This is a genomic window from Streptomyces sp. 7N604 (assembly GCF_052245475.1).
Taxonomy (GTDB): Bacteria; Actinomycetota; Actinomycetes; order Streptomycetales; family Streptomycetaceae; genus Streptomyces.
Genome location: NZ_JBQQBX010000005.1, coordinates 1 through 230,686, shown reverse-complemented (window position 1 = coordinate 230,686; position 230,686 = coordinate 1). Strand labels below are relative to the sequence as shown.

Genomic DNA, 230,686 nt, shown 5'->3' with positions numbered 1-230,686 from the left:
AACGGCGGCGAGGCCTGGTGCAGCCCCACCTCCTCGCAGATGGTCATCGAGTACTGGGGCCGCAAGCCCACGAAGGAGGATCTGGCCTGGGTCAACCCGGACTTCGCCGACCCACAGGTCTGCCACGCGGCCCGCTTCACGTACGACTACCAGTACGAGGGCTGCGGCAACTGGCCCTTCAACTCCGCGTACGCCGCGACGTACAAGGACCTCCAGGGCATCATCACGCGGCTGGGGTCGCTGGACGACGCCGAGAAGCTGATCGCCGCCGGAATCCCGGTGATAACGTCCCAGTCCTTCCTGGAGTCCGAACTCGACGGCGCGGGCTACGGCACGGCGGGTCACCTGATGTGCGTCATCGGCTTTACGGCGGACGGCGACGTCATCGCCAACGACCCGGCGAGCGCCAACAACGACGCGGTCCGCCGTGTCTACAAGCGACGGCAGTTCGAGAACATCTGGCTGCGGACCAAGCGCTACGACGCGAACGGGAAGGTGAGGAGCGGCACGGGCGGTGTCGCGTACCTGTACTGGCCGGCGAAGCCGACGCCGGGGCAGGCAAGGGTGCTGCGGGAGCTGGGGATTCGCTGAGCATCTGCGCCCCGAAGGTCGCGTCGACGAACGGGCGGCAACGCTCACTGCCGTCGAGGGTGAGGTGACCGCAGCGGTCCACCGTGATCTTGATGGAGCTGTGCCCCATCCAGCGGGACACCTCGTGGATGGGAACGCCGTTACTCAAGGTCACGGTGGCCCATGTGTGGCGCAGATCGTGCGGGGTGCGTCAAAGCCTGGAAGGCTCCGTTCATCCACCCGCATCACTGGGTTGTCGGGCCGACAGCGCAGGCTGCTTTCGCTGCCCGTCGCGCCGCACGTGTTGCTGACGCCGGCCGTACCGAGTCATGCCCCGCGGCTTGAACACCGACAGGGTCGCGGCAACGACCAGCACCAGGAGGGCGGCGCCGGCGTCAGCCACGAGTTGGATCCTCATCCCAGTCAGATCGGCGCTGGACAGGGCATTCCCGGCGGCGGCGCCTGCTACGTGGCTGACCACCTGCATGTGCACCAGCAGGAGGACGGTCGCGACGACGTTGATCAGCAGTTTGAACAGGATCCAGTAGTGCCGGAACAAGCCCCACGTGGTGCCCAGCGCCTGGATGAGCCCGGTGAGCAGGGAGGCGAAGCTCAGCGGGACGAGAACGAACCAGCCGGTCACCTCCATCGCGACATATGCGCCACGGACCTTCTGAGGATCCTGGCCGGCCAGGCCGGCGATGGCGAGGGCGAGGAAAGCGGCGACCGCGCCGAGCCAGCCGACCGAGGAGGTGACATGCGCCGTGAGCGCGACCTTGCGGAGAGGGGGTGTCATGGTCATCGCGGTCAGTGGCCGCCCATGTCGCCGCCGATGGTGTGCATGAGAACGAACGCCACGATCAGGGCTGCGATGAAGGCGGCCCCGAACGCCTTCACCCAGCGCGGTGCGCCGGTGGTCGATACGCGGTTCGGCCCCACGCCGGTGCCGTCGTCGGTCGCGCCCTTGGGCTCCGGGTGGGGAGGTGGGACATCCATGTGAGTGATCTCCTCTGCCGCGCGCGGTTGCCGAGCTCTCTTGAAGGCCAGTGTTTGCGAGACACTCTGTCTCTGTCAAGTCACACTGTCGTGCCCCCGTCGCCACGTATAGTGGTGTGGTGCCGAAACTGTGGAACGAGACGATCGAGGCGCACCGTAACGCCGTGCGCGACGCGATCATGGAGACGACTTGGGCCCTGGTGACCGAGCACGGGCTCACATCGGTGACGATGTCGCAGATCGCCGAGAAGGCCGGTATCGGACGAGCGACGTTGTACAAGTACTTCCCGGACGTCGAATCGATCCTGGACGCCTGGCACCAACGCCACGTCACCGGCCACCTCGAGCAACTCGCCCAGATCCGGGACCAACCCGGCGCCGCCGCCGAGCGGCTCCAAGGCGTGCTCGAGGCCTACGCGCTGATCTCCTACCACCGTGAGCACCACGGCGCAGAACTCTCGGCGCTCCTGCATCGAGGCGAGAACGTCGTCCGAGCCCAGCAGCAACTCCTCGAATTGATCAGGGACTTGCTGGCCGAGGTCGCAGAGACCGGTGAACTCCGGGACGACGTCGCGCCTGAAGAACTCGCGAGCTACTGCCTCCACGCCCTTACGGCAGCCGGCAGTCTGCGGTCCAAGGCCGCGGTCCAGCGGCTCGTCGCGGTCACTCTGGCCGGGTTGCGACCCGAGCGCTGACTCGTTCCGATGGCGTCGGCGCCCGAGGCTCGTCAACACTTCGTTGATCTGCGGGTCGGGCTCGTGGCCGGTGCTCGGCAGTGCCGCGCTCATGAGGGCGGGCATCGCATTCGCGGCCAATCGCGGGCTGCCGATGCCATCGTGGCCGCACTGCCTCCCGCCAAGCAGGGCGTGGGGACAGCGTGTTCCACGGAGATCGGCGCGCTGGACAGCGTGCTCTCCGTCGAGGTCGACGTGGACGCGGCCCGCGTCACCGTGACCACCACCGACGAGCCCGACGACGCGCTGTTCGCCAAGGTCGCGCACCTGTCGTCACCTACGTGGGTTGGCCCTTCCACAAAGCCGCCCACGCCGGCGCCCGGCACGGCGCCGGCACCATGGACACCCTGATCCCGGTCGGCACCTGGGCCGTCGTGATCGCCCTCGCGCTCGGTACGCTCGGCTTCCAGCTGGGCATCACCAGGAGCGCGGCCGCCGCAGTGGCATCGGGCCCGCGGGCACGATGCCACTGCGGGGGCGGCGCTGATCAGAGCCGGTCGAGGATCTTGTTGAACTGCTTAACCTCGGCCGACTGACCCTTGATCACGGCGGCGGCGAGCTTTTCGGCGTCGGCGTTACGGCCGTTCCTCTGCTCTGCCTTGGCCATCTCGATGGCGCCGTTGTGGTGGGCGACCATCATGCGGGCGAACTCGCGGTCGAAGTCCCCGCCCTTCGCGGCCTCGAGCTTCTTCATGTCATCGTCGGACATCATGTCGGCCGTGTCGCCGCCGTGGTCCATGTCACCGTGGTCCATGCCGGTCGAGCCGGGCGACTCCGGCTTGCCCCACGACTTGAGCCAGCCTTGCATGGTCTTGATGGTCACGGCTTGACCGCGCTGGCAGCGAAGATCGGGACGGCCAGGAACAACCGTCCCGCCCGGGACCGCTGTTGCTGCTCGGCGACCCAGGCGTCGGCCTCTTCCCGGTTGATGGCGCCCGCGGAGCAGGCAGCCTCGGCGAGGCCGGACAGCATGGGGAGCCACATCGCGTCGGTGAACACTCCGGTGTGCATCTCAACGGCGACGTGATGGAATCCGGCCTCGGCGAGCAGAATGCGATAGCGGCGGGCTGCGCGAGGGCCGGGAAGCATGCCGGCGCGGGCGTGCACCATCGTGCGGGTGAGTGCAGGGTCATCGGCGTCGATGACGAACGTTCCTCAACCGTGTGGGCGTGCCGGTACCGCTGCTCGTAGCGGCGCGGCTTTCAGAGCATGGCTCTGGGTGCCGCCGTCCTCGCCGATCGGTCCCACGAGCCGACCCGCACCGAAGGCCGCCAGGAACGCTGCGGCGAGTGCAGCCGCGCAAAGTCCCAGCCTGAGCGCAGTGTTCATCGCTCGTCCCGGCTGACGAGCTCGTAACCCGCCTCGTCCACGGCGGCCGCCATCGTGTCGTAGTCAAGGCGCTCCTCGCTGGTCACAGTCACCCGGCCCGAGGCGAGATCCACCTCGACTTCCCTCACGCCATCGAGGCCACTGACCTCGGACTGCATGCGCTCACGCAGTGGTCGCAGGTCATGCCCTTCACGGTGTAGATCTCCTGTGTCGGCACGGCTTCTCCCATGATCGTTGTGTTGCATCGGGCAAGCATCGGTGGAGGGCGCTCGGAGCCCTTCGCAGTACGCCCACCCCGTAGATCGACGACTGCCTCACTTCGATACCTGGGTCATACGTGTGCCCCGTGCAGGCGAGCTCAGCGGCCCCTGAACCCCTCTCGGCAGCCACAGCTGGTTCATACGGCCAGGGGGTATGTTCAAAGTGGGCCAAGAGCAGCGTGAACGGTCACGCAAGGGGAAGGGCGTACAGAGTCATGTCGGGTCACAAGAAGCACAAGGACGATGTCGTCGTGCGATTGCGCCGTATCGAGGGCCAGGTTCGGGGCTTGCAGCGGATGGTGGAGGAGGACACGTACTGCATCGATGTCCTCACTCAGGTGTCGGCGGTTACCCGGGCGCTGCAGTCGTTTGCCCTGCAGATGCTGGACGAGCACATGGCCACCTGCGTGAGCGACGCGGTTGCCGAGGGCGGGGAGGAGAAGGAGCAGAAGCTGAAAGAAGCGTCTGATGCGATCGCACGGCTCGTGCGCTCCTGAAAGTAGCCCCGCCCGGGTTGGGAAGGCCGCCGTGATCCGCCCTGGTTCCCGCGGACCCTGCCAGCGCGGGATCGAGATTTCACGGCGGTGGCGTCAGCGGCCGGCTTCCGCGGTCCCCGGAATGGTCGTGAAGTGGCCGCTCCAGGTCAGGACCGGCGCCCCGGGGACTTCGGAGAAGGTGCCCGTACGCTTCCAGGTGGCGCCCTTGTTCTGGCTGACGTGCAGTTGTCCCGTCTGGGAATCGAACGCGTACAGCTTCCGCCCCGCCGGGGCGGATGCGTGGAAGTCGGCCTCGCCGCCGAGCGAGCACAGCACCGACGGCGGACGCACCTTCCGCGCGTCGCACTCATGCCGACGGCCGCGTGGCCAAGCAGCCGGGACGCTCGACATGGACCGAGCACGGCCCCGCCTGCCTGAGGCGGTGATCCCACCGTGCTCACCGCCGGGACCACGCAGCTGCTGCTGGCCGCCGACAGCCGACACCGTCTACCAATCCACCGACGCCGGCGCACCTGGACCGTCCTCCATCGCCCGTCCGCAGGCGCCGACCCTCTCTGGCGGAATACCCCACCAGGGTATAGTGTTCTCCGTGTGAGTTCGGAGACAGGCCCACCCTTGACAGGGGGATGAAGGTCATGGACCACAGTGCTCACCACACCGGCACCGCGCACGACCACGCCACCCACGACGGTCATGAAGGTCATGAAGGTCATGCCGACCACGGCGGGCACGCGCACGGGGGAGCCTCCTGGGGCACGGCTGCGAAGGCGACGTTGCACTGCCTGACCGGGTGCGCCATCGGCGAGATCCTTGGCATGGTGATCGGTACCGCCCTGCTGTGGGGCAACGTGCCGACCATGGTCCTGGCCATCGCGCTCGCGTTCCTGTTCGGCTACTCGTTCACGCTGTTCGCGGTCCGCCGGGCCGGCCTGGACGTCAAGACCGCGATCAAGGTCGCGCTGGCCGCCGACACCGTTTCGATCGCCGTGATGGAGCTGGTCGACAACGCCATCATCGCCCTCACCCCGGGCGCGATGGACGCCCACCTCTCCGACGGGCTGTTCTGGTCGGCACTCCTGGGCGGGTTCGCGGTTGCCTTCCTGATCACCACGCCCCTGAACAAGTGGATGATCGAGCGCGGCAAGGGCCACGCCGTCGTCCACGCCTACCACTGACGCCGAACGGGCGCACGTCCGGGCGCCCCCTTGCGTACCGCCTGCGCCGACGCCTGTCTGCGGCGGGCGCGAGAAGCGCTCTACCGCCGCCCGAGGCGCGCGCCTCCGCGACGCCTCGACGGTCAGGCCCGGGAGGGGTGAGCAGCCTGGGTCGCGGCGGCAGAGGCGTGGGCGATCCTGCCCCGGTTGCCCAACGCCCGACTCGGCGAAGGCGCGGGGAACGCCGGCGACGCCAGTTCATCCGCGCGTCGGCGGAGCCAACCCGGTCTCGGAAGTCGGTCGGTGCTGTCATGCCGCCATCATGATCAGCATGGTGGCCATGCACCCGCCCATGCCCACCTGGCCGGCGAGGGCCGCATTCGGCGCGGAGAGTCCGCGGCTCCGGCGGGGGCGGCGGTGACGAGCGGCTGGACTGGTCACCGCGGACATCGGCTGCCGGGCGCCTAGCAGCCGGGCCCGCACGGACAAGGCCACGGCTATCAGGAAGTACAGGGCCAGCGCGCCGAAAGCGAGGCGCCATACGGTGGGGGAACCCGAGGATGCCGCGGCTCCCGCCATGGAGTGGGCGTGCATGCCTTCCATCCCCGCTGTGCCGTGCATCGAATCCGTGCCGTGCATCGACTCCATGCCGTGCATGCCATGAACTCCTCCGTGGGAGGCGCCCAAGGCGAGGACGGGCCCCGAGGAGGCCCCAGGCATGGCGAGTGTCATCAGCACCATTGCGACGCCGCCCACCACATGGTGAGCCCAGTGATGGGAGTGCCGCCAGCCGCGCCGGATCGCATCGCGCACGGACATCGTCAGAGCGCCCAGGCCGACGGCGGCGAACACTGCGGCCCACCACACCGCCTGATCCCCGAACGCGCCGGCTGTGGGTGGTGCGGACATGACTGCCATGCCGCCGGCCATCACCGTCTCGGCCGCGGCCGCATGCCGCGCCGAACCGTCGACCAGGGCCATCCGGACCAGGCTCCCGACAGCGACCGCGGTGGCTGTCACAGCCAGCGACCAGCCCAGCACCAGACCCGACATCCTGCCACCCTTCGCTCCGACTGGGCGGGGATGCGTACCGCGCCGACCACGGTCGGCTCGTCGACCACGGGTCGGCTCGCACCGCGGGCACACCCAGTCCATCTGCCTCGTCGATCCCCGAAGCCGCTGGATGTCGCATCTCAGCCTGAGACGCAATGCAGCCAGTAGCGCCGGGCTTTGGCGTCGGCAGGATGCGAGTCGTGCCGACACCTACTGAGCCCTAGTACGCGGCGCGCGGTGAAACTGCTCAGGGTGGGAACGACGAGCAGCGTGCCCGAACTCCAGCGCAGGCCAGTTCGCTGACGGTGTCCTCGGTGAGTGCGGACAGGAGTCCGCGGTGCCGTCGCCTGGTGCGGCCACGGCGTGCGAAGCCTGGTCGGCGTCGTGCACATGTCGTATGGCACCAGACGGATCCGCACCGATCAGACGCGTGCCAGGAGCAGGTGGTCGGCGTGACCGCGGCAGTCGGTCCCATTGCGGCGCTGCCCGCTTTCGGCCAGAGCCGCCTGACCCGGGTCGGTGACCGCCAGGCCCTGTGTCATATTCCCGCCTGCCCCGCGAGCCAGCTCGCGCGGGAGCACACCCACGATGCCGCGGGCCGCCCTTCGGGCGGACGACGGGAATATGACAACAGGACCTGGCCCCGGACCGGACGAGGCGGGCGCCTACGGCGCCGTGACCCTCACCGGTTCGGTGTCGGCCGCGCTGTGCCGCTCGGCCCAGTTCTCCAGCGCCGTGCGGCAGGCGTGGTCCAAGTGGTGCAGCCCGGACAGGTCCAGCTCTACCGGCCGGTCCTGGGGCAGCGCCTCCAGGCTGTCGAGGATCTTCGGCAGCCGCAGGAAGGTCGCGTTGCCCGACAGGTACGCCTGGACGGGACCGGCGCCCTTGTCGATGATCTCCAACTTGACGTGCGAGGCTTCCCAGGCGGTCTTGGCGACCGACAGCGCCAGACCGATCAGCACGCCCTCGAACATGTTGACTGCGACGATCGCCACGGCCGTGACCACCAGGATCAGCGCCTCACCGCGGTGCTCCCGCCACAGCGACACGATCGGCCGGAACGGAATCAGTTTCCAGCCCGCGTGCACGAGGATGCCGGCGAGGGCGGGCAGCGGGATCAGCGCCAGGGCGGACGGCAGCAGTGCCGCGAACAGCAGCAGCCACACGCCGTGCAGCACGCGGGAGGCCTTGGTCTTCGCGCCCGCCTGGACGTTGGCCGAGCTGCGCACGATCACGGCGGTCATCGGCAGTGCGCCGAGCAGCCCGCACACGGCATTGCCCGCGCCCTGAGCCATGAGCTCCTTGTCGTAAGCGGTGCGCGGGCCGTCGTGCAGCCGGTCCACGGCCGCCGCGCTGAACAGGCTCTCGGCGGAGGCGATCAGTGCGAACGCGAGGATCGTCCCGAAGATGGCCGGGTCGGTCAGCTCGCCGAAGGCGTCGGCACCGGGCGGCTGGATCGCGCCGAGCAGTCCCTGCACCTCGACGGTGGCGACCGGCAGACTGAACGCCAGCGAGGCGAGCGTGGCCAGCGCCACCGCCGCGAGCGCGCCCGGCACGGCCCGGGCCCGTTTCGGCATCCGCTTCCACAGCACCATCACGGCGATGGTGCCCGCGCCGACCCCGAGCGAGGCCAGGGCCTCGGTGCTGCCGAGGGCGCGGGCGAGCGCCTCCGGCAGCCCCGCGATCTTGTCGATGCCGGACGCCGGGGCTTTCAGGCCCGCCGCCGCGTACAGCTGGCCCGCGATGATCACGAGCCCGATGCCGGCCAGCATGCCCTCGACCACCGAGACCGAGATGGCCCTGAACCAGCGGCCCAGCTTCAGTGCGCCCGTGACGAGTTGGAGCAGCCCGGCGGCCAGCACGATCACGCCGAGCGCGGGCAGCCCGAACTCGCGGACAGCCTCGAAGACGAGCACGGTCAGACCCGCGGCCGGCCCGGACACCTGGAGGCTGCTGCCGGGCATCAGCCCCGTGAGGATGCCGCCCACGATGCCGGTGACCAGGCCGAGCTCTGCCGGGACGCCGGAGGCGACGGCCACGCCGACGCACAGCGGCAGCGCGACCAGGAAGACGACGAGGGAGGCGGCGAAGTCCTGCTTGAGGTAAGGGAACTTGGTCATAGCAGTCATGGCGCCGCTCACAGGGCCGCGAAGGTGTCGGTGTCCGCGCGGTGTTCGCGTACGGTCCCGGTGTGTACCTCGTAGTACCAGCCGCGCACCCGCAGCCGCCCCTCGGCCAACCCCTTTTCCACACAGGGGTAGGAGCGCAGGCGGTGCAGCTGAGCGAGCACATGGTGCTGCACGGCCGCGGCGACGGCCGGGTCGCCCGGGTCGGCCGGCCCCGGTTTGTCCGCGGCGTGCGCGAGCCAGTCGCGTACGGCGGGGACGGCGTCGAGGTCGTCGCCGCGCACCAGCGCGCCGACGGCACCGCAGTGCGAGTGGCCGCAGACGACGATGTCCTTAACCCCGAGCACCTCCACCGCGTACTCGATGGTGGCGGCCTCGGAGGTGGGGTGCGCGGAGGCGTACGGGGGGACGATGTTGCCCGCGGTGCGCAGCTCGAAGAGCTCGCCGGGGCGGGCTCCCGTGATCAGGGCCGGTACGACCCGGGAGTCGGAGCAGGTGATGAAGAGGACCTGCGGGGACTGGTCCTCGGCGAGCTTGGCGAACTCCTCAGGGCGTTGTCCGAACGTGCGGGCGTTGTCGATGAGGGGCTGCATGCGTGCTGATTCCTCCTGGCGCGCCGTGGGGGCGCGTCGGACGGGCAGGACAAACGTGGGGGGTGGGACTACTCCGCTGTCAGCAGCGGAAGACCTGGAGTGCGGCCGGGAAGTGGGCTGTTGAGGATCCCGACGGACGATGGGGCCCGGCGCTGGGCGCGACCGGTTCGTCAGCGGCCGCCGGATCCAGCGCCGGCAGGGTGCGCTCGGGCGGCTGGGGCGCGGAGTCGGCGGCGCAGTGCCGGTCGAGGGTGCGCAGGGGGCCTGCCGGGCCGCCGAGGTAGCCGGCGTCGTGACAGGTGACGGTCTCGTCGGGCAGCGCAATCCCAGAGGACTTGATTCCGGACGGGGCTTTGGCCTCAGCATGATGGGCCGTGTGCGCGGGTGCGAACGGCGCTGCGGGTGCCAGGAACGGGAGGGCGAGCAGCACGGCGGCGAGGACCGCAAGCACGGTCCGGGCCGTCGTACCTCGAAACATGCCGCCCCTCCAGTAAGTTCGCACCTTTTGTGTGTGCCAAGTGTTAGTCAACGACTGGTCAAGAAACACGTTAACCCGGCGAAGTTGTTTGCGCGGTTAACTCAACGTTTCGAGCTGGAGAGAGCCCGAAAAGTGGAGGGTTGGTTGGCGTGAACTGCCCCTTGACGTCGTGGAGTTGATGAGCTAGGAGGCTCGACGAGCCGCCTCGCGTACCCGGAAGTGCTCTTCCGGTATCCGCCCTCCGGCGTCTCAGCTCTGATCAGCTCGTCGAAGGGCAAGTACGAGGTCAGGACGGACACTCCACGGTCGCAGAGCCGGTCCGCGAGCACGACGAGCCGCAGAACCTCGGCTGGGCCGGCACCGGGCGACGCTGGTGCTCCCCGGCATGGTTGCGGCCCGGCCGATCCTCAGCGTGTTGCGGTCCCGTTCTCGCACTCCGGCCAGCGGCACGCCGATCGTCACGATGTCCCGGTGCCCGACAGCAGACTGCTGCGTTGCACGCCCCGTGCGACGCTCCGGCGGTTCGGCCTCCGCACCAGCGAGGAGCCCGGGTCACGAAGACGGTCACCGCCATTGAGCCGAGGGGCCCCGCTCGGTGAACACCCTCGGCGCCGCGGATGGTGCGTGCCGCTCTCTGCCTCCAGCAGTGAGGTGAGGGTTGCCCCGCCGTCATCGGGTCCGTGGATACCGCTGGCCGCACGACGGCCTTGGTGTCGCCGGTCCAGCCTCGGAGGCCACGCGGTGGGCGCGGGCGAGAGAGGCGTACAGCGGGTCTCGGCGGGCCACGGTGGTGGCGTGTTGCGGCTGCGGCGGCGGCCAGGGCGTCGGAGGGCACGGGGACGATCGACGTAGCCGTGCACCGTGCGCATTCGGGCGTGGACGTGGACTGAATCACGCTGACGCGCCATGGCAAGTATTAACATGCCGGACGTCTCGCGTTCCCCGTGTTCTGTATCAATGACCTGCGTGCGAGGGAGAAGCGCATGACCGAGACACAGTCCGCAAGGAATGGGAAAACCACGACCGGGTCGGCGAGCGCCCCGCACCGATTGCCTCGTCATCATTCCGGGGCCACGGCTGACCTTCGGCGTACCGGGATCAATCCGAATTTCTGGTACCCGGTCGCTGTATCGGGGAGCGTACCGAAGACCAAGACGTTCGCTGCCACGTTCGCGGGTGAGCGGATCGCGTTGTATCGCGGTGAGAGCGGCACGGTCTACGCATTGGAGGACCGGTGTGCCCACCGCCAGGTACCGCTGAGTATGGGCGTCGTGGAAGGTGAGGCGCTCCGCTGTTGCTATCACGCCTGGGCCTACCGCGGGAACGGCCGCATCTCGCAGATCCCATATCTCCCCAAGGGCGCCGACCGGCCGCCGCGCGGTGTGCGCGCCTATCCGATCCGCGAAGCCTACGGACTGGTGTTCGTCTTCCCGGGCGACCCGGAGAAGGCGGCCACGACACCGCTGCCCGAGTTGCCGGAGTTCGATTCCGTCAGGCACAAAACCATGACGTTTTCGCGCACCGTGCACTGCCACTACTCATTCATGCACGAGAATTTGCTCGATATGAACCACCAGTTCCTGCACCGGGGCATCCTCGGCAGGATCCAGCCCAAGCTCCTCGGGTACGACACCGGTCCGCAATCCGTAGAGGCCCGGTATCTGTTCACCCACGTCGGCGGGAAAAAGAACCGCGGCGCTGGTCTGCTCGCCGCCGGTGGTACCGGGGGCGGCAAAACGCCCGACCTCGTCACCATCCGTACCGAGTACCCCTACCAGACCCTCCAACTGGTCCCCGAAGACGCCGAACTCCCGGCGTTCTCCCTCTGGGCGGCCTACGTACCGGAGGACGTCGAGCAGCGCACCAATCACGCCTACGGTCTGCTCATGATTGAGAAGCCGCCGATCCCCGGCGCCCTGCACCTCGCCTGGCCGTTCATCCGGCGCTTCACCGAGCGGGTGTTCGCCGAGGACCGGATGGCGGTTGAAGCCGAGCAGCTGGCCTGGGACGAGCAGGGCGAGGACTGGAACCAAGAGGTCTTCCCACTGATCGTCGATGTCCGCGATGTGTTGCGCACCAACGGCGTCCCCATCCGCCCGGAATCCGCCCTGTGCGGCGCCGCCGCGTTCTGCAGCAACTCACCGCCGGCCGGCGCGGCACCACAGGTCGAACCGAACCAGCCGGGCTGACCCGGCTGCACCACCGCCACCCTGCGATCCAGCCGGCTCACCGTACGATCCGTGGTCCGCTTCGGGGACCGCGACTCCGATCGAGCATGACGCGCGCCCAGCCGCTCGGCGGCCACCCGGCAGCCCTGGGAGCGTTGAACTGCATGCGCTGCACAGTGGGCCGTCGAGGCAGACACGGCCACCCTTCCCCTGCGTCAGACGTGCTTAGCGCAGCTTCATTGATGCTTCCTGGCAGCCAGTTACGTGACCTTGGAGATTCCCCGTACACTTAGGCTCACCTAAGTTCGCGATCACCACGATCTCCGTCACGTCGGAATGGATGCGATGTCAGCTGCCACAATCAGCAGCCCAAGAGGTGCTCTGATCAGCCGCCGCATCGGCTGGACGGTCGCGGCCGTCGTCGCGCTGCTGCTGGCGGTGCTGCTCAGCCTTGCTGTCGGTGCGCGCCAGATCGCCCCGAGCGAAGTCTTCGAGGCCTTGCTGTACGGCGGTACGAGCGAGGCTGCCGAGGTCGTGCGGTCCCTGCGGGTGCCCCGGACCCTTATCGGCCTGATAGTCGGTGCGGCGCTCGCCCTGGCGGGCACGGTGATGCAGGGCATCACCCGCAACCCCATCGCCGACCCCGGTGTCCTCGGCATCAGCCAGGGCGCGGCGGCGGGCGTGGTGCTGGCGATCGCGTTCGCCGGGGTGCACACCCTCACCGGCTACGTGTGGTTCGCCTTCGTTGGAGCCGGAGTTGCGTCGGTGGCCGTCTATGCCGTCGCCTCCAGCGGGCGCGGCGGGGCGACCCCGGTGAAACTGGCCCTGGCCGGTGCCGCCATCAACGCACTGCTCATCTCGGTCATCCAGGGAATGTTGACGACGGACGCCGCCACGCTTGACGAGTTCCGCTTCTGGCAGGTCGGCTCGATCGCCGGGCGGGACGCGGTGGTTGCCGGTCAGATCTGGCCGTTCCTCGTCGTGGGTGCGGTACTGGTGCTGTCGGTGGCGCGAGGGCTGGACGCCCTGGCGCTGGGCGAGGACGTCGCCAAGGGGCTCGGGCAGAAGGTGGCGAACGTACGGATCGTGGGCGGCATCGGCGCGACGGTACTCACCGGCGTCGGGGTCTCGGCCGCCGGGCCGATCGCGTTCGTGGGCCTCGCGGTACCGCACATCGCGCGCGCAGTCGTGGGCACCGATCACCGCTGGGTGCTGCCGATGGCGGCACTGCTCGGCCCCGTCATGCTGCTCGTGTCGGATGTCATCGGCCGGGTCGTCTTCCCGCCGAGCGAGGTTCCGGCGGGCGTGATGACGGCCCTGATCGGGGTGCCGTTCCTTATCGCCATGGTCCGCCGCAAGGCGGTGAGCGCATGACGGCCTCTCTTGTCGGGCGCCCAGCGGCAGTACGCCCCGCCGGATACGGGCTCGTCAGGCGCGGACGTGGATCCTTCCTCGTCCATCGGCGCGCGGCAGTCGCCGCGGGTGCCCTCGCCGTGCTGACGGCGGCCGTGTCCTTCGCGTACCTGTGCCTCGGCGAGACCTCCGTCGCGCCGGGCGAGGTCGTGAACGTGCTGGCCGGCCGGCCCTCGTGGGGCGAATTCCTCGTGAGCGAGCTCCGGCTGCCGCGGCTCGTCCTCGGGTTGATGGTCGGTGCCGCCTTCGGCGTCGGCGGCGCGCTGATCCAGACCGTCGCCCGCAACCCGCTCGCCAGCCCCGACATCATCGGCGTCTCCCAGGGCGCGAGCGCCCTGACCATCGGTGCGCTGACTTTCGGCATCGGCTCGTTCAGCATCCTGCCGTACTTCTCGGTCGCGGGCGGGGTGGCCGCCGCCACGCTCGTCTACCTCTTCGCCTGGCGCAGCGGGCTGCATGCGGCGCGGTTCGTACTCATCGGCATCGGCATCGCCATCGCACTGCGGTCCGTCACCCACCTTTTCATCACCAAGGGCGAGTATCTGGTCGCCCATCAGGCGCAGGTGTGGCTGACCGGCTCACTCAACGGGCGTGGCTGGGACGAGGCCGCACCGCTCGGCTGGACGCTGCTCGCCCTGGTGCCCTGCGTGGTGTGGGCCGCGCGGGCGCAGCGCAGCGTCTCCTTCGACGACGACACCGCCACCGCGCTGGGCGTACCGCTGCAGCGAACCCGGTTCGGGCTGGCGCTGCTGGGCGTCTTCCTCGCGTCGGTGGCGACGGGCGCGGCCGGTCCGGTGGACTTCGTGGCGCTGCTCGCCCCGCAGATCGCCCGTCGGTTGACAGGCACGGCGCAGATCCCGCTGCTGTGCTCGGCGCTGCTCGGTGCGCTGATCGTGGTGGCCGCCGACTTGCCGGCGCGCCTGCTGTTCGCGCCGGTCGAGCTGCCCGTGGGAGTGCTGACCGCCGTTATCGGTGCCCCGTATCTGATCTGGCTGATTGTCCGCGGCCGTACTGGAGGAAGAGCGTGACCGAGAGCAGGCTCACAGCCCGCGACCTGACCCTGGCCTATGAGGAGCGCACGGTCGTGGAGGACCTCGACCTGGAGGTCCCGCACGGCCGGGTCAGCGTCATCGTCGGCCCGAACGCCTGCGGTAAATCAACGCTGTTGCGGGCGCTCGGACGGCTGCTCAGGCCCCGGCGCGGCTCGGTGCTGCTCGACGGTACGGAGTTGGGCCGCATACCCACCCGCACGATCGCGCAGTCCATCGGACTGCTTCCGCAAACCCCGGTCGCGCCGGAGGCGATCACGGTCGCCGATCTCGTCTCGCGCGGCCGCCAGCCGCACCAGCGCTGGTGGCAGCAGTGGTCGGAGGAGGACGAGCGGGCGGTCACCGACGCCATGGACCGCACCGATGTGACGGCGCTCGCCGAGCGGCCGGTTGACGAGCTGTCCGGCGGTCAGCGGCAGCGCGTGTGGATCGCCATGGCGCTCGCCCAGGAGACCGACCTGCTGCTCCTCGACGAGCCCACCACCTATCTGGACATCTCCCATCAAGTGGAGGTGCTGGACCTGGTGCGGCAGCTCAATCGCGAGCGCGGCCGGACGGTCGTCGCGGTGCTGCACGACCTCAACCAGGCGGCGCGTTACGCCGACCATCTGGTGGCGATGAAGGCGGGACGGATCGTTGCGCAGGGACGCCCCTCGCAGATCGTCACGGTGGATCTGGTACGCGACGTCTTCGGTCTCGAATCGGTCGTGGTGCCGGACCCGGTGACCGGCAGCCCGCTTGTCGTCCCCGGTAGCCCGTGGCAGGCGGACGCCCCTGCCCCTGCCGTCGCGGCCTCGGCAGAGGTCGGCTGAACTCTTCGGACGCCGGCCGTCGGTCCGGCACCGGTCTCCGCCAGGTCACCGCCGCCGGTGCCGCTCGGTGAGGACGACGGGGCGGGCTGGGCCGGCCGCGCCGTCCGACGGTCGGCCGGTTCCTTGCAGGGCGTCCTGGTGACGTACGAGGAGGCTTTCTCGCCTGCCTCGTCGGACGGCTCTGTTCCGCCGTCGCCCAGTCCGAGTTGTGATCCGCACAGGACTTGCCCCCACCCCCACATAAGGTTAGCTTTACCTAAGTTCACCCCCCGCGCTGAACTGTGCTCCCGTCAGGAAAGGCCTTCCACTCATGTCCCCATCCCTCAATCGCCGCGCCGGAGTCGTTGCCGTCGTTGCCGCCCTCGCCATCACGGCCACCGCATGCGGGTCCGGCAAGGACGACGCGAAGTCGTCCGCTGAGGGGGGCAAGCACACCGTCCAGACGGCCATGGGCAAGGTCAATGTCTTCGACAGCCCCAAGCGCGTGGTCGTCCTGGACACCGACGCCCTCGACTCGGCCATCACCCTCGGCGTCAAGCCGGTCGGTGCTGTCACGGCCGAGGCGGGCGCGCCGATGTCCACCTACCTCCCCAAGGACCAGATCAAGGGCATCAAGAACGTCGGCCTCATCATGGAGCCCAACCTCGAAGCGATCAGTGGGCTGAAGCCGGACCTGATTCTCAGCAGCAAGGAGCGCGACGAGAAGAGCTACAAGGAGCTGTCGAAGATCGCGCCGACCGTCTTCACCGAGACGACCGGTCCCGCATGGCGGGAGAACTTCGAGCTGCACGCCGACGCGCTCGGAAAGAAGGACGAGGCCAAGAAGGTCGTCGCCGACTACGAGAAGCACGTGGCCGAGGTGACCGACGCGCTCGGTGGCGCGGAGAAGGCAGAGAAGACCAAGGTCGGTTTCGTGCGCTTCGTCGAGGGCGCGGACACCCGCCTGTACATGAACGACACCTTCGTCGGCAGCATTCTCAAGGACCTGAAGGTCGGCCGCCCCGCCAACGTCGACAAGACCGGCTTCTCCCTCGACGTCAGCCCGGAGCGGATCGACGAGGGCGACTCCGATGTCATCTTCTACTCCACCTACGGTGACCCGAAGAAGGCCAAGGAGACCAGCATCACCGGCGGCAGCCTGTGGAAGAAGCTGGACGCCGTGAAGAACGGCAAGGCGTTCAAGGTCGACGACAACCTGTGGATGCTCGGCATCGGCTACACCGGAGCCGACCAGATCCTCGACGAGATGGACAAGCACCTCAAGTAACAGCGGTGCGAGACCGTACAACTGCGGCCCCGGTCACGGAACATCCGTGGCCGGGGCCGCAGTTGTATCGGTTGGTCCTGCGCATCGCAGGAGGACCTCAGGATGTCACAGGCGTTCGAAGCCGCGGACCCGCTCCCAGTCCGTGACCGCCGTCTCGAAAGCGGCCAGTTCGGTACGGGCGGCCTGCGCGTAGTGCCCGACGACCGCCTCGCCGAACACCTTGGCCGCGATCTCACTGTTCTCCCAGCGGTGCAGGGCCTCGGTGAGTGTGGTGGGCAGCCGCGGCACTGACGGATCGGCCAGGGCGTTGGCAGCGTGCGGCTCCGGCAGCGGCAGTCGGTTCTCGATGCCGTGCAGTCCGGCGGCCACCGCGGCCGCGACGGCGAGGTACGGATTGGCGTCGCCGCCGGGCACCCGGTGCTCGATGCGCAGCGAATGCCCCGAACCCACGACGCGCACCGGGCAGGTGCGATTGTCCCGGCCCCAGGTAATACCGGTGGGCGCGAACGAACCCGGCTGGAGGCGCTTGTACGAGTTGATGTTCGGCGCCATCAGCAGCGCGAAGTCGGCGAGGCAGGCGAGCTGGCCTGCCACGAAGTGCCGCATGAGTTCCGACATGCCGTCGCCGGCCGCCGGATCGGCCAGCACCGCCGAGCCGTCGGTGCCGCGCAGCGACAGGTGGATGTGGCAGGAGTTGCCTTCGCCCTCGTCGTACTTGGGCATGAAGGTGAGTGCGACGCCCTCCTGCGCGGCGATCTGCTTGGCGCCGTTCTTGAAGACGACGTGATTGTCGCAGGTGGCCATCGCCTCGTCGTAGCGGAAGACGATCTCGTACTGCCCGGCGTGGCACTCGCCTCGGGCGGTCTCCATGGTGAGCCCGGCGCGCACCATCTCGCGGCGGATGCGGCGTACCACCGGCTCGATCTCGGCAAGCCCCTGGAGGGAGTAGTCGACGTTGTAGGCGGTGCCCGTTTCCAGGCCGTGGTAGCGGCGGTCCCATGCCTGACGGTACGACCCGCGGAAGATCAGGAACTCCAGCTCGGTGCCGGCGAACGCGGTCAGTCCGCGCTCGGCCAGCCGGTCGAGCTGGCCGCGCAGCACCTGGCGCGGGGCCACCTCGACGGGATCGCCGCCGGGCCATACGGCGTCGGCGAGGACCAGCGCGGTTCCCGGGTCCCAGGGGAGCGTGCGCAGCGTGGTCGCGTCGGGGCGCAGCTCGAAGTCGCCGAAGCCAATGTTCCAGGCGTCGATGGCATAGCCGGGTCCTGTGCCCATCTCGACGTCGGAGGCAAGGAGGTAGACGCAGGCGCCGAAACCGCCCCCTGACTCCGTCGGGGGGATCCCCAGCCCCACCACCTCGTCCAGGAAGTACGGCACGGACAGCCGACTGCCCTGGAGCCGCCCCTGGAGGTCCGGGACGCTGACGATCACTTCCTCGACGCGTCCGGCGCCGGCCTCGGCGCGCAGCCGTTCATACGGCGAGGTGTCCGGTGACGTGGTCACATCTGCTCCTGCGGAATGGCGGCGGTGGCGAGAGGATTGGAGAGGGTGCCGTGGACGACGTCGAAGCCCTCGTCCTTCTCGGCGCGGTCGTGGAAGCCCCCGCCGAGCAGCTGTTCACGGTTGAGCGCCACCCGGTCGAACTCCGGGGCGAGCAGGCCGAAGTCCTCGAAGCGCTGTGCCAGTTCTGGGAAGCGGGCGTGGTAGCGCTCGATCTCGGCCCGGACCATAGCCCAGAACTCCTCCTCCGGTACATCGAGGTGCTCGGCGACCAGAGGGGCGAAGAACCGGAAGTGGCCCGCAAAGATGGCGCTGAGCAGCGAGTGGGCCAGCTCGCCGGCGGGCCAGCGCAGCAGCAGTGCGTCGGCACGCTCGGAGAGGGCGACGTACTCGGGGTGGCTGCCGGGCAGCAGGTTCACGTCCTCGGCGAAGTCCTTGACGGCAATGCCGATGGGGATGTCGGCGGCGTCGTAGAGGACGACAGTGTTCTCGCCGTGCGGGCAGTAGGCCACGCCGTACCGGTAGAGGTAGTGCAGCAGGCCGGGCAGCAGTGCGCGGAAGAAACGATCCAGCCAGGCGCGGGGTTCGAGCCCGGACCTGTCGGCCAGCTCCCTGACCAGAGCGCGGCCGTCCGAGCCGACCTTGAGAAGCGCGGCCATGGTGCGGGCCTGCTCACCGTCCCGCAGCAGTGCTGCGACCGGCTCGCGCCAGACTGCGCCGAGGAGTTCGTGGTAGCGGTACGGGGCGTCCTTCACGGACTCGTACAGCGGGTGGTGCACAGCCACGCCCGCCACCTCGCCGAGCGGGTGGAAGCGCAACGCGTCGCGGAGGTACGGATCCGCGTCGCGGACGGCGTGCAGCCAGGCACTCACATCCGGGGCGGCCTCGGTCGGCTCGGTGGACAGGCCGCGCCAGACGAGGGTGTTGCGGATGAACAGCGGCACCTTCACATTGCGGCGGTGCGGATGGTCCAGGTTGGCCAGGGTGCGGATGGACTGCAGCGGCCGGTAGCGGTCCGGGCCCTCGCCGAGCAGCACGATCCGGCCGTCGGCGAGATAGGGGGCGAAGAGCGTCGCGACGGCCTCGTCCCAGTGAAAGGGGTGCACCGGCAGCCAGCGGAAGTCGGCCGTGTCGTAGCCGGTTTCGGCGCACGTCTCCTGGAGGGCGGCCGCGAACTGCTTGCGGGTGTCCTCGTCCAGCTCCTCGGCCAGGAGCGTGTCGGCGTCCAGGCCGGGAACGCCGGAGTAGGAGGCGAGGGTGGAGTGGACAGCGGCCCAGAGCAGGTGCACCGAACCGGCCGCCTCGGGGGCGTAGGCGGCGGCGTCGGAGGCGGAGAAGCCCAGCCGTCCCTTGTTGAGCAGCATGCAGGGGTGGCCGTCCTGATGGGCCTCGAGGTCGAGGTGGTCCAGGTCGGCGAGGTCGGCGGCGGGCAGGCTGCGGGCGATGACCTCCGCCTCGGCCCTTCGGGTGGCGGTGAGTTCGCGCAGGACCTCGGCCGTGGTGGGTCCGTCCCAGCCGAGAGCCGGGCGGGCGTCGAGCAGCAGTTGCTCGGGCCCGGCCTCGTCGCCGTCTCCGGAGGCGGGGTGCCGCCGCAGGGTGCCGGGTACGAGCCGCCAGGTGCCGAACGTGCCGCGCGTGGCCCGGAAGGTCCAGTGGACCCCGTCGGCGAGGTCCAGCCGGTACGCGTCCGGGGCACCGGCCGACAGGTCGGGCCCGGGGACGAGCAGCTCCTCGTAGGCGAACTCCTCGACAGCCTTGACCAGCAGGCGTCGGCCCGCCTGCGCCCAGGCGTCACGTGTGGTGCGGTTCATCGGTGGTTCTCCTCGGAGTACGCGGGGGAGCCATGGGAGGCGTGGGCTGCCAGGGCGGGCGCGGAAGACCGCGTTTCCGATGGCGTCGGAGCGGGTGCCGCGGGCGTCGCCGCTCCGGCCCCCGGCTCCGGCACGTCGGCACTCCGGTCAACCGACGCTCCCGGGGCGGCCGCACCCGGCCCGGCCTGCCTCGGGATGGCCGACGCGCTCACCCCGGGTTCCGGGGCGGCGGAACCGGGCGCGCCGGATGCCGGGACTGTGCTCCGTGTCCACTTCAGGGACAGGACGGCGGCGCAGACCTGTACGGCCGCGGCGACGGCCAGCGGCAGCGCCAGGTCGACGGAGACCGCGGCCGTGGCGGCCAGCGGCGCGGCGAGCAGACCGGCGGAGCGGGCGGTCTCCACAGCGGTGAACGCCGGGCCCTTCGTGCCGGTCGCGCGGAACATCCGCAGCTCGACGGCGACCTGGCCGAGTCCGAGGCCGACGCCGTAGAGCAGTCGGCTGCCCACCAGTCCGGGCAGGGTATCGGCCAGCCAGGTCCAGGCCAGCCCGGCCGTGCCCACGGTCAGGGCCAGTGGCAGCAGCCGGTCTCCGAGCAGGTCGTAGAAGCGGCGCACCGCGGGCAGTACGGCCAGCGCGGAGACGCTCGGCAGAAAGAAGAGCACCGCGGACCCGACTGAGCCGCTGCCGAGGCTGTCGGAGAACTCGGTGAAGAAGGGCCGCGCCACGTTGACCGAGAAGTCGAACGCGACCCCGATCAGGGCGGCGTAGGCGAGCATCATGAACCATGAGGCGCGGCTCGAAGAACCCGCACCCGGGGCGGTGGCCGCGCCGGGCTCGGGAGGCGAGGGGGCCGATGCGCCATCGGCGACCAGGGTGTCGTCGTCAGCGGAGCCTTCGGGCTTCATGTCCGCGCGTCGGCCCAGGATGCGGTACGTGAGCACGGCCAGGGCCGTGTCAAGCACCGCGAACGCCGAAATACCGATGCGCGGCTCCGGCAGGGCAAGCACCCCGGCTCCCACCATCGTCGAGACCACGACCGACAGGTGGAAGACGATCACGAGGGAGCAGATTCCGGCCAGTCGCCCCTGCACACCCTCCGATTCATCGCCGTGCTCGGCGATGAACGCCGGATAGGCCAGCAGCAGTGCGCTGTTGGTCGCCACGATGAGGGTCGACAGCACCGTGTATGCGGCATAGCTGGGTGCCAGCCCGAGGAGCAGGTCGAGGACGGCGGACCCGCACAGCCCGGCCAGCACCAGCTTGTGGAGTGACCAGCGCCGGGCCGCCAGCCCCCACAGCGGGAGGGCGGCGAGCCCGACGATGCGGCAGATCCATATGTACAGCCCTGTCGCCTCCGGATCCTCGATCCCGTACAGCCGCTCGAACAGCTGGGGGAGGAACGGCGTCAGAGCGGTTTCGGCGACGAGGTGGAGGCCGATGACGGATATCAGCACCGACTTGGCGTGCCGCGCCGACCCGCCCGCGGCCGATGCGCCGGCCTTCTCCGTGACCGTCATCGCGGCGTCCCCGCCCGGGCGGTGACAGCTGCGGACGGGACGGCCGACGCGGGCTCGGTGGACTCCGGCGCCTGCGGTGCTCCGAAGGTCGTAAAGGCCTGCCGCGGAGCGACGGGCAGTACGGTGCGTCCGGCGACGGCGTTGAGGATGGTCGCTGCGCGCCAGGCGCCGAGGGTGAGGTCGGGGGCGCCGACGCCGTGCGTGTGCATCTCGGCGTTCTGGACGTAGAGCGTGCCGGAGACCCGGGGGTCCAGCGCGACGCGGTAGTCCCCGTCGATCTGATAGCGGCCCCTGTCGTCCCAGTCGACCAGGTCGTCCATCGTGTCCAGGAAGGCGGGGCGGGAGGCCGCGTAGCCGGTGGCGGCGACGACGGCGGAGGTACGGATCTCGAAGACTGACTCCTGCTGCTGATGCCGGCAGGTGAGCAGGTAGCCGTCGCCGTCGGCCGCCGCCGCGACGATCTCCACACCCGGCTGCAGGGCGGCGCGCGGCTCGCCACCGCCGATGGTGCGCTCGTACAGCTCGTCGTGGATCTCGCCCAGCGTCTCTTCGCTCACGCCCTTGTAGAGCTGCCACTGCTCGCGCACCAGCCGCTCGCGCGTGGCCTCCGGGAGGTGGCGGAAGTAGCGGATGTAGTCCGGGGTGAAGTGCTCCAGGCCGATCTTCGAGTACTCCATCGGCGCGAAGGCCGTGGTACGGGCCAGCCAGCGGACGTACGGACCGCCCTCGCCGTCGCCGTCCTGGTGGCGGAGCAGGTCGAGCACGACCTCGGCGCCGGACTGCCCCGAGCCGATGACCGTGACGTCACCGGCGGCGGCGAGCCGCGCGCGGTGGCTGCGGTAGTCGGCGCTGTGCAGCACGCGGCCTGCGTGGGTGTCGGTCAGCAACGGGCGCAGCGGCTCGGGAATGACCGGGTTGGTGCCCACACCGAGCACGATCTGGCGGGCCAGCACGCGTGTCCGGGCGCCCGCCGAGGAGCGGTACACGACGGCGAAGGCGCCCGCGCCCTCGTCCCACTCCAGCGCGGTGACCTCGGCGTCGAAGCGGCAGGACGCCAGCCGCTCGGCGACCCAGCGGCAGTAGTGGTCGTACTCACGGCGCGGGATGTGGAAGCGCTCGGAGAAGAAGAACTTGAACATCCGCTCGTGGGAGCGGAGGTAGTTCAGGTACGACCACGGGCTGGTCGGGTCGGCCATCGTGACCAGGTCGGCGAGGAACGGCACCTGAAGCGTCGTTCCCTCCATCAGCAGGCCGGGGTGCCAGGAGAAGGCCGGCTTGGCGTCGAGGAAGAGGGAACGGAAGCCGGGGACGCCGTCGGCCAGCGCGGCCAGGGACAGGTTGAACGGGCCGATTCCGACGCCGACCAGATCGTAGGGGAGGTTCTGGTCAGGGGAAGTCGAGGGGGCGGTCACCGCTGTGCCTCCGTGAGTGGGTTGGACAGATTGACGTAGACGGACTGGGTGTGGACGTCACCGACAAGTTCGTCGAGACCGTCCACGCAGGTCAGGTAGTTCCCCTTGCAGCGCAGCACGGGCGCGTCGAGCAGCAGGTCCAGCAGGCCTTTGCCCGCGGGCTCGGCCGTGCGCAGCCGCTCCAGCGCGCTGCGCAGCACGCGCAGCAGACCGCCCTCGTCGGCGAGTCCGAGTGCGCCGAAGGCGCCGACCAGGCCGAGCAGGTTGTTGATACCGAGGTAGTAGGCGACCCGCTCGTCGACGAAGGTGTCGTCGAAGACCAGCTCGACGCCTTCGGTCGCGCCGGGTAGCAGCCGCTCGATGTCGGCGGTGCGGGAAGCGGCCAGGTAGTAGCCCTGGCTGTCGCGGTACCAGCCCGCGCAGGGCAGTCCGTCACCATCCAGCGCGACCAGGGTGTTCTGGTGGTGCGGCTCCAGGGCGATGCCGTACCGGGCCTGAAGCCGGATCAGGGGAACGGCCAGCACGTCCAGATAGCGGGTCAGCCAGCGCTCCGACGCGTCGGCGGTGGACACACCGAGAGCGCGGGCGGCGCGCTCGACGGCCGCGCACAGCAGGGCGCGGTGCCGGGGCGGGGTGTCGTCGCCGGGGCCGGTGCGCTCGGCCAGCAGACCGGCCACGCACAGGCCCTGGAGCCCCTCACGGCGGAACGGATTGTCGCGGATCGCTGTCTCCAGGCCGGTCTCCGGCCCATCGGTGCCGACCGACACCCAGGCGAAGTCGCGCAGGATGCCGAACTCGGGGTGCTCGGCCCGGAGCCAGTCCCCGGGGCCCGCGGCCAGCAGTTGTGCGGCCCGTACGCCGAGGCGCATCTCGCTGCGCAGGTTGTTCCGTCGGGAGTTGGTGATCCGCATGCCCAGGGACAACTTCAGCATCACCTCGGCGTCCGGCCGTTGCACGGTCCGTACGGAGGAGGTGGGATACCAGGCCGGTCCGGCCGCGCCGAGCGGACGCAAGCGCCCGGCGTCGACGAGCGCGGCGACCTGGGGCCGGGACAGGACGTCGCGGGCCTGCCAGGGGTGGGCAGGCACCGGAACCATGCCGTCCGGCAGGTCGAGCCCGGCGGCGAGCGGGCGCAGCAGTTCGGCCGGGGTGCGGCCGTCCGCGCTCTCGCCGACGACGACGTCGGGGTGCGCGGCGAACCAGTGCAGCGGGAAGGAGCCGCGCAGCTCGGGTGAGTACGCGTCCAGTTCGGCGTCGGACGCCTCCTCGCGGCTCTTGGGCGCGGGATGGAAAGGGTGCCCCAGCAGCAGCGCCTGCTCGCTGTCCAGGAACGGCGTCGGGCCCTGGGCATCCTCGCCTTCGGCGCGCCGCCGGGCGATGTGCGTGGTGGTACGCCGGGCGGAGTTCAGCACCCGGGCGGCGGCGTCACCGCCGTGGTGCGGGAGCACCCCGCGGCCGAGTGTCGTCTCCCGGATCAGCGCCGCCGCCACCAGTGCCGCGTCGGCCGGGAGGCTGCCACCGTCCCCGGCGGTGACCAGGCGGGGGCCGTCGAAGCGGTGCCAGCCGGTGGCCGACCGGTACCGCACAGGCACCAGCAAGGTCAGTTGACTGGCCGACAGATTCAACAGGAGCGCCTGGCCGGTCGCCGGGACCTCCGTGCCGGTCTCGCGTACGTACGCGCGCAGCAGCGTCTCCATCGCCGCGGCGTCGCCCGCGCGGAGCGCGTCCGGGTCGTCGAGCGGATCCGGACCGCTGATGGGTGCCTGCGGCGCGGCCACGTCGGCGCCCTCGCGGGCGGCGAGGTCCGTGGCGGGGCGTTCGGCCGGCGGCAGTGCCACCTCCGTCAGCCGGTGATCGGAGGGCAGGTTCACCATGCGTCCTCCTCGGCCTGGCCCGCTGCGGCCACCGCGTGCAGCAGCCGCTCGACCTCGGCGAGGGTGGTATGCGGGTTGAGCAGCGTGAGCTTGAGGCGGACCCGGCCCGGGCCCTCGCCCGGGAGTTCGGTGCGGCCGACGACCGCCCGACCCTCGCGCAGCAGTCGGCGCCGCAGCGCCGCGTTCACCCGGTCGGTGTGCGCAGGGTCGGCGTCCTTTGGCAGGTACCGGAAGAGGAAGGCCGTCAGGACAGGGTCGGCGTGCAGCTCCAGGCGGGGATGCGCTCGTACCGCCTCGGCGCCGTCGCGCGCCAGGACGTGGCAGGCGTTGACGAGCCGGCCGAGGCCCTCGCGGCCCAGCGTGCGCAGCGTTACGGCGATCTTGAATGCGTCTGCGCGGCGCGTGGTGCGCAACGAGAGGCCCAGCAGGCTGGGGTAGCCCGCCTCCTCGTCGTCCTGGGGGTTGAGGTACACCGCCCGCCGGGCGAGGGAGGCGTACGTCTCCGCCCGCCGGACGAGGAAGATGCCCGCGGCGACCGGCTGCCAGCCCAGTTTGTGCCAGTCCAGGGATATGGAGTCGGCCAGCGCGATGCCGTCCACCAGGTGGGCGAGTTCGTCGGAGAGCAGCGCGCCGCCGCCGTAGGCGGCGTCCACGTGCAGCCAGGCGCCGTATTCGGCGGCCAGCGCCGCGCAGGTGCGCAGCGGGTCGACCGCACCGGTGTCGGTGGTGCCGGCGGTGGCCACGACGGCCACCGGCCGCTCACCGCGCTCGACGCAGTCCCGCAGAGCGGTGGCCAGGGCATCCGGCTTCATCCGCAGCTCGTGGTCGACCGGGACGGGGATGACCGCGTCCTCACCGAGACCGAGGAGGGCCGCCGACCGCTGCACCGAGAAGTGGGCGGTGGCGGAGGCGAAGATCCGCGGGCGTGGCCCGGCGCCTGGTACACCGCTCAGCTCGACCTGACGCCCCGCCGTCCGGCCGAGCACGCGGTCGCGGGCGAGCATCAGCCCCATGAGGTTGGACTCGGTGCCGCCGGAGGTGAGCACTCCGGCTGCCTCGGCCGGGTCGTATCCCACCAGCTGCGCCAACTCCTGCAGCAGCAGGGTCTCCAGGGCAGTCGCGGCCGGCGCCTGGTCCCAGGAGTCCTGGGAAGGGTTGAGTGCGGAAACGGCCAGGTCGGCGGCGACGGCGACGGCCAGCGGCGGGCAGTGCAGATGGGCGGCGCAGGACGGGTCGGCGGGGTCGGCGCTGCCATGGGCCAGCAGTTCGGTCAGATGGTGCAGGGCGTCGTCACCGTCCGCCTCGGCGAACACCCGCGTGACCTCCGTGGCCAGCTCCTCGGGCGTCCCGGCGGGAAGCGGACCGCCCCGCCGCACAGCGCCCTTGGCAAGCGCCTCCAGCACGGCGTGCAGCAGCGGCTCGAGTGCGCCGGGTCCTCCGGGCCCGCCGGACAGCGCGGTCTTCCGGTTGCCGACCTCTGATGATGCGGCCCTGCACAGTAGTCCGGCCATCTCCTCATCGAGGGGATCCGGACCCGCGGAAGCGTGCTCCGGAGCGAGGCGCGTTCCGTGCCCGGCACGAGTGCCGTCGGCATCCGTGTCGTACATATCGAGCGCAGCGCCGGAGCCGTCCGACGCAGGAGCGCTCGCGCCGCCGGTCACCGCGGACACACCGGTGGCCGGCCGCAGTTCGTGGATCTTGCCCCTCATACCTGCACTCCCGTGAACTGCGATGCCGTCACCGCGGCGATGGCGTCGGTCAGCCGGTCCAGCACCGCTTCGACCTGCTCGTCGGTGATGACCAGCGGCGGCAGCAGCCGGACGGTCGAGTCGAAACGGCCGCCCAACTCCACGATGAGGCCGCGGTCGAGGCAGGCAGCCCGCACCTGCGCGGCCAGCTGCGGGGCGGCCGGCCGGGCGCCGCACGCGTCCGGCGCGGCTCCGGGGTCGACCAGTTCGACCCCGATCATCAGGCCGCGGCCGCGGACGTCGCCGATCGCGGGCAGTTCGGCACGCAGGCTCTCCAGCCGCGCCGTCATCCGGGCGCCGACGGAGGCTGCCCGCTCGGCCAGGCCCTCGCGTGCGACGTACCGCAGGGTGGCGGTGCCGGTCGCCATGGCCAGGGTGTTGCCGCGGAACGTCCCCGTGTGGGCGCCGGGCAGCCAGCCGTCGTAGTCCTCGTGGTAGACAAGCACCGCCAGCGGCAGGCTGCCGCCGATCGCCTTCGACATCACCATCGCGTCCGGCACGACCCCGCTGTGCTCCACGGCCCAGAAGGCGCCGGTGCGCCCAACGCCGGTCTGCACCTCGTCGACGATCAGCGGTATCTCCCGCTCCGCCGTGATCCGCCGCATCTCGCGCATCCAGGCGTCCGGGGCCGGTACGGCGCCGCCCTCGCCCTGCACCGCCTCGAGGATCATCGCGGCGGGCGGCACGACACCGCCGTTGGGGTCGTCGAGCAGCCGCTCGGCGTACGACGCGGACAGCTCCGCGCCGCGCTCCCCACCGATCCCGAACGGGCAGCGGTACGCGTACGGGTACGGCAGCCGGGTCACGTCCGCGGCGATGCCGGGCACCGGCTCCTTGGCGGCTACCCCACCCGATGCCGCCAGGGCGCCCGCGGTCATGCCGTGGTAGGCGCCGGTGAAGGCCAGCAGGCCCCTTCTCCCGGTGGCGGTCTGCATCAGCTTGAAGGCGGCTTCCACCGCGTCCGTCCCAGCGGGCCCGCAGAAGTGGATGCGGGCCCTGTCGGCGAAGCCGCTGGGCAGCGTGGCGAACAGGGCGTCGGTGAACTCGTCCTTCTCCGGGGTCGCGAGATCCAGGACGTGCAGCGGCGCCCCGCTGCTGACAGTCCGCTGGATGGCCTCCAGCACCACGGGGTGGTTGTGGCCGAGGGCCAGGGTGCCCGCGCCGGAAAGGCAGTCGAGGTAGTGGCGGCCGTCCGTGCCCTCGACCGTCATGCCTTGGGCACGGGCCGGGACGATCGGGAACGAGCGGGCGTACGTACGGGCCGAGGACTCCCGGGCGCGCTGACGCTCCAGTATGGCGTCCGCCTTCCCCGCGATGTGATCGAGGCCAGGGAGGGCAGTGGGGTGCACAGTCATGACTTACGGCTCCAGGGAGGGGAGGGGCACGAGGGCCGACGACGGGCAGGGAGGAGTCGGTGCGGCCCGGGCGCGGTGCGGCTCATGGGCCTTGCGCTTCAGAGCAGGACGCGGTCGGCGACGGGGTGGCCGAGGAAGTGGTGCATGGCGAACTCCCAGCCGTAGGAGCCCGCGTACGGGAAGACGACGAGGTCCCCGGCGCGAACCTGGTCCACCAGGACATCGCGCAGCAGGGTGTCCTCGGGCGTGCACAGCTCGCCGACGACCGTCACGCGCACCCGCCGGGCGGCGGGGCGAGGACAGCCCTCGGGCCAGTCCTCGACGGGCAGTACCGCGACGTTGTGCACGATGTCCCAGGACGTGGGGAGTTGGAAGTGGTTGATGCCGCCGCGCAGCACCACGAACCACTCGCCGTATGACGCCTTCACGTCCGTCACCTCGGCGGCGTACCAGCCGCAGTCGGCGACCAGGAAACGGCCCGGCTCCAGCACGACCTTGACGCCTTCCGGGGGCTCGACCTGTGCGGCCAGTTCTCCGAAGCGGGCGATGTCGAAGGGCTTCTCGCCCTCGAAGGCGACGCCGATGCCGCCTCCGATGTCGACGTGCCGCAGGTTGATCCCGTTCTCCCGGGCGGTTCGCACGCTCCACTCCACGCACCAGCGCAGATATGCGGCATGTGCCTCGGCGTCGAGGTTGTTGGAAGCGGCGTGGATGTGGAAGCCGACCAGGTCCAGGCCGGGTAGCCGCAGAGCGTCACGCAGCACGCCGGGGACATCGGGCTCAGCGACCCCGAACTGGGAGGGGACACCGCCCATGTGCAGCGATCCGGTGACCGGGATGGACGCGGGGTTGACGCGGAGGGCGACCCGGGCCCTCACGCCCTCGGCGACCGCGATCCGGCTGATGCGGTGGAGCTCGAGCAGGCTCTCCGCGTTGATCGCCTCGACTCCGGCCCGGACCAGGGCGGTCAGGACGGGGACGGACTTCGCGGGGCCGGCGGCGACCACCGGGGCCGGAGTGTCTCCGGCCGGCGGTTTGGCCGAAACGGCGAGTTCGAGCTCCGAGCGGGAGGCGACCTCGAACCCGTCGACGTGCGGGGCCAGAGCCTCGACGATTCTCCGGAAGGAGTTCGCCTTCACGGCGTAGTACACGGCCGCCCACTCCGGGAGCGCACTGCGCAGTTCGCGTGCGCGCTCGGCGGCGACCGCACCGTCGTACACGTAGGCCGACACCGGCGCCTCGGCCGGCGCCAGCTCCAGAAGGCGGCGGCGGACCGCCTCGGGGAGCACGTCCACGGGGTAGGCGGATCGCGGGGCTGCGGACGGCGGCAACTGAATGGACACGGCTCTGCCTCGGGTCGGGGTGGTAGGGGGAAAAGGATGCTCAGCTGTGACCGAGGTTGCGCACGATCATCACGTGGGGCCGCCACCCGGGGCCCGGCTCCATCCGGCCGATGGGGCTGAACCCGAGCGCCGCCACTGCGGGCGCACCAGCAAGTCGCACACGGCGACAGTGCGTTCCGGGTATTCGCGGGTGAACTCGGCCTCGGGCGCGGGCGTGGGATCCTCCCACCACGGCGAGTCGGCAGGCAGCGTGTAGCCGTGGACCAATCCGTAGACGTCCTCGTGGGCCCGCGCCCACCGCTTCGGATGCGCAGAGACAGCGGCTCCGTCGTTATGCTCGATCAGGAGTCCGGTCGGCGACGCAGTTGACGTCGGCGCGACTGCAGTGTTCGAACGAGACACGGCTTCCCCAGAGTACAGACGGACTGGCGGCTCACCCGGCCCGACCAGCAGCTTAGGTGAGGCTAACCTAAGACTCTGCTGTTTCCAAGTGCGCCTGACTGTCTGTTCGGTCCTTTCAGGCCACAGTGTGGTCATGCCAATTGACGCGCTCTGAGCAGCAGCAGGTGGAGTCGGACCCTCGCCGCAGGGCCGGGCATCCAGTCACCGCCGGGCGCCCCCGACCTCATCGCTCCAGGCCGCACCGACCGGATCACACTGCCGGTCCCGCGCGAGTTCCTCCTGCAAGCGCCGACTACGGCGGCCAAAGAGCGGTGTCTCGCTACTGGCCGCAGTTGACGGCGAGACCGATGCGCACTGGTCCACGCGCTCATCGCCGCCGGGCTGGTCGATGAGTACCGGTTGTTCGTGTATCCGGTCGTTCTCGGCCACGGCACGTGCTTGTTCACAGAAACGGTCGACGGCATGGGAATGCTGCGCATGGTCGAGACCAGGCTCTTCAACTCGGGCGTCGTGCTGCTCCGTTACCGGGTCGTGTAGCTCCGACCAACGGGCCGACCGTCAGAGACCGTGGCGTAGGGGGCTGTATGCGATGTGTATGGACCCTGCTCGGTCTCCTGGCCGGCGGCGCTCGACCTGGTACGCGGTCCACGCCAGGTTGCCCAGGGTTGCCCTGGCGCGTTATCCGGCCGGGCATTCCGGTGCAGTGCAGAACTCGGCGTACGTCAGGTATGGCTCCGCCAGGCGTCGGCGTCGCTCGGCGCGGGGCCAACGACGTCGTCCAGGACAAATTGCCAAGGACTTCCTTCGGAATGTCTTGGAGTCGGTGGTGGCGCGACCGTGGCTGTCGAGGCACACCGTGCCGGCCTTCCTCAGCTCCATCCCGCGCGTCGCAGCATCCGGTGGCGTCGTGCGACCCGTTCGAGTGAGTGGCGAGTGGCGCGGCGGTAATGGGATCGCTGGCGATATCCGGCGCAGTACGGTGGCCGCTTCCGACGAGGTGGGAACCGGCTGCAGGATTTGCAGGCCGGCATGAGCTGCATCTGGAGATCCTCGTACGTCGACTGATGAATTCGAGAGGACTGGGTCTACTCATGAGTCCAGACATCGACTCCCGAGAGTCGGAGACGGCCGGCTCGGGAGGCAGTCAGTTGAGGATCGCAGGCGGGCTCATGGTCGTGGGCCTCCTTCTGAATGTCGTTTTGACGGTGATTCATCCGTCGGGAGAGGAAGACGACCACCAGGCGATCTTTACCGAGTACGCCGACAGTGGCGCCTGGGTTGCAATTCATCTTGGCCAGTTCGTTGGCGTCCTCCTCGCGCTGGGTGGTCTACTTGTTCTTTACCGCGCCATGGGCGGTGCCGGCAGGGCTCCTCTGCCGGCGCATCTCGCGGCCGCGGCGACCGTTGCGACCGCTGCAATCTGGGCTGTTCTGCAGGGCCTCGACGGCGTAGGGCTGAAAGAGGCCGTCGAGGCCTGGGACAGCGCGTCCGGGGCGGAGAAACCGATCCGCTTTGCCAATGCCGAGACTGTGCGCTGGATCGAATGGGGGTTCCAGAGCTATTTCCGCGTCCTGCTCGGGTTGACCTTCGCGCTTTTTGGGGCTGCGATTCTCGTTGGTCATCTGGTCGCTGGCTGGCTGGGCTGGGCGGCCGTTCTCGCGGGCCTCTTCTATGTGGCGACTGGGGTGGACGTGGGCTACAACGGTCTGGCGAGCGGGCTTCAGGATGCCCTGGGAATCGCCTCCTTGGTCGTCGTCTTGACCTTCGCCTTCGGGGTGCTCGCCACAGGAATGCGCGAGCGCGGCCGGCACCCAGCTTGAATCTGTCCAAGCGCCGGTGGTCGCTCGTGCACCTCATGGCGACCGTGCGCTCGACACTGGAGGAACGAGCGGCTCGACTCCAGGTCCGTGGCGAGGTCCGGTAACCCGATGTGTTGCCCGATGAACTCCCGTCCTCGGTCCATGTGGGTCAGGAACTCCTCGGCCCGCCACGGCTCGAGCGGGCGCAGCTCCGCCCCGTCGTCGACCAGGGATATCGCGTACATCGTTGCCCTCCACCGTCGAAACCGGCACACACTGCGACGGGATTTTCCCACCGCGGGTCACGGGCGTCTGCGGCGGGATGGCAGACGCCTCATGGCGGTAGGGCCTCTGAGCGCTCCTGAGGAGACGCGCTTGCGGATCGTGCGGTGTCTCGGCAGTAAGCGGGGATTCGACGATGTCGCCAGGCCCGTGATTGATCAGCTCCCACGCTTCACCCGCCCTCGGATCGCGAGTACTGCAAGGCCCAAGAGCACCGGCTCCGAGAGCCGTGACGCCATCTCGATGTATGTGCCCGCTGTCGTCAGGTCCTGGCCACTGGAGCGGAACACCACCGAATTGAGCGTGACATTGAGGGCCTTCTCGAAACGCTTGCTGGTGAAGCGGTCGCCAGTCGGGTTTTCCGGGTCGGGTTTATCAATAACGGTCCTCCACTCGCTGTCGATCTTCTCCCGGGTGATCTCCTGCTTCGGGGGCTCGTCGGGCAGGCCGTAGCCCGCCATCAGCAGGATCGTGCTCATCATGGCGAGGGCCAGCCAGATGAGTGCCCGTGACGCCCGCAGACCGTAGCCTGACAAAAGCCAGTAGGCCTGTAATAGCCAGCGTTCGGCTCGGCACCAACCGTTGCTATGGCGGCGCATCTCCATCTCGCCGTAGTAGAAGTCCGCTGCTCCTGGCTCGTCCTTAGCGTCTTCGCGTGCCTTGCGTAGTTGTCGGTAGGTCGTTGTGAGGGTGGCGAGCCCCGGAACCTGATGATGGTCCTGGGGAGGTTCTCCCCATCCAGCGCGGAGTGTTCGAGGACGGCTGGGAAGGGCTCGCCACTGACGTTCCTCTGCGATGACTTGGCGTTGAGTCCACCGGAATGCGATTCCGCTGCCCCAGGTACTCCTGGGTGGTGTGGCAAATTCCCATTTTCCCTCGAAACGCAGCTGGTCCAAGTGGAATGCTTGGGAAAATTTGCACTCCGTCAGATTCATGTCGGTCAATGTCACCATTGCGCAGTCAACGCCACGTATTGAGGACAGCCTTGCCCCCGGAGTCCCTGTCGAGAGGGTGGATTCATCGACGGGCCAATTCAGGGAACTGAAGGGGGAAGGATAGGACGTGATCGCCAGAGGCTGGACGATGACTGCATCCGTGAGATCCATTGTGGCGTAGCGCAGGCGCAGTGCGGCAGTCGCTTCCCAACGGGTTCTGTTGCAGAGGATTCGAGTGGCAGCTATCTCGGCAACTGTGGGCGCGGCAAATGTGCTCGTCGACAGATTTACAGTTCCGGCGCAGACTAGTGGGCCTATGGTGGCCGTGGGGCCGAAGTGGGTTCCCTCGAAAGTGACATCGTCGTCGAATGTCACAGACTCCAATTCAATGCCGGTCGCGAATTGGCAATCTCGGAAACTCGCGTCCCGGGCGAAGGTGGCGCCGTTGAACGCCGCCCGTTCGGCGAAAGTGCCTTCTTCGAAAGCTGTGTTCTGGTAAAACTCCGCCAGGGCGAACTCGGCTTCCGCTTGGAACTCCGCAAACGAGAAATCGACGAACTGTCTGAATTTTGTACCGATGAAATTGGCCTCACCCTCGAAGGTCGCTCCGATGAAGTCGGCCGAGCCGTCGATGATCGCTTCGCAGAGATTCGCGTACCCGAATCGAGAGCTTTCTCCTTCGGATAGGGCGCCGAGGATTCTGTTGAGTAATTCCTTGGTGAGTGTGGTGCCGGGCAGTATGATGTGTGAGCCCGGTCGGAGTGCTGACAGATAGGCTGTTCTGACGACTTCATCAGCGTGGGTCAGGCACCTGCCGCTTTCACCGATTCTTATTCCTCGACAGCCGACACGGTCGGAGCCGGGATCGACCCCTAGCCCACAGTACGGCCAGTCCGGAGCGCTGGGCATGGTCATCCAGGGATGCCATCAGAGTCTGGCTGCGTTGTCAGCCGCACGTCAGTTTGCGGGACCCTGCATCCAGGGATCGGGGCCGGGGTCGCCGCCTTCGGCTCGTACGGTGAGCCGGTCCATGTAGTGGTTCCAGCCCTCCGCGTGGGGGGCGCGCGCCTGCGGAGGAAGGTCGCGGTGGACCAGGCGCAGCAGGGTGCCGTCGCCGTCGGGCTCCAGGTTGATCTCGACGATGGTCGAGCCGGGCGGAACGGCCATGCCGCCGCCCTCCCAACCCCAGGTGAAGACCACGCGCTTGGGCGGGTCGATCTCGAGGAAGCGGCCGGAGGCGTGGTTGTCACCGGTCACGTGCGTCCGGTAGGGGCCGCCCGGCTCGAAGGTGAACTCGCCGTCCGCGCCCATCCAGGACAGCCAGCGGTCGCGATCGGTGAAGAAGGAGAACACCGTCTCGGGGCGGGCGGCGATCCGCCGCTCGACCGTCACCACGTCTGCACTCACGAGGCCGTTCCCTTCCGCTGCTCGGCTTGCCCGGCCTGTTCGGACTTCTCACCGTGCCCGCCCTGTTCTTGCTCGGCGGTCTCGGCGGTCTCGGCGGTCTCGGCATGTTCGGCCAGGTCGGCGAGGACGTCGAGCTTGCTGGTCCACATCGCCTGGAGGTAGTCCGCGAGCGGGCCCATTCCGTCGCGGTCCGCCCGGTAGAACCGCTTCCTGCCCTCCTGGCGGAGCGTAACCAGCCCGGCATCCCTGAGCACCTTCAAGTGCTGCGAGACCGCACCGAAGGTGACGTCGAACCGTTCGGCGATCTCGCCCGCGGACAGCTCGGCCTCCCAGACCAGCCGCAGGATCTCGCGCCGTCTGGGCTCGGCGACCACTTGCACCGCTTCCATGCTCTCATTTTAGTCACCACTTGAGCTTGCCTTCTGGGGGCTCGATATTTTAGTCTTGACTTAAGCAACTGAGAGCCAGGGCGAGGGGGCACCGACATGGCGGACATCGCGATGCAGCTGCACATCGAGGCCGACGCGGACACCGTGTACGCAGCGATCTCGACCACCGAGGGCATCGAGGGCTGGTTGACCACGACGGCTACCGCGGGAGAGGGCGTGGACGGGCTCCGTCGGCTGCAGTTCCCGGACGCGCCGGAGCCGTGGCGGCTGCGCACCACCGAGGCCGGACCCGGCAAGCGGCTCGACCTGGAGGGCGAGAACAGCCTCTGGACGGGCGCCCAACAGGCGTACGAGGTGCTGTCCCGGCCGATGGGACGTCATCGTGCGGTTCACCCACAGCGGCTTCCCTTCCGAAGACGACGCCTACCGCGACTTCACCTACGGCTGGGCGACGAAGTTCCTGCAGCTCAAGGCCTACGCCGAGACCGGCAGGCCCGCTCCGTTCTTCACCGGCTGTTGCCATTGGGAGAAGCGAACTCATGAACACCCCGCACAGCACTCTGCACACCGCCATCCGGGAATGCGCCGACGCGGTCGCCGCGACCGCCTCGGGTATCCGTGCCGATCAACTCGGCGACCGCACCCCGTGCGAGAAGTTCACCGTCGCCGAGCTCCTCGACCACTTCGGCGAGACGCTGGTTTCCTCCGCTCGTGCCGCGCGGAAGGAGCCGCAGCCCGCCGGGCCCGCTGCCTCGGGCACGTCCCCGGCGGCCGTCGCCGAGTCCGCGAACAGAGCCGCGGAGGCCTGGAGCAACCCGGCCGCGTTCGAGGGCAGCACTGAGTTCGGCCCGGGAGAGATGCCCGCCGGTTTGGCCGCCGCGATCACCCTTGAGGAACTCGCCATGCACGGCTGGGATCTGGCCCGCGCCACCGGCCGGACCTTCGCCATCAGCGAGGATGCCGCACGGGTCGCGCTCGGCGCGGTCGGAGAGATCGCGGAGGGCGCCCGGGTCTCCGGGCTCTACGGCCCGCCCATACCCGTATCCACCGATGCGCCCGCGTTCCACAGGGCGCTCGCAGCCAGCGGCAGGAATCCTGAATGGAGCGCCTGACCGCCTCAACGGGAAGCTCGGGAGGCGCCGTCGGGGAAGACGAGGCACCGGATGACGATCGACGAGACGGCAGAACGCCTCATCCCGCTTCCACCCGAGCTGGTGGCGGGCTACGCGATGGACTGGCGCAACGACGCCGAGTGGACCCAGGGCATCCGCACGGCGGAACTGACCCGGGAAGCGGACGGGGGCGGGTTCGGAGTCGGCGCCGAGGTCACCCGCACCGCGTACTTCCTCGGCAAACGCATCGACTACGTGCTGCGCGTGGCCGACTACGAACGCTCACGGCTGCTGGACATGGTCTCCGTGGCGGGCCCCATGCCCATGCACGTCACGTACACCTTCACCCCGCACCCGCGGGGTACGCTCGCGCGCATCCGCGTCCGGGGCGGCACAGGCGGCTACTACCGACTGGCCGCGCCGATCATGGCCCGCAAGGTCCGCTCATCCATCGCCAAGGACCTGCGCGACCTCGAGCACAGGCTGAGGGCACCGCGGTGAGACATGAGGAATGAGGTCTGTCATGGCATTCGACGAAGGACTGGCCGAGCGGATTCGCGATCGCCTGGGTGCCGATCCTGCCATCACCGAGAAGCGCATGTTCGGCGGTCTCGCCTTCCTCTGCCGCGGCAACATGGCCGTGGGCGTGCACGGCGGTGAACTCATCGTTCGCGTGGGGCCCGACGGCGCCGACGCGGCCCTGGCCCGGCCCGGTGCGCGCGTCTTCGACATGACGAGTCGGCCGATGCGCGACTGGATCATGGTGGACTCGTCGGCCCTCGCCGAGGACGCCGTGCTCAGCGACTGGATCGAGGAAGGTCATGCCTTCGCCGCGAGCCTGCCACCCAAGTGAGGCCGTGCCCCACCGCCATCCCGGATGCCGGGCGACTGACCTCGTCTCACGCGCCACGCGCCGCCGTCGGCTGCCGAGTTCTGGCCGAGGGCGCGGGCGGGCGCCGTTCGACTGGCGCTCCTGCCGGACGACGGCCCCACCGGCGAATTCTCATCGGCCCGCCACGGCCGGGCTAAGGTCAGCAGATGTCCGGACCACCATCAACGGCGCGTCAGGTGCTGCGATGGTCGCGCCGGATGGTCGCCGTTGTGGTCAGCATCTGCGCGCTGGTGGGTGCGGTGCGGCTGGTCTGCCCTGCCACCACGCGTACGACCGGTGAGCCGGCCGGGGTCCAGCGCCAGCTGGCCTTCATACGCCCGGCGTTGGACGGTGGAGCCGGCGAGGAAGCGCAACAGCAGCCAATGCGCGCAGGCTTAGAGCTGCCCCACGTCCGTGACGCGGACGACCGCGCGGCCCTCCTCGTCGGAGGCCGCGAGGTCGATCTCCGCGCTGATGCCCCAGTCGTGGTCGCCGCCCGGGTCGGCGAAGGTCTGCCGGACCCGCCACAGGCCGTGTTCCGGCTGCTCCTCGATCCGCAGCAGTTTCGGCCCGCGGGCGTCCGGTCCGGTGCCCAGGTCGTCGTACTCGTCCCAGTACGCGTCCATGGCATCCGCCCATGCGTCCTCGTCCCACCCGGATTCGGCGTCCATCTCGCCCAGTTCGCGGACCTTGTCGAGAGCCGCCAGCTCCACCCGCCGGAACATCGCGTTCCGTACCAGCACCCGGAAGGCACGGGCATTCGCGGTGACCGGCCTGACCTGGTCCGCCCGGTCCTGGGCCTCTTCCGCGGACTCCTCCTCCGGGTTGGCGAGCTGCTCCCACTCGTCGAGCAGGCTGGAGTCGACCTGGCGGACCATCTCGCCTAGCCAGGCGATCAGATCCTGGAAGTCGTCGGACTTCAGATCGTCGGGAACGGTGTGCTCCAGGGCCTTGTAGGCGCTCGCCAGATAGCGCAGCACGATGCCCTCGACCCGGGCGAGCTCGTAGAAGGAGACGAACTCGCTGAAGCTCATGGCGCGTTCGTACATGTCGCGGATGACCGACTTGGGCGAGAGCGGGTGGTCGCCGACCCACGGGTGGCTCTTGCGGTAGACGCCGTACGCGTGGAAGAGCAGCTCCTCCAGCGGCTGAGGATACGTCACGTCCTGCAGCCGCTCCATCCGCTCCTCGTACTCGACGCCCTCCGCCTTCATCGCGGCGACCGCCTCGCCCCGCGCCTTGTTCTGCTGTGCCGCGAGGATCTGCCGCGGGTCGTCGAGCGTGGACTCCACGACCGACACCATGTCCAGGGCGTACGACGGCGACTCGGGGTCCAGCAGCTCGAAGGCGGCGAGCGCGAAGGTCGACAGCGGCTGGTTGAGCGCGAAGTCCTGCTGCAGATCCACCGTCAGCCGTACGATCCGGCCTTCCGCGTCGGCCTCGTCCAGCCTCTCCACTACCCCGCCGTCCAGCAGCGAGCGGTAGATCGCGATGGCCCGCCGGATGTGCCGGAGCTGCGAGCGCCGGTCCTCATGGTTGTCCTCCAGCAGCCGCCGCATCGCGTCGAAGGCGTTGCCCGGCCGGGCGATCACCGACAGCAGCATCGCGTGCGTGACGCGGAAGCGGGAGGTCAGCGGCTCGGGGTCGGAGGCGATCAGCTTCTCGAAGGTGTTCTGGCCCCAGTTCACGAAGCCCTCGGGCGCCTTCTTCCTGACCACCTTCCGGCGCTTCTTCGGGTCGTCGCCGGCCTTGGCGAGCGCCTTCTCGTTCTCGATGACGTGCTCGGGCGCCTGGGCCACGACGAAGCCCGCCGTGTCGAATCCCGCGCGCCCGGCACGGCCCGCGATCTGGTGGAACTCCCGGGCCCGCAGCGTCCGCACCCGGTTCCCGTCGTACTTCGTCAGCGCCGTGAACAGCACTGTGCGGATGGGCACGTTGACACCGACGCCGAGGGTGTCCGTGCCGCAGATGACCTTCAGCAGACCGGCCTGGGCGAGCCGCTCGACCAGCCGCCGGTACTTCGGCAGCATCCCGGCGTGGTGCACCCCGATGCCGTGCCGGACGTAACGCGAGAGATTCCGGCCGAACTTGGTGGTGAAGCGGAAGTTCCCGATCAGCGCGGCGATCTCGTCCTTCTCCTCACGCGAGCACATGTTGATGCTCATCAGCGCCTGCGCCCGCTCCACCGCCGCGGCCTGGGTGAAGTGCACGATGTAGACCGGCGCTTGGTGTGTCTGCAGCAGCTCGGTCAGGGTCTCGGTGAGCGGCGTCGTCCGGTACTCGTACGACAGGGGTACGGGCCGGGTGGCGGACCGTACGACCGCGGTGGGGCGGCCGGTCCGGCGCGTGAGGTCCTTCTCGAACCGCGTCACGTCGCCGAGCGTCGCGGACATCAGGATGAACTGCGCCTGGGGCAGCTCCAGCAGCGGAATCTGCCAGGCCCAGCCGCGGTCCGGTTCGGCGTAGAAGTGGAACTCGTCCATCACGACCTGGCCGATGTCGGCGTCCCTGCCGTCCCGCAGCGCGATGGACGCCAGCACCTCGGCCGTGCAGCAGATCACGGGAGCGTCCGCGTTGACCGACGCGTCGCCGGTCAGCATGCCGACGTTCTCGGTGCCGAAGAGCTTGCACAGGTCGAAGAACTTCTCCGAAACCAGCGCCTTGATCGGTGCGGTGTAGAAGGTCACCTGGTCGTTCGCGAGGGCGGTGAAGTGGGCGCCGGCCGCGACCAGGCTCTTGCCGGAGCCCGTCGGAGTCGACAGGACGACGTTCGCCCCGGAGACCACCTCGATCAGCGCCTCCTCCTGGGCAGGGTAGAGGGCGATGCCCCGCTCCTCGGCCCACGTCGAGAACGCTTCGAAGAGGGCATCGGGATCGGCGTCGTTCGGCAGATGATCGATGAGGGTCACGCCCTCCATACTGCCTGCCTCCTGCCCCGATCCGGGAACCGGCCGCTCAAGCGAAGATCGCGGGGCGGTACGCTGTGCCGCCAACTCGGCGTCACCGCACGACAATCGCACAACAACAAGGGGTGGGGAACGACCATGATGGGACCGGCGCACTCGCTGTCCGGGGCGGCGGCCTGGCTGGGGGTGGGCGCGGCGGCTGCCGCGGCCGGCCGTCCGATGCCCTGGCCCGTTCTCGTCGTCGGCGCCCTGATCTGCGCGGGCGCGGCGCTCGCCCCCGACCTCGATCACAAGTCGGCGACGATATCCCGTGCCTTCGGCCCCTTCTCGCGCGGCCTGTGCGAGGTGATCGACAAGATCTCGTACGCCGTCTACAAGGCAACCAAGATGCAGGGCGACCCGCGGCGTTCGGGGGGGCACCGCACGCTCACCCACACCTGGTTGTGGGCCGTGCTCATCGGCGCGGGGACGGCGGTGCTGGCGATGACGGGCGGCCGCTGGGCGGTGCTCGCCATCCTCTTCGTGCATATGGTGCTGGCGGTCGAGGGCCTGCTGTGGCGGGCGGCCCGGGTCTCCAGCGACGTCCTCGTCTGGCTGCTCGGCGCGACCAGCGCCTGGATCCTCGCGGACATTCTGCACAAAGCGGGCAATGGCTCGGACTGGCTCTTCACCGCGCCGGGCCAGGAGTACCTGTGGCTCGGCCTGCCGATCGTGCTGGGCGCGATCGTGCACGACATCGGGGACGCCCTGACCGTCTCCGGCTGCCCGGTCCTGTGGCCGATCCCGATCGGCCGCAAGCGCTGGTACCCGGTCGGCCCGCCCAAGGCGATGCGCTTCAGGGCGGGGAGCTGGGTGGAGCTGAAGGTCCTGATGCCGGTCTTCATGCTGCTCGGCGGGGCCGGCTGCCTGGGGGCGCTCGGCATCATCTGAAGCGCCGGATCCACACCTGCGGAGAGGGCCGGGAACGACAGCCGTTCCCGGCCCTCCGCGGTGTCTGTGGGGTTTGTCCTGCGCAAACCGTTGACGCCATACCGCCCGGTCGGTACGTTCACTCGCACCTTACCCCGGGTTCCCCGCTCACCTTGTCGGCCGACAGCTTCATCCGTCCCCACGTCCCTTCCGAAGGGCGGCACCATGGACACATCCCCGACCACCGTTACCGCAGCCCCAACCTCCGCCGAGATCTCTCGCCGCCGGCGCACCGCCGGCGCGGCCGCCCTGGCCGCGGCCGTCGAGTGGTACGACTACTTCATCTTCGGCATCGCGGCCGCCCTGGTCCTCGGTGACCAGTTCTTCCCCTCCGCGAGCCCCGTCGCGGGCGTGCTGGCGGCCTTCGCGACGTTCGCCGTCGGCTTCATCGCCCGCCCCTTCGGCGGTGTCATCGCCGGCCACTTCGGTGACAAGCACGGCCGCAAGCCCATGCTCGTCCTCGCCCTCACGGTCATGGGCCTGGCCACCACCGCGATCGGCCTGCTGCCCTCGTACCAGACGATCGGCATCCTCGCGCCGGTCCTGCTGGTCCTCCTCCGCATCCTGCAGGGCATCGCCGTCGGCGCGCAGTGGGGCGGCGCGATGCTGATGGCCACCGAGTACGCTCCGCCGGGCAAGCGCGGTCTCTATGGCAGTCTCGTCCAGCTCGGCGTCCCCATCGGAGTCGTGACCGCCAACTTGGCCTTCCTCGTCTCCGGGTCCGCCGCGGGCGGGGCCTTCGCCTCGTGGGGCTGGCGGCTGCCGTTCCTCGTCGGTGTCCTCGTCATGCTCCTCGCCTGGTACATCCACGCCCGCGTCGAGGAGACCCCGGAGTTCCGGGAGGCGGAAGAGCGGCTGGCCGCGCAGGAGAAGGCACAGCAGACCGGGCGTTCCCCGCTGCGTGAGATCCTCCGCAACCACCGGCGGACCGTGCTGCTCGCGGGCGGATCCTTCACCGTCAACACCGCGGCCTTCTACATCATGATCACCGGGGTGCTCGACTACACGACCCGCGAACTCGGCATGAACCGCAGCTCTGTGCTGGGTGTTTCCCTGCTGGTCAGCTGTTTCCAGCTGCTGATGATCCCTGCCGCCGCCGCGCTGTCGGACAAGATCGGGCGCATCAGGGTCTACGAGATCGGCGCAGTGGGCCTGCTGGTGTGGGCAGTCCCGATGTTCCTGCTCATCGACACCGGCTCGCTCCTCGGGCTGGCCGTCGCAACCTTCGTCTGCAGCGTCTTCCTCAGCATCATGTACGGGCCGCAAGCGGCGCTGTTCGCCGAGCTGTTCTCGGCGGAGATGCGCTACACCGGCGCCTCGCTGGGCTACCAGCTCGCCGCTGTCCTCGGTGGCGGCCTCGCGCCGTTCGTGATGGTGCTCCTGCTGGAGGGCACCGGCACCTCGATGTCGGTCTCCGGCTACATCATCGCCCTCGCGCTGATCGCCCTCGCATCGATCGCCGTCCTCAAGCGCCGCGCGAAGGAGGAAGCGGACGCGTCAGGATGAGAAGCCCGGCGTACGGGTTCGGGCCCCATGGGGGGAGCCTGGACCCGTACGCCGTCCCCCCGCATCACCCGTGCCAGGAGCGCCAGAGCGCGGCGTACGCCCCGTCCGCTGCGACCAGCGCGTCATGGCTGCCGGACTCGCTGATCCGCCCGTCCTCCACGACCGCGATCACATCCGCGTCATGCGCGGTGTGCAGCCGGTGCGCGATCGCCACGACCGTACGGCCGTCCAGGACCCGGGCGAGCGACCGCTCCAGGTGCCGGGCCGCGCGCGGGTCGAGCAGCGAGGTCGCCTCGTCCAGCACCAGCGTGTGCGGGTCGGCCAGCACCAGGCGGGCCAGCGCGATCTGCTGCGCCTGCGCCGGCGTGAGCGCGAGGCCGCCCGAGCCGACCTCCGTGTCCAGGCCGTCGTCCAGCGATCGCGCCCAGCCGTCCGCGTCGACCGCGGTCAGCGCCGCCCACAGCTCGGTGTCCTGCGCGCCCGTGCGAGCCAGCAGAAGGTTGTCCCGCAGCGAGCCCACGAAGACATGGTGCTCCTGGTTGACCAGCGCCACATGCTCGCGCACTCGCTCCGCGGGCATCCGGGCCAGCTCCGCGCCGCCGAGGGTGACCTCGCCCGCCCGCGCCGCGTAGATACCCGCCAGCAGCCGGCCCAGGGTGGACTTGCCCGCGCCCGAGGGGCCCACCAGCGCCAGCCGCGTGCCCGGCCGGACATCGAGCGACACGCCGTGCAGGACGTCGGCGCCCGTGCGGTAGCCGAACCGCACCTCGTCGGCCCGGACGTGCCGGCCGTCGGGCGAGACCCGGCCGTCGGTGTCCCCGGCCTCGATCTCGCGCACCCCTACCAGGCGGGCCAGCGACACCTGTGCCACCTGGAGTTCGTCGTACCAGCGCAGGATCATCCCGACCGGCTCGACCAGCATCTGCGCGAGCAGGGCGCCCGTCGTCAGATCTCCGACCGTCATCCAGCCCTGCAGCACGAACGCTCCGCCGATCATCAGCACCGAGCCGAGGATCAGCACGTGGGCGGCGTTGATCACCGGGAAGAGGACCGTGCGCAGCCACAGCGTGTAACGCTCCCAGGCCGTCCACTCGCGGATCCTGCGCTCCGACAAGGCGGTCCGGCGCCTGCCGAGCCGGTGCGCCTCGATGGTGCGCCCGGCGTCCACGGTCTCGGTGAGCGCCGCGGCCACCGCCGCGTAGCCCGCCGCCTCGGAGCGGTACGCGGCGGGGGCCCTGCGGAAGTACCAGCGGCAGCCGACGAGCAGCACCGGCACCGCGACCAGCACGGCCGGCGCGAGCGGCGGCGCCGCCACCCCGAGCGCGCCGAGCAGCAGCCCGGCCCACACCACGCCGATGGCCAGCTGCGGTACGGCCTCCCGCATCGCGTTCGCCAGCCGGTCGATGTCGGTGGTGATCCGCGACAGCAGGTCGCCGGTCCCGGCCCGCTCCAGCACGCCGGGCGGCAGCCCCACGGACCGTACGAGGAAGTCCTCGCGCAGATCCGCGAGCATCTCCTCGCCGAGCATCGCGCCGCGCAGCCGCACCAGCCGCACGAAGGCGGTCTGGACCGCGAGCGCCACCGCGAACAGCGCGACGGTGCGCTCCAGACGGAGGTCCCGGGCTCCGTCCGCCAGGCGCTCCACGAGGCCGCCGAGCAGGTACGGGCCGACCATGGACGCGATGACCGCGACCGCGTTCACCGTCACCAGCAGCGTGAAGGCACGCCGGTGCCGCCGCAGCAGCTCGCCCACGTAACGGCGCACCGTCGCGGGCGAGCCGACCGGCAGCGTCGCCGCCGTCTCCGGTGCCGCGGGGTCGTACGCCGGTGGCGCTACGCCGATCATGCCGACTCCTCGATTCCTGCCATGGGTGTCACGCCGGTCAATCCGGCCCGGCCGGTCTCCCGTTCGCGCTGTTCCTCGTCCGTCTCCCGGGTGACGACAGCCCGGTAGGCGGCGTTGCCGCGCAGCAGCTCGCGGTGCAGGCCGACCGCGGCCACCTCGCTCTCGGGCACGAACGCCACCCGCTCGGCCCGGCCGAGCAGCAGCGGACTCGACGCGAACACGACGGTCGTACGGCCCGCGCGGATGCGGTGCAGCCCGTCCGCGATCCGCGCCTCGGTGTGTGCGTCGACGGCGCTCGTCGGCTCGTCGAGCACCAGCACCTCCGGGTCGGCGACCAGCGAGCGCGCCAGCGCGAGACGCTGCCGCTGACCGCCGGACAGCGACCTCCCGCGCTCGGTGATCCGCGTCCGCATCGGGTCGCCCCCCTCTTCACGATCGTCTGCGGCACCGGCGGAGGACTGCACGAGCGCGTCCAGCACGTCGCCGCACTGGGCCGCGGCCAGCGCCTCGTCGCGCGACACCGCGCCGGACGACGGGATGTCGAGCAGCTCGGCCAAGGTCCCCGAGAGCAGCACCGGGTCCTTGTCCTGGACGAGCACCGCGGCCCGCGCCGCCTCCAGCGGCACCTCGTCGAGCGCCACGCCGCCGAGCAGAGCCGAGGGCGCGCTCTCGCCGTCCGCCGGCAGCGGGGCGTGGCCGCCGAGCCGGTCGGCCAGCCGCCCGGCCGCGTCCGGATCGCCGCACACCACGACCGTCAGCCGTCCCGCGGGGGCCAGCAGCCCGCTCTCGGGGTCGTACAGGTCGCCGGTCAGCGGCTCCTGCGCACAGCCGGCCTTCTCGGTCGTGGTGCGCCGCAGGCCCAGCACCCGCGCGGCCCGCTTCGCCGAGGGCCGGGAGAAGGAGTACGCCATCGCGATCTCCTCGAAGTGCCGCAACGGGAACAGCAGAAAGGTGACTGCCCCGTAGACGGTGACCAGTTCGCCGACCGCGATCCGGCCGTCCAGGGCGAGCCCGGCGCCGTACCGGACCACGGCGATCAGCAGCAGACCGGGCAGCACCACCTGGACGGCGCTGATCAGCGACCACATCCTGGCGCTGCGCACCGCCGCCCTCCGCACCTCCTGCGAGGCCCGGCGGTAGCGGCTCAGAAACAGCTCCTCGCCGCCGATGCCGCGCAGCACGCGCAGCCCCGCGACCGTGTCCGAGGCGAGCTCGGTGGCCCGGCCGGCCTTCGCCCGCTGCTCGTCGGCGCGGCGCGTGGCGCGCGGCAGCAACGGCAGTACGGCCAGGGCGAGCACCGGCACGCCGATGGCCACGACACCGCCCAGCGCGGGCTCGTACACCACCAGGGCCACGCAGACGGCCATGGTCGTGACGGCGGCCGCGGCGAAGCGCGAGAGGGCCTCGACGAACCAGCCGATCCTCTCCACGTCGCCCGTCGACACCGCGGTGATCTCGCCTGCCGCGACCCGCCGGGTCAACGCGGCGCCCATCTCGGCCGTTTTGCGGGCGAGCAGCTGCTGTACGCGGGCCGCGGCGGTGATCCAGTTGGTGACGGCGCTGCGGTGCAGCATGGTGTCGCCGAGGGCGATCAGCGTGCCCAGCACGGCGATCAGCCCGCCGGCCAGTGCGAGTCGCGCGCCGGAGCCGTCGACGACGGCCTGCACCGCGATGCCCACCGCGGCGGGGAGCAGGGCGACACCGGACATGTGCAGCGTTCCCCACAGCAGAGCTTTGAGCTGGCCGCCCAGCTGCTGCCTGCCCAGCCACACCAGAAAACGCGGGCCGGACCGGGCGTCCGGAACGCCTGGATCGGGATACGGAAGATCACGAATCTGCATGACGTCCCAGGGACCGTTCTTGTCGATTTCGTCGTATTCCTTGCTGAGCCGTGCAAGGTTCGCGCCGGTCGACCGTCCGAATCAACCGATTTTTCTGGCCCACCGTCACCGCGGCGTAACGGGATGGGACCATGGGGTCCATGCACATTTCGGGGACTTTGCGGGCAGTGGCCGTTGCCGCGGCGGGCATCGCGCTCCTCGCGGGCTGCGGCGGATCGGGCGGCGGCAGCGGCGGCGGGGAAGCGCGGCACGACGACGCGGGCACGCGGCACGGCGCCCGGGGCGCACGACCCACTCCAGGCGCCGCGCCCGCCTCCGGCCTGAAGCGCATCCCGGACGTGGGGGAGCGGCTCCGCTCGCGGATCCCGGCGGCGTCGCGGCAGGTCCTCGCCGTGTACGGCCGGGGCGCCGACTCCGCGGAGTCCACCGTCGTGCTGTGGACCCGGCGTGGCAACACCTGGGACGGTACGCACAGTTGGGCCGCGCACAACGGCAAGCGCGGCTGGACCACGGACCACCGCGAGGGCGACAAGCGCAGCCCCGTCGGCGTCTTCACGCTCTCGGACGCGGGCGGCGTCCTGCCGGACCCGGAGCCCGGCGCCGGGCTGCCGTACGACCAGTCGCCCGGATACGCGGCGCCGCACTACTGGCCCAGGACCCACTGGCACGACTTCGACTACGTCATCGCCATCGACTACAACCGCGTGAAGGGCACGTCGCCGAACGACCCGACCCGCCCGCAGGGCCAGTCCAAGGGCGGCAGCATCTGGCTGCACATGGACCACGGCAGCGGCACCTCGGGCTGCGTGAGCCTCCCCAAGTCCGCGATGGAGTACCTGCTCCGGACGCTGGAACCGGCCCAGCACCCGGTCGTGGTCATGGGCGACACGGCCCACCTCGGGGCCTGAACCGCGCCAGCCCGCGGGCCCGAAGCGCCTGGCTGCCGGCGCCTGAAACGCTCGGCCGCGGGCCCTGCGGCCCGCCGCGCCTGTCTCCCCGGGCGACGGCGCTCAGCGGGTGTCCGGCGCGCCCACCAGGTCCGCGAGGAGCTCGCCGAGCACCTTGCGCTGATCCGCTGTCAGGGGGGCCAGAATGTCCTCCGCGGCGGCCCGGCGCGCCGCGCGCAGCGCCTTGAGCGCTCCCCGTCCCTCGTCGGTCAGCTCGATGCGCACCACCCGGCGGTTGACCGGATCGGGCACGCGGCGCACGGATCCGTTCGCCTCCAGCGCGTCCACCAGCGTCGTGACGGCCCGCGGCACGACCTCGAGCCGCTGGGCCAGATCGGCCATCCGCGGCGGCTCCGGGAAGTGGGTCACGGTGCGCAGCAGCCGGGACTGGGCGGGGGTCAGCCCGAGCGGCTCCAGATGCCGCTTCTGCGCGCGGTGCATCCGCCGGGTGAGCCGCAGCAGCTGCTCGGCGAGCGGACCGTCGGTGTCGGGCCCGGACCTGTCGGGCCCGGACCTGTCTGGGCCGGACAGGTCGTGGCCGGAGCCGTCGTGGCCGGAACTGTCGTGGGAGGAGCGCATGTCCGCGAGAATAGCAGGACAGAGTTCATTGTGAATATAGGTAACAATGAGCTAGGCTCTCTTCGTCACTGCCGAACCAAGACGAATCCGCCCGTAGGAGCCCATGCATCCCGACGGACCCGACTGGACCCCACCGCCCCCCGACCCCGAACAGCCCGCCCAGGTGCGGCGGATCCTCCGGCTCTTCCGCCCCTACCGCGGCCGCCTCGCCGTCGTGGGGCTGCTGGTCGCCGCCTCCTCGCTGGTCACCGTGGCCTCGCCGTTCATGCTGCGCGAGGTGCTCGACACCGCCATCCCCCAGGGCCGTACGGGGCTGCTGAGCCTGCTCGCCCTCGGCATGATCGCCGCCGCGGTCGTGAGCAGCATCTTCGGCGTCCTGCAGACCCTGATCTCGACCACCGTCGGCCAGCGCGTGATGCACGATCTGCGCACCGCGGTCTACGCCCGCCTGCAGCGCATGCCGCTGGCCTTCTTCACCCGCACCCGCACCGGCGAGGTGCAGTCCCGCATCGCCAACGACATCGGCGGCATGCAGGCCACCGTGACCTCCACCGCCACCTCGCTGGTCTCGAACCTCACCAGCGTGGTCGCCACCGTCGTCGCGATGCTCGCCCTGGACTGGCGGCTGACCGCCGTCTCGCTGGCCCTGCTGCCGCTGTTCGTCTGGATCAGCCGCAGGGTCGGCCGCGAGCGCAAGAAGATCACCTCGCAGCGGCAGAAGCAGATGGCCGCGATGGCCGCCATCGTCACCGAGTCGCTGTCCGTGAGCGGCATCCTGCTGGGCCGGACCATGGGCCGGGCCGAATCCCTGACCAAGGCATTCGCCGACGAGTCCGAGCGCCTCGTCGACCTCGAGGTGCGCTCCAACATGGCGGGGCGCTGGCGGATGTCCGTCATCGGCATCGTGATGGCCGCCATGCCCGCCGTCATCTACTGGGCCGCGGGGGTGGCGCTGCAACTGGGCGGCCCCGCCGTCTCGCTGGGCACCCTGGTCGCCTTCGTCTCCCTCCAGCAGGGCCTGTTCCGGCCCACGGTCAGTCTGCTGTCCACGGGCGTGCAGGTGCAGACCTCGCTCGCGCTCTTCCAGCGCATCTTCGAATACCTCGACCTCCGGGTGGACATCACCGAGCCCACCGAGCCGGTGCGGCTGGAGAAGGTGCGCGGCGACGTCCGCTTCGAGGATGTGCACTTCTCCTACGACGCCGGTGCCGAGGCCCACGCGGGCGGTGCCGCGACGCTCGGCGGCATCGACCTCGCCCTGCCCGCCGGCGGAAGTCTCGCCGTCGTCGGGACCACCGGTTCCGGGAAGACCACGCTCAGCTATCTGGTGCCCCGGCTCTACGATGTGACGAGCGGTCATGTCCGGCTGGATGGAGTGGACGTGCGGGACCTGGACTTCGACACCCTCGCCCGCGCGGTCGGCGTCGTCTCCCAGGAGACGTATCTCTTCCACGCCTCCGTCGCCGACAACCTCCGCTTCGCCAAGCCCGATGCGACCGACGGCGAGATCGAGGCGGCGGCGAAGGCCGCGCAGATCCATGACCACATCGCGGGCCTGCCCGACGGGTACGACACGCTGGTCGGCGAGCGCGGCTACCGCTTCTCCGGCGGCGAGAAGCAGCGCCTGGCGATCGCCCGCACCATCCTGCGCGACCCGCCGGTCCTCATTCTCGACGAGGCCACCAGCGCCCTCGATACCCGTACCGAGCAGGCGGTGCAGCAGGCCATCGACGCCCTGTCCGAGGGCCGGACGACGATCACCATCGCCCACCGGCTCTCCACGGTCCGCGGGGCGGACCAGATCGTCGTGCTCGACGGCGGGCGCATCGCCGAGCGCGGGACGCACGAGGAACTGCTCGCCCTGGACGGCCATTACGCGGCGCTCGTCCGCCGCGACGCGGAACTAGCCGACCAGGCGGGGGAACGGGAGCCCCTTCCGGAGCGCGACCCGGTGGGTGTCCTCGGCCAATGAGGTCCAGCGCGATGGCCTGGAATGCCGAGTGTCACGCGGACACGGCAAGCGAGCCAGGCAAGGGAGGCACGTCAGGCACCGCAGTCCGCTCGTCGTGCTCGAGCAATGCCTGGATCTCGCGGACCGCGGCGCGCCCGAAGCGGTTGGCGCCGATGGTGCTTGCCGACGGACCGTAGCCCACCAGGTGGACGCGCGGATCACGGACCGCCCGCGTGCCCTCGACGCGGATGCCGCCGCCCGGCTCGCGCAGCCGCAGCGGCGCCAGATGGCCGACCGCCGCCCGGAACCCGGTGGCCCACAGGATCGCGTCCGCCGCGACCGTACGGCCGTCCGCCCAGACCGCCCCCTCCGGAGTGATCCGCTCGAACATCGGCAGCCGGTCCAGCACACCGCGCTCCCGGGCCTGCCGCATCGCCTCGGTCATGGGCAGCCCGGTCACCGACACCACGCTCTGCGGCGGCAGTCCGCTCCGCACCCGCTCGTCGACCAGCGCGACGGCAGCCCGCCCGCGGTCCTCGTCGAACGGGCCCTCGCGGAAGGCCGGCGGGCGCCGAGTCACCCACGTGGTCTCCGCCGCCACCTCCGCGATCTCCATGAGGTGCTGTACGGCCGAGGTGCCGCCGCCGACGACGATCACACGCAGGCCCGCGAAGTCCTGCGGCCCCCGGTACTGGGCGGTGTGCAACTGCCGCCCGCGGAAGGTCTCCTGGCCGGAGTAGCGGGGCCAGAAGGGCCGGTCCCAGGTGCCCGTGGCATTGATCAGCGCGCGCGTGGCCCAGGATCCGGCCGAGGTCTCGACCAGCAGCCTGCCGCCCCCGCGCTCCCGTACCGCCCTCACGTCCACCGGTCTGCGCACCCGCAGACCGAAGGTGCGCTCGTACGAGTCGAAGTACGTGCCGATGACCTCCGCCGAGGGCCGGGTGTCGTCGGCCCCGGTCAGCTCCATGCCCGGTAGGGCGTGCATGCCGTGCACCCTGCCGTAGGTGAGCGTCGGCCAGCGGAATTGCCAGGCGCCGCCGGGCCGCGGCGAGTGGTCCAGAACCACGAAGTCCCGGTCCGGCTCGTAGCCGGTCCGCCGCAGGTGATACGCGCTGGACAGCCCCGCCTGCCCAGCCCCTATGACCACGACCTCGACGTTTCGCACCCCGCTGTCCTTCACGCCTCTGCCAACTCGCCGGGAAGCGGGAATCTTCCCGTCCGCCCCTGGGAGCCTTCAGCGCCCCCCGCCACCAGCAGCGGCCCCCCCCACGCACGGTCAACGGCGTCCCGACACGCGGACGCGTATCCCGTGCCTGGGCCAGGATGGAGGTATGTCCGATGCCTTCACCACCCGCATGATCGACGTCGCCACCGGATCCTCCGAGACAGTGCACGACCTGACCGCGGTCTGCGCGGACTTCCTGCGCGAGGCGGCGGGCGGCCGCGACGGGCTGCTCAACGTTTTCGTACCGCACGCAACCGCCGGCGTCGCCCTGATCGAGACCGGCGCGGGCAGCGACGACGACCTGCTGACTGCGCTGCACCAACTGCTGCCCGCCGACGACCGCTGGCAGCACCGGCACGGCAGTCCGGGGCACGGGCGGGACCACGTCCTGCCCGCGATCGTGCCGCCGCACGCGACGCTGCCGGTCGTCGGCGGACGGTTGCAGCTCGGCACCTGGCAGTCCGTATGCCTCGTGGACACCAACATCTCTAATGTCAACCGTCAGGTTCGACTGAGCTTCCTGGGTTGATCAAGATCGTCCTGGGTGCGGCCGCCAATTCTCCTTACGCTGCGTGCGAAACAGGAGAAGGCGTTGCGCGGTACGGACCCGAACATAATCGAACGACCCTACGACGGATGCGGGAGGTGCCTGCTCGGCGTGCGGCGGCTGTCCCGCATGAAGGCAGCCACTACCTCTCCGGAGCGCCAGCGCGGGGACGTTCTGACGGCCGCCGCAGCGGTTGACGGGCATATCATCGGCTGGGCTGACGACTGGGAGGTCTCAGGGGCGACGGACCCGATGACCCGGCCGAAGCTGGGCCCGTGGCTCCGCGATGAGAAGGGCCCGTACGACGGTCTCGTTGCCGCGGCTGTCGACCGACTCGGCCGCAACGTCGTTGACTGCCTGAACACGGGCTACAAGATGCGCGACGAGGGCAAGCTGCTCGTCACGTACGGTCACGACGGCCCGTGGAATCTGGACGACCAGACCGACGAGAACCGCTTCACGATGGAGGCGTGGGGCGCGCAAATGGAGCTGCGTGCCATCCAGCGTCGGAACCGCCATGCCACTGTCAAGACACGGGCGGCTGGTCGGCCGAAGGGGAAGCCCTCCTACGGGTTCCGGTACGTGCGTGTCGCGATGGGTGGCAAGATTGATCACGTAGAGCTACACCCGCACGCCTCGACCGTGATCAGGCTGGTCGCTCGCCGGATCCTGGCTGACCCCGAACGCGTCACCCCCAGCAGCGAGGCTGCCCGCCTGACCCGCGCTGGGGAACTGTCGCCAGCTGATCACTTGGCTGTCATGTACGGCAAGCCGACACGTGGTCGACCGTGGCAGCCGACGAGTCTGAAGGACATCCTTTTGTCTGAAGCGGCTCTGGGCTACCTGATGCATCAGGGCAAGCCCGTCATCGATCAAGAGGGAAACCCCGTACGTCTCTGCGAGGGCTTGTGGGACCGGGCAACCCATGAGGCCCTGAAGCGGGCCCTCGCTCCCCGCAAAACGCCATGGGTCGGCCGCCGAACGAACCGCGACTACATGCTCACAGAGGTGGCGCTGTGCGGGCAGTGCCACAACCGGCTATACACACAGACCTCCTCCAACGCGCCGCCGCGGTATGTCTGCACCGTCCGGAACAAGGGATGGGTGAGCGCCAAGGACTGCCGTCCCGCGCCGCTCATCCGGGCCCATATTTTGGATGCACGAGTAGAGGAATGGTTTCTGCAAACGTTCGGTGACGGCATGATTTTCGAGACGGTCTACGACCCGGGAAATGGAGTGCCAGAGCGCATGGCTGAAATCCGAGCGAACCGGGAGAGGCTTAGGGCTGACCGAGAGGCTGGGTTGTACGACGCGCCCGACGATGCCGCTTGGTTTCGGGAGCGCTACGCCGCGATGGGGCAGGAGCTGGCGGCGCTTGAAGTCGAGCCGCAGCGCTCACCGGGCATGGTCCGTCGGCCGACCGGCGAGACCGTTGCGGACCGCTGGGAGAAAGCGCCGGACGTCCAGGCTCGCAAGGAGATCCTTCTGGACTTCGGTGTGAGGGTGACTCTCTTTCCCACTAACGCAGCCGTGCGCTGGGTGGCCGGCGTAATTCATGGTCCCGAACGAGACCCGGCGGGGATCTCATAAGGATACGCACCGCCATGGCCGCCGCTTGTCCTGCGATCATGCTGTATTGATCACCGGCGTCGGTCTGCAGCAGTAGGTGCGAGGCTGACCGCGGTGCACTGCGCGAGAATCGATGGTTGAGGTGCCGGCCATGCAGATTCGCTCGCACCAGCACCCTGTTCGCTGGTCAAACGGTTTCGAGACGCAGTATCTGACCTTTGATGCGCCCTCTACACGAGAATCCCGGCACGGCCAAACGCGAGATTCCGACGATCCTGAGAAGATCTGTCTCTTGAGCGTGGGAGCGCTGGTATGGCTGAAGATCACGGATGGGGTGAACCCGTCGGTCAATTGAGGGCGGAAGAAGTAAGCAACGGGCGATCGGTGGCGCTACCTGCGTGGTTGCTGACCACCAGGAGCAGGGAAGTCGCCGAAATTCTTGCTCAGTTGTATGCGGGAAAGGCTCGGGACTGCCGGCGGCAGGGGGTGATCTTTGAGATCTTGCTCCATAAGGACAGCATCGTGGTGAATGTTGATAGCAACGCATTCATGACGAATCGTATGGTTTTGAGGGATGGGCAAGACTGCATACATGTCTGCGATGGATCAAAGTATCTTGAGCCGATGCCAGAGGTGGGTGCTCCCTGCGGATGCTCCGCTGATATCTTCGAACGGAAGGCGGCAGCAAGGTCGGGAAGCGGGCCAAAGCCGGATGCTCGCCTCACCTTTCGCCTAGCAGCCGTCCCGGAGGTCGGTGCTTTGTCATTTGCTTCATCATCCTGGGAGTTCTCCGAATCGTTGGGGCTGGTGTCTCGAGAGATGGAACGAGTCGGCGGACCGGTGCAGTTGATGCTGAGCCTTCAGGAGAAACGACTTGCAACGAGGTCTGGATTGGATGTCACCTTTACTCGTCCAGCGGTGACGGTCGTACGAAAATTCCCAGCAGTGAAAGGTGGCGTGTGCCTCGCTGCCTGATGCAGGATGGAGGCTTTCCCTCTGGATCGACGTTCCCGAAACCATGCTGTTGCATATCCGATCATGCGTCGGCCACATTGCAAAGATCCCTCGAGGGATTTTCGCGGCGGAGGGCGATAGACCCCGGCGTACAGCTCGACTCGTCTGCTGCCACCTGCGCATTTGCCTAGGAAAGGGCCTCTGACTTGCGTCGGAGGCCCTTCCTGACCTTTCAGAGGCTTGCCGCGTCAGGCCGCGAAAGTCCCTCGGAAGTCCCTCAGACAGCGCTGAAAGTCCCTGAAAAGTCCCAGGAGCAGAGGGGCGGGCGAGGCCTCCGAGCTGGTTCGGATCATTGGGCACATGGCGCTGTTGCCCTATGCGTGGCACTGCAACTGCCGCGAGGCTGGACGTGGTCTGTGGTGGAGTAGAACTGCAGGCCAAGGCAGACGAGTAGCCGTAACCGCGGGGGGAGAGTGTGCAGGATCAGGCGCCCGAATCGAGGCAGGGCCGCTCGTGGAGCGAAAGGGAGGACGCCCTGCTTGTTGACGGTGTACGGGAGGGGCTCGCTCTGCAGGAGCTCGCCGAGAGGCATGGTCGCTCGACGGGTGCCATCCGCGCTCGCGTGACACGTCTCGTTCCCCAGCCGGGCCCGGCCGATGATGAGGCGCTGGAGTGGCTGAGGGCTCAGCTAGCCGTGGATCCCGCGTACCCGTGGCAGAGCGTGTTGGACGAACGCCGCCGTGAGCGGCGCGAGCGCGGGGAGCGTGACCACCGCATTCCCACCTCCGGTACGCCAGCGAGTCCCGGCGCGGTCGCCGAAGTGCTGGCCGACTGGCAGGAGGTGACCGGTCACGTGCTGCGTCCTGAGCGCCGCGAGGTCTTCGTCGCCCGGCAGGTGGTGAATGACCTGGCGACCGTGACCGCTCCTGTGCGGCAGGCTGCCGCTCGGCGTCTGTGGCAGGACAGCGCGCGGCTGCTGCTGGACGACTGGCTGCTGGAGTGCCTGTGCCCGGGCGCTGTGGGCCTGACAGGTGACTGGACTCTCATTGCTGAGCGCGACGCCGACACGGTACTCGTATTGCGCGAGCTCGCTGCCGTGGCGGTGGGAGAGATTCCCGTCGAGCGGGACCGGGAGATCATGTCCCGTCGGCTCGGCCTGCACGATCAGCCGGCCCAGCCGCAGGAGAAGGTGGCAGAGGCTCTCGGCGTCTCCCGCGAACGGATTCGGCAACTGCAGACGAGGGCGCTCCGCGGCATGGTGAACACAACCGCTCCGGCCTCGCGGAAACTCCTCAAGCTGCTGACCGATCTGAGCTGCGTGGACAACGTGCCGCCAGATTCAGGACCTTCGCCTGATGAACGTCTGCTCGACCTGGCAGAGGTCTTACTGCCCTCGGTAGCGCCGAGGCAGGCGGTGCCGCTGCTCGCCCGCCTGGCTGGCGCCCACAAGGTGCGGGCGGACAACCTGGCGGCCGAGGCCATGACGCTACGCACCCTGCGCTACGACGCCTTCCGCCGCGAGGCCGCGCGACAGGGCCGTATCGAGCGCGCTACCCAACGCTGGGCGGCACTGGCGGCCGAAGTCACATGGTTCGGGGCGCCCGAACCGGCCCCACCGCGCGAGGAACTGGAAGCGCTCCGCGAGATGGACGCCGACGATGGGCGCTCCGGGGTGTGGCACTGTCCGAAGCTGGGCCGGGACGTGGCATACGAGTCGGACACCGAGCTGCGGGTGATCCAGCTGCTCAGTTTCGCCGAGCAGATCGCGTACTACCAGGAGCAGCCCTTCGCCGTCAGCTACCAGTTCGCCGGGCAACAGCGCACCTACTACCCGGATCTGCTTGTGGCCACCACCGACGGACGCTGCATCCTCATCGAAGTCAAACCCGTCTACGAAATGGCCATCGCCATCAACGTCGCCAAGTACTGTGCCATGGAGAAGTTCTGCCGCGACCGGGGCTGGGGCCTCGTCGCCACGGACGGCAACCGCACTCGCAGCCTCCTTGAGAACCAATCGGTCGATCCGCGTCTGGACGCCGCGCTCAGTGCCGCCCTCGACGAGCATGGAGAACTGACGTGGCCCCAGGTAGGCGCCGCTGCCGGATCCATGCCACTGGACTCCATGGACCTCGCAGCCCTGATCCTCAGGCGCGGTTGGGTGTGGCACACTCGCCCCTACCGGCTCCGCGCCGGCACGCAGACCAACACCTCCAGCAGTCTGTCGGAGTCTGCCGCGCCCATGCTCCCCGTCCCTGCACTGAACCCTGGTCCAGGTCCTGTCTCGTCGTGCACTACGGGCAGCGTGATCCCCTCTCCGGATGACATCGAGGTTGCCCGCACTCCCGCAGGCGGCTGGCCCCGGGACCAACTTGCTGTCTGGGGCGTTCCCTGGCCCCCGCCCAAGGGCTGGAAAAAGAAACTCATCGACCAGTGGAAGGCCGAGCAGCGACATAAGCGGCCAGGCTGATCACTCCTACCGCCCCGACGGGAACTTCGTAGCAGTCGGCAGCGAGTCCCCGAGCCGGCAGAGAGGATCGCTCTACGGCGCGCTGTGGGCGCTGTACCGCTGAGCAGCGTGTTCTAGGAGTTTGAGGCAGACCGTAGCCAGGAATTCAAGTTGTTCGTCGTCGACCACAAAGCCGATCAAGTAGCCGTCGGCCGTGGGGGTAGCGCTGCGGGGCTCGGAAGCGCGGAGGTTGGGCCACATGCGGCCGTGGGCGAAGCCAGAGGCTACGCGCCACGCTGCCCGCGTCCGCTCAGGATCGAGTCCGGCAGTCGAAGCTGCGGCAAAGATGATGTCGCCAGTGCTCGGCCTGGGCAGCTTGGGGAGCCCTAGGTTGCTGGCGAGTTGCTTGATCTCTTCATACCGCTGACGACCGGTCTTCTCCCTGGGACCTGTAACGACGTGCTTGACATCGGCCTCATGCTGGGCGCGGTTACGAAAGTCTTCGGCCCACAAGGTGAGCGCACGATGCTGGCGCTCGGCTCGGTCCTTGCCGTCCAGCAGCCACACAGCCGTGGCGAAGTTCTCCTGGACAGCGCGCAGTAGGGTCCACGGACTATACGGATCGATCTGCCGCGCAACGACCACAAGCTTGGTCAGGGCTTCCACATGCATCAGCCCTGCTGAGAATGAGGAACGGATGAACTTGGTGGCGCCCCACGACGTCAGCTGTCGGTCGTCTGCCGCCAGGCTGCTGCGTGCCGCCGGCTCAGGCAACAGCATGAAGTGCTCCTCGGCCCTATACGCCGCCACGGCGTTGAAGAGTGGGGCCAGGTAGGAGACATCCTCGTGCCCCGTCTCGGAAGTGCCCAAGCCTGTGGGTCATCGCCGCCTGAGCTTGGGGATCAGGTCGTCTACTGGAAGGTAGTGCAGGGCGACGGACGGGGTCGTTGAGTGCACGGCGCGATCATGATCGGTCATCATGAACCTGGCATGTATGTTTGAACGCTGACAAAGTTCGGAGCGGTACGTGATTCCGATGCGCACCCGCCCCCGACCGCTCTTCAGCGGCCTTCGACGCTTCGCCGGACGAGGCCACCGGCAGCCGCGAAGTCTTCTGGGAGCGAATCCACAGCTCCAGATGGCCGGTACCCAGATAGCCGATCTTGCGTACGTCACGGGCGAAGCCTCGGCCAGCTCTACCGTGTCGGGGTCGTCGACCGCAAGCCGGACCACGAGGGTGTGGCTGCGCGGCTGGAAACGGGCGGTGGCGACGTTCTTGATCCGCTGGTAGGCGACGTAATGCAGCTGGAACTCCTTCGGGTGCGGCTCTTGTGACGGAAAGGGTTGAGCTGGGAGAGCGCTGATCCGGGTGTGTGCGGGTCCCGTTCGTCTCTACCGTGACGGTGGAGGAGGTGGCGGATGGGCTCATTATTCGAGGAGTTGGAGGCTCGCGAGGTAGCCGCCCGGGTACGGGTGGAGAAGCTGGAAGCCGAGCTCGCCGAGTTGGTGCTTGCCGAGATGACGCCAGAGGACGTCCCTGCGCTGTAGGCGGCGGAGGTTGTGAAGCCTTCCGGTTGCTTGTAGGGCGCGTCCGAGGAGTCACCAGTGCCGCGCGTGGCGGAATCACATACTTCGCTGGGCTCCGGTCGGGAGGATGGGAGAACCGTTTGACTACGCGATCGGGACCTCTATGAGTCTGTCGGGACAGATACTTCCGCTGGTGGGCGTTGCGCTGGGAGCTGTCACGTCGTTCCTGGTGAGCAACTTGAACGACCGGGCACGGTGGCGGCGTGAGCAGTCCGTGCGCTGGGACGAGCGGCGCCTGGACGCCTATGCTGAGTACATCCACGCGGTCAAAGAGCTCGCTGGCCGCTATCAGAGCATCGCTGCGGGCCGCGGGCTGGTGACCGGTCCCGCGCCGCTGGAGCTCACCGCGGAGGTGCACGCCGAGCTCGGTGCGGCTGAGGCCCGCCGTTCCGCGCTGTCGGAGACCTGCGCGCTGTTGGGAGACACTGACACGAACACTGCGTCCAAGACGCTGAACCATTGCCTGTGGCGGTTGGAGCACCTGGCGCGGGGCGTGCCCACGGAAGCCGAACAGAGCTGGGAAAATGCGTACTTGGAGTTCAGAGACGCACAGCGCCAGTATATCGAGTACGCACGGGCCAGTCTGGGTGTGACCGGTCCTGCCAACCGGGACGTCACCTGGCCCTCGGCCTGGCGCCCACGAGTCGATCGTCCCAGGCCGAGTGATGAGTCCGGACCCGATTCGCGGCGGGAGCCATAGGCCGAATGCGCCCTGCGCGAGCACCCCAGCCTGGGGCGCTGGCTCAAGCAGCTCCCCGCGAGCGGCCGACTCTCGATCGACCGGGCGAAAGTCAGGGCCGAGGCCAACCTGGATGGCAAGTACCTGCTGGCCACCTCGGACCCGGATCTGACCCCTGGAGACGTCGCGCTCGGCTACAAGTACCTGCTGGAGAACTCGCCTTCCGCACCATGAAGAAACACCCTCAACCTGCGTCCCGTCTATCACCGTGTCGATGAGCGCATCCGCGCACGTGCTGTGTGCTGGCTGGCCATGCTGCTGGTCCGCCTCACCGAACGCAGCACCGGTCAGACCTGGCGCATCGTCAGGAACGAGCTCGCCCGCCTACACTGGGTCAACCTCACCGGCCCCGCCGGTCAGGGAGCGTGGCACACGCCCCTTCACCTGCGCACTGCCCGAAACCCAGCTCAACCCGTGATCACGGACACTTACATACCACCAGCTGCCGAATTCGGGTGCCTGCCCGACGGCCACCCGCCCAGCCCTAACTTCGCAGCAAATTGATGTGTCGGTGAGCTCGAAGAGCGCATCCGCGGTGTTGAGACACTCGTAGAACTCGATCCGAAAGCGGGACAACACGCCCAACGACTCGACGACGGCGGCATCCACCGGAAGACTCAGCACAGCGGCCGTTCTGTGAGTGTCGACGGTCCCTGGTCATCGACGTACTGCCTGTACTCCAGCGCACCGCAATCGCTCGTCGGCGGCGCTTCCCCGCCGTTCCTCCGATCCTCCGACCTCACACCGTCACGACATCAACTCCGAAGTGCCTTTCTAGGACTCCAGGTCCGGTGACGTCTCGTCCACCGGTTCCAAGTCCCAGATCCGGATCTCGATCTTGTGCGTGAGCTTCTCGATGTCGTCGGCAGCCTGCATGATCTGCGCGATGTCGTCCGTAGCGGTCCACAGCACGACATCCGTTCCGAGTTCGTCGTCGCGCCAGGCGTACCTCAGTCCCGCCAGGACGTCAGCGGCGTCGTCCTCACGTACGTACCGGAAGACCCGCACCCCCTCACCGAGTTCCTCCGTCCGGTGCGTCTCGACGACCGGAGGCTCAACCGCGTCCGGATCATCCGCCCGGACCAGAGCACGCAGCGTCTCATCGCGCTCGCCCTGCGACGGTTCGACGGAGGCGAAGAGCGGCAGCGGCATGCTCAGCGGGTCTCGCACGTACAGTAGCCCTCGCGTGGCGAAGTCCTCCGGTGCGAAGGAATCGGCACAGCGCCGCAATGTACCGGCGAGGAACGGGACTCCGGACCGGCCCGGATCCTTACCGTGCGAGCTCCACAGCAGCGTGGCGGACTCGTGCGCCCAGGCGTCGATGTCCTGCCAGGTCTCCGTCTCCCACCGTGGAGGGATCTCCAGCCACAGGGTCGGGTCGTAGTCGATGTCGAGGTCGAACTCGTGGTCCAGTTCTACCCGGTTGTCGGTCATGCCCAGCTCCAACGGAAAGTCGTCATCAGCGCGTCGAACCACTCGACCAGGGCGTCGGCAAGATCGTCGCGCGGGTCCCCGGCCCCGATGGTGGAGAAGGCTGCCACGAACCAGCGTCCGGGGTCGCCGGGCACGGACACGAAGTAGTCGACTCTGCGGCTGGCCAGCTCGGCCCCGCGGTCCGCCGCCGGAGGCGCGACGCGTTCCCGGCGGACCGCCAAGGCGCCGTCGACCTCACCGCTGCTCACATCCATGTCGGCGGCTCTGTCGCCGGAGACCAACTGCAGGGCGGTCTCCGCCGGATCGGACACGTGGGTGGTGGTGCCGTTCGAATCTGTGCGCGTGGGGAGCAACGCCTCGGAAACGATGATCGACGCACCGAGATTCGTCTCTCCCGACAGCCGTATCGGCAGGTACATCTCCAGCGCCTTAGCCTTCCGTGCGTCGGCTACGGCTGCCCGCAGTCTGCGCTCAAGCTCGAGTCGGAGCGGAGTCAGCTTGTCGCGCGGTACATCCGCCGGTATGCGGGTGAAGGCCGAGGTGACGATGGAGCGTACGGCCTCCTCTGGTTCTCCCTGCCGCAGCGGGACCTGCACCCAGTCCGACGGCAGGAGCAGACGATAGCCGGTGGGGGAAGAAGTCGGCTCAACCACGGGTGCGGGCCCGCCTGTTTGTGTACCAGATGCCCGCGAAGACAGCGACGCTGAAGACCAGGGCAGGCAAGAGCAACCAGATGCCCTCGATCGCGGCGCCAACGACAGCCATGAAGAGGTAGAGGCCGCTGAGGATCTTCAGGTCGGACTCCAGCGTCGCGCCCCTGCCTCTGATCTCCGGATCCCAGAATCGGAACAGCACTAGCAGGGGTGTGGATGCCGCGATGTCGGTCCACCAGGTGGGCACGGGAACCTCCCACCCCCACAACGTCGCGTCTCTCAGCGCGGGCAGGAACCACAGAAGGGTGAGCGCAACCACGGTGACGAGCGCGTAGCGCATCCTCGCCGCAAGTTTGAAGATCTTCTCGTCCACCTGACCGACCGCTGTTCGATCGGCACCGACGGCACCTGGAACACCGCTCGTCTCTGCCGCACCAGGAGACCGTCTGGACAGACGAGGGTGATGGGATCCTGATGCGCGGACACGCCCCCGCGCCTGGCGTGCCTTCTGGGCCCGAGCGCTGTCGGTGTCTCCCGACCCGTGCTTGACCGCCTTGAACCTCACCATTGTGACCCCACTACACCCGCTCCGGGCGCTGTCATGTGCCCCTTGGCATTCACGTACGTGTTCGAGAACTCGTCGCCGACCCTGCCGCCGAGGTCAAGCACGGTACTCCCTCCCCAGGATGCCCGGGCAACTCCCAGGTGACGACCCGCTTCGGTGGCCGCAGTGCCCAGCCGCGGGTTGTCGGGGTACTGGTTTCGCCAGCGGCGAATGTCCTTCACGTGCTTGGATGTACCCCTGTCGCCAAGGGCGAGGAGCTTTTCCTTCCTCGTCAGCTGCGGCAGGGGCTCATCGCGTACTTGCCTGCCGGCGGCACGTCCCGTCGCGTTCTCCCGCGCCCGGTGCGCGCGAGCAAGCCGACCGCCGCCCCTTCTGCTGGCCGCATTGGCACGCATGGCCTGTCGCGTCGCCTTCGTTTTGGCGAGCCCTTGCGAGACCGTGCGGGCCTCCTTCTGCAAGCCCTTGACGGCCTTGGCCGCCTTGATGCCGTTGCGTGCCATTTTGAACGCCGCGACATCGGTGAGGACGTCGAACCAGGAACCGTTGCCTGTCAGTGCCTGAATCGCGTGGATCCCCATGACGATTGCGGTGAGGAACCCGGCCAGAACGCCGACCGCCGGGAAGAAGATCGCGATGATGCCGAGCACGGTGGTGATGTCACTCAAATACTCGGCCAGGTTCCCCAGCCAGTCAGCACCTGCCAACGCCTTGAGGTCGTTCCACCAGCTGTCCTCCAGGTCGTCGTCGACCGACGACCGGATCTTGCCGGCCCAGTGATCCGCCCGATCGCCGTAGAACGTCACGGCCGAGTTCAGCTTCCGGCGCGCCTCTTCCAGATCGTCCTCGGCCCGTTTGACCGCCGGGTCGTCACTCGGATCGCTCGAATCCCCCTTGCCGGAGTCCTTCCCCGCACCCTCGCCTTTGTGGCGGTTGAGAACACGCTGGGCGTCCTTCGCGTCATCCAGCGCCCGGTCCGCCTTCTTCTGGGCGGTCTCCATGTCGTCCGCCCAGCCACCCAGGTGCCCCTTCACCTCGCGGTAGCGGTCCTCGGCAAGGTCCAGCCTGCGCGACAGTCCACGTGCCTTCTCAGCAAGCTCGTCCGCGTACTTGCCCTTCAGACCATCGCTGTCGGCGATCGCCTCCATCGCGGCGGCTTGCGTACGCAGCTTCTCGGCCACCCGCTTCATGTGGTCGACTTCGTCCCGGATTCCCTCCGGGTCGCCCGGCACGGGATCGGTCTCGGCGAGCGGTGCCCAGTCAGCGGGCCGCGCCATGGATGTTCCCCCCTGAAGAGTCGTCAGTCTGCCAGCGCCCTTCGACGCTATTTCTTGCCCTTGGTGGCCTTCGCCAGGTCGACGTCGAGGTCCTTGAAGGCGTCACGGGTCGCCCTGACCATCTTCCCGACCTCTTCGATCTCCTTCACCAGCCGCTTGCGGTTGTCGTCCCAGTTGTCCACAAAGTCACCCATGGCTTTCTGGACACGGCTGTCACCGAGCAGGGACTTGATGTCCTGCTTCCAATCCTCCAGCCCGTTGAACTCGGTGCGGATCTGACGAAGCTGCTTGGCGCTCGTCTCCAGCAGCTCATAGTCGACCTGGAGGTCCGATCCCTTCGACATGCTCGCCCCCTCGTACGTCGAGTGTTACTGGTCAGCGGTTGATCGCCTGGACCTCTTGAACAGTGACGTCCTCGGTGGTCTCGAAGGTGCCGTCGGGCAGGTCTCCGCCGGTGCCGCCCGATCCCTTCCAGGAGATCTTCCAGGTGACCGAGGCCTTCAGCTCGTACGGACCGGAATTCGACGTGGCGCGGAGATAGGTGACGCCGCAGGGCGGGGTCTTCTCGGCGTTTCCCTTGGTGTACCGGGTGCCGATCTTGCCGTTCTGGATGGGGCATTCGCCGGAGGCCGGGTGGACTTGGGCGTCCTCGGTGCCCGGGTCGAGGTGGAGGGAGACCGGCTCGGCTTCAGTGGTGGCAGAGAGCTCCTGGCCGTCGCCCATGTCGATGGAGGCGGTGACCTCGACTGGCTTGAACTTCGCCCCGTCGAGCCACATCCAGGTGGGGAGGTTGACCGTGCTCTCCCCCTCCGGGCTCATCTCGATCTCGGTATCGGGAACCTTGATGGAGTCGTAAGCGTATTCGGCGAGAACTTTGGGCGAAATGGCTTCGGGTGCTGAAGCTTCACCATTTTCGACCCAGAAGATGTTCTTGCCGCAAGGCCTTTTGACGCTGTCATACTCGTTCTGCCGGTTAGGGTTTACGACCCCTTGCCACCACATACCCTCGCCTTGCTTGTCGAGGTTGTAGTTCTTGGAGCTCTCGGTGCCGTCTCCGAAAGCGTTCTCATCATTCCCGTACTGCCGCTTCACAGTCCGCATGTCCCAATAACTGTGGATGGCCGTCAGGGCCATCCCCCTGCCTCGTTTCTCCAGATCCTCGAGGTTCTCCTTGAACTCCTTCGGCGTCATGGCCGGCTCGTACCAGCAGATCGGAGGAGTCCAGTTAGTGTTGATCGGGGTGAGATTCCCGTCGCCTACCTTGCCATTGGGCGTGCTGACTTTGACCCGCGTGGCGGCAGCGGCCTCAAGTGATCCGGAACCATTCGAGGTACCTTGGGTTTTGTCGGCCCGGTTGTTCGAGTCACTTCCGTTGCCGATAGGGCCCGCGTGGGCCGTGGGGGCGACGATGGTGAGGAGGGCCGAGACTGCCGCGGTCAGGGCCACTGACCAGGCGACCTCTTTGTTCATGAACATGCGCCCCGGTTCCCTTCCAGCGCTGCTGCCTTCCAGACGCCTTCTGAGTCCTTTTGGAGGAGGGTCACGTATTGAACAAAATTACTACCGGTGGCCGAGTCGTCGACCTTTCCAGTTTTTCGGTTCTTGGAGGCCCCGCCACTTTCGTCGGAGCAATAGATGAGCTCTGCGGCTCGGTCTCCCTTTCGGACCTTTACCACGGGGTCGAAGTATCGGATGGTTCCGGTGATCGTCAGATCGTTTTCCTTGAATCCTGAAATCCAGTCCTTCGTGTCCTTGAGGGCGTCGGAGGAGTGGTAGAAGGCCACGTTCGGGGAGTTCGGGTTCGGTGGGTTCTGGAGGATAGCTTCGTTGACGGCGCGAACGCCTTCCCTGCCGTCGTTGAGGATCGTCTGGATCCGGGGGTCTTCGTCGGTCCATTCCTCGAAGTCCATCTTGAGGGTCTTGGGGACTTCGATTTTGGGGCGGTTGGCGTTACTCGCTGGGGGCTGGGAGGAACTGTGTGAGTTGTCAGCCTCGTCCGCGCCCTTGATCTTGTCGTCCGGGCCGGAGTCGCTGCTGCACCCGGTAAGGAGCAGTGCGGTGGTTGCGGCAAGCGCCGCAACCGCGGGCAAAGAACGGCGGTTCACTCGTAACTCCCGGTGGTGGGGCGAGGGTTGTCTCAGGTAGACCGACGCTATCGGTGGTGCGCGCGGTTTCGCCAACGCCAACTCCCCCATGGAGAGGAGAAAGAGAGCATTCCGGGCGAGTTCACTGGGCCCAGATGTCCCGAATGGTACCCATGCTGCACAGCGGTCCTGGATGGTGCCTGCGGTTATCCCCTCACCGCTGGTGGCTCCGCAACCTCCGCAACCCAATGCTCGCGACTGCGCGTCCCTTCCGCCAGAGGGTGTGGTGACTTCCCTGGCTACCGCGCGTCGCTGCGCTGGCGACACCGTGATCGACACCATCTGGCTCGCCGGTTGTTCGGCGACAAGGCCACCGCAGGTATTCAGTCATCCTTGGTGACGTGACGGCGCCGCGGGTTCGAGTTCCCCGTCGCGGCGGGCCACGCGGGCGGACCTCAACGGCGGCGATTCACGTCCATGCCATCCACGGCGACTGCGCACGAGCGGCCGTTGAAGGGCAAGGCATCGGATCCATATCGGCGAGGGCGCGGGCAGCCGCGTGCGGGTCTACCTGGCGGCGTACTGACCCCGGCAAGAGGGCCACTTGCCGCGTCGAGGGTACGGTGCATGCATGGGGCTGACGGATGGATCGCAGCGGCTGGCGAGGTTCGAGTGGCAGGGGCAGGTCCTGTACGGGTGGCTCACCACCACGGCCGACGGCAAGGACGTCCTAGATGTGCTGACCGCTGATCCGGTCCGCGGCACTGCGGCATCCACCGGCCGCAGCGTCGCGCTCGCCGAGGTGCGGCTGCTCGCTCCGGTCCTTCCCGGAAAGATCGTCGCGGTGGGGCGGAACTACGCCGATCACATCGCCGAGATGCAGCTGGACACACCGGCCGCGCCCCGGCTGTTCTTCAAGCCGCCGTCTGCGGTGATCGGTCCCGGGGAGGCAATCCGTTATCCGGCGCAGTCACGCGAGGTGGAACATGAGGCCGAGCTCGCCGTGGTCATGGGCCGTACGGCCCGAAACGTTCCGGCCGCCGAGGCACTGGAGTACGTCCTCGGCTACACCTGTGCCAACGACGTGACCGCCCGGGACATCCAGCGGGCGGATGGGCAGCCTTCCTGGGCGAAGGGGTTCGACACGTTCTGCCCGATCGGTCCGTGGATCACCACGGGTCTGGACCCAAGCGGGCTCGAGGTGCGCTGCGAGGTCGGCGGTACCGAGCGGCAGCGTGCCACGACGGCCACGATGCTGCATCCGGTCGCCTCCCTGCTGGCGTACATCACAGCGGCGGTCACGCTCCACCCCGGGGACGTCCTGCTGACCGGCACGCCGTCGGGGGTCGGTCCGATCATGCCCGGCGACGAGGTGGCAGTGCACATCTCCGGGATCGGTTCCCTGATCAACCCGGTGTCCGGTGGGTAAGTCGCCTCAGGACCGCAGCAATTCTGCGAATTCCTTGCCCGCGGGGAGCTGGGCGTGCCCTGCGATACGGCTGAAGTCGGTGGCGTACTTCACGATCATGCCGGTGCGGTGTTCGTCCGGCAGCGACGTGATGGCCTGTGCTGCGGTGCAATACGCCTCCTCCGCTTCGCCGCTGCGCGCGAGGCAGATTGCCCGGTCCAGGCGGATCAGGGTCGGGTCGAGGTACTCGGTGGGCGGGTACTTCTCCAGCGCTCGCTGCTGGACCTGCCAGGCGTCGTCGGCACGCCCCAGGTGGGTCCATGCGTTGCCGAGGTGAAAGAGGAACTGCCGTTCGGTGTGGCCGAGAGCAGGGTCGCTGCGGTCTTCGTCCGTGAGGCGTCCGAAGACGTCGTCGGCTTGCCGAAGCAGCGCCAGAGCTTCTTCCCCTCGCCGCAGACGGGCGAGCGCGCGGGCTTCGACAACCAGTGCGCGTGTGGTGGCAGGGCCGACGGTGTTCCCAAGGGCGTGGCGGGCTCGGGCAGCCTGCTCGTGGGCGGAAGCCGGGGTCCCGTAGTAGAGCGAGACGATGGCCGACCGGACCGCGAGCGACCCCTCAAGCTGGGTATCACCGGCTTCAGCGGCGGCAAGGTGCCCGGTGTGGAACCATCCGCGCGCCTCACGGTGGGCGCCAAGTGCAGAGGCGAAGATCCCGGCGAGCGCGGCGAGTTGGCCAGTTACCCGGCACAGTCGGCGCCGGTATCGGATGGGCTGTCGTTGTTCCAGCAGGCGCTGCACTTCGGTGAAGTCGGCGAGGACGTCGCCGAGGAGTTGCTGCGGCGGCACTGTTTGGTAGGCGTGTGCGTATTCGAAGGCGGTGATCTCCCAGCGTTCCAATGTTGCTGGCCCGATGGCCGACGCCTCCAGGGCCACGTCCATGCGTTGTCGTGCAGCGGCCATGACCTCCAGGGCGGTTTCGGAAACGCCGAGACCGGTCCCAATGACAAGGCCGCGGATCAGGGTTCGCCGCTTCATCTCGTCCTCCTCAAGCAGCACGTCCGCCGCCTGGGGCGCGTGCTCGGGTTCTTGCTCAGCGCGCGCCGGTGTGGCGTCAGCGTTCACAGGAAGCGGTGAAGCGTCCGCCGGGGCGAGCAGCTTCTTTGCCGTCCATCCCGGGAACATCCGCTCCAGGACCTCGCACGCCTCCGTACGCGGTACCCCCTTGATCTGGCCGAAACGCCACCGATCGAACTGCTTGCGCTGCGGGGTCACGTCGTCCAAGCGCAACTCAGCGCAGACCCGCTTGCACTCGCGGCTGAAACGCGCGTACCCCCAGCCGCGCTGCCGCACCAACATGCCGAACGCCGTCAGCTGCTTGTCGCCCACCGTGACCCCTCTGGAATGGACGCCGTCGGGCCCTGCGCCCGCACGCCGCGATTGTCGATCCCCTTACCCACCTCGCGGCCCCGCAGGACGCAGTGGTGTCCCAAAAGACCACGACAGGGGCAGCCAAAGTCTCAGGAGACGAGGCCAGGTGCGTAGGAAAGCCATCAACTCACCGTCATCGTTCGATAACTGCGATCACGCAACGTCGACAGAGACGGAGGACTGGGCCGTGGACTGTCCAGCAGCGAGCTTTCCAGGAGCTGGAGGCATCACCCCGCCCGGACCACCCTGGCCCCCGGAATTACTCGCTCCACGGCCGTGCTTCGTGCTCCCCGGTCACGACCACCGGAAGGACTGGGCGATGGTGTCCTCGGTTCCAACCACGACCGTTCCCACGAGATCCTGTACCACCTCCACGGCTGGAGCGTGCAAGGCGCTTCCGTCGCCCGTCGAGGTCGCCTTCGTACGCGATGAGTCACGGGTCGCGCAGGCGCGGCGAATCGGAGCCTCGTGGCTGCGGAACGCGTGCCACGTGTCCAAGGACCGAGTCGACTTCGTCGAAGTGGTGATCTCGGAACTATTCACCAACGCAGTTCTCCACGGGCGCGGCGACACGATCAGCTTCCGTATGATGCACACCGATGGACAGGTGCGGCTAGAGATCAACGATCACTCGCCGTCCGCGGTGCCCAGCCCGGCGAGGGCCAACCCGGACGACGAGGGTGGGCGGGGTCTGTGGCTCGTGGACACCCTCATCGACGCACTCGGCGGAAGATGGGGATTCACCGCCGACGGAACGATCGCCTGGTGTGTCCTTCCGGTCGCTCCACAGCCCTCGTACGAGACCCGCGATAACGACTCCGAGGACCGGAGGCGGAAGCAGTGAGCGCGGTGGTCGAGGCCCCAGCGCAGCAGGCACCGCATGGCACTCCGGTCGTGGTCTACGCGTGCCTGACCCCAGGGACCAGCCAGTTGAGGGTGCAGGACCAGGGCGCTGCGCGGGGTGCTCCGTTACGTGGACGAGCGCAGATGGGTCCCGGTGGCGACGTTCGTGGACCGCGCGATCGTTCTTTCCAGCCGTGCCGACCGACCCGAGTGGCCGAAGGCCCTGGCTGCGGTCGAGGAGGGCCTGGCGCGGGGGATCGTGGTGCCGTCGCAATGACGATGACCGGCCTGCTGTTCACCATCGTGCTGAACGTGGCCTTCGGAGCCCTTGTGCTCTTCGGATCGAAACGCAGGTGCCGATGAACCCGGCACCCAGAGACACGATCCAACGACGACCTCGGCCCTGGCGGACGGGACTGCCGCCGCTGTGCTGGGGGCTCTGCCACCCACTCCGACTCCTGCGGCGCTACGGCTTCAGCTGGTTCCAGCTCGCGGTGCTGGTCGTCCCCGTCCTGCTGATCCTTTGGCTCGTCGGTGATATCGGCCACTTGCTCCGCCCGTAGCCGCGTGTCGGCCGTACGCCAACGGCCCTCTCGTCACCCTCGCACGCCCGTGGCTCCGTGCACCCCATCAGCCACACCCACATGAGGAGTGCCATATGCCCACCACGACCCTGCCCGAGTATCGCGTGGCACTGCCTAAGGAGCTCGTCGCCGACTTGGCCCGGCACGCCGCGATCCTTCCCGACTGGAAGCTCACTGACGGCCTGCTGTCCCCAGAGACCGCCGTTGCCTATCGCCAAACGCTGCGTAGCTTCCCGTACATCGCCGAGTTCCTCGCCATCTGTGACCGGCTGCTGAACGCCCCCGCCGGCGAAGGCTTCGCCGTTCTGGAGCTGGCTGACCTGCTCGACGCTCTCGGCACCGGGAACAACGGCCTGCACGCCGTCACCGCCCTCGTCTCCCTCATCGCCACTCCGCTGCGCGCCTTCGGCCGCTGGCCGCTGTGGAAGGCGCTGGGCACCAACCTGGCCATCGACCCCATGCGCGCCACCGGCACGGGGTACAACCCGATGCACCTGGACATCGTGAACTCCACCTGGCCACCCGACTACAGCGCTCTCTTGTGCGTACGTCCCGACCCCAAGGGCCAGGGCCACAGCCTCGTCTCGCAGATCCGCCGTGCCGTGGACCGGCTCAGCTACGCCGACACCGAGCTGCTGACCCACCCGCGGTACGAGGACGGGGACTTCTACGACCTGACGGGCGTCGGCGAGGAGTGGCGGCCCTTCCCCATCATCGACGGCCTGTCGCCGCTGGGAGGCTTCGTCCGGTTCACAGCGAAGATGTTCGCCGACGCCAACTCCGCCGACCCATACATCAAGGCGGCCCGGGCCCTGGAGCGCGAACTGATTGTCGGACAGCGGAGGTTCCTGCTGGGCCGTGGTGACATGCTCATCGTCAACCAGCACTTGTGCTGCCACGGTCGCGAGGCGCTCGGCCGGGGGCAGGAGGACGTGCCCGAGAGCGAGCGCCGTCTGCTTCTGCAGATCTTCCTCCGCCGCCCGTCGCCTCTGGAGGTCATGGCATGACGGCGCCCGTGTTGCTGCCGGTGCCGGCCGTGGCCCCGGTTGCGCAGCCAAAGGTCACGCTCACCGTGTGGCTGGCCGACCTCACCTACACCCAGCAGGCGATCTCAGCCGAGACGATGCCGCAGGCGGTGGCGGGGCTGGCCACCTACGCGGCCACGAAGGTGGACCTCGTCCACCCCGTTCGGGTGTTCAAGTATCCCGAAGCGCTTGCGGACGCGCTGGAGCAGGACGGGCCCCCTGACGTGATCGGGTTCTCGCACTACATCTGGAACAGCCAGCTCTCACTCGTCTTCGCCGAGCTGATAAAGCGGCGCTTTCCGTGCATGACGGTTGTCTTCGGCGGTCCCCACTATCCGCTCCGCCTTCAGGAGCAGACCGAATTCTGGCGCGAGCGCCTGGCCGGGAAGGTGGACTTCTACGTCGACGGGGAGGGCGAGGTCGCGTTCTGCGATCTTCTGCTCACCCTCAACGGTGGCGGTCGAGCCGAGATGCGCGGCAGCATCCCCGGCGTGCATCGCATGGACAGGGACGGGACCTTCTACGCTTCGCCGCCACGGCCCCGGATCCACGACCTGTCCGACGTGCCATCCCCGTACACGCTCGGCCTCATGGACGAGTTCTTCGACGGCAAGCTCGTTCCCACCGTTCAAACCAACCGGGGCTGCCCGTTCAAGTGCACCTTCTGCCAGGAGGGCACCGCGTACTTCCAGAAGGTCGCCAAGAAGAACCCTGAGCACATCCGCGCCGAGCTGCACTACATCGGCCGCCGCATGAAACCGCTCGTCGAGGCCGGGACTGCCCGCAACGAACTCCTCATCACCGACAGCAACTTCGGCATGTACCCCGAGGACCACGAGACCTGCCAGGTGATCGCCGAATGACAGCAGCTCTACGGCTGGCCGCGCGTCGTCAACGTCACCACCGGCAAGAACCAGCGCGACCGCGTCGTGTCAGCCGTCGCCCAGGTCCCCGGCGCCATCAGTCTGTCCGGCGCCGTGCAGTCCCTCGACCCCGATGTCCTGCGCAGGATCGCCCGTACGAACATCGACGCCGGCAAGCTCATGGAGATCGCCCTCGCCGCCGCGGACGCCGGGGCGGGCACCTACAGCGAGGTGATCCTCGCCCTGCCAGGTGACTCGAAGGCCAAGCACCTCGGCACCCTGCGCCAGCTCGTGGACGCCGGGTTCGACCGGCTCAACATGTTCCAGCTCACCCTGCTGCCCGGCAGCGAGATGTGCACCGACGCCTACCGCCGCGAACACGGGCTGGTCACCAAGTGGCGGGTCGTACCGCGCTGCTATGGCGCCTACACCGTGTTCGGTGAGGAGTTGCGCGCGGCCGAGCTGGACGAGGTGTGCGTCACCGTGCCCGACATGCCGTACGAGGACTACCGGGAGTCCCGGGTGATGAACCTGCTCCTGGCCTCCCTCTACAACGGCGGCGTCTTCGCCGTCCTTCTGGCCATCCTGCGCGGACACTGCATCTCGCCGATGCGTTGGCTGGAGCTCGCACGGACCATGCCCCACGGGCCCGCCCTGGCGGCCGTGCTGAAGGAGTTCGCGGCTGAGACCGACGAGCAGCTGTGGGACGACCGCGCCGAGCTCCTGGCATACGCCACGGAGAACATCGACCGCTACGTCGAGGGCCACCTGGGGAACAACCTGCTCTACACCTACCGGACGCGGATCATCTCCGAGGCCCTGGACGACACCGCGGATCTCGCCACCCGCGCCTGCCTGGCCGCGCTCCGTGACATCGGTGTCGGCGTGGGCGGCGGTGGCCTGATCGAGGCGCTGGTACGCGAGGGCGCCGAATACCACCGCCTCATCCTGTCCGACATCTTCCGCCCTGACCCGTCCGAGGTGCTGCGCCAGACCGCGCGCTTCGACCTCGACGCTCTCTTGGCGGCCGCACGCCGCCGGGAGAGCGTCCGTGATCCGCACCGCTTCCGTCGTACGGAGGCAGGGGTGCGCGAGTTCGTCCTCACCGCCGAGCAGCAGCGCACGCTGAGCACCTACCTGCATCAGTTCGGGACCACGCCGTGGGGCGTCGGACGGCTCCTCACGAAGGTGCGGCTGCCTGATATCGCCCGGCAGGTCCGAATGTCTCCAGGCCCAGGCACAACCCCGGAGCCCGCCGGAACGGGAAGCCCAACGACGTGACCAGCGCTGACCTCGACCGCCGTATCGCCGCCCCGGGCCGGCCCTTCCGGCTGATCGTCACAGGCGGCGGGACCGGCGGCCACACCTACCCCGCACTCACCACGATCCGCACGACCAGCACCCGGCTCGCCCGCCTCGGCATCGGGCTGGACGTCCTGTGGGTCGGAACCGCCACCGGTCTTGAGGCCCGCGTCACCGAGCGTGAGGGCATCTCCTTCAAGACCGTGGCCACCGGCAAGATCCGCCGCTCCAGCAACCCGCTCAAGTTGGCCTCCCCGGCGAACATCAAGGACATGGGGCGCGTCCCGCTGGGCGCGGCCCAGGCCCGCGCCATCGTCTCCGAATTCAAGCCCGACGTGGTGCTGTCCACTGGTGGCTACGTCGCCGTCCCCGTCGGCCTCGCGGCCAAGTTCTGTCGCCGCCCGCTCGTCATCCACGAACAGACTGTCCGCCTCGGTCTGGCCAACCGGGCCCTGGCCCGGGCCGCCACCCGCGTCGCCGTCTCCTCCGAGTCGACCCTGCCGCTCCTGCCCGACTCGGTCCGCAGTTCGGCGGTCGTCACCGGCAACCCCGTACGCCCCGAAGTCCTTACCGGCCAGCCGGACAAAGCGATCGGTGGCCTCGGCCTCACCGGTTTCAACCGCACCCTGCCCACTGTCTACGTCACCGGCGGCGCCCAGGGCTCTGTCCAGATCAACACCGTGGTCGGCGCGGTCCTCCCGTGGCTGCTCACCCAGGCCAACGTCATCCACCAGTGCGGCGCCACATCCATCGAGGAGGCCCGCCAGTACGCCGCCCAGCTCCCGGACGATATCCGGCCCCGCTACCTGGTCACCGACTTCGTCGGCTCGGAGCTCCCCGACGTCCTCGCCCTCGCCGATGTCGTCATCTCCCGCAGCGGCGCTGGCACGATCGCCGAGCTCACTGCCCTCGGTAAGCCCTCTGTCCTCATCCCGCTCGCAACGTCGGCCGCCAACGAGCAGGAGCACAACGCCCTCCACCTCCAGCAGGCGGGAGCCGCCGTCGCGCTGCTCAAGGAGGCGGTCACGCCCGAGGGTCTGCGCAGGGCCGTCTCCTCGATCCTCTCCTCACCCGAGAAGCGACAGCACATGGTGGAACAGGCCCGCGCCTTGGGCCGCCCCGACGCGGCGGACCGCCTAACCGACGTCCTGCTGAGCGTGGCGACCTGACACGCTTGAGTTGGCCCGATTGCCGCCGCGGCCACCGAGCTCACGTCACGACAAGGCCGACTGGCACTCCTCGCACCGCCGTATCGCCTGCCGCTCGGTGTTGCCTTCCGTTGCGGTCGCCGGGTAACTGCTGCTCAACCGGTCCCAGAGCCCGGGCGGCGGGTCAGGGATCCAGCCCCAGCGCGGCGCCTTCACCAACTCTTCGATCAGGTGAGTGCACGCCCCTGGTAGGTGCGCGTACCGCGTGGGCGAGATCAGGATCGTGTCCGCGGGGAAACGCCGCCATTCCCGCCTCGGCTGGAATGCAGGACGCACCCTCGGCACGGCCCCGTCACGCAGGCAGTCGCATCCCAGCCCGATGATGCAGTCACATCGATCGCAGCGCTCTTCCTTCAACTCGCTCCTCCTCATGCCGTGCCGGTGTCGACTCGATAGACGATCTTCCCGTCGAACTCGGCGAACCCCAGCGACTTGTAGAAGGCCCGCGCGCCTGGGTTGTCGCGGTCCGTCATCCACTCGACTCGGCTGCACCCAGGGCGTCCGGCGGCCAGGGCACGGAGTTCATCCATGAGGCGGGCGCCGACGCCCTGACGACGGAGGGTGTCGCGGACGTAGAGCTCCTTGAGGAAGAGGGAGTGGGAGGAGCCGGCGGCTGGCCAGAGGAAGGAGTATGCCGCGAGGCCGACGAGGCCACCGGTCTCGTCCTCAACCAGGAGGGCGGATGCCAGCGGCGGAGAGCCGAACAGGGCGTCCTCCACTTGGAACCGGCGCTCCTCGAGCGGCTGGATCTCGGTTGACCCGTAGAATCGCTCGATCTCCTCGATCAGCTCGGCCACGGCCAGGACGTCCCGCTTCTCTGCGGGGCGGATCGTCACGGTCATTGGCGTCTCCCGTCGTTCGTCGGTCGCTTCACTCGCTCGCTCCAACGCTTGATCCCCTTGTGGCGGTACGGCATGCGCGCCTACGGGGACGGAGCGGCCGACGCATACGGGCTCCAGCCGTGTCGCCGCAAGGAGCCTTGGACATGCCGGATGAGGTACTCCAGGTCCGCGCAGTAGACGGAGGGATTCCCGTAGCCGCGAGCGGCGCTGAAGCGGTGCGGGAGGTAGCCCCCGCCGCACACCTCCACCAGCGGACAGCTCTGGCACTTCTCGACGAGCGCGGCCTTTCCGTGCCGCCGGTGCAGGAGCTTCGGATGGTGCAAGACCTCGTCGAAGGAGTGGTTGAACACGTCGAGCCCCAGCCAGGACGCACCCTCCTCGACGGACCGCAGAGTGTCGACGCCCTCGACCGTTCCGTCGGACTCGATCACGACGCTCGTCGGTGGGGCCAGACCGAGCGTTTCCACCGAGCCGCGCACGCCGGAGCTGAGGGCCACGATGTCTTCCAGCATCCGTACGCTGTGCCGGTACTCAGGCCGAGCGAGCCAGGCGTCGTACACCCGGCTCATCCATAGCCCGTACTCGGGGACGCTCGGGTCGTCGCGGTGCGGCGGGTCGTCGTGGGTCCCGTGCGGCAGGCCGAAGTCGATCATCGGTGGCTCGAACGACGCCAGATAGTCGTGAACCTCCACGGGGTCGTTGGCCAGGTCCACGACGGCGAGCAGTCCCGCGAACAGATGCGGCCGGGACCGGAGTAGCTCGATGCCGCGCACGGCTGAGGCGGCGCTCGACCGCCCGGCGTGCGTCAGCCTGTGCCGGTCGTTTGCGGTCGGCGGCCCGTCGAGGCTGACGCCCACCACCACTGCGTGCCGCTCGAAGAGATCCAGCCACGCGTTGGACAGCAGTGTCCCGTTGGTCTGGAGCTCGAAGCGGACCTCCGTGCCCGCCGGAATCCCTTCCCGGATGGTGCCCAGCAGGTCGGCCATGTGCCGGGCACCGGCGAGCAACGGCTCCCCACCATGAAGGACGACATGCACCGTCTGCAGGCCGTGTGCCGCGACGTGTTCACCGATCCGCCGGGCGGCAGCCCGTGCTACGTCAACGTCCATCCGGGCGGGCAGGTGCCGCGCCGCCTGGTCCTTGGAGTTGAACACGAAGCAGTAGTCGCAGTCGATGTTGCAGCGGTTGGCGATCTTGAGAATGAATGTCCGGAAAGGGGTGGTGCCTTCGAGCCGCGTCATCAAGCGGAGGTGCTCACACGGGCCAGGGCCAGATGATCGAGGCCGCGTGGGAGCCGTCGCCAACGCGGCTTGTCGCGGACTGCTCGGTTTCCAGCCGCTGCCGCACGCGGGCGGCCACGCGGTCGAGGACCGCGGTACCCGGCGCCGCATCCGTGGACGCCGGGCCGACGGGCGTCGCGGTGCGCGGTTCGGTTGCGGTCGTGGGTGACGGCATTCAACGCTCCTCGTGATGGACGTGCTGGGCCTGGCACGGTGCGACGGCGGTCGAAGCAACAGATCGGCTGGCAACGTAGCAGCCTCACCGCCTGCGCCGGCATACGGAATCCGGCCACAGACTCAGCCCGAGTGCGAGACCAGCAGCCGTTCGACGTCGTCGGCCGCCGCGCTCACGCCCAGCTGCCGGTACACATTGACCGCGTCACGCAGCGGGCCCTCGGCCCGAGCGGGCCCGTCGACTACCCAGTGGCAGCGACCGATGCCTTCCAGCGCCCGCGCCTCTTCCAGCGGACAGCGGATGTCCCGTGCCAAGCCCAGTGCCCGCTCGAAGCGCCCGCGTGCCGCTTCCGGGTCGTCGGAGGTGCGCAGCAGGGTCCCCCAGTGGTTCAGCACTTCCGCCTCGCCACACCGGTCACCCAGCTCCTGCAGGATCTCCAGGCTGCTCTGGAACGCATCGACCGCGTCATCCCGCTCTCCGGCGATCCCGCGAACCGCACCCAGCTCGCTCAGCGAGGCGGCCTCGCCTCCGCGGCTGCCGAGATCGCGGTACGCGCTCAGGGCCTCCTCCAGCAGCCGGATCGCCTCCGTGATGTTCCCGGAGACTCGCTCAAGCACCCCGAGGTGGCGGATGCTGTTCGCGCGCCCAAATCTGTCGCCGAGTTCGGTGTAGTGCTCCAGTGCCTGGGAGTGAGCCTCTCGTGCCCCGACGAGATCGCCGGTGAGCCGTCGTACGACTCCCAACTCATTGAGGGCGTACGCCTGGTGAACCCGGTCGTCGAGCTCCAGGTAGATGTCGAACGCCTCGCGGTGGCGCCGCGTCGCCAGGTCGTACTCGCCCATGAGGCAGTGCACGACACCCAGGTCCCGCAGGGAGTTGGCCTCTCCGTACCGGTCGTTCAGCTCGCGGTAGAGCGACAGGGCCTCCGTCTGCGCCTCCACCGAGGCGTCGAACTGGCTGGTCTGGCGACGCACCATGCCGAGGTCCGCGAGCGCGTTGGCCTGTCCGAGCCGGTCCCCCAGCTCACGGTAGAGGGCGAGGGCTTCGGTCTGGGCGCGGGCTGCGGCGTCGTTGTCCGCTGTCAGGTACCAGACGATGCCCGCCTGGTTCAGCGCGTCGGCCTTACCACGCCGGTCACCGACCTCGTCGTATAGGGCCACTGCCTCGTTCAGAGGCTCGATCGCCTCGGGGTAGGCGGCCATGAAGCGTCGTACGACGCCGAGCTCGGCGAGCGCATCGGCCAGCGCCCGTCGGTCGCCGGTGTGCCGAGCGGCCTCGGCGGCGGTCCGGTGGAGCCCGACGGCCTGATCCCAGGGTCCGGCCTGCCGCAGGAAGGGAGCCATGGCCGCGGCCAGACGGATCACGAGGTCGTGCAGGGCGAGGCTGTTCGCCCGCCGGATGCATGCCAGGACGTTGGGCCGCTCGTTCTCCAGCCAGCCCAGGGCCGCCGTACGCGACTCCATGGGGGGAGCCTCTGCCTGCACCGCGTCGTTCGGCGGTGCCGGCACGATTGCGCCGCCGCGGACGATGTATCTGTTTGCGACGGCGAGAGCGGCCAGATAGTAGGTGCACACGCGCTGAATGGCCTGAGTGTTCTCCATGCTGTCTCCCTCGGCGGCAAGACCGCGGGCGTAGTCGCGCAAGAGATCGTGAAGCTGGTAGCGGCTCCCTGGTTGTTCGTCGATGAGGTGGGCGTCGTAGAGGGCGTCGAGTTGCTGGCGGGCCTTGGCCACTGGGACCGAGCAGAGTGCGGCCCCGGCATACGCATCGAGGTCTGTTCCAGGATAGAAGCCAAGGGAACGGAAGAAACTTTGCAACTCCGGCTCGAGGTCCCGGTAAGACAGATCGAATGTCGCGTCGACCGCGCGCTCCCCAGCACGCAGCTCTCCCAGCCGGTCCCGGGCCGCAACCAGCCGCTCCCGCAGGTCCTCGGCGCTCCAGGACGGATGGTGCCGCAGCCGTGCCGCGAGTAGCGATACCCCCAGCGGTAGATGCCCGCAGAGTTCCACCAATTCCTCGAGTATGTCCCGGTCGAGCGAGTCCGCTGGCCGGCCGCTGAGCCGTACGAGCAGGTCGACCGCGTGATCCGGGGGCAGTGCCGCCACTGGCAGGACCACCTCCTCGTGCGCCGCGAGCCGCTTCCGGCTGGTCACTAGCACGAGACAGCCGCCCCCGCCCGGGAGCAGGGGCTCCAGCTGCCGGTAGCTGGCCGCGTTGTCGAGGATGAGCAGCGCATTCTTCCCCGCAAGCCGACTCCGCCACATGGCGGCCCGCGCCTGGGTGACTGCGCCCACGTCGTCGCCGACGGGTATCTGCTGCGTCGGCACCCCGGTGGCCGCCAGCAGCGAGGCTAGCGCTTCCGTGGCCTGCACCGGTGTCCGTCCTGACGTGTGCCCGTTGAGATTCACGAAGAGCTGCCCGTCGGGAAACCGCTCCGAGAGCATGTGCCCGGCGTGCACCGCGAAGGTCGTCTTTCCGACCCCCGGCATTCCATCGATCACGTGGACCGGCAGGGCCTCACCGCTCTCCTGTGATGTCCGGACCGACCGCACCAGTGCCTCCAGCTCAGCGGACCGGTCGGTGAACGCCGCGGTGTCGCGCGGCAGCGACCGCAACACCAGGGCGGCTCCCGGAGGCCCCGACTCGTCGTCCGGCCGAGGCGGCGACTGAGCAGGTGGTACGGGTGTCCGGGTCTCCGACAGCGCAGCGAGCAACACCGTCAGCCCGACCATCGCCGCGCCCAGCATGGCGAACGAAAACCAGGCGTGCCGCTGTAACCACCCCAGCCAGCCGGGCCATTGTGACTGATCGGACACAGCATTCGTGACAAGCCCAACGAGCATTGTCGTCACGGCACCACCGGCAGCTACGACGGCGATCGCCATCCCGCGCCGAAGCCTCATGCGCGGGCCGCCCGGCCGACGACAGGATTGGCCAAATCCGCTCCATTGCCGCTGAAGCGACACAACACACCAAGAACCGACCTGGCCACGAAGGCAACCCCCGAGTTCGACACCCCAACTACCCAAGCGGACCAGCCCTCATGGACCTTGGTCAAGGTCGTCTCTGCGCCATCGAGCAGTTCGGTTTCAGCCGCCGAGGCCGCCGCACCGGGATCCCCGAGTGAGTGCGGTGCGGAAGCCTGCGCCCTTGCACCTACCGCTCAAATCGCGAGCCAAACAGGACGAAGTGAGCGAGGGCGAAGTGCGGGTTGATGGCCAGTCGCAGGACTGCGGCAGTCGATGAACTCGCCGACGAGACAGTCAAGATAAACGGGTTTGGCAACACGCTCCTTCGCCGGATGGCCGGTCATGAGGGGCGGACGGGGCGGGGGGTGGCCAGCACCGCGGCCACCGTTGCGGCAACGACTTCGGCCGGGGTCTCGGTATCGAACGACACGTGGTAGCCAAGGACCTTCTCCGTGCCGGTGACCGCCAGCTTCCAACCCTCGCCATCCGTGCCGGGACGGCCGTCCGGAAACCAGCCGAGATAGAAGCGGCCGTCGCGGGAGTTGATGTGGACATCAGCCCGGTCATCGATCACGATCTTGAAGTCCTCGTCACGGAACTGGTCCAGAACCTTGGTCGGCTGGCCAGCACCGAGCCGCCAGTCCCTGAGCCGCAGCGCCTCCACCGTGGTGGACAAACCAGGCTGGGCGAGGTCCACAGTCATAGGCAATCCCTTCTGTGACCTGCGGTTTTCCGAGTAGGCGTTTAACTTTGGCATGCCCCTGCGGGATATCACCAGTCCGTTGGACGTCTTCGGCGTCTGCCGCAGGCGAACTTGGTAGCCACTGAGGGGCTTTGGCGCCCGCACTCTCGACAACCGGCGCAACTACTCCGGCAAGCACAAGGCCCACGGGCTGCTCTTCCTCGCCCTCACCGACGAGAGGAGGAACCTGATCTAGATCTCGCAGGCCCGTCCGGGGTCTCCTCGGAGATCACCGCCGCCCGGCACGACAGGCTGTGCGCCAAGCTGCGCGAGGGCGGGCTCGGGGCCCTGGCCGACCTTGGGTTCGTCGGGCTGGACGACGACTCCGACGATCAGCCGGTGATCCTCACGGGGCGCAAAGCAGCGCGAGGCAAGTGCCTGACCGACGCCCCAGAGGGAGGCCGACCGGCTGCTGAGCAGCGAGCGGGCGCCGGTCGAGAACGACTTCGCGAACCGGAAGATCTGGAGGATCTGACGAAGGTCCGCATGAACGCCCGTCACGCCACCCTGCTGCTACGGGCCTTGCTGGTGCTGACGAACACCGAGATCTCCCAGGTGACCGACGATCATCGGCACGACCGGCGGGAGCATCCCACCCGACGCTCACACCAGACCCGTTACCTGCGACTTCAGGATGCAAAATCTTCATTGAGGTTGCGGTTCTACGCCGACAGTGAGGGCTGCGACCGGGGTGTCACTGGCGGACCAGGCAGAAGGGGTGCCCCGCCGGGTCTGCATAGACCCTCCAGGGCCGTCCCTCAGCGCCATCGTCGAGTAGTGTCGCCCCCGCAGCCAGCGCGTCCTTCTGCGCTTGGTCCAGATCCGCGACGCCGAAGTCCAGATGGAACTGCTGGGGCCGGGCAGGATCCGGCCAATGCGGTGGCTGGTGCTCCGTAGCCCGCTGGAAGGCGAGCACGAGACCGGAGGGCGTGTGCAGCGTTGCCCAGCCGTCATGGAGCGCCCACCGCTGATCGGGATGGTTGACATCGCCGCCGAGTAGCGATTGGTAAAACTCAGCCAGTGTCTGTGGATCTGGACAATCCAGTACCACACACTGTGGGTCAGCGATCATGTTCAGATCCCTCTTCGGTCGGAGCACGGGGTTAGAGGAAGGCTGTGATCATGTCCGAGCAATCCCTGTTCGGGGCATCGTTCAAGGTCAGGACTTAAGGAACAAGCTCAGGACTTGAGTCCGGTTCGGCGATCTCAGTCGGGTCGACCGGGCGTGCCTCGCGTCGGAAGACGACGCAGGCCTTGACGATCCGGAAGGCGTGGACGGTGTCGGTCAGTGTGGCCTCGGGTGGTCGCTGTCCCTGACCACTTCGACGAACGAGGCCATCTCTTCGGCATAGGCAGCCGCGAAGCTGTCCAGGAAGCTTCAGGCCGAGGGCCCCAGGCCCAGGTCGACGCCACGCTAGGTCGACCCGATGCCTCCGAAAGCGGCGACGTATGCGCGCGAGGCGGCTGCGCGTCGTTGGTGTTCGCCCGGGATCGTGTGGTCGAAGCCGAGCTCGCCGAAACCGGCGGCTTCTCGTGCACGCCTGAGCTCGAGTTTGTGAGCGACCTGCGCGGCACGATCCGGGGCGGCGTCGTACAAGCAGAACCTCGTCCACGCCGCCGAGCGCCCTTAGCGTGCTCGCGTGCAGGGAGCCCATCCGGCCGAGGCCGGCCACGCTTATTCGCATATCCGCCTCCAGCCCGGTGCCGGTGTCACATTCGTCGGCCGGACTCCACCATGGCCTGATACGTCCGCCATACAGGTTGCTGCCGTTATTGCCGTTGACATAGTGGCTGGAGTGTCGAGAGGATTCCATTCTTGAGATTCACGGGGGCGATTCTCTTGGGGGCGAGGTCACAAGTCCGCGTCCTCGTCGCCGACCACCGTTCGATGGTGTGCGAGGGCCTTGCGGCGGTCGTAGCTCGCGAGCCTGACATGAGAGTTGTGCACCAGAGCACCACGGACAACGAGTTGACGAGGGCCCTGGACGACGGGGACGTTGCGGTGGCGGTGATCGGGCACGAGCCACTGGAGCTGGACGGAGTGCGCGCCGCCCAGCGTCTTCGAGGTCGGGCGGCTGTGATCCTTTTAGTGGACGAGTCCGCGTCGCCGGAGAGCTATCTTCGGGCGATCCAGGGCGGGGTGCGCGGAGTCCTGCCCATGGAGGACGCGCGGGAGCAGCTCGCGGCCGCTATTCGCAGCGTTGTCAGCGGCGCGAGCGTGATTGGCATGTCGCTTCTGCGCCGGGTGGCCGAGCTGGTGGACCTCCCGGACAAGGAGCTCAGTGCGCACATCATCTCGACGCTGTCGGCGCGTGAGCTGCAGGTCTTTGAGCTGGTGGGGTTGGGGCTGTCCAACAGCGAGGTGGCGCATGCGCTCTCGATCAGTGTGATGACCGTCAAGTCGCACATGAGCAGCGTGAGCCGCAAGCTGACGCTGCGCGACCGGGCCCAAGCCATCGTCATGGCGCACCGCTCCGGGATCGTCGGGGAGTGACCGCGGGGCGGCACGTATCTGGGTTGTATCGCGGCGCCGGACGCTGGGGCCATGGGTGAAGTCGTCCCGGGGGAATGGCGAATTTGTACGGCGCCGACGTTGCCAGCGGATTTCGCGGCGCAGTGGCGCGGGCGCGGTCCATCGACGAACATCGTCGTCGACGATCTCCCCGACCGCGACACGGCCCGGGTCCTTGCCGGGCGCGGGGTCGAGCCCTTGCTGCTCCCGATCACCGACAGCTGCACCAACGACGCTGACGACTCCGCGGGCCGCGGCGAAGGCTGCCCCGGAGCAGTCAGTGTCATTCAACGACTGGCCACGGAGGCCTTGGGGGCGCCGTCCGGCAGCCGGGAGCAGTTGTCCTGGTTCCGGTGGATCACCGGGCACCAGGTGGGCTTCATCCTGTGGCAGCTGATCGCCGAGCTGTTGGCAGACCCTGAGCACACGGAGCCGAACACTCAAGAGACGATGGCCGACTACGTCAATGCCTACAGCGGGATGCTGCTCTACGCGGGGTCGTGCCCGCGGGACGTCTACCACCGGCTGATCCGGCCTGGCATGCGGGCCTGGCACGAGGCGTTCAGCGGCTCGTGGGCACCCGACTACAAGCTCGTGCGGAAGCTGATGCGCAACCGGCACGGCTCGCGGCTCGACGCGCCCCTCCGGGACGCCGTCGAACTGCAGCAGGAGGTGCACGACCACGTTGCGCGCCGGCTGGTTCCGGATGGTACGTCGTTGCTCCAGGCGGCTCATTACCAGACGACCGAGCAGCGACCACTGCTCTACATGCTGTACGACAGCTTCTTCAGCACCCTGCGTGCCCCGGTTCAGCGCTCCCAGGTGTTGGCCCAGCTGATGCGGCGGCTGGCCAAGATCATTCTAGACGTCCGGGCCAACCCGCTACCCCGTCCCGATATGGCCGGGCTGTCCCCCGAGGTGGGTGCGCCGATCAGCGCGCTGGGAGCGGGACTGGTGGGCGTGTGCGTCCGCGCAGCAGTGGCAGCTGGGTCTCCGGCCAGCGGCCTGGCCGTGGTCGCCGAGGAGTCGCGGGTGAAGGCTGTGGGACCGGCCGGCCGGGGCTGACGGCGCGCCATGGAGTCGGTCACGCACGAGATGTGGACGCCCTTTCTCGCTGGCCTGCGCGCGACGTCCCTTGATTGCCTGCAGACCTCCATTGCCCTGCTCGCAGACCAGGCCTACGAGCCGGACATCCACGCCCGCATGGGCTGGCGTCTGTCCTTTCCCACCCGCGCCGCCGACGGGGGCACCCGCATCGACACCTCGGCGGCGACCCGCCTCGAGCACGCGGCGCACGTGCTCGGTCTGCGGGTGGGGGAGTTCCAGGCCGGACCAGCCCTATGGGTGCGGGACGCAATGCGCCGCGACCGGCCGAGCCTGGTCATCGCCGACGGCAACGGCCTGCCCTGGCTGCCGTACTACGGACGGCGCCATGTAGAGCACAGCTTCGTCGTTCAGGCCGAGCAGGACGGCGCAGTTCTGGTCGTCGACGGTTACCACATCGACACCCCGTGGGGGTCGGTGCGGCCGGGGATCTGGCGCCTCAGTGCCAAGGAGTGGGATTCGCTGGCCGGGACGTACCAGGTCGTCGATGTCGAGCCTGGCCGGCTACCCGCCGTCGACCTCGCCGCCTGGGGCGCTGAGGCGGTCCGAGCCGCCGTGGACGCGTCGGCCTGCATCGAGGAGTACGTCGCCGAGCGCGCCCGGGAGCGGTCCTCGGCGTCGGTGTTGGAGTCGGTGGGGCTCGACATCTGGATCCTCGGTCGTGAGCGCGAGCTGCATGCCGCATGGTGGTCCCGCCATGGCCTGGGTCCCGAGGCGGCGTCCCGAGCCGACGCTTGGCAGCGTCTGGTTACGCAGAGCTTTCTCGCGACCCGGCGACGGGAGCGGGGAACCGTGCCCGACGTCGGCCTGTTCGACCAGATGCATGCAGAGCTCCTCGCCGACGTCGACGTCCTTGTGGGGTCGGCGAGGACAAACGTGTCGCAGGCCGACCGACCGGGTTCGCAGGTGGCCCTTCGAGAGCTGGTCGCTGAGGTGGTGCAGCAGGTGCTCGGCCTTACCGAAGCACCCGACCCACGATGTCCGTTGCGCTCCCTGCCGCGGTATGACTCGTTCCGTCTTGTCGAGGTGGTCGGCTGTGTCGAGGAGAGGCTGAACCGGCCGATCGCGTCGGACGTGACCGGTGAGGAGCTCCAGAATGTCGACGGACTCGTTGCCGCCTTCTCCCGGACGGCCGCAGGCCCCGCGTCCTGATCCGACCCGTCACCTCGTGGGTGTGCCCGCCTGTCGGCGCAGGGTGGCTCGGTCCAACTTCCCGTGGGGTCCCGTGGGGAGGGTGTGCACCGCGTGGAACCGGGTGGGGACCATGAAGGGGGGCAGCCGGTTGCGCGCACCCTGCTCCACGGTGTGCTCGTCGATGTCCGCCGCGCAGTAGAACGCATGCAGTCGCGGGCCGGCCGGCGTCGGCACTGCCACCACCGCCACCTCCCGGACGCCCGCCAGCTCTGAGATGACGGCCTCTACCTCGCTCGGCTCCACCCGGTAGCCGTTGATCTTCACCTGGTTGTCGAGCCTGCCGACGTGCACGAGCTCCTCACCGAGGCGCCGAACTCGGTCCCCGGTGCGGTACCACTCGTCGGGTAGTGCGGCCGATGCCCGCTGCAAGTCCGCCGCTCCGGCGCCGGGATCCTCTGAGTCGGGCAGGTAGCCCTCGAATCGCTGCGCCCCGCGAACGCATAGCTCACCCTCGTCGGCCTCGTGGCCGTCGTCGTCGACGACGATCGCCTCCAGATGTGGGTACGGCCTGCCGATGGGGACCGTCAGGTTGCTCGTAGTCGGCCAGGCGCGTGGGTCCGCGGGAAGGCGGTAGCGCGTGCAGGTGATGGTGAGCTCGGTTGGTCCGTAGAGGTTCTCAACGACCGACTGCGGCGCCGCGGCGGCCCAGGCTCGCGCCTGGGCCAGGGCGAGTTGCTCGCCGGCAAATAGGCTCCACCTCAGGTCGGGCATGCTGCCGGGGACCAGGGCACGGAGCCGGGTGGCCAGGGTCAGCACGGACGGCGTCGAGAACCAGTGCGTGAGCCGGTTGCGGTTCACGAAGCGGACCGGGGTCAGCATGTCCTGAGGTTGCGCGACCACCATGGTCCCACCGGCAGCCCAGGTCACGAACATATCGTGCACCGACGGGTCGAAGGTCAGCTCGAAGGTGTGGGAGACCCGGCTTCCGGGCTCCACACCGAGCTGTGCGCGGCAGTGGGCGATGTAGGGGACCAGATTCCGGTTGCGGATCGGTACGCCTTTGGGGCGGCCGGTGCTGCCGGAGGTGAACAGCACGTAGGCGACTCGCTCGGCGAGGGCGTCGCCCACGTCAGGCATAGTCTCCGTCGGTGGTTCCCCGGCCTGGTGCGGCTGGAAGAGGGGCGTGCCCCGCTCGTCGGCGACGAGTACCCCGGTGACCCCTGCCGTGCGGCACATGAGATCGGTCCGTGCCTTCGGCATAGCGGGGCTCAGGGGGACGACCGTCGCGCCGGCGCGCAGGATGGCGAGATAGCCCACGTAGCTGGCGGCGGTCCGCTCGCACAGCAGCCCGATCCGGGCCCCTGGCATGACAGTGGTGGGCAAGGCATGCGCGCAGGCGTCCACCTGGTCCGAGAGTTCCCCGTACGTCAACTGCTCCCCGGCCACCTCGAGGGCGGTCAGGTCGGCGTGCCGCCGAACGGTGCGGTCGAAGAAGTCGACGAGCGACTCGGGTCGGCTGCTCAGCGACATTGCCTCAGCGCCTCCTCGCTTTCACGGATGGACCGGAGGACGGTCAGCACCGTGGACACCCGGGCTCCGCCGCGACGCCGCGAGGTCTCGATGGCGACGTAGGTGGCCCGGGGCAGCGCGGCCCAGCTAGCGATCACCTGGGACACGGCGTCATGGCAACAGGCCCCGGCGGCGTCCGCGTTCCGGAGTGCATATACCCGGTGTCGCGCTGCGGCCCAGAGGTCATCGTGGATGTTTTGGATGCACGACGGGTCATGGGCGACCTGGTCGGCGAGGAACGTCAGGACGTCGTCGAGCTCCACAAGCCAGCCGTCGGGGTCCGACGCCGCGGCGACCTGGTGGCCTGCCGACCGCTCCAGCCACACGGCGGGCTTGTCGGGTATTGCGGCACGGTGGCCGAAGGCCATGGCTGCCCGCCGCCGTTGGGCCGGCGGCCACGCGTGAGTGAAGAGAGCGGCGCACAGCTCGGCCTCCGTCATGGAACCCCGGTAGGGCGGGTGCGCGCCGTCGATCAGGGCTGCGTCGAACGGGTCGTGGACTTGCCAGTGGGCACTGCTGCGGCCGTCGACCACGAGCCAGTGCGGCGTCGCGCCTCCAGACCACCGGGGTGACCATGCGAGGCGGGCCAGGTCGACCTGGACGACGACACGACCATGGCGGTCCAGGGCGGACAGCAGGCCGTCCAGGGCGTCATCCCGGGTTGCGGCGCCGGCGTACCGGAGTACGGTCCCGTCCGGAAGGCGATCCACCGAGGGCTGGTGGTGGGAGAAGGCAAGCCGGTCCGGGCCCTTGGTACCGACGGCGAGCCGGATGCCGGGGACCAGTATTGGGTCGGCATCCCACTCGTCGGAGAGGTAGCGGTGGAGGGCCGTGGTGTAGCAGCTCAGCTCGCACATGGCCTAGCTGTCTCCCGGTCCGTTCGCATACATGAGGCTGGCTGCTGCCGTCGGGTCGGCACCGCGCAGCAGCTCCGGGACGTGCTGGGCCAGTCCGTGGCGCAGGACTCCCGTCGCGCCGCCGGCGATGCCGAACATGCTCGCCTGGCTTCGCAGCCGGGCCAACCCTTGGTCCGCCAGCGCGTCGCCTCCTCGGAGCATGAGGCACTCGGCCAAGGTCGCATCGAGCGTCTCGGCGGCCACCGACTTCAGCAGCATCCCGGCTGTGGTGCTGCTCAGGTCCGCCAGCGGGGCCTGACACAACGCATCGAGCTGGCGCCACGCGACCACACGGGCTGTGAATCGGTCCTGGATGACGGCGTTGTCCCACAGTGTTCCCGTGCCGGTGGAACGCGTTCGCAGGTGTTCCAGCGATTCCCGGAGTACGCGCTGGCACAGTGACCTGACCCAGAACGCGCCGGCCAGCCGTTCCCAGGACACGGCCGAGACGAAGTCTGACAATGCCCGGCCCCGACGTGACACCTCGCGCTCCTCCACTAGCACGTCGTCGAACTCCAGGTAACCCAGGCCTGCGGCCGGGTAGAGGTCGCGGCCCACACCGCGGGCGTTGGTGCCGGATTTTGGCAGCGACAGCAGCGCCCAGCACAGACTGGTGAAGTGTCGCGCATCGCGGTGGCGGGCCAGCACGATGACATGGTCGGCGTGCGTGGCATTCGTGATCCACGCCTTGCGGCCTCGCAGTACGGTCTTGTGCTCCGAGGATTTCAAAGTGGTAGCCGTGTCGAGCAGGGCCGAGCCGGAGATGTCTTCTTCGGTGACGGCCACAGCCACGATGCTCTGTCCGCGCCGCGCGTCCTGGAGCACCTCGCTTGCCATGGTGTTGTCGGCGGCGGACATCATCCTTAGCAGGGGCAGGGCGAGCGCCACCTGGACGACCGCGGTCAGCGCCAAGTCGAGCGGCAGCGCACGGTCGAGGCCGGCGACCAGGCCGGCTAGGGTCGACACCTGCGGTGATGACGGGGAACGGCCGGGTGGCCACACCTGGTCCAGCACGCCGCACTTCCCGAGTCGCTGCCACACCTCACGGGCGTCACAGGCTCCGGCCACGGTCGCCGCTGTCGTGTCAGGCACGTCGCGATTACGCAAGCCGCACCTCCGCATCCATCAGGCTCAGCGCGCCGCAGGACTGTCGGAGCCGTTCGTTGGCGTAGTTGAGGGAGGCGGACCGCAGGTCGCGGAAGGCACGTTCGAGCTGGAGCGGCGAATCGCTCAGGTATCCGTGGCGTAGGCCCATGAGCTCGACGAGGTCGTGGACCACGGCGAAGCATCGCTCGGCCGCCTCCGCCTTGAGCGCGTTGAGGAGCAGCTGAACCGGGGTGCTCGTGGGGTCGGGCGAGGAGGCCAGCACCAAGACCGCGTGATGGAGCAGGGCATGGACGCCCTCGAGGGTGCACCGCATGCTGCCCAGCCGGCTCTTGAGGAGGTCGGACCCAGGGTCTACGTGTGCACGGGACTTGGGCCGGCGGATGTGGGTGATGACCCGGGACAGGGCGCCAACAGCGGTACCTAGCCAGGCGGCCGCCCAGACCACGTGCCCGACCGGTGCCAGTTGCTTCACGGCGATGTCGCGAAACCGGCCTGGCTCGCCCAGTCGGTTGCTTGCCGGTACGCGGCCGGCAAGGCGCATCGGCACGCTCTCGGTGGCCCGCATCCCCATCGGGTCCCAGGTACCGACGACCACGACGTCGAGCAGGTCGCGCGGGGCGTAGTAGAGGTCGACGTCGGTGGTGCGCTCCGATCCGCTGGAGCGAACGGTGATCAGATAGGCGTCGGCATGGCAGCCCCCGGTGACGATGGGTGCCTCACGGTCGATCACGATCCCGTTCTGCGTCTCGTGCGTCAGCGAGTTGGAGGACAGCAGGTGACCGCCGGACCCGGGCTCGGTGGTCACCGAGCCGAGATAGACCTCGCCCGAGGCGAGCCGGGGGAGAATCTCGGAGCGGAGCGTCGGCGTGGCGTGCCGCTCCAGCACCAGAGCCTGCTGGCAGTGCATCCCGAAGACCAGGGCGCAGGACATGTCTACGCGGCCGATCTCCATCGTTACGTCCACCACATGCTGTAGCGAGCCGCCGAGACCGCCGGATTGCCGTGGCACCACCAGCCCCAGCAGGCCCGAATCGCGCATCGCGGCGAGCGCCTCGACCGGGAAGCTGGCGGCGCGGTCGTGCCGGGCTGCGTGCTCGGCGGCAATTCGGCAGGTGTGGGTTACCCGCTCAGTGTGGTTGGAGACCTCACCGTTCCATGTACCGACCCCGTTCATACTCACGAGAGGGCCTCCGGCAGCAGAGAGCTGACGGCGTCCCAGAGCGAACCGGCAGTGTAGAACGTCTGGTTGACCAGCAGTCTGTCGGGGACGGTCACGCCATAGGTGTCCTCAATGGCGAAGAGGAGTTCCACGGAGCGCATTGAGTCCAGGCCGAGGTCTCGCAGCACGGAGGTCTCACTGATGGCGGCTGGGCCGGCATAGGGGAGGTACTGAGCGAGCAAGTCCCGGAAGTTGTCGTTCATTACGTCACCTCCATGTTGGCGAGGGTCACCGCCGGGTCGAGCGTTTCCCGCGTCATCGCCAGCCGGGTCGTGCTGACAACGCGACCGCCATCGGTGACGATCTCCAACGGCTGTGGATGGCTGAGGAACCCCACCAGGCTGGCGGTTAGTCCGTAGGCTCCGGTGTTGGGAATCCGGAGGATGTCGCCGGGACGGAGTCGGCCCACGTCCGCCTCCCGCGCCAGGCAGTCCAGCGGAGAGCACAGCGGTCCGGTCACCAGCGAGCCGGGGCCTGGCTCCCGCTCTGCTGGCCCGTCGAAGTGCGGGACAATCCATGGAATTCGCCGCAGCCCAGACATCCCGCCCAGGTGGTTGATCCCGGATTCGAGCACGACTACCGGCGTGCCCTGGGACTCCTTGACGTCGAGCACCTGGCTGAGCAGAGTGCCGCAGGTGCTGACGAGATAGCGCCCCGACTCGAAGACCACTTCCGGCCGGCCATCGCGCCAGGTGGGGATAGCGTCGTCCAGCAGATCGGCGACCGCTTTGGCCAGGTTGGGCATGGACGGCAGGGTGCCTTCCTGGGCGAACGGGGCACCGAATCCCCCGCCGAGGTCGAGCCGTTCGAGGGGCAGCCCGAGGACGTCGTAGAGGTGCCGCGCGCTGGCGATGGCGACCTCGAACTGTCGGATGAGGTCCGCTTCGGCAGTGAAGTTTGAGCCGAGGAAGAGATGCAAGCCGTGTATGCCGTCTCGGAAGCAGTCGGGGTTACCCTCGATCCATTCCGCGTCGGCCCCCAGCGACGTGGGGCCTCCCGCCATGGCCAGGCCCCGGCCAGCCAGGGGAGTGGCGGCGTGGACGCGGAGCAGGCTATGAAGCGGGATCGAGGTGGCCTCGGCGGCCCGCCGCACCTGATCCAGGCCGCGGGGCGAGTCGACGGAGAACCAGCGAACACCGGCGCGGGCCGCGGCCACGACGTCGTCGTCGCGCTTACCCGGACCGGAGTACAGGATCCGGTGGGGGGCGACGTCGGCCTGGAGCGCCGCGTGGAGCTCGCCGCGCGAGCTGATCTCCGCCGAGCAGCCCAGCCGGGCCAGCTCACGCACCAGCGCCGGGTGCGGATTTGCCTTCAGTGAGTAGAACAGCGTGCTCGGGTGGGGGAGGGCGGCGACGAGTTGTTCGTGGGCCGCGCGGACCGCTTCAAGTTCGTAGACGTAGGCCGGCGTCGGTAGTGCGGTCAGTCCAGACTGGCCGGTCAGGTCGAGCTGCTGTCCTGGGTGCAGGGCGTGCTCCGAGGCGGTCATGCGTTGACCGTTTCGGCCAGCTCGGCATCGGCAACCTTGCCGTTGGGCGAGAGGGGGAGCTGGGGCACGACCACGCACTCCCCGGGAATCTTGATGGCGTCCATGTGTGTCGCCATGGTGCGCAGAACCTCGGCCGGTTCGACGTGTCCGGTCACGACCAGGACCGCGCGCGGGCGTCCGAGGCGTGGAACCAGCACGTGTGCCGCCTCCACGCCCGCGACCGCGGTTGCGGCGTTCACGACCTCGACGGCGCTGACCCGGACGTCGCGCTCCTTGTAGAGGTCGTCCCGGCGGCCCGCGAAGATCAGGTAACCGTCGTCGTCCACACTGCCGTAGTCACCGGAGCGGAGCGCGGGTGAGATGCCATCCAGGCACACGAAGGTACGTGCGGTCAGGCTGGGTTGGCGCCAGTAGCCGACCATGACGTGCGGCCCACGGATGACGATCTCCCCGATGTGGCCGTGCGGCACTTCCTCACCCTCATCGTCCAGGATCCGGATCTCAGTGCCTGGAAGCGCGCGTCCGCACCTGCCCGGGCGGCGAAGGTCCTCGTCCGGGGGCATGATCGCGGCCCGCTTACACTCGGTCAGTCCGTACATCAGCTGCACCCGAAGATGCGGGAGCTGCTGACGCAACGTGGTGAGGGTCTGGTCGGGGATCGTCCCTCCGGTGTTGGTCAGGAGCCGGAGCCGCTCGAGTCGCCGGCGGCGGTGGGCTAGGAGCCGAGCGAGGTTCTGGGCGATTGAGGGCACCGCGGGCAGAACGGTTGCGCCGGACTCTGCGAGGTCGCCGACCAGGGGAGGGCCCGCGGACGCCTTCGCGGCCAGCACCACCTGGGCACCGGCAGCGGCCGCCAGGAACAGCTGGTATAGCCCGTAGTCGAACGACAGTGGCAAGGCGCAGAACACTACGTCGTCAGCGCGGTATTGCAGTTGTGACGCGATGGCCTGGACGGCGAAGCACATCTGCTGGTGGGTGCTGACGACGGCCCGAGGCAGCGAGGTCGTTCCCGAGGTGTAGATGAAGCAGGCAGGGTCGACTGAGGTGGGCAGGCGGGGTACCGCAGCCGGGGCTTGGCCGGGGGTGGCGGACGGGACGAGAGCCTCGATCCCGTGAGCTGGGGCCACGCCGAGGTCCTCCGCGATCACCCGCACGTCGTCCCGGTCCGTCACGACCAAGGAGGGCTCGCAATCCCCCATCACATGCCGCACGGTGGCCGCCGAGGACTGCGGGTGGAGCACAACGAACACCGCCCCGGCCCGTGAACAGCCGTACAGGAGAGCGGGCAACCCGACGTCGACCTTGGCCACGATGAGGACGCGGCTCCCGACTGAGAGCCCCGCCTCGCCCAACCGGTGCGCCACGTGACGGCTCAGCTCGTCGAGCTCCGCATACGTCGCCGAGCTGCGATCGTCCCTCACGGCGACGGCCCTGGGGTGCAACTCGGCGGCGCGGTCCAAGAGCTGGTGAAGCAACTGGGACGGCGAGGTCATGCGCCTATTGACGCCGCCAGCGCTACAAGCCCGATACACGGTGCCGTCCTGGGCGGATGCGGGTGCCGAGGGTCCGATCGTGCGCACTCAGGGCACGGTGATGCGTCCGGCAGCCTTGAGGACGCGCAACGCTTCGACAGTGACCCACTCATTCGGCTGCCCCGGGTGGGCAGGTCCCCAGCCCACCCAGTCGTGCAAGGACACGCCGGGTGTCGTCCCCCGATAGCGACGACCGTGCGCGGGCCAGTAGTCCGATTCCAGCCGATGCCGTTCCAGCACGTCGAGTGCGCGTTGGGCCCGATTGTCGCGGGCCAGGTCCAAGTCGGCCAGGACGCGCAGCCCCGCTAGCAGGTCGTAGTGCCAGTAGGCGGGGAAGCGCAGCTTCATCCAGGCAGGCCGAACCACCATGCCGGTCTTTCGCCGGTAGATCAGGCCGCGGTCGAGCAGTGTCCCGGCCGCCCGGCGCGCCGCGGTGTGTGCAGCGCTACTCCCACGGCCCGTAGCGGCGGCCAGGCCGCGCGCCGGCAACCACGTCTCGTGCACCGAAGAAGTGGAAGCCTCGAGCCGCATGTCGCAGTTCCAGCCGGCGTCGGGCCACTGCCACCGCCGCAGCAAGTCTGCGATCTGCGCGCACCGCTCGTCCGCGAGACCGAGACGGGTGACCGCGTAGAGGGTGCCGCCGTGGACCGAGGCATGCACCCGGTGACGGCCACCGAGCACCGGGAGCGCGGCTCCCGCGTCGGAGCGCTTCGCCCCGGGGCGATCCCCGAGGTCACACTCCTGCCAGTACCGGTCGTGCAGGCGTGCTTTGAGAAGCTGGTCGACCATCGGCTGCAGCCTCGTGTCACCGGGTGGATACCCCAGGTCGGCCAGCGCCAGGGTGGCCCAGTGCGCTCCCTGCCAGTTGGCGTACGAGCCGCCCTTGACGGTGCCCGGTCCCTCGCGCAGCGCGGTCGCCCGGGGTGAGGCCCGCACGAGGTCGGCCAGACGTCGCATGGTCCGCGAATCGAGATCCTCCTCCAGCAGGTCGCGGCGCACCTTCCACTGCACGCACACGTCGTCGGCGCTGAGGAGCTGGTCGATCACCCTGGGCATCTTGCGAGCATGGCGGCCGATCCGTCCGCAGGCAACCTCAGCCACCCGTGGCGTGGGCCTGCTGGCCATTCGGACTGGCGGCGGCCAACACCTCGCCCCGCGCGGGGATCACGCTGGCGCACACCTTGCCCAGGCTCTGTGCGGGTACGGTCCGGATCCGATGCCCAGCGGCCACGAGGATCGCGCGGGTCTTTTCGGGGAGGCTGTCCTCCACCACGACGAGCCCCGGGTCCACCCGCCGTGGCGCGAACGACGTCGGGACATGCTCGGTATGCAACTTCGGTACCTCGACGGCCTGCTGGAGCGGACGGCCGAAGTCGAGGTGGGCGAGGAACACCTGCAACGTCCACTGATCCTGCTGGTCACCGCCCGGCGTCCCGAGAGCCAGGTACCCGTGACCGTCGCGCTCCACGATGGTCGGGCTGAGCGTCGTCCGGGGTCGCTTGCCGGGGGACAACGCGTTGGGATGGGCCTCGTCGAGCCACGCCATCTGGCCACGCGTCCCCAGGGAGAAGCCGAGGCCTGGAATGACCGGCGAGCTCTTGAGCCACCCGCCACTGGGCGTTGCGGCGACCAGCATCCCGTCGGCGTCTGCGGTTGTGATGCAGCAGGTGTCGCCCCCGGTGGCGGTGGCTTGGACTGCGACTGGTACTCCCTCGGCCAACTGGACCAGCCATGGTGGCTCGGTGGGCTCCAGCGTGCGGATGGGGATCTGCGGCAGCCGCGGGTTCAGGCCGGCCGGGCGGCCGGGTCGTTGCTCGACGGACGCAGGGCCGTCCAGGAGGCGGCTGCGCGATCGGTTGTAGTCGGCGGCCAGGAGATCGGGCAGAGGGACGTTCACGAACGCAGGGTCGGCGTACCACGCTTCCCGGTCCGCGAACGCCAACTTCGCTGCCTCCACGAGGTAGTGGAGGTAGTCCGGCCCCAAGAACTCCAACTCGGAGAGCCGTCGGTGTCCGAGCAGGGCCAGCTGCTGCAGGAACACCGGTCCTTGCGACCAGGTCGATGCCTTGTGCACCAAGTGGTCGCGATACACCAGCGACTCGGTGGCTTCGATCGTCGGGCTCCAACGAGCAAGGTCGTCGGCGGTGAGGAAGCCGACGTGGTGCTCCCCGGTGCAGTCAAGTGTGGGGCGTTGGCATGCCGCGTCGATCGCGCTGGCGACGAACCCGGAGTAGAACGCGGCAGCCGCTCGCTGCAGTTGGGCGCTGCGGGTAGACGCGCCCTCGGCTTCGGCCAGGAGTCGGCGGAAGGTGTCGCCTAGGTCGGGGTTCATGACCCGTTGCCCGGCCCGTGGGGCCTGCCCTCCGCGGGTCAGGTGGGTCCGACCCGACTCCGTCCAGTGGTCGCGGAAGACCGGTGCCACCGCCTCGATCATCCGCGCTGCCCCGGGCAGCAGTGGATGGCCTGACTCGGCGTAGTAGATGGCGGGTTCGAGCACGGTACGCAGTGGGAGCGAGCCGAACTCTCTGAGCAGCGTGATCCAGGCCCCGAAGGCGCCGGGAACCGTGGCCGCCAGAAGGCCGGACGCCGGGACGTGGTCCAGACCTAGCGCACGCATTCGGGCTATGGAGGCGCGCTGCGGCATGGGTCCTTGGCCGCACACGCTCCAGGTCTTCTGCTCGGACGGGTCGTGGACAAGGATGGTCACGTCGCCGCCGAGCCCGTTGAGGTGCGGCTCGACGACGTTCAGGACGAAGGCTCCGGCGACCGCCGCGTCCGCGGCGTTCCCGCCCTGCTGGTACATCGCGGTCCCGGCGTTCGCCGCGAGCCAGTGCGTGGCCGAGGCGACGCCGACGCTGCCCCAGATCTCCTGGCGTGCGGTCATCGACTCTGACTTTCCGAAGCCTGCTCGTCCATGATCCAGACTCGTCCCTTCACCGTAGTGGTCATGCCCTGGTCGTTGGCCGTCGTGGTGACCACGAAGCACGCGTCCTGGCCGGCGTCGGCGACCTGCCGGACGCAGATTTCGGTGTCCACCACGTCGGGATGGGTCCGGGCGAGGTGCTCACCAATCGCGGCTGCCACGGGGGCGCACGCGGCATCCACGTCGATCGCGTACCCGGGGGCGAAGACGCGGGCCGTAGCGGTGCGACGCTGCGCGTCCCAGTGGAACAGCGTCAGGTCGTCAAGCTCGTGCGCTCGCATCGCGGCGAGATCGGGTGCGTCCACCTCGAGCGGCGGCGCGCTGACATCGAGGAGAGAGAAGCCGGCCCCCGGGCCGCCGTGGATCGCCTGCGCGGACCGGTACGGGTGCCCGTGTGGGAGGACCGCCGCTAACTGTCTTCGGTCCACGTCCCGTGCCCGTGTCGTAACCCGGAAGTCGATAGCGACGTCCTGGCCGTCGGTCCACACGGTCGTCGCGCTGCCCGAGGGCAGGCGTTGCTGCTGCCGCCCGGGGTCCAGCTGGCCGCGCGCGACCAGGAGCGCCGCCGTCCCCGCGGCCGAATGGCCTCCATACGGTGACTCACGCCAGGGGTTGAACACCCGTACCACGTACTCGTGGGGCCGCACGTCGATGACGAAGCTGGACTCGTCGGTACCGTGCCGACGCGCCTCGTGCCGCATCCATGCGGCGGAGCGGGCGCCGGCATGGGGGATGACGGTCAGGAGGCTGCCGCGGCCAGGAAGGACACCGAACATATCGACCACCGCGGTGGCGCTTTCACGTCCCCATGCCGGTGAGGTGGTTCCGGGCAAAGTCGACGAGCACCTCCTCATCGCCTTCGTACGGTGCATCCAATCTTGGCCAGTGCACAACCAGGTCGGTGATGCCGAGCTCGGCGAAGGCGTGGCTGGCCTCGACGTAGCTTGGCGTTGAAGCGGTGATTCCGCCCACGGACACGTCGGCGACCAGTAGCTTGCGCAAGGAGGCCGGATCGCGTCCGCCTCGCTCACACGCCTCGTCGACCTGCTTGATCTGAGCCGCGATCTCGGGAAGCCGCTCTGGCCAGGGCCTGAGGGTGAAGTCGTTGGGGGGACCGGTGGTGACCCAGATGTCGGCGAAGGCAGCCGCGAGCGCCATGCCACGTCGCCCGCTGGCCGCAAGCGCGATCGGCAGGCGGCCCCGGCTGTGGAGGCTGGGCCGAATGACGACATCCTTGGCCACATACCAGGTTCCGTCGAAGTCGACGCGGTCCTGGGTCAGCAGCGCGTCCAGCAGTTCCACAAACTCCGCGAACCGGTCAGCGCGTTGGCCCAAAGTCAGCTCGGGCTGTCCAAGGATGGAGGCGTCGAAGCCGGGTGCCCCGGCCCCCACACCGCACACGATGCGTCCTTCGGAGATGGAGTCCAGCGTCGCCAGGTCACGGGCGAGGGCTACGGGATGCCGGAAGTTGGGCGAGCCGACCAGGGCGCCGATCGTGATGCGGGAGGTGACACTTGCCGCGGCCGCCATCGTGGGTGTTGAGGTGTGCCAGGCGCGGTCGGCAAACCACCGCCACTTCAGGTGGTCGTAGGTCCAGGCATGGTCGTAGCCGAGCTCTTCGACCAGCGTCCACTGCGAGCGCGCCCGGGGCCACGCGTGCTCCGGGACCAGCATCACCCCGTGACGCAGTCGCATTCGACGTCTCACCCGACCTCAGTGGGAGGCGCTGCTCAAGAAGGTCGACTCCGACGGGGAGATCGCCATGTTGTGGCGAGGCGCCAGCCACTCCGGTCGGGGCTCGGGAACCGGTCGCAGCGCGTTGTCCACGGCGTTGTAGCGCACGAAGAGCACGGTCCGGTCGCGGGGAGAGAGGTTCGGGGGCGAGCAGTGCAGCAACCCGCTGTGGAATATCACCGCGGTCCCGCGAGGCGCCTTCACCGAGACCAGCTTGCTCTCATCGATCAGCTGCGACAGCGACTCATCGGAGATCTTGTACTTGTCGCCGCTGCGCGCGCTCCCCTCCCAGCCGTCGCCCTGCTGCGCGGTGACCTGCTCGAGGTCCCACGTGTGGGAGCCGGCGACGATATACAGCGGGCCGTTGAACTCCGTGACGTCGTCCAGGTGGATGGCGATGCTCACTGCATTGGGCGTCGGCATCCCGTCCTCGCGGCACCAATACATGAAGTCCTGATGCCACTCCCAGGCGGCGCTGCGGAAGGCCATCTTTGGGCTCACCTGCGTCTGGTACAGGTACACCTTCGACCGCAGCACCTGCTGCGCGGGCGTCGCCACTCGCGGGTCGCGGGTCAGCCGCTCGAGGACTTCGCTCGACGTTTCGAGCCCGTAGATCGCACGGACCAGGTTGGACTCCACCTCGAGCAAACGCTGCGGGTGGTCGAGCTGCTTCAGCCGCAGGATCTCCGCATCCATAGCGGCGAGCTCCTCCGGAGAGAACAGATCCGGGAGCATCACGTAGCCGTGCTTGTCGAACGCGTCGATCTGATCCTGAGTCAGCATCCACTCTCCCTCCGCAGGCTGTCGGCAGATCACACAGCTGTCGTCGTTCGGTAGCTCGACTCCTGCACGACCTCTCGCACCCTCCCGGCGTTGCCTATATCCGCCATACATCTCGCCTCGGCGTCCCGACGAGCACGTTGACGGCGGCGTGGAGCTGGACGAGCATCGTGCGGTGGCGACGCTCTTCAATGGCCTCTCGAACCCTCGGATCACGGTGACGCAGACAGCAGAGGACGTCGCCGAGACGGCTCACCCGGAGGAGGAGACACACCTGGCCGGCGCCCCTCGAGCCCGACTGGTCGAGTTCCGTACGGCGCGGTGGTGTGCTCGGCACTCCTTGCGGTTGCTCGGGGCACAGGCAGGCGCGATACTCCCCGGCAAGCACGGTGAGCCACAGTGGCCACCGGGGTTCGTGGGGAGCCTCACGCACTGCACGGGGCTGCGCGCGGCCGCCGTGGCCTCGAGCAAGGACGTCGTCGCGTTGGGGATCGACGCCGAGGAGGCGCGTGCGCTGCCGCCGGGAGTCGAGGGCTTCATCGCCGATGAGTCCGAGCGCAAGCACCTGCGCCACCTCGAGCAGGAGAGCCTCACGGTGTCGTGGGGCATGGTGCTGTTCTGCTGCAAAGAGGCGATCTTCAAGCTTTGGCACCCCGCCACCGGCGCCTGGCTCAGCTTCCGGGACGTTCGCGTCACGTTACGCCATGACCAGCGGTTCGACGTGCGCCTGCTCAGCACCGTGCCCCTGGTACTGAATGGCGACCGGACCCTGCATCTGGAAGGGCAGTGGTTCCAGACCCCCACCCACGTGGGCGCCCTGCTCGCTGTCGCCGCCGCTGCACGCTCCATGGCGAGCTGATCCAGAGGCCGTGCCATGCCAAGTCCAGCGTGGCCTTGCGGCTTGCGCGGGACGTCGACATCACGAACAGCATCGTCACCGTGCCCGCGCGATCGACGCGTACTTGCCGAAGACCGAGGAGCTGGTGGTCTGCTCTCAGGGCGGGATCCGGCGGACGCGGTGCACCAGAGGATCGTGGCGATCGGTTTCACCAGCGCCGAACGCACCATCCGCCGCACGGCGGCTGAGGCGAATGCCCAGTTCAAGGCGGGTAAGCGCCGGGTGTATCGGCCGTGACCGAGCCAGGGGCGTGGCTGCAGTACGACTTCGGCCAAGGTCCGTTGATCCATGGCTGCAGGACCATCCTGTAGTGCGAGGGGGTGGCCTGGTCCGCTTCCGCATTCACGCCGATTTGGGACAAGGCGCTCCCGACGATCACTACGTGTCTGGACGCGACGTTCCGACGGATCGACAGGGTGCCCGCCTACGTCCTGACGGACAACGAGAACACCGTCACCACCGACCACGCTGACGAGAACGCCGCTTCGCCCATATCGGTTCCGTCGATGACCAAGAGCCGCTCCGAGACGGCCCCACGATCGGGACGCCACCTACATGCGTCATACGGGCCGCATGAGTCACCCGAGGAGGGGGTGCGGACTCCACCTCTCGAGGGAGACGACAGCGCCAACTGTTAACCCCAGGGGATGAGGCAACTTGCACCTAGCAGTGTGGCGGCAGGACCTCATTTACCACCCGCGTGCAATTTCGCGCCTCACGCCCCGGCGCTAGGTTCGTGATGCATCGCTACGCGTCCTCTCAAACACAACCTCAAGGCGAGAAGGGGTGCATCGATGCGCTACTCAGTACTGGGTTACTTGGAGGTCAACAACCAGAACGGAACACCGGTGGCAATCCAGGGCAAGCGGTCCCGGGCATTGATGGCCATCCTTGTGCTACACGCCAACCGCGTGGTCCCGTTGGAGCAGATCCTGGACGGAATCTGGCCCGATAACCCGCCCAAGTCGGCGGTCGCGAACGTGCGGACTTACGTGTGCCAGCTGAGGTCGCTCCTCGACGATGGTGCCGGAAAGTACCAGCTGGAGAGCCTGATGGGCGGGTATCGCCTCAGCACTGCGCCAGAGTCCGTGGACTTCCACCGCTTCGGATCCTTGGTCGAGCAGGGTGAGCGGCAGTGGTCGTGCGGCTCGGCGGTGGCGGCGGCGGACCTGTTAGGGCAGGCCCTCAGCTTGTGGCGCGGCGATCCTCTGCCCGACATCGAGCTCGGACCGCGCGAGCGGGCGAAGACGATCGCACTGGAAGAGCAGCGGTGGCAGACATACGCCGCGTGGGTCAACGCCCGCTTCGTGGCCGGTCAACGGCAGGGTCTCTCAAACAATTTGCTAGAGGCATTGGGGGAGCGGCCGCTCGACGAGAGCCTGTGGGCTGCGCTGATAGGCGTACTGCACGCCTCCGGGCGCACCGTCGACGCCCTGAAGGCCTACTCCCGCGTGCGGAAGCTCCTCAACCGGGAGCTCGGCACAGAGCCTGGGCCATTGCTACGAGCCGTCCACACCACGGCGCTGCGGGGCGAGCCGGTGACATCGTTGGCCCCTTACCCGGAACTGCGCGGGGCAAGCTGATGGATGTCCTCGGCTCTTGGTAAGACATGCTGGCAAACCTGAACTTCACCTTGCCGACCGATCTTCCGGCACCGCAGGCGGATGCCTGCCGGTGCCGCATCACTGTTGGCAGGAGCTCAGCTGACGGCCATGCCCGGGACGTGTCAGACCCGGGGCGGGATGTGGGTGAACTCGAACTCTAGGCCGTTGACGTCATAGGTGTAGAAGCTGCTGACCCCATCGTCGTCGACGACGACGTCGGTCGGATACGTCGGGAGGGTGAAAATGTACTGGCCGGAGTCGTACAGAGCGATCCAGCGGTCCCGGAGTCGCTCGAGCTCCTCGGGTGTCTCGACCGCGAGGCACACGTGCTGAAACTGGACAATGCTCGTCTGCGGGTCGAGGGCCGGTAGCCCCGGTCGCTCAATCAGGTGGAGGTGCGCGTTGCCGAGCACAAGCTCGGTGAGCCGGGTGATCCCCGGCAGCCGGCGGTGGGTCAGATCCGAGAACGTGGTGAGTGTCCAGGTCGGCTCGCACCCTAGATAGTCGCGGTACCAAGCCAAGGAGTTGTCCAAGTCGAGGGTCTGGACGCCGATGTGGTGGACCGTCGTGTCCAGGGTGACGGGATGGGTATGGGTGCTGGTCACAGTCGGTTCTCCTCGTCCTCGACGTTCACACCGAGCGTCCTCCGGCGCGGATCACACCATCCCGAGCTCCGTGAGTTGCTTCGCTCGCTGCAGACCTCTGCCGCCCTGCATGCCGGCGGTGTATTCGGTACGCTGGTCGGAGATCCACCGCTCATGCGGGTACCCCGAGTCCGGCTCGCGGTAGTTCAGCGTCCCTCGGAGGTCCCCGCGCTCGGCCCCTAGCGCACGGTAGTGGCGTAGCCGTTCCACCGGTGCACGGCCGCTTGCGAGAACCGGTCGGTGCCAACGACGGTCGTCCTGCCGCCTACACCTGAGATACAGTCGGCAAATTCCTCATGGTCAGGTGCCGGTGAGGCTGCGCTGACAGTCTGCTCGGGTGTATGCGCGGCATATCCAGGGTGAGCACGCTGCCAGCCATGGCCACTCCCTCACTTGTGTCGCTGGCGATCGACGGCGGCATCCCGGTGCGGTCGCCCGGCAAGCCGTGGCCCCAGTGGCCACAGTCACCACCGGCGGCTGAGCGCTATCTGCTCGACGTGTTGCACGGCCGTCGTTGGACGCTCACCGGCCCAATCCGCGACTCCGAACTGTTCGAGCGCCGTTTCGCCCGCGAGTTCGCCGCCTGGGTGGGCACCCGCCATTGCGTACCTGTGGACCATGGTTCCAGCGCGCTCGTCATCGGTTTGGAGTCGTTGGGCCTCGACTACGGGGACCGGGTTCTCGTCCCTGCGCTGACTTGGACGGCATCCGCCACCGCGGCTTTGCGCGCAGGCCTGGTGCCGGTGCTGACCGATGTAGACGCGGTCACCGGATGCATGAGTCCCGACGACGTGGACCTGGGCGTGGATGCCAAGGCGGCCGTGGTGGTCCACTGGTCCTGCTGTATGGCGGACATGGAGGCGCTCACGGCCCTGGGCGACCGATCGGGGATTCTTATGGTCGAGGACTGTGCCCAGGCTCATGGTGCCGGACTGTACGGCCGGACCGCTGGGACATGGGGGCGCCTCGGCTGCTTCAGTACCCAGCAAGGAAAGGTACTCAGCAGCGGCGAGGGCGGTGCCGTCGTCACCGACGACGACGCGCTGGCCCTCCGTCTGGAGGAGCTGCGCGCGGACTCGCGCAGCTACCGCACGGACCGTGGACGCTGCGGCGAGCTCGAGACCGTAGAAACGGCCTCCATCATGGGCTCTAACTTCTGCCTCAGCGAGTTCGGCGCCGCGCTCCTGTGCGCCCAGCTTGAGGTCATCGACGAGCAGCATGCTACCCGCCGCCGCAACTACGACCTGCTGGCCGCTATCGTCGAAGGTATCCCTGGCGTCCGACTGCACCGGCCACACCCGGGGCAGACCCAGATGTCCATCTACGAGCTGCCCTTCATCTTCGATGAATTGCCCACGGGTACGAGCGCGCCGTATCTGGCCCGGGTGCTTTCGGCCGAGCTGGGCACCGAGTTCTATCTCACGGATGAGCCTCTCAACACCAGTCGCCTGCTCCGGCCGTGGACGAAACCGACCCTTCGCCCGCTGGCCGACGAATTCGTGCGGCTGCACGACGGTCGGGAATTCCCGCATGCCGACTTCTTCGGCCGGAACACCGTGGTTACCCACCACAGCACGTTACTGGGAACTGAAAGCGACATGGAGGACATCGGCGCGGCGCTCCGGAAGGTCGTACGCACCCTGTCATGACCGCGATCGCACGACGAACCAAGGCTTCGGCGTAGTTGAGTGTTGCCCGGTTCGTGGTGTTCCGTCAGGTCAGCGCCGGTGCCGGCACGGCTTCCAAGATCATGGAGTTCTCGACGCCCCGTGATCCGAGTGGAAGACCGTGCTTTTCGACGCATCATCGCCGATCCCACCTGCTTTTGACCAACTCCGCGAGCATCCCGAGGCCGTGGCCGAGGAGATCCCCGGCCTGCTGGAGCGGCTGGCCGAGGTGCCCGATCCGCGAGATCCGCGCGGCGTGCGGCACGCTCTGATCGTCGTGCTCGCGCTGACCGCGTGTGCGGTACTGACCGGAGCGACCTCCCTGCTCGCGGTCGGCGAGTGGATCGCCGATACTCCCCCGCAGTCCTGGAACGCCTTGGCGTACGGCCCGATCCGCTGTGCCCGAAACGGTGTCTGCCTGCGGAAGCAACGGTGAGGCGTCTACTGAGCCGCATCGATGGCGACGCGCTGGACCAGGCGGTGGGCCGCTGGCTGGCCGACCGGCGCACCAGCGCCGACGGCCGGATGCGCGGACTGGCGGTCGATGGCAAGAGCCTGCGCGGCGCCGCCAAGGCGACCGGGCGCAAGATCCACTTGCTTGCCGCCTGCGAGCACACCACCGGCCTGGTCCTGGCGCAGCTCGACGTGGGCGAGAAAACCAACGAAATCACCTGCTTCCAGCCGCTCCTGAAGACCGTCGCCGACCTGACGTGCACCGTCGTGACCAGCGACGCGATGCACACCCAGCGCAAGCACGCCGCCTACCTGCTCGGCCGGGGCGCGCACTACATCGTGATCGTCAAGGGGAACCAGAAGAAGCTCCGCAAGCAGCTCAAATCCCTTCCCTGGAAACGGATCCCCCTGCAGGGCCACACCCGCGACACCGGCCACGGCCGCGATGAGATCCGTCGGATCAAGGTGTGCACCGTGAACAACCTGCTCTTCCCCGGGGCGCGTCAGGCCGTGCAGCTCAAGCGTCGCCGGGTCGACCGGAAGACCGGCAGGGTCAGCATCAAGACCGTCTACGCCGTCACCGACTTGACAGCGGAGGAGGCCACCCCGGACCAGCTCGCGACGCTGATCCGCGATCACTGGAAGATCGAGTCACTCCACCACATCCGCGACGTGACCTTCGCCGAGGATGCCTCCCAACTGCGCACAGGCACCTCACCCCGCGCCATGGCGACCTGGCGCAACCTCGCCATCGGAGCCCTCCGCCTGGCCTGCAAGACCAACATCGCTTCCACCCTGCGACACAACGCCCGCGACGCCCTCCGACCGCTCGCCCTCCTCGGACTCACATGATCACGAAACAGACATCGAGCGGCTTTACCGAAGTCCTCGCCCTGAAGGTGGGCTATGGTGCGAACATGTTCAGACGTCAGCGTGTCGTCCAGAACCAGGTAATAGCTCAGCGCATGCACGCCTTCTTCAAGGCCCTGAAGAAGGACAGGGTTGATCCGGAGACGGTGGCAAGAGTCTACGGTCGCCTGATGTGGGACAATGCGGCCAAGAGTCTGGCAGACGAGAAGAGGCTGTCCAAGTCCCGATTCTACGTGGGACTGGCAGCAGGGGCGGATACTCGCGAGTTTGAACAGATAACCAAGCGCACCGCACTGATAACGGACACTCTGCTGCTATCGCACGGCTGGTCGGGAGAATATCGCGAACTCGGCATAGTGAACCGTATCCGCACGACTCCTGCACTGAGGTCAAACCGCGGCAATTTTACTGACGGAAAAACGGTGATGGCGTCGCGCCTCAGCGACAGTTTCGCGAACACGCAATCACTCTTGTCGGACAACAGAACCGACGTGTTCGGGATGCGGTGCCCGAGCTTGGTCGCACTTGGCCAGTGGCTTCTGGCAGCCGAGCCATTGCTGAAAGCGGGACTAGCCTGGTACCTGCCCAGCTACGCACTATCCACGTACGACACGGTCGCGGGGACTCGTCGCGAGCCCTTCCGCGCCCCCGAGCAGGTCACGGCCATCGATTATCTGATCAGGGATGGACGGGCAATCGACGCCTCCGGTGCCGAGCCGATCAAGGGCAGCCTCGTCCGGCCCATACTTCAGTTGGACCTACCCTTCGTGGAGTGCGTGAGCTTGCGCGACTTCAGCAAGATCACCATCGAGGAGTTTGATTCGTACTCCGCCTTCCGCGACTTCCTTCGGCAGAGCTTCCTCGAATTGGATGAGTCATTAGACGATGTCCAGTCAGATCGCGAATTGGTCAAACTTGGCCTCCAGATCAAGGATGAAGTCCGGTCTATTCGTGCGGCGATGGAGAAAACGCGCCGCACGCGAGCCATGGCCGCCAGCGGTGCCACGATCGGTTCGGTAGGTGCAATCCTCGTCGCCGTATACGGCCCAGCACTAGCGTCAGCAGTCGCTGCCGTCGGCGCCAGCGGCGGTGTCTGGGGCATCATCCATGCCACAATGGAAAACAGCATACGACCACTTCGAGAGAACAAGTGGTATTACGTGTGGGCGCTGGCCAGGAAAACCAATAGCCGCATTATGTGAATCTCGCCGCGACAGCATTACAGCGACGACGACCAGGCCGGCCCAGCTCGCCCGACTCGTCCGCGACCACTGGAAAATCGAGGTCGCTGCACCGCGTCCGCGACACCACCTTCGCCGAAGACGCCTCACATATGCGGACCGGCAACGCACGCACCTCGCGCAATGGCCACCTGGCGCCACCTCGCAATCGGAGCCCTACGGGCAGCCGGAGCCAAGAACATCGCGGCCGGCCTCCGCTGCAAACGCACGTGACCCCCGCCGGCCCCTCGCACTGCTCAGCCTCGGGTGATCACAAAACGGGCGTCACGCGACTACGCCGAAGCCCTGCCCTTCAGTTGATCAGAAGTTCCTGTCCTGCTGAGTGGCCGGGGGTCCGCGGGGCCGGGGACATGATGCTCGCCAGCAATTGGCCGGATGATGGCCGAGGCAGAGCCGTCCGGCTGGTCGGCCCGGCCATCCCCGAGGAGCTGCTGCCAGCGCGCTTCGGCCCGGGCTTGGGACAGCGACTTCGAGAGCCATGTGAAGTTGTATCGGGTGTGTACGCGGCCGTGCCAGCGTCGACACCATGCGCGCTGGCACATCTACCCTGGGTTCGGCTCCGCGGCTGCTGGTGCTGGGGGCCACGTCGATGCGGATGCAGTCCTTCGTCACCTGGAAAGCGATGGGGTTGCACGTCACCCTGGTCGACGGGCACTCGACGTCGCGGTATGAGCCGCTGGCTGACGAGTTCTGGCCCTACGACGTCCGGGACACCTGCGCCGATATCGACGCTCTGACGAGGCTGGCGCGGCAGGCCGACGGGATCACCACATTGGCCGATGACTCCCAGTACGTAGTCTCCGTCCTTGCGGAAACGGCGAGCCTACCCTCGATCGGTACCGGACCGGCGGCCGCCGCGCGTTCTAAGTCGTTGCAGCGCAAGCTGTACGACTCGGCTGGCCTAGCCACTGTCGCCTGGCGAGAGGTGACCTCGGCTGGTGATCTGGACGCCTTCTACGCTCAACGGTCCGGACCGGCCGTTCTCAAGCCGGTTGATGCTTCCGGGGGGCTCGGCGCCTTGGCGATCGACTCGCCGGAAGATGCTCGGCTCAAGCTCGGCGTCGTGCTCGCGATGTCGCCGACCCGTACCGCGATCATCGAGGACCGCCTCAGTGGGCTCGAGGTCTGCGTCGAGGCAGTCGTCAGCGACGGCAAGATAGTCTTCGTCTCCGTCACCGAGGCCGACCACCTCGACGGGCCGGGCTTTGTGTGCTCGTCCGGGAAGTTTGGGGCGCATAATCTCGACAAGAGCGCGGCGGCCGAGGCCACACGGCTGGCTGGGGCGCTCGGCTTGCGCGATGGCCTGATCCACGCAGAGTACAAAGTGGATGGCGACCGTTGGACCATCCTGGAGTCCTCACTGCGCCCGGGCGGGGCGTTCGTCCCTGAGATGACCGCAAGAACCACTGGGGTCAACCTCTATGAGATACAAGCTAGATTGGCGCTCGGCGACTGTGTGACCGCAGCGGACGTCCAGACCCAGGAGCCCACCGCCCCCCACGCCCAGGCCCAGTACCTCATCGCCGAGGGCACAGTTGGGCGATTCGTGCCACCGGCCGAAGTAATGGCAGGTCTGCCCGATGTGCACGAGATCGGACAGCAGGCGCTGCCCGGCCAGAAGCTACGCGTACCGATGAGCGACGGCGGCCGGGCCGGCTATGCCCTCGGGTGGGGCGAGGATCGCGACCGCCTCGACGAGCAGCTCCAGACCGCGGCGGACCGGCTATGCAATGGCATGGGCCTCAACCGCGTCCTGGACGCCAACCAGTCGGCGCCCAAGGGGATCTGATCGTGCGCGGCACCGGAACCGGAGCCATTCAGTCGGTGTGATGCTACTAACCGATTGCAGGTCGGCTGAGTCGGCCGCGATCTGACGGGCAGTCGAGGGCAATGGTTACGACTCTGGCTGGACCATCGACCATCTCTCACGACGCAGCCTTAGCGACGGCCCGTGGTACTCGACCTTCCCGTAGGTATCCGGACCCAAGGACCGCGAGAGCCACGAGATCAGCGGCTCGCTGTCGCCGAGGCAAGGAGTTCCGTGACCACGCGGTGAGCGTCCACCACGCAGTCCGAGCGGTTCCCCGGTTCCGGCAGGACGTGCGTATAAAACGACACGCCCTCGCAGATCGGGCCCAGCAGCCAGATCCGGGGGTGCGAGCGTCCAAGGCGGTCACGGGGATGCAAGTGCTCGTCCACGTCCACCGTGCTAGCGCCGGAGCCGGTAGCTCCGTACGGGCGGAGCATCCCTCGTGCGTGGAGGTTGGTGATCAGATCTGGTCCGGATCCGTCCAGCCGGGGCGTCGTGACGTGTCCGGGCAGCAGCGCCGCGACCCGAATCTCGGTCGGCTCGGCTAGCCGGCGAGCCCGCAACGTCACGCCATCGGGTCCGGTTTCAACGATCGGATCCGGCCCCAATGGCGTACTGACGATACCCGCGCGCATCAGCGCAAGAAGCTCGGCCTGGCGGTCCGCGATGGGTCCCACCGTGATCCGCCGCAGCCGGGGGCCGTGGACATCCATGAACGCCGCCTGCGAGCGGGCCGCGAGGACGCCGCGGGCCACGATGGCGCGGACTGTGTCGAAGGCGTCTGCGATGGCCTCCAAGGCCGCCTTCACCGGGCTGTCGTGCGGGTACCGGGAGGCATCATCGAGATCGGCGGCGATGTACTCCTGCACCCACTGCTCGTACGACCCTGCATCGTTCCGGCACATGCCCACCTCACCCGTGAAGAGGGCATGCGTATCGACGGGGCCGTGCTTGCTCCCCAACGCATTGAGTACCTGCGCGAGCCCGTGCTGATCGCTGGCGGCGACTGCTTCGTCTATCTTGTGCCGATACGCCCCGCGCGCGTACGTCCGCCAGTAGGCGACCCGCATTTCGGTTTCGATGAACGGAAGTAGATCGGATTCGAAGTCCAGCGTCCCAGGGCCTCGTGAGCGCAAGCGGCGAACCAGATCGTCCGTCAGCACCGCCGGCTCGTGCTCCTGACGCACGCCAACCCGGTGTGGCCGGGCACGAGCAGGCACACCGGATCGGGAGAACATCACGATCTGCGGTTCCAGCCCCCCGGGAACGTAGGCCAGATCAACGCCACGGGTCCGGAAGGTGCCGCCGCGTCCCACGGTCAGGCAGCTCACGATGTCCAGTGCGGTGAGGCCGAAACCCGACACCGCGATCCGTGCACCGGCCGGGATGTCGAGGACCTCGCTTGGCAACGGGAAGGGCGGAAGCGGCCCGGCGCGCCCGGAGCACGCCTCGGAACCCTGTCCATAGCCGATGGTGAGGAGGAGGAAGTCGGAGGAAACCTCTGCACCACTGCGGCACGTGACGGTGATGCGCCCATCGGATTCCTCGCGGGCATCCACGGCCACGTCGCGATGGAACGAGATCACCACTCGCTTCCCCGCCCGGGCGACGAGGTGATCGAGAAACCAGCTCAGATACTTCCCGAACACCCGCCGTGGCAGGAAGTCGGTCGGCCGGACGGGGCGGTCCTCCCGGCTGCCCGGCCGCTCCGGCACGAGCACGCCCTGGTGCTGAGCCCACTCGAAGAGGTTGGGGCCAGCGTACTCCGGCTCGCTGTCCAGACTAGCGCTGTCCGGGAACATGGTGAGGTCGGTTCCCGGGCCGTGCATCTGCAGATAGTCGGGCTGATCGATGGAATGCACGCCGGAGCCGGTGCAGTTGGGGTCGATGACCTGCACCTCGATGCGGGTCTGAGGGGCGTCGGCACGCTCGGCGAGGGTGACCAGCCGCTCGAGCACACCCAGCCCACGAGGGCCGAGTCCGATGATCGTTACGGTGCAGGACATGGGCATACTCACCGGGTCAAGGTGACCGGCCGGAAGCCATCACTGCTGTTCCGGTCGCCAAGCATGATCTGCATAAGATTCTGCACAAGATCACCTATGCGGGGCGGATCGCCGCCACCTCACGTTGGAGAACGAATCCTTCAGCACGACAAAACCTCGTTCGTTGGACTCGTGGATGATCTCCTCAGCGTTCACTGCGTCTGCTCCATAACTGGATCGATTACACCGAATCTCGTCTCGAAGTCATCCGCGACCTGCCTGACCTTCAAGTCCGGAGCCGACGCGAAACGTTCGGCCAGCCAGGTGAAGGCGGCAACGAACCGGTCCATGGCCGCCTCTGAGTACAGTTGGTCGTTGAAGAACACGACACAGCTGTCGCGTTCAACACTCACCGTCAGCCCGGGACGGCACCCGGCTAGCTCGGGCGGAAGATCGCCGCTCGGGGGCACACCGCGCCGTGGACCGACGATCGTCTCGGACGGCGGCGGCACTGGGTTGTCCACCGGGGTGACCACCAGGCCGGGGGCGACGATCTCATCGCCGCTGTGCGGCCATGAGTGGAAGATTCCATCCACCAGGTTCACATCCGGCCACGGCCGCGACGCCCCGAACGCCGGGTTCACGGCCGCCGCCAACTCGGTGTACGGCATGACGTTTGCGATCGCGGCGTCGAGGTTCGCGTGCGCGCGCCGCGCGAGGCCCAGCAGGGTGTCGTCGTCGGCCACATCCAGCACCACGTACGGGTAACTGGCCATCTGGAAGACCGCGGCCCGATCTAGCGCGTCGCGGCGTCCGGTGGTCGAGGTCACGATCAGGGTCGCGCGCTTGCCGGTCATCAGGCTCAACGTCAAGTGGTACGCCGAAAGCAGCGTGACAAACGGCGTCGTGCGAGCCCGCCACGCGGTCCGGCGTACGCCGACGACGCAGTCCTCGGCCAAATCGAAGAACACAAACTTCCGGCGCAGCGCGTCAACAAGGGGCGGCCGCCGATCGGGCAGGAGACGGGAGATCTCGAAGATGGACGCGACCTGCTTACGCCAGAAGTCGAGGCGTTCGGGCGTCGTGGCGTACCGCTGCTGCTGGCGCGCAATGATTTCCTGCATGGAGGGCGCCGGGGGCAGGCTCGCCGAAGTACCCACATAGTGGGCCACGAGGTCCCGGAAGAAGACGGCGCACGAGAATCCGTCAGCGACCACGTGTGAGAACAGCACGGACACCACGTGCTTCTCGTCGTTCAGACGAATGATCGACATTCGCCACCACGGCTGCGCGCCGGCGTCAAACGGCGCGGTGTACATCCGCCACAGCAGCGCGTTGGCATCCTCATCCGCCCGCGGTCCGCGTACGTCGTGCCGCGACAGGGGAATCGCCACGTCGTCGCGTGCGCGCATCGTTGGGTCTAAGCCGACGTGTTCGAACACCAAACGCAGCGCGTCATGACGCCGTATGACACCAGCGACCGCCGCGTCGAAACGACCGTCGTCCAGTCGGCCCTGGAACACCCGGCAGCCCATGACGAGATTGCGCGAGGCTCCCGGATTCGCTGGCGACTCTGCGCACATCTCCTCCCACTGGACCTCCTGGGTAGGGGCGAGCCGTAGCAAGTCCCCGGCGTTACCGGCCGACGGTGGTTGACCTACCTGGTATGAGACGTCCACGTGACGATCCTCGGCGGTGCCGATACAACGTCGATATACGAGACCGGACCGGCCTCACGCTGCCTCGGGTGTGTTGACGGATGGTGGCAACGTCTTGAGTTCTCGCAGCGGCGTCAGAAGACCCAGAAGCGGAACGAGGGCGCCCCCGATGGCGTAGATGACTAGGGACGGCCGTAGCCCGATCAGGCCGGCGACGTACCCGCCACTCGCCGCGCCGATCACGCCCATTCCCTGGACCATGAACCGGTAGCCGGCGGTTACCCGGCCGCCGAGGCTCTGGGGGGCCAGCAGCTGTCGCAGTGTCCACTGCTGGATGTTGGCGGCGGTGAACGCCATCGCGCCCCCCGCGGTTGTAAGGCCGAGGATGACGATGACGAAGGCTTTCGGCCCGGCCATGAGCGGGATCGCTACGCCAGATGCACCCCACACCGCCCAGCCGCCGATGATGGTGAGGCCAACTCCGAACCGTTCGCCCGACCACCGGGCGAGAGCCGCACCGGGGATCGCGCCGATACCGCCAATCGCGAGAAGCACACCGATCGTGAGCGGGTTGAGTCCGAGACCGCGGACGAAATAGAGCACGGTGACGGCTGTCAGCGCCGAGTTGAAGATCATGCACAGCCCGGCCAGCAGCATGATGGGTTGCATCATTCGCTCGTAGAGGAGGAAGCGCAAGCCGTCGACCAGGGCCTGCCTCAGAGTCGGGCGTTCCTCCTCAGGGACGGGCAGCGCGCCCTCCTTCAGCGAGCCGAGTAACAGGGCGGATGCCACGAAGGACAGCGCGTCCACGACAACCGCGAGTGGGGCGGTCATGACTTGGATCATCGCGCCGGCCACGCCGGGGCCAGCGTAGTCCGAGGCCGAATAGCTCACCTGGAGGCGACCGTTGGCGTCGACCAGTCGGTCGCCCGGGACGATCGCGGGCACGAAGGCGTAGTGAGCGACCTGGAAGAATACCGCGCAGGTACCTACACCGAACGCCACCACGCTCACTTGGACGATGGATACGGCGTCGAACAACCAGGCCAAGGGGATCGAGACGAGGATGACGGCGGACACCAGATCCGTCGCAACCATGACCTTCTTGCGGGGCAAGCGGTCGACGAAAACCCCCGTCGGCAGGCTGAACAGCAGGAAAGGCAGGCTGCTCGCGGCGCTGACGACGCCCATCTCGAACGGCGTGGCCTTGAGCGTGACGGCGGCGATGAGGGGGATGGCAAGCACGGTGATCTCGCTGCCGATCAGTGAGATCGTCAGCGCTGCCCAGATCCGATTGAACGTCGAGCCGAGGGCGGGCCCGCTGGGCGCCCGTTCCTCCCGCCGTCGGCGCAGCCGGCCGGATGCCCGCTTCAGAAGGTCTAGTTGGGTCACGACGGGGAGTGCCCGATGGACGTGCTGGTGCACGACGTCACAAGCTGGAACAGGTCGCCCACATCGTCGAGGAAGATGTTCATGACTGCGTCGTCGGGGATCGTGATGCCGAGCCGCTCCTCCAGTTGGACCAGCAGCTGGATGAGCTCCAGCGAGGTCAACTCGAGCCCGCCGCCGGACAGGGGCGTTTTCAGCGACAGGTCTATGTCGGTGTTCGGATTGTCGGACAGAAGGTCGGCCACAACTTCCAGGAACTCCTTGGCGTCAGACACGTCATGCCCCTTCAACGACGAATAGTCCGGCCCTGCGGCGTGGACCCAGCTTTGGTTCGCCGCGTACACGTGACCTACACCCACACCCTGACGGATCGTCGCGGTCGTAACGCGTCCCGGTGCTGCCGTAGGCTCGGATAGCCCGTTGCCGCATTCGGGAGGATGCAATGTCGTCAATGCCGTCGATGGTCGTCCGTACGGTGAACCTCGACTGCGCCGACCCTCAGAAGATGGCCCATTTCTATGGTGGCCTGCTCGGCTGGGAGCCGACCGCGGTCGAACCGGACTGGGTGTTGATGCGCCATCCGCATGATGGCACCGGGCTGTCATTCCAGCAGACCGAAGGATACGAGCGCCCCACCTGGCCCGAGGAGCCCGGGCGCCAGCAGAAGATGATCCACCTCGAACTACGGGTCACCCCACCCAGCGCGGGCGACGACGGCAGATACTCCGAGGAGGAGGGCCAGGCAGCTCTGAACGAGGCAGTGAAGCTCGCCCTGTCGCTGGGAGGCACGCTGGCCGAGCCGCAGTTCCGGACCGACCTAAGGGTGGTGCTGGATCCCGCAGGCCATCCGCTCTGCCTGTTCCTGCACTGAGCCCAGCTCTGCACAAGATCCAGCAGGTCGTCGACGGCCTCCCCGACGCCAGTCGGATCGCTCAGTTGACCACCTCCGCGACATCGGCGTGGGTCATCGGCTGCTCCGCCAGCTCACTGGGTCTTCCTCGGTCGCCACGCGGCCGATTCGCACGGCCGCGAGATGGTCGTGGGCCCGGCGAAGCATCGTGACGTCGATGTCGGGGAGGTCCACGAAAGTGTGGATGCCGATACCTGTCGGCAGACACAGATTCAGGTGCCCGGCCCGGTGCTCGCAGATCGACTGCAGCGACTCCCATAGTTTGTGGACGTCGATCCCGCACCAGGCCAGGTCGAGACCGAGCGAGAGCAGGAGGCGCAGAGCGCGGTCGCGGGATGCGTCGTCCATGAGCCCCAGTGCGCTCGACAGGCAGAGCGACAGCGCCATGTCCATCGCGACGGCCTCGCCGTGCAGCACCTCGTGCTCGGAGGCGACCTCGATGTACGGGCTGAAGGTGTGACCGAAATCCATCGCCCGCCGATAATCGCCCCACTCGTAGACGTTGCCGGCCAGCTGGGCAAGCATCCCGTGCACCGCACGATGGACCAGTGCGTCCGCCTCCAGCGCGGGCTCGCGCAGGCGACTGTCCACGAGCTGCGAGCCCGACGACTCCAGCAGATCGAAGAGCCGTTCATCGATAACGAGGGCCACCTTCGCGATCTCCGCCATCCCATTCACGACGTGGCGCCGCGGGAGCGTCGCAACGAAGTTCAGATCGAGAATCGAAGCCTCAGGCGGGTGAAAGGTGCCCAGGATGCTCTTGCGGCCGGCGTGGTTCACCGCGTTCTTCGTCCCGATCCCGGCATCGACGAGCCCGATGAGTGTGGTCGGGACCTTCAGGTGCGGTACCCCCCGGCGGAAGACCGCGGCCGCGATCCCTACCAGATCCGTGCAGACACCGCCGCCGACCGCGACCATTGGGCTCGTCCGCCGGAGCCCTGCCTCAGCCGCGAACTCGCAAATGTCGGTCACTGCGCCGAGCGTCTTGCTCTCCTCGGTGCGCCGGAGGAGAAAACATTCAAAGCCGCTGGGGCAGTGCACCGAGAAGTAGCTACGCAGTTCGTCGCCGTAGAGGCGCTCCACACTGGGTGTCCAGACGACCAGCGGCCGGCGGTCGGCAACGGCGTCGCCCAGGGCGGGGTTGTCGAGGGCGAAAATCCCCGTGGTTCGGATAACCAGCTGACGGCGTACGGCGGTCGACACAAGCTCGGTCGTATGGTCGTCGACGGCCGACAGCAGGCCCTCCGAAGTGGACGTCATCGGGGCTCCGCTTCACGGTCAGTGACCTCGACCTCGACCTCGAAGACGAACAGCCGCAGCGTGTCGTCACCGACGTTAGTCAGCCCGTGCTCACCGCCCGGGCGGTTGCGCACAAGATCCCCGGCGCGGACCGCTGTTTCTATCCCGTCGAGATACATCCAGCCGTGGCCGTCGAGGACTAGGTAAAACTCCTCCTCGTCCGGGCCGTGGAGGTGGCGTCCTATGGACCCGCCTGGCTCAACCTCCACGTAGTCCATGAAATGCACCCTAGACGCCAAGTCGCCGTGCTCAGCGAACCGGCAGGCACGGACCCCAAGGCCGCCATGGGCTTCGGCCTCTTCCAACCGCAGTTCAGCGAATTGCCAGGTCTGGGCTGAAGTCCCCGTCACTTCCCACGTCCCTCAGTGGAGATCTTCTTCATCTGGGCTACGGCGCCCGCTCGCGACGCCAGGCCAGCGTGAGCCAGCGCCGGCTCCTCGAGGGCGGACAGCCCAGGCTCGCAGTGGGACACGTTGGTGCACTTCATGCACATCGCGGTGACGGTCCGGTCGCCCACGACGAGGCGCTCACGCGCAGCCAGCACGTCGGGTCTGTACCAGATGTCTTCGAGCGGACCGTCCATGATGTTGCCGAGGATGTGCTCGCGATAAGCGTCCTCGTAACAGAGCAGCACATCGCCGGCGGCCGACACGATGAGCATCTCGGCCGGGGCGTGGCATGGCGTCTTCTGCATCCGGGCGTTCGCGTTGGGCAGGTGCGTGAGGGTGCCCCCCCGGTTAGTAAGGATCAGATTGTCGCTGAACTGTAGGACCTGCCAATCTCGGACGGGATACTCACCGGGCGAGTGGCGGGTCACGTAGAAGTAGTCGATCCCGGCTTCCCGCAACTCCCAGTAGCGGCGATCGTTCAGGAGGTCGCCGTTGGTGTTGAGCACCTGGAGCGCATCGGGAAGCCGGGCCTGCACCCGAGCCACGAGCTTGTCGAGGTCCACCCGCAGCAGCGGCTCGTTATACAGGTGGTAGGAAATGCGGCCCCGGAACCGTATGCGAGCGAGTTCTTCGAGCGTCCGGGCGAAGACCTCCTCGGCCATACGCGCGGGTACCGGAGGTCTAGGCATGATCGACACTGGGCAGTAAGAACAGGCGCGGTTGCACCTGCTGCCCACTTCCAGCTCGACCACGGACAGGCCGCCGAGCTCGGACAGCACCTCCGGACCTGGCTCGTTTCGTGCCTCGGCTTCGTTCATGGAGCCACACTCCCACGAGCGGACATGGTTGTACGTGGTGCCAGCCACCGGTCGGATCCGTCGCGACACGGCCCCGTCAAAGTGGCGGCACTCCGAGCCTCTCGATGAGTGGTACTCGCTTCATACATAGCGGTGCGTCGGGGCGGCCCGGGCCGAGGACCGGTGGCGGTCAGAACGCCCGTGCCGTGGTGCCTTGGTCGAGGCTGACCAGCTTGTGCGCCTGCGCGCGGACCTTCGTGAACGCCAGGGCAATCTGCTCCATCCCGGTCTGAGTGTCCAGTAGTACCCGATGCGGGAGCGTCACGTAGGTGCGCCGCGCTTCTTCGGCCGCCGGCAGCTCGAACCTGCCCATCCGCAGCTGTTCGACCTCGGCGTCGGTCCGGTCACCGCGGTTCATCTTCTCCGGACACAGCAGCCGATGGCGGTTCAGGGGCACATAGACCGGATGTACACCGGCGTCTGCGAGTTCGGCGCTGAGTGCCCTCGCCAGCAGGTCCACGCTGTTGCCGGCGTACTCCAAGGGGTCAAGCCGGACGAGGGTGTTGTAGTAAGTCGGCGCCGTGATGCGGGAATCCGGAACGAGGAGATCAACCCCGGGGATCTTGTCGAGAAGGGCGGTCAACTCCGCGGCGCGCCGGCGCCGATGTTCGTTCTCCGCGTCCAAATGCTTCAGACGGTCCCAGAGGACTGCGGCCTGGAGTTCGGACAGGCAGAGGTTGCGGCCGAATGCCTCCCCTGCCTCTACCAGCTCGAGCTGTCCGGCCTGCTCGGCTGGGTACAAACGTCGTCCGTCACTGCGCAGCTGCTCAAGCCGGTCGTACAGGGTTTCGTCGTCGGTGATGGCGGCACCCCCCTCACCGGCGGTGAGCAGTTTGGACTGTTGCATGCTGAAGCATCCGACTCGGCCGTAACTGCCGACGCGGCGTCCCCGCCAGATGGCCCCATGGGCCTGAGCGCAGTCTTCGACCAACGGGATTCCCATTTCCTCGCTGAGCCGAACGAATGCGTCCAGGTCGGCAACGCTGTTGGCGAAGTGGACCACCATGATCGCCCGGGTACGGTCCGTGACCGCCTGCCGGGCGAGCTGCGGATCGACCGTCAGCGTGGCCGGATCGATATCCACCAGGACTGGGTGAGCACCGAGATTGACTACGGCCGACGCGCAGGCGACCCAAGTAAGGCCGGGAACTACAACCTCGTCGCCCCAGCCAACGCCCAGCGCCTGCAACGCGATCGTCAAGGCGGCTGTCCCGGACGACACCGGCGTGCAGTACGCCATCTCGTTGAACATTGCGAACGCCTCGGCGAACCGCTGCTCGTATGCGACGCGCCCGTCGCTAGGACCGCTGAGCGCCCACCGAGTCGATCGCAGCACATCGGCGACAACGTCCAAGGTCCGCTCGTCGGAGCGAGGCCAGGTCGGCCACAGAGCGCTGCGGACCGGCGTACCTCCCAAGATCGCCAGATCGTCGGTCATCTCATCCTCCCATCCTGACTGTTTGCCACGGACCGCGCGAGCGGCCGGGGCCTCATCAACCAGCGCCCTCCAGGACTGCGTCGATCAGATACGGGACGACGGCATGCCCACATCCAACGCGCTGAGTGCCGCGGTGTTCCTCGACGAGGTGACGGGAGCTGAACGGGCCAATGTTCGCCGTCGATGGCTCGCATCGGCTGGACCGGCAGACGGAGACCTCCGGATGGCAGAAGACCACCAGGGCTGGCGACAGGTACCAGATCTGATCCCGATTTCCTCCGGGATCATGGGCAAGCACACGACTACGTCAGTCAAGGGCACCACCGGCACCCTGGTCATGTTCCACAGTGGGCTCCTGCACTGTTCGCCGCCAACCGGTCCGGCCGCTCACCGGTCGATCCTCTTTGTCCGCTGCAACGCAAGAACAACGCGCGGCTGGCCGTGGAGGGCCCGCGCCCGCTATGGCTCGCCAGCCGGAATCCCGTGGTGGTTCATTCAATCGACGCTTGTTTCCTGGCCTCACCGGTCGGCGGACCTCCATGTACCGGGCCACCCCGGGGTCAGCTCTGGAGGGCGGTTGCGTCCGGCAGCTGCGACAGCGATCGCGCGATCTCCTCGTCCACGCGGACGTCCGCGAGAGTCCCGCTCAGACACCCTTCGTACGCCGTGAGGTCGAGCAAACCGTGCCCGCTCACACAGGTCAGCACGGCTCCACCGCCGGTCGTGTCGAGGTTGAGCGCTTCCTGCCTCGCACTGTGTATCGCGTGGGCGCTCTCCGGCGCGGGAAGTATCCCCTCGGAGCGTAGGAACACGACCGCACTCTGGAAGACGTCCGGTTGGCTGTAGGCGCGGGCCTCGATCACCCCACGGTCGAGCAACGCGCTCACCAGTTTTGAGCTTCCGTGGTAGCGGAGCCCGCCGGCGTGGATGCCTGGCGGGGTGTAGGTGTGGCCCAGCGTGTACATCTTCTGCAGCGCCGTGCTGCGCGACGCGTCGGTGAAGTCGTAGGCGTACCGGCCGCGCGTCAGCGTTGGACAGGCGGCGGGTTCGGCCGCGACGAAGTTGGTCGTCGCGCTGAGCTCGCTTCGGCGTACTGCCCCGATGAAGGGAAATGTCAGGCCCCCGAAGTTGCTGCCGCCGCCCAAGCACGTCGTTATCACGTCTGGTATGACGCCCATCTCGTCGAGCTGTGACCGGCATTCCAGACCGACCACGGTTTGGTGGAGCAGGGAGTAGCCCTCGCCGCTGCCGGTGCAGAAGTTGCCGCCTGAGTCCTGCGCGAACTCCTGTGCCTCGCCCAAGGCGATGGACAGAGTGCCCGGGTGCTCCCTGTCCTTCCCCATCGCCGTGCGGCCCACGGATGTGCGGTCGCTGGGACTGTCGATGACCTGCGCGCCGAGCAGCCGCATCAAGGTTTCCCGGTACGGCTTCGACCGGCTGGAAGACCGCACCATGAACACTGTGCATCCCAGGCCCATTTGGGCACAGGCGGCGGCGACCGCTGTGCCCCATTGGCCAGCCCCCGTCCCTACGACCAGTTCCCGCGCCCCCGCCTTCGCGTAGTAGTACGCCTGAGCGATGGCGGTGTTGAACTTGTGGCTTCCGCTGAGGTTGCCACCCTCGTACTTGTAGAAGATCTGTGATTGGGTCTGAATCGCCTGTTCGAAGGCGTACGCCCGCCGCAGCGGTGTGGGCCGCCACCGCGCGTAGACCTCCGCGACCTCGTCAGGGATGGGGAACCAGCGGGCACTGCCGCGCTCCTGCCGGATCAGCGACGGCGGGATCGACACTCTGAGGCGGCGCGACCCGGAAGGGGTGGGCGCGACATCGCCGGGCAGGTCGAAGTCGAGGTCAGCCTGCAGGTTGTACCACGCTGGGACAACATCGATACGATCGGTCATGTCACCTGGTCTCGTACGATATCCAGTCGGTGTTTTCGATCTCGCCGATCGTCGTGGCCAGCTCGGACAGGCTGTCCGCTCGTCCCCAGACCGCACCCACGCTGCTAGCCGATCCCTTTCGCCAATCGACCGGCCATCCTTCGCGTACGCGGATGAACACGCGGTCGGCCCGGGGGATCTGGCGCAGCCGCCGCACGCCGTGGATCGAGGTCACCCGTGTTGCTGCCAAGGGAGCGTGCAGGAGGTATTGGAAGGCGATCGCGTCGGAGTCCGGCGTGGACAGCGCCGGTTCTTCTCCCATCGCGCACCCAAGGGCGATCCGCACGGGATCGGCGAGACCGGTGCGGTTAGCCAGGTCATCGACCCATCCGCCGAGTCGGCCGTTGACCTCAATCACGCGCGGACCCTGCTCGGTAATCTTGATCTCGGCCTCGGCGATACCACGGCGCATCCCGAGCGCCGCGACGGCCCGGCACCCCTTGTCGCACACCGCCTTGATGACATCAGGGTGTTCGACGGACCGCGGGCCATAGCCGCCGCGCTCACGAAATGGCGGAGCAAAAGCGAACTTGCTCATCGCGAACATGGGTACGACGGAGCCGTCGAAGGCCACTACCTCCACTGCCATGTAGTCCGCCCAGGGCTGTGCAGTTGGCCGCCCGATGAAGTACTCCTCGAGAATCACCGCGGATTCACCTACGCCGCCAACTGGCGGTGCCTCGGAGAGGAGTCCGGCGACGAGGCGGTGAGCCTCCTCCCGAGTGGGTACCACGGACGTATTGCGGCTGGAGGCGCCGACCAGGGGTTTGACGATGGCGGGAAGGCCGACGACACTCAGCGCTGCATCGACATCCGCGTCGTCCCGAACGACCGCGTGCCTGACGTCCTCGACTCCGGCAGCACGCAAGCGTTCCCGCTGCGCAGCCTTGTCCGTTAGCGCATGCACGTCCTCCGGAGACTGGTATTCTAGGCCGAGGGCGTCGGCGATGCGTGCGGTGAATGCCAGTTGATACTCGCTGAACGTGACGATGCCGGTGGGTCCGAGCTCGCGCACCTCAGCGACCACGTCGTCGAACGCCCGGCCGACCGAGTCCACCACGACGCCGAGTAAACCGAGAGTGCGCTTCATGGACCGGGCGTGGTCGCTATCAGCCAGCACGAAGACCAGTTCCCACCCGCTGTCGCGCGCCGCGCCGCTCATCCGCTTCGGAGTAGCACTGCCGTAGTCGTAGACGACGAGGATCCGCCTAGGTCTCATGCCCGACCGAGCGTTCATGCGCTCTGCCCTTCGTGCGGCTGGCGACGGATGGGGGATGTCACCCACCATCTCCGCACCGCATACGTGAGCCCTACACCAGTGGCCTGCCGCTGAGGTCGACACTAGGATCTCCTTGTAAGACTGGAGCCGTGCCCGTTGCTCCCTGGTCTCGCTCGGCCGGTGCTCCTGCTGCCTGGCGCCAGGCCAGGCATACAGGTCCGCTTGCGCCGCTGCATGGTTGTCGATGGCCCGCTTCAGCTGAGGCATTGTCAAGGCTTGTGGAGTGATCGGCCGTCGGCAGGTGGATGGGCTTGAGTCTCCCGTAGGAGAGACGCCAAGGTGGGGGCATGGACGGCGACACGCTCTACTCGATCGGCGATCTGGCCGGCGGACCGGCCTGACGGTCAAGACCATTCGGTTCTACTCCGATCGCGGAATCGTGGCGCCGAGGGACCGCAGCTCGGCTGGCTACCGCCTCTACAACATCGACGCCGTCGCGCGCCTGGACCTTGTGCCGACCCTGCGGGATTTGGGTTTGGGCCTGCCTACGATCCGCAGGGTCGTGGACCGGGAGCTCTCGCTTCCCGAGGTCGCCGCAGCACACGCCGAAGCCTGGCTGTGCAGATCCGCGTCCTGCGCCTGCGGCATGCGGTGCTGACGGCGGTGGCCGAGCGGGCTCTCTGCTGAGGAGACGGATCTCATGGACAAGCTGGCCCAGTTCTCCGAGGACGAACGCCGACGTCTGATCGGGGATTTCCTCGATGCTGCCTTCGGCGGTCTCGGCGTCGGCTCCGCGTTCGCGGGGGTCAGGCGCTCGATGACACCCGAGATACCCGACAACCCCGAGGCGGAGCAGGTCCGGGCGTGGGTGGAGTGGGCCGAATTGCAGAACCTGTCTGCGGCAGTGGAGAAGACCTGCCACCAGCACCGCAACTGCCTGCGCAAACACGCCGAGCAGGAGACCACGCCGTCGGTGCCGGAGCCGCCCCCGATGAAGCTGCCGGTGCCGGAACTGCCCCGCACCCAGATCATCGAGCGGACCCGTCACGGCTACGAGGACGTCCACCGCCTGGTGGAAAAGGGCTGGACGATCAGTGCGATCGCCCGACGGCTGAACCTCGACCGCAAGACCGTACGCCGCTCCCGCGACACCGACCTCGACCAGCTGCTCGTATCCGCTCGCGACCGCCGCCCCAACGGCGTCCTGGAACCGTTCAAGGCATACCTCAACGCGCGCTTCACCGAGACGCAGGGCAGGTCAGCGGCACCCACGTGTTCCACGAGATCCAAGAACGCGGCTATTGGGGCAGCCGCCAGGTTGTCGGACCGGGCGACTGTTCCTTTGAAAGTCGCTAGGCGGCGACGTTTACGGCTTTGGACTTGGGTGCATCCACGTGCCCCATGGCTCGTTCGATCGTGATCTCGATGACCACCCGCTCGGGCTCCGGAGCCGGTGTCCGCCCATATCGGTCGCCGTAGCGAGCGACGGCGTCGTTGACTACAGCCGGGTGCGTGCGGACTTCCGCCGTGCCCTCCAGCGTGGCCCAGCGCCCTCCGTCGACTTGGCAGACGGCTACGCGGGCTTGACCGGGTTGTGCCGCCTGGATGTTGGCGACTTTCTTACTGGATTTCCGAGTGATAACCCGCGCGATACCAGCGTCGGCGTCAACGGTGACGCCGACGGGCACGACATGCGGGCGGCCATCGGGGCGCACCGTCGTCAACGTGCACAGGTGGTACTCGTTCCAGAACTCCAAGTACCCATTGGCTTGGTTGCGTATCTCGGTGGACATGGCTGAAAGCGTAATAGCGCACGATGCCTGGACTGTCGCGAAGTGACCACAGCCACACTCTTCCGCTCGCCTCCATAACCGGATTGATTTGCCTGATTGACGCTTGCCTGTCGCAATCGTTCGCGACGAGAAGATCTCAGCTCGATAACGGCCCCATCTGGCGGTGGAGGTGTTTGATGTGGGCCACGTCCGTTATTGGAAATGCCAGTTCAAATGCATGATCCAAACTTGAAGGAGTCGATTTGCCATGATTTAGCGCACCGGTGTCGTCGCCTCTGGGGGCAGTCAGAGCGTCGCTTTTCGGCCTTGCCTCGTTCGGGGCTTCACGTAATGTCCGACGAGGTTCCCGAAAGCCCCGTCGAGGCTCCTTGGCGTGGCTCAGTTGTGCGTTCGCGCGAGCGATCTTTCGGCCTTGGGGAGGTTTGGGCCGTGTACTCACGGCCCACCCTCCAGGCGGCTCTGCGGTACATGCCGAGGTGCCGCCCTCGACGTCCGTGATCACTTTCGTGCTCGCTGTGCAGCGCGGGGACTGAACGCTATCGACGGGCGTGGCTGACGCCCGGCTCCGAGGGGGAGCCGTCATCGGCCGGTACGAAGGGGATTACTCATGTGGCCGGGAAAGAGTGGTCGCGACGCGGCTGAACCCAAGGTGCCCGTGCAGGGCGAAGTGAATCGTGGGCGCCTGGGCCGATGGCGCACCGCTGCGAATCGGACGGTAGAGAAAGATCTACACCGTCGGATACGGCGAGAACTCCAAGACCTCGGCATCCATCCCCCGCTGGATGTGGAAGCGCTGTGCCGCGCTCTGGGTGAGAGGCGCGGGCGCCCGATTGTCCTTCGGCCCTTCCCCCTTGAGAAGCCAGGGCCGTCTGGGTTGTGGGTCGATACCCCTGGGATGGATGTGATCCTCTACCAGCAGGAAACCACGCGCCTACATCAAGAGCACATCATCCTTCACGAAGTGGGTCACATTCTCGTGGCCGAGGACGAAGAGATCGATGAGGACCAGGAGACTCCGGACGACTTCGTCGAAGGCTGGGCCACCCTGATCCCGGTGCTCGATCCCGAGATGATCCGCCGAGTGGCCCGGCGCTGCTCGTACAACGACGGGGAGGAGTGCGCTGTCGAACTCGTGGCCACGATCATCCTGGAGTGGTCTTCGGTGCTCGACCGCGTCACCCCGCTATCAGAGGATCCATCGCTCCGCCGAGTTCAGTCAGCCATCGGTGACCGGCGAGGGTGGCTGTAACCCATGACCGAGCTGCTCCTCCTGGGCATCGCAGCTGCCGTCGCATGGAAGCTGTACCAGCTGGCGCGAGACCCCCACGACGCACCTCTCCGTTCCGTCACGCTGTGCCTGCTTACTGCCGCGCTGTCGTACCCCTTGGCCATGCCCGGCGGCGCCTCTGGCGTCGACACCGTGGCCGGACATGGCACTGCGAAGCTGGTTCAGAACGTACTGCTCCTGCTGACGGTGTACTTCTTGATGTGCTTCTACCTGTACTCCGCAGACGAGCAGGCCGGGCGGCGGCGGGCCCGGCGGGAAGCCGTCGTCGTGGCACTGGTGGCGCTGTCGATCACCGTGGCCGCAGTGTCGGTTCCTCATCAGGTATTCGCTGGTTCATTCAGCACGGCAGACATGACGATTTCGCAGATCGCCTTCTTCTACGCTGGCGCCGGCGTATACCTCATGTACGCCCTGAGCGTCGCCGGTCAGTGGACTCGCCGTTACGCCCGCATGTCGAGCCGTCCGCATTCCACGGGCCTCTGGATGGCCGCTATCGGCCTCGGAGCGATGGCGGTGGCCTGCGCGGTTCGCGCGGTCATCGTCGCCATCCGGTGGGGTGGCGGGACCGTACCGCGGCCACTCATGGCCGGTGTGGCGTTCCTGCTGGTGGTGTCCATTCTGCTCTTCGTTGCGGGTGTCACGTACCCGGGGGCCAGCGCGAGGATCGCGTCTGTGCGGCTCTGGCTCCGGCATCGCCGTGATTACCGTCGACTCACCCCGCTTTGGCAGCTGCTGTCTGAGGCATACCCCGAGAACGTGCTGAGGCCCGCATCTCCGGCACTTCGGGACCAGTGGCGCGCTCGCGGTGTGCACCGGCGGTATCACCGACGGATAGTGGAGTGTCGTGACGGGCTGGTCGATATCAGTCCCTACCTGGTTGACGAGGAAGACGACAGCTCAGTGCTCGACCTTGACGCCGCCGAGCTGGCCGACCGACTCCGCCAGGCCGTGACCAGGATCGGTCAGGGCGATCCTGCGCCACGTCAGGCGGTGCCACTGGCGATGTCCCTGGGTGACGATCGGGAATCAGATGTCCGACAGCTGATCGCGGTGTCGGACGCGCTTCACCCATCCGGAAACCATCGATGACCAAGGAGACGAGATGCTGATCACTGCTGGTCGAGTCCTTGTCGGCTCCGGGACATACCTGGGCGATGGCGCGGTCCTCATCGAGGGCGACTCGATCATCGCGGTAGGGCCGCGACCGCAGATCGCGGAGCAAGCCGGCTCAGAGCTGACGCACTTGGCGTTCCCGGGAACGGTCCTGCCGGGTCTCATCGACGCCCATGTCCATCTCGCATTCGACGGCGGCGCGGACCCTGTGGCCGCCCTCCGCGAGTCGACCGATGAGACGTTGCTCCAGGACATGCGACGCCGTGCGGAGCAGCTCCTCCTCAGCGGCGTGACGACGGCGCGCGACCTGGGAGATCGCAACGGCCTCGCACTTCGCCTGGCCACGGAGATCGCCGACGGCCGTACGCCGGGCCCTCGGATCGTATCGGCGGGCACGCCCGCGACCCCGCCCGGTGGACACTGCTACTTCTTGGGGGGCGAGGTCTCCGGGGAAGCCGAGGTCCGCGACCTGGTGCGGCGCAACATCGCGGCAGGGGCCACTGTGATCAAGGCGATGGTTACCGGGGGTGGACTGACCAAGGAAGGGCCGAAGAGCTGGCAGAGCCAGTTCTCTCCAGACGAACTTGAGGCCCTCGTGGACGAGGCTCACAAGGCTGGCGTGCCGGTGGCCGCCCACGCGCATGGAGCGGACGGCATCGCCGCGTCCGTGGAAGCGGGGGTGGACACGATCGAGCACTGTACGTGGATGACGAGCGATGGCTTCGACCTCCGGCAGGACGTCCTGAAGCGAATCATCGATAAGGGCATCGCCGTCTGCCCGGCAGTAAGTCCCCACTGGCAGATGCTCCATCGTTTCTTCGGCGCGGAGCGTGCAGAGGCCATGTTCGACCTGGTGCGGCAGATGGCGGAGGCCGGTGCCAAGCTCGTTGCCGGAACCGACGCGGGAGTCCAGCGCGCCGGTTTCGACGGGCTGGTACCAGCGCTGTCGTTCTACGCCCACCTGGGCCTGCCGAACAGCAAGATCATCGACATGGCGACAGCCGACGCGGCCAGAGCACTAGGGCTGGGTGGAACGACGGGCCGGATCGCTCCCGGGTTGAAGGCGGACCTTCTCCTGGTCGATGGCGACCCGCTCGCAGACCTCGGGGCGCTGAAGGCGGTCAGGGCCGTGTTCGCTGCGGGGCATCGTCATGAGCCGCGCGAGGCGACAGGGCAGTAGTGCTGAATCCGTACCTGTCCGGGGCTCCTTGGGGCCCCGGACAGCCACTATCCGCTTGCTTCCGGGTCCCTCTGTTCCAGTTCCGTGACCAAGTCATTGACGAGCGACATCACGTTCGCCGACAGACCTTGTGGTCCCGCTCCGCGGCCCCTGACCCGGCCCACGGAACCCTTCCTCGAAGCTGACAGGAGCCGAAGGCCCTCGTAGACCTGGCGGGCCACGGCGTCGTCCGGCTGGAAGTACATAGGGGACACCGCGAAGAACGCGGCCAGACCATCAAGGACGACTGGAGCGGCAGCGTCCTGGGCACCAGTCCGCAGAGCGCGGACACCCTCCTCCGAGATGACCTCAGACCCCGCATAAGCGTTTACAGCGTCGGCGATCTCCGCATCCGATGGAGGCTGCTGCTGTCCCGGGTACGAGCGGTCCAGGATCAGCGTGATCTTTTCGGACAGAGTGCTGGGCGGTCCTCCAGCGGCCGGGGCGATCCCAGCCTCTTCGTGCTCTGGTTCATCGCCCGGCTCCCTCTGCGCCTTGTCGATCGACCGTTCCTGCGCTCGCCTCAACTCGGCCTCGCTCACGCCGTAGGCTGCTGCCAGGAGTGGGATGTACCGGTCCTTGAGCCGCCGCTCCCCCCGTTCAGCGCCCGCGACGGGGCCGGCGCTCTTGGTTCCGATGATCTTGGCCGTCTCGTACTGGTAGTACCCGGCGTCGCACCGCAGGTCGGTGAGATCGGGGAGCCCGGTGCGCGGGAACAGGTCGTTCAGCTCCCGCTTGAGTACCCGGGCCAGGGCAGGCAGTTTCTCCGGGTCGGGGGATGCCAACCCGGTCTCCCAGCCGCCGACCGTCGAGTTGGCCACGCCGACGGCCGCAGCGAGGTCGGTCTGGGCGATCTCGGCGGCTCGCCGTACCGCGCGCACACGGCTTCTGTCGAAGCGACGAGCAGGCATCGGACCCTCGTTTTTCTCCAAACCGAAGGAACCTCGGTCTGTTGACTTTCTCTTCGAATCGGAATAGCTTCAGCTTAGCGAAAAACGGCGAGCTTCGCCCGCTCGCTCGATCTTCGCCTCCGATCTCTCCCTGGCGCCTTCAGGACCGAGGGAGGTCGAGAGGGGCCCGCACTGTCCGATGTGCGGAGTGCTCCCAAAAGGCAATTGGTGTCCGAGGTTTCGTACCTTCCGGACATCAGACAGCGCGTGGTTCCGCCCTGGCAGAGGGTGTGGAGATCACCTAGACGGCCACTCTGTGTCCTGGCACGGCACTGGCGGAAGTGGCTGCCACATGAGGAGTGTCGCATGTCTCCTGCCGCGGACAGCAGCCCGTCCACTGCTCTGCCCGCCTGCCCCATAGCCGTAGGGGCGGAAAGCGTGGTGGCGGAGGAAGCTCGAAGTCTCGTTGACGCGTCCTCAACGGCACTGGGAGTGCCGAGTCGCAGGGGCTCGCGGCCGTGGTGAGTCTGCTTGCCCGTGCCGATGGCTACGGGCCGCTCCTGCGTACGCCTCGGAGCCGGGTCTCAGGCACTTTACGGAGAACGCTGCTGGCCGGCATCCGCTGATCTACGCATGCTCCGACGGCTTGGTGGCTGTCGATCAGGCAGAACGCCTGATCCCGTCGCTCAGAACGGGTGCGCCTGGACCCAGTGATGTATGTCGAGCTGGCGTGAGGAGAGTCCAGCACCCCCTGTCCGCTGGAGAGTTGGCAGCGCTACGCATATGTTGCTGGTCCCTCGGCGAAACCGCCGAATCGTAGCCCACATAAGGGGACGGAGTCAGGAGACATAGTGTCAAGTCCCCAATTCTCAGGGGGAAATGAGACAGGCGCCCAGAAGTTAGCAGCTTCCGGGCGCCAAGCCCGCCACCCCGAAGGGTGCGGATTCATAACCGGGGCGAGTCGGCTGACCTTTTCGACGAGAACGGCCGTCTCACCCCACCTACGAGTGAGGAATTGTCGCATGCCCGAGTCCCGGAGCGGAAGGGCGCTTGCCGCCCAGCCCGCCAAGGCCGTTGAACCCACCGGCGGCACCCGCCAGCACCGTCTGGCCACCCTCCTAGCGGGCATGGTGCCCGGAGCCCGCACCATCCGCGTCTCGCAGCGCGAGCCCGGCCAGACCTGGCCAAGCCCCTACTCCCGGGCGTACGACGAGCACGGACAGCTCATGGCCGTCAACCTGGCCCAGGGCATAACCGCCGCACGCTGGGTGATCCGCGCCCACCCCGAAGTGACCGGGGACGAAGCATACGACCTCGACCTGACCACCGCGGCCCTGCGGCCTGCAATCGAGGCATACGCCACCACGGGCGGGGGCCGCTGACCGTGGCCAGGATTCGAACGATCAAGCCCGAGGCTTTCGCCTCCGAGTCCCTCGCCGCCGTCTCCCTCACGGCCGAGCGGACCTTCTTCGGACTGCTCACCCAGGCCGACGATCACGGTCGCTTCCGCGACCAGCCCGCCGTCCTCTCCGGACTGCTGTGGTCCCTGCGCCCTGAGCACGGCCCTGTCGATGTCGAAGACGATCTGACCCAGCTCGCCGCCGCTCAGCTGATCTGCCGCTACGAAGGCGACGACGGCAAGCGGTACCTGCACATCGTCACATGGCGCCAGCACCAGAAGATCAACCGCCCGAGCGGCATCCGCCACCCCGCCTGCCCGCAGCACGACGGCGAGCAGGCCGCTCCGGATACACCAGAGACTCACGGAGCCGTCCCGGAGTCCTCAGTGAAGGCTCGCGGAGGACTCAGTGAAGGCTCACGCACTCCGCATGAGCCCTGCATGAATCACAAAACCGCAGTTCAGAGCGCATTCAGTGAGCCCTCACGGAGCCCTCATGGAGGACTCAGTGAGCCCTCCATGAGCCCTCACGGTCCGGATCTAGGACCTAGGAACTTGGATCTAGGAACTACTTCTCCTTCGGGGGCCGCGAGCGCCCCCGCACCGGAGACCGTCTCGACCAAGCAGCTCATGGACGAGTACGCCGCCGCCTGCGCACACCGCCCGCCCAGCGGCGTACTCGGCCACCTCGGTCGTGAGACGGCCAAGCTCCTCGCGGACGGCATCAACCCCGCCCACATCCGCGCCGGGCTGGCCCGCCATCGCGCCAAGGGACTGCACCCGAGCACCCTGCCGAGCCTCGTCCACGAGGCCATGAACGCCACTCCCGATCGTTTGGCACGGCCGGGATCGCGTCCTAACGTGCCCGGTCACCGAGCCTGGGCCAACCCCGCCGACCCTGCCGCCGCCTACGCCGAGGAGCTGTGATGCGCGACCACGACGCCCAGCCCGTCGGCAGCATCGCCCGCCGCCTGGCGAACATCCTGACCTCCCGAGGCATCGACCCCAGCTCCTCGCCGACCGCGCAGGAGGAGCCCCTCCCGGCCCTCCAAGCGGCCGAGTCCCGCATCCCGGCCCGCTATAGCAACGCCGTTGCGGACCACCCGGCGGTGGCAGGCTGGGTCCACGAGGTAGCCCAGGCCGGACGCCCCGGCCCCGGCGGCGCCTCCGGTATCGCCCAGGGCCGCTCGCTGCTGATCGTCGGCACCACCGGAACCGGCAAGACCCACCAGGCGTATGGCGCGGTCCGATCCCTGATCACCGCCGGAGTCAGGCTGCGCTGGAAGGCGACCACTGCCGCCGACCTCTACGCCGAACTGCGGCCCCGTCCCGGTCACGATGGCGAGCGCGAACTGATGGACCTGGCCCGCTGCCCACTGCTGATCATCGACGACCTCGGAGCGGCGAAGAACAGCGAGTGGACCGAGGAGATCACGATGCGGCTGATCAACCGCCGCTACAACGAGATGCTCCCGACCCTCGTCACCACCAACCTCGGCATGGCCGACCTGCGCCAGCACATCGGCGACCGCGTCGCCTCCCGCCTGACCGAGATGACCGACAAGGTCATCCTCGACGGCCCCGACCGCAGACGAGCCATCGCAGCCGAGCGCCGCCGCATCGCTGCCGCCGCCTGAACCTCCCGCGACCGCCGTCCCCGGTCCCCCTCCTTCACGCACCAACCCCTGGGCCGCGCCTGCCCAAACGCGCCCGGGGCGAACGGAGACACCCCCATGCACAACCCCGAGACACAAATGCCGCGCACCCTCGGCGACCACACCTGGCACGACCGCGCCGCCTGCCGCTCGACGGACCACCACCAGGTCGACCCGGAACTCTTCTTCCCCGAGCCCGACGAGATGGACCGAATCCGTGCGGCCAAGGCCCTGTGCGCACAGTGCCCCGTCCGCAACATCTGCCTCGACGCCGCTCTCGAAAACGGCGACCGCGACGGCATCCGGGGCGGCATGACCGAAGAGGAGCGAGACCCCCTGCACCGCAAGTTCCAGCACCGCCTCAACTACGCCCGCGTCAACGCCGTCTTGGCCGGTCGCGACATTCACCTCACCGACGCCGAGCGCCAGGCCGTCGTCCGAGCCGCCTACCAGGCCGGCACCCCGGCTGAACGGCTCGCCTGGCTGCTCAAGGTCACCGAAGAGCACGCCGAGAAGCTCTACCGCCGCACCCGCAGGGAGATTCGCAACCGCGCGGTCGACCAGCAGAAGAAGGCGAGCAAGGGCAAGAGGAAGCCCAAGAGCCAGACCAAGGCGCTCAAGGAACCCACGGCAAAGACTTCTGCCCACGATGACCTCGGAACGGCCGCGTGAACCACATCGCGCCGATACCGGCGCGGATCACCGGCTGGGACCGGGCCGCCATCGTCGCCCTCGGCGGCGCCGGATGCGCCCTCTCGTACGACGCCCTGCAGCAGATGGCCACCGCCATTCACATCCGCGGGTTCCTGACCTTCGTCTTTCCTCTGGTCATCGACGGGTTCATTGCCTACGGCGTACGCGCCCTCCTGGTCCTGCGCACCGCTCCGCTGACTGCCCGTTGCTACGTCTGGATGCTGTTCGGTACCGCGACGGCCGCCAGCATCTGGGCCAACGCCCTGCACGCCGTGCGCCTCAACCAGCAGCGCCCACAAGGCGCTGGTCTGCGGCTCAGCGACGTCACCGTCGGCATTCTGTCCACCCTGGCCCCGCTCGCCCTGGCGGGAGCCGTCCACCTTTACATCCTCATCGCCCGCCGGGTCACCGGACCCGCCCTCCCCGGACATCCGGACAACTACGGTGTCCGAGCTGACCGGATCACCGCTGACCGTCGGGACACCCCTGTCCAGCAGGACGAGAACCGGTCGGACCTGGTCTCCACCGGAGACCCGGTCGCCGTGTCCCCACCCTCCGTCCCGGCGACCGGTCTCCCGGCCGGCACCGCGCGCTCGGACACCGAGGAACCGGCTGACCGAGAGGGCCTGTCCGGACAGCAGGAAGCCCCGGGGGAGTCCGAGTCGGAGCACACTGGCCGTACCGCTGACCTCGGCGAAGAGCCGGTCACCAGACCAATCCCGGTGGGCCGCCTGCACTTGACCAAGCCGACCGTCACCGAGCCGGGCACTGTCCGGGACACCGGCCGCCCGAAGCGCCGGAGCAGCGGTCAGCGGAAGCCCGCTCCGGCGACCGACGAACAACTTCTGCTGATCGCCCGCCGAGCGGTAACTGAGGCGGACGACCTCAGCCGGATGATCGTCGGAGACGCCATCCGCAGGGCGGGCCACGGTCTGGGCAACGACCGGTTGACCGTCCTGATGCAGCGCCTCCGGAAGGAGGCGGAGGAGGAACCGGTCACTCAGACCCGCTGACCGGACACCCTCGCACAGCGCGTGCCCCAGCTCATTGATCGGGCCGGGATCCCGCCCGACCAGACCACAACCCGCACCCCCATCCCCACCGGAGACGCCGCAATGCGCACCACCCCGGCCACGCATGCCGAAGCCGACGCCTGGATCACCGTGCTTCGGCAACACGGGCACCTCCACCGCGCCGAACCGGGTCCGGACCGAACATGGACCGTCCAACGCACACCCGCCAGCAGGCCCCGGACCCTTCACCACCCCGTCCTGGCGCTCGACTACGTCGCCGAGATCCTCCGCGAAGCATCCGGCCATTCGGCGGAGACGCCCCGATGACGCCTTCCCGATCCGGCGACGCCACCCCTGACGTGCAGCAAGACCACTGCCTGGCACAAGGCCGAGCAAGCTGTAGCTTCCGAAACTCCTCCGCAGCCACGGGCTGCGGAGGAGTTTCGGAAGCGCATGCCCCCACCCAGGAAGGGGAGGGGGAAGCCCGGCACCAGGGGGTGCCGGGCGCTGAGGCAGCGACCGAGGGCGGATCGCAGCCAGGAGGGGAACCGAACGCGCCCGCCGCGACGCGTACGCGCCCTCGCCTGCGCCAGAGCGTGCACCGGGACCAAGTCCGCAGCGTCCGTCTGACCCAAGACGAACTTGAAACTGTGAAGCGCGCCGCCGACGCCGTCGGTCTGAAGACCGCCGGATTCCTCGCTGACGCCGCGGTCACGGTCGCCCAAGCCCAAGGCGGTCCCAAAGCATGGCTGTTGGACCAGCGCGGTCGGCTGGAAGAACTGATGGCCGCCAGCGCGCAGCTCGCCCGCGTCGGCAACAACCTCAATCAGGTGGCCCGTGTCCTCAACTCCGGTGGTCAAGCAGAATACGTGGACGAGGCGATAGCCCGCGTTCTGCGCGCCGCCGCTCGCATAGAGGCCGCAGCCATTGAGGTCGCGAGGCGCTGACGGTGGTGCCCGACATCTCCACCGGCAGCCGTACGTACGGACTACTCAACTACCTTTACGGGCCCGGCCGCCGGGACGAACACACCGACCCGCATCTCGTCGCGTCCTGGACGCCGGGCCTCGCCCCCGATCCAGGGCGCGACCCGGCCGCCACGGTCAAGCAGCTCACCGACCGACTCGACCTCCCCGTGCTCGCCCTGCCGAAGAACCGCCGTCCGTCCCAGCACGTCTGGCACTGCCCCGTGCGGACGGCGCCCGGCGACCGACACCTCACCGACGGCGAGTGGGCCGAGGTAGCCCGCCGCATCGTGCACGCCACCGGCATAGCCGAGGATGGGGACGACAAGGCATGCCGCTGGGTCGCCGTACGCCACGCCGACGACCACATCCACCTCGTCGCCACCCTCGTCCGCGAGGACGGCCGCCGCCCGCGCCGCCACCAGGACGGCATCCGCGCCCAAGCCGAATGCCGAAAGATCGAAGCCGAGTTCGGCCTGCAGATTCTCAACGACGGAGACCGCACCGCCGCCCAGCGCCCCACAAGCGCCGAACGCTCGAAAGCCGAGCGCGCCGGTCGAACCGAAACACCTCGCGAGACCCTGCGCGAGAACGTCCGCCAGGCCCTGGCCGGAGCCGAGACCGAGGACGAGTTCTTCCACCGCCTCGCCGAGGCCGGCCTCCGGGTCGAGAAGCGAATCGCCCCCTCCGGCGACACCCTCGGATACAAGGTCGCTCTCCCCGGAGACCGCAACCGCGCCGGAGAGCCGATCTGGTTCTCCGGCTCGAAGCTCGCACCAGACCTATCCCTCCCCAAGATCCGGCAGCGCCTCGACGCCGAACCGGCTGACGACGAAGCGCTGTTCGCCCAGCACGCCGACGAGCAGGCCCCCCGCCCCGCTCGGGCTCGACGCGACGCTACACACGCCGCCGAGCGGGCAGCATCCGCCCTCGGCGGAGACGATGACCACGACGCCGCCGCGCAACTCATCGGCGTCGGCGAACTGTTCGACGCGGTCGCCCAGACCTCCGCGGCCTCAACCCGCAAGGAGCTGGCCGACGCCGCTCGCGCCTTCGAACGCGCGACCCGCTCTCACATCCGCGCAGAGCGCACCGCCAACCGCGCCATCCGCTCAGCGGCGCGCAGCATCATCCGCGCCGGAAACGCCCTCGGTAAAGGCGAGGACGGCGGCGCGACCGCGATGCTCCTGTCCACCATGGTCCTCGTCACCATCGCGGCAGTGCGCTGGCACTCCGCCCGCGGTCACGCCCAGCAGGCCGCCGCTGCCCAGCAAGCCGCTCACCATCTGCGGAGCGCCTACCGGTCCGCTGCCGCCGCCCCCATGAACGCGATGCGCGAACAGGGCCGTCGCCTCTACGCACCTGTACGAGAGCAGTACGCCAGCACACTCGAAGCCACCTTGCCCGAGCAGGTCGACCGCGTACTCCGCGAACCCGGCTGGGACGCGCTCGCCGCGACCTTGGACCAGGCCGAGCGAGCGGGGCACGACCCTGGTGCCCTCCTCCAGCAGGCGATCCAATGGCGAGAGCTGGAGACGGCCGACAGCGTCACCGACGTACTCGTCTGGCGACTGCGGCGGCTGGGCAAGCTGCCCGCCACCGTGGACGCACCCCGTGCAGGCACGAAGTCGCGCACGTCCCAGAAGCGGCCCCGAACGCCCCAGCCACAGGTCGCCGAGCCCGCCTTCCGAGCCGACCCCACCGAGCCCCGCCGACGAGGCCCAAGGCGCTGACCAGCACAACAAAGGACTAGACACCAGCAGCCGACGGCTGTTACGGCTGATCAGATAGAGACAAGGAGACAACGCCGATGCTCAGCGAGGACCTCCAGACCCCGAGAACCGTTCTGCCGGAGACAACCTCTGGCGACGACCCACTGCTGCGGCTCCAGCATGAGATGCAGCCCTTCAACGACAACATCGGTCTCCGTGCCACCACGCACCCTGAGGAAATCGTCGTCACCGGCATCACCGTCATGTGCTCGCAGTGCGGCGCTCGCCGCGACTGGATGGTGATCTGCGACCGAAACGAAATCAGCATTCGCTGCCGCTGCTCACACCAGTGGATCGAACGCGAACTGACCCGCGCGGACTATCAGGCGATGATCGACGACGGTGTCGGTCGGGACTTCCCGAGCCTGCAGGCTGCAGCCCAGGCTGCGGGATACGACGGCACGCTGGCCGGCACCTATCTCGCCGACCCCAGGCCCGAATAGGCAATGCCCCAGGCCGCCCTCGACGTGTTCTGGCGAGCCGAGCACCGCTGCGGTCTAGTGACGTAGCAGGCTTTGGAGGATTGCCCTGTTTCTGAAGGCTCCGGCGGTCCGGCCGATATGCTCCCGGAGCGAAGGGGAGAGCAAAGACATGGGGGCGGACCATCGTGGACAGGGCCGAGCCGTCGGAGATCTTTCAGGCGCTTGAGGCGGACGATCCGGCACGGGTAGGAGCCTACGAGTTGGTGGCACGGCTCGGGGTTGGTGGCATGGGCAAGGTCTACCTGTCCTACACGCCGGCCGGTCGACCCGTTGCGATCAAGGTGATCCGAATCGAGCTCGCCGATGACAGCGAGTTCCGGCGGCGCTTCCACCAAGAGGTGACCGCTGCACAGCGGGTGCACGGGCTGTACACCGCGCCCGTGATCGACAGCGACACCGAGGTCTCCCAGCCCTGGCTGGCCACGGCCTTCGTGCCGGGGCCTACGCTCGCCTCAGCCGTGGCCCGGCACGGGGCCCTGCCAGTGCCCACCGTGCTGCTGCTCACAGCGGGTGTGGCCGAGGCGCTCCAGGCGGTCCATGCTGCGGGTCTCGTGCACCGGGATCTGAAGCCTTCCAACGTGTTACTGGCCTCGGACGGACCCCGCGTGATCGACTTCGGCATCGCCCGGGCCGCCGACGCCACGTCCCTCACCGGCACCGGCGTCGCCGTCGGCACTCCCGCCTTCATGGCGCCCGAGCAGGCTGCCGGTCGCGAACTCGGTCCGGCTACGGACGTCTTCGCACTGGGGCAGGTCGCCACATACGCCGCGAAAGGCGCCCCCGCCTACGGGGAGGGCTCGTCACATGCCGTGCTTTACCGCATCGTGCACGAGGAGCCAGACCTGACCGCAGTACCTGAGGCACTGCGCCCCTTGCTGACGCGCTGCCTGGCCAAGGAACCGGGCGAACGGCCGTCGCTCGCCGAGGTCGTCGACATGTGCCGTGCGGCTTCGGGGGACAGCAGGCTGCGCCGTTCCGAGGACTGGCTCCCTGGCATCGTCGCCGCCGACATCACCCGGCACCAGGCCGTGCCCGTACAGCCAGCTGCGGGCCACCCTGCGACGGTCCCGGTGCCCCCCTCGCCCGCGCACCATGCACCCACGATGTCCGCCGTGCGGCTGGACGCGTCGCCCCTGCCGCCGCAGGGTCCTCCAACCCACCCCAGGTCGGCGCACCCCGCTCAGCAGGTCGGGCATCCGTACGGTGGCCACCTGCCGGGGGATGCGCCGGGCATGACGCCTCCCGATGGGATGGCTCCAGGCAGTGTGGCTCCAGGGAACCGTCGTCAGAACCGAGGCATACTCGTCGCGGCCGGCGTGCTCGGCACGCTCCTGCTGACCGCCGGAGGGTGCGCCGCCCTGCTGAACACGTTCGACAGCAAGGACAGCACCACATCCGGCCAGAACTCCGCCAAGGGCGGTGGTTCAACCACGCGCGCCACCCCAAAGCTGCCCCGCCCCAAGCCGGTCTCCTACCCAAGCGTCCAACTTCCCGATGGCTACCACCTGGAGTTCGCCGACGACCCTCTGCAGCCGAGGGACAGCAACTACGACGACTTATACGCCAGTTGCGATGTCTCGTGGGGTTGCACCCTCGGTTCGTATGACACGAAGCTGGTCCTGCTCAACAACGCCGAGAAGGGTTCCCTGGACACCTGCCGGGCGACCACGCGCTACACGGATCGAATTGATCAGAAGCAGCTGAGCAGGGGCTCGCAGATCTGCGTGCGCACTGAATCCGGCCACATCGCTCTGCTCACCTACAAGGGGGCGTCGGCGGAATCCGACCCCAGTCGGTACCTAACGTTCGACGTGAAGGTCTGGCGCAACGCTGTCGACCCGACCTGACCGCGATTGGGATAGCGTGTTGCCGGTCCGTGAACTGCGGCGGAGGAGAGCACAGCTCTCAACAGCATGTCGTCCCAGTGCAGAGGGAAAGCCAGGAAGCGCCGCGCACGGACTCGACGGATCAGATCTCTGAGGATCATTTACGGGCCCGAGGGGTTGATCGCCGCCGCCGAGAGATGCACGGCGGCCGGTCATACGTCGGTCCAGTCCAGCTGGTTGCGCACCGCAGGCGGCAGCACACCCTCCTGGCCATTCTCGGCGAGATAGACAGCACCGTTCGCGCCAGGGACCTCGACGACGCGACCGACGTAGTGGACGTGGGGCCAGTCCGGATTGATGGCGAGGTACGCAGGCAGATCGGGGTCGACGGTCTGGAGCTGGCGGATCAGCTGGCGGACGGTGATCTTACTCGACAAGGCAACCTCCAAGGAGAAGCGCGAATGGGAGCGGTGCGGAGCGAGGAGTGCGGGATGCCGCCGTCAGTCCGACGTCGAGCTGAAGGAGCTCACGCAGGACGCAGGGCTCTCATAGTGCCAACGGTGGGCGCCTCTTGAGGAGGTCGGTGATGGGGCGCGCGCAGTGGCAGTCGAGCAGTTGCTCGCGCTTGCCGAGGGCGGTGAACGGAAGTTCAACCGGGGCTTGGAACGGTTGACGGCGGTAGCGTCACGAGCAGCAAACCCTTCGTTGACCTGCGGTTTCCCGATGCTCGTAGGTTGACATGGTTGAGGACGGGATCTCCAGTCCTCTCCCGCGATGTGTGTCTGCCGTGGGCGAACTGGCAATGAAGCGGACCGCTGCTATCCATGCAAGTGGGAATGCATCGGTCGCCAGGGGCTTTCCCGGGGCGCTCGACCGCAGCGGGAGGGTTGGCCTGGTGAGCGAAGAGATCCGTGCGTACAACGAGACCGTGGACGACGCAGATGACGCGTCCCTGGCGGGCCTGGATGGCTGAGGTCGGCGGATCGAGCTGAGCGTGGAGGAGCTGGCGCCGCTCTCGGGGGGCAAGCGCGATTGGAGCCAGCGAGGCTAGGTCGGCACTGACTAACGGCGGGCGCTCGGACTACCCGTTGGTTGGCCACAGGCCGCCGCCTGGTCGGAGCCCCCGGCTGTACAGGTACCGCTCTCGGCGTCGACGACCGGGTGTGCTGGACCGCCCGCGGGCCGCCGAGCAGATCTCTCGTGCCGAGGAACTGTTGGGCAGGGGCGCGATCCGGTGGGCGGAGATCCATACACGGATCGCGGAGCTCGTACGGGACGCGGGTGTCGCCTCGGACCTGCCGGGGCGCGCCGAGGACGTGGTCGCGTCGGCCAGTGAGGCGGGACTGATCTCGTCCATCGCCTACATCCGCTTTGCTCTGTGCCTGCACGCCGTGGCTCTGGGCTCACCCGCCTTGCTGGATGAGGCAAGGGCCCAGTTGCGTGAGTGCGTACGCGGTGAGGAATTCGCCTACCTGGCGGAGCTGTCCTATCTGATGGCCGAGGACGAGCCACCGGTGGACCTGCCCCGGGCGCGCTGGCTGGACGGCGAAGAACAGGTCCGGGCACGCTGGATGGCTATCGCCGACGATCGGCGCCGCGAAGCCGCCGCAACCAGAGGAGCATGAGCCGGGTGGCGAAGTACACCACGTTGGATGAAGTCGACCTGCCGGCCGTGGCCCAGCGCTACGAGCTCGACCAGCCGCAGCTGGCCCCCTGGCGGGAGGTGCCGCGAACTCCAGCTTCCGTCTGTCGAGCGGCACTGACGAGTTCGTGCTCACCATCCTCGACAACCACGACATGCCGAGCGCCGAGCGCCTGGCCGCGCACACCCAGGCCGTGTTCCGGCTGGGCGTGCCGACCACCGAAGTCTTCCCGGCCGCTGATGGTGCGCTGATCACGACTCTGGACGACCGGCCGGTCATTCTGAAGGAGAGGATCGAAGGGAAGGCGAAGCAGCCGCTGCCGGTGCCGCTCCTGCCCGAGGCGGGACGTATCCTCGCCCAACTGCATGCGCTCCCGCCGGATTCAGCGGGGCTCGGCGACATCCCGGTCGGATCCCGCAGGCTGTCTAACGACCACAATTCCATCATTTCGCAGTTCGCCGACCGGGACTTCGCGGCCTGGCTCACCGATCGACTGGACCGCGTCCGCACCGTGGAAGCAAAAAACCTGCGCCCGCAACGGGTCGCGCACGGAGATCTCTTCGACGACAACGTCATCGTGCGGACCCAGGGCCAGCTGTCCATCCTGGACTGCGAGACGATCTCGCTCGACGATCCCCTCCTCGACCTCGGAATGGCGGCCGTGGGACTAGCCGAGGAAGGCGGCGTTCTTGTACCAGAGCGCCTCAACGCCCTCATCGACGGCTACGGGGAGATCGCGCCGCTCTCCGAGGAAGACGCCATAGCGCTGCCGATGGAAATCGAACACGCGGCACTGATCATCGCCTTCCACCGCTACTACCGCCACAACATCCGCTTCCCCGACCCTAGCAAGAGCACCATCCATACAGAGATGATCAAGTTCGTGGACTCGGTGGAAGGTGCTGCTGCGAAAAGAGGGACTGTAAATCGTTCGGCTCTGTCGCACTTTCGGTGGTGACGGAGTGTGGCTGGCATCGTTGACATCACATGCAAGATGTCAACGAGCTTGTGGACATGGTGTTTTCGGGGTTACTCCCGCTGGTCATCGAGGACGTGGTCGATGAGGGCGAGCGGATCCTGGTGCGGGCGCGGACACCGCATGGGACAGCCGCATGCCCCGGCTGTGGGGCACAGTCCGGGCATGTGCACGGCTACCACGAGCGGACCGTGGCCGACGTGCCGGTGGACGGCCGACGCGTGGTGGTCCGCGTGCGGATGCGGCGCCTGGTGTGCCCCACGCGTGGGTGCCGCCATACCTTCCGCGAGCAGGTGCCCGGGGTGCTCGAGCGGTACCAACGGCGCACCGCCCGCCTGACCGGCCACGTCACGTCCGTGGTGAAGGAGTTAGCCGGGCGGGCGGGATCGCGGCTGTTGTCGGCTTGGGCCGTACGCCTGTCGCGTCACACCGCCCTGCGCGTTCTGCGGTGCATCCCCTTGCCCAGGCCGCGGGTGCCCCGGGTGCTGGGCGTCGATGACTTCGCCCTGCGCCGCCGCCACCGCTACGCCACCGTGCTGATCGACGCCGAGACCCACGAGCGGATCGACGTGCTGCCCGACCGCAAGGCCGAGACGCTTCAAGCGTGGCTGCGCGATCACCCTGGCGTCGAGATCGTGTGCCGCGACGGCTCCGTGTCCTACGCCGAGGCGGTCCGCCGCGCCCTGCCCGAGGCCACGCAGGTGAGTGACCGGTGGCACGTGTGGCACGGCCTCGCGCGGGCGGTCGAGAAGACGGTAGTGGCCCACAGCGGCTGCTGGGCGAAGGCCGCGCCCAAACGGCGGGAGCTGACACGTGAACGCACCACCCTGGCACGCTGGCACGCCGTCCATGACCTGCTCGGCAAGGGGGTGGGGCTGCTGGACTGCGCCCGCAGGCTTGGCCTGACGCTGAACACCGTCAAGCGGTACGCCCGCACGCCCGAGCCCGATCGGCTGCGCCGCCCGCCCCGATACCGCGCCTGCCAGGTCGACCCCTATCGCGACCACCTGCGCCGACGCCGCGCCGAAGATCCCGGCGTGCCGGTCAAGCGCCTACTCGAGGAGATCCACGCCCTCGGCTACACGGGCAGCCTCAACCTCCTCTACAAGTACGTCAACCAGGGCCGCCTGGAGGGCGACTGCATCGTGCCCTCTCCGCGCCGCCTCACCTCCTGGATCATGACCCGCCCCGAGGACCTGCCCGACAAGCGCCGCGTGCACCTCGATGAACTCGTGGCCGCTTGCCCCGAGATGACCGCCCTGGCCGGGCTCGTGCGTGCCTTCGCCCAGCTCACGGCCGAGCGCCGCGGCAGCGATCTCGACTCCTGGGCCAAGGAGGTACGCCAGGCCGGCCTGCCTGAAATAGGGCCCTTCCTCAATGGCCTCGCCCAGGACCACGACGCCGCCGTCGCCGGGCTCTCCCTCCCCTACAGCAACGGTCCAGCCGAGGGCATCAACACGAAGACCAAGCTGATCAAGCGGCAGATGTACGGCAGGGCAGGCTTCCCGCTCCTCCGCCACCGCATCCTCTTGGCATAGCTTCCCGAACCGTCACCACCGAAAGCGCGACAGAGCCGTTCGTTTGACAGACCCCGAAAAGACCACGTGCAAAGGGGGTGGACATCTTCAGCGTGTGCGGTGAGGGCGCCGGTGCGCGACTGGAGCCGCAGGAGCCTCCGGGCTGGCACTGTTCCGGGCCTTGCGAGAATGCGGGGAGCGGGCCCTGGCCGCTTGGGCGCGGCGGCCGAGAGGAAACGCATCGGCAGCGGCTGCCTCCTGCTCGCGTTCTAGTCGACGCGCCGCGGTTCGGTAGGCGGCCTCGTCCTGGCGTTCGCCGACGGCCAGTAGGTAGATCTCTCGGTTGTGCTGGGAGGAGTCGGGGGCGTCCCGGTACTGGATGACGAGGCGCCATCGGGTTTCCGGGTCGACGTAGACCTTGTGGCAGTCCGCCAGTTCCCGTTGGAGGGCGGCCCCGCGCTCGTTGCCGTGAACCAGGTGCTGCAGTTCCAGGAGGGCCAGGTCGCGGATGTTCTCCGGGACGGAGCGCAGGTCGGCGAGGGCTTCGGGGTGAGCCGCGAAGGCGTACCGTGCACGGCTCACGCCGTGCCCCGGCGAGGACGCGTCGATGCAGGCCCTGCGAACCGAGGTGGAGCTATAGGCGCCGGAGGCGCGGCGAGGCCGCCAGCCTTGAGCGTCGAGCGCGCGCGAGCGGCGTTTGCCTGGCGGCCGACCGTGCTCTGCGGGGTTGGTACCTGCGGGAGCGGCGCGTCCCGTTCCATCGCCCACGCATCCGCGACTTCGGCGGTGGCGAAGGCGCCCTCCCGGACGGTGTAGGAGCGCATGTCCTTGGTCGTCTCTTCGAGGAAGAGGCGGTATGGGGCGCTCACGGAGTCGGGGTGACTGTCGTAGACGAGGGTCCGGACCACGACGCCGAAGTCGAAGGATCACGGGTTTTCGGTGTAGTGATCGATGATCTCGTAACGGTTGTCCGGGTTGGCCCTGAGCAGGTCCTCAAGCCGTGCTGTGAGAGCGTCGGCGGGCCTGGGGCCGTCAGGGTTGGACAGCGCGATGGATTCGGGTGGGCAGCCCTGGCGGATCAGCCAGTTCTGCGCCAGCGGCACCACAGAGTGGTTCTCATGGTCGAAGTGGAAGGTGCGCTGCTCGACGTCCCGGGTGATGTGCAGCGAGATGTATTCCGCCGCGCCGGGGATGCCCCAGATCGCCGATCGGTCGAGCAGCAGCAGGTAGCTGTCGCGGCCGTCGTCGGTGTGGTGTTCGGCCAGGGGCAGCAACATGTCGTCCGAGAGTGTGACCGAGAGGAAGTCATCCTCGATCCGCTCGGTGGCCGCCTCGTACCCGGTGATCCGGTAGTCCGGCGACGAGGGCTCGTACTCGCCTGCCATGTCAGACTCCGGCAGGCTCGGGCGAGGCCAGGAGCCGGTGGTTGGGGCGGGCCGGGCTGGTGGTGCACGCGCTGAAGGGGCCGTCCATAGTGCGGAGTTGGAGCAGGGTGGGGTCGAGGTGGTCGCGGTGCCATGTCGACGGTCCGGTGAGGCCGGGCTTGACGTCCGTCAGCTGTTGCCAGGCGAGCCAGAGGGCGTGCAACCGGGCAACGGCCTCGGGGTGCTCCTGCCACTTCTGGCACCACGGACGGCCGGTGGTGATCTCCCGGCCGTAGACCGGCAGCAGCAGGTCGTGCACCCAGCGCGTTAGCGCAGCGAGTTCCTTGGCGTACGCCTTGCCGTCGAGCGCCAGGATGAAAATCGAGGAGGGCCTGGCCTCCTGGCGATTCGGCTCGCCGCCTGTCGGGATTGAGGCTGCCACGGCACTATCGGTGCGATCGGGCGCCGCGTGCTCGCCGTCCTCCGGGCACTGTTGCTCCTCGGTGAGCCGGGCGAGCGTCTCGCCCTGCTTACGGCTCTCCGCGACAAGCCTCGTGACCGTAGAGACGAGGTCGTCCAGGTCGTGATCCGGTATGCGTACCGGCTCGTCCTCGTGTGCGGGTTCAGACATAGATACCCCTCCGCAAGATCCGTTGGTTGGGGTGTCGAGGTTCCGGAAAAACCGGGGTTTGGCCCGGCCGGAAAGCAGGTGTAGAAAGCGCAGCTCAGCTCTGTGCGCCGTGAGGGTAGGCGGTCATGGGCGCGCCAGAATCTGCAAGGTGCTGCCTGTCGCGGCACAACACCCATTGCCACAACGGTAAGTTGGGCGGGGCGTCCGAGCCCCGGAGCGCCGGTCACCCAGCCGGGGCGAGGCCCTGCATCCACTCTACGAACTGAGTGTTCAGGCGCCTGGGTCGGCTGGGGTGCCGGGCGAGTAGCCTCTCCGACCGGGAGATGGCAGCGGCGTACGGCCCCCACATCTCGTCTCTCCTCCGGGAGCCTTGCCTCCTCGAACGGGGGCTGCGATGCGCTGGGGTCATCCCGCTCCTTGAGCAGTTCGCGGTACCGCACGTGTGGGCGTCGTACGGGAGGTGCGCTGCAGTCGGGCTGCCGCTGAAGTCAAGGTGCAGTCCCCAGCGCCGTGGCGCTCGTTCGGCGAGCTCTTGATTGCGATAAATCCACTACTCCACTCGGTCCCTTACCGGCGCAAAGGCGCTCCAGTAGTTGCGCACGCACGATGAGTGCGCTGTTGCGCGGCGCCCTGCCCAGAGGCCACAGTGACATCCCTCAGTCGGCTGTCCAGGGGGACGGGATGCGGGGAATCGGAGCGCTGCTGAGCGTCGCACTCGCTGGGGTGCTGCTCGCCGGATGCGGTGGCGGGGACAGCCAAGGCGACGGGCAGAGCACCACAGGGAGGGCTGCCAACGAGAAGCAGGCCACTGCGCCCGCCCGGCCGGCCTTCGATCCGCCGCGGCGCTTTGACGAGCAGGGGATTCCCGTGGGTCCACCGGACGCCGTGGTCGGCCGCGGATTCGCCTACGCGTTCGTGGATGAAGAGCCGTCCAACCGGCCCGCCGCAATCAAGGCTGTCGACCTGCACACCGGTGAGGATGCATGGAGCCGGGACGTCGCAGGCACGGAAAGCATCGGAGACCCCGCCAACACGCATTGGCCAGCCTTGGCCGTGGTGGCCGGAGCGGGCCGCACCGACCAGCTGTATTACACAGTCGTCCGGCTGCTTCAGGGTAGCGGGACCGAAGAGGACCGGCGACAGATCGTGGTAGGCGCGCTGGACGGGGACTCAGGGAAACCCCTTTGGTCCGTCACGGCCGATCCTGCTCCCGAGCTGGACTTGGAAGAGGCCAACGTCTGGCTCGCCGGCGCAGACAGAGACCATGCCGTGGTCACCGTGGAGCCCAACGGCGTCTTCGATGACCCCGCGGCGCTAGTCGTGAACGTGAAGTCGAAGACGTCTGCCTGGACTGCCCCCGGCTTCCTCGCCGGCGGCCTCGACCAGGACATCGTCCTGGGACTGCGGGTCGAGTCGACTGACCTCAACGACAGCGGTACGCCGCAGGCGCTGGACGTTCGCACCCGCAAGCCTGTGTGGACCAGCAAGATCAGCGCAGAGCCCGACGGCCCCAACTTGGTGGCAGCGCCGGGGATCGTACTGTTCCACGACGAGTCGGACCCCTTCTATTCCGCCACATTCCTGCTCAACTCAAAGACTGGCAAGCTCCTCTCCGAACTGCCGGACGCCTACGAGTGCGCCTTCGACCAGCAGAGCGCCCTCATCTGCTCCAGCTCCGACATGCTGATCGGGTTCGACGCCGACTCTGCTGAGAAGCTGTGGTCCCTGCCGGATGAGGCGGCACACCGCACCATGCCGACCTTCCACAGCACTTACCACGGCCTGGTCTACACCCAGGGGGCGCATGAGGCAGTCATCCTCGACGCTCGTACCGGAAAGGATGTGGCCACCAATGTGGGACTCGCCCCCGACCATGTCGTTCCCGATGCCGGCCTGGTGACGAACGACGATTTCCTCACTGCCCACCGCGCCATAGGCTAGTGCCGCAGTGGCGGCCGGTAGGGCTATGACGGCCGGTCCCTGCCGCCCGCCTCGCCTGCGGCCCGGCATCGATCAAGTCGCGTGGCAGGCCGCGGTCAATGAGCGCCCGGATTTTCGTGCGGACCACACGCGGGACAGGACCGGGCCGAGCTCCATCGTCACTGGCGGCCGTCACAGGACTTCTTTCAGCAGGTCGATTCGCAGGCGTCCCCCGGTGGCGGAGTCCGTGACAATCAGGCGGGCCATCAGCGGTCGAGAAGACCGCTCGGGGCCCCAGGAACGCTCATCTCGGCACGCAGCTCGTCGAATTCTTGCGCAAGGGCATACAACTTGCCCTGTTCCAGGGCTGCGCGGCCAGTGTGATCTTTCATGACGGACTCCGGCGGTTGTGACGGTCAAGGACAGCGGGAGGCGGAGATGTGGTCGGCGCCGTGGCTGGGAAAACGTCGGCGCGATGGGGGCGGCTGCGTGACCGGGCCGCTTCGATGCGGGCCGCGGGGGGAGAAGCGCCCTGTTGGCTGCTGGGACGGTGTTGCTCGGGCTCGGTGCCAGAGGCGATGCGCCAGCGGCGGCGGACTTCACCCAGGGGCCCCAGCGCGTGGAGGGCGTAGCCGATCAGCCGCCCCGGTGCCAGAGACTCGTCGTCGGCCAGCGCACGCACCTGCCGGGCCGAGGCGGCGGCCGTTCGGATGAGCGAGGCTTGGATGACCTGCTCGCCGAGGTGGTCGGCCGCCCCGGCGAAGGCCAGCGGGTCGCAGATCCGCAGGACACGTTCGGCGTCGAGCGTCCCGTCTGCCAGGGCGCCTCGGCGCTGTGTCTCCCAGAGCACGGTGAGCTGGTCGATGGGTTCGCCTCGGTGATGCAGGGCGGCGAGCGAGCGATAGATCTGTTGGTGGCCGGCATCTGCGAAGTCGCCGGGATGGAGCCATCGGACGACGTCGAGGAGCTGGTCGGGCCGGGCGCTCAGGCAACCGAGGAGGAACTCCTCATCGGCGAGGACTCGTTCGTCCACCCGATGCGGATGTCCCCTTGGTGCCACGCTCGACACCGGTGGCTGGGCAGGTCGCGGCTCGGTGCCCCACCGATGGGCGAGGTCGGCGAGGACGTCGGACAGGATCTGGGCATGATGGAGCGTTTCCTCGACTCCACCGCGCACCCCGTCGGCACGAGCGGCCTGGTGAAGGCGGGTGGCGTGCTCGGCGACGCCGCGGTGGATGGCGCCCTCCAGGACCATCCGTCCGTAGACCGGGGCATGCGCGGGGCGCGGGCATGCGGACACCAGAGAGTGGGCGTACGACGCTGTAAGCCCACGGATCCGTGTGCTCGCCTCGCTCACCGTGTCGATCATCCAGGCCAGCGGGACGGGCTCGCCAGCCTGCGCGGTCGCCGCCGGGTGGCCGTCGGCCCGGAGCTTGAGCATCGCGGCGTAGATGGCCGCGTGCGCCGGTCGGTAGAAGTGATCGGGCCGCAGCCAGGACGAGAGCCGGTCGAGCTGGCAGGGTTCGAGGAAGACGGAGCCCAGAACCGCCTGCTCGGCCTGTATGAGCGGAGTCACCGCCGAGCCTTGCGCTCGGCTTGCAGTTCCGCGACGGCACGGTTGGCGGCGGCCAAATCGGCAGCGTAGCCGTCGAGTTCGCTTGTGAAGCCGGGGTCCGAGGTGAGCATGGCTCCGGTGGGGGATACCAGCCACCAGTGGTCGTCGCGACGTACGACGGGAGTGCCGGCCAGTCGCTCGGACTGGCGGAGGGAAGCCCAGGACGGTACGGGGTGGGACATGGGAGCACCTCAATGAAAAGGGGGGAGATCGAGCAGCGGATCGAGGACGCGATGCGGGCTGATGCCGTCTGTCCGTCCCTCTCGTCCGGGCGCTGACCCGCCGCAGGCCGGTCATGCCGCGGGTCCGAAGTCGTCGCGGCGCAGGTTCTTGGCCAGGGCGCGCTCGGTGATGGCCGCGGTCGCCTTGGCGGAGGCGGCCCCGAGCCGGTCCGCGTCCGGCTCCCGGTACCAGGGCTTGAGGTCAAGCAGGGCGGGGCGGACGCCGGTGGCCAGCAAGAGCGCGGAGCCCTTGGGCAGTGCCCGGATCGCATCAGCCGGAAGTGCGCGCTGCTGACGCATCGAGACCGACGTCGACTTGCCCGTCTCGCTGGTGGACACCGATACCGTGCGTACGTCGTGATCGCCCACGAGGCGACTCAGCTTGTCCGCGAAGTCGGCGTCATCGATGCCGCTACCGACCAGCTTGATTGTCGCCGCGCTCCACAGCGCGTCCATGCCCGCTTCTCCCCAGACCCGTACGCCCTGGCGGTAGGACTGCAGGATCGTGATCGGGATGACGCCCCGGGAACCGAGGTGTGAGTAGAGATCGGGCAGATCCGCGATCTTGCACACGTTGGCGGCCTCGTCCAAGATCGCGAGCAGCGGGGCGTCGAGGCGACCGCCGTCGCGTTCAGCCTGGATGACGGCCGCGCGCATGACCGCGTCGGCGGCTGCGGCGATGATCGCCGAGGCAGAGCCGCCGCCGTCCTTCGACAGAAGGAACAGGGTGTCCTTGCTGGTCGCGAACTCCTCCGGCTTGAACTGCCGAACTTTCTCGAGGTCCTCGGCGGGCGTCACCCAGGCGGCGATGCCAGGGTCGAGGAGGCAGCTCGCGTACTGCCGTGCTGTCTCGAAGATGCCGTCACGGGTTTCGACGGCACCAGCCACGGTGCCCTGCAGCTGGGCGGCGACGGCGTCGAGCCCGGCATCCTGCAGGAGGTCGATCGGGGTGCGGTCGGCAGGTGAGGCGAGCCAGGCCAGGACGTCAGTGATCGGGCGACCGTCACGGGCGGCGGCGAGGAACAGCGCCGTGAGGGTGTTGGCGGCGGCAGTGGACCAGAAGTCGCCGAGACTCGACTCATCCACGGAGGCGGTTACGAAGTGTCCGGCCAGACGCCGGGCTCCGGCGAGATCGTGGGCGTCGGCGAGGATGTCCCACCACATGGTCCGGGGAGCATGAGCGATCTGCTGCGGGTCCAGCGTCCAGACGGTCCCGACCTTGGCGCGCTCGTCGAGCGTCGCCGTATAGGCGTCGCGTGCCGCCTTGTTCGAGGTCAGCAGCACCGGGCCGGGAGCGCGCAGAATCGCCGGTATCGCCAGGCCGGAGGTCTTGCCGGATCGGGGCGCCATGATCGCGAGGAGGACGTCCTCCCAGGAGGAACGGACCTCGGTGGTGCCCGGCTTCAGAGTGCCGAGGAGCACACCGCGGTCGTTCGGCTCGACGTTTTTGGGCTTGGTGCCCTTCAGGCTGGGTCGCAGATCGATCGCCTTGGTCGCGATCTTCTTGGGCAGCAGGTCTGCCAAGTCGCGCTGATCGGCCAGCCCGGTGGGATTTCCGCGAAAGCGCAGCCATACCTTGGTGCCGATGAGGGCAGCCGTCGCAAGCGTGGCGGCGGGGAATACGTAGCACCCGAAGATGGCGGGGGGTCGGGCGAGGTGGGGCCAGACCTGCTCCGGGTGTAGGAGAGCGGCGGTCGGCTGGAAGGCGGCCCACGGGTCAGAGCCGACAAGGGCGTTGGCCAGATTTCCGAACAGCCAGGCCAGCGATCCGCCCCCCATACCGAGCCCGGCGATGGAGAGCAGGACGTAGAACAGGAAGTCGGTGCTGGTGGTGGTCGAGGGCCTGCTGGTACGTGGAGATGGCAAGGCGAGGTCCAGTTGGGTGCGGAGCGAAGTACGGTGGCTGGGCAGTGAGTTCTTCTGGCGATCACCGGCGGCTCCTAGCGGTTGGGGGTGGCGAGTCGGGGAGACCGCTGCGCTGGCAGATGGCACGGCCGGCTCAGTGCTTGGCGATGGCGCGGCGGCAGCGGCGGGCGAGGACGAGGCGGCTGCCTTAGCGGTCAGCGGGCCCGGCGTTTGGGCGGAGCGGCCTGGGGATGGGTGGCCACTCCCTCGTGGGGCGCGAGGATGTTGGCCGGGCGGTTCGGAGAGGACGCCACGGCAGCGTCGAACCGGGCGGTATGCGTGACGGACGGGAACTCGTGCTGCATTGGGAGCGGCACCTCCGCCAGGGGCGGAGCATTCTCGGGCGTCACGTCCGGCATGACCGCCAATTCGAGCTGTACGTTGACGAGCTGGTCGCCGAGGAAGGCGACGTGGTGCGCGATCGTGCGCAGGTGCAGGCCCAGCTCTCGGCCATTGGGGGTGTCGAGGCGCTCGCACCAGGCAGCTGCCGTGTCGATGAACTCCTCCAGATCGCCGACGGCGCCGTGGTGTTCATCGAGGATCTGCTCCAGGACGTCGGCGACGTCGGCCGGCCGACGCAGCTCATGCAGCTCGCCGGTTAGGGCGGTCAGTGACTGACCGGGAACGGTTTCCCGTACGGCCACGCCGTCCGGGGTGGGGATGGGCGGCGGCAGCATGATGCGGGGGTCGGCGGCGACCGAGAGGCCGGCGTCCTGGAACTCGCGGGTAGCGCTGGTCACGCTCCGGACCGCCGTGTTGTACGGGGTGTCGTTCGGCAGGAGATAGACGTCCAGGTGCTCGCTGTAGCGGAAGTGGTGCTTGCGCAGGACCTCGTCCAGGAACGGGCGGTCAACCGCGACGGCGGCTACCACACCGAGGTCGGGGTGAACTCCGAAGGCGACGTCGGGCTCGAGTTGCAGATTCATCGCGAAGGATCCCTTCGGCGCGTGCGTTCTAGCGGGCGCGGACTGGCTGCTGGGCAGTCGAAGCGGGGCGGTATGTGACTTGGACTGCAGGCCGCTGCGGCGGAGAGGCGCCTGCACGAGCAGGGGAGATGGCGGTGGCGGCCTGGGCCCGGCGCTGGCGGGTCGACGCAGGGTGGGTAGACCAAGTCAGATCGGGACGCCCGTTTCCGCGGATATAGGAGAAGGCATCGAACGCGAGGGCCGTGTTGTCCAGCCGGGTCTCGACGTACCGGAGGTCGCCCTCGCCGTGGAGTAGCACGCCCTCGCGGGTTCGCATGTCGGTGCCGACCGCGCGCAGGGTGCCCTCGGGGTCGCGCACCTCGTCGTGCACGACGATCCGGGCGGCACGGATATCGGCGTCAAGCGCGCGGGCGGAGGCGAATGCCGCCTCATCGACGCTGGAGACCTCCGGGGCCGAGCTGCCTCCGGCCGGTCGAGGAGATTTCGGCTGGGATTGAGCCGGGTGTAGGGCTTGAGGTCGTAGACGGCGTCGGACGTGACGCTGTACTGCGCGGCCCTCAGGGACTGGACTGCCTGTTGTCCTCGCTGGGTCGGGTCACGCTTCGGCTCGGTCAGGGCGTACAGGCTGCTGCCGGGCAGCTGCTCGAAGCCGACCAACCGCAGTATGTGGTCGGCGAGATGGTTTTCGTGCGATGCCGCTGCCACGACGCCGTACTGGTCGTTGTGGCTGACGGTTATGTGCGGACGTGTTTCCGCCACGAGAGATGCACCTCGCAGAGGTCGGGGCCGTGCGGAGGACGAGGATGTGGCCCGAGGACGGATTTGGCGGGGCCGGGAATCTGCGCTAGCGCGAGCGGCGCAGACGGCCGAGTCCGAGCAATCCGACGGGCGGCAAAGGGGAGGCTGTGTCCGCGGCGCCGTGGCACTCTCGCGGGCAGCTAATGGGGAACGATCGCGGGCGACCGGGCCGTGCTCTTCGAGTTCATACAGTTCCTGAGACGGCCGATCTGGACCCTGCAGCCGGAGGACACGGACCGCTTCCTCGTCCGCCAGCGCAAGGACCAGGGCTTGGCCCGCGGCACGGTGCGGAGCAAGGCCGGCGCGATCGCCGAGTTCTTCGACTTCCTCATCGCCCGCTACCAGGGCGACGTGCACGCGCTGACCGGGCACGTCCTTGTCTCGTCGATCGACGAGTTCAACTGGTCCCCGCGGATGGAATACGGCACCCCGCGCATCCCGCCCTCTTCGGCCGAGGTCAGCGACTTGTTCTCGGCCTGGCGGGCGTCGTTACCCTCGGCCCGCAAGTACGTGCCGGCCGCCCGGAACTACTTCGCCGCGTCGCTGTGGCGACGGGCGGGGCTGCGGATCAGCGAGACGGTGATGCTAAGCGGCTTTCCAGAAGTTCTGTCGGTAACTGGTCGGGAACCAGGGGGCTGGTCCAGGGCGCGGCGGTGGTCAGGAGCTGGCCGGGTGAGCGGCTGCGGAAGAAGGCATGGACTTGTCGCCTGCGGGCCGGCCAGGAGACGGCGGTGTTGGCGACGTAGTGCTTGAGTACGGCCCAGACGCGTTCGATGGGGTTGTCGTGCGGGCTGTAGCGGGCGCCGTACCACAGGTGCATCCCAGGGTGGGCGGCGATGAACTCGCGGACGGTGCGGGCGTGGTGGATCTGGTCGTTGTCGCAGATCACCACGACCGCCGGGGAGTGGGGGAAGGCCGCCACCAGCTACTTCAGCAGGTCGAGGAAGTCGGCAGCACGCCGTCGGCCGAGCCGGTAGCGGAAGGTGCCGGTGGTGACCTCCAGCGCGCCCAGCACGGTGAGCTGCCGGTTCTTGCCCAGGGTGGGAATGTGTGGCCGGCGGCCGGCAAGGTCCAGCTGGAACGGACATGCGGCAGCAGGTGCAGATGGCTCTCGTCGGCCACCCACACCACCGCCCCTGCCGGCAGCAGGTACAGCCGCCTGGCGATCGCGGCCACCACCGCGGCCCGGGCTGGATCGCCGCGGGCGATCCGCTTGGGCCGCCGCCAGACGGCCACCTGCCGCACCCGGTGGTACAGCGTGCGGCAACTGACCTGCGGTCGGCCCAGGTACCGGTGCAGCCTGGCCACGGTCCACGGCCCGGGCCGCTGAAGCAACGCAGCGATCCGCGCGGTCAGCCGGGTGCCGCCCAGCTTCGGCCGTCCGCTGCGGGGCCGGTCGTGAAGGCCGGCCACTCCGCATGTGTTGAAGCGGCCGATCCAGCGGCGCACCGTGGCCGGGTCGCAATCAGCAGCGCGGCGATCTGCGCTGGTGGCAGGCCCTGCAGCGACAGCAGCACCATCACCGCCCGTAACGCTGACCGCCATGGCCCCCGCAGCAGGCTGCGTAACCTCTCGCACTCTGTGGCGGACGCATTGGCGAACACGGTGGGCGGGCGCACACTGACCACAACCTCGCCGGGCGGACGGACGATGGGTGACACCTCGATCGAACGCCCGGCGAGGCCTGTGTCAACGCCTCCCGCACCAGACGGCCCCAACGCCCCTTTATGCGCAGCACTTCTGGATACGCGCTTAGCCGGACCTGGGAAGGTTGCCCAGACATCGTGGCCACTCCGCCACTGCGCACGAAGCCTACGGAGCTTCGGGATAACCCGCTGCGACTAAGCCGACGGCCAGCTCGGTCGCCCGCCATGTAAGCGACGCGCACCGAGCCCTGCCGGAGGCCCTGGAAGGGGAAGCCGCTCGTTCCAGACCGACAGAACCAAGCACAGATTATTGTTCGAATGGAAGACGCCTGCGCAGTAGAGTGAGAAGGTACTCTTCCACAAGTTCATTCTGAATAGTATCGGTCGAAGAATACCGTCGGCCTTCCGAGGTGACGATGAACGCATCCGGCCTGCGCATGCCCCGTCGGCGGTATACCTGATTTGATTTACGCCGCCTGCGCCACTCGGCCAGAATCGACATTTACTTCTCTCCTGATTATATAGCAACCCAAGTCGGGCGCCCTTGAGAGGACTCGATCTTGGCCGATTGGGGACACCCCAGGTCGTGTCAGCGGACCGCATGAAGGGTATGCACGATCAAGCACAACCACGGGTAACATACACGTCACATTAAAGTAAAGATATACCCATGGAGGTTTGGTCGGCCGTTCAGCCGTTCTGGTCATCAAGCGTAGCCCCGAGGCCCGAAGGCGGCCCCAACTCCCTTACGTAGATAGCCAGAAGCTCTCCGGTCGCTGCGGCCAGACAGAGGTGCCAGACTTGTTAATGATCGGCATCTGTTTGGGCGGTGAGAGACATGAACAAGCCTCCGAACACTCCGCAAGCAGCTCCGGAACCGGAGCCGGTACCACCACCGGTGGAGCCGATCGCCTGGAGGGAAGCCTTCCGGCAGCGAGGAATGGCACTGAATGTGGCCCTTTCATGGATTACTCGGCGCCAGTGGATGCATCGCAGAGTGGATACTTTTGATTTTCGCGATGATTTGCTCGTGAGGTGCCGCAGCAGCATCGACCTCACGATCCCAGAATCTGCCCCGCTTGTCAGGGCTCAGGACGGCGCGACTACCCTCCGTGGGAGCGACAGGCAGCCGATTCGCGTATTGCCTATTTCACTGGTCGTCAAGAAGAAGACTACTGTCGGGTTCGATCTGCGAGATGAGAATGATCGCCCGATTTCTAGACTGCGCGCCGAGCAAAGTGGCCAGTTGGGCGCAGTCATCCTCACGGCAACGGCTGAGCGAATCCTGAACCGCGCCGAGCCGTTGCCAGGAGAAGATCCGTTTACAGCGGAACTGGCATCAATCGCACGGTCAGACACTTACTGTGCTGGCGCAGAAGCTTGGAGTCGCCTGACTAGAGGTTTCTTGGACGAAGATCCAGCAAAGGCCGTCCTAGCCCGGGACGAGGCGTTTAGGTACCTGGTACAGCGCTTGGCCGAAAACCACCTCTTGTGCGTATTGCTTTCCGGCAGCCCTGGCCAGGAGCGAGTACTGAAGGTCACCACAGATTACAAGTGCAAAATGGAACGATCCTTGAAGGAGATGGTGGGGTGGGTTGATTTCCTGGCAGAGATTGATGCACCACACGTCTCGGATCCTGCGAGCTACCACTATCACGTCAATGTGCCAGATGGCATCACAATCACCGGCTTGAACGTGCGTCTCGACTCACCAGAGCAAGAGCACCCGTACGACATTGCCAGCCAAGCGAGGGATTCTCAATACGCCCACTTGGTTGCCACCAATTGCGCAAGAGGTAATTACGTTAACTTGGTTAGCATGAAGGTCAAACGGGGAGGATGGCTTAGCGCGGCGACAGCCTCGGTGCTGGGGCTCAGCCTACTATTTTCCCTCTGCTGGCACCTCGCTGACCGTTTCGTCGAATCGTCCGATTCCGCGCCGGAGGTGCACACAGACGTAGTGCTGTTGTTTGCGACACTCTTCCTCGCTGCCGAGGCTACGATTCTCACTATTCTGGCAAAGCAGGGCGAGCACCTACTAACATCACAGATGCTCAATTGCCTGAGAAAAGTGATGTACGTGGTAACGTTGCTGCCGTTCGCGGCCGTCCTTTTCCTGGGCTTCGCGCGGTCCGCAAATACGCTGAGCACTGCATTCGCAGTCATGTTCTGGTTTTCACTTGCCTTTTCAGTTCCGCTACTCATCGCCTATTTCCAGCCAGGGCGCCGAAACGACATATGACTTTCGGGGAGGATACGGTGAGGAAACCTGACGCAAGAATAGAAACCTTGAGTGGGCATCAGCACTATCACGGTGCGGCCCGAGAGGAAGAGATAGCCCACCATCTTATCGACGTACTGACAACGCCTTTTCCTTTCGAGGGTCGGCATGAAGAGGAGCAGCCCGACACCGAAGAAGAGGGCCCCGAAAGGCCGACCTGACGGTGGCGGCCCCGCTGAAAGCGACGAGTCGCGCGGCGCCTCTGGCTCCGCAGTGCGCGGGGCATGAGGTGGTGCCGCAGAACGGGTACTGATCGTAACCAGTGGTCGACTTGACGACGACTTGGGAAACACCCGGTACGGGGCGCCCTAAGAGGGCCTCGCGCCACCTTTCGCCCCGTCCGGACCGCAAGAAGCGCCCTAATCTAAGCGCGTATCCAGAAGTGCTGCGTAAAGGGAGTTGGGGCCGTCTGGTGCGGGAGGCGTTGACACGGGCCTCGCCGGCGTTCGATCGAGGTGTCACCCATCGTCCGCCCGCCCGGCGAGGTTGTGGTCAGTGTGCGCCCGCCCACCGTGTTCGCCAATGCGTCCGTCACCGAGTGCGAGAGGTTACGCAGCCTGCTGCGGGACCATGGCGGTCAGCGTTCCTCGACCTGCTGAAGTAGCTGGTTGCGGCCTTCCCCCACTCCCCGGCGGTCGTGGTGATCTGCGACAACGACCAGATCCACCACGCCCGCACCGTCCGCGAGTTCATCGCCGCCCACCCTGGGATGCACCTGTGGTACGGCGCCCGCTACAGCCCGCACGACAACCCCATCGAACGCGTCTGGGCCGTACTCAAGCACTACGTCGCCAACACCGCCGTCTCCTGGCCGGCCCGCAGGCGACAAGTCCATGCCTTCTTCCGCAGCCGCTCACCCGGCCAGCTCCTGACCACCGCCGCGCCCTGGACCAGCTCCTGGTTCCTGACCAGTTACCGACAGAACTTCTGGAAAGCCGCTTAGACATCCGCGACTGGCGACCCCCTGGGCGAGTTCGGCAAGCTCCACGCCCGCCACGGCAAGGGCAGCCACGGGAGAGGCCCGAAAGCCCGGCTGGTCCCCGCGATCAACTCGCTTGATGCGCTGGTGACCTGGTGGCGGACCGACGTGCGCCATCAGCTCGGCGACGACTACACCACCCCGGATGCGCCGCTGCTGCCCAGCGAGCGCCGTGACCCGCTCACGGGATGGTGCCGCCGCGTGGGCGACGATGCGTTGCGCTCAGGACCAGCCGCATCGCCGATCTATTCGGCCTCACCGTCAACGCCGCCCAGCGCTACACCGCTACTGTTGATCACATCAGCTTTGCTGAATGCCGAAGACGAAGCGGGCAGTCCGCCCCTCAGTGACTGGAGCTGGCATCCGGACGGAGGCAAGCATTGCAGTCCTGACGAGATCTTTCTCGGCACCAGCAACCATTCCGCAGCCGATCAGCGATCAGGTGTCGGGGATACTGTTCGCGTTCCGCTCAGGCCTCCTCACCCCACCAAGGCGCGGCAAGACGGCCGTCAGCCTCTAGCCCGTATCGCAGCAGCCGTTCCCCCGACGCCCCGCCCTGCCTCCGCGCCAGATCCCGCAGCGGCTCTGGGAACCCTGCAGCGGCGGCACCCTGGGCAAGGTACATAGCTTCCTCGTGGTCCCCCGCCTGCACCCGTTCCTGGACCAGAACGAGTAGAGCGAACATGTTCCCTGCGGCGGCTTGCTTATCGAGGCACTCAGTAGTCCTGCGAATACCAATGTCCTGCTGCATCCGGGCCAGAAGAGCCCGGGTGAAAGCACTTCCGGCAGCGGGGATAGGTTCGACCTCATCGTGGCCACTCATCCACAACAGCATGGCTGCAGCAACCCCGTTCCCGGCGGCGGTCTGCTCAGCGAGATACCCAATTCGGTCCTGGTTGTCATCGGCCCACTCCCGTACAACGGCAGCCATCGTTTTCAGAACTGACCTGATGACCGGGTAGCGGGGGACGTCGGAAAGGTCTTCCACTTCCTCGTGGCCGATGGCCGGCTCCCGCACTTGGGATAGGACGTCTTGACCGAGAGGCGATCCTGCGGCGGCAGCCTGCCGGGCGAGGCATTCGGCGCCTTCCCTGTCGCCAGCTGTCTTCCGCTTGTGGGCAAGGAGGGCCAGGGCGCCTGAAGATCCTGCTGCGGCGGCCTGCTGGGCTATGCGTTCCGCAGTGCCGTCGTCGCCGATGCGCTCCCACATGAGGGCCAGTGTGGCCAACGCAGAGGTGTTTCCGGCTGCTGCGGCGGCTTCGTAGAGGCGAACTGCGTGGCGGAATCGAAGCCGCATCTCGGCGGCCTGGCCAAGGGCGGTCAGGTCGTCAGAGGCGCTCAGGTGATCGGCTGCGGCGTCCCAGAATACGGCTGGCGGAGCCGCGTAGCGGCGGGTGTCAACGGTGTGCTGCTGGAGGGTGTCAGCCAGGCGATAAAAGGGCCCGCCTAGGGCGGGTGCGCCGGGCAGGGGAACGTCTCGGGTCAAGGGGCCAGGCACACCGTGACAGGGGCGGTCGGTGTATGTCGTAGCACGGGTGAACCAAGTGGCGCGCCAGGCGTCGGTCTGGGTGCGCCAGTGGTCGGAGTCAAGGTAGGCGGCCGCAGCCGCGTACAAGAACGCCTCCGGGAGGGCCTCGCCGACGCCGAGACGGCGGGCGTCGGCGGCAGCGTCCAACACGGCGCGGGCCTCGACCGGGGCAAGGTGATACCGGTTGAGGAGTTCGCGGGCCCCGGCCAGGTACTGGGTGATGCGGGTTCCACCACGTTCGAGGGCTTCGGCTAGGCGGGCGTCACGCTCTGCCAGGCGACGCAGGTCGTCCAGCGCCTCTGCGTCGAAGGATTCAGCCACGGGTATGACGGTCTGCGAACGCAACAGGGCGCGGGCCTGCTGGTGGGGATCACTGGCGTTCGGAGCACCGACAGGCGGAATGGTAAGCACCGTGAGGGTGTCGTGCCACAGAGTGCCCACGATCAGGACGGGCCCACGGCCGGGGTCGTGGAGCAGGCTGGTCAGGGCGGCGGCGGCCTGTTCACCTCGGGCGGGGTCGTGCGGGGTATACAGGTAACGTTGGATCTCATTCAGCCATAGCACCATTTGGCCCAGCCTCCGGTGAGTGGCCATGCCATCCAAGAGGGCGGTCCGGTCGGCGGGCCGCCACACCTGCCACCCCTTGGGTAGGTGCTGGATGGCCTCCCATAGAGCGCGGGTCTTGCCGGTAGCGGAGTCCCCGACTAGGACCACGAGACGGCTGCCGTGGGCAGGTTGGTCGATCTCTTCACGAAGCCGGAGATCATGGTCGCGCATGACGTACAACGGAAGAGCATCGTCCTTGCCGCCGACGCCGTTTCGGAGTTGGGGTTGGATGGCGGGGTGGACCTCTAGGTCCCGGATTGGGTCCAGCTCACTAATCGGCCGTCCCAGCCGAATCGACAAGCCGCGTGAAGGGCGCGTCGGGCTGGTAGTGGCTTGCCGCAACAGATCCAGCAGGGGTTCTGCTTCTAGCGAGAGCGCCTTCGCCAGCGCGGCTACCGTCGCCGGGCTTGGCGGCGGCTGCTGATCGCTGAATGCCTTACTGATCGTGGTCCGGCGCAGACCTGTCCGCGGCTCCAACTGCTTCTTTGTTAAGTGCTTCAGCGCAAGCGAATCTCTTAGTTGCTTGCGTAGTTCAGCCAGCGCCCCCCGCCCCCGCTGCGTTTCCAACCTCGCCCCCAGCCTGGTTCCTCGTGTGCGTTCTCAGATGTTCATCTTCGTACGCCTGGCCCCCGATGAACATCCGAACCTGCAAGGTCGCTCCCGACAGACGTCGTGGCGTGATCCCGATGAACGGAGCCCTGCTATGCATGTGTCCATCGCTGTTGTCGTGCTGTTGGGCCTGGCTGTCGCGGTCATCGTGGGCCTCCTGGCCGCCTATGCGGCAGCTCGCCTGGCCCGAGCCGACGGCGCCAGTTACCCGGCGGCGCTGACCCGCGCAGCGGTCGCTTTCGCCAGCACCTTGACGTTGCTCGCGATTCTCACCACCGCCCTGGCCAGCTTGCTTGCCTAACAGAACGGCACTGAGCCGACTCAGACGTACATGGACAGGTCAACCTGCCCACTTCCTACCAAGAGGCCATCCTGGGAGCAACAGTCACCACGCCACCCCAACGGACCGCTCGCCTTTGACGAGCGAACGTCCTACGATGGCCGGTCCTTTGATCACCTACAAGTACCGGGGGTCCCTGAACCCAGCGTTCTACACTGGCGCTCACACGCCTCGGCACATGGATTCCGCCGAAGCAGTGCTCTCAGACATCGCGAACTCGCGGGGGATGGCGTGCATTCGGGCGTCTGTGTCGAACAGCTCTCGTTCCCGCGGGTGCAGCAGATGTTGAGTAATGAATGATCGGCCCGCGACTTTCCAGAGGCCGCGCCCCTTGGTGAGGGCGGAGATGGCCTGGGTCTCGACTCCGGTCAGCCCCAGCAGGGCTGCGGCGGAGCTCAGTTGGTCGGTTTCCTGGCGGTAGATGATCCGAGTGGAGCAGTCGGTGAGCAGGCCCTCGGCAAGCGCGCGGCCCCGGGAGCCGGCATCGCCTGCGGTCAGCAGGTCGCTGAGGCGGTGGATGACCATGAGGTTGGCGATGCCGAGGCCGCGCGAGAGCTTCCACTGGCTTTGCATGCGCTCCAGGAGTGCGACGTGCCGCATCACGCGCCATGCCTCGTCGTAAATCACCCAGCGCCGTCCTCCGGTGGGGTCGGCGAGGGCGGATTCCATCCAGGCAGAGGCGCAGGTCATCGCCAGGACGAGCGCGGTGTCGTCGCCGGCACCGCCGAGGCGCGACAGGTCGATGGAGAGCATGGGCGCACTAGGGTCGAACGTCACGGTGCTTGGCGCGTCGAACATTCCGGCCAGGTCACCGTGCACGAGCCTGCGCAGTGCGTGGGCAAGGTCTTCGGCGGCATGTCCGAGGCGACCGGACAGCTCGCCGAGGGCAGAGTCGAGCCGCTCGGGAGAGCCGAGAACATACGCGACCTCGTCCAGCAGCGGGGTGGTGCCGTTGGCCTCGGCGGTGGTGACGACCTGGTCGAGCGCCACATCAAGGGCGGTGTGCTCCATTGGGTGCAGGTCCCGCCGCAGGACGGTTTTCGCGAGCGACCCGAGAAGCAGGAGGCGCCGCTTGCGGACCTCGCCTGTCCAGTCCTCCTCGCTGACGCCGTGCGGCCTGGCGGGCGCGTCGAGCGGATTCAATCGTCCTGGCAGGCCGGGGCCGAGGGCGATGGTCTGTCCGCCCAGTTCGTGGGCGACGACGCTCCATTCGCCCTTGGGATCGCAGGGAACGTAGATCCGGTATCCGAAGGCCACGGCCCGTACTGCGAGGGACTTGGCCAGGGCCGACTTGCCCATGCCGATGATTCCGGCGAGCAGGATGTTCGGATTGGTAAAGCCGTCGAGGCGTCCGTACAGGGCGAACGGGTCGTAGGTGAACGCCGCCTCGGCGTGCACGTCGCGGCCAATGTAGATCCCCTGAGCGCCGAGCCCGCCTTCGGCGAGGAATGGATAGGCGCCGGATGCCGTAGCGGTCGTCATGCGGTGGGCGGGAAGCTTGAGCCGGCCGCCGCGGGCGGAGGCGGGGCCGAGTCGTCCCGCCGCCGGGTAGGTGGCCCGCAGCTCGGGGTCGACGCCGGGGTCAGTACGGCGGGCTTCGGAGCGAGCGGCGTGCCGGGCCTGGTCACGGGCGGCGGCGAACCGGTCGCGGGCAGCGCGGGCGGTGCGGCGGTCGCTCTTGCGGGGGACGAAGAGCGGGCTGGCGCTGGCGCGAGTGCGATAGGGCATGGCGGTGGTGCTCCTGGCGGTCAGTGGCGGGTGAGGCCGGTGAAGGGGTCGCGCAGGTCGGCCGGGGTGTGGTCACGGCGGACCCGCGCGGTGGTGGCCAGGTGGCGCTGGCACACGGTGAGTTCGGGTGCTCCCTCGGGGAGCTGGGCCCGGCAGGCCTCCCGGGTGGGAAGGCGGCCGGTGCCCGGCTGAGGGGCCGCGTGAAAGGCGGCGTGGAGATGCTCGGCTGCCTGCCACAGCCGAGTCCGGCATGCCCGCAGGCGATCGCCCTCGGCTGCGGCCACCGGGGTCGTCCGGGCGGCGTGGGCATCGAGCAGCCCGTAGAGGGCGACGAGGTGGGCGTGCAGCGAATCCAGCTCGACGCGGCTGGCGGCAACCGGCGCGACGGGCATGTTGATCGCCCGGTGGAAATCGAGCGCGGCGGTGGCGAACGGGACAAAGTCTGGGGCAGGTTCGTGCGGGGGCTCGGTCGGCATGGGTGCCCTTCGGTAGAGCGCGGTCGGTGGTGCGGTGTGCGCTACGGGCGGGCGAGGGGCAGCGCTGCGTTGGTGAAGGCTTCGGCCTGCTGCCAGGTGAGGAGGCGCAGATCGACGAGGGCAGCGACCGCTGCGGCCTCGATCGCGGCGCAGGCGGCGTTGAGGTGCTCGTCGGTGTCGGCGCTCACGGTGAGCAGGCCGGTCAGGGCGACGTCGGCGTGCCCGGCGATCAGCTGGCGCTCGCGCTGCTTGATGTCGGCGTACTCGACCGAGTCCTCTTCCGAGTCGACTTGGCCCTTACGCTGCCGCTCGGTGGCGTCCGCGATCACGGTGGCCTTGCGGCGCTGCACGTCTTTGAGCGCGGCATCCAGCCCCTTGGGCGCGTAGGTCAGCGAGAGAGTGCGGCGCACTCCGGAGGTGAACAGGAGCTGGTGCAGGAAGCCGGGGTTGGTCTCGATGCGCGGCCAGTTCTCGATCCAGAAGGTGGCGTGGTGGGCCGAGTCGGTCTGGATGCGATCGGGCTTCTCGACCAGGACGATGGGGCTGGCGGCAGCGGTGTCGGCCTGCGGGCGGCCGGAGGAGGACCACTGATCCAGGGCGGCGGATGCCTTGGGGTCGTACGCGGTACGGATTACGGCCGCGATCTCGGTCGCGGTCAGCCAAGCGCTGGGTGTGAGACCGGAGTTGCGGGCGGACTGGTCGAAGGTGGACGTGAGCTGGGCCAGGACGGCGAAGCCGCCGGTGAGTCCGCCTCCGGCCTGGTTGATCAGGCGGCGGGCGGCCTTGAGATCGAGGGCGAGCGCGACGTAAGCCTCGTGCGGGGCGGCGGCAGGACCGGCGGCGGCCAAGAGGTCGCTGTAGATCGGACCGGCGAGGTGTGTCCCCGGATCGCCATGCTCGTGCCAGTAGCGGTTGAGAGCATCGCCTGAGTCGGGCACGGTCCGCTCCAGAACCTGGATGCGGGCGATGTGCCCGGTGCGCGAGAGGGCGGCGAGGACGCGCCCCCAGCCTGCGACGTTGCTGTTCTGCGTGTCCTGGTCGAGCAGAGCGAAGGCGCGGGAGGAGACCTTCACAACGGAGGTAAGGGTGCCGTTGTGCGGGTCGTGCACGGCGCCGAAGCGGCCGTCCGGGGAGGTGACCACGCGCAGGGAGGCGGCGGTTCCCGGGAGGTGGAGTAGGCCCTCGCGACGCGTTCGGGTGGAGGGTCGGGCCAGCCAGATGAGCTGGCCCCGGAAGCGGCGCAACGCGTACCGCAGGGCGATGGGCGCCCAGTCGGCGAGGGAGCGTCCTCGGTGGCGGATGAAGACCGCCGCCAGGATGACGGCCCACAGCGGTAGGAGCTTGAGCGCACCGGCAACGCCTGAGGTGAGCAGGACCGCGAGCAGCAGCAGACCGGTAACGGTGACGAGGATCAGCTGGGGAGCCGAGAGGCCGACGAGCACGCCCCGGCGTGAGCGGTGCGGGAACTTCACGGTGGCCGGACCGGCGGAATGAGAGGTGTCACAGAGCATGCGAAGCCGTCCTTAGTGCGACGAGAAGGAGGAGGACGGGGGCGGGGGGCCAAGGGCAGCCTCGGCCCGCCCCCGTCAGGTGCGGGCTACGAGCCCGATCCACCCGGTGGCTCGCGGTAGACCCACCGCTGCGGTGTGGTGCCGCCCTGCGGGGAAGGCCCGCTCCCCGGCGACGGACCGCCTCGCCGTGGCGCAGGGGGGTCCATGTGCGTGACCCGCGGCGGTGACACCGAGGCGCCCTGGGGCGTCGGCCCGGATGAGACCGGTGCCGAATCAGTCTCCGAATCCGATGCGGAGCCCTGCCCGGGACGCTGGATCAGGGGCTGACTGCAGTCGCCGTCCGTGGGAGGCCGCTGGATCAGGGCCCGGCCCTTGTCGCCCGTGGCGTTCGGGTCCTCGCCGAAGCGGAACGTCTTCGGCGCCGGAGCGCTGGCACCTCCGGCGGGGTCGATGCCGGAGGCGACACCGCCCGCACCCTGGCCCGGTACCTTCGCCGGTCCCTGGGGAGCCGGCACTCCGATCCCTGCTTGCAGCGCAAGCGAGCCCGCGGTCTTGGCCGCGCCGGCGATGGCCCCCATGCCCGCGACGCCGGTGCGGTGTACGTCGTCGTGGCCTCCGCCGTCGGCGGCCCAGTGCACGAACTTGTACGTGGCGTAGGGGCACAGCATGACGAGGATCAGAACGACGATTCCGGCCATGGCGTCCGAGAGGGCGGCGAGGCCGCTGCTCGATTCGGACTTACCCATCGCGGATATCCCGATCAAGAACACGACCGTCATCAGGAGCTTGCTGACAACGAGGGTGGCGGTGGCCTCGATCCAGCCCCGTCGCCAGCGCCTGGCGACTTCCCAACCGCCGCCGGCCCCCGCGAACACCGCGAGCGTGACCAAGATCAGGATGCCGACCTTGCGGGCCACCATCACGGCCCAGTACAGGAACGCGCCGATCGCGGCCCCGAGGGCCACGAAGGTGGGCACCATCCAACCCAGCTCGTACATGGAGCCGTACTGGCTGACCTTGATCACGCGGCGGACCGCGTCATCCACCGAGCTGTTCGCGACTTTGAACAGCCCCTCGCTCAGCGCGTCTACCACGGTCAGGGCGACGGTGGTGAACGCGATGGCGCTGAAGGCGAAAAAGACGCCTGTCATGGTGCCGAACACGGCCTGGACGAGGGCGCGCTCGTCCCTGCGCCAAGCGGCGCGTATGAGCTGCATGATGAATGTGCCAACCGTCAGGATGAGCCCGATGGGCAACAGCAGTTCGTAGTTGTCACGGAACCAACCCGCGTTGAGATCTACCCGGGTGGTGGCATCGACCGCTTTGGCCGCCAAATCGGCAGCGCTAGCAGCCAGTTCGCCTGCGGATTTCGCGATCCATGCCCCGATGCCGTCGGTGATGGCCGTGCCGGGGTCGCTGACGAAGTCGACGGTGTCAACGACCGTGCAGACCTTGTCCATCATCGGGATGGTGCAGACATCCATCAGGCGCCTCCTTCCTTGTCGTGGTGGGCATCAGGGGCTGACACGGGGAGCGACGCCGACCAGCGCGCAGGGCTGCTTCGGGCGGCACTTGACAGCCAGGGTGATGGCGCGGGATTCGGCTCCGGCGCCGGAGCCGGTCCAGGCGATGGCCTGCTTGCCGGTAACGGTGACCGCGTAGACGTACGCCTCAGTGATCCCGCCTGGATCAGCGGCCAGAGCCGCCTTGAACGCCTGGGGGAAGTGGCCCTCACCGATCTTGGCGCTCGCACGCTGGTGGTTGTCGTGCATCCGCGCCCACAGCACCGGGCTGGGAACCTGGTCGGTGACAGACTTCCAGTCGACGTACTTCTTCTCGCTGGTCATCCACCGTTTGAGCCCCGCCAGGTGCTCGGCCTGGGAGGACGTGCGGGTGTCATACGTCCACAGGACCTTGGTGGCCGCCTTGCCGAACTCGATCGGATCGCTCGTCTTGGGCGGTGCCGAGACTGCATCGCCCTCGCGTGTCGTTGACTTCGGGGACGGCGATTCCTGGGCGGACCGTGAAGTCGGGGCGGGCTTTGCCTCGACCGGGTTTTCGGGGCGCGTCAAATACGCGACGAGGCCAGCGACGGCCAGCAGCACGGCGAGAACGATGCCGCCAATCAGGGTGCGTCGGAGGACCAAGGAGGGTGCTCCATACGAGCCCTCCTGGGAGATGGCGGAATACTTCGGCATCAGTGGACCTGCGTCCCCATGGCGCTGAAGAACGCGACGATGCCGTTCGCCGCGCCGAGCAGCAGCGCGCATCCGGCAGCGACGACCGTGCCCTTCTTGCCGTTGGCCTCCGCGTGGTGGCCGCCGCTGTGGTGGCCCCAGGCCCAGACAAGGGCGGAGATGGCCAGGGCACCGACCACGGCGATGATGCCGAAGAGATTGATCGAGGAGATGACGTTCCTCAGGACGCTGAGGCCGGGGAGCCCGCCGGCTTTCGGTGTCACGCCGGGGTTGTAGGCCAGGTACTGGACGTACTGCATGAGCTTCACGTGGAACTCCATTGCGGTTTTGGGCGTGCGAGGGCACCCGAAGGGGGTGGAGCGAGGGGGAGGGGGAGAAGGAGCCGGTCAGACGACTCGGCGGGCGGCGAGGATGTCCGGCCGCCAGTCGGCGAGGGTCGAGATCTTGACCACGTCGCCGGTCCCGGGGGCCTGCAGGATCAGCCCTGCGCCGAGGAACATCCCAACGTGTTCCGGCACGGCGGCCGTGCCACGGGTGAAGAGAAGATCGCCCGGCTTGAGGGCACCGAAGCTGACCGCCTTGCCCTCCTTGACCTGCGTGTACGTGGTCTGGGAGATCGAGACCCCGCCAGCCTTGTACGACGCCTGTATCAGGGACGAGCAGTCGCACCAGCCCATCGGATCCTGGCCGTGCGGATCAGAACACTCGCCACCCCACTGGTACGGGGTGCCGAGCTGTTTGAAACCCCAACGGATCGCGGTGCGAACCGACTTGGGAACATCAGCCGGAATCTTGTAGCCCTTTGGAACGGAGCCTGCAGGAATCGGGCGGAGCTTGGACGCGGTCCCTCCAGTACACCTGGTGGCGCCCGGGGTCATCGACTGCTTGTCCTTGCTGCCCTTGTCGCCGTCCTTGCCGGAACGACCCGCATCCTGCGAACGCGACTCATCGATGGCATTCTGAAGGGCCTTGGCCAGCGGCTCCCATTTGGCGTAGGCGCCGGGGAAGCCACTCTTCTGGACCGCCTGCGCGACCTGCGCCACGGTCATCGACTCCCAGCCCGAGACCTTGAGCAGACGCTCGTAGAACTTCGTCGAGGCGCGCCGCGGATCACGCACCTGCGCGGCGGTCCCCCATCCCTGGCTGGGACGTTGCTGGAACAGACCGAGAGAATCCCTGTCGCCGTAGTCTAGATTCCGGAGTCCCGACTCCTGCAGGGCCGTGGCAAGGGCAGCGATCTGCCCCCGCCGTGGCACCTTCATCGCGACGCCGGTGGCCTGGATCGTCTCGGCGTTCGGTATCTGTTCCTCGGGGTCATCCAGCCCCGGAACGGACATCGACCTCTTTCCATCGCCCTTGAGGATCGATTCCACCCGCCTGGCGACCGCTGCGGTGTCCACAGCGTGCGCATCGCCATTGGTACAGGTAGCCCGCGCGCTGCTGGCGCCAACCAGAGCGATGGCGAGCGTTGGTATCAACAGCATTGGGCTGAGTGCTACGGCCCCTGCTACAGCGACGACCTTCTTCACGGTCACGGGCCGAACGCCGGGAGGCTGGTCTGAGAACCAGGCCCTGGGGAGGGGCGCGCCTGGGCATGCCGCATCTGCAGCTCCTAACTCATAGGCAGCGCGGCACCGGCCTTCTCGTTGAAAGGGCCACGGCGCCGCGCCGTTAAAATTCGCAATCTCGAAGGGAGCTGGGGAACCAGGACTGGGAGCCGTTAACTCCCAGTCGCTGGGCCCCTACTGGAATGCGGCAGTCAGCCGCGCTCGTAATCTCACATGCCACATGGGATTCCCCTTCTCCGAATGGAAGGCCGGTTCGTGGAGTGCCGTCGCGTGCACGGTCTCTTGGACGCAACACGCATCAGAACAGCTCAACTTGGCGGAACCAGGTCCCGTCCTGCGAACATGGCGAGACTGTAGAGACGCAATCCGGCCGCACCAAACGGCCCGTCATCCGGGGAGTTGGGACCGCGGGCCAGAGGGTCTCGCTTCGTTGGGCACGGCCGGAAAGAGGAGTTAACCTCCAGCGCGTTGCTCGCCCCCCAGGCTGCTGCGTCCGCAGTTTCCCGGAGCGACTCATGCCGACGTGCGCAGCTTCCCCTTAGAGGGAATTGCGCAGGACTGCCTTCCGGAAAGAGAGAACCGCGCAATGCCGTACATCCTGCATCGAGGCGACGCGCTAACCGCCCTCGCCGGCATCCCAGACAACAGCATCGATGCCGTGATCACCGACCCGCCGTACAACAGTGGTGGCCGTACGAGCAGTGAGCGCACAGGCCGCACCGCGCGCGCGAAGTACACCTCTGTCAACGCCGAGCACGACCTCGCGAACTTCCCTGGGGAGAATCGCGATCAGCGCTCGTACGGCTTCTGGCTCACGCTCCTGCTCACCGAGTCCTATCGGGCGACCGTCGAGTCAGGCGCGGCGCTCGTCTTCACCGACTGGCGGCAGCTCCCGACCACAACCGATGCGCTTCAGGCCGCTGGGTGGACGTGGCGAGGGATCGCGTCGTGGCACAAGCCGGTCTCCCGCCCACAGAAGGGACGGCTGAAGCAGTCGTGCGAGTACATCGTCTGGGGGACCAAGGGGCCGGTCGACGCCAAGCGCAACCCCGTCTACCTGCCCGGGCTATACACGGCGAGCCAGCCGAGGAAGGACCGGGTGCACCTCACGCAGAAGCCCGTGGAAGTGATGCAGGAGTTGGTCAGGATCTGCCCACCGGCAGGCACGGTCCTCGACCCGTTCACAGGCTCCGGGACCACTGGTGTCGCAGCCCTTCGGGAGGGGCGCCAGTTCGTCGGCATCGAGCTCTCCGAGCATTACGCCGACATAGCGGAACAGCGTCTGCGTAGCGCGCTGACCCAGGACGACTTCGAACTTGCTGGGCCCGAGGAATGAGAGCAGACGCCCCAGAGGGTGGGGGCAGGAGCGCAGAAGAGGGCGGTTGCGCCATAGGAAGCCGATGGCGTAACCGCCCTTGGTCGTGCAGGAAGTCAGCCCGTGTCGATGCTCTGCCGAATGGGTCGCCGGCCCGCGTGAGATCGGGCTAACGGAGGCAGCGATCCAGCGAGCCACTGCTTCGAAGGCGTTTAGAGCACTAGTGTCATACGGTCCGAAAGTCATCGCGACAGTCGTTGCCGAGTTCTTCGTAGAGGGCGACCGCACCGCGTGCATCACCCGACTCGCCTGTCAGCTTCGCGATTCCTCCGGCCGTCGACAACGACCGGAGTGGCCCCCGAACCGGACAGCGCGTAGCTCGCGTCTCCCGGCGGCCTCCGGAGTAGGCAAGCCGTAGCCCGCTTCCGGGTCTCCACGTCTTCCCGCAGCCAGGGGTTTCTCGCCGCAGCGCAGCTGGCCCCTCGCGTTCACTTCTGTGAACCGGCCCGCTCGCCCGCGTCGAACCAGACGCCTGCATGACCCAGTCCCGGACCGCGATTTCGATCAGGGGCTCAGGCGCTTGTCGCTGAGTGTGGCTTCCTGCACCGGGCATCGTTTACTACGATCACCGTGAGGGTATGGCTGCCGCGTTCATCGGCGGCCGACACTCGTGTGGCGGCGAGCGGAGCGCAACGCGGGTGAGGAAGACCACGGCAGGGGCGGGGCTGACTCTGGATGGCATTGAACCGCGAGGTTCGGCAGGGCCGCTACGGTGAGATGTTCTTCCAGGCCATCGTTACTGCTGCCGGGCTGACTGCCCAGAAGCTTCATGAAGACGACTACATGACCGACTTCTTCGTCGGGCATCCTGGAGCGCGCGGCCGTCTGGTCAACCCCATGATCGGCGTGCAGGTGAAGTGCAGCCGCAAAGCGAAGGTGAGCAACTCCGCTGTCACCCATGGATTAAAGAGTAAGTACTACAACGAGCTCGCGAAGCCGGCCTCTGACTGGTCGCTTCCCACATTCTTGGTGGTCGTCCTGGTGCCCAAGGACGCCGACGACTGGATGGACGTGTCTGACGAGCGGCTGGCCCTGTCCAGGGCCGCCTATTGGACCTGTCTCCACGGCCAACCTCAGCGCCGGGACCTGCACGAGGACTCACCGGTCACGGTGTCAGTACCTCGTGAGAACCTTCTGACCGAGGATGCTCTTCTGCAGATGTTCGCTGTTGCGGATCGACTGCGAGGACAGGGGCAGGGGGTGCCAGTCCAATGACACAGAAGCAGCTACCAGAGCAGACGCTTCGCTCCCTGAGTCCTGAGTTGCTCCGCCGTTACCTGGACGCGCAGGGCTGGTACCTTGCCGAAGAGCAGCAGCGTGCTGAGGTGTGGGCCACTCAACTAGCCGACGGTCTCATGGATGTTCTGCTACCCAAGGACCCTCGTCTCACTGACTACGTACGGCAACTGCGGTACCTATTCGACAACTTGGCCATCGTTGAGGACCGAGAGTCATCAGCCATCCTCCGCGACATCAGGCTTGTCCAAACTGATGTGCACTATGTACGTCTTCTCCCCGAGGGGCTCGCTCCCGGCACTGTCTGGCTCTCCGAAGGCAGCCGCGCGGTGGCTAGTCTCCGAGATCTCTTCGTCAGCGCCACGTACCGTGCCACCACATGGCTCGAGAACCACCAGCCGCGTCCAGTAGAGCCGGGTCGCAAACCGAACCAGGTGTACGAATTCCTCAGCCGCCGGGTTCTACTGGGTCTGGCCCAGCCTGGCAGCTACATCCTGACCGCCGAGATTCCGTTGAACGTCGGGGTCCCGGAGCAGCTGCCACTCGACGCGCAGGGCCGCTATGGCGGAATCCCCCTGGCCCGACGAGTCTCGACAGCCTTCTACGACGGCGCTGCCGCCGCGCACAGCGCAGCCGAGCACGCGGCCCTCAACGCGGGTGATCTTTCATCCTTCGCCGAGCACGCCGAACACGGCCTGTCCGCGAACGTCTGCGAGGCGCTCGCCGAGCTCTCCTCACACGGGAAAGTCCCCTTCGAGCTACGGGCCGCATGGGCAAACAACTTGCCGGTGGACCGCCCTCTGGGGATCCTCCAGTTCCCGCCAGGGCTCATCGAACAGCTACAGCTCGGTGCGGAATACCTCCGCGACCGTTTCGGCCGGCAAGGGGTGTCCGTGCGGGGCTTCGTTACCAAGATGGAGCGCGTTCCGACCACCGGGCCGGGCTCGGTGATCCTTTTGGGCCGCCCAGAGGATGAACCAGCCAGCCGGGCGATGAGGGTCCATGTAGAACTGACCGCACCGGACTACGAACGTGTGGGCCGAGCGCACCTGGAGGGGCAGGAAGTGCTGGTCCAGGGAGACCTGGAGCGTGCCGGGAACCGCTGGCACCTCGTGCGCGTCCAGAGCTGCACTGTCGAAGAGATCACGGACTGAAGGGTCGCTGCGCACATTCGTGCAGCAGGCCGCCGCGTCGACTCCGCAGAGACTAGTGTTGATCACGGCACGTCCATGGCAGGGAGGCGGTATGCCCATCGGGGGAGTCGGCGACGGCAGAAGACATCCCGCTGCTCCCGGTGTCTACCCGGTCGGGGTACGGCTTGAGGAGCTGACTCCAGGCACACGGATCGGCGGCCTAACTGCAGCCGGGCCCGTCACGGTGGTACGTGCCGACTGGCGTGGCAGCAGCGCCATGGAGATCGTGTATCGGGATGACTCCGGCGGCTTTGGCAGCGTTTTTCTTTATCGGGAACACGAGGCGAGCCTCACCTTGCACGAGCCATCTGCCCGCAGCGACTTCACCGGTGACGCTACCGCCTTCCGTCTGGCGGCGGAGGCCCTGCGGCTCCGCATGGCAGGACTCTTCGATCCGATGCTGGCCGTCACCACATCAGACCTTGAGGCGTTACCACACCAGATCCGCGCCGTGTACGAGGAGCTCCTGCCGCGCACCCCACTGCGTTTCCTCCTGGCCGACGACCCTGGTGCAGGCAAGACCATCATGGCGGGGCTGTATCTCAAGGAACTGCTGTTACGAGGTGACCTGGAGCGTTGCCTGATCGTGGCACCAGGTTCACTGGTCGAGCAGTGGCAGGACGAACTGCTAGAGAAGTTCGGTTTGCGGTTCGAGCTGCTCACCCGTTCCCTGGTCGACTCCTCTCCGGACAGCAGCGTATTCGAGCACCACCCCAGGCTGATTGCCCGGATGGACCAGCTGTCCCGGTCGGAAGAGCTCCTGGAGCAGCTCCAGGACACGGACTGGGATCTGGTCGTGGTGGACGAGGCCCACCGGATGTCCGCTCGTTGGTTCGGCAACGAGCTCAAGACAACTCGTCGTTACCAGCTCGGTCAGCTTCTGGGCCGCATCGCTCGCCATTTCCTCTTGATGACGGCGACCCCGCACGCTGGGAAAGAGGACGACTTCCAAATCTTCCTCGCCCTGCTCGACTCGGACCGGTTCGAAGGCAAGTACCGCGAGGGTGTCCACACGCTCGACACGGGCGGGCTCATGCGCCGCATGGTCAAGGAGGACCTGCTCACCTTCGAGGGCAAACCGCTCTTCCCTGAGCGCCGCGCCTACACCGTGCCGTACGAGCTGTCGCCCGCCGAGCACGAGCTGTATGAGGCAGTCACGCGGTACGTCCGCAACGAGATGAACAGAGCCGACAGGCTGCGGGCGGCCGGCGATGGCCGACGAGGGAACACTGTCGGCTTCGCCCTCACGGTGCTCCAGCGCCGCTTAGCCTCCAGCCCCGAGGCGATTCTCCGCTCGCTCGAGCGGCGTCGCGAACGCCTGATCCGACGCCACCGGGAAATGCTGGCGGGTCCGTCCAGCCGCGACCGAGCCGAGGGCCTCGAGCACAGCCGCCGCATGATCACCCTGAACGGTGGCGACGACGATTGGCAGGACCGGCTCGACGACCTGGACAGCGGCGAACTCGAAGAGCTGGAGGAAGAGGTTCTGGATGCAGCCACTGCGGCGCGGACTGCCGCCGAACTCACAGTGGAGATCAACCAGCTCAGCGAGCTCGTCCAGCTGTCCACCCGGGTCCGCCTCTCCGGCACCGACCGCAAGTGGAGCGAGCTGCGCACCTTGCTGCAGGACCGGGACGAGATCCGTGACCATGACGGCAACCCACGCAAGATCATCATCTTTACGGAGCACCGGGACACCCTCAACTATCTCGTTGAGCGCATCCGAAGCCTGCTCGGCATGAGCGAAGCAGTCCAGCTGATCCATGGCGGTGTACGGCGCGACGAGCGCCGCCGCATCCAGGAGCTGTTTACCCAGGAGCGCTATGTGCGCGTCCTCGTGGCTACCGACGCAGCAGGCGAGGGCCTCAATCTGCAGCGCGCTCACCTCATGGTCAACTACGACCTGCCTTGGAATCCCAACCGGATCGAGCAACGCTTCGGCCGCATCCACCGTATTGGTCAGACCGAGGTCTGCCATTTGTGGAACCTTGTCGCCACCGATACCCGCGAGGGCGCCGTCTTCCAGCGTCTCCTCGACAAGATCGAGCACCAGCGCCGTGCCTATCGCGGCCAGGTCTTCGACGTTCTGGGCGAAGCCTTCGAGGAGCAGCCACTGCACCGGTTGCTGATCGATGCCGTCCGCTACGGTGATCGGCCCGAGGTCCGCGCCCGTCTGGACCAGATCATCGATCACACAGTTGGCGAGGGGCTCGACGAGCTGCTGGCCGAGCGGGCCCTTCACAGCGACCTCCTAGGCGAAACGGAGGTGGCCGAGACCCGGCTGCGGCTGGAAGAAGCCCAAGCCAGGCGGCTCCAGCCTCACTACGTCGAAGCATTCTTTCGCGCTGCCTTCACTGAACTCGGCGGGCGGCTGTCGAGACGGGAAGCAGGCCGGTTCGAAGTCACGCACGTCCCAGCTTCACTGCTAAATCGTTCCCGGCGTGGCGGTCTCGCGGCCCCGGTGCTTCGCCGCTACGTGCGGGTCGTCTTCGACCGCGAGCTCATACGCGGACGAGGCACGACCCAGGCGGCACTGCTGGCGCCCGGGCACCCGCTCATGGACGCGGTTGTCGATGTCACGATCGAGCGCCACGCCGCCGTGCTCCATGACGGAAGCGTCCTGATCGACCGCGGCGATCCCAGCCAGACCCCCCGGCTGCTGGTCGCTCTCACCCAGGAAGTCACCGACGGACGTCCACAGCCGAGAGTCGTCAGCAAACGCTTCGACTTCGTCGAGCTCACTTCGGACGGCTTGGCGATCGCGGCCGGTCCTGCGCCCTATCTGGACTACGACCCTCCGACGGAGGAGGAAGCGGATCCCGTGGCACAGGAAGCCGCCCGATTCGCCGCGCAGCCGTGGCTGGCGGACGGTCTGGAGGAGACCGCCGTCGCCTGGGCCGCCGACCACGCGGTCCACGAACATCTGCGGTCCGTCCGGGACCGGATCGTCCCGGAGGTGCGGCGCACTCGCGAACAGGTACGGCAGCGACTTACCCAGGAGATCGACTTCTGGTACGCCCGCCACCTCGAGCTCCTCGACGCACAGAACCAGGGACGCAAGCTGAGATTGCGTCCCGAGACCGCACTGCGCCGCGCGAGCGACCTGGAGGAACGGCTGGACCGACGGCTGCGCGAACTGGATCTCGACGAGCGGCTCCTGCCGCGTCCGCCGCGCATGGCGGGCGGGGCACTGATCCTGCCCCAGGGGCTCGTCGACCGCCTGCTGGGTCGGCGTCCCGAGTCCGCGGAAGTCACTGCCGCTGTGCGAGACGTGGCGACGATCGAACGCCGCGCGATCACGGCAGTGATCGACACCGAGCGGCGTCTCGGCCGCAGGCCCGAGGAGATGCCCCCGAACAACAAGGGCTTCGACATCCGGTCGTGGACGGCAGACGGAGACGACCTCCTGCATCTGGAGGTCAAGGGCCGAGTCGCCGGAGCGCAGGACTTCACCATTACTCGTAACGAGGTGCTCCACGCCAAGAACGTCGGCGATCGGTACCGCCTGGCTCTGGTGTCGGTCTCCCCCGAGGGACCCGAGTACGACCAGGTGCGGTATCTGACCGAGCCCTTCCGTGAGACCAACACGGATGACTTCAACGTGACCAAGTTCGTCTTCCACTGGACACGGATCTGGAGGCAGGGAAGCTCTCCACACTGACCGGTAGGTGGTGCCAAGTCAGCCCCGCGCCAGGGAAGTTGAGCGAACGTCAGTGAGACGCGCCATACTAGAGGCCAAACAATCATCTCATCCGACGGTTCCAGTCGCCCTGGAGCACCCACCTGGCCTGGAGAGTGCGCCCCGCATGACGACCACCCCCAAACGCAAGCTGATCGAGGTTGCGCTGCCACTGGAAGCGATCAACCGCGAATCGGCACGGGAGAAGTCCATCCGGTACGGGCACCCCTCGACGCTCCACCTGTGGTGGGCTCGCCGCCCCCTCGCCGCATGCCGCGCGGTGCTCTTCGCCCAGCTAGTCGACGACCCCTCCTCCCACCCCGACAAGTTCCCGACGCAGGATGCGGTCGCCGCAGAACGGAAGCGGCTGTTCCAACTTATCGAACGCCTGGTGGCGTGGGAGAACACGACAGACGAGGCTCTGCTCCGCGAGGCCCACGAAGAGATCCTCAAGTCCACAGACGGTAGTCCACCCCCCATCCTCGACCCCTTCGCAGGTGGCGGCTCCATCCCCTTGGAAGCCCAGCGACTGGGCTTGGAGGCACATGCTTCGGACCTCAACCCAGTACCGGTACTCATCAACAAAGCCTTGATCGAGATCCCACCTAGGTGGGCCGGCCAGCCGCCGGTCTTCCCTGGAGCGGCGAACGAGAAGCTCAGCCAGGACAGGCACGCCGAGGGGATGTGGCCGAACGCTACCGGGCTCGCCGAGGACATACGCCGCTACGGCAAGTGGATGCATCACGAAGCCGAGATGCGGATAGGCCACCTATATCCGAAGGCCAAGCTTGAGGACGGCAGCGAAGCCAATGTCATCGCCTGGATCTGGGCCCGGACGGTCAAGTGTCCGAACCCAGCGTGCGGAATCCAGATGCCGCTGGTCAAATCTTGGTGGCTTGGCAAGAAACAGGGCAAGGAAGCGTACGTCGTGGCAAGAGTGGACGATGGGAGCGTCGTCTTTACAATCGGCCACGACGTGAAGCAGGCCCCAAAGAAGGAAACGGACGGCACAGTCCGGCGTACGGGTGCGGTTTGCATCGGCTGCGGTGATACCGTGCCGCTCGCGTACGTGCGCGAGAACGGCAAGGCAGGTCGCATCGGTCAGCAGTTGATGGCCATCGCCGCAGAAGGCCCGCGCCGCCGGATCTACCTCCCGCCCAACGAGGAGCACGAGCAAGCCGCAAAGCTTCCGCGTCCTGACAATATTCCTGACACGGAACTTCCAAAAGCAGCGCTGGGCTTCCGCGTTCAAGGCTACGGCATGACGCACCACGCAGACCTTTTCACTCATCGCCAGCTCACAGCTCTGAGCACGCTCAGCGATCTCGTGAAGGAAGCTCGAGACCGTGTGCTGGTTGACGCGACGAACGCTGGCCTGTCTAGTGGCACCCCACTCGCAAGACGTGGCGCTGGAGCCGAAGCATACGCAGGCAGCGTCGCTACCTATCTGGCACTCATCGTTAGCAAAGCTGCCGACCGTTTTGCATCGATTTGCGGGTGGGACAGCAGCACGAAGACTGAGGGCACACGTAACGTATTCGCACGCCAAGCCGTCTCAATGGTATGGGACTTTTCAGAAGCCAATCCATTTGTTGACGCCTCCGGCGGATTGGATAAGTCCATCACTTCAGCGTCTCTGTCTGTCAGCCGGCTAGGTCGTGGGAATCCGGGAATAGTGAGCCAGGGCGACGCATCACACCGAAGTTACGCCTCTCTACTTGTCACGACCGATCCTCCATATTACGACAACGTCGGATATGCTGAACTCTCTGATTTCTTCTACATATGGCTCCGAAGGTCTCTGGCCTTTGATTTGCCAGACTTGCTTAGCACCATGCTTACCCCGAAATCGGCCGAATTGGTGGCGGATCCATTTCGCAGTGGCGGCAGGCGTGAGGCCGAGGAGTTTTTTAGATCGGGATTTGAGCGCACCTTTTCCAATATTCGCAAAGACTCGATGCTCTCATTCCCTGCTGCGGTCTTCTATGCATTCAAGCAGTCAGAGACGGACGCTGAGGGACAAGCTTCGACAGGCTGGGAAACGCTGTTGCAGGGTATGCTTCGATCCGGCTGGGCGGTGACGGGAACATGGCCCATGCGCACCGAGATGGGCAACCGGATGCGTAATATAGACAGCAATGCGCTTGCCTCTTCTATTGTGCTGGCCTGTCGCCCCCGCCCTGAGAACGCAGAAACAATTACCCGCCGTGCCTTCCTTGCGGCACTCAAGGATGAGATGCCCACGAAGCTCAACGAGTTGCAGCAAGGGGCCATCGCCCCTGTTGACCTTGCGCAGGCGACGATCGGCCCCGGCATGGCGGTCTTCTCCCGATATGCTCAGGTCCTGGAGCCCGACGGCAAGCCGATGAGCGTGCGCACTGCCCTAACGCTCATCAATCAGATCCTGGACGAAGTCCTTTCCGAGCAGGAAGGCGACTTCGACGCGGATACCCGGTTTTGCGTGCAGTGGTTAAAGAACTTCGGCTGGACCGAGGGTTCTTTCGGTGATGCTGACAACCTCGCGCGAGGTCGGAACACTTCTGTCGAAGGTGTCAGGCGCGGCGGAGTGTTCTTGGCTCACGAAGGAAAAGCGAGGCTGCTGCCGTTCTCCGAGCTGCCCCAAGACTGGCATCCGGAAAGTCAAGAGCGGATCAGCCTCTGGCAAGTCGTTCTACACCTGGCCAAAGCTCTGGATCAAGACGGAGGCGAGGCCGCAGCGCGCCTGATGGCCGCGGCACGTCTTCGCGTCGACATGGACGTTGCGCAAGAGTTGGCTTACCTGCTCTTCGCCATCTGCGAGAAGCGCGGCCTCGCCCAGGATGCGATCCTCTTCAACGGCCTTGGCCAATCCTGGTCCGACCTTACGGCCGCCGCGCGCAAGCAAGCCATCTCAACGCCGAAGCCCATCCAGGACGGGTTCACGTTTGACGAGGAATAGCCGCCGCTTCGACCGCAGCATCATGCGGCCGTATATCACGATTGAACCATCAGGGGAACGATAAAGATGGGGACGAGGACAAGCGATGGCGATCAGTAACCGGGACCGCGTCGGTCGCGGGTTCGAACTGCTGGGGCGGGGGCTGGAGCCCTTCGTCGATGAGGTGATGACGGCTTCGGTATCCAATGGAGGGGACTGGATCAGGGTTCTTGAAGCCCGCGACGCCACTAGGTTCAGAACAAGGCGGGTCTATTCGAAGTCTGACCCGGCTGTGCTGCTGAAGGTGATCACGGAGGAGTGGCGGGCCGGATTCAAGGACAGGCTCTCCCGGGGTGAGCAGTCCATCGCCTCCCTCCTGCGAGAACACCGAAACAAGTGGGCGCACAACGAGCGGTACAGCCACGAGGATGCTGCCCACGTTCTCGACCTGATCGAGCGGCTGCTGACGTCCGCCGGCGACATCGATGGGGCAGCCGCTGCTCGCAAAGAGAAGCAGAATCTCCTGCGAGCGATGTACGAGACAGAGACGCGCGAGGCAGTCAGGGAGTCGGCCCGCTCAGCAGTCGGCGTTCCCGGAGTGGTCAGGGGCCAGAGCATCAAGCCGTGGCGCGAGGTCATCCGCCCCCACCGCGATGTGGCGTCCGGCCGCTACGCATCCGCAGAGTTTGCTGCCGATCTCGACGGTGTGACTCGTAACGAGGGCGGTGAAGAGTACACCCACCCTGTCCGGTTCTTCGAGCGCACCTACCTCACCGAGGGTCTGTGCGACTTGCTCACCCGGGCGGCTCACCGACTCTCCGGCGACTCCAATGCCAGTCCTGTCATCAATCTCCAGACCAACTTCGGTGGCGGTAAGACCCACTCGATGCTGGCGTTGTACCACCTGGCATCCGACACCCCGCTCGCCGAATTCCCCCAGGAGCTACATGACTTGATCGCTGAAACCGGGGTCGCCTGGGATTCCGTAGGGGAGGTGAAGCGGGTCACTCTCGTCGGAAACCGGATCAGAGCGGCGAAAGGCAGCACCAAGGACGACGGCACCCACGTCAACACCCTTTGGGGGGAACTGGCCTGGCAGCTCGGCGGGCGGGATGCGTACGACCGGATCGCAGAGGATGACGACGCTGGCACCAACCCCGGCCGAGCTCTGCAGGAGCTAATCGCTGAATACAGCCCCTGCCTCATCCTCATCGACGAATGGGTAGCCTACGCCCGAGAGTTGTACGGCAAGGATGACCTACCCGCCGGCACCTTCGACAGTCAGTTCACGTTCGCTCAGACCCTGACCGAAGCCGTCAAGGCCGTGCCTGGCGCGCTGCTGGTTGTCTCCATTCCGGCCTCCGAGAAGGCTGACGGCAGCGACGCCGATTCCACCGGCAGCAATGACCTGGAGACGGGCGGCCTCCACGGCCAAGCGGCCCTCAAGCGGCTGCAGAATGTTGTCCGCCGGGTGGCCGACCACTGGCAGCCGGCCACTGCCCGCGAGTCCTTCGAGATCGTCCGCCGACGACTCTTCGAGGAGACCGATGCGGACGGCAAGGCTGAAATCGCAGCTGTAGCCCGTCAGTTCGTCGACTTCTATCGCTCCAAGCACGGCGAATTCTCCCGCGAATGTTCCGAGCCGGCCTATGAGGACCGGATCAAGGCCGCCTACCCGATACATCCCGAGCTCTTCGACCGGCTCTACAAAGACTGGTCGACCCTGGAGCGGTTCCAGCGCACTCGCGGCGTGCTTCGCATGATGAGCACCGTCGTCCACACACTGTGGGAAGCGAACGACCCTGGTCCGCTCATCATGCCCGGGTCAATCCCGCTTCAGGACCCGAAGGTCGTCAGTGAGCTCAACCAGTATCTCGACGACGAGTGGAAGGTCATCATCTCTACCGATGTCGACGGTGAAGGCTCCATACCCGTTCGAATCGACGAAGAGCGCACCACCTTCGGTCAGCGACGGCTCACTCGGCGCCTCGCCCGCACGGTCTTCTTCGGTTCGGCGCCCACGCTGCGCAGCGACCACAAGGGCATCGACCGGCAGTACGTGTGGCTGGGCGTAGCCGTTCCCGGCGACACTATCGGGAACTTCGGCTCCGCGCTGGACCTGCTCGGCCAGCGGACCACGTTCTTCTACCCGGAGAACGGGCGCTACTACTACAGCACCCAGGCTTCCATCACCCGCGCCGTCCAGGACTATGCGGAGGCTCTGCGAGACCGCCCTGAGGAAGTCAGGGCGGAGATCGCCAATCGACTGCGCCGGAACCAGATGCAGCCCTCGGGAGACTTCGCGCGCGTTCACCCGGCCCCGGAGGGCACCGGCGACGTACCGGATCACGAAGAGGCCCGCCTGGTCCTCCTTCACCCCAAGCACTTCCACAGCAAGGGGCAGAAGGGCACCAAGGCACTGGAGTTCGTCGAGAAGTGCCTCAAGCACCGTGGTTCCGCCCAACGCATGAACGTGAACCAGCTGGCGTTCCTCGCGCCCGACGAGCGGCGGCTCCAGGAGCTCGATGACGCCGTACGCGATTACCTCGCGTGGAAGGACGCGTACGCGCGACGCGGCGAATCCGGGCTGAACCTCACTGCTCAACAGGCCAAGTTGGCCGAGAGCCGCTGTGCCCAGGCTGACGAGACGGTCGATCTGCGGATCTCAGGGACGTACACCTGGCTGATAGTTCCCGAGCAGCCCCGGGGCGACCAGCCGTACGTCCTCAGCCCGATCCGCTGCGAGGGAAGCGATGATCGGCTCGCCGTGCGGGCTTCCAAGGTTCTGGTGCGCGAGGGACTGTTCACGACAGTCTTCGGTGCGCCCAACCTCCGACGAGATCTAGATTCCCACCTGCGGCCGGTCTGGGAGACGGGACACGTCTCCCTCGGAGTGCTGTGGGGCTACTACCGCAAGCACCCGTACCTGATGCGGCTCCGTGACCAGTCCGTGCTCGAACAGTGCGTGCTGTCCGTGTTGTCGGAGGGCATCACATGGGAAGCGGAGGGTTTCGCTCTCGCCGATGCATACGACGAATCGAGCGACACGTACCTCAACCTCTCTCTGCCCATGCAGGACTCCTTCGGCCAGACGACCGATGACACCCTGCTTGTGTTGCCAGAGCGTGCATCTGCTCAGCGACAACGAGAAACGGTCGCTGCGGCGGCCCGAGACGCGGCAGCGCGGGAATCAGTCGAGCGAGCACCTGGTGAGCGGCCTGCCGAGAGTAGGAATACTTCCGGCGAAGGCAACTCCGACGCTGCCCCCGCGTCGCAAGCGTCCCCCGACGCTCCTGAGCCGCAGTCGATCCGCAATGTCCGGTTCTTCGGTTCGTACCCAGTTGATGCGGAGCGAAGCGGCCGGGATTTCGCGAAGTTCGTGGATGAGGTCCTGCCGCATCTGCGGTCCGTTCCCGGAGCAGAAGTACGGATTCGGCTGGAGATCGAGGCGCACAGCAAAGACGGGTACCCGGACGACAAGGTCCGCGTGGTGACTGAGAACGCCCGGACCTTGAAGTTCGAGCAATACGGCTTCGAGGACGAGTAGGCCCGACCAGAGTGCGGACCTGGGGTCCGCACTCTGGTCATCCCATTGCACTGGTCGCTTCGGGAGGCGCTTGACTCTCTGGATGCTGGCGCGCGCCGCTACGGGAGCCCGGGTGGGCCCTGGGCGACGGCGGGCGGCACGTGGCCGTGCTGGCCCCCTTCGGCGAAGAGAAGAGGCAAGTTCACCCTTGTTTGACGAGGACAGGGCAAACACTCAGTTAGTCAGCCTGCCTGGAGGATGAGGCCAGTTCCCAGACCTGCCCCCGCGCCGGCGGCTGCCGTCTGCTGCGACGAAAGTCCTCAACCTGACGGTCAGTCCTCTTCTTTCGGACAGCATGGACGTGGTCGTTGTACGACTCGGTTCGTCCCGTGCATGAGCGTCCCTGCTCCGCTCCGCAGTATGTGCAGGGGACCGAGAGCCTGATCTTCTTGGTCTCCCTGGCCAACCTCTCGAAGTAGTGGGTGGGGCAGCCGTACAGTGCGGTGATCTCCGCGCATGGCTCCGCATCGACGGAGTCGGCCCAGCCGCATCGGTCTTCCGGTCGCGGAGCGTGCAGGGCGCAGGGCGATCCGTCCGAGCGCCGTGGATAGGGGCATCGCATGGCGAGGATGGCTCCCGAGGTCTCCGTCTGCGTTTCAGCACCGAACAGGCGTACCGTCGTGCCTTCTGCTACCCAGGTGACCGTTCCCTTCCCGTGCAGAGGCGTTCCCGGGCAGCGATCGGGGTCCGGATCGGCGCCATCCGGCGAAGGCCATTCGGTGTGCTCTGCGCAGGGCTCACCGGGCGTGCTCACCTCGATCGGGCAGCCGTCGTACCTCTTGTAGCGGTAGCCATAGCCACAGCGAGGACGCAGGAGCCGACGCAGCGTTCCTGCCAGGTCGTCAGCCCGCATGCCGTCGGACGGTTCGAAGGCGGTCTTGCCGAGTTCGAGGAGTTGTGCGATGTCGGCAGCCATCTGTGCCGGCATGTGGAGTCGGCTGGGAATGCCCTTGGTGAAGAGGGCGGCGGGGGGAGCGAGAGCTTTCGCCATGCTCCGTCAACGACTGCCCTAGGACCTGCGATTCACCACTCATGTGAGATTCACTCAGCCAGCCGATTTCAGCCCTGGCGCACTAAGAGGTCATCTCATTTGGCGGTTTCGGTAGTCTGGCTGAGTGCTGATGGTCGAGCGTCTGGTCCCGGATGGGCTGTGGGAGTTGTTCCAGCGGGTGGTGCCGGAGGCGCCGACTCGGCCGCAGGGTGGCGGCCGACGCCGGTACGGAGACCGTGAAGTGCTGGCCGCGATCATCTTCGTGGCCAGCACAGGCTGCACGTGGGCGCAGGTCCCGCCGGTGTTCGGCCCGTCCGGAGCCACGGCTCACCGCCGGTTCATGGAGTGGTCCAGGGCCCGGGTGTGGGCGAAGCTGCACCGCCTGATCCTGGACGAGCTCGGATCGCGAGGTGAGCTGGACTGGTCGCGGTGTGCGATCGCTCGGTGAACATGCGTGCCCTGAAAGGGGGGATCTGACGGGTCCGAATCCTGTGGATCGAGGCAAGAAAGGCTCGAAGATCCACTTGATCACCGAGCGGACCGGACTGCCCATCTCCATAGGGATCTCCGGGGCGAACCTCCACGATAGCCAGGCACTTGAGCCGCTCGTACGCGGCATCCCGCCCATCCGCTCCCGCCGCGGTCCGCGTCGACGAAGGCCGGCCAAGCTCCACGGCGACAAAGGCTACGACTACGACCACCTGCGGCGATGGTTACGCAGCCGCGGCATCCGTCACCGCATCGCGCGCAAGGGCATCGAGTCCTCCAAACGGCTTGGACGCCACCGCTGGACCATCGAACGCACGATGGCCTGGCTCGCCGGATGCCGACGCCTGCACCGCCGCTACGAACGCAAGGCCATCCATTTCCTGGCCTTCACCAGCATCGCCTGCACCCTCATCTGCTATCGCAGATTTGCCAAATGAGATGGTCTCTAAAGAGAGCTCTTCAGGCAGTGGTCAGGCAGTGGCTGGGACCATCTGCCATATCGTGGCAGGACATACGCCACTACTGCCTCGTCAACGAGGTACGCGCCTGTGAACACGTCCGGGTACTCCAGAGGGATCAACGCACCGTGTCGCAGGCCAACTCACGGGCTCTTTGTCACGCTCTGTTACTGAACGCGAAATGCGTCGGTTCGCACGATGATGCCCTGGTCTCCCCGAAGGTTCATGATGGCGACTCCCCCTCCAACCCAGTCGGCCCGCGTGCCGCGTGCGTCCTCCGGCTCACGCGTAGACCTCGGGACGTTGGAGCCTCAGGTCTTCTCCCGGCTGCTGGAAAAGGCGTGCGCCGATCGCCTGTTGCCTGCCGAGCTGGCGGCAGAGGCGGCTGTTCGGGCGGGCGTCGGCCGCCTGGGAGTGAAGGAGCTCCGCATGCTTCTTCTCCAGGTACCGCAGTTCGCGTCGGCCCACGCAGCGGTGGCTTCCGCCTGGGCATTGGTCAGGGCACGCCCCGAGATCGCTACATCCGTGCTTCACTCTCACGCCCAGGACATCGGTGACCCGACCGCCTTCATCGTGCGGGACGTGCGGCCCACCGAGCCAGAGGTTTTCAGTGCCCAGGCTGGCTGGCGGAGTCCCAGCGGCAGCGTCCACGGCGCTGCGGTCGCACGTACAAGCAGGAAGGCTGCTCATCAGTACGCGGCCGTGAGCCTGCTTGGACACATGAGTGGAGTTGAACCGGTTGAACAGGCTGGCACCGAGATGGGCTGGGTGCCAGCAGCCCGGTACTCGGCTGGCTCGGCTCCCGCGCAGGCCCGCGATCAGTCGTTCGCCACGCGGTTGCAGCACGCTCTGGCACAGCTGCGCGTTGCGCCTGCCGTTGTGGCGGAAGTGGCGATGCGCATCACCGCCGGAGCGCTCATCCCCCGCGACCTCCATGCCGTGCTCTTTGGGGCGGTCTCCCCCACGTGGGATCCAGCGCGCAGGGCCGCCCTGCAGGCAGCCGGTGCGGAGCCGGGGACAGCCGTGGCCGTGCTGACGCTCTACCAGTCGATGCGCAACCGCCCCAACCCGATCTTCACCGAGGAGCAGAAGGGGGGCGGCTCTGGGCAGTTTCGGGCTCGGGTGAAATGCGTGATCGACGATGAGACCGTCACCCTTCTCGGCCCTTGGCGCCCCAACAAGCGCCACGCGCGTGGGGCCGCAGCGCACCGGGTTCTCGCTGACCTTGCCGAGTTGCCCATCGAGCTGCCACACGCCCGGCACGATCCTGCCCCCGCGCTGGGCGAGGAGGAGGTGGGAGAGAAGGCGGACCCTCAGGATCGGCTCCGCTCGATGCAGGAATCGGGCGTGATCAGTGAGCTGACGTTCAAGGAGGAACCCAGCATCACCGGGCTGGAGCCACTGTTCGTGTGTGTGGCCGCCTGCATGAGCCGAGGTCAGATGCTCTCCGGCACTGGACGCGGCGTCGGCCGGTCCAGTGCTCGGCTGGAGGCGGCGAAGGAGCTGCTGAGCGCCTGTAAGCGTGCGGTGAGGCGCGCCGGCGGTGTCCGGCACGGTCGGGTGGTCGTGCCGGAGCTTCGCGGCAAGAACCCGTTGATGGTGCTCAACGAGCTGAAGCAGACCGGCAAGATTGCCGAGCTGAACGTCGGGGACCCTCGGCTCGACTCTGAGGTGGGTTTCGTCACTTCCGTCACGTGTCAGGTGCGCGGCGAGCATCTTCGGACGGAGGGGACGGGCTCGACCAAGCGCGCAGCGCAGCGAGGTGCTGCGGAGGCCATGGTGGAGCTGCTGGCCACCCCCGTGGATCCGGTGTTTTCGGCTGCCGCGTACACGCCGTCGGTGGGGGTCCAAGCCGATCGTCTGCGCCACGGTCCTGCGGGGCCGGTCGCCGTTCGCAGCGAGGTCGATGCGGCCGAGGTGGCGCTGTCCGCCGTCCTGCAGCAGGGTGCGGAACTTACGATCGATGTGCAGGGTGCGACCACTCGGTTTCTGGTCTATCGCCAGGACGGGCTGCCTGTGGGGTCGAGGTGCCATAGGCCGATCCGGCCGTGCACGGCCACCCTCGTCCTGCCCGGCCAGGGTGCTGCGGTCGGCCCTCGGCCGGTGGAGTGCTGGCAGGTGCCGGTGCGGCTGCTGGCGAACGCGCTCGCATCCCATCAGGGCAGGGGGAAGGAAGCCCTCTCGGTCCAGGTATGGCGGCAGGTGATTTGCCTGGGGCTGGAGGTAGTGGCCTCTGGGCGGGTGTTTCCGTCGCTGGAGGGGGACGGTACGGATGTGTGGCGGGCGGGGCCGCTCACGGCCGAGGAGAAGGCGAGGGCCCGGCAGTTGAGGCAGGCCATGGTGCCTCCGGCACACTGCGGGGCTGTCACGGACACGAAGCCCTACCGGTTGTGGGCGCCGCGCATGGTGGTCCGCGCGGGTCTCGACGCGGTCGCGGAGGCCATGCTGCGCGGCCCGGGCACGCCGGCAGTCCTGGGCAGTGGCCCTTTCACGGCAGCGGTGCCTCAGCAGCAGCGGAACCCCTCCCTCGTGCAGTGGGCTGACGATCTTGAGGATGGCCGCTCGACAGCCGAAGTGCTGGAGCTGGTGCTGTCGGTGCGCGCGCCGAAGAAGGACAGCCCGGGCGACACCGAGCTGCTGTGGGCCGACCTGCGCGTCCGCCAGCCGGACTCGCCAGTCGCCGAACAGCGGGCTTGGCGCCCCGTGGCAGAAGCCGCCGCCGACCCGCAGCTCGTGGCGCTCATCCGCCGGCGCCTTCGCCGCATGGCGGCGGCGTGGCCGCCGGCCGCACGGCTGCTGGAGCGGCCGGTTCCCGACACGTTTACTCTTCGGGCCGCCGAGGCTGTCCTGCTGCGGGGGCGCACAGGTCAGCAGCTGGAGCAGTTCGGGCTGCGGGTGGAGTGGCACCGGCAGTGGACAGACCTGCTGCGCACCCGGGCTGTACTGGGGCGCCGGCCCCCGTGCCCACCCTCCGCCGCGCGACCCAAGTTCTCCCTTGGCGACGTGCTGGACGGCCGGTGGCAACTGTCGGTGGACGGTAACGACCTGACCGACCGAGAGATGGACGATCTCGCCCATGCTCCCGTGCCGCTGGCCAAGGTCCGCGATCAGTGGGTGCTGGTGGACGAGGAGACGGCCAAGCGGGCCGCTGACCGCCAGATGCCGCCCATTCCCTCCGATGAGGCGCTGCGGGCCTCTCTGACCGGCCAGATCGACTTCGACGGCAAGACGTTCGAGTGTGAACCGGTAGCGGCGCTGGCTGATCTCGTGGAGTTCCTGCGCAGTGGCTCGCGTACCTCCCCGGTGCCGTCCCCCCGCGGCCTTGAGGCCACGATGCGCGACTATCAGCACCTGGGCCTGGCCTGGCTGGCCAACACCACCGACGCGGGGTTCGGGGCGCTGCTGGCCGACGACATGGGTCTGGGCAAGTCGCTGACCGCGCTAGCTCTGCACCTGCACCGCCGCGACCAAGACCGTCAGGCCGCAGGCCCGACGCTGATCGTCTGCCCCGCATCCATGGTGATCAACTGGGAGCGCGAGGTGCACCGGTTCGCCCCCAGCGTGCCAACCCTGCGCTACCACGGGCCGGACCGCACCCTGGACGAGGCGACGCCCCGCACCGTCGTGATCACGACCTACGAAACACTCCGCCGCGACATCGACGTCCTGGTCGAGCAGCCCTTCGACATGATCGTCGCCGACGAAGCCCAGGTCATCAAGAACCATCGAACGGCCACGGCCCATGCCATGCGGCGCATCAAGCCCACTGTCCGGATCGCGCTCACCGGCACCCCCGTGGAGAACAACCTCACCGAAGCGTGGTCAGTAATGGACTGGCTCAACCCCGGCCTGTTCGGAAACCTTCGGACCTTCCGTGACCAGTTCGCCCGACCGATCGAGGAGAACATCACCGACTCCGACCTCACTACGCGTCTATCGGGCCTTCTGAAGGCGTTCATGCTGCGCCGCCGCAAGAGCGACCCGGGGATCCTCTCCGAGCTCCCGCCGAAGATTGTGAGCCCCCGGATCGTCAGCCTGGCCCCCGAGCAGGCCGCCCTCTACCAAAAAGTCGCCGACGACACTTTCCGGGAGATTCGCTCCGCCGAGGGCGTCCACCGCAAGGGCCTGCTACTGACCTTGTTCAACAAACTCCAGCAGATCTGCAACGCGCCCGCCCAGTATCTAGACGAACCCCTGGACGGCGACTACGACCCGCAGCACGCGGCGGCTCGTTCGGGCAAGCTCGCCGCCCTGGACGACCTGCTCCCCGTGCTCTCCAGCCCGGACGAATCCGCCCTGATCTTCACCCGGTACAGGTCCATGGCCCGCTACCTGATCCGGCACCTGCGCGGCCACGGCCTTGAGCCGCTCTACTTCAGCGGCGACATCGCCGCCGGCCGGGACCGTCAGCGGATCATCGACAACTTCCAGTCGAGCCCGGGCAGGACAATGGTCATGACGGTCAAGGCCGGCGGTAGCGGCCTGACGCTGACCCAAGCCAGCCACGTCGTGCTGTTCGACCGGCCCTGGAACCCGGCCAAGGAAAGCCAGGCCATCGACCGCGCGCACCGGCTGGGCCAGCAGCGCACCGTCACCGTGCACCAGCTCATCACCGAAAACACCTTGGAAGACCGGGTGGACGAACTGCTCCGGCACAAGCGTGCGCTGGCCGATGCCGTTCTTGCCGATGGGTACTCCGCACTGACCGAGCTGACCGACGAACAGATCTGCGACCTGATCGCCCTGGGAGCACAGCGATGATCCACAACGCATGGGCGAACGCCTGGGTGACGGCTGTGCGCACCGCCGTCACCGATGAAGCCATGCTGCTCGCAGGCCACAACGACCTGGCAGCAGGCGGCATCGCGCACTTGGCCCTCACGCCCGGCAAGGCCGCCGCCATGGCCACAGCACGGCACAGCAGAGAGGAGGCGCACACGGTCATCACCCTGCCCGTGCTGACAGACGAACATGTGGCCACTATTCGTGCCGCGTCTTCGCACTGCGGCCATCACCGGGAGCTCCGTGCTGGCGGGCTTCCCGACTGCCTAGCCGACCCCGCCCATACCGGCAACGTGCCCATGGCCCCCGTCGCCGCGGAGATCGGCTTCGCTTGCACCTGCGGGATGTCACCGTGCCGGCACGCAGCTGCCCTCGCCCATGCCGTCACGCGCCGGCTGAGTACGCGCCCGGCAGCGTTCGCGATCATCCGCGGCCTGTCGCCCCAGCTCATGGGGGCCGAAGCGACTGCATCCGGAGCAGACTCGGGGATGACCACCACCCGCGCCGCTCCCGGTGGGAAGTTCCACGTCACCGCGCACCACGCATGGGCCTGGTACCGGGAATGCGCCAAGCCTCCTCTTGTCCCTGACCACGCTCCCAGCATCCCCGACAGGCCGGTCCCTGCGGCACCCTCATGGCCCACGCCGCCTCCCCCAGCCCCTAGCCAGGATCAGCTGCATGCCCTCCTCAACGACGCTGCCGCAAAGGCAAGAAGCTACCTGCTCTCGGGCACAGCACTCGAGTGCGCGTGGGACGACGACGCCATCCGACTGGCCTCAACCGTTCCCCGGGCCAGAATCCCCGAGATCGCCGATCGCCTCGGCCTCGACATCGCGCAGCTGCGCGAACGGCTCACCTCGTAGGAGTTCACTGTCATAGACAGCCGAAATGACTGGGTTCCCTGTCAAACGCCTCGATTGGATGACAGGGGACAAACTTGGCAGCCACTGAGGGGTTCTGGCGCCCACCCGACGCGACAGCCGGGCCACACACGTGCCCACCACCAGGCCCGACAGCCGATACGGCCCGTCAGAGAAGCCGACGGACCGTCATGGGACGAACTCCCGCGCGTGTTCTCCGAGCGCGTGCGCACGCCGTTCCTCCCCGTCGTTACCGTTGGGCTCGGGGTGGGCATAGAGGGGCTGGGGCGGGCGAGGCCGGTATGCCTGGTGGGGGAAGGGAACGCTGCGACGCGGACCGGGACGGACAGCCCAGCGGTGGAGCACTCTGCCACTCATCGACTCTGGCAATCAGGCGTCGACATGGCTGGCGGACCGCCCGTCGCAGCCTCAAGGCCCCTACAGCCTGGGAAGGCGGCTGGGCGCTGTAGCAGACCTCGACTGGATGGCAACCCGCTATACGGCCGATTCGGAGAGGTCCCCGACAGTGAGGACACCGCGTCGGTGAGCGAGTAGGTCGCCGAGCTTCTCCGCGTCCATGGTGCCTTCTGCGACGCGTACGACGGCTTCGGTGAACACTGGCATCGGGACCAACAGGATTGAGCGGCTCGCGGTCTCGCGGGCGATATTGGCGGCGTTGCGTTCGGCGAGTTCCTGGAAGTTCGGCCGTCCGATGCACACGTAATTTACCGGGCTGAGGCCGACGCCCGCGCCGAGAATCTCTTTCGCCTTGTTCCACCGGATCGGGCGGGTGTCCTCCTTGGAGGCCGTCACCGATACGACGACGGTGCCGTCGGCGTGGGCGATCTGGATGTCCTCCTCGCCTTCGGGCTGGCGAAGAACGCGTGTGGCAGACAGCCCGGCATGTACCAGGGCATCAGTGACGGCTTGTTCAAGCCCGCCGCCCTTCGCTTCATAGAGATCGTTTATGAGCCTGCGTGAAAGGCTCACCTGCGCGGAACGCGCTACGTGACCAGCGCGCTTCCGTCGTACCGAGTCTTCGATGTCGTCGAGGACCGCCTGCCTGAGGCGGGTGAGCTGCAGCGGTGTGAGCAGTCCGTCGAAGGCTGTGTCGGGGGTATCGAGAATCGTTTCCGGGGTGTGCAGACCGATGTCGTTCGTGATGTCGTAGAGGGTCAGCATCTGTTCGCGGGAAATGCCCGGTACATGAAGACGGGCAAGTGGAGCAAGTCGCGCTGGCAGGCCGTAGCGGGCTTCGAGGGCAAGGGCTCGAAGGTCCTCTTGTAGCGCGTCGGAGGCCCCGTGTACCCGTGCGCCTTCGGTGAGGGCGTCGAGCAGCCAGGCGGCGTTCTTGCCAAGAGCGCGCACGCGCGCCGCGGCTGCACCCATGCCCGGGAACGCAGTGGAAATCGTCCGGTGGCCTTGGCCGCTCATCCACTGCAGCAGGCATGCGGTGCGCACGAGCGCGCACATCTCTGCGACGTTGATGTGGGGCTTTGAGAGTGTGGCGGCCAGGCGGGATCCCGGTGAGCAGCCCGAGCTGTCCGGTGCGTGCTGCGGACGAGGGTCCAGCTCCATGCCCCGCTGACGCTGCAGCCACGGCCGGTCGCCGACCTCTGAGCAGGAGGCGATCTCGAAAATCAGGTCCTTCCTGGACGGGTGGCTCGACATGGCCCGTTCCAGTACGGGCACGAGGCGGGCGGCGCTCTCCATCGACAGCCCGGCGGCGCCCAGTACTCGTGCGAGCTGTGTGGGATATAGCTGTTGGCCGTCCGCCACCACCAAACCGCTGTCGGTGCATCGGCTTACTGCTGCGGCGATGGATTCGCGCACGGCGTCGAAGCCGCCTGCGCCTTCATAGAAGCTTGGGTAGGCGTAGGTCGTGGCTATGAAGTCGACGATGTCGTCTTCACTGTCGACGGCCCCCACGCAGACGATGTCGAAGATCACGTCGGCGAACGGGCGTTTCGGTAGCTGTGATTCGACCGGCTCGACGTCTCCGAGCAGGTAGGCGTTGACGAGCTGGCGTTGCTCGCGCGTGTCCTCCGCGACCAGAACCGCGGAGCCGGCAGTGCGCTGGCCAAGTCGTCCGGCACGCCCGGAGGCGTTGCGGTACTGGGAGACCGGGATATTGCGGCGGCTCCACCTGCCGCCTGGTACCGGGGAGAAGCGCGTTGAGTCGGCAACGATCACGATGTCGGTGGGAAGGTTGACGCCAACGGCGAGCGTCGTCGTGGCGACGATGACACGGGTCTCTCCGGAGCGGAAGGCATCCTCGACGAGGCTTCGTTCGGGGTGGGTGAGGTCGGCGTTGTGGAACGCCACACCGGAAGCAAGGCAGAGCCGCAGGTCGTTGATCGCGTCCGAGTCGTCGAGCTCGTTGAACTGCTCGCTGATCCGCCGGCCGAGGCCGACTGCCAGCAATTGCCCGCGTAACCGGCGCGCTGTCTCCACGACATCGCGGACCGAGGAGCGGAAGACGATGACCTGCTTGCCATCGGCGACATACTGCTTGGCGAGCGCGAGGACGAGCGCATCGCGGTCCTCCTGCGAAGCCGTCAGCGACTGCGTATGTGCGGTGCCGTCGGCATCCAGCACGATCGCCTCACCCGACGGGGCACAGACACTCTGCGTCAGAGGAATCGGACGCTCGGCCGAGCTGACCAGGGTGGCCTTGAGCCACACGTCGAGTTGGTTGACGTCGTCGAGTGAGCCGGACAGCGCGACAATCTGCGGCGGATCGCCGGCGCGCATGACCCGTGTGAGGAGCACCTCGAGGTCTGCTCCCCGACTGCTGTCGGACAGCGACTGCACCTCGTCCACCACCAGCGTGGTGCAGCGCTCCACCACGTCGGGCTGCTGGATGGACAAGGCCATGAGTTTCTCGTACGTCATGACCGCGAGGTTGAAGTTGCCGACGCGGATGTCGGCATCGAACTCCGTCCAGTCCGAGGTCGAGATCACGACCGAGAGCAGATGGCCGTACCGCTCGCGGAACAACCGGTAGTGCTCGTCCGCCAGGGCCCGGAAGGGGACGATAAAGATCGCATGCTGGCGCTGTTTGTAGGCCGACGTTGTGGCCGCCAATTCGCCGACGAACGTCTTGCCCGAGCTTGTCGGCGCGACCACCAAGAGGTTCGTACGGCCGTCGAGCGCACCGGCACGAAGGGCTCGTTCCTGGACGTCGGTGAGGTCGCCGACGTGCTGAGACCAGACGGCGACGAGTTCGGGCGGCGCCCCGAACGACGCCAGGGCAGAAATGGCGATCACGGCGCCATCGTAGCCAGCAGTAGCGATGTGGTGACACGAATATCTGCACGTCGGTCTGAGTCGATCAACGTGGGCCAGCAACGACCTCTCGTCCGTGAGATCAGACACCGAAGGTGGGTGGAGGCTCTCTCTGGATCTGAGACCCCAACTCGCGGGTGAAGTAGTGCCCCGAGCCGGGGCGAGCGCTGGGCCGAACGCCACCGGAGGCGCGTATGAGCTAGTCAGAGCCACGTCGGCCAGGGACTTTTCAGGGACTTTCCGCCGAGTAAGCAGGGAAGGCCCTGACAGCTCTGAAAGGTTCAAAGCCGCAGGTCAGGGCCCACTCCCTCAGCACTCGATGACATTGACCGCGAGCCCGCCCCGCGCCGTCTCCTTGTACTTGACCTTCATGTGGACGGCCCTCCTGACTCTTGGGGGGCGGGCGGCGGGCTACTCTGATGGTTGTCTTAACGGAGGTTGGCGGATACGAACAGGGATAATCCCAACCGTCAGGTTCGCTTGTCGTTTATCGGGTAGCCCTGGTGCGGCCACGACTGTGGGGCCGATTTCCGGCCGCACCAAGTGAGAGGGTGCGGGGTCGACGACACCGTGGGGTGCGGGGCAGCTCCAGCTCCGTGACGGTTATGTGGCGACGGTCGGTGTGGATGTGCGGGAGACGGGACTGCTGTCGCCCTTGACGTACCGGCTCACCGTCTCGACTCCGGCGGAGAGGAACACCAGGTGCCGGTGACCACTCCGCGCGCGTCCGCGAAGGCGAGTCCGTCGCGGTGTTCGGCGTGGGCGGCGTGGGGTTGGCCACGCTGCAGGACGCCCGGATCGCCGGCGCGTCGAAGATCATCGCCGTCGACGTGTCGCCGGCGAAGGAGGAGCTCGCCCGCCGGGCGGGCGCAAGCGCAACCGACTATGTCCTGGCCTCCGACACCACCGCCCGCACGATCCGCGGGCTCACCGGCAGGCAGGGCGCGGACGTCGCCGTGGAGTGTGTGGGCCACGCCGTGACCATCCACACCGCATGGGAGTCCACCCGGCGCGGCGGCCGCACCACCGTCGTCGGGATCGGCGGCAAGGACCAGCACGTCACGTTCAACGCCCTGGAGATCTTCCACTGGGGCCGCACGCTCTCCGGCTGCGTCTACGGCAATTCCGACCCCACCCAGGACCTGCCCGTCCTGGCCGACCACATCCGCTCGGGGGGTTTGGACCTCGGCGCCCTCGTCACCGAGCGCATCACACTCGACGGCATTTCGGCTGCCTTCGACAACATGATCGAGGGCAAGGGAGGCCGCGCGCTGATCGCCTTCTGAGCCCACGCGCCCAGCGCGCTCAGCGCAGGCTCTTCGAGCGGCGCTCTCCTGCGGTCGTCTCCGGCTCCGGCCCGGCGTCCCATGACGCCGGGCCCACAGTGCTGTCCTGGCCCGAATTACCTGTACCGCACAGGTGAAAGATTCGCTGCACAACCCGTTGACGTACATACCGTCCGGTCAGTACGTTCCCGGCAATCGCGATGCCGCCCCCCGTCGCCGCACCCACCGGAGTGTGCACCCATGGACACGGCGTCTTCCGCAGCATCCGCTCATCCCCTCCCCACCACGGCCGCGGCCGACAATGCAAGGAGACGGCGCAAGGTCGCCACGGCCGCCACCCTCGCCTCGGCCGTCGAGTGGTACGACTACTTCGTCTTCGGCATCGCAGCGGCCCTCGTCCTCGGCGAGCTCTACTTCCCCGCGGGCAGCCCCACCGTGGGGGTGCTGGCCTCCTTCGCGACGTTCGCCGTCGGCTTCCTGGCCCGCCCGCTCGGTGGCGTCATCGCCGGCCATCTCGGTGACAAGCGCGGAAGCAAACCGATGCTGGTGCTCGCGCTGGCCTTGATGGGCGTCGCCACGACGGGCATCGGGCTGCTCCCCACGTACGCCACGATCGGCATCGCGGCCCCCCTGCTGCTCGTCGTGTTCCGCGTCATGCAGGGCATAGCCGTCGGTGCCCAGTGGGGCGGCGCGATGCTGCTCGCCACCGAGTACGCCCTCGAGGGGAAGCGCGGGCTCTACGGCAGTGTCGTCCAGCTCGGCGTTCCCATCGGCGTCGTGACCGCCAACTCGGTCTTCCTGCTGGCCGGCGCGTTCACCAGTGAAACCGCCTTCGCCGCCTGGGGCTGGCGCGTGCCGTTCCTCGTCGGCTTCTTTGTGCTGGGCCTTGCCTGGTACATCCACACCAGGGTCGAGGAGACCCCCGAGTTCCGAGCCGCCGAAGGGGCCCTGGCCGAGAAGGAGAAGAGCGAGCAGAGCTCCCCGCTGCGGACCATCCTGCGCGGGCATCTCGGCACGGTGCTGGTCGGTACGACGGCCGCCAGTCGGCTCGCCGGGTCGGGTGCCCGACCCCGACCAGGGCGATCATCTGTGCCCACGACCCGGCACTTACGAAAAGATGTCGCAGGCGTGTAACTGACGCCATGGTGGGCGCCGTACGCAGCGCGCCCACTCATGCTGGAACGGCCGACGGCCGTGTCGACCAGGTGCGTATGTCAGTTCCGGGTGCACGTCGCCTGCAAGACGCCGACTGGCCCGGCGCGACCACGATGCGGGTGCGCGCTGGATGTCGCCAGTGAGGGCAGACTTCTGGGTCGCCTCCGTGACCCGGTGTTCCTCGATGCCCGCGGGCCAGTGTGCTACCTCGAGTCGTGGGAGACCGAAATCGGGCTCGTGACTGGTCGTTGACGCGACCAGGTCCGCTACATAACTTGCCGGCCCCCAAGCGATTTAGTTCACCGGCCCCCAAGTAATTCAGTTCAACAGTGTAGTTGGACTAGTCAAGGAGACAGATGTCTACTCTCAGCAGTCTCGGCGCCGGGTTCGCCGCGTCGTGCGCCGTGGTCCTCAGTGCGGCCGCACCGGTCAGCGCGGAACCCGCCGCTGAGCCGGGCCCCTCCATCGGAGGAAAAGTTAATCAGGCGGGTTGGTGGTGGAAGAGCAACGACGAGAACGAGGTCGATAAATCGGGCCTCGTCGCTCGGCCTGAGCCGACGCCGCCGAATGTGCCGGCCGGTGCGATGACCGTGGCGGCGGTCAATGGTGCGGAGGAAATGGTCGCGGCCATCGAGTTCGCGCTGAAGTACGGCCCGGGCGCGGATGTGACCTCGTTCGATGTGGTGCTGAGGGAATCCTCCGCCCCCGACTCGAACGTGAACTCCGACGGCAAGGGCGTCAAGGTCGTGGCGTGCCCTGTCACGGATGCGTTCTGGACCAAGGCCGAGGGTGGAAAGTGGTCGTCGCGGCCGGCTTACGACTGTGAACGCGCCGCTGTTGCCGGCAAACGCGGCAAGGACGGCATCTGGCGCTTCGACCTCACGTCGATCGCGCGGCTCTGGCTAGCGGAGGGCAGTCAGCTACCCACCTCGATCGCCCTCGTGGAGCAGGTCGAGGAGCCGATGAGTTTCCAGGTGGCCTGGGACGGGCCGTCGGACAAGGGCATCGGCATGAAGCTGGTGGCGACCGCGGGAGCCACACCCCAACCGCCGGCTGCCGTACCGGCGGGCAGCGGGACGACGGGCGATTCGGGCGCGGTCGACACAGGTGCCGGTACGGACGTCTCCGGGGAAGTACCGGCGGATGCAGGAACCACCGTGCCAGGTGACGCCCCGGCGCCGGCCGCCACGGAAGCCCGGGACGTGCCCCGCAGTAGCGAGCCGCGGTCGCCGGCTGCGGCCACCCCGATGACGCACGTGGGCTCAATGCTGGAGGACATCCCCGGCGGAGTCCTCTTCCTGATCCCGGTCGGGCTCGGACTCGCTTATGCGGTGATGTTCGCGCTCGGTCCCAACGGTGAGCCGGTGCTGTCCGGTGCGCGTCACGGTGTGGGCCGCGCGCTCGACCAACTCCGGGTGGTCAAGACGTTTTTCAAGGAGGGGCAGTGATCCGGCGACGGTCGAGGCAGATCGGTATCGCAGCGGTGGCGCTGGCGTTTGTGGTGGTCTCGGGCTGCGGGCAGAAGCCGGGCGTGAGCGGGCTCTACGCCGGGCCGAATGGAGCGAGTGGACAGGGCACCGCTGCAGGTGCGCTCGGAGGGGCTGGTACGGACGGTCAGCCGGTTGACCCAGGCGCCCTGGACACCGGCGCGCCGGACGTGGGTGCGGGCGCTGGCACAGACGCCACCGGGACAGGGACTGGAACCGGGACCGGGACGGGCACTGGGGGTGCCGGTGACAGGGGCGGCAGCGGTGGCGGTGGCGGTGGGCCGGTGCCGCCGGGTATCGGCGATCCCACGCCGCTGAAGCCGGGGCAGCCGATCAAGATCGGCGTGCACGCACCGGTGACGGGCGCGGCGGCGATCCCCCAGAACTCGATCGAGCGCGCGGTGGGCGTGTACGCCGACTACATCAACAAGAAGGGCGGGATCAACGGGCGGAAGCTCCAGGTCAAGCTCGAGAACGACAACTTCGACCCGTCGACTGCGGTATCGAAGTGCAAGAGCTTCATCGACCAGAAGTACTTCCTGGTCATCGGTTCCGCCGGTGCCGACCAGATCGACGCCTGCGCGCGCTACGCGAACTCCCGGCAGTGGCCCTACATCTCGGGCGGTGTGCATGAGTCCAATCCGCGTCTCGGATCGCTGAACGCGCTGCGGACCTACTTCGCGGCCTACCTCACCTACGAGCAGCAGGCGCCGATGATCACACGTGAGATGAGGGCGGCCTTCTCCGGGCGGAAAGTCGGGCTGATCGTGGCGGAGAACGATAATTTGGACAACTATGCCGGGGTACAGGGCAATTCACTGAAGCGGGCGTTCGGAGCCAAACTCGTGCTGAACGACCGCGTTCCGAAGAAGATCCAGGCCGAAGCAACGTCGATCGCGGCGAAGATTTGCAACAGCGGTGCGAAGGCGGTCGTGTGGAACGCGAGCCCTGGCGGACTGGTGAATGTATCCAAGGCGCTGACGTGCAGCGTGAGGTTCTACGGTCCCGGGAACACGAGCGGGCTCAACCTGGTTGCCGCGGGTGGATGCCCGCAGATCGACGGCGCCCGGTTCTTCTCGTCGTTCCCGCAATTGGACAGGATAGACTCGATCGACTCCGAGTTCCGGAAAGCGTATCGGGCGAAGAACGGCGGAGCTGATCCGGACGATATCGCAATCAATGCCTGGGGCCTCGAGAAGCTGGTCGGTCAGATGCTCCAGGCGGCCGGCAAGAACCTCAGCCACCGCACCTTCATGGCGACGCTCAACAGCGGCAAGACCTTCGACTCCGGGGTGTTCCCGGCGGCCACGTTCGCACCGAACAAGAAGTTCGGTGGCAGCGCGATGTACCTGCTGGAAGCCGACTGTGGGTCGCGGCAGTACAAGACCCGGCCGGGAAGGTACAAGCCGTGAGCCAGGAGCTGGTCGTCGCCCTGGCCAATGGGTTGTTCCGGGGCAGCGTGTACGCGTTGGTAGCCCTGGGCATCGTGCTGGTGTACCGCGCGACCGGTGTGTTCAACTTCGCGCAGACGGAGTTCGGCACCACCGGCTTGTTCGCAGCCTTCGTGGCCGTGGAAATGTGGCACTGGGACTACGCGCTGGGCCTGCTGTTCGGCATGTCCGTGGCCGTCGTCATGGGGCTGGTGACGGAGCGAGTGGTGATCCGTCCGTTGCGGCATAGCTCGAAGGTGACGCTGCTGGTAGGTACCGCCGGTGTCGCGACGACCGCGATCGGCATCCAGTTCTGGCTCACCAACGAGCAGCCGATCCGGGAGATGCCGCCGATCGTCGAGGGCTCGATCGCCACGGTTCTGGGAGTCGCCATCACCTACCAGAAGGTGATCACGGTGCTGGTACTGATCGTGGTGGCGCTGGCGCTGGCGGCGTTCTTCCGGTCGCCGTCCGGGCTGGCGATCCAGGCCGCGCAGCAGGAGGCCACCGCCGCCGAGCTGGTGGGCATCAGCGTGCGCCGGGTGTCGATGATGACGTGGGGAATCGCCGCGGCCCTCGGTGGGCTGGCGGGGATCCTGTCGGGTCCCAACGACACCTTCACCGCGGCGTTCCTCACCTTCGGCGGCGGTGCGGCGCTGCTGCCCGGCCTCATGGCCGCGGTGCTCGCCGGGATGCGCAGCATGCCCGGGGCGCTGGCCGGCGGCCTTCTGGTGGGCTTCGTGGAGCAGTTGGGTGCGCTCAGCGCGCTGGCCGGCCTGCCCGGGCCGAAGGCGACGATCCTCTTCGTGTTCCTGCTGGTAGTCCTGCTGCTTCGCCCGGAGGGCCTGTTCACGCGAAAGGTGGTCGGCGCATGAGTGCGGTACAGGCATCGCCCGGCAAGGAGGCGTCCGCTGAGAGCACGCTCGTTCTGCCCAGCGTGGTGGGGGAGCCCGAGTCACGGTTCCGGCCGACCACCGCCGGGTGGTTCGCCCGCGGCTTGGCGTGGGCGGCCCTGGCGTGGTTCGTGTTCGCGGTCCCCGGCAACTTCCTGTCGCCCTTCGACCTCCATGGCGAGGACATCGGACATCTGATCACCGCTGCCGTGTTCGTGATCATCGGGCTCTCGCTCAACATCCTGATCGGATACACCGGCACCATCTCGCTCGGCCACCAGGCGTTCGTGGGTATCGGGGCGTTCATGGCGGCCTACATGGAGGTCGACCTGGGCATCGACTTCTGGTTTGCGGTGCCGATCGCGGCGATCGTGGGTGGCTTGCAGGCAGCGGTGCTCGGTGCGATCTCGCTGCGGCTCACCGGGTTGTACTTCGCGCTGGTCACCTTCGCCTATGGCGTGTTCACCGAGGAGAGCATCTTCGGAATCATCAGCTTCACGGGCGGTGACGCCGGCAAGGCGGTCACGCGGCCGATGGGGTTCCAGAGCCCCATGGCCTACTACTACCTGTGCCTCGGGTTCGTGGTCGTGGTGCTCTGGCTGGATTGGCGTTTGACCAGAACCAAGGGCGGACGGGCACTGCAGGCCCTGCGGGAGAACCCGAGGGTGGCGTCGTCCTATGGGATCAACGTCAAGGCCTACACGTTGCTCGCGTTCATCACCTCGGGAGTGTTCGCGGCCGTGGCCGGAGCGCTGTTCGCGCACGGCAAGGACCTGATCGTCCCGCAGAACTTCGGCTTCGAGCTGGCGCTGTCGTTCATCTTGATGACCGTCGTGGGTGGCTTGCGGAACCGTGCGGGAGTGGTGATCGGCTCGGTGTTCTTCGCACTCATGGAGGGCGGCTGGCTGTTCAGAACCTGGCTGTTCGACACCGTCGGCGTGGACTGGCTGATTGCGGACGGCATCGGGTTGCCGCTGAGCTTCGTGCCCCATGTCCTCGGCCCCATCCTGCTGATCCTCACGCTGACCACCCACCCCGGCGGTATCGGACAGCAGATCGCGCCGATCAAGGAATGGATGCTCGGGCGGAAATTCAACATCCACACCGGGAAGGTGCGGGACGTGGAGGTCACCGATGTCCGTGCTTGAGGTCGACGACGTCAGTATCAACTTCGGCGGCGTGAAGGCGCTGCAGCACATTGATCTGAAGGTGGGGGAGTGGGAGATCGTCGGCATCATCGGCCCGAACGGGGCCGGCAAGACGACGCTTTTCAACTGCATCACCGGGTTCTACAGCCCCACCAGCGGGAGCATCTGCTACCGGGGAATGAACATCACCGGCAAGCCGGTGCACGAGCGCACCAAGCTCGGGATCGGCCGCACGTTCCAGAACGTCGGCCTGGTGAAGAACACCACCGTGCTGGAGAACCTGGTGACCGCCCAGCACCTGGAGACCGACTACGACCCCTTCGCCGGCATCCTCGGTGGACCGGCCACGTTCGCCGAGGAGCGCAGGCTCGCCGACCGGGCGCACCAGATCCTCGAGCTGATGAACCTCGAGGGAGTCGCGCAGGCCCGAGTGGCCGACCTGCCCTACGGCGTGCTCAAGAAGGTAGAGATCGCCGCGGTGCTGGCCACCGACCCCGACCTGCTGCTTCTGGACGAGCCGGGTTCGGGCATGGGCCCGGAGGAAGCCCACCAGCTCGGCGACACGCTGCTCGAACTGCGCAAGGAGTTCGGCGTGACGATCGTGATGATCGACCACCATGTGCCGCTGGTCACCAGGGTGTCCGACTACGTCTACTGCCTCAATTTCGGCGAGGTGCTGACGGAAGGCAAGCCGGACGAGGTGCGGCGGCATCCCGAGGTCGTGCGCGCCTACATGGGCGAGGACCCGGAGGAACCTGAGGCACCCACGGTCGCCGCGGCCGACGCGCCGGCCACCGAGCGGGCGAGGGAGGAGTACGTCTGATGGCGCTGCTCGAAGTGCGCGACCTTGTGGTCGGCTACGACCAGTACCCGGTGCTGCACGGCGTCAGCTTCGACGTCGAGCAGGGCGAGTGCTGCGTGCTGCTCGGCCTCAACGGCGCCGGCAAGACCACCACGGTCACCACAGTCGCGGGGATGCTGCAGCCGCAGTCCGGCTCCATCACCTTCGACGGCAAGGAGCTGCGCAAGGGCTCGCCGTCACAGCGGGTGGCCGGCGGCATCTCGCTCAGCCCGGAGGGCCGGCGGCTGTTCCCCCGGCTGACGGTGAGTCAGAACCTCAAGCTCGGCGCGTGGTCCCGCCGCCGCGACTCCAAGACGGTTAAGCGGCAGATGGACCTCGTGCTGGACTACTTCCCGCGCCTGGCCGAGCGGGAGAACCAGCTCGCCGGCACGCTGTCCGGCGGCGAGCAGCAGATGCTGGCGGTGGGGCGCGCGATGATGTCCCGCCCCAAGCTGCTACTGATCGACGAAGCCTCGCTCGGCCTGTCGCCCACCGTGGCGCGCACGGTGTGGGAGGTCACCTCGCGGATCAAGGCCGACGGCACCACGGTGCTGATGGTGGAACAGAACGCCGGCGCGCTGCCGTTCGCGGACCGCGCGCTGATCATGGAAAAGGGAACGTTGGTGTACACCGGCGTGGGAGACGAGTTGCGGACCGTCAACCTGCGCGAGGCGTACCTCGGATCAAGTGCATAGGAGTACATGATGCAGATCAACTTCGGTCGGCTGGGCGGGCAGCTCGGTGTGCTGCTGTGCCTGATCGGTTTCGTCCTGATGTCCCTCGGCTGGAACGGCGCGGCGAGCTACAACTCACTTCCGGCGCAGTTCCCCTACCTGATCTCCGGCGGCGTCATCGGCCTGGCGATCGTGGTGGTGGGCGCCGCGATGCTCATCGTGCAGAACCACCGGGTGGACCGGGTGCGTTTGGAGGCGGCGATCGACCGTCTCGCCGCTGCCGTAGACAAACAAGGGCTCGGCGGTCCCGGCGCGCAGGGTCCGGGCTTCAGCGGCTACGTGGTGGCCGGTGCCGCGTCCTACCACCGCGTCGATTGCCAGCTGTCGGAGGCGCGGGACGAGGCCGAGCTGATCGGCATCGAGGAGGCGATCGATCGCGACCTCGCGCCCTGCCGGGTCTGCGCGCCGCCGCGCGTTGCGATACCCGCCCGGCAGGGTTGAGGCGGGCCCTGCCACAAGTGCGCAACACGAGAGCCTCGTGAGGAGAGATGCTGACGTGCTTCTGACCAAGTGGCCGCGGTTGTGGATGAAGGTCACCCCCGCGGTGGCCGGGGCGGTCGCCGCGACCACCGCGGCGACCGGTGTGGCGGTGTACCAGGTCGCCCAGCCGGCCGAAGCCAGCCAGGTCTTCGCGGGAGCGGTTGACGGCGGAAGACCGCTGTACCCTGAGCCGCCACCGGTGGGCGCCCTGGAGCTGGAGCCCTCACCGGCTCCCTCGGCGACGCACGCCGACGAGCGTGATCGTACGGATCGGATGCGGCCGGTAGGGGCCGTCGCGATCCCCGCGCGGGTGCTGGCCGCATACCGGAATGCGGTGGCCGTGCTGAACGAGCGGCGACCTGGTTGTGGGCTCAGCTGGCCGCTGCTGGCGGCGATCGGCCGCGTGGAATCGGGTCACGCCCGCGGTGGCCGGGTCAATGCGGACGGCAGCACCATCACTCCCATCCTCGGCCCCCGACTGGACGGCGGCCCCGGTGTGGCGGCGATCCGCGATACGGACAACGGGGTCTATGACCGTGACACCGCATGGGACCACGCAGTCGGTCCTATGCAGTTCATTCCCTCGACGTGGCACCGTTGGGGAGCCGATGGCAACGGCGACGGCACCGCCGACCCGCACAACGTGGGCGACTCCGCGCTCGCGGCGGCCCACTACCTGTGCGCCGCGGGAGGAGACGTGAGCCGGGACGGAGGCCTGCGCCGAGCCGTGCTCGCGTACAACCACTCCGAGCGGTACCTGGACCTGGTGCTGGCGTGGATGCGCGTCTACGCGGGCGTCGCGACGGCGGTCGAGACCTCGCCGGCCACGCAACCGACGCACACTGCGCCGCCGGAACCGAGCCCCAGCGATGAGCCCTCACGGCGGGACAAGGAACCACCACGACAGCCTCCACGGCAGGGCAAGGAACCACCGCGACAGGAGAGCCCGTCCCCGAGCTCAGACGGACCACCTGAGCGGCATGGGCCGGACGAGCCCGCTCCGTCGGATCAGCCATCCGAGCCGGAGGTACCGGATCTGCCGCTGACCACTGATGAGTAGCCGGTATGGAGGCAACAGGCGGCGGAGCCGCGGGGCCGGCTGGCAAGAAGAGGGTGCCCGCTCTCCCCGGCCGCGTCGACGCCGAGGCGCTTTACGGTCGCTGCGCGAGCGGTGACCCGACCGGCTCGACCGGGCCAGAGAACAGCGGCCACGGGGCCGGCCCGGGACGAGTACGGGAAACCGCTACACCATCAAGAAGGAAGCCCCGCATGCAATGAGCGCGGGTCACCACCGAGACGGCCTACCTTGCCGACCCACAGGAGCAGGTCGGGCTGGTCGCGGCCGACGGCGGTCCGCTCACCTGGCCCCTGCACACCAGCCTGCTCCTCGCTCAGGAGTAGGAACTCACGCCCACGCATCCCGGCCGAGCGCGCCGTCGCGATGGGGCTCGCCAACCATGTGGTGGCCGATCCTTTGGCCGGGGCCATGGCATGCGCGAAACGGATCGCGGGGCTGCCGCGGCAGGCGGCCGAAAGCACCAAAACGACTATGCGGCCGCACGCCGTTGACAACCGGTCATGCCGGCGGCGCGGGTGCTGGTTCGTGATGAGAACGAACACCGGAAAGTGGGTTGCCCCGCAGGGCGACCGCCTGATGTGCCGGTAGCCGACCGAGTGCCCTGAGACGATTGTGAGGTTGACCATGCAGAAACCAGGAAAACAGCAATCCGTTCATGACGACCGCCTCGGACGCCCGGTGACGTCGCTGTCCGATCCCCACGCGACACGGCCGGAGCGCCATGTCCGCACGATACGTTGGAAGAAGTTGGCCAGAGCGCTGTCGACGATACTGGTGGTGCAGCATGTCGTACCTTCCTCGGCAGCTCTCGCTCCGGCCGCTGCTGAGGAGAGAGTCGTCACGGGCCCGGGTGCTGACGGGGGAAGCACCCCTCTCTATCCCGCTTACCCCGATCTCCTGTCACTGCCGGATCTGCCGAGTGTGACCGACAGCCCTGCCGTGCGGAACGGGAGAGGCCGGGGGCAGGCGCGGCCTGTTGTCCAGGGGATTCCGGCGACGGTCCAGGGGATTCCGGCGACGGTGCTGCAGGCCTATCAGCGGGCGGTGGACAACACCAGGGCATCGGAGCCGGGTTGCCACCTGCCGCTGCCGTTGCTGGCGGCGATCGGGAAGGTGGAGTCCGGGCATGCGCGGGGCGGTGATGTCGACGCGCAGGGCACCACTCGGACGCCGATTCTGGGACCGCGGTTGGACGGCAGTCCCGGTGTGGCGGCGATCGCCGACACGGATCACGGGGTCTACGACGACGACACCGTCTGGGACCGCGCGGTCGGATCCATGCAGTTCATCCCGTCCACCTGGCGCAGCTGGGCCGCCGACGGCAATGCCGACAGGAGGTTCGATCCGAACAACGTTTTCGACGCTTCGCTGGCCGCAGGCCGGTACCTGTGCGCGGCCGGCGATGATGTGGCCACACCCGAGGGGCTGCGCCGGGCCGTGCTCGCGTACAACCACTCAGAGTCCTATCTCAACCTGGTACTGGCCTGGATGCGCGTATATTCCGGCGGCCCCGTCGCGGTGCCCGACACACCGGGCTCGGACTCTGACACCGCACCGGATGCACCCCGCGACCACGCACGGCAACCGGAATCCACACCGCCGCCACGCAGGGCGGAGAACACTCTGAAAGCGGGGCGACCCGCCGGCAACCAGCCCGCTCCGGCGCCATCCCCGGGCACGAGTACGCCGGGCGGTGACGGGGGCGGCGCCCCCGATGGTGCCCCGCCTTCGTCGCCCAACGCACCGACCCTGCCGACTCCCGTCCCGACCCCGTCGGCACCTCCGTCGACTGTGCCAACCATCAACACCGGGACCACCGGTTGATGTGTTGGGCAGTTGATGAGACGCCACCTGACCACCGCTTCCCGTTACGCGTCTGCCCGCGTCTTGACCGCTGTGCCGGCGGGCTGCGGATTGCGCGACCGGAGCGGCACCAAGCACATCGACGGTAGCGGGCCGAGTGAGATCGCGGTCGCGGCCCTGGCGGGCGAACCCTGAAGACGGGCACAGGCGGTACGAAGCCATCGCCGTGATGACCGCCGAGCGGCTGCCGGTCCAGCTGGCCGCCCGCGTCTTGCCCGTCGCAGAGTTCGGCTACCACACCTGGAAGGACCGTCCGCCCTCGGCTCAGCCGGTCAGGGACGCCTGGCTGACCGAGGCCATTACCGGCATTCACCTCGCCTCCCGTGGCACTTACGGCTCCCGCCGCGTCCACGCCGGACTCGACCTGGGATCAGTCATCCACGTCAGCCACGGCACGGTGGAGCCGCTGCTGAGCAGCGGCCCGGCATCCAGGGCCTTTCGGGCGGCCGTGGGCCTCGCCCCAACCACGAGATCCGTTCGGCCGCCGACCTGGTAGAACGCAACGTCGCCCGCACCGCCCGGGACAAGTTGTGGGTCACCGACATCGAGCGCCGTGAGGCGCGATGAATCGAAGGAGGTGCAAGACCTCCTCGCCGGGCTGTCGCGGCAGCCTGGTGGGAGCTGAGACGGCATCCGCTTATCGATCACGGGGCTGGCCTGGTCGAACAGGGTTCCTGATCGGGTGATCACGCGAGAACCGGCGCATGACAGCAGGGCCTCTTGGTAGCTCGGAGGTGCGAACCAAACCAAGCACCAGGAGGCCCTGTTGTCGCAGCCTTTTGCGCTCGCGTGCGTGGAGTCCAACTCGCCCTCCCCGTCATGTGACTGCCTCGCGCACAGGTTCGGCAACGCGCTGTCCGGTCGGGGTGGGCGTGGCAGCGTTGATGGCCAGGAGCGTTCCACTGTCAAGTCGGCTAGGGTCGGGGTTGCCCTAACGGAGGTTGGCGGATACGAACCGCGACAATCCGGACCGCCAGGTGCGGCTGACCTTCCTGGGCTGACCTTTCCCGGGCCGACCCGTTCCAAGGGCCCACCCGGGGAAGGGGCGTATGAGAGAACGGCGGGGATGGGCAGGGTCGGTTCAGCGGGGACCCCGGCTCGCGGCCGTGACCCAGTCGAGGGCGGCACCGGCGTCGAACTCGCCCTGGCCACCGGCGAAGAGCAGCCCCGCGGTGCCGAACGCCGGGTCGGCAGCGGTCCCCGGCACGTACGGGATGGCGATGCAACGCATCCCGGCGCGGTGCGCGGCCTCGGCCCCGGGCGGGGAGTCCTCGAGCACCACGCAGTCCGCCGGGTCCGCGGCCAGCCGCCGGGCCGCCTCCAGAAAGACATCGGGCTCCGGCTTGCCGCGCTCCACTTCCTCGGCGGACACGGCGACGTCCATCAGCGGGGCCAGACCGGTCGTGTCGAGCACCGCCTCGATCGCCGCGCGGGAGGACCCGGACGCCACCGCCGTACGGATCCCGGCCGCGCGGAGGGCGTCCACGAACTTCCGCATCTGCGGGAACACTTCAGTAGAGGCCGAGGCGAGCGCGAGGTAGTGGCGGTTCTTCCCGGCGAGAAGCTCGTCGACCGGCGCCTCGATGCCGTGCTCGCGGCTCAGCACCTCGAGCGTCTCGCGCGTGCCGATTCCGATGAAGCGCTCGTGCTGTTCCCAGGTGAAGCGGGTGACGCCGTGCTCGGCGAGCACCCTGCGGCCCGCTTCGTAGTAGTTCGGCTCGCTGTCGACCAGCGTGCCGTCGAGGTCGAAGATCACGGAGGGGGTGCGGAGAGTGCGGGGGGTGTGGGGAGAACGCATGCACCCAGCATGCAAGAGGCGGCGAGGCGGCAGAATCAGCGGGCCGGGGCGGCGGCCCGGCCCACCGCCTCGATGAGCGGCAGCATCCGGTGCGGTACGCGCTCGCGCAGCGCCATCTCCGTACGGGTCCGCACCACACCCGGCAGCTGGATGAGCCGCTGGATGACGTCTTCCAGGTGCTCGTTGTCCCGCGCGACGACCCGCGTCATCAGGTCTCCGCCCCCGGTGATCGAGAACGCCTCGATGATCTCCGGCACTTCGGCGAGCGCGTCTCCCACATCGTCCAGGTGGCCCTGCGTGACTTCGATGTGCACGAACGCGAGGACCGGGTGGCCCAGCGCGGCGGGGGAGAGCCTGGGGCCGGAGCCGGTGATGACGCCGTCCCGCTCGAGCCGGTCGATCCTGGCCTGCAGGGTGCCTCGCGCGACCCCGAGGATACGGGCGTACTCGCGCGCGCTCGTGCGCGGCTGCTCCAGCAGGAGCCGCAGGATTCTGGCGTCCAGCGCATCCACGGCTGCCATGGGCCGACGGCCTCCTCCTGGTCGGGATGTCCGGGCCTCGACTGTACCAATGGCTCAGCCTGCAGGGCGGCAGGTGAGCCACCGACCCCGTACGGCCCTCGCGGGCGGCGGATTCAGTCAGAGGGCCAGCACATGACCGGTGCGCGGGGCGGTCCGCCCCGACTGAACCTCGTGCCAGACCTTCTCCAGGGCCTCCGGGCCGTGGCCGTGGACGACGTCGACCCACCCCTCGACCACGGGGGCGAACCGCTGCCATGCGTCGGCGAAGCGGTGATCCAGCCCTTCGCGCCCCCAGTCGCCGATGCGCTTGCGCATCTGGTCGGGTGCGAAGAACATGCCCGGTCCCGTGTCGGCCAGTGTGCCGGCGGGGCCGGGCTGCTGGCTGGTGACGCCGACGACCACTTCGTGCACCAGGGCGTCGCCGAGGTGGGCGCGCAGCGCGGCGGTCAGGGCCTCGTCCCCGGCGAAATCGGCGTACAGGGTGGGCACGGCCGGGGAGAGACGGGGCGCGTCCTCGTACGCCAGCACCCGGTCGTAGCAGCCCAGGCTCTCGGTAAAGGCCAGGTTGCGCCGGGACGTCAGGCCCACCACCTCGCACCCCTGCCCCCGGAGCAGGAAGGCGGCACCGTAGGCGGTCTTGCTCGACGCGGACGACAGGACGGCGGTGCGGGCTCCCAGCCAGGCGTTGTCGACGAGCCAGTCGGCCAGCATGAAGGAGGTCCAGAAGAGCGGGCGGTAGAGGATCTGGAGGTCCTCGCGGTCCGGCTCGTACGCGAGGTCGCCCGTGGTGAGGGCGTAGGCGTTGTAGGGCGAGGGCAGGGTCTTCCGGTGGGGGCTGGCGTCCCGGAAGCCGCGCTCGTCCACCCGCCCGGGGCGCACCAGCAGGTGGCTGCCGGACGGGTAATAGCCGTAGAGGCGGCTGCCCTGTTCGACGCCGTCGACCCGGGATGCGACGACCTCGGCGAAGCCCCAGAGCGGGACGATGCCCCAGCCTGCCCGGGCAGGGAAGAACTCCCAGTAGCGGAAGGAGTCGCCGAGCGCGGCGTAGGTGACGTTGTTGGCGGTGAGGCCGACCCGGTCGACGCGCAGCAGCGCCTCGCCGTCCTGGACCTCCGGGACCGGTGCGTCGACGAGTGTGGCGTTCGACAGGTCATCGCGGGCTATGAGCAGGTTCCAGCCGCTGGGCGTGGCAGTGGTGTCCATGGCCCGGAAGGTACTTGAATCCGGATTCAGATTCAATACTGGGCTAGGATGCGGCCCATGTCCGCCCCCGACCGCTCAGCCTCCGACCACGCCGCCCACCACGCCGTCCCCGACCACGTGGCCCACGAGTCCACGGCACCCCGGCGCACCCGGCGCGGGATCCGCACCAGGGATGCCCTCGTCGCCGCAGCCCGGCGGATCTTCGAACGAGACGGCTACCTGGACGCCCGGATCGTCGACATCGCGGCCGAGGCCGGTGTCGCCACCGGCAGCTTCTACACGTACTTCGCCTCCAAGGACGACGTCTTCGCCGCCGTTCTGACGGAGCTGCAGGACGAGATGCTGCACGCAGGAGTCAGCGGCGGCAGCCGCGGGGAGCTGCGCCGCGGGGTGGAGGAAGCCAACCGCGCCTACCTGGAGTCGTACCGTCGCAACGCGGCGCTGATGGCCGCCATGGAGCAGGCCGCCGCCGTGGACCAGCGGTTCCTGAAGCTGCGGCTGCAGCGGTCCCAGGCGTTCATCGAGCGCAGCGCCGCAGCGATCACCCGCCTCCAGGAAGCCGGCCTGGCCGATCCCGCGCTCGACCCGGCGGTCACCGCTCGGGCCCTCAGCGCCATGGTGAGCCGCATGGCGTACGTGACCTTCGCCGCCGATCAGCCCGTGCCCTTCGAGACGCTGGTGGAGACGCTCACCCGGCTCTGGATGAACGCCCTGCGCATGCCGCAGGATTAATCCTTTCCTGGGGTTGAGGAACTCTTGCTACGTTCGGCCATGACGCGATCCCGAACGGACAGGAGTGCTCGTGTCACGCACCAGGATCGCGTTGGTCACGGCCAGGCCGCACCCGGACGTCGGCGTCGACCGCGACTTGCCGCTGTTGCAGCAGGCACTCGACGCCGAAGGCGCTGAGGCCGTCGCCGTCTGCTGGGACGACGCGGAAGCGGACTGGGAGGCATTCGATCTCGCGGTGGTCCGGTCCACGTGGGACTACAGCTGGCGGCCTGCGGAGTTCCTCGCCTGGGGCGACCGGTGCGGAAGCCTCACCTCGTTGGCCAACAGGCCGTCCGTCCTGCGCTGGAACGCGGACAAGCGTTACCTGGGGATGCTTGCCGACCTCGGTGTCCCGGTCGTGCCCACCCGCTACCTGATGCCCGGGAGTCCGGCCGATCTGCCGCACAGCCATGAGTACGTGATCAAGCCGACGTCGGGCGCCGGAGCCAGGTTCGCCGCCCGTTACCGGCCCGAGGATCACGACGAGGCGCTGCGGCATCTTGAGCGCATGCAGGCCGAGGGTCTGACCGCGATGGTGCAGCCGTACATGCGCCGGATCGACACCACGGGTGAACGCGCCCTGATCTTCGTCGCGGGCAGGTTCCTGCACGCCGTCCGGAAGAACGCGGTGCTGTCCCCCGGGACTCCCTACGACCAGCGGAAGGTGCCCCATCCGGGGCTGCGGCCGTGGTCGCCCACGCGGGCCGAGCTGGCGGCGGCCGAACGGGCGCTGGCCGCCGTGCCCGGCAGTCGGGATCTGCTGTACGCCCGGGTGGACCTCGTCGAGGATGAGGACGGGAACCCCCAGGTCATGGAAGTCGAGCTGGTGGAGCCGAACCTCTTCCTGACGGTGCACCCGGGTTCGCTTCCCGCTGTCGCGGACGCGATCGTCCGGACCGCCACGGGTGCGCGGTAGGCGTTCAGTTGGTGGTGGGGCGGCCTGCCGCGAAAACGTGCTGGATTCGGCGGAGGACGTCCAACTCGGTCAGGGGGTTCCCGTCGACGACGATGAGGTCGGCGCGCAGGCCGGGGGCCAGGACACCGGTGTCGGTCAGCCCCATGGCACGGGCGGAGTTGGTGGTGGCCATGTCGAGGATTTCGGTGTGCTTGAAGCCGAGGGAGGCGAAGAATTCGAGCATGCCGACGTAGTCGCCGAACCCGGCTCCCGGCACGCCGGCGTCGGTGCCGGCGATGAAACGGACACCGGCCTCCCGCATCTTCCTGATGACCTCGACCATGGCGTCGGCCCGTTCGGGGCCCAACTTTTCAAGGAAGAGCGGCCAGTTCCCCGAGACGCAGCGACAGACGGCGATGTCGTTCTCGACCATCCGGCGGGTGATCTCCGGGTCGTAGACGGTGCTGTCGGCGGTGCGCCAGGAGCAGTGCTCGACCGTCCGGACACCGGCTTCCACGCAGTGGGCGATGGCGTCGGTACCGTGCGCGTGCGCGGCCACCCCCAGGCCATGGCGGGCGGCTTCCTCGACGATCAGGCGCAGTTGGGCGGGGGTGAACTGCGACTCCCACATGCGCGGCCCACTCGGGGTGAGGGCGCCACCCGAGGCCATCACCTTGATCAGGTCGGCTCCGGCAGCCGCGTTGCGGGCGATCTGTGCGCGGATGTCGTCGTCGGTGGTGACCTCGCCGCCGAGGAACCCGCAATGGCCACCGCGTGAGGTCAGCGGCGCGGTTGCGGAGAGGATACGCGGCCCGGCCGCCGTTCCGGACTCGATGGACGTACGCAACCTCACGGCGAGCGCGTCGCGGTCGCCGAGATCCCGTACGGTCGTCACCCCGGCGTCCAGCATCTGCTCGGCGCGGCCTGCCATGGCGGCGGCGAGTTCGCCCGGGTCGGCCTGGGCCACCTCGCTGATAGGGTCCGGGCCCGCGTCGAAGGCGAGGTGGACATGGCAGTCGATCAGCCCGGGCATGACGGTCGCCCCGGGACACCGCAACCGGGACACCGAAGCATCGACCGACGCGTCCAGCTCGGCCGCTGTGCCGACAGCGGTGATCACGCCGGCGTCCACGAGCACGGCACCATCGTCGATCACCTGATCCGCGGGCCCGGTGATGACGCGGTCTGCGGTGATCAGCATCTTGTTCACAATTGCCTTTCGCGGAGGGCGTGGGATATGGCGATGAGCTCACGGGCGTCGGCGCCCAAGTCGTTGCCCGAGGGCAGCGCGATCCGTGCGGCGGACAACTCGGTGTCGGGATCCTCGGTGGCCGGCTTCAGGGCCAGTGCCTCGGTGATGTGCCGGGCGAGTTGATCGGCCGGGCCGCGGGCGAGATCGACATCGGGCGCGACGCGCGTCAGGTACGGGCTCAGGCGCACCAGTCCGTCGCGGCATTCGATGAGCCGGCGATAGAACCGCTCGTCGGTACGGCGCAGCCGGAAGCGGTTCCACGCGGAACCGGCCGGTGCCCGGTTCAGGACGAGTTCCGGATAGGCGGCGGCGAGGGCTGTCCACAGGGGAAAGAGCTCGTGATACATGCGGCGGTGATGGACAACCGACCGCCAGCGGGTGATCAGTTGCACGCCGGCCGAATAGCAGATTCCGATCAGGACGATGCCCATGGACCAGTCGGTCATGGACCAGTTCACCGTATTGAACGCCTCATGCGATCCGGGCTCGTTGATGCGCAGACATACCCAGACCACTCGGTTGACGGACGTGATCGTCAGTCCGAACAGGCCGACTGCCATGGTCCGCAGACCGAGCGCCAGGTGCCGGGACGCCATGTGCGCGTAGCGCAGCGCCCACAGGCCCGATGTCAGATAGGCGTAGACGAAGTAGGCGTTGCCGATGACGTAGAACCCGGCAATGGCCGGCTTGGCCATGTCCGGAGTGCTCAGCGTGTGGGCGCGCATTTCCGCGGGTGTGGCGATCATGGCGACGACCAGAGCGATCAGGACACCGGCGAGCAGGCCGGTGTTGATCCGCAGTTGTCGCCGGTACTCGTCGTTCGCGCCACGTGTGGAGGAGACGAAGAACAGGATGAGCGCGTACAGGCCGGACATGAAGATTGCGTTGAACGCCACCTTGCCGACACCGGCTGCCGTGAACCCGTCCACCGCACGGTTGGCTTCGGGAAAGCTGAGGACTTCGCCGGCGAGCAGCAGGAGCAGACACGCGACCAGGATGCGCAGGACCCGGTCATGGGGGGCGCGCGCCAAGTCGACGATCTTCCATACCGCCCCGACGATCAACATGATGACCACTGTTTCCTGGAACATCACATCCACCCCCAGCGGGGGTTCAGCGCGGAACGCAGCGGGCCAAGGGCGGGATCCTCGGGTGTGCGGGGGGTGACGTAGTCGATGACCACCGCCCACTCCTGGATGATCGTCGCGACCAGTTCGGCCTCGCGTTCGTAGTCCTCGGTGTAGCAGGTGCGACGAAGACCCCGCGTGATCGAGTCGCGGGGGAAATCCGGTCCCATATCGGGAAGGTCTTCGTCCGCGTTTCCATCGTCGTGATGATCGGCGAGGATGTGGCCGATCTCGTGCAGGATGATGTGATCCTGATGAACGCGGGTCGTCTCCTCCTGGTAGAAGATGCACTCCTCGCTCGGTCGGGACATCCACAACCCGAACGGTCCCGGGATCGGCAGCGCCCAGGGAATCAGCCGGATCGGTTTGCCTCGGTGTTCACCGAGCCTGCGGCATAACTCGTCCACTCGCAGCGGAGGTTGAATGTCGAGATGCCGTAGCAGGCGCTTGCAGTAGCGGCGGAGCTCGCGTTCGCGTACGGCCACGGTGTCCCTTCTCATGCCCCGGCGCCGGGACCTGGGGTGTCGTCCTGGTCGAAAATAGCGATCATCTTGAGCAGCTGCTTGCGCATCGCGGGCGTCATCGCGCCTGCCCGCATCGCGATCGTCCGCACCTGGTGATCGGCGAGCCGCTGCCGCAACAGCTCGTCCTCGGGGTCCTCCTGTGCGACCAGCCACTGCACCGTGATGGGCGGCGATCCTGGTTCGCGGTGGTCGTCGAAGAACTTCGCAAGACCCTCCAGCACGCTCAACGTCGGGTTCGTGTGCGACCCGTTGCGGAGCATCGCCAGGTAACTCCGCGACAGGGTCGCCGGATGCGACGGATCCGCGGTGACCGCCTTGGCCACTTCGGCGGTCGAGTACTCCCGCTTCCGGCCATGGGCATCGGTCCATCGCACGGTCGCGAACAGCGCGTTCAACCGCTCGGCCAGCGACTGCCCATGACTCCGGCCGTCGTCTGCCACTATGCCCACGCTCCCCGCACCGGATGGCCCCGTCGTGCCGTCACGATGCTACATCGGCCCCCTGTGCCGTCTGTTGGACGATATCCAGGATGCCTTGACCCCATGCCCCAACAGGTGCCAATATCTTGGACACTTGGCCAGTGATGGAAGCGACATCTGAGGCACGAGATGGGCGTGTGGATCAGGCAGCTCAGGTTCGGCTGCACCGGTGTGGCCCACACCCATGAACAACTCCGGCGCTCCCAGGGCGGGCGGAGCCGCAGGATGGCCCCGCTGCCGTGGGCCTCGCCGGAGCGGGACGGAACGGGGGTTCGGCCCGCTCCGGCGGGACAGAAGGCGAGCACGCATTCAGAAGAGGGCGGGGCGTCGTCCTCGCTCAGGTTGCTCTGCATGCGGTCCAGCATCTGCGCTGCTCGAGGATGCGCTCGACGCGCTCCTCGATACGACGGTGACCGTCGTGCATGAAGAGGCTCCTACTTCCGGTTCAGGTAGGCGAGGCCGGGGTGCTCGCTCGTGTAGGCGTCGAGGAGACGGCGGGCGACGGACACGGAGTCGACGAGGGGGTGCAGGGCGAAGGCCTTGACCGCGGTGGCGCGCGAGCCGCTCTCGGCGGCGGCCATGACCTCGCGCTCGACGGCCTTGACGCTGCACACGAGGCCGGTGGCGTGGTCCGGCAGGGGGGCCACGGAGACGGGGTGGGCGCCGCCCGCGTCGACGAAGCAGGGCACCTCGATGACGGCATCCTCGTCCAGAAGCGACAGCGTGGTGCGGTTGCGGACGTTGAGGATGAGCGTGGTGCGCTCGTTCCTGGCGATGGCTCGCATCAGGGCGAGGGCGACCTTCTCGTAGCCGCCGGACTCCAGGTCGCAGGCGTCACGCTCGCCGACGCCTGCGGCCTCGCGGTTCTCCGCCATGTACGTGGCCTCGCGCTCGGCGCGGGTACGGTCCCAGGTCTCGAGGGCGGGGGCGTCCGCCCGCCGCATCTCCTCGTAGAAGCGCGCCTGCTGGTCGCGGAGGAAGGCGCCGCGGGTCTGCTTGGCCTCCTGGTAGGCGCGGACCGCTTCCCGGTTGAAGTAGTAGTAGTGCAGATACTCATTGGGAATCGCGCCCAGCGACTGCAGCCAGTCGGGGCCGAACAGCCTCCCCTCCTCGAATGAGCCGAGCAGGCCGGGGTCCCCGAGCAGGCGGGGGAGTTGGTCGCGGCCCGCGATGTGCAGACCGCGCACCCAGCCGAGGTGGTTGAGGCCGACGTAGTCGATCCACGCCTCGTCCGGATGCGCACCGAGCACGCGCGCGATGCGGCGGCCCAGGCCCACCGGCGAGTCGCAGATGCCGATGACGCGGCCGCCGATGTGGCGGGACATCGCCTCGGTGACCAGGCCGGCCGGGTTGGTGAAGTTGATGACCCAGGCGTCGGGGGCGAGACGGGCGACGCGCCGCGCGATGTCGACGGCTACCGGAACCGTGCGCAGACCGTACGCGATGCCGCCCGCGCCCACCGTCTCCTGGCCCAGGACGCCCTCGGCCAGGGCCACGCGCTCATCGGCCGCCCGGCCTTCGAGTCCGCCGACGCGGATCGCGGAGAAGACGAAGTCGGCGCCGGTGAGGGCCTCGTCGAGGTCGGTGGTGACGGTGACGGCCGGGGCGCCCGGGTCGTCCCCGGCCTGCTCGGCGAGGACGCGGACGACGGCGCCCAGCCGGCCGGCGTCCAGGTCGTGAAGGGTGACATGGGTGACGCGGCCCTCGGCGTGGTCGCCCAGCAGGGCCCCGTACACCAGCGGCACCCGGAAACCCCCGCCGCCGAGAATCGTGAGCCTCATACCTGAACCACCTCTACGCCGGCCTCTTCGAGCGCGGCGCAGGTGGCCGGGTCCGAAGGGGCGTTGGTCACCACCACGTCGAGTTCCTCGGGCCCGCAGACTCTGGCCATGCCGGTGCCGGGGAACTTCCCCGCGTCGGCGAGGAGCACCACCTTGTCGCTGGCCGCGATCATCGCCCGCTTGACCGGCACCTCGACCACCGCCGTGTCCATGATCTGGCCGCCGGGGCGCACTCCGCTGGTGCCCAGGAAGAGCCAGTCCGCATGCAGTTGACGGAGATTGTCCTCGGTGAGGAACCCGGCCAGGGAGCGGTACCCGCGTCTGACCATGCCGCCGAGGAGTACCAGTTCTATGCCGTGGTCGTCGGCCAGCTCCTCGTACACCACCAGATTGCTGGTGATCACGGTCAGTCTGCGGCCGTGCAGCTGCCGGGCGAGGCGGTACGCGGTGGTGCCGATGTCCAGCAGCACGGACTGGCAGTTCTCGATCATGGTCGCCGCCCGCGCGGCTATCTCGTCCTTCTCGGTCACGCGTACCTCGGCGACCTCGGCGAAGGGCTGGTCGCCCTCCTCGATGACCGCGCCGCCGTGGACGCGGGAGAGGAGGCCCTCCTCCTCGAGCTTCAGCAGGTCGCGCCGCACGGTGGCGGCGCTGACGCCCAGTTGCTCGGAGAGGTCCGCGACGGCCGCGGGGCCGCCGGATCGCAGGGCGCGCAGGATCAGTTGGTGTCGTCGCTCAGCCAGCACGCGATGAACGCTACTCGGCAATCTCCATCACTTCTATGCTCATATTTGCTCAACTCTTGCCAAGTCGGCTTCGCGTCGCACACGGTCCTGTGCACGTCCTTGCAGACATATGACGAGAGGACGCGCTCGTGGCCGAGTCGCCCCCTCTCCGGACCGGGTCCCCGGCGCTCAGCCCGATGTCCTGCAAGCCCCGGTCCCGACCGCGGCCGCACTACCCGCTGGGCCCCGGCATCTATCGCTGGCCATGGGTGCTTCATGCGCTGTGAGGGCGCCCGCCGGAGCGGTACCGGTGGGTCCAGCAGGAGCTCGGCATTGAGCCCCGGCTCGACTCCGTGGTCCGTTGGCCCCCTCAGCGAACGCGGCTACGGCAGCTGGCTGGGCCAATGGCCCAGTGTTTCGAGCCTCACTTGAGTCATTGGGGCTAAGGATGCTCTCATGGAGTCCTCAATGGCGCTGCGGATTCCGCGGCGCCTTTTCCATGCCGGGACGCCGAGGGGACGGGAAGCAGTGCTGAAGAGGGTGTTCGTGGCTCCGGATCCGGGGCGGCTGCGACTGCGCAGCGGGCTGCGGTCCGTCCTCGGCGTCGGGCTGGCGGTGGCCTTGTGCGGGCTGACCGGGCACACCCTGACGGCGGTTATCACCGGCGGGCTCGCCGCGCTCCTCGCCCTCTTCGCGGTCACGGACGCGACGGTCCGTGGCCAGGCCGTCACGACCGCTCTGCTGCCCGCGGCCGGCTTTCCGGTGCTCGCTCTGGCGGCCGTGCTGCACGACCAGCCGCCGGCGCGTGACGCGGCGTTCGTCGCCGTCGCGGCCGCGGGCGTGTACGCGCGTCGCTGGGGGCCGCGCGGCCATGCCCTGGGCGTCTTCGCGTTCATGACCTTCTTCGTGACGCAGTTCCTGCGCACGGTGCCCGAGCAACTGCCCGAGCTGTACTCCGCCGTCGTGCTCGCCTTGCTCGCCTCGTCGGCGGTCCGCTTCGCGATCTGGTGCTATGAGCGACGGCTGTCACCACCCGTCGTATCGTCCCTGCCCAGCGGGTCGGGGCTTGCGCGGACGACCACCCGCCAGGCGGTCCAGGTGGCCGTCGCAGCTGCCTTCGCCCTGGCCGTCGGTCAGCTGCTCTCGCAGGACCGCTGGTACTGGGCCGTCGGCGCCGCATGGTGGATCTTCGTGAACACCGCCTCGCGCGGTGAGACGCTGGTCCGCGGTTTCCGCCGGGTCCTCGGTACGGTCGCCGGCATCGTCGTCGGCGTGATGGTCGTCGTCCCGCTGCACGGCGCGGTGGTGCCCACCGCCGCCCTCATCGCCGTCTGTGTCTTCGTGATCTTCTACACGGCCCCTGTGTCGTATACGTCGATGATGCTGGCCGTGACGTTGATGGTCACGCTGCTGTACGGACTCCTCGGTGTGCTGGAACCGAGCCTGCTCGCGCTGCGCCTCGCCGAGACCGGAGTCGGTGCGATGGGCGCGGTGCTGGCCGTGATGTTCGTGCTGCCCATCACGACACACGCCGCCACCCATGCCTGGATCCGGAGCGCTGTGCAGTGCGTGCACGACTGCACCACGGCCGCTGCGCGCAGGCTCGCCGGTGATGCGGAGGCCGACCCGGCGCCGCTCGCCGCCGAGCTTGAGCTGCTGCTCGGCCGGGCGCGGATGTCCCTCGGCCCTCTCGTCCACCCGCTCAGCCCGCTGCGCGCCCGCAAGGTCCGTGCGCGTCAGGTTCTGGAACTGCTCGACGCCTGCGCCCGGGAGGTTCGCGGCCTCGCCTCAGTGGCGGCCGACCCGTATGCCTCCCACGATGCCCGGCTCGCCGCCGCCTGCTGGCGGGTCGAGGCCGCCGTCCAGGCCCTGGTGGAGCCCGGTGGGGAGCCGGCGGGGCCGGTGCCTGACGACGCCTACGCCGTACAGCGGCACGGGGGCGCCCAGGAGGCGGCCCTGAATCACCTCCACGGGCTGGAGAAGGCGCTCGCTGAACTCGCCGCACCCTTCCACAGCTCTCCGCGCGCCCCCATGGTCGGCTCCTGATACCGCGTATCGCGGCCCGGGAATGCTCGCATTCGTCCATCAGGTCACATTTCTCCGTCGTGGGGTGTCATAGAAGCAGACCCCCCGAAACCGAGCCGACGTGCCCGGGAGATCGACTCCCGGACGAGGAAGTGGGAGATGACCGTGACCTCAACCCTTCTGGTCACCGGCGGCACGGGCACGCTCGGGCGCCTCGTCACGCCGCTGTTGCGGGATGCCGGCTGTGACGTACGGGTACTCAGCCGGCGCAGCCATGAGTCCGGGGGCGGCATCGAGTTCGTGACCGGCGACCTGGCCACCGGCGAGGGCATCGAGGCCGCAGTGGACGGGACCGAGACCGTCGTGCACTGCGCCGGCAGCGCCAAGGGCGACGAGGACAAGACCCGGAACCTGGTGCAAGCCGCGGCCGCGGTCGGTGTCCAACACCTGGTCTACATCTCGGTCGTCGGCGCCGAACGGATCCCGGTGATCAGCGGCGTCGACCGCGCCATGTTCGGCTACTTCGCATCCAAGCGGGCCGCCGAGCGCATCGTGGCCGACTCCGGACTGCCGTGGACCACCCTGCGCGCCACCCAGTTCCACGACCTGATACTGACGACGGCGCGGCAGATGGCGAAGATGCCTGTGATACCGGCCCCGTCCGGCGTCCGATTCCAGCCGATCGATGCGGGCGAGGTGGCGACCCGGCTCGTCGAGCTCTCCCTCGGCAAGCCGTCCGGCTTCGTGCCCGACATCGCCGGGCCGCGCGTGTACGAGATGAAAGAGCTCCTCCGCAGCTACCTGCGGGCCGCTCACCGAAACCGGCTGATCATGCCGGTCAGGCTCCCCGGCAAGGCCGCTAGGGCAGTCCGGGCCGGCGCCAACCTCGCCCCCGAACACGCCGTCGGCCACCGGACCTGGGAAGACTTCCTGGCCGAGCGGCTGCGCTGAACCCGCCACGCAGCGGCGGCGCGGCGGTGGTGCATGCCGCCATCCATCGGAGAGACAGGGGGGTGGGTGGTCTAGACCTACTGCTACCGTCAGCTCCGGCACGCGTAACAGCGGAACCGCCGTACCGCGGAAGGGGAGCGCAGTGGGCAGCAGCAGAGCCGCACGGCCAGTACGGGCGTACATCGGGTCCTTCACCTCGGCCGGCGGCCACGGAATCACCACCGCCGCCGTCGACCCCGGCTCCGGCGCGCTCACCGCGCTGCACGTCACCGACGAGGTCGCCGACCCGTCCTTCCTCGCCCTCGCGCCCCGCGCGGACCTGCTCTACGCGGTCAGCGAGACCGCGCACGGCGCCGCGGCGGCGCTGAGCCTCGCCGCCGACCCCGACCGCCGGGCCGTGCTGAGCGCCGCCGTATCCGTACGCGGCCACGCCCCCACCCATCTCGCCGTCGCCGATGGCAATCTCCTCACCGCCAACTACGGCTCGGGCAGCGTGACCACGATCCCGCTCCGCCGCGACGGCACCCTCACAGGCCCCAGCCACGTCCTGCGGCACGAGGGCAGCGGCCCGCACCCGGAGCGGCAGAAGGAGCCGCACGCGCACGCCGTGCTGCCCGACCCCACGGGGCGCTGGGTCCTCTCCGTGGACCTGGGGACGGACTCGGTCCGCGTCTGCGCGCTGGACCCCGCGGGCAGCGCGCTGAACCTGCACCGCGAGGTGCCGCTACGGCCCGGCTCGGGACCGCGCCACCTCGCGTTCCACCCGCGGGGCGACCGCGCGTATGTGATCAACGAGTTGGCGCCGACCGTGACGGCCTGCCGCTGGGACGCGGAGGCGGGGGAGCTGGAGCCGCTCGGCGAGACGGCCGTCCTGCCGGACGGGGACGGCGCCGGCAGCTACCCGTCGGAGGTGGTGATCGCGCCGGACGGCCGCTTCGCCTGGGCCGCCAACCGCGGCCACGACTCCCTTGCGGTCCTCGCCCTCGACGCCTCCGGCGACCGGGCGCGTCTCGTCGGCCAGGTGCCCTGCGGCGGCCACTGGCCGCGGCATCTGACCCTCGACCCGTCGGGGCGGCGCCTCTACGCGGCCAACGAACGGTCCGGCGACGTCACCTGGTTCGACGTGGATCCCGCGACAGGCCTCCCGCGCCGCGCGGGCTCTCTGGCCGCGCCTGCGGCGTCCTGCGTGGTGTTCGGCTGACAAACCCGGACTCCGCCCGCCCCGACGCCTGGCGTGGGGACGGGCGGGAGGCAGCGCGTCAGCGGACCGGAGAGCCCTGGAGCTGCGGGTGCTGGATGCCCAGCGCCGTCGCGTACTTCGAGAGCACCAGCCTGCCGATCGTCGAGTACGCGCCGAGCGGTTCGGACGCGGCGCACTGGGCCTCGTCCGTGGCCGCCTTCAGCAGGCCGTCGGCGACCTCGGGGCCGATCAGGTACGGCGCGAGCGCCAGTTGAGCCGAGCCGGAGCCGCGCAGCTGCTCGGCGGTACGGGCGATGGCGCCGTCCACGTCCAGCGCGGCCGCCAGCACCGGCACGGCGAGCCGGGCGGCGAGCAGCATGCCCGTTATCCCCGCCGCCTGCACGGCCTCGTCGCCGCCGACCGTGGCGAGGATGATGCCGTCGGCCGCGGTGGCCACGGTGAACAGGCGGGCGCGGTCCGCGCGCGCGAGACCGGCCTCCGACAGCCGTACGTGCAGGGCCTCCGCGAGCAGCGGGTGCGGACCGAGCACGTCGGTCAGCTCGGCGGCGGTGCGGCTGTCCATCACGGCCTGGCGTATCCGGCGCATGAGCGCGCTGTCCGGGCCGGCCAGCAGGGGAACGACGACCGCCACCGGGCCGTCCTGCCAGGGCACCTCCGGAAGCGCGGCGGCCTCCTCCTCGGAGAGCTGCTCGCGGATCAGGGCGGCGCGCTGTGCCCGCTCGGCGCGCTCGGTGGCGGCCTGGGTCAGCACCGCTCCCAGCGACGGGAACTCCTGGTCGTCACCGTCCACGTAGCCGATGCGGGCCTCGAGCCCGGGCAGCTCGGAGCGCGCGATGCTCATGACCTCCTCGGCCAGGCTGCGTGTGTTGGAGCCGGGGGTGCCGGGCACGGCGAGGACCAGCGCGGGCGCACCCTCAGGAGCCGCGAGCGGCTCCGGTCTGCGGTGCCGCCCAGGCTGGCGGGGACGCGGCATTCGTACGGGCAGGCCGGTTTCGGGCCCTGTGGGGTGGCTCATGCGGCCGCATGCTAATGCCTTTGGGGGTCAACGCGTTCGGTCAGGGGGCAGCTGTGCGTCATCCGTCCCGTTTTTTCCGATGAACAAACGGTTGAATGGACAATTGTCAATCGTTCGCCCGATCCGGAGGCCCCGAATCCGGATGTGGCGGATGCGAGTGATCCGGGTGCGACCGGTCCGGAGGCGGCACGTCCGGCAGATGCAGCAGCCGGGGGTCGGCAGGCAGCAGCAGATCGTCGGTGGCGAGGGCGGCAGCGATACGCAGTGCGCCGGCCAGCGGGTCTCCCGCGGCCGCGACCAGCCGCGCGTACGGCAGCTGCCGCGCCAACTCGTTACGCAGCGGGGCCAGCAGCGGCTCGCCCAACCCGAACAGGCCGCCGGTGAGCGCCACTTCGCTGCCTCCGACGGCCGGGCAGACGGCCGCCGCCGACTCCGCGATGCCGCGCGCGGCATCCCGCAGAATGCCCGCCGCAACGGGGTCGTCAGCGGCGCAGCGGCCGACCTCCGGGGCGAAGGACGCCAGCACGGCAGGCCGGTCGGGGCGCGGGTACAGCAGCCCCGGAAGCCCGGGTGCCGGGCCGAACACTGCCTCCAGCCTGGCCAGCAGCGCGGCCGACCCCCCGCTGCGGCCGTCGTACGCGCGCAGGGCGGCATCGAGACCGGCCCTGCCGATCCAGGCACCGCCGCCGCAGTCGCCGAGGAGATGGCCCCATCCGTCGGCTCGCCGCCACGCTCCGGGTTCGTCCGCCGTGCCGAGCGTTACGCCGAGGGCGATCATGCCGGTGCCCGCGGCCACCACGGCGCCGGGGCGCTGGCCCAGCGCCCCCGCGTACGCGGTCACCGCGTCGGCCGCGAGGGCCAGCCGCCGTACGCCGAGCGCCTCGGCCAGCGCCCCGGGGAGCGTGGCACGCAGATCGTCGCCGAGGGTGGCCATGCCGGCGGCGCCGATGGCGACCGCCGCCACTCCGGAGGCTCCCGCCCGGTTGAGCAACGCCCGGGCGGCGGGCAGGAGTTGGTCCAGCAGATGCCCGGCATCGATGCCGGACGGGCCCGTACGCACCGGCTCGCGGGATACGACGGTGTCGACGGCTCTCGCGTCCCCGGCGGCGGCGAGGCCGATCCGCAGGCCGGACCCGCCGGAGTCCGCCCCCAGCACCCACGCGGGCGCGGACCCGGCGGTCACGGCAGCTGCCAGTCCAACGGCTGCGCCCCCTGCCGTACGAGCAGGTCATTGGCGCGGCTGAAGGGGCGGGAGCCGAAGAAGCCGCGGTCGGCGGACATGGGGGAGGGGTGCGAGGACTCGACCACCGGCAGTCCGCCGAGCAGCGGGCGGAGGTTGCGGGCGTCCCGGCCCCACAGGATCGACACCATGGGCTTGCCGCGCGCGGCGAGCGCCCGGATGGCCTGCTCGGTGACGTCCTCCCAGCCCTTGCCCCGGTGGGCCGCGGGCCTGCGCGGGGCCGTGGTGAGGGCCCTGTTGAGCAGGAGCACCCCCTGCGCGGTCCACGGCGTGAGATCGCCGTTGGACGGCCTGGGCAGCCCGAGGTCGCTGTTCAGCTCCCGGAAGATGTTCTCCAGGCTCCCGGGCAAGGGGCGGACCTCCGGTGCCACCGAGAAGCTCAGCCCCACCGCATGGCCGGGTGTCGGGTACGGATCCTGACCGACGATCAGCACCCGCACATCGTCGAACGGCTGCTGGAAGGCCCGCAGCACATTCGGTCCTGCGGGCAGATACGTCCGGCCCGCGGCGATCTCGGTACGCAGGAAGTCGCCCATCGCGGCGATCCGTTCGGCAACCGGCTCCAGGGCCTTGGCCCATCCCGGCTCGACGATTTCGTTCAACGGTCGTGCAGCCACGGGGCGTCACTCTACTGGTTCAGCAGTGGCTCAGCTGACCGCCTCCTCACGCGAAGTCACCGGACCTGTACGGCACCGGTACGGGATCGGCATCGGGACCGGCATCGGGACCGGCACGGCATCAGTATGGGCGGGGCTCAGGCGACCACGGCGGCCCGTACGCACAGCACATCCGGCAGGTGCGCGGCGATCAGCTGCCAGCTGTCCCCGTCGTCCGCGCTGGCGAAGAGCTCGCCGTTGCGGTTGCCGAAATACACCCCGGCGGGGTCGGCGTCGTCCGTGCAGAGCGCGTCCCGCAGCACCGTCCCGTAGTGCGCGCCCTCGGGAAGACCGGTGCCGAGCTCCTGCCAGCTCGCCCCCGCGTCCTCCGTGCGGTAGACGCGACATCGCCGCCCGGCGGGCACCCGGTCCTCGTCGGCGTTGAGCGGGAAGACGTAGGCCACATCGGCGCGGTGCGGGTGGGCGGCGACCGGGAAGCCGAAGTCGGAGGGCAGTCCCTCGCCGATCGACGTCCAGGTGGCCCCCGAGTCGTCGCTGCGGTAGACGCCCCAGTGGTTCTGCAGATACAGCCGGTCCGGGTCCCCGGCGTCCTGGGCGATCTTGTGCACACACTGCCCGAAGTCCGGGTACGGATCGGGCAGGAAGACCGCCTGCACACCGGAGTTGGAGGGCGCCCAGCTCGCCCCGCCGTCCAGCGAGCGGTACACCCCGCCGGTGGAGACCGCGACCGTCACCGCGTCCGCGTCGCGCGGGTCGGTGATCACCGTGTGCACGGCGAGACCGCCGCCGCCCGGCTGCCACTTCTCCCGCGTCGGGTGGTCCCACAGCGGCCGGACGAGCTCGAAGGTCTCACCGCCGTCCTCGGAGCGGAAGAGCGCGCCGGGCTCCGTGCCCGCGTAGACGACGCCGGGCGCCGCGGGCCCCGCGGGCTGCAACTGCCAGACGCGTTCGAGCGAGGCGCCGGTGTCCTTCGGGAACTTCACCGCCGGCTGCTGGGGCTCCTCCCACGTCTTCCCGAGGTCGTCGGAGTGGAACACCGAAGGCCCCCAGTGGGAGTTGGTCCCGCCGGCCAGCAGCCGGGGGGTGGTGCTTCTGGTGTCGATGCCGACGGAGTAGACGGCCTCCGCGTTGAAGTACGGTCCTTCGAAGTCCCAGCCCCCGCCGCGCCGTCTGCCGACGAAGAGCCCTTTGCGTGTGCCTGCCGCGAGTAGTACGTCGGTCATCGCCGACCACCTCCGGGACGCCGTTGCCTCCATTACGGGCCAGTCTGCACCCGCCCACTGACAACGGCGCCCGGGTGTGCATTCCCGCGCAGGTCAGGCGGCGCGGTGGTACTGCTGAGGGCTGCCGACCTCGCCGCCCAGCTCGCGCGCCGCATGCCGCGCGAAGTACGGGTTGCGCAGCAGCTCGCGGCCGAGCAGCACGGCGTCCGCCTGGCCGTCCTCGACGATCTTCTCCGCCTGCCGGGCCTCGGTGATCTCCCCGACCGCCGCGACCGGCAGGCCGGTCCCGGTCCTGACCCGCTCGGCGAACGGCACCTGGTAGCCGGGCCCGGTGGGGATCCGCACCCGCGGCGCGTTGCCGCCGCTGGAGACATCCAGCAGGTCCACGCCGTGGGCGAGCAGGTCCGCCGCGAAGCGCACGGTGTCGTCGGCCGTCCAGCCCGTACGGGCGTCCTCCGCGTTCTCGGTCAGCCAGTCGGTGGCCGAGATCCGGAAGAAGACGGGCAGTTCCCCGGGCCACACCGCGCGCACCGCGTCCACGACCTCCAGGGCGAAGCGCGTCCGGTTCTCGTACGACCCGCCGTACGCGTCGGTGCGGTGATTGGTGTGCGGGGACAGGAACTCGCCGATCAGATAGCCGTGCGCGCCGTGCACCTCGACGACCTCGAATCCGGCCGCACGCGCCCGCCGCGCCGCGTCCGCGAACTGCCCTACGAGCTCGGCGATCTGGCCGGTCGTCAGCTCATCCGGCACCGGGTGCCCGTCGTTGAAGGGCAGCGGGCTCGGGGCGACGGGCTGCCAGCCGTGCTCGCCGGGCCCGACGGGCGCGCCGCCGCGCCACGGCCGGTCGGTCGACGCTTTGCGCCCCGCATGCGCGATCTGGATGCCGGGCACCGTCCCCTGCCCCTTCAGGAAGGACGTGATCCGGCGGAACGCCTCGGTCTGCGTGTCATTCCAGATCCCCAGGTCGGCGGGGCTGATCCGGCCCTCCGGGCTCACGGCCGTGGCCTCGACGAGGATCAGCCCGGTGCCGCCCGCGGCGCGCGAGGTGTAGTGCGAGAAGTGCCAGTCGTTCGCGACTCCTGTGTCCGGACCGGACACGTCGGCGGAGTACTGGCACATCGGGGCCATCCAGACCCGGTTGGGGATGGTCAGCGACCGCAGGGTGAAGGGCTCGAACAAGGCGCTCACGGCACGCTCCGTTTCGCGATGGGGAGGGTTGAGGATGCTTGAAGCGCTCGTACGATACCCATCGTAGTACGCCATGTGTCAAACTACGATGAGTCTCGTACAATGGAGCTCCCGAGAGACGAGGAGCCGCCGTGACGACCGCGACCAGCGCAACGCCGGGCCGCACGCTGGATCATCCGGCGCGCGATCAGATCCGCCTCGAGGACGTGCTGCACGCGCTCTCGGACCCCATGCGGATGCGCGTCGTCCGCGAGCTGGCGGACGCCGAGGGCGAGCTCTCCTGCTCGGTCTTCGACCTGCCCGTGAGCAAGTCGACGACCACGCACCACTTCCGGGTACTGCGCGAGAACGGGGTGATCAGGCAGGTCTACCAGGGGACGGCCAAGATGAACGGACTGCGCAGGGCCGACCTCGAGGCGCTCTTCCCCGGCCTGCTCGACAGCGTCCTCGAGGCGGCCACCCGCCAGGCGGCCCGCCTCGGCGAGAACGAAGAACTGAGAACTGAGAACTGAGAACTGACAACTGAGAACGGTGGACTGCGGCCTGGGAACTCTGGACCGAGGGCTGAAGGGCCCGGCCTCAGTCCTCGGCGTCCGCCGCGGCCAGCAGCCCCGCCCAGTCCGGGATCTTCACGACCGTACGGCCCAGCGACTGCCCCAGTGCCGCCTCCGCCGCCTCGATGCCCTGCCAGCCCGACCACTCCACCGGCTCCTGGCCCAGCCGCCGCAGCGCCTCCCGCGGGTCCTCCGGAATCTGCCGCTCCGCCAGCGCCGCCGCATCGGCGAGCACCGCGGCCGCGGTCTGCTTCGCGCACGGCCGGTTGCTGCCGATCACCCCGGTCGGACCGCGCTTGATCCACCCGGCGACGTACTCGCCGGGCGAGGGCGCGCCGTCCCGCAGCACGCGTCCCTCCGCGTTCGGCACCGTCCCGCGCTCCGCGTCGAACGGCAGCCCGGGCAGCGGCACGCCCCGGTAGCCGACGGACCGCAGCACCAGCCCGGCGTCGATCTCCTCGTACTCGCCGGTCCCCGTCACCCCGCCGCGCCCGTCCGGCGCGGTGCGCTCGAACCGTACGCTCGCCACACGGTCGCCTTCCGGCCCGGCGAGCACGGCCACAGGGCGCAGGAAGAAGCGCAGATGGATGCGGCGCGTCCGGCCGAGGGGCGCCGCCCGCCGCTCCTCGGACTGGGCCGCCCAGCCCCGCAGCACCTCCACATTGCGCCGGTTCACCGCAGGAAGCCCCGAAGGATCGTGGAACGCCGGGTCGAGCGCCAGCTCCTCCGGCCGCACCACGACCTCTGCGCCCGCCAGGGCCCCCAGCTCCCGGAGCTCCTTGGTGGTGAACTTCGCCTGCGAGGGGCCGCGCCGCCCCACCATGTGCACCTCCTGGACACCGCTGTCCGCAAGCGCGCCGAGCGCCGCATGCGGCATGTCGGTCGGTGCCAGCTCCTCCGCTCCGCGCGCCAGGATCCGGGTCACGTCCACCGCCACGTTCCCGACCCCGATCACGACCGCCGAGCGGGCATCGAGCAGGAAGCCGCCCGCCACGGCGTCCGGATGGGCGCTGTACCAGGCGACGAACTCGGTGGCCGAGTAGCTGCCCGGCAGGTTCTCGCCGGGCACGCCGAGGTGCCGGTCGGTCGCTGCGCCCACGCAGTAGACCACCGCGTGGTACAGCTCGCGCAGCCGCTCCGGGCCGAGACCGCCCTCGCCGACGCGCACATTGCCCAGGAAGCTGATGTCCGGGTGCTCCAGGACGGCGCGGAGGTTGTTCTGCAGCGACTTGATCTTCTCGTGGTCGGGCGCGACGCCGTAGCGCACGAGGCCGTACGGGCAGGGCAGCCGGTCCAGCACGTGCACGTGCACATCCGGTACGGCCTGCTGCTCGACGAGGGACTGGGCGGTGTACACCCCGCTCGGTCCTGAACCGACGACGGCGACGCGAAGCACAGTGGCTCCTTTCCCGCAGAGTGTCTCCAGCATCGCACCCGTGCGGGCTCGGCGGGAGGTGCCCTGCCGCCGAGCCCTAGGACATCCCCCGCATGCGGTTGATCTCACTCGTCTGCTGGGCGATGACGTCGTTCGCCATCTCCTCGACGCGAATGTTGTTGCCGTCCGACAGCGCCTCCGTGGCCATGCTCACCGCTCCCTGGTGATGGGTGATCATCAGCTTCAGGAAGAGCTCGTCGAAGGCGCCGCCCCGCGCCGCGCGGAGCTCGGCGAGTTGCTCGTCCGAGGCCATGCCGGGCATCGCCCCGTGGTCGTGCCCCGCGTGCTTCCCGGCCCCGCCGTGCTGCTTCAGCCAGCTCTCCATGGCCTTGGCCTCCGGACCCTGGGCCGCCGATATGCGATCGGCGAGCCGCTTCACCTTCTCCGTTCCCGCCCGCTCCGCGACGAGGGAAGTCATCGTCAACGCCTGCTTGTGGTGCAGGATCATCCGCTGCGCATAGGCGAAGTCGGCCGAGTTGGGGGTGTCGTCGCCGACGGCCTTCTCCGCCTCCTCCGGGGAGAGCGTCTTCGCGGCCTCACCCGGCTTGCCCGGCGCCACCACTGACGGGCCGTCATCGCCCTGGGCGGCGGAGTTCTCCGTACCCGACTCGCAGGCGCCCAGGGCCAGTACGGCCGCGGCAGCTGCCGCAGCGGCGGTCAGCGCGCGGACGCGCGGCCTCGTACGGAAGTGATCCACAGCGACCTCCTGAGAAGTGCGGACCGTTCGGGCACTGTCGTAGCACGTCAGTGACCACAGATGATCGAAGTCCTTTATTACATGTTCATCGCCATCTGTTGTTGTGTACATGGGAGCAGCGATACTGCCGGGGTCCAAGAACCGTTCAACTCCGAACGGATACAAGGGAGGACGCAGTGACGTCGTTGCACAACCCACGCGCGCGGCGCAGACGCCTCGGCGTGGCGGCGGCCGCCTTCGGCCTGCTCGCCTCGTTCCTGGCGTCGACCCCTGCGGTCGCGACACCCGACCCGGGTGACGCGCCCACCAGGGAGCGAGTGAGCAAGAGCGAGGCGGCCGACACCAGGGCCGCCATCGAGGACGGCGAGATACCCCCCGTGGACGAGGTCGTCACGAGCGACAACGTTTCCCACCTCGTCAACATCCCCAAGGACGCGCTCCCGGGGACCAATTCCGACCTGGCGTTCCAGGGCAGGTACGCCTTCGCCGGCAACTACGACGGCTTCCGGATCTTCGACATCAGCAACCCCAAGGCCCCGAAGACGGTGAGCCAGGTGCTGTGTCCGGGATCGCAGAACGACATCACGGTCTCCGGCGACCTGCTCTTCCTCTCCACGGACTCCTCGCGAAGCGACAACTCCTGCAACAGCACCACGCAGCCCGCGACCGAGAAGTCCTCCTGGGAGGGCATGAAGATCTTCGACATCAGCGACAAGCGGAACCCCAAGTACGTCGCCGCTGTCGAGACCGCCTGCGGCTCGCACACCCACACGCTGGTGCCCGAGCGCCGCAATGTCTATATCTACGTCTCCTCGTACTCACCGAGCGAGACCTTCCCCGACTGCCAGCCGCCGCACGACGGCATCTCGGTCATCAAGGTGCCGCGGTACGCGCCCGAGAAGTCCGCGGTCGTGAACTTCCCGGTTCTCTTCCCGGACGGCGGCAACCCGGGTGCGCCTACCAACCCGGGCGTCTCCAAGACCACCGGCTGCCATGACATCACCGTGCTGCCCTCGAAGGACCTCGCCGCGGGTGCCTGCATGGGTGACGGCATCCTCTTCGACATCGAGGACCCGGCGCACCCGAAGGTCATCGACCGGGTGCAGGACAACGTCAACTTCGCCTTCTGGCACTCGGCCACCTTCAACCAGCGTGCCAACAAGGTCGTGTTCACCGATGAGCTCGGCGGTGGCGGGGCGGCGACGTGCAACGCCGCGATCGGCCCGAACCGCGGCGCCGACGGCATCTACGACATCACCGGCCAGGGGAACGAGCGCAAGCTCGTCTTCCGCAGCTACTACAAGATCCCGCGCTACCAGGCCGACACCGAGAACTGCGTCGCCCACAACGGCTCGCTGATCCCGGTGAAGGGCCGCGACATCATGGTCCAGGCGTGGTACCAGGGCGGCGTGTCCATCTGGGAGTTCACCGACTCCTCGGAGCCGAAGGAGATCGGCTACTTCGAGCGCGGCCCGATCTCCTCGGACACGCTGGTCGGCGGCGGATCGTGGTCGGCGTACTACTACAACGGCTACATCTACTCGAACGACATCGCCAAGGGCTTCGACGTCGTGCGGATCGACGACCGTCGGACCGACGGAGCCAAGTGGGTCCGGCTCAAGGAGCTCAACGTCCAGACGCAGCCCGACTACCGCTGATCGGCCTGCTTCACCACGCGCACCTGCTTCACCGCGCGTACCGGCGTCCCGCCGGGCGGCTCTTCGCCCGGCGGGACGCCGAGCTCCCAGGGCAGCCCGTACCGCTGGAACAGCTCGGCGCGCAGCCGCGCCTGGGGCATCGGGGCGCCCGGGATGAGCAGCGCAAACACGGCGCCCATCAGCAGCGCGCGCAGCATGGGGTAGTCGGCGTCGGGGTCGGTCGAGCCATAGCGGGCCACGGTGTCCTTCAGCAGCGAGGCGAGCCGCTGCTGCTCGGGGCCCTGGACGAAACCGTCCGCGGTGAGGATGCCCGCCATGTGCGTGCGCATCAGCGTGGGCTGGTCGCGGGCGATACCCAGGATGGCGTCGATCGCGCGCGCCAGCCGCTCCTGCCCGTCGTCGGTTCGCGGCTCGCACTCCAGCGCGGCCTCCAGCGTCAGGTGCATGAGCCGGTGCACGGCCGCCTGCAGCAGCTGCCGCTTCCCCGGGAAGTAGTACGACACCAGGCCGCGGGCCGAGCCCGCCCGGTCGGCGATGTCACCGAGCGTCGTCGCCTCGTATCCGCGTTCCCCGACCAGGTCGACTGTCGCCTGCAGCAGCCGCTCGCGGGAACGTCGGCGCAACTCTTCATTGACCGATGCGCTGCGCGGGGACATTCTGTAACTCCTGCGTTGACTGGTTCAGAGCCAATATACTCAGTGGGTCTTCGGAGGTGGCCCTCATCAGGGGCCTGCTTTCCGGAGCTGCCGCCGCCTCGGGCGACGCGGGGGATCGTCCGAGGCGGCGGTCTCCCTGCCGGTACCGCGCGACATCGTTGTCAGGTTGGCCCCTGGACATCCCCGGTCCCAGCCCCCAGGTCCAGCACCGGCCGCAGGGCGGCATGCCGGACCCTGCCTGCTCGATGCGGAACAGCGTCCCGGAGAAGCCGAACAGCACGCCCTTGATCGCCATGTCCGTGATCCTCTCTACGTCACCCCCGGCCCGACAAGGGCACATCGCGCCCCGGCCTGGCCGGTCCCCACCGGGTGCACGCGGCCGCCGCCAGCGCGGCGAGCGCCACCCCGAACAGCCAGCCCCCGAGCACGTCGGAAAGCCAGTGCACCCCCAGATACAGCCGTGTGAAGCCCACGCCGACGACCGAGGCCACCGCCACGGCCGCGGCGGCCCGCAGCCACCACCCCCGCAGCCCTGCGCGGAGCGCGAGCCACAGCAGCAGCGAGCAGGCCAGGGCCGCCGTCATCGCGTGGCCGGAGGGGAAGGCCGCGTAGTCGGCGGTGTCGACCGGGTCGGGCCACCGCGGGCGCTGCCGCCCGACCGCCGCTTTGAGGCCGTTCTGCACTCCGGTGGCGACCACGGCCGTCACCGCGACCCACGCGGCCGTCACCCAGTCGCCGCCCCACAGCAGGAGCAGCGCCGCCAGCGCGAGCAGAGCGCGCATCGTCCACGGATCCCACACCCAGTCCGTCAGCACCTCGTTCGTCCCGACCCAGCCGGGGTGGCCGACGGCCGAGCCGTGCAGGCCGTCGGCGACATCCTGGTCCCAGGTCAGCAGCGGTTGCCACGGGACGGCGACGAGCACCAGCACGAAGAATCCCAGCAGGCCGCAGACCGCCGCCGTCCACAGACAGCGGGCCGGTGAGCGGGGTGGTGGCGCATCCATGCGGAGATCCTCGCCGACTGCTGCGGCGGGCGCCCATCCCAGCACGCGCGGCCCCTTCCCCGTACCGCTACCGCAGCACGCTGAGCGCGGGCACCAGGGCGACCAGCAGCGGCACCACGGGGACGCACGCCGCCGCGGCCGTCAGCTGCAGCCTGCGGGCCGGGGTGAGGCGGGGCGCCGCGGTCAGCAGCCGGTCCACCCGTCGCGGGACCTCGGCGTGCGGCGCGGGGCAGGGGCCGAACACCCCGCGGTCCTCGTTGAGTTCGACCAGAGCCAGCGCGATCGTCAGCCGCCCGAAGCGGCGCGAGGCCACGTCGTCCGCGGCCAGCTCGACGAGCCGGTGCATCTCATCGCGGAACGCCGCGAACACCGGCACCTGCGGAAACCCGGTCGCGAGCGCCGACGAGCAGTGCAGCAGCCAGTCGTGGCGGGCCCGCGCATGGCCCTGCTCGTGCGCCAGTACGGCGTCCAGCTGGCGACGGCCCAGACGCCGCAGCGCCGCGGTCGTGATGACCAGCCGGGGCGCCGGGCCCGGCAGCCACCAGGCGCCCGGCCGCTCGCCCTCCAGGACGACGAGCCTGCCCTCGGTCTCCACCTCGCCGGGCAGCCGGGGGGAGCGCACCAGCAGCTTCGAGCGCTGCCGTCTGCGCTGGGCGCGCGCCGCCCGCACCTCGCGGGTGAGCATCGCCGCGGTCCATGCGGCCCCGCAGGCGAGTACGGCGGCCACCGTCCCGGCCCACGGGCCGTAGCCCTGCAGCGCGTACGCCTCGACGACGCCGCGTGGTGCGGGCGCGAACACATGCCCCCGTACGGCCTCCCAGGCCGCGGCCGCGCTCAGCGCCATCGCCAGCGCACAGCACAGCAGCACTGCCGCCACCGCGCACTGCCACATCCACAGGGCCAGCACGGGTTCGCGGTCCGCCCACTCGGCGCGCGCCAGCAGGCGGGGGGCAACGGCCGCGGCGAGCCCGCCGAGGACGAGCAGCGCGAGCGGGAGCATCATGCCCGCCAGCCTACGAGCGGGTGGCTACCGGCAGGTATGGGCTCGACGGCGAAGTGACGCAGACCACGGAATCCGTAGGCCTGGGCGGAGGGCAGGTCCGGCGCGGGCGGTTCAGACGGTCAGGAGCGCGGGCGTTCAGGCGGTCGGGAACGCGGCCTTTCACGCGCTCGGGAGCGCGGCCGTTCACACGGTCAGGAGCATGGCGAACATGCCCATGCCCATCGACACCCGGCACGCCGTCGCCAGCTCCGGGCGGTGGACCCAGCCCGGGCCCGCGGCCGCCGGTGCGGCAGGGGACACCGGGGACGGCGCCGCGGCGAGCGGCACGATCCCGACGCCCGTGCGCAGTACGTACACCGCGAAGTACGCGAGCAGAAGCCCCGTCAACGCCGGTGCTCCGGACGCCGGTTGAGCGGCCAGCCCCTCCGCGTGATCCGCGTGTGCCGGCGCGAGCGCCATGTGGACCATCGCCAGCGAGCCCACGGCGTGGTGCAGATGATGGCGGTCACCGCGGGCGAGCAGCAGGGCGTGCAGCGCGGCCGCGGCGAACACGGCGGCGAACACCGGCGCGGCCCACGGCTGCGGCTTCAGTGCGGCGGCCGGTACCGCCATCGCCGCCATGCCGAGCCCCATGAGCGCCTCGCCGCCCGCGCCGCGCCGCTGCTCCCGGCCGCCCCCGCGCACCCGAATCCGCAGCAGGCAGAGCGCGCCCGCCGCGCCGCACAGCGCGACCGTCAGCCAGCCCACCAGCGGTGGTCCGTGCACAGCGCACCTCCCGGTACGGGACGGGTTCCGCCGGGAGGCTGCCCGCGCCGGCCGCCGGGCACGGGAGCGCACAGGTGCACATCAGGGAGCGCGTCGACGCCCCGGTGAGCCCCGCCCTCGCCCCCCACCTGCCCGCGCGGCACTCCTCCTCGTCACCGGTCAGGGCCGGTAGCGCATCGGGTGGTCCTCCGGGACTTCGACGACCGCGATCCGCACCCCGTCCGGGTCGGCGATCCACATCTCGACCAGCCCCCACGGCTCCTTGACCGGCGGGCGCAGGATCTCCACCCCGCGCTCCGCCAGTTCCTCGTGCGCGGCCGCCGCGTCCGCGACCTGCAGCCACAGCTGCAGTCCTGGGGCCGGCGGAACCTCGGAGCGCCCCGACACCTCGAGGAAGCCGCCGCCGAGGAAGTACACCGTCCCGCGCTCGGGCCCTGTCCCGAACTCGCGGAAGACGGCGAGCCCCAGCGCCTTCCCGTAGAAGTCCCGGGACCGTTCCGGATCGGTGGGCCGCAGAAGAACCCGGCTGCTCAATACGTGCACCATGACCGGGACCCTATGCAGTGGTGCACGCGATAAACCCGTATGACGGGGCTTGTTAGCCTCATGGTCCGCACGCAGCCGCTGCCCTGCAGCCGTACGAGAGGAGCCCGTGCGCCATGGACACCGCCCCGCTGCCCCCCGCCGCCGTCGAACCGATCTTCAGGGACGCCACCGACGCCGACATCCCGGCCCTCGTCGCGCTCATCGAGTCGGCGTACCGGGGCGACGCGAGCCGTACGGGGTGGACCACAGAGGCGGACATCCTCGACGGGCAGCGGACCGACCCCGAGGGGGTCGCCGCCGTGGTGAAGAGCCCGGACAGCCGGATGCTCGTCGTCGAGCAGGGCGGCGAGCTCGTCGCCTGCTGCCAGCTCGAACACCGCGGTGAGCAGGCGTACTTCGGGATGTTCGCGGTGCGGCCGGAGCTGCAGGGCGTCGGGCTCGGCAAAGTGATCATCGCGGAGGCGGAGCGGACCGTGCGCGAGGGATGGGGGACGCGCGAGATGCACATGACGGTGATCTCGGCCCGCGAGGACCTCATCGCCTGGTACGAGCGCCGCGGCTACCGCCGTACCGGGCAGATGAGCCCGTTCCCGTACGGCGACGAGCGCTTCGGCATCCCGCGCCGCGACGACCTGCAGTTCGAGCTGCTGGTGAAGGAGCTCGCCTGACGGG

The 230,686-nt window shown here is 68.2% G+C and carries 199 protein-coding genes and 12 pseudogenes (1 of these 211 cut by a window edge); 95 read left to right on the top strand and 116 right to left on the bottom strand.

The annotated features are described in order from the left end of the window. Positions 1-591 carry the 3' end of a peptidase C39 family protein gene (locus ACTWP8_RS07745; protein WP_443321393.1) on the top strand. Its footprint begins 837 nt before the window's first position, so only the last 591 of its 1,428 coding nucleotides appear in the window; its start codon lies beyond the left edge, outside the window; the stop codon is at positions 589-591. 94 nt (positions 592-685) lie between these two features. Here ACTWP8_RS07745 and ACTWP8_RS07740 read toward each other — a convergent pair. The 3 genes and pseudogenes from ACTWP8_RS07740 to ACTWP8_RS07730 form a co-directional block, all read right to left on the bottom strand. After that, positions 686-766: pseudogene (locus ACTWP8_RS07740) on the bottom strand (tyrosine-type recombinase/integrase); the annotation flags it as partial. 36 nt (positions 767-802) lie between these two features. Beyond that, a complete protein-coding gene (locus tag ACTWP8_RS07735) occupies positions 803-1,366 on the bottom strand; it encodes a hypothetical protein (protein ID WP_443321392.1) in 564 nt (187 codons plus the stop codon). Between the two features lie 11 nt (positions 1,367-1,377). Next, complete coding sequence (locus tag ACTWP8_RS07730; protein ID WP_443321391.1) at positions 1,378-1,566, bottom strand: hypothetical protein; 189 nt, start codon at positions 1,564-1,566, stop codon at positions 1,378-1,380. Positions 1,567-1,685: 119 nt separating this feature from the next. On the opposite strand from ACTWP8_RS07730, the gene ACTWP8_RS07725 reads away from it, so the two are divergent. Further along, entirely contained in the window at positions 1,686-2,261 is a 576-nt protein-coding gene (locus ACTWP8_RS07725; protein WP_443321390.1) for a TetR/AcrR family transcriptional regulator, read from the top strand. Between the two features lie 141 nt (positions 2,262-2,402). Beyond that, positions 2,403-2,651, top strand: a complete 249-nt coding sequence (locus tag ACTWP8_RS07720) for a hypothetical protein (RefSeq protein WP_443321470.1) — start codon at positions 2,403-2,405, stop codon at positions 2,649-2,651. A 136-nt stretch (positions 2,652-2,787) separates the two neighbouring features. Here ACTWP8_RS07720 and ACTWP8_RS07715 read toward each other — a convergent pair whose 3' ends face one another. The 3 genes from ACTWP8_RS07715 to ACTWP8_RS07705 form a co-directional block, all read right to left on the bottom strand. Next, positions 2,788-3,123 carry a DUF305 domain-containing protein gene (locus tag ACTWP8_RS07715; RefSeq protein ID WP_443321389.1) on the bottom strand — a complete coding sequence of 112 codons (336 nt, stop codon included), beginning with the start codon at positions 3,121-3,123 and terminating at the stop codon, positions 2,788-2,790. After that, complete coding sequence (locus ACTWP8_RS07710) at positions 3,120-3,410, bottom strand: hypothetical protein (RefSeq protein WP_443321388.1); 291 nt, start codon at positions 3,408-3,410, stop codon at positions 3,120-3,122. Before ACTWP8_RS07710 ends, ACTWP8_RS07715 begins: the two co-directional genes overlap by 4 nt. 215 nt (positions 3,411-3,625) lie before the next feature. Further along, on the bottom strand, positions 3,626-3,787 hold the full coding sequence (locus tag ACTWP8_RS07705) for a heavy-metal-associated domain-containing protein (RefSeq protein WP_443321387.1): 162 nt from the start codon (positions 3,785-3,787) through the stop codon (positions 3,626-3,628). A 188-nt stretch (positions 3,788-3,975) separates the two neighbouring features. Between ACTWP8_RS07705 and ACTWP8_RS07700 the strand changes: the two genes are divergently transcribed. After that, positions 3,976-4,386: a metal-sensitive transcriptional regulator gene (locus ACTWP8_RS07700; protein ID WP_443321386.1), complete on the top strand. Its 411-nt coding sequence runs from the start codon at positions 3,976-3,978 to the stop codon at positions 4,384-4,386. A 93-nt stretch (positions 4,387-4,479) separates the two neighbouring features. On the opposite strand, the gene ACTWP8_RS07695 is transcribed toward ACTWP8_RS07700, so the two are convergent. Beyond that, positions 4,480-4,716 (bottom strand): hypothetical protein, encoded by a 237-nt coding sequence (locus tag ACTWP8_RS07695; RefSeq protein WP_443321385.1) that lies wholly within the window; start codon positions 4,714-4,716, stop codon positions 4,480-4,482. A 305-nt stretch (positions 4,717-5,021) separates the two neighbouring features. Here ACTWP8_RS07695 and ACTWP8_RS07690 point away from each other — a divergent pair, with 305 nt between their 5' ends. Then, complete coding sequence (locus ACTWP8_RS07690) at positions 5,022-5,561, top strand: DUF4396 domain-containing protein (RefSeq protein WP_443321384.1); 540 nt, start codon at positions 5,022-5,024, stop codon at positions 5,559-5,561. A 288-nt stretch (positions 5,562-5,849) separates the two neighbouring features. Here ACTWP8_RS07690 and ACTWP8_RS07685 read toward each other — a convergent pair whose 3' ends face one another. From ACTWP8_RS07685 to ACTWP8_RS07665, 5 genes and pseudogenes are all read right to left on the bottom strand, one after another. Next, positions 5,850-6,593, bottom strand: coding sequence for a DUF5134 domain-containing protein (locus ACTWP8_RS07685; protein WP_443321383.1), 744 nt, complete (start codon positions 6,591-6,593; stop codon positions 5,850-5,852). Between the two features lie 665 nt (positions 6,594-7,258). Beyond that, positions 7,259-8,713, bottom strand: coding sequence for a SulP family inorganic anion transporter (locus ACTWP8_RS07680; RefSeq protein WP_443321382.1), 1,455 nt, complete (start codon positions 8,711-8,713; stop codon positions 7,259-7,261). Between the two features lie 17 nt (positions 8,714-8,730). Further along, positions 8,731-9,312, bottom strand: coding sequence for a carbonic anhydrase (locus ACTWP8_RS07675; protein ID WP_443321381.1), 582 nt, complete (start codon positions 9,310-9,312; stop codon positions 8,731-8,733). Between the two features lie 79 nt (positions 9,313-9,391). Next, entirely contained in the window at positions 9,392-9,790 is a 399-nt protein-coding gene (locus tag ACTWP8_RS07670; protein ID WP_443321380.1) for a hypothetical protein, read from the bottom strand. Positions 9,791-10,014: 224 nt separating this feature from the next. Further along, a pseudogene (locus ACTWP8_RS07665) lies at positions 10,015-10,157 on the bottom strand (cell division protein ZapE); the annotation flags it as partial. 616 nt (positions 10,158-10,773) lie between these two features. Here ACTWP8_RS07665 and ACTWP8_RS07660 point away from each other — a divergent pair. The 5 genes from ACTWP8_RS07660 (at position 10,774) to ACTWP8_RS07640 (ending at position 16,499) form a co-directional block, all read left to right on the top strand. Continuing rightward, positions 10,774-11,979 carry a Rieske 2Fe-2S domain-containing protein gene (locus ACTWP8_RS07660; protein ID WP_443321379.1) on the top strand — a complete coding sequence of 402 codons (1,206 nt, stop codon included), beginning with the start codon at positions 10,774-10,776 and terminating at the stop codon, positions 11,977-11,979. 324 nt (positions 11,980-12,303) lie between these two features. After that, positions 12,304-13,332, top strand: coding sequence for a FecCD family ABC transporter permease (locus ACTWP8_RS07655; protein WP_443321378.1), 1,029 nt, complete (start codon positions 12,304-12,306; stop codon positions 13,330-13,332). Further along, positions 13,329-14,399, top strand: a complete 1,071-nt coding sequence (locus ACTWP8_RS07650) for a FecCD family ABC transporter permease (RefSeq protein WP_443321377.1) — start codon at positions 13,329-13,331, stop codon at positions 14,397-14,399. The genes ACTWP8_RS07655 and ACTWP8_RS07650 overlap by 4 nt, the downstream gene beginning before the upstream one ends. After that, positions 14,396-15,232, top strand: a complete 837-nt coding sequence (locus ACTWP8_RS07645) for an ABC transporter ATP-binding protein (RefSeq protein WP_443321376.1) — start codon at positions 14,396-14,398, stop codon at positions 15,230-15,232. The genes ACTWP8_RS07650 and ACTWP8_RS07645 overlap by 4 nt, the downstream gene beginning before the upstream one ends. A 310-nt stretch (positions 15,233-15,542) precedes the next feature. Further along, positions 15,543-16,499 (top strand): ABC transporter substrate-binding protein, encoded by a 957-nt coding sequence (locus tag ACTWP8_RS07640; RefSeq protein ID WP_443321375.1) that lies wholly within the window; start codon positions 15,543-15,545, stop codon positions 16,497-16,499. Between the two features lie 105 nt (positions 16,500-16,604). Here ACTWP8_RS07640 and ACTWP8_RS07635 read toward each other — a convergent pair whose 3' ends face one another. From ACTWP8_RS07635 to ACTWP8_RS07600, 8 genes are all read right to left on the bottom strand, one after another. Continuing rightward, positions 16,605-18,002, bottom strand: coding sequence for a glutamine synthetase family protein (locus ACTWP8_RS07635; RefSeq protein WP_443321374.1), 1,398 nt, complete (start codon positions 18,000-18,002; stop codon positions 16,605-16,607). Next, the gene (locus ACTWP8_RS07630) at positions 17,999-19,810 is read right to left on the bottom strand and encodes an IucA/IucC family protein (protein WP_443321373.1); all 1,812 of its coding nucleotides are present in this window, start codon (positions 19,808-19,810) and stop codon (positions 17,999-18,001) included. Before ACTWP8_RS07630 ends, ACTWP8_RS07635 begins: the two co-directional genes overlap by 4 nt. Continuing rightward, positions 19,807-21,330 (bottom strand): hypothetical protein, encoded by a 1,524-nt coding sequence (locus ACTWP8_RS07625; protein ID WP_443321372.1) that lies wholly within the window; start codon positions 21,328-21,330, stop codon positions 19,807-19,809. Before ACTWP8_RS07625 ends, ACTWP8_RS07630 begins: the two co-directional genes overlap by 4 nt. Further along, complete coding sequence (locus ACTWP8_RS07620) at positions 21,327-22,742, bottom strand: lysine N(6)-hydroxylase/L-ornithine N(5)-oxygenase family protein (protein WP_443321371.1); 1,416 nt, start codon at positions 22,740-22,742, stop codon at positions 21,327-21,329. Before ACTWP8_RS07620 ends, ACTWP8_RS07625 begins: the two co-directional genes overlap by 4 nt. Further along, positions 22,739-24,616: an IucA/IucC family protein gene (locus tag ACTWP8_RS07615; RefSeq protein WP_443321370.1), complete on the bottom strand. Its 1,878-nt coding sequence runs from the start codon at positions 24,614-24,616 to the stop codon at positions 22,739-22,741. Before ACTWP8_RS07615 ends, ACTWP8_RS07620 begins: the two co-directional genes overlap by 4 nt. Beyond that, positions 24,610-26,127 carry a pyridoxal phosphate-dependent decarboxylase family protein gene (locus tag ACTWP8_RS07610; protein WP_443321462.1) on the bottom strand — a complete coding sequence of 506 codons (1,518 nt, stop codon included), beginning with the start codon at positions 26,125-26,127 and terminating at the stop codon, positions 24,610-24,612. The genes ACTWP8_RS07615 and ACTWP8_RS07610 overlap by 7 nt, the downstream gene beginning before the upstream one ends. A 194-nt stretch (positions 26,128-26,321) precedes the next feature. Next, complete coding sequence (locus tag ACTWP8_RS07605; RefSeq protein WP_443321369.1) at positions 26,322-27,719, bottom strand: diaminobutyrate--2-oxoglutarate transaminase; 1,398 nt, start codon at positions 27,717-27,719, stop codon at positions 26,322-26,324. Between the two features lie 98 nt (positions 27,720-27,817). After that, entirely contained in the window at positions 27,818-29,014 is a 1,197-nt protein-coding gene (locus tag ACTWP8_RS07600) for a type III PLP-dependent enzyme (RefSeq protein WP_443321368.1), read from the bottom strand. 804 nt (positions 29,015-29,818) lie between these two features. On the opposite strand from ACTWP8_RS07600, the gene ACTWP8_RS07595 reads away from it, so the two are divergent. Further along, a complete protein-coding gene (locus tag ACTWP8_RS07595) occupies positions 29,819-30,001 on the top strand; it encodes a dihydrofolate reductase family protein (protein WP_443321461.1) in 183 nt (60 codons plus the stop codon). Between the two features lie 554 nt (positions 30,002-30,555). Continuing rightward, positions 30,556-31,284 (top strand): hypothetical protein, encoded by a 729-nt coding sequence (locus ACTWP8_RS07590; RefSeq protein WP_443321367.1) that lies wholly within the window; start codon positions 30,556-30,558, stop codon positions 31,282-31,284. 47 nt (positions 31,285-31,331) lie between these two features. On the opposite strand, the pseudogene ACTWP8_RS07585 reads toward ACTWP8_RS07590, so the two are convergent. From ACTWP8_RS07585 to ACTWP8_RS07570, 4 genes and pseudogenes are all read right to left on the bottom strand, one after another. Further along, positions 31,332-31,508 (bottom strand): annotated as a pseudogene (locus tag ACTWP8_RS07585) (GNAT family N-acetyltransferase); the annotation flags it as partial. 195 nt (positions 31,509-31,703) lie between these two features. Further along, positions 31,704-33,395, bottom strand: coding sequence for a pentapeptide repeat-containing protein (locus ACTWP8_RS07580; protein WP_443321366.1), 1,692 nt, complete (start codon positions 33,393-33,395; stop codon positions 31,704-31,706). 42 nt (positions 33,396-33,437) lie between these two features. Next, positions 33,438-33,887 carry an SRPBCC family protein gene (locus tag ACTWP8_RS07575; RefSeq protein WP_443321365.1) on the bottom strand — a complete coding sequence of 150 codons (450 nt, stop codon included), beginning with the start codon at positions 33,885-33,887 and terminating at the stop codon, positions 33,438-33,440. Further along, complete coding sequence (locus ACTWP8_RS07570) at positions 33,884-34,276, bottom strand: ArsR/SmtB family transcription factor (protein WP_443321364.1); 393 nt, start codon at positions 34,274-34,276, stop codon at positions 33,884-33,886. The genes ACTWP8_RS07575 and ACTWP8_RS07570 overlap by 4 nt, the downstream gene beginning before the upstream one ends. 96 nt (positions 34,277-34,372) lie before the next feature. Between ACTWP8_RS07570 and ACTWP8_RS07565 the strand changes: the two genes are divergently transcribed. Genes ACTWP8_RS07565 through ACTWP8_RS07550 form a run of 4 tightly spaced genes read left to right on the top strand, consistent with a single transcriptional unit; the run spans position 34,373 to position 36,241 of the window. After that, a complete protein-coding gene (locus ACTWP8_RS07565; RefSeq protein ID WP_443321363.1) occupies positions 34,373-34,819 on the top strand; it encodes a hypothetical protein in 447 nt (148 codons plus the stop codon). Next, positions 34,816-35,388, top strand: coding sequence for a TIGR03086 family metal-binding protein (locus tag ACTWP8_RS07560; RefSeq protein WP_443321362.1), 573 nt, complete (start codon positions 34,816-34,818; stop codon positions 35,386-35,388). The genes ACTWP8_RS07565 and ACTWP8_RS07560 overlap by 4 nt, the downstream gene beginning before the upstream one ends. A 51-nt stretch (positions 35,389-35,439) precedes the next feature. After that, positions 35,440-35,889 carry an SRPBCC family protein gene (locus ACTWP8_RS07555; RefSeq protein ID WP_443321361.1) on the top strand — a complete coding sequence of 150 codons (450 nt, stop codon included), beginning with the start codon at positions 35,440-35,442 and terminating at the stop codon, positions 35,887-35,889. Positions 35,890-35,911: 22 nt separating this feature from the next. Continuing rightward, positions 35,912-36,241 carry a TfoX/Sxy family protein gene (locus tag ACTWP8_RS07550; protein WP_443321360.1) on the top strand — a complete coding sequence of 110 codons (330 nt, stop codon included), beginning with the start codon at positions 35,912-35,914 and terminating at the stop codon, positions 36,239-36,241. Between the two features lie 211 nt (positions 36,242-36,452). Here ACTWP8_RS07550 and ACTWP8_RS07545 read toward each other — a convergent pair whose 3' ends face one another. Beyond that, on the bottom strand, positions 36,453-36,593 hold the full coding sequence (locus ACTWP8_RS07545; RefSeq protein WP_443321359.1) for a hypothetical protein: 141 nt from the start codon (positions 36,591-36,593) through the stop codon (positions 36,453-36,455). A 61-nt stretch (positions 36,594-36,654) separates the two neighbouring features. After that, positions 36,655-39,168, bottom strand: a complete 2,514-nt coding sequence (locus ACTWP8_RS07540; protein ID WP_443321460.1) for a DEAD/DEAH box helicase — start codon at positions 39,166-39,168, stop codon at positions 36,655-36,657. Positions 39,169-39,303: 135 nt separating this feature from the next. Here ACTWP8_RS07540 and ACTWP8_RS07535 point away from each other — a divergent pair, with 135 nt between their 5' ends. Next, positions 39,304-40,095, top strand: a complete 792-nt coding sequence (locus ACTWP8_RS07535; protein WP_443321358.1) for a metal-dependent hydrolase — start codon at positions 39,304-39,306, stop codon at positions 40,093-40,095. 204 nt (positions 40,096-40,299) lie between these two features. Continuing rightward, a complete protein-coding gene (locus ACTWP8_RS07530; RefSeq protein WP_443321357.1) occupies positions 40,300-41,640 on the top strand; it encodes an MFS transporter in 1,341 nt (446 codons plus the stop codon). A gap of 64 nt (positions 41,641-41,704) precedes the next feature. On the opposite strand, the gene ACTWP8_RS07525 is transcribed toward ACTWP8_RS07530, so the two are convergent. Together ACTWP8_RS07525 and ACTWP8_RS07520 are read right to left on the bottom strand one after the other, a co-directional pair. Beyond that, positions 41,705-43,486 (bottom strand): ABC transporter ATP-binding protein, encoded by a 1,782-nt coding sequence (locus tag ACTWP8_RS07525; protein WP_443321356.1) that lies wholly within the window; start codon positions 43,484-43,486, stop codon positions 41,705-41,707. Beyond that, entirely contained in the window at positions 43,483-45,327 is a 1,845-nt protein-coding gene (locus ACTWP8_RS07520; protein WP_443321355.1) for an ABC transporter transmembrane domain-containing protein, read from the bottom strand. Before ACTWP8_RS07520 ends, ACTWP8_RS07525 begins: the two co-directional genes overlap by 4 nt. Before the next feature lie 140 nt (positions 45,328-45,467). Between ACTWP8_RS07520 and ACTWP8_RS07515 the strand changes: the two genes are divergently transcribed. Continuing rightward, positions 45,468-46,235: a L,D-transpeptidase family protein gene (locus ACTWP8_RS07515; protein ID WP_443321354.1), complete on the top strand. Its 768-nt coding sequence runs from the start codon at positions 45,468-45,470 to the stop codon at positions 46,233-46,235. 102 nt (positions 46,236-46,337) lie between these two features. Here the strand turns inward: ACTWP8_RS07515 and ACTWP8_RS07510 are convergent, their stop codons facing one another. Beyond that, positions 46,338-46,715: a MarR family winged helix-turn-helix transcriptional regulator gene (locus tag ACTWP8_RS07510; RefSeq protein ID WP_443321459.1), complete on the bottom strand. Its 378-nt coding sequence runs from the start codon at positions 46,713-46,715 to the stop codon at positions 46,338-46,340. A 241-nt stretch (positions 46,716-46,956) separates the two neighbouring features. On the opposite strand from ACTWP8_RS07510, the gene ACTWP8_RS07505 reads away from it, so the two are divergent. Then, positions 46,957-48,825: an ABC transporter ATP-binding protein gene (locus tag ACTWP8_RS07505; RefSeq protein WP_443321353.1), complete on the top strand. Its 1,869-nt coding sequence runs from the start codon at positions 46,957-46,959 to the stop codon at positions 48,823-48,825. 31 nt (positions 48,826-48,856) lie between these two features. Here ACTWP8_RS07505 and ACTWP8_RS07500 read toward each other — a convergent pair whose 3' ends face one another. After that, positions 48,857-49,969: an NAD(P)-binding domain-containing protein gene (locus ACTWP8_RS07500; protein WP_443321352.1), complete on the bottom strand. Its 1,113-nt coding sequence runs from the start codon at positions 49,967-49,969 to the stop codon at positions 48,857-48,859. 166 nt (positions 49,970-50,135) lie between these two features. On the opposite strand from ACTWP8_RS07500, the gene ACTWP8_RS07495 reads away from it, so the two are divergent. From ACTWP8_RS07495 to ACTWP8_RS07480, 4 genes are all read left to right on the top strand, one after another. Beyond that, the gene (locus tag ACTWP8_RS07495; protein ID WP_443321351.1) at positions 50,136-50,558 is read left to right on the top strand and encodes a secondary thiamine-phosphate synthase enzyme YjbQ; all 423 of its coding nucleotides are present in this window, start codon (positions 50,136-50,138) and stop codon (positions 50,556-50,558) included. Positions 50,559-50,621: 63 nt separating this feature from the next. Beyond that, positions 50,622-52,166: a recombinase family protein gene (locus tag ACTWP8_RS07490; protein ID WP_443321350.1), complete on the top strand. Its 1,545-nt coding sequence runs from the start codon at positions 50,622-50,624 to the stop codon at positions 52,164-52,166. A gap of 291 nt (positions 52,167-52,457) precedes the next feature. Beyond that, entirely contained in the window at positions 52,458-53,120 is a 663-nt protein-coding gene (locus tag ACTWP8_RS07485; protein ID WP_443321349.1) for a recombination directionality factor, read from the top strand. 799 nt (positions 53,121-53,919) lie between these two features. Then, complete coding sequence (locus tag ACTWP8_RS07480) at positions 53,920-55,566, top strand: TnsA endonuclease N-terminal domain-containing protein (protein ID WP_443321348.1); 1,647 nt, start codon at positions 53,920-53,922, stop codon at positions 55,564-55,566. Between the two features lie 72 nt (positions 55,567-55,638). Here ACTWP8_RS07480 and ACTWP8_RS07475 read toward each other — a convergent pair whose 3' ends face one another. Continuing rightward, the gene (locus ACTWP8_RS07475) at positions 55,639-56,325 is read right to left on the bottom strand and encodes a hypothetical protein (RefSeq protein ID WP_443321347.1); all 687 of its coding nucleotides are present in this window, start codon (positions 56,323-56,325) and stop codon (positions 55,639-55,641) included. Between the two features lie 639 nt (positions 56,326-56,964). Between ACTWP8_RS07475 and ACTWP8_RS07470 the strand changes: the two genes are divergently transcribed. The 3 genes and pseudogenes from ACTWP8_RS07470 to ACTWP8_RS07460 all read left to right on the top strand — a co-directional run. Next, positions 56,965-57,093 (top strand): hypothetical protein, encoded by a 129-nt coding sequence (locus ACTWP8_RS07470; protein ID WP_443321346.1) that lies wholly within the window; start codon positions 56,965-56,967, stop codon positions 57,091-57,093. Between the two features lie 172 nt (positions 57,094-57,265). Further along, positions 57,266-57,832 carry a hypothetical protein gene (locus ACTWP8_RS07465; protein WP_443321345.1) on the top strand — a complete coding sequence of 189 codons (567 nt, stop codon included), beginning with the start codon at positions 57,266-57,268 and terminating at the stop codon, positions 57,830-57,832. Then, positions 57,833-58,231 (top strand): annotated as a pseudogene (locus ACTWP8_RS07460) (IS1634 family transposase); the annotation flags it as partial. Positions 58,232-58,645: 414 nt separating this feature from the next. Here the strand turns inward: ACTWP8_RS07460 and ACTWP8_RS07455 are convergent. The 7 genes from ACTWP8_RS07455 to ACTWP8_RS07425 form a co-directional block, all read right to left on the bottom strand. Then, positions 58,646-59,305, bottom strand: coding sequence for a hypothetical protein (locus ACTWP8_RS07455; protein WP_443321344.1), 660 nt, complete (start codon positions 59,303-59,305; stop codon positions 58,646-58,648). Next, entirely contained in the window at positions 59,302-59,958 is a 657-nt protein-coding gene (locus ACTWP8_RS07450; protein ID WP_443321343.1) for a hypothetical protein, read from the bottom strand. The genes ACTWP8_RS07455 and ACTWP8_RS07450 overlap by 4 nt, the downstream gene beginning before the upstream one ends. Continuing rightward, positions 59,951-60,331, bottom strand: coding sequence for a hypothetical protein (locus ACTWP8_RS07445; protein WP_443321342.1), 381 nt, complete (start codon positions 60,329-60,331; stop codon positions 59,951-59,953). Before ACTWP8_RS07445 ends, ACTWP8_RS07450 begins: the two co-directional genes overlap by 8 nt. 188 nt (positions 60,332-60,519) lie before the next feature. After that, positions 60,520-61,797 (bottom strand): putative T7SS-secreted protein, encoded by a 1,278-nt coding sequence (locus ACTWP8_RS07440; protein ID WP_443321341.1) that lies wholly within the window; start codon positions 61,795-61,797, stop codon positions 60,520-60,522. Between the two features lie 47 nt (positions 61,798-61,844). Beyond that, a complete protein-coding gene (locus ACTWP8_RS07435; protein WP_443321340.1) occupies positions 61,845-62,141 on the bottom strand; it encodes a hypothetical protein in 297 nt (98 codons plus the stop codon). A 31-nt stretch (positions 62,142-62,172) separates the two neighbouring features. Beyond that, the gene (locus ACTWP8_RS07430; protein WP_443321339.1) at positions 62,173-63,273 is read right to left on the bottom strand and encodes a hypothetical protein; all 1,101 of its coding nucleotides are present in this window, start codon (positions 63,271-63,273) and stop codon (positions 62,173-62,175) included. Next, positions 63,264-63,902, bottom strand: coding sequence for a hypothetical protein (locus ACTWP8_RS07425; RefSeq protein ID WP_443321338.1), 639 nt, complete (start codon positions 63,900-63,902; stop codon positions 63,264-63,266). The genes ACTWP8_RS07430 and ACTWP8_RS07425 overlap by 10 nt, the downstream gene beginning before the upstream one ends. A gap of 610 nt (positions 63,903-64,512) precedes the next feature. Here ACTWP8_RS07425 and ACTWP8_RS07420 point away from each other — a divergent pair. Next, entirely contained in the window at positions 64,513-65,310 is a 798-nt protein-coding gene (locus ACTWP8_RS07420) for a fumarylacetoacetate hydrolase family protein (protein ID WP_443321337.1), read from the top strand. Between the two features lie 6 nt (positions 65,311-65,316). Here ACTWP8_RS07420 and ACTWP8_RS07415 read toward each other — a convergent pair whose 3' ends face one another. Continuing rightward, positions 65,317-66,672: a hypothetical protein gene (locus ACTWP8_RS07415; RefSeq protein ID WP_443321336.1), complete on the bottom strand. Its 1,356-nt coding sequence runs from the start codon at positions 66,670-66,672 to the stop codon at positions 65,317-65,319. On the opposite strand from ACTWP8_RS07415, the gene ACTWP8_RS07410 reads away from it, so the two are divergent. The 6 genes from ACTWP8_RS07410 (at position 66,641) to ACTWP8_RS07385 (ending at position 72,500) form a co-directional block, all read left to right on the top strand. Beyond that, complete coding sequence (locus ACTWP8_RS07410) at positions 66,641-67,558, top strand: ATP-binding protein (protein ID WP_443321335.1); 918 nt, start codon at positions 66,641-66,643, stop codon at positions 67,556-67,558. The two genes, ACTWP8_RS07415 and ACTWP8_RS07410, sit on opposite strands and share 32 nt — an antisense overlap. A gap of 129 nt (positions 67,559-67,687) precedes the next feature. Further along, a complete protein-coding gene (locus tag ACTWP8_RS07405) occupies positions 67,688-67,834 on the top strand; it encodes a hypothetical protein (RefSeq protein WP_443321334.1) in 147 nt (48 codons plus the stop codon). Between the two features lie 381 nt (positions 67,835-68,215). Then, a complete protein-coding gene (locus tag ACTWP8_RS07400) occupies positions 68,216-69,148 on the top strand; it encodes a TauD/TfdA family dioxygenase (RefSeq protein WP_443321333.1) in 933 nt (310 codons plus the stop codon). Further along, positions 69,145-70,029, top strand: coding sequence for a B12-binding domain-containing radical SAM protein (locus ACTWP8_RS07395; RefSeq protein ID WP_443321332.1), 885 nt, complete (start codon positions 69,145-69,147; stop codon positions 70,027-70,029). Before ACTWP8_RS07400 ends, ACTWP8_RS07395 begins: the two co-directional genes overlap by 4 nt. A 66-nt stretch (positions 70,030-70,095) precedes the next feature. Further along, on the top strand, positions 70,096-71,310 hold the full coding sequence (locus tag ACTWP8_RS07390) for a hypothetical protein (protein ID WP_443321331.1): 1,215 nt from the start codon (positions 70,096-70,098) through the stop codon (positions 71,308-71,310). After that, on the top strand, positions 71,307-72,500 hold the full coding sequence (locus ACTWP8_RS07385; protein WP_443321330.1) for a UDP-N-acetylglucosamine--N-acetylmuramyl-(pentapeptide) pyrophosphoryl-undecaprenol N-acetylglucosamine transferase: 1,194 nt from the start codon (positions 71,307-71,309) through the stop codon (positions 72,498-72,500). The genes ACTWP8_RS07390 and ACTWP8_RS07385 overlap by 4 nt, the downstream gene beginning before the upstream one ends. A gap of 407 nt (positions 72,501-72,907) precedes the next feature. On the opposite strand, the gene haaN is transcribed toward ACTWP8_RS07385, so the two are convergent. The 7 genes from haaN to ACTWP8_RS07350 form a co-directional block, all read right to left on the bottom strand. Further along, a complete protein-coding gene (gene haaN, locus ACTWP8_RS07380; protein ID WP_443321329.1) occupies positions 72,908-73,381 on the bottom strand; it encodes a cyclophane-containing RiPP N-acetyltransferase HaaN in 474 nt (157 codons plus the stop codon). An 80-nt stretch (positions 73,382-73,461) separates the two neighbouring features. Further along, positions 73,462-74,622, bottom strand: coding sequence for an FxsB family cyclophane-forming radical SAM/SPASM peptide maturase (locus tag ACTWP8_RS07375; protein WP_443321328.1), 1,161 nt, complete (start codon positions 74,620-74,622; stop codon positions 73,462-73,464). A gap of 13 nt (positions 74,623-74,635) precedes the next feature. Continuing rightward, on the bottom strand, positions 74,636-74,836 hold the full coding sequence (gene haaA / locus ACTWP8_RS07370) for a HaaA family cyclophane-containing RiPP peptide (protein WP_443321327.1): 201 nt from the start codon (positions 74,834-74,836) through the stop codon (positions 74,636-74,638). Between the two features lie 122 nt (positions 74,837-74,958). After that, positions 74,959-77,721 carry a cyclophane-containing RiPP biosynthesis TPR protein HaaT gene (gene haaT / locus ACTWP8_RS07365; RefSeq protein WP_443321326.1) on the bottom strand — a complete coding sequence of 921 codons (2,763 nt, stop codon included), beginning with the start codon at positions 77,719-77,721 and terminating at the stop codon, positions 74,959-74,961. Positions 77,722-78,145: 424 nt separating this feature from the next. Further along, positions 78,146-78,508, bottom strand: a complete 363-nt coding sequence (locus tag ACTWP8_RS07360) for a DUF317 domain-containing protein (protein WP_443321325.1) — start codon at positions 78,506-78,508, stop codon at positions 78,146-78,148. Between the two features lie 231 nt (positions 78,509-78,739). Then, positions 78,740-79,048, bottom strand: a complete 309-nt coding sequence (locus ACTWP8_RS07355) for a hypothetical protein (RefSeq protein ID WP_443321324.1) — start codon at positions 79,046-79,048, stop codon at positions 78,740-78,742. A 193-nt stretch (positions 79,049-79,241) separates the two neighbouring features. Beyond that, on the bottom strand, positions 79,242-79,619 hold the full coding sequence (locus ACTWP8_RS07350; protein ID WP_443321323.1) for a VOC family protein: 378 nt from the start codon (positions 79,617-79,619) through the stop codon (positions 79,242-79,244). Positions 79,620-80,489: 870 nt separating this feature from the next. Here ACTWP8_RS07350 and ACTWP8_RS07345 point away from each other — a divergent pair. From ACTWP8_RS07345 to ACTWP8_RS07335, 3 genes are read left to right on the top strand one after another with little or no spacing between them, the layout of a single operon-like run. Continuing rightward, a complete protein-coding gene (locus ACTWP8_RS07345) occupies positions 80,490-81,041 on the top strand; it encodes a LuxR C-terminal-related transcriptional regulator (RefSeq protein ID WP_443321322.1) in 552 nt (183 codons plus the stop codon). 51 nt (positions 81,042-81,092) lie between these two features. Continuing rightward, on the top strand, positions 81,093-82,124 hold the full coding sequence (locus ACTWP8_RS07340; protein ID WP_443321321.1) for a hypothetical protein: 1,032 nt from the start codon (positions 81,093-81,095) through the stop codon (positions 82,122-82,124). Between the two features lie 9 nt (positions 82,125-82,133). Beyond that, positions 82,134-83,315 carry a hypothetical protein gene (locus ACTWP8_RS07335; protein WP_443321320.1) on the top strand — a complete coding sequence of 394 codons (1,182 nt, stop codon included), beginning with the start codon at positions 82,134-82,136 and terminating at the stop codon, positions 83,313-83,315. Positions 83,316-83,324: 9 nt separating this feature from the next. On the opposite strand, the gene ACTWP8_RS07330 is transcribed toward ACTWP8_RS07335, so the two are convergent. From ACTWP8_RS07330 to ACTWP8_RS07275, 12 genes are all read right to left on the bottom strand, one after another. Then, a complete protein-coding gene (locus tag ACTWP8_RS07330) occupies positions 83,325-84,827 on the bottom strand; it encodes an amino acid adenylation domain-containing protein (RefSeq protein WP_443321319.1) in 1,503 nt (500 codons plus the stop codon). After that, the gene (locus tag ACTWP8_RS07325) at positions 84,818-85,723 is read right to left on the bottom strand and encodes a hypothetical protein (protein ID WP_443321318.1); all 906 of its coding nucleotides are present in this window, start codon (positions 85,721-85,723) and stop codon (positions 84,818-84,820) included. Before ACTWP8_RS07325 ends, ACTWP8_RS07330 begins: the two co-directional genes overlap by 10 nt. 3 nt (positions 85,724-85,726) lie before the next feature. Beyond that, positions 85,727-86,776 (bottom strand): acyl-CoA dehydrogenase family protein, encoded by a 1,050-nt coding sequence (locus ACTWP8_RS07320; RefSeq protein ID WP_443321317.1) that lies wholly within the window; start codon positions 86,774-86,776, stop codon positions 85,727-85,729. A gap of 85 nt (positions 86,777-86,861) precedes the next feature. Continuing rightward, positions 86,862-88,043: an acyl-CoA dehydrogenase family protein gene (locus ACTWP8_RS07315; RefSeq protein ID WP_443321458.1), complete on the bottom strand. Its 1,182-nt coding sequence runs from the start codon at positions 88,041-88,043 to the stop codon at positions 86,862-86,864. A gap of 2 nt (positions 88,044-88,045) precedes the next feature. Beyond that, positions 88,046-88,291, bottom strand: a complete 246-nt coding sequence (locus tag ACTWP8_RS07310; protein ID WP_443321316.1) for a phosphopantetheine-binding protein — start codon at positions 88,289-88,291, stop codon at positions 88,046-88,048. Continuing rightward, positions 88,291-89,574 carry a type III PLP-dependent enzyme gene (locus ACTWP8_RS07305; protein ID WP_443321315.1) on the bottom strand — a complete coding sequence of 428 codons (1,284 nt, stop codon included), beginning with the start codon at positions 89,572-89,574 and terminating at the stop codon, positions 88,291-88,293. Before ACTWP8_RS07305 ends, ACTWP8_RS07310 begins: the two co-directional genes overlap by 1 nt. Beyond that, on the bottom strand, positions 89,571-91,067 hold the full coding sequence (locus ACTWP8_RS07300) for a class I adenylate-forming enzyme family protein (RefSeq protein WP_443321314.1): 1,497 nt from the start codon (positions 91,065-91,067) through the stop codon (positions 89,571-89,573). The genes ACTWP8_RS07305 and ACTWP8_RS07300 overlap by 4 nt, the downstream gene beginning before the upstream one ends. Positions 91,068-91,154: 87 nt before the next feature. Then, positions 91,155-92,162, bottom strand: a complete 1,008-nt coding sequence (locus ACTWP8_RS07295; RefSeq protein ID WP_443321313.1) for a hypothetical protein — start codon at positions 92,160-92,162, stop codon at positions 91,155-91,157. Positions 92,163-92,199: 37 nt separating this feature from the next. Then, positions 92,200-93,990, bottom strand: coding sequence for a gamma-glutamyltransferase family protein (locus ACTWP8_RS07290; RefSeq protein WP_443321312.1), 1,791 nt, complete (start codon positions 93,988-93,990; stop codon positions 92,200-92,202). Next, positions 93,987-94,805: a PhzF family phenazine biosynthesis protein gene (locus ACTWP8_RS07285; RefSeq protein ID WP_443321311.1), complete on the bottom strand. Its 819-nt coding sequence runs from the start codon at positions 94,803-94,805 to the stop codon at positions 93,987-93,989. The genes ACTWP8_RS07290 and ACTWP8_RS07285 overlap by 4 nt, the downstream gene beginning before the upstream one ends. 22 nt (positions 94,806-94,827) lie before the next feature. Next, on the bottom strand, positions 94,828-95,703 hold the full coding sequence (locus ACTWP8_RS07280) for an LLM class flavin-dependent oxidoreductase (protein ID WP_443321457.1): 876 nt from the start codon (positions 95,701-95,703) through the stop codon (positions 94,828-94,830). A gap of 39 nt (positions 95,704-95,742) precedes the next feature. Next, positions 95,743-96,546: a phytanoyl-CoA dioxygenase family protein gene (locus tag ACTWP8_RS07275; protein WP_443321310.1), complete on the bottom strand. Its 804-nt coding sequence runs from the start codon at positions 96,544-96,546 to the stop codon at positions 95,743-95,745. A gap of 214 nt (positions 96,547-96,760) precedes the next feature. Here ACTWP8_RS07275 and ACTWP8_RS07270 point away from each other — a divergent pair, with 214 nt between their 5' ends. The 3 genes and pseudogenes from ACTWP8_RS07270 (at position 96,761) to ACTWP8_RS07260 (ending at position 99,024) form a co-directional block, all read left to right on the top strand. Next, a complete protein-coding gene (locus ACTWP8_RS07270) occupies positions 96,761-97,402 on the top strand; it encodes a 4'-phosphopantetheinyl transferase family protein (RefSeq protein WP_443321309.1) in 642 nt (213 codons plus the stop codon). Continuing rightward, positions 97,368-97,908, top strand: a pseudogene (locus ACTWP8_RS07265) (IS21 family transposase); the annotation flags it as partial. The gene ACTWP8_RS07270 and the pseudogene ACTWP8_RS07265, both read left to right, overlap by 35 nt. A gap of 327 nt (positions 97,909-98,235) precedes the next feature. Then, positions 98,236-99,024, top strand: a complete 789-nt coding sequence (locus ACTWP8_RS07260; RefSeq protein ID WP_443321308.1) for an AfsR/SARP family transcriptional regulator — start codon at positions 98,236-98,238, stop codon at positions 99,022-99,024. 143 nt (positions 99,025-99,167) lie between these two features. On the opposite strand, the gene ACTWP8_RS07255 is transcribed toward ACTWP8_RS07260, so the two are convergent. Continuing rightward, on the bottom strand, positions 99,168-99,650 hold the full coding sequence (locus ACTWP8_RS07255) for a VOC family protein (protein ID WP_443321307.1): 483 nt from the start codon (positions 99,648-99,650) through the stop codon (positions 99,168-99,170). Between the two features lie 380 nt (positions 99,651-100,030). On the opposite strand from ACTWP8_RS07255, the gene ACTWP8_RS07250 reads away from it, so the two are divergent. The 5 genes from ACTWP8_RS07250 (at position 100,031) to ACTWP8_RS07230 (ending at position 105,709) form a co-directional block, all read left to right on the top strand. After that, positions 100,031-101,338, top strand: a complete 1,308-nt coding sequence (locus ACTWP8_RS07250; protein WP_443321306.1) for a DegT/DnrJ/EryC1/StrS family aminotransferase — start codon at positions 100,031-100,033, stop codon at positions 101,336-101,338. A gap of 205 nt (positions 101,339-101,543) precedes the next feature. Beyond that, a complete protein-coding gene (locus ACTWP8_RS07245; protein ID WP_443321305.1) occupies positions 101,544-101,792 on the top strand; it encodes a transposase family protein in 249 nt (82 codons plus the stop codon). Then, complete coding sequence (locus tag ACTWP8_RS07240) at positions 101,789-102,661, top strand: ISAs1 family transposase (RefSeq protein WP_443321304.1); 873 nt, start codon at positions 101,789-101,791, stop codon at positions 102,659-102,661. The genes ACTWP8_RS07245 and ACTWP8_RS07240 overlap by 4 nt, the downstream gene beginning before the upstream one ends. Then, positions 102,658-103,881, top strand: a complete 1,224-nt coding sequence (locus ACTWP8_RS07235; RefSeq protein WP_443321303.1) for a hypothetical protein — start codon at positions 102,658-102,660, stop codon at positions 103,879-103,881. The genes ACTWP8_RS07240 and ACTWP8_RS07235 overlap by 4 nt, the downstream gene beginning before the upstream one ends. A gap of 565 nt (positions 103,882-104,446) precedes the next feature. Next, positions 104,447-105,709 carry a hypothetical protein gene (locus ACTWP8_RS07230; RefSeq protein WP_443321469.1) on the top strand — a complete coding sequence of 421 codons (1,263 nt, stop codon included), beginning with the start codon at positions 104,447-104,449 and terminating at the stop codon, positions 105,707-105,709. A 218-nt stretch (positions 105,710-105,927) separates the two neighbouring features. Here the strand turns inward: ACTWP8_RS07230 and ACTWP8_RS07225 are convergent, their stop codons facing one another. The 4 genes from ACTWP8_RS07225 to ACTWP8_RS07210 all read right to left on the bottom strand — a co-directional run bounded on the left by ACTWP8_RS07225 (position 105,928) and on the right by ACTWP8_RS07210 (position 111,037). Then, positions 105,928-107,736, bottom strand: a complete 1,809-nt coding sequence (locus ACTWP8_RS07225) for an FAD/NAD(P)-binding protein (protein WP_443321302.1) — start codon at positions 107,734-107,736, stop codon at positions 105,928-105,930. 191 nt (positions 107,737-107,927) lie between these two features. After that, positions 107,928-109,394 carry a condensation domain-containing protein gene (locus ACTWP8_RS07220; RefSeq protein ID WP_443321301.1) on the bottom strand — a complete coding sequence of 489 codons (1,467 nt, stop codon included), beginning with the start codon at positions 109,392-109,394 and terminating at the stop codon, positions 107,928-107,930. A 54-nt stretch (positions 109,395-109,448) separates the two neighbouring features. After that, positions 109,449-110,765, bottom strand: coding sequence for an MFS transporter (locus ACTWP8_RS07215; RefSeq protein ID WP_443321300.1), 1,317 nt, complete (start codon positions 110,763-110,765; stop codon positions 109,449-109,451). Then, a complete protein-coding gene (locus ACTWP8_RS07210; protein WP_443321299.1) occupies positions 110,762-111,037 on the bottom strand; it encodes an acyl carrier protein in 276 nt (91 codons plus the stop codon). The genes ACTWP8_RS07215 and ACTWP8_RS07210 overlap by 4 nt, the downstream gene beginning before the upstream one ends. A 167-nt stretch (positions 111,038-111,204) precedes the next feature. On the opposite strand from ACTWP8_RS07210, the gene ACTWP8_RS07205 reads away from it, so the two are divergent. Continuing rightward, entirely contained in the window at positions 111,205-111,633 is a 429-nt protein-coding gene (locus tag ACTWP8_RS07205; RefSeq protein ID WP_443321298.1) for a VOC family protein, read from the top strand. Between the two features lie 93 nt (positions 111,634-111,726). On the opposite strand, the gene ACTWP8_RS07200 is transcribed toward ACTWP8_RS07205, so the two are convergent. The 6 genes from ACTWP8_RS07200 to ACTWP8_RS07175 all read right to left on the bottom strand — a co-directional run bounded on the left by ACTWP8_RS07200 (position 111,727) and on the right by ACTWP8_RS07175 (position 118,832). After that, positions 111,727-112,932 carry a 3-dehydroquinate synthase family protein gene (locus tag ACTWP8_RS07200; RefSeq protein ID WP_443321297.1) on the bottom strand — a complete coding sequence of 402 codons (1,206 nt, stop codon included), beginning with the start codon at positions 112,930-112,932 and terminating at the stop codon, positions 111,727-111,729. Further along, complete coding sequence (locus tag ACTWP8_RS07195) at positions 112,929-113,189, bottom strand: cupin domain-containing protein (RefSeq protein WP_443321296.1); 261 nt, start codon at positions 113,187-113,189, stop codon at positions 112,929-112,931. The genes ACTWP8_RS07200 and ACTWP8_RS07195 overlap by 4 nt, the downstream gene beginning before the upstream one ends. Positions 113,190-113,317: 128 nt before the next feature. After that, positions 113,318-114,178 carry a radical SAM/SPASM domain-containing protein gene (locus ACTWP8_RS07190; RefSeq protein WP_443321295.1) on the bottom strand — a complete coding sequence of 287 codons (861 nt, stop codon included), beginning with the start codon at positions 114,176-114,178 and terminating at the stop codon, positions 113,318-113,320. A gap of 169 nt (positions 114,179-114,347) precedes the next feature. After that, positions 114,348-115,655, bottom strand: a complete 1,308-nt coding sequence (locus tag ACTWP8_RS07185; protein ID WP_443321294.1) for a DegT/DnrJ/EryC1/StrS family aminotransferase — start codon at positions 115,653-115,655, stop codon at positions 114,348-114,350. A gap of 560 nt (positions 115,656-116,215) precedes the next feature. Then, complete coding sequence (locus ACTWP8_RS07180; RefSeq protein ID WP_443321293.1) at positions 116,216-117,556, bottom strand: TrpB-like pyridoxal phosphate-dependent enzyme; 1,341 nt, start codon at positions 117,554-117,556, stop codon at positions 116,216-116,218. A gap of 1 nt (position 117,557) precedes the next feature. Beyond that, on the bottom strand, positions 117,558-118,832 hold the full coding sequence (locus ACTWP8_RS07175) for an ATP-grasp domain-containing protein (RefSeq protein WP_443321292.1): 1,275 nt from the start codon (positions 118,830-118,832) through the stop codon (positions 117,558-117,560). Between the two features lie 329 nt (positions 118,833-119,161). Here ACTWP8_RS07175 and ACTWP8_RS07170 point away from each other — a divergent pair. Continuing rightward, positions 119,162-119,700 (top strand): annotated as a pseudogene (locus ACTWP8_RS07170) (MerR family transcriptional regulator); the annotation flags it as partial. 466 nt (positions 119,701-120,166) lie between these two features. Here ACTWP8_RS07170 and ACTWP8_RS07165 read toward each other — a convergent pair. Further along, the gene (locus tag ACTWP8_RS07165; RefSeq protein WP_443321291.1) at positions 120,167-120,607 is read right to left on the bottom strand and encodes a pyridoxamine 5'-phosphate oxidase family protein; all 441 of its coding nucleotides are present in this window, start codon (positions 120,605-120,607) and stop codon (positions 120,167-120,169) included. An 895-nt stretch (positions 120,608-121,502) separates the two neighbouring features. Here ACTWP8_RS07165 and ACTWP8_RS07160 point away from each other — a divergent pair. From ACTWP8_RS07160 to ACTWP8_RS07150, 3 genes are read left to right on the top strand one after another with little or no spacing between them, the layout of a single operon-like run. Continuing rightward, on the top strand, positions 121,503-121,856 hold the full coding sequence (locus ACTWP8_RS07160; protein WP_443321290.1) for a hypothetical protein: 354 nt from the start codon (positions 121,503-121,505) through the stop codon (positions 121,854-121,856). A 3-nt stretch (positions 121,857-121,859) separates the two neighbouring features. Then, complete coding sequence (locus tag ACTWP8_RS07155) at positions 121,860-122,984, top strand: MAB_1171c family putative transporter (RefSeq protein WP_443321289.1); 1,125 nt, start codon at positions 121,860-121,862, stop codon at positions 122,982-122,984. 13 nt (positions 122,985-122,997) lie between these two features. Next, the gene (locus ACTWP8_RS07150; protein ID WP_443321288.1) at positions 122,998-124,188 is read left to right on the top strand and encodes an amidohydrolase family protein; all 1,191 of its coding nucleotides are present in this window, start codon (positions 122,998-123,000) and stop codon (positions 124,186-124,188) included. 47 nt (positions 124,189-124,235) lie between these two features. On the opposite strand, the gene ACTWP8_RS07145 is transcribed toward ACTWP8_RS07150, so the two are convergent. Next, a complete protein-coding gene (locus ACTWP8_RS07145) occupies positions 124,236-125,138 on the bottom strand; it encodes a helix-turn-helix transcriptional regulator (RefSeq protein ID WP_443321287.1) in 903 nt (300 codons plus the stop codon). A gap of 1,001 nt (positions 125,139-126,139) precedes the next feature. On the opposite strand from ACTWP8_RS07145, the gene ACTWP8_RS07140 reads away from it, so the two are divergent. The 9 genes from ACTWP8_RS07140 to ACTWP8_RS07100 all read left to right on the top strand — a co-directional run bounded on the left by ACTWP8_RS07140 (position 126,140) and on the right by ACTWP8_RS07100 (position 134,943). Continuing rightward, positions 126,140-126,499, top strand: a complete 360-nt coding sequence (locus tag ACTWP8_RS07140; RefSeq protein WP_443321286.1) for a hypothetical protein — start codon at positions 126,140-126,142, stop codon at positions 126,497-126,499. A 2-nt stretch (positions 126,500-126,501) separates the two neighbouring features. Further along, a complete protein-coding gene (locus tag ACTWP8_RS07135; RefSeq protein WP_443321285.1) occupies positions 126,502-127,443 on the top strand; it encodes a hypothetical protein in 942 nt (313 codons plus the stop codon). Next, positions 127,443-128,153 carry an ATP-binding protein gene (locus tag ACTWP8_RS07130; RefSeq protein ID WP_443321284.1) on the top strand — a complete coding sequence of 237 codons (711 nt, stop codon included), beginning with the start codon at positions 127,443-127,445 and terminating at the stop codon, positions 128,151-128,153. Before ACTWP8_RS07135 ends, ACTWP8_RS07130 begins: the two co-directional genes overlap by 1 nt. A gap of 96 nt (positions 128,154-128,249) precedes the next feature. Beyond that, positions 128,250-128,843, top strand: coding sequence for a WhiB family transcriptional regulator (locus tag ACTWP8_RS07125; RefSeq protein WP_443321283.1), 594 nt, complete (start codon positions 128,250-128,252; stop codon positions 128,841-128,843). Then, positions 128,840-129,877 carry a DUF2637 domain-containing protein gene (locus ACTWP8_RS07120; RefSeq protein WP_443321282.1) on the top strand — a complete coding sequence of 346 codons (1,038 nt, stop codon included), beginning with the start codon at positions 128,840-128,842 and terminating at the stop codon, positions 129,875-129,877. Before ACTWP8_RS07125 ends, ACTWP8_RS07120 begins: the two co-directional genes overlap by 4 nt. 596 nt (positions 129,878-130,473) lie before the next feature. Beyond that, positions 130,474-130,824 (top strand): plasmid mobilization protein, encoded by a 351-nt coding sequence (locus tag ACTWP8_RS07115; protein ID WP_443321281.1) that lies wholly within the window; start codon positions 130,474-130,476, stop codon positions 130,822-130,824. Between the two features lie 2 nt (positions 130,825-130,826). Then, a complete protein-coding gene (locus ACTWP8_RS07110) occupies positions 130,827-132,575 on the top strand; it encodes a relaxase/mobilization nuclease domain-containing protein (protein WP_443321280.1) in 1,749 nt (582 codons plus the stop codon). A gap of 77 nt (positions 132,576-132,652) precedes the next feature. Next, positions 132,653-133,057, top strand: coding sequence for a hypothetical protein (locus ACTWP8_RS07105; protein WP_443321279.1), 405 nt, complete (start codon positions 132,653-132,655; stop codon positions 133,055-133,057). Positions 133,058-133,218: 161 nt separating this feature from the next. After that, complete coding sequence (locus ACTWP8_RS07100; RefSeq protein WP_443321456.1) at positions 133,219-134,943, top strand: protein kinase domain-containing protein; 1,725 nt, start codon at positions 133,219-133,221, stop codon at positions 134,941-134,943. 191 nt (positions 134,944-135,134) lie between these two features. Here ACTWP8_RS07100 and ACTWP8_RS07095 read toward each other — a convergent pair whose 3' ends face one another. Then, entirely contained in the window at positions 135,135-135,359 is a 225-nt protein-coding gene (locus ACTWP8_RS07095; protein WP_443321278.1) for a hypothetical protein, read from the bottom strand. A gap of 726 nt (positions 135,360-136,085) precedes the next feature. Here ACTWP8_RS07095 and ACTWP8_RS07090 point away from each other — a divergent pair. The 3 genes from ACTWP8_RS07090 to ACTWP8_RS07080 all read left to right on the top strand — a co-directional run bounded on the left by ACTWP8_RS07090 (position 136,086) and on the right by ACTWP8_RS07080 (position 139,079). Next, a complete protein-coding gene (locus ACTWP8_RS07090; protein ID WP_443321277.1) occupies positions 136,086-136,547 on the top strand; it encodes a hypothetical protein in 462 nt (153 codons plus the stop codon). A gap of 88 nt (positions 136,548-136,635) precedes the next feature. Then, the gene (locus tag ACTWP8_RS07085) at positions 136,636-137,523 is read left to right on the top strand and encodes a phosphotransferase (RefSeq protein WP_443321455.1); all 888 of its coding nucleotides are present in this window, start codon (positions 136,636-136,638) and stop codon (positions 137,521-137,523) included. A gap of 29 nt (positions 137,524-137,552) precedes the next feature. Further along, positions 137,553-139,079 carry an ISL3 family transposase gene (locus tag ACTWP8_RS07080; protein WP_443321276.1) on the top strand — a complete coding sequence of 509 codons (1,527 nt, stop codon included), beginning with the start codon at positions 137,553-137,555 and terminating at the stop codon, positions 139,077-139,079. An 87-nt stretch (positions 139,080-139,166) separates the two neighbouring features. On the opposite strand, the gene ACTWP8_RS07075 is transcribed toward ACTWP8_RS07080, so the two are convergent. The 3 genes from ACTWP8_RS07075 to ACTWP8_RS07065 all read right to left on the bottom strand — a co-directional run bounded on the left by ACTWP8_RS07075 (position 139,167) and on the right by ACTWP8_RS07065 (position 141,053). Then, positions 139,167-139,640 (bottom strand): hypothetical protein, encoded by a 474-nt coding sequence (locus tag ACTWP8_RS07075; RefSeq protein ID WP_443321275.1) that lies wholly within the window; start codon positions 139,638-139,640, stop codon positions 139,167-139,169. A gap of 344 nt (positions 139,641-139,984) precedes the next feature. Continuing rightward, positions 139,985-140,443 carry a hypothetical protein gene (locus ACTWP8_RS07070; protein ID WP_443321274.1) on the bottom strand — a complete coding sequence of 153 codons (459 nt, stop codon included), beginning with the start codon at positions 140,441-140,443 and terminating at the stop codon, positions 139,985-139,987. Position 140,444: 1 nt separating this feature from the next. Next, positions 140,445-141,053 carry a DUF4913 domain-containing protein gene (locus ACTWP8_RS07065; protein WP_443321273.1) on the bottom strand — a complete coding sequence of 203 codons (609 nt, stop codon included), beginning with the start codon at positions 141,051-141,053 and terminating at the stop codon, positions 140,445-140,447. A gap of 681 nt (positions 141,054-141,734) precedes the next feature. On the opposite strand from ACTWP8_RS07065, the gene ACTWP8_RS07060 reads away from it, so the two are divergent. After that, positions 141,735-142,994 (top strand): hypothetical protein, encoded by a 1,260-nt coding sequence (locus ACTWP8_RS07060; RefSeq protein WP_443321272.1) that lies wholly within the window; start codon positions 141,735-141,737, stop codon positions 142,992-142,994. A 245-nt stretch (positions 142,995-143,239) separates the two neighbouring features. Here ACTWP8_RS07060 and ACTWP8_RS07055 read toward each other — a convergent pair whose 3' ends face one another. From ACTWP8_RS07055 to ACTWP8_RS07025, 7 genes and pseudogenes are all read right to left on the bottom strand, one after another. Further along, positions 143,240-143,365, bottom strand: a complete 126-nt coding sequence (locus tag ACTWP8_RS07055) for a hypothetical protein (RefSeq protein WP_443321271.1) — start codon at positions 143,363-143,365, stop codon at positions 143,240-143,242. Continuing rightward, on the bottom strand, positions 143,362-144,549 hold the full coding sequence (locus ACTWP8_RS07050) for a DnaB-like helicase N-terminal domain-containing protein (RefSeq protein WP_443321270.1): 1,188 nt from the start codon (positions 144,547-144,549) through the stop codon (positions 143,362-143,364). Before ACTWP8_RS07050 ends, ACTWP8_RS07055 begins: the two co-directional genes overlap by 4 nt. Then, positions 144,546-144,770 carry a hypothetical protein gene (locus ACTWP8_RS07045; RefSeq protein WP_443321269.1) on the bottom strand — a complete coding sequence of 75 codons (225 nt, stop codon included), beginning with the start codon at positions 144,768-144,770 and terminating at the stop codon, positions 144,546-144,548. Before ACTWP8_RS07045 ends, ACTWP8_RS07050 begins: the two co-directional genes overlap by 4 nt. A 111-nt stretch (positions 144,771-144,881) precedes the next feature. Next, entirely contained in the window at positions 144,882-146,588 is a 1,707-nt protein-coding gene (locus ACTWP8_RS07040) for a type IV secretory system conjugative DNA transfer family protein (RefSeq protein ID WP_443321454.1), read from the bottom strand. Positions 146,589-146,869: 281 nt separating this feature from the next. After that, positions 146,870-147,640: a hypothetical protein gene (locus ACTWP8_RS07035; RefSeq protein ID WP_443321268.1), complete on the bottom strand. Its 771-nt coding sequence runs from the start codon at positions 147,638-147,640 to the stop codon at positions 146,870-146,872. A 28-nt stretch (positions 147,641-147,668) separates the two neighbouring features. Continuing rightward, a complete protein-coding gene (locus tag ACTWP8_RS07030) occupies positions 147,669-148,010 on the bottom strand; it encodes a hypothetical protein (protein WP_443321267.1) in 342 nt (113 codons plus the stop codon). Between the two features lie 1,013 nt (positions 148,011-149,023). Then, positions 149,024-150,057, bottom strand: a pseudogene (locus ACTWP8_RS07025) (IS630 family transposase). 865 nt (positions 150,058-150,922) lie between these two features. On the opposite strand from ACTWP8_RS07025, the gene ACTWP8_RS07020 reads away from it, so the two are divergent. Both ACTWP8_RS07020 and ACTWP8_RS07015 read left to right on the top strand, forming a co-directional pair. Continuing rightward, the gene (locus ACTWP8_RS07020; RefSeq protein WP_443321266.1) at positions 150,923-152,326 is read left to right on the top strand and encodes a hypothetical protein; all 1,404 of its coding nucleotides are present in this window, start codon (positions 150,923-150,925) and stop codon (positions 152,324-152,326) included. A gap of 643 nt (positions 152,327-152,969) precedes the next feature. Continuing rightward, positions 152,970-153,308 (top strand): annotated as a pseudogene (locus ACTWP8_RS07015) (transposase); the annotation flags it as partial. A 505-nt stretch (positions 153,309-153,813) separates the two neighbouring features. Here ACTWP8_RS07015 and ACTWP8_RS07010 read toward each other — a convergent pair. Next, on the bottom strand, positions 153,814-155,439 hold the full coding sequence (locus ACTWP8_RS07010; protein ID WP_443321468.1) for a hypothetical protein: 1,626 nt from the start codon (positions 155,437-155,439) through the stop codon (positions 153,814-153,816). A gap of 414 nt (positions 155,440-155,853) precedes the next feature. Then, positions 155,854-156,045, bottom strand: a pseudogene (locus tag ACTWP8_RS07005) (helix-turn-helix domain-containing protein); the annotation flags it as partial. A 37-nt stretch (positions 156,046-156,082) separates the two neighbouring features. Between ACTWP8_RS07005 and ACTWP8_RS07000 the strand changes: the two are divergent. After that, positions 156,083-156,388, top strand: coding sequence for a hypothetical protein (locus ACTWP8_RS07000; protein WP_443321265.1), 306 nt, complete (start codon positions 156,083-156,085; stop codon positions 156,386-156,388). A gap of 201 nt (positions 156,389-156,589) precedes the next feature. Here ACTWP8_RS07000 and ACTWP8_RS06995 read toward each other — a convergent pair whose 3' ends face one another. The 7 genes from ACTWP8_RS06995 to ACTWP8_RS06965 all read right to left on the bottom strand — a co-directional run bounded on the left by ACTWP8_RS06995 (position 156,590) and on the right by ACTWP8_RS06965 (position 163,869). Next, positions 156,590-158,155, bottom strand: coding sequence for an ATP-binding protein (locus tag ACTWP8_RS06995; protein WP_443321264.1), 1,566 nt, complete (start codon positions 158,153-158,155; stop codon positions 156,590-156,592). Between the two features lie 20 nt (positions 158,156-158,175). Beyond that, on the bottom strand, positions 158,176-158,631 hold the full coding sequence (locus ACTWP8_RS06990; RefSeq protein ID WP_443321263.1) for a DUF6238 family protein: 456 nt from the start codon (positions 158,629-158,631) through the stop codon (positions 158,176-158,178). A 41-nt stretch (positions 158,632-158,672) separates the two neighbouring features. Then, complete coding sequence (locus tag ACTWP8_RS06985; protein ID WP_443321262.1) at positions 158,673-160,142, bottom strand: SCO6880 family protein; 1,470 nt, start codon at positions 160,140-160,142, stop codon at positions 158,673-158,675. A gap of 86 nt (positions 160,143-160,228) precedes the next feature. Then, a complete protein-coding gene (locus tag ACTWP8_RS06980; RefSeq protein WP_443321261.1) occupies positions 160,229-161,626 on the bottom strand; it encodes an SCO6881 family protein in 1,398 nt (465 codons plus the stop codon). Positions 161,627-161,656: 30 nt separating this feature from the next. Further along, positions 161,657-162,340 (bottom strand): hypothetical protein, encoded by a 684-nt coding sequence (locus ACTWP8_RS06975; protein ID WP_443321260.1) that lies wholly within the window; start codon positions 162,338-162,340, stop codon positions 161,657-161,659. Then, entirely contained in the window at positions 162,340-162,639 is a 300-nt protein-coding gene (locus tag ACTWP8_RS06970) for a DUF6112 family protein (protein ID WP_443321453.1), read from the bottom strand. The genes ACTWP8_RS06975 and ACTWP8_RS06970 overlap by 1 nt, the downstream gene beginning before the upstream one ends. Before the next feature lie 87 nt (positions 162,640-162,726). Next, positions 162,727-163,869 carry a C40 family peptidase gene (locus ACTWP8_RS06965; protein ID WP_443321452.1) on the bottom strand — a complete coding sequence of 381 codons (1,143 nt, stop codon included), beginning with the start codon at positions 163,867-163,869 and terminating at the stop codon, positions 162,727-162,729. A gap of 625 nt (positions 163,870-164,494) precedes the next feature. Between ACTWP8_RS06965 and ACTWP8_RS06960 the strand changes: the two genes are divergently transcribed. The 6 genes from ACTWP8_RS06960 (at position 164,495) to ACTWP8_RS06935 (ending at position 177,855) form a co-directional block, all read left to right on the top strand. Continuing rightward, positions 164,495-165,244 (top strand): DNA-methyltransferase, encoded by a 750-nt coding sequence (locus tag ACTWP8_RS06960; RefSeq protein WP_443321259.1) that lies wholly within the window; start codon positions 164,495-164,497, stop codon positions 165,242-165,244. 714 nt (positions 165,245-165,958) lie between these two features. Next, positions 165,959-166,498, top strand: coding sequence for a DUF4365 domain-containing protein (locus tag ACTWP8_RS06955; RefSeq protein ID WP_443321258.1), 540 nt, complete (start codon positions 165,959-165,961; stop codon positions 166,496-166,498). After that, on the top strand, positions 166,495-167,673 hold the full coding sequence (locus ACTWP8_RS06950) for a hypothetical protein (protein WP_443321257.1): 1,179 nt from the start codon (positions 166,495-166,497) through the stop codon (positions 167,671-167,673). Before ACTWP8_RS06955 ends, ACTWP8_RS06950 begins: the two co-directional genes overlap by 4 nt. Before the next feature lie 91 nt (positions 167,674-167,764). Further along, positions 167,765-171,373: a helicase-related protein gene (locus tag ACTWP8_RS06945; RefSeq protein ID WP_443321256.1), complete on the top strand. Its 3,609-nt coding sequence runs from the start codon at positions 167,765-167,767 to the stop codon at positions 171,371-171,373. Positions 171,374-171,518: 145 nt separating this feature from the next. After that, a complete protein-coding gene (locus ACTWP8_RS06940; protein WP_443321255.1) occupies positions 171,519-174,329 on the top strand; it encodes a DUF1156 domain-containing protein in 2,811 nt (936 codons plus the stop codon). An 85-nt stretch (positions 174,330-174,414) separates the two neighbouring features. After that, complete coding sequence (locus ACTWP8_RS06935; RefSeq protein ID WP_443321254.1) at positions 174,415-177,855, top strand: Swt1 family HEPN domain-containing protein; 3,441 nt, start codon at positions 174,415-174,417, stop codon at positions 177,853-177,855. Between the two features lie 217 nt (positions 177,856-178,072). Here ACTWP8_RS06935 and ACTWP8_RS06930 read toward each other — a convergent pair whose 3' ends face one another. Then, positions 178,073-178,810, bottom strand: coding sequence for a hypothetical protein (locus ACTWP8_RS06930; RefSeq protein WP_443321253.1), 738 nt, complete (start codon positions 178,808-178,810; stop codon positions 178,073-178,075). 205 nt (positions 178,811-179,015) lie between these two features. Between ACTWP8_RS06930 and ACTWP8_RS06925 the strand changes: the two are divergent. Continuing rightward, positions 179,016-179,811: pseudogene (locus ACTWP8_RS06925) on the top strand (IS5 family transposase). Between the two features lie 303 nt (positions 179,812-180,114). Here ACTWP8_RS06925 and ACTWP8_RS06920 read toward each other — a convergent pair. Further along, positions 180,115-180,300: a hypothetical protein gene (locus ACTWP8_RS06920; RefSeq protein WP_443321252.1), complete on the bottom strand. Its 186-nt coding sequence runs from the start codon at positions 180,298-180,300 to the stop codon at positions 180,115-180,117. A gap of 426 nt (positions 180,301-180,726) precedes the next feature. On the opposite strand from ACTWP8_RS06920, the gene ACTWP8_RS06915 reads away from it, so the two are divergent. Continuing rightward, the gene (locus ACTWP8_RS06915; RefSeq protein ID WP_443321251.1) at positions 180,727-184,593 is read left to right on the top strand and encodes an SNF2-related protein; all 3,867 of its coding nucleotides are present in this window, start codon (positions 180,727-180,729) and stop codon (positions 184,591-184,593) included. Next, positions 184,590-185,477 (top strand): hypothetical protein, encoded by an 888-nt coding sequence (locus ACTWP8_RS06910; RefSeq protein WP_443321250.1) that lies wholly within the window; start codon positions 184,590-184,592, stop codon positions 185,475-185,477. Before ACTWP8_RS06915 ends, ACTWP8_RS06910 begins: the two co-directional genes overlap by 4 nt. Positions 185,478-185,969: 492 nt before the next feature. Here the strand turns inward: ACTWP8_RS06910 and ACTWP8_RS06905 are convergent, their stop codons facing one another. Beyond that, a complete protein-coding gene (locus tag ACTWP8_RS06905) occupies positions 185,970-188,744 on the bottom strand; it encodes a DEAD/DEAH box helicase (RefSeq protein ID WP_443321249.1) in 2,775 nt (924 codons plus the stop codon). 719 nt (positions 188,745-189,463) lie between these two features. Here ACTWP8_RS06905 and ACTWP8_RS06900 point away from each other — a divergent pair. From ACTWP8_RS06900 to ACTWP8_RS06845, 12 genes and pseudogenes are all read left to right on the top strand, one after another. Next, positions 189,464-190,048 (top strand): annotated as a pseudogene (locus ACTWP8_RS06900) (zinc-binding dehydrogenase); the annotation flags it as partial. 240 nt (positions 190,049-190,288) lie between these two features. Then, positions 190,289-191,074, top strand: a pseudogene (locus ACTWP8_RS06895) (MFS transporter); the annotation flags it as partial. A gap of 485 nt (positions 191,075-191,559) precedes the next feature. Continuing rightward, the gene (locus ACTWP8_RS06890) at positions 191,560-192,651 is read left to right on the top strand and encodes a hypothetical protein (RefSeq protein ID WP_443321248.1); all 1,092 of its coding nucleotides are present in this window, start codon (positions 191,560-191,562) and stop codon (positions 192,649-192,651) included. Then, positions 192,648-194,102, top strand: coding sequence for an ABC transporter substrate-binding protein (locus tag ACTWP8_RS06885; RefSeq protein ID WP_443321247.1), 1,455 nt, complete (start codon positions 192,648-192,650; stop codon positions 194,100-194,102). The genes ACTWP8_RS06890 and ACTWP8_RS06885 overlap by 4 nt, the downstream gene beginning before the upstream one ends. Continuing rightward, the gene (locus ACTWP8_RS06880; protein WP_443321246.1) at positions 194,099-194,995 is read left to right on the top strand and encodes a branched-chain amino acid ABC transporter permease; all 897 of its coding nucleotides are present in this window, start codon (positions 194,099-194,101) and stop codon (positions 194,993-194,995) included. Before ACTWP8_RS06885 ends, ACTWP8_RS06880 begins: the two co-directional genes overlap by 4 nt. A gap of 65 nt (positions 194,996-195,060) precedes the next feature. After that, positions 195,061-196,161, top strand: coding sequence for a branched-chain amino acid ABC transporter permease (locus ACTWP8_RS06875; RefSeq protein WP_443321245.1), 1,101 nt, complete (start codon positions 195,061-195,063; stop codon positions 196,159-196,161). Continuing rightward, positions 196,148-196,984: an ABC transporter ATP-binding protein gene (locus ACTWP8_RS06870; RefSeq protein WP_443321244.1), complete on the top strand. Its 837-nt coding sequence runs from the start codon at positions 196,148-196,150 to the stop codon at positions 196,982-196,984. The genes ACTWP8_RS06875 and ACTWP8_RS06870 overlap by 14 nt, the downstream gene beginning before the upstream one ends. Further along, positions 196,981-197,697 carry an ABC transporter ATP-binding protein gene (locus tag ACTWP8_RS06865; protein ID WP_443321451.1) on the top strand — a complete coding sequence of 239 codons (717 nt, stop codon included), beginning with the start codon at positions 196,981-196,983 and terminating at the stop codon, positions 197,695-197,697. Before ACTWP8_RS06870 ends, ACTWP8_RS06865 begins: the two co-directional genes overlap by 4 nt. A 9-nt stretch (positions 197,698-197,706) precedes the next feature. Continuing rightward, positions 197,707-198,177, top strand: coding sequence for a hypothetical protein (locus ACTWP8_RS06860; RefSeq protein WP_443321243.1), 471 nt, complete (start codon positions 197,707-197,709; stop codon positions 198,175-198,177). Between the two features lie 55 nt (positions 198,178-198,232). Then, on the top strand, positions 198,233-199,276 hold the full coding sequence (locus ACTWP8_RS06855) for a lytic murein transglycosylase (RefSeq protein WP_443321242.1): 1,044 nt from the start codon (positions 198,233-198,235) through the stop codon (positions 199,274-199,276). A gap of 642 nt (positions 199,277-199,918) precedes the next feature. Further along, entirely contained in the window at positions 199,919-201,118 is a 1,200-nt protein-coding gene (locus tag ACTWP8_RS06850) for a lytic transglycosylase domain-containing protein (protein WP_443321450.1), read from the top strand. A gap of 208 nt (positions 201,119-201,326) precedes the next feature. Continuing rightward, positions 201,327-201,653, top strand: coding sequence for an IS3 family transposase (locus tag ACTWP8_RS06845; RefSeq protein ID WP_443321241.1), 327 nt, complete (start codon positions 201,327-201,329; stop codon positions 201,651-201,653). A 585-nt stretch (positions 201,654-202,238) separates the two neighbouring features. On the opposite strand, the gene ACTWP8_RS06840 is transcribed toward ACTWP8_RS06845, so the two are convergent. The 3 genes from ACTWP8_RS06840 to ACTWP8_RS06830 all read right to left on the bottom strand — a co-directional run bounded on the left by ACTWP8_RS06840 (position 202,239) and on the right by ACTWP8_RS06830 (position 204,679). Next, entirely contained in the window at positions 202,239-202,955 is a 717-nt protein-coding gene (locus ACTWP8_RS06840; RefSeq protein WP_443321240.1) for an HAD family hydrolase, read from the bottom strand. A 35-nt stretch (positions 202,956-202,990) separates the two neighbouring features. Continuing rightward, on the bottom strand, positions 202,991-203,476 hold the full coding sequence (locus ACTWP8_RS06835; protein ID WP_443321239.1) for an Lrp/AsnC family transcriptional regulator: 486 nt from the start codon (positions 203,474-203,476) through the stop codon (positions 202,991-202,993). A gap of 117 nt (positions 203,477-203,593) precedes the next feature. Continuing rightward, positions 203,594-204,679, bottom strand: a complete 1,086-nt coding sequence (locus ACTWP8_RS06830) for a DUF2855 family protein (protein WP_443321238.1) — start codon at positions 204,677-204,679, stop codon at positions 203,594-203,596. A gap of 57 nt (positions 204,680-204,736) precedes the next feature. Between ACTWP8_RS06830 and ACTWP8_RS06825 the strand changes: the two genes are divergently transcribed. After that, positions 204,737-205,411, top strand: coding sequence for a TetR/AcrR family transcriptional regulator (locus tag ACTWP8_RS06825; RefSeq protein WP_443321237.1), 675 nt, complete (start codon positions 204,737-204,739; stop codon positions 205,409-205,411). Positions 205,412-205,481: 70 nt separating this feature from the next. After that, positions 205,482-206,366 (top strand): ATP-grasp domain-containing protein, encoded by an 885-nt coding sequence (locus tag ACTWP8_RS06820; protein WP_443321236.1) that lies wholly within the window; start codon positions 205,482-205,484, stop codon positions 206,364-206,366. Positions 206,367-206,370: 4 nt separating this feature from the next. Here ACTWP8_RS06820 and ACTWP8_RS06815 read toward each other — a convergent pair whose 3' ends face one another. The 6 genes from ACTWP8_RS06815 to ACTWP8_RS06790 form a co-directional block, all read right to left on the bottom strand. Beyond that, positions 206,371-207,546 carry an amidohydrolase family protein gene (locus ACTWP8_RS06815; RefSeq protein ID WP_443321235.1) on the bottom strand — a complete coding sequence of 392 codons (1,176 nt, stop codon included), beginning with the start codon at positions 207,544-207,546 and terminating at the stop codon, positions 206,371-206,373. A gap of 5 nt (positions 207,547-207,551) precedes the next feature. Continuing rightward, the gene (locus ACTWP8_RS06810; RefSeq protein ID WP_443321234.1) at positions 207,552-208,787 is read right to left on the bottom strand and encodes an MAB_1171c family putative transporter; all 1,236 of its coding nucleotides are present in this window, start codon (positions 208,785-208,787) and stop codon (positions 207,552-207,554) included. Then, positions 208,688-209,209, bottom strand: a complete 522-nt coding sequence (locus ACTWP8_RS06805; protein ID WP_443321233.1) for a hypothetical protein — start codon at positions 209,207-209,209, stop codon at positions 208,688-208,690. The genes ACTWP8_RS06810 and ACTWP8_RS06805 overlap by 100 nt, the downstream gene beginning before the upstream one ends. Positions 209,210-209,220: 11 nt before the next feature. Further along, positions 209,221-209,688: a hypothetical protein gene (locus tag ACTWP8_RS06800; protein WP_443321232.1), complete on the bottom strand. Its 468-nt coding sequence runs from the start codon at positions 209,686-209,688 to the stop codon at positions 209,221-209,223. Positions 209,689-210,161: 473 nt separating this feature from the next. Beyond that, positions 210,162-211,508, bottom strand: a complete 1,347-nt coding sequence (locus tag ACTWP8_RS06795) for a 6-phospho-beta-glucosidase (RefSeq protein ID WP_443321231.1) — start codon at positions 211,506-211,508, stop codon at positions 210,162-210,164. Continuing rightward, positions 211,505-212,254 carry a DeoR/GlpR family DNA-binding transcription regulator gene (locus tag ACTWP8_RS06790; protein ID WP_443321230.1) on the bottom strand — a complete coding sequence of 250 codons (750 nt, stop codon included), beginning with the start codon at positions 212,252-212,254 and terminating at the stop codon, positions 211,505-211,507. The genes ACTWP8_RS06795 and ACTWP8_RS06790 overlap by 4 nt, the downstream gene beginning before the upstream one ends. 507 nt (positions 212,255-212,761) lie before the next feature. On the opposite strand from ACTWP8_RS06790, the gene ACTWP8_RS06785 reads away from it, so the two are divergent. The 3 genes from ACTWP8_RS06785 to ACTWP8_RS06775 all read left to right on the top strand — a co-directional run bounded on the left by ACTWP8_RS06785 (position 212,762) and on the right by ACTWP8_RS06775 (position 216,410). After that, complete coding sequence (locus tag ACTWP8_RS06785; protein ID WP_443321449.1) at positions 212,762-214,279, top strand: FUSC family protein; 1,518 nt, start codon at positions 212,762-212,764, stop codon at positions 214,277-214,279. Between the two features lie 144 nt (positions 214,280-214,423). Beyond that, entirely contained in the window at positions 214,424-215,209 is a 786-nt protein-coding gene (locus ACTWP8_RS06780) for an SDR family oxidoreductase (RefSeq protein WP_443321448.1), read from the top strand. Positions 215,210-215,351: 142 nt separating this feature from the next. Next, the gene (locus tag ACTWP8_RS06775) at positions 215,352-216,410 is read left to right on the top strand and encodes a lactonase family protein (protein WP_443321229.1); all 1,059 of its coding nucleotides are present in this window, start codon (positions 215,352-215,354) and stop codon (positions 216,408-216,410) included. A 58-nt stretch (positions 216,411-216,468) separates the two neighbouring features. On the opposite strand, the gene ACTWP8_RS06770 is transcribed toward ACTWP8_RS06775, so the two are convergent. The 5 genes from ACTWP8_RS06770 to ACTWP8_RS06750 all read right to left on the bottom strand — a co-directional run bounded on the left by ACTWP8_RS06770 (position 216,469) and on the right by ACTWP8_RS06750 (position 221,696). Further along, complete coding sequence (locus ACTWP8_RS06770; protein ID WP_443321228.1) at positions 216,469-217,425, bottom strand: sirohydrochlorin chelatase; 957 nt, start codon at positions 217,423-217,425, stop codon at positions 216,469-216,471. A 106-nt stretch (positions 217,426-217,531) separates the two neighbouring features. Next, a complete protein-coding gene (locus tag ACTWP8_RS06765) occupies positions 217,532-218,608 on the bottom strand; it encodes an N-acetylglucosamine kinase (protein WP_443321227.1) in 1,077 nt (358 codons plus the stop codon). Further along, positions 218,605-219,282: a uracil-DNA glycosylase gene (locus ACTWP8_RS06760; RefSeq protein ID WP_443321226.1), complete on the bottom strand. Its 678-nt coding sequence runs from the start codon at positions 219,280-219,282 to the stop codon at positions 218,605-218,607. The genes ACTWP8_RS06765 and ACTWP8_RS06760 overlap by 4 nt, the downstream gene beginning before the upstream one ends. 137 nt (positions 219,283-219,419) lie before the next feature. Beyond that, positions 219,420-220,505, bottom strand: a complete 1,086-nt coding sequence (locus tag ACTWP8_RS06755) for a WD40/YVTN/BNR-like repeat-containing protein (RefSeq protein WP_443321225.1) — start codon at positions 220,503-220,505, stop codon at positions 219,420-219,422. A gap of 93 nt (positions 220,506-220,598) precedes the next feature. Further along, on the bottom strand, positions 220,599-221,696 hold the full coding sequence (locus ACTWP8_RS06750) for an NADH:flavin oxidoreductase/NADH oxidase (protein ID WP_443321224.1): 1,098 nt from the start codon (positions 221,694-221,696) through the stop codon (positions 220,599-220,601). A 131-nt stretch (positions 221,697-221,827) separates the two neighbouring features. Between ACTWP8_RS06750 and ACTWP8_RS06745 the strand changes: the two genes are divergently transcribed. Further along, positions 221,828-222,208, top strand: coding sequence for an ArsR/SmtB family transcription factor (locus ACTWP8_RS06745; protein WP_443321223.1), 381 nt, complete (start codon positions 221,828-221,830; stop codon positions 222,206-222,208). Positions 222,209-222,275: 67 nt separating this feature from the next. Here ACTWP8_RS06745 and ACTWP8_RS06740 read toward each other — a convergent pair whose 3' ends face one another. Together ACTWP8_RS06740 and ACTWP8_RS06735 are read right to left on the bottom strand one after the other, a co-directional pair. Then, entirely contained in the window at positions 222,276-223,646 is a 1,371-nt protein-coding gene (locus ACTWP8_RS06740) for an FAD-dependent oxidoreductase (protein WP_443321222.1), read from the bottom strand. Between the two features lie 76 nt (positions 223,647-223,722). After that, positions 223,723-224,382 carry a DUF305 domain-containing protein gene (locus tag ACTWP8_RS06735; protein WP_443321221.1) on the bottom strand — a complete coding sequence of 220 codons (660 nt, stop codon included), beginning with the start codon at positions 224,380-224,382 and terminating at the stop codon, positions 223,723-223,725. Positions 224,383-224,558: 176 nt separating this feature from the next. Between ACTWP8_RS06735 and ACTWP8_RS06730 the strand changes: the two genes are divergently transcribed. Further along, a complete protein-coding gene (locus tag ACTWP8_RS06730) occupies positions 224,559-226,040 on the top strand; it encodes an LVIVD repeat-containing protein (protein ID WP_443321220.1) in 1,482 nt (493 codons plus the stop codon). Here the strand turns inward: ACTWP8_RS06730 and ACTWP8_RS06725 are convergent. From ACTWP8_RS06725 to ACTWP8_RS06700, 6 genes are all read right to left on the bottom strand, one after another. Beyond that, complete coding sequence (locus ACTWP8_RS06725) at positions 226,031-226,696, bottom strand: TetR/AcrR family transcriptional regulator (protein WP_443316696.1); 666 nt, start codon at positions 226,694-226,696, stop codon at positions 226,031-226,033. The two genes, ACTWP8_RS06730 and ACTWP8_RS06725, sit on opposite strands and share 10 nt — an antisense overlap. After that, positions 226,668-226,991 carry a hypothetical protein gene (locus ACTWP8_RS06720; protein WP_443321219.1) on the bottom strand — a complete coding sequence of 108 codons (324 nt, stop codon included), beginning with the start codon at positions 226,989-226,991 and terminating at the stop codon, positions 226,668-226,670. The genes ACTWP8_RS06725 and ACTWP8_RS06720 overlap by 29 nt, the downstream gene beginning before the upstream one ends. A 19-nt stretch (positions 226,992-227,010) precedes the next feature. Beyond that, positions 227,011-227,700 carry a phosphatase PAP2 family protein gene (locus ACTWP8_RS06715; protein WP_443321218.1) on the bottom strand — a complete coding sequence of 230 codons (690 nt, stop codon included), beginning with the start codon at positions 227,698-227,700 and terminating at the stop codon, positions 227,011-227,013. A 67-nt stretch (positions 227,701-227,767) separates the two neighbouring features. After that, positions 227,768-228,703, bottom strand: coding sequence for a M56 family metallopeptidase (locus ACTWP8_RS06710; RefSeq protein WP_443321217.1), 936 nt, complete (start codon positions 228,701-228,703; stop codon positions 227,768-227,770). Between the two features lie 183 nt (positions 228,704-228,886). Continuing rightward, positions 228,887-229,468, bottom strand: coding sequence for a DUF5134 domain-containing protein (locus tag ACTWP8_RS06705; protein WP_443321216.1), 582 nt, complete (start codon positions 229,466-229,468; stop codon positions 228,887-228,889). Between the two features lie 159 nt (positions 229,469-229,627). After that, complete coding sequence (locus ACTWP8_RS06700) at positions 229,628-230,014, bottom strand: VOC family protein (RefSeq protein WP_443321215.1); 387 nt, start codon at positions 230,012-230,014, stop codon at positions 229,628-229,630. A 113-nt stretch (positions 230,015-230,127) separates the two neighbouring features. Between ACTWP8_RS06700 and ACTWP8_RS06695 the strand changes: the two genes are divergently transcribed. Then, positions 230,128-230,682 carry a GNAT family N-acetyltransferase gene (locus tag ACTWP8_RS06695; protein WP_443321214.1) on the top strand — a complete coding sequence of 185 codons (555 nt, stop codon included), beginning with the start codon at positions 230,128-230,130 and terminating at the stop codon, positions 230,680-230,682. Positions 230,683-230,686 lie beyond the last annotated feature (4 nt).

Bases quoted from the DNA above. Each gene is read 5' to 3' on its own strand.
- ACTWP8_RS07735 (WP_443321392.1), bottom strand. From the start codon at position 1,366: ATGACACCCCCTCTCCGCAAGGTCGCGCTCACGGCGCATGTCACCTCC.
- ACTWP8_RS07730 (WP_443321391.1), bottom strand. From the start codon at position 1,566: ATGGATGTCCCACCTCCCCACCCGGAGCCCAAGGGCGCGACCGACGAC.
- ACTWP8_RS07710 (WP_443321388.1), bottom strand. From the start codon at position 3,410: ATGGTGCACGCCCGCGCCGGCATGCTTCCCGGCCCTCGCGCAGCCCGC.
- ACTWP8_RS07705 (WP_443321387.1), bottom strand. From the start codon at position 3,787: ATGCAGTCCGAGGTCAGTGGCCTCGATGGCGTGAGGGAAGTCGAGGTG.
- ACTWP8_RS07690 (WP_443321384.1), top strand. From the start codon at position 5,022: ATGGACCACAGTGCTCACCACACCGGCACCGCGCACGACCACGCCACC.
- ACTWP8_RS07685 (WP_443321383.1), bottom strand. From the start codon at position 6,593: ATGTCGGGTCTGGTGCTGGGCTGGTCGCTGGCTGTGACAGCCACCGCG.
- ACTWP8_RS07680 (WP_443321382.1), bottom strand. From the start codon at position 8,713: ATGACCAAGTTCCCTTACCTCAAGCAGGACTTCGCCGCCTCCCTCGTC.
- ACTWP8_RS07675 (WP_443321381.1), bottom strand. From the start codon at position 9,312: ATGCAGCCCCTCATCGACAACGCCCGCACGTTCGGACAACGCCCTGAG.
- ACTWP8_RS07670 (WP_443321380.1), bottom strand. From the start codon at position 9,790: ATGTTTCGAGGTACGACGGCCCGGACCGTGCTTGCGGTCCTCGCCGCC.
- ACTWP8_RS07660 (WP_443321379.1), top strand. From the start codon at position 10,774: ATGACCGAGACACAGTCCGCAAGGAATGGGAAAACCACGACCGGGTCG.
- ACTWP8_RS07655 (WP_443321378.1), top strand. From the start codon at position 12,304: ATGTCAGCTGCCACAATCAGCAGCCCAAGAGGTGCTCTGATCAGCCGC.
- ACTWP8_RS07650 (WP_443321377.1), top strand. From the start codon at position 13,329: ATGACGGCCTCTCTTGTCGGGCGCCCAGCGGCAGTACGCCCCGCCGGA.
- ACTWP8_RS07640 (WP_443321375.1), top strand. From the start codon at position 15,543: ATGTCCCCATCCCTCAATCGCCGCGCCGGAGTCGTTGCCGTCGTTGCC.
- ACTWP8_RS07630 (WP_443321373.1), bottom strand. From the start codon at position 19,810: ATGAACCGCACCACACGTGACGCCTGGGCGCAGGCGGGCCGACGCCTG.
- ACTWP8_RS07625 (WP_443321372.1), bottom strand. From the start codon at position 21,330: ATGACGGTCACGGAGAAGGCCGGCGCATCGGCCGCGGGCGGGTCGGCG.
- ACTWP8_RS07615 (WP_443321370.1), bottom strand. From the start codon at position 24,616: ATGGTGAACCTGCCCTCCGATCACCGGCTGACGGAGGTGGCACTGCCG.
- ACTWP8_RS07610 (WP_443321462.1), bottom strand. From the start codon at position 26,127: ATGGCCGGACTACTGTGCAGGGCCGCATCATCAGAGGTCGGCAACCGG.
- ACTWP8_RS07605 (WP_443321369.1), bottom strand. From the start codon at position 27,719: ATGACTGTGCACCCCACTGCCCTCCCTGGCCTCGATCACATCGCGGGG.
- ACTWP8_RS07590 (WP_443321367.1), top strand. From the start codon at position 30,556: ATGAGTCCAGACATCGACTCCCGAGAGTCGGAGACGGCCGGCTCGGGA.
- ACTWP8_RS07580 (WP_443321366.1), bottom strand. From the start codon at position 33,395: ATGACCATGCCCAGCGCTCCGGACTGGCCGTACTGTGGGCTAGGGGTC.
- ACTWP8_RS07570 (WP_443321364.1), bottom strand. From the start codon at position 34,276: ATGGAAGCGGTGCAAGTGGTCGCCGAGCCCAGACGGCGCGAGATCCTG.
- ACTWP8_RS07565 (WP_443321363.1), top strand. From the start codon at position 34,373: ATGGCGGACATCGCGATGCAGCTGCACATCGAGGCCGACGCGGACACC.
- ACTWP8_RS07560 (WP_443321362.1), top strand. From the start codon at position 34,816: ATGAACACCCCGCACAGCACTCTGCACACCGCCATCCGGGAATGCGCC.
- ACTWP8_RS07555 (WP_443321361.1), top strand. From the start codon at position 35,440: ATGACGATCGACGAGACGGCAGAACGCCTCATCCCGCTTCCACCCGAG.
- ACTWP8_RS07550 (WP_443321360.1), top strand. From the start codon at position 35,912: ATGGCATTCGACGAAGGACTGGCCGAGCGGATTCGCGATCGCCTGGGT.
- ACTWP8_RS07545 (WP_443321359.1), bottom strand. From the start codon at position 36,593: ATGAAGGCCAGCTGGCGCTGGACCCCGGCCGGCTCACCGGTCGTACGC.
- ACTWP8_RS07535 (WP_443321358.1), top strand. From the start codon at position 39,304: ATGATGGGACCGGCGCACTCGCTGTCCGGGGCGGCGGCCTGGCTGGGG.
- ACTWP8_RS07530 (WP_443321357.1), top strand. From the start codon at position 40,300: ATGGACACATCCCCGACCACCGTTACCGCAGCCCCAACCTCCGCCGAG.
- ACTWP8_RS07525 (WP_443321356.1), bottom strand. From the start codon at position 43,486: ATGATCGGCGTAGCGCCACCGGCGTACGACCCCGCGGCACCGGAGACG.
- ACTWP8_RS07520 (WP_443321355.1), bottom strand. From the start codon at position 45,327: ATGCAGATTCGTGATCTTCCGTATCCCGATCCAGGCGTTCCGGACGCC.
- ACTWP8_RS07515 (WP_443321354.1), top strand. From the start codon at position 45,468: ATGCACATTTCGGGGACTTTGCGGGCAGTGGCCGTTGCCGCGGCGGGC.
- ACTWP8_RS07510 (WP_443321459.1), bottom strand. From the start codon at position 46,715: ATGCACCGCGCGCAGAAGCGGCATCTGGAGCCGCTCGGGCTGACCCCC.
- ACTWP8_RS07505 (WP_443321353.1), top strand. From the start codon at position 46,957: ATGCATCCCGACGGACCCGACTGGACCCCACCGCCCCCCGACCCCGAA.
- ACTWP8_RS07495 (WP_443321351.1), top strand. From the start codon at position 50,136: ATGTCCGATGCCTTCACCACCCGCATGATCGACGTCGCCACCGGATCC.
- ACTWP8_RS07485 (WP_443321349.1), top strand. From the start codon at position 52,458: ATGGCTGAAGATCACGGATGGGGTGAACCCGTCGGTCAATTGAGGGCG.
- ACTWP8_RS07475 (WP_443321347.1), bottom strand. From the start codon at position 56,325: ATGCTGTTGCCTGAGCCGGCGGCACGCAGCAGCCTGGCGGCAGACGAC.
- ACTWP8_RS07470 (WP_443321346.1), top strand. From the start codon at position 56,965: ATGGGCTCATTATTCGAGGAGTTGGAGGCTCGCGAGGTAGCCGCCCGG.
- ACTWP8_RS07455 (WP_443321344.1), bottom strand. From the start codon at position 59,305: ATGACCGACAACCGGGTAGAACTGGACCACGAGTTCGACCTCGACATC.
- ACTWP8_RS07440 (WP_443321341.1), bottom strand. From the start codon at position 61,797: ATGGCGCGGCCCGCTGACTGGGCACCGCTCGCCGAGACCGATCCCGTG.
- ACTWP8_RS07435 (WP_443321340.1), bottom strand. From the start codon at position 62,141: ATGTCGAAGGGATCGGACCTCCAGGTCGACTATGAGCTGCTGGAGACG.
- ACTWP8_RS07430 (WP_443321339.1), bottom strand. From the start codon at position 63,273: ATGTTCATGAACAAAGAGGTCGCCTGGTCAGTGGCCCTGACCGCGGCA.
- ACTWP8_RS07420 (WP_443321337.1), top strand. From the start codon at position 64,513: ATGGGGCTGACGGATGGATCGCAGCGGCTGGCGAGGTTCGAGTGGCAG.
- ACTWP8_RS07410 (WP_443321335.1), top strand. From the start codon at position 66,641: ATGCCGAACGCCGTCAGCTGCTTGTCGCCCACCGTGACCCCTCTGGAA.
- ACTWP8_RS07400 (WP_443321333.1), top strand. From the start codon at position 68,216: ATGCCCACCACGACCCTGCCCGAGTATCGCGTGGCACTGCCTAAGGAG.
- ACTWP8_RS07395 (WP_443321332.1), top strand. From the start codon at position 69,145: ATGACGGCGCCCGTGTTGCTGCCGGTGCCGGCCGTGGCCCCGGTTGCG.
- haaN (WP_443321329.1), bottom strand. From the start codon at position 73,381: ATGACCGTGACGATCCGCCCCGCAGAGAAGCGGGACGTCCTGGCCGTG.
- ACTWP8_RS07375 (WP_443321328.1), bottom strand. From the start codon at position 74,622: ATGACGCGGCTCGAAGGCACCACCCCTTTCCGGACATTCATTCTCAAG.
- haaA (WP_443321327.1), bottom strand. From the start codon at position 74,836: ATGCCGTCACCCACGACCGCAACCGAACCGCGCACCGCGACGCCCGTC.
- haaT (WP_443321326.1), bottom strand. From the start codon at position 77,721: ATGGCGATCGCCGTCGTAGCTGCCGGTGGTGCCGTGACGACAATGCTC.
- ACTWP8_RS07360 (WP_443321325.1), bottom strand. From the start codon at position 78,508: ATGACTGTGGACCTCGCCCAGCCTGGTTTGTCCACCACGGTGGAGGCG.
- ACTWP8_RS07350 (WP_443321323.1), bottom strand. From the start codon at position 79,619: ATGATCGCTGACCCACAGTGTGTGGTACTGGATTGTCCAGATCCACAG.
- ACTWP8_RS07340 (WP_443321321.1), top strand. From the start codon at position 81,093: ATGGGTGAAGTCGTCCCGGGGGAATGGCGAATTTGTACGGCGCCGACG.
- ACTWP8_RS07335 (WP_443321320.1), top strand. From the start codon at position 82,134: ATGGAGTCGGTCACGCACGAGATGTGGACGCCCTTTCTCGCTGGCCTG.
- ACTWP8_RS07330 (WP_443321319.1), bottom strand. From the start codon at position 84,827: ATGTCGCTGAGCAGCCGACCCGAGTCGCTCGTCGACTTCTTCGACCGC.
- ACTWP8_RS07325 (WP_443321318.1), bottom strand. From the start codon at position 85,723: ATGTGCGAGCTGAGCTGCTACACCACGGCCCTCCACCGCTACCTCTCC.
- ACTWP8_RS07315 (WP_443321458.1), bottom strand. From the start codon at position 88,043: ATGAACGGGGTCGGTACATGGAACGGTGAGGTCTCCAACCACACTGAG.
- ACTWP8_RS07310 (WP_443321316.1), bottom strand. From the start codon at position 88,291: ATGAACGACAACTTCCGGGACTTGCTCGCTCAGTACCTCCCCTATGCC.
- ACTWP8_RS07305 (WP_443321315.1), bottom strand. From the start codon at position 89,574: ATGACCGCCTCGGAGCACGCCCTGCACCCAGGACAGCAGCTCGACCTG.
- ACTWP8_RS07300 (WP_443321314.1), bottom strand. From the start codon at position 91,067: ATGACCTCGCCGTCCCAGTTGCTTCACCAGCTCTTGGACCGCGCCGCC.
- ACTWP8_RS07295 (WP_443321313.1), bottom strand. From the start codon at position 92,162: ATGCCCAGGGTGATCGACCAGCTCCTCAGCGCCGACGACGTGTGCGTG.
- ACTWP8_RS07290 (WP_443321312.1), bottom strand. From the start codon at position 93,990: ATGACCGCACGCCAGGAGATCTGGGGCAGCGTCGGCGTCGCCTCGGCC.
- ACTWP8_RS07285 (WP_443321311.1), bottom strand. From the start codon at position 94,805: ATGTTCGGTGTCCTTCCTGGCCGCGGCAGCCTCCTGACCGTCATCCCC.
- ACTWP8_RS07280 (WP_443321457.1), bottom strand. From the start codon at position 95,703: ATGCTGGTCCCGGAGCACGCGTGGCCCCGGGCGCGCTCGCAGTGGACG.
- ACTWP8_RS07275 (WP_443321310.1), bottom strand. From the start codon at position 96,546: ATGCTGACTCAGGATCAGATCGACGCGTTCGACAAGCACGGCTACGTG.
- ACTWP8_RS07260 (WP_443321308.1), top strand. From the start codon at position 98,236: ATGCGCTACTCAGTACTGGGTTACTTGGAGGTCAACAACCAGAACGGA.
- ACTWP8_RS07250 (WP_443321306.1), top strand. From the start codon at position 100,031: ATGCGCGGCATATCCAGGGTGAGCACGCTGCCAGCCATGGCCACTCCC.
- ACTWP8_RS07235 (WP_443321303.1), top strand. From the start codon at position 102,658: ATGATCACGAAACAGACATCGAGCGGCTTTACCGAAGTCCTCGCCCTG.
- ACTWP8_RS07230 (WP_443321469.1), top strand. From the start codon at position 104,447: ATGCGCGCTGGCACATCTACCCTGGGTTCGGCTCCGCGGCTGCTGGTG.
- ACTWP8_RS07225 (WP_443321302.1), bottom strand. From the start codon at position 107,736: ATGTCCTGCACCGTAACGATCATCGGACTCGGCCCTCGTGGGCTGGGT.
- ACTWP8_RS07205 (WP_443321298.1), top strand. From the start codon at position 111,205: ATGTCGTCAATGCCGTCGATGGTCGTCCGTACGGTGAACCTCGACTGC.
- ACTWP8_RS07200 (WP_443321297.1), bottom strand. From the start codon at position 112,932: ATGACGTCCACTTCGGAGGGCCTGCTGTCGGCCGTCGACGACCATACG.
- ACTWP8_RS07195 (WP_443321296.1), bottom strand. From the start codon at position 113,189: ATGGACTACGTGGAGGTTGAGCCAGGCGGGTCCATAGGACGCCACCTC.
- ACTWP8_RS07190 (WP_443321295.1), bottom strand. From the start codon at position 114,178: ATGAACGAAGCCGAGGCACGAAACGAGCCAGGTCCGGAGGTGCTGTCC.
- ACTWP8_RS07185 (WP_443321294.1), bottom strand. From the start codon at position 115,655: ATGACCGACGATCTGGCGATCTTGGGAGGTACGCCGGTCCGCAGCGCT.
- ACTWP8_RS07180 (WP_443321293.1), bottom strand. From the start codon at position 117,556: ATGACCGATCGTATCGATGTTGTCCCAGCGTGGTACAACCTGCAGGCT.
- ACTWP8_RS07175 (WP_443321292.1), bottom strand. From the start codon at position 118,832: ATGAACGCTCGGTCGGGCATGAGACCTAGGCGGATCCTCGTCGTCTAC.
- ACTWP8_RS07165 (WP_443321291.1), bottom strand. From the start codon at position 120,607: ATGTCCACCGAGATACGCAACCAAGCCAATGGGTACTTGGAGTTCTGG.
- ACTWP8_RS07160 (WP_443321290.1), top strand. From the start codon at position 121,503: ATGGATGTGATCCTCTACCAGCAGGAAACCACGCGCCTACATCAAGAG.
- ACTWP8_RS07155 (WP_443321289.1), top strand. From the start codon at position 121,860: ATGACCGAGCTGCTCCTCCTGGGCATCGCAGCTGCCGTCGCATGGAAG.
- ACTWP8_RS07150 (WP_443321288.1), top strand. From the start codon at position 122,998: ATGCTGATCACTGCTGGTCGAGTCCTTGTCGGCTCCGGGACATACCTG.
- ACTWP8_RS07145 (WP_443321287.1), bottom strand. From the start codon at position 125,138: ATGCCTGCTCGTCGCTTCGACAGAAGCCGTGTGCGCGCGGTACGGCGA.
- ACTWP8_RS07140 (WP_443321286.1), top strand. From the start codon at position 126,140: ATGCCCGAGTCCCGGAGCGGAAGGGCGCTTGCCGCCCAGCCCGCCAAG.
- ACTWP8_RS07130 (WP_443321284.1), top strand. From the start codon at position 127,443: ATGCGCGACCACGACGCCCAGCCCGTCGGCAGCATCGCCCGCCGCCTG.
- ACTWP8_RS07125 (WP_443321283.1), top strand. From the start codon at position 128,250: ATGCACAACCCCGAGACACAAATGCCGCGCACCCTCGGCGACCACACC.
- ACTWP8_RS07105 (WP_443321279.1), top strand. From the start codon at position 132,653: ATGCTCAGCGAGGACCTCCAGACCCCGAGAACCGTTCTGCCGGAGACA.
- ACTWP8_RS07080 (WP_443321276.1), top strand. From the start codon at position 137,553: ATGCAAGATGTCAACGAGCTTGTGGACATGGTGTTTTCGGGGTTACTC.
- ACTWP8_RS07070 (WP_443321274.1), bottom strand. From the start codon at position 140,443: ATGGCAGGCGAGTACGAGCCCTCGTCGCCGGACTACCGGATCACCGGG.
- ACTWP8_RS07065 (WP_443321273.1), bottom strand. From the start codon at position 141,053: ATGTCTGAACCCGCACACGAGGACGAGCCGGTACGCATACCGGATCAC.
- ACTWP8_RS07060 (WP_443321272.1), top strand. From the start codon at position 141,735: ATGCGGGGAATCGGAGCGCTGCTGAGCGTCGCACTCGCTGGGGTGCTG.
- ACTWP8_RS07055 (WP_443321271.1), bottom strand. From the start codon at position 143,365: ATGAAAGATCACACTGGCCGCGCAGCCCTGGAACAGGGCAAGTTGTAT.
- ACTWP8_RS07045 (WP_443321269.1), bottom strand. From the start codon at position 144,770: ATGTCCCACCCCGTACCGTCCTGGGCTTCCCTCCGCCAGTCCGAGCGA.
- ACTWP8_RS07040 (WP_443321454.1), bottom strand. From the start codon at position 146,588: ATGGGGGGCGGATCGCTGGCCTGGCTGTTCGGAAATCTGGCCAACGCC.
- ACTWP8_RS07035 (WP_443321268.1), bottom strand. From the start codon at position 147,640: ATGAATCTGCAACTCGAGCCCGACGTCGCCTTCGGAGTTCACCCCGAC.
- ACTWP8_RS07020 (WP_443321266.1), top strand. From the start codon at position 150,923: ATGAACAAGCCTCCGAACACTCCGCAAGCAGCTCCGGAACCGGAGCCG.
- ACTWP8_RS07010 (WP_443321468.1), bottom strand. From the start codon at position 155,439: ATGGTGCTATGGCTGAATGAGATCCAACGTTACCTGTATACCCCGCAC.
- ACTWP8_RS07000 (WP_443321265.1), top strand. From the start codon at position 156,083: ATGTTCATCTTCGTACGCCTGGCCCCCGATGAACATCCGAACCTGCAA.
- ACTWP8_RS06995 (WP_443321264.1), bottom strand. From the start codon at position 158,155: ATGCCCTATCGCACTCGCGCCAGCGCCAGCCCGCTCTTCGTCCCCCGC.
- ACTWP8_RS06990 (WP_443321263.1), bottom strand. From the start codon at position 158,631: ATGCCGACCGAGCCCCCGCACGAACCTGCCCCAGACTTTGTCCCGTTC.
- ACTWP8_RS06985 (WP_443321262.1), bottom strand. From the start codon at position 160,142: ATGCTCTGTGACACCTCTCATTCCGCCGGTCCGGCCACCGTGAAGTTC.
- ACTWP8_RS06980 (WP_443321261.1), bottom strand. From the start codon at position 161,626: ATGGATGTCTGCACCATCCCGATGATGGACAAGGTCTGCACGGTCGTT.
- ACTWP8_RS06975 (WP_443321260.1), bottom strand. From the start codon at position 162,340: ATGCCGAAGTATTCCGCCATCTCCCAGGAGGGCTCGTATGGAGCACCC.
- ACTWP8_RS06970 (WP_443321453.1), bottom strand. From the start codon at position 162,639: ATGCAGTACGTCCAGTACCTGGCCTACAACCCCGGCGTGACACCGAAA.
- ACTWP8_RS06960 (WP_443321259.1), top strand. From the start codon at position 164,495: ATGCCGTACATCCTGCATCGAGGCGACGCGCTAACCGCCCTCGCCGGC.
- ACTWP8_RS06955 (WP_443321258.1), top strand. From the start codon at position 165,959: ATGGCATTGAACCGCGAGGTTCGGCAGGGCCGCTACGGTGAGATGTTC.
- ACTWP8_RS06950 (WP_443321257.1), top strand. From the start codon at position 166,495: ATGACACAGAAGCAGCTACCAGAGCAGACGCTTCGCTCCCTGAGTCCT.
- ACTWP8_RS06945 (WP_443321256.1), top strand. From the start codon at position 167,765: ATGCCCATCGGGGGAGTCGGCGACGGCAGAAGACATCCCGCTGCTCCC.
- ACTWP8_RS06940 (WP_443321255.1), top strand. From the start codon at position 171,519: ATGACGACCACCCCCAAACGCAAGCTGATCGAGGTTGCGCTGCCACTG.
- ACTWP8_RS06935 (WP_443321254.1), top strand. From the start codon at position 174,415: ATGGCGATCAGTAACCGGGACCGCGTCGGTCGCGGGTTCGAACTGCTG.
- ACTWP8_RS06930 (WP_443321253.1), bottom strand. From the start codon at position 178,810: ATGGCTGCCGACATCGCACAACTCCTCGAACTCGGCAAGACCGCCTTC.
- ACTWP8_RS06915 (WP_443321251.1), top strand. From the start codon at position 180,727: ATGCGCATCACCGCCGGAGCGCTCATCCCCCGCGACCTCCATGCCGTG.
- ACTWP8_RS06910 (WP_443321250.1), top strand. From the start codon at position 184,590: ATGATCCACAACGCATGGGCGAACGCCTGGGTGACGGCTGTGCGCACC.
- ACTWP8_RS06890 (WP_443321248.1), top strand. From the start codon at position 191,560: ATGTCTACTCTCAGCAGTCTCGGCGCCGGGTTCGCCGCGTCGTGCGCC.
- ACTWP8_RS06870 (WP_443321244.1), top strand. From the start codon at position 196,148: ATGTCCGTGCTTGAGGTCGACGACGTCAGTATCAACTTCGGCGGCGTG.
- ACTWP8_RS06860 (WP_443321243.1), top strand. From the start codon at position 197,707: ATGCAGATCAACTTCGGTCGGCTGGGCGGGCAGCTCGGTGTGCTGCTG.
- ACTWP8_RS06850 (WP_443321450.1), top strand. From the start codon at position 199,919: ATGCAGAAACCAGGAAAACAGCAATCCGTTCATGACGACCGCCTCGGA.
- ACTWP8_RS06845 (WP_443321241.1), top strand. From the start codon at position 201,327: ATGACCGCCGAGCGGCTGCCGGTCCAGCTGGCCGCCCGCGTCTTGCCC.
- ACTWP8_RS06840 (WP_443321240.1), bottom strand. From the start codon at position 202,955: ATGCGTTCTCCCCACACCCCCCGCACTCTCCGCACCCCCTCCGTGATC.
- ACTWP8_RS06835 (WP_443321239.1), bottom strand. From the start codon at position 203,476: ATGGCAGCCGTGGATGCGCTGGACGCCAGAATCCTGCGGCTCCTGCTG.
- ACTWP8_RS06830 (WP_443321238.1), bottom strand. From the start codon at position 204,679: ATGGACACCACTGCCACGCCCAGCGGCTGGAACCTGCTCATAGCCCGC.
- ACTWP8_RS06825 (WP_443321237.1), top strand. From the start codon at position 204,737: ATGTCCGCCCCCGACCGCTCAGCCTCCGACCACGCCGCCCACCACGCC.
- ACTWP8_RS06815 (WP_443321235.1), bottom strand. From the start codon at position 207,546: ATGCTGATCACCGCAGACCGCGTCATCACCGGGCCCGCGGATCAGGTG.
- ACTWP8_RS06795 (WP_443321231.1), bottom strand. From the start codon at position 211,508: ATGAGGCTCACGATTCTCGGCGGCGGGGGTTTCCGGGTGCCGCTGGTG.
- ACTWP8_RS06770 (WP_443321228.1), bottom strand. From the start codon at position 217,425: ATGAGCCACCCCACAGGGCCCGAAACCGGCCTGCCCGTACGAATGCCG.
- ACTWP8_RS06755 (WP_443321225.1), bottom strand. From the start codon at position 220,505: ATGACCGACGTACTACTCGCGGCAGGCACACGCAAAGGGCTCTTCGTC.
- ACTWP8_RS06725 (WP_443316696.1), bottom strand. From the start codon at position 226,696: ATGTCCCCGCGCAGCGCATCGGTCAATGAAGAGTTGCGCCGACGTTCC.
- ACTWP8_RS06720 (WP_443321219.1), bottom strand. From the start codon at position 226,991: ATGGCGATCAAGGGCGTGCTGTTCGGCTTCTCCGGGACGCTGTTCCGC.
- ACTWP8_RS06715 (WP_443321218.1), bottom strand. From the start codon at position 227,700: ATGGATGCGCCACCACCCCGCTCACCGGCCCGCTGTCTGTGGACGGCG.
- ACTWP8_RS06710 (WP_443321217.1), bottom strand. From the start codon at position 228,703: ATGATGCTCCCGCTCGCGCTGCTCGTCCTCGGCGGGCTCGCCGCGGCC.
- ACTWP8_RS06700 (WP_443321215.1), bottom strand. From the start codon at position 230,014: ATGGTGCACGTATTGAGCAGCCGGGTTCTTCTGCGGCCCACCGATCCG.
- ACTWP8_RS06695 (WP_443321214.1), top strand. From the start codon at position 230,128: ATGGACACCGCCCCGCTGCCCCCCGCCGCCGTCGAACCGATCTTCAGG.